Genomic DNA, 230,686 nt, shown 5'->3' with positions numbered 1-230,686 from the left:
CTGCTGTCCGAGTTGCCCCAGGCAGTGCCGGACCCGGCAAACATATCCGAGCCTTTCCCGCTGACTGAAATCCAACAGGCGCAGTGGATTGGCCGACTTGGCAACTTCGAAGGCGGCAACGTCGCGGCACACGTCTACTGGGAGATTGATGCCGAGGACATCGACCTCGAGCGGCTTGAGGACACCTGGCAGGCAGTGATCCACCGACATGAGATGCTGCGCGCGATCGTTCTCCCCGATGGCCGGCAGCGCGTGTTGAGCGACGTTGGTCGGTACCGCATCCAAACGTTGGATCTCAGCTCAGCGGAGACGGGGGAGGCGGCGACCAGCCTTGCAGCAGTCCGGGAGGAGCTCACCGGCCACATGAGATCGGTGGACGAGTGGCCGTTGTTCGATGTCCGGGCGACCCGGCTTCCCGACGGGCGAACTCGAATCCACCTTGGCTTCGACCTTTTGATCGCCGACATCGGCAGTATTCGATTGATCTCCCGTGATTGGCGTAAACTGTATCAGGGGGAGACTTTACGTCCGCTCCAGATCAGCTATCGGGACTACGTGCTGGCGTTGGAGAAAATGCGGCAGACGCCACTCTACGATCGAGCCCGTGACTACTGGCGGGAGCGGATCGCGGTGCTGCCGCCACGGCCGGATCTGCCGGTACTGTCATCGCCCGATCCGGGGGAACAGCGGGAGCCGATATCTTTCGACCTGCGGCTGGACGCGGCAGCCTGGCGTCGGGTTACTGAACGGTCCGGTGCGTTGGGATTAACTCCGTCGGCCGTGATGCTGGCAGCTTACGCCTTGGTCGTCGGTCGGTGGAGTCGGTCGGCTCAATTCAGTTTGAACGTCACGGTCATTAACCGGCTCCCGTTCCACGAACACGTGGCTGACCTCGTGGGCGAGTTTGCTTCCTTCGATTTGCTACCTGTTGACCTTGAGGTTGACGGGGATCTGGTCTCACTCGCCCGGCGGTTGCAGGAGCAGAGCTGGGCAGATCTTGAGCATCGCTACTTTAGCGGGGTGGAGGTGCTGCGAGAGATCGCTCGAGAGAAGGGTGGAGGCGGCGACGCTGTCGCACCGATCGTTTTCACTAGCACCATTGTCCAAGATAGCGAGCCTGGCGACGAGACCTGGTTTGGTTGGGTCGGCGACATGGTTCACGAGCTTGCGCAGACACCGCAGGTCTGGCTGGACTTCGCTCTGCTGGAAACTGCGGATGGGGTCCGTCTAAGCTGGCATGCTGCTCGGCAGACATTCCCCGAAGGCATGCTCGACCAGATGTTTGACATGTTTGAATGCCTGGTGCGGCAATTGGTGGATGAGGCTGGTTGGGGTGTGGGGGTTGGTGGGTTGGTGCCGGTTGGGTTGGGGGAGTTGGTGTCGGGGGTGAATGCGACGGATGGGGTGGTGCCGGAGGGGTTGTTGGTGGATGGGTTGGTGGGGTGGGGGTTGCGGGATCCGGGTCGGGTGGCGGTGGTGTCGGCTGATGGTGGGGTGTTGACGTTTGGGGAGTTGGTGGGGTGGGCGTCGGGTGTGGCTCGGGGTTTGCGGGAGGTTGGTGTGGGGCGGGGTGATGTGGTGGCGGTGGGGGTGTCGAAGTCGGTGGAGCAGGTGGTGGCGGTGGTGGGGGTGTTGTTGGCGGGTGGTGTGTATTTGCCGGTGGATGTGGATTTGCCGGTGGCGCGGAGGGGTGAGTTGTTGTCGGCGGGTGGGTGTGGGTGGGTGTTGTGTGCGGGGGGTGATGGGGATGTGGTGTGGCCTGGTGGTGTGGGGGTGTTGCGGGTGGATGAGGTGTGTGATCGGGAGGGTCCGGTGGAGGTGTCGCCGGCGGTTTCGTCTGATGTTGCTTATGTGATTTTCACGTCGGGTTCGACGGGTGTTCCGAAGGGTGTGGCGGTGTCGCATCGGGCGGCTTTGAATACGTGTGTTGATGTGTGTTCGCGGTTTGGTGTGGGTGCGGATGATGTGGTGTTGGGGTTGTCGTCGTTGAGTTTTGATTTGAGTGTGTGGGATGTGTTTGGGGTGTTGGGTGTGGGGGGTCGTTTGGTGTTGCCGCGGCGTGGTTCTTCTCGTGATCCGGGGCATTGGTTGGAGTTGGTTTCGGGGCATGGTGTGACGGTGTGGAATAGTGTGCCGGCGTTGGCGGAGATGATGGTGGCGCATGTGGAGTCGGGGGGTGGGGAGGGTGGTTTGGATTCGGTGCGGTTGGCGTTGTGGTCGGGTGATTGGATTGGTTTGGATTTGCCGGGTCGGTGGCGTTCGGTGGTTTCGGGGTGTCGGGTGGTGTCGTTGGGTGGGGCGACGGAGGCGGGTATTTGGTCGGTTTTTTATGAGGTGGGTGAGGTGGGTGCGGGTTGGGAGTCGGTTCCGTATGGGCGTCCATTGGCGGGTCAGCGGATTTATGTGTTGAATGATCGGTGGGAGGATTGTCCGGTTGGGGTGGTTGGTGAGTTGTTTATTGGTGGGGTGGGGTTGGCGGAGGGGTATTGGGGGGATGTGGTGCGTTCGGCGGAGCGTTTTGTGGTGCATCCGTTGTCGGGGGAGCGGTTGTATAGGACGGGTGATCTTGGTCGGTGGTTGGCTGATGGGAATGTGGAGTTTTTGGGGCGTGAGGATTCTCAGGTGAAGGTGGGTGGTTTTCGGATTGAGTTGGGTGAGGTGGAGGTTGTGTTGGGGCGGTGTGTGGGGGTGTCGGCGGTGGTGGTGGTGGCGGTGGGTGGGCGTCGGGGTCGACGGTTGGTGGGCTTCGTGGTGCCGACCGATACCGGACGTGATCCGTCCCATGTGCTCGCGGAGGTCACCGCACACGCAGGGCACGAGCTACCGTCCTATATGGCTCCTTCCGCGCTACATGTCGTCGACCGGCTACCGCTGACTGTCAATGGCAAGGTAGACCGCAACGAACTCGCCAAGCGAGCGGCCACCGACGAATCGCGACCAGCGGCGACCGAGACGGCCGGTGCGCTCAGCGACAGCGCTGCTCCGATTGCCGAGAGACTCGTTCGGGTCATGGGGCAGGTTCTCTCAAAGAGCGACGTCCGGCCCGAAGACAACCTGTTCGCCATCGGTGGGGACTCGATTACCGGCATCCAGATCGTCAACCTGTTGCGTTCCGAAGGGGTCGATATCACTCCCGCCGACCTGTTCGCTCAGCCGACCGTCGCTGCGCTTGCGGAGGCGGTGGCCGCTCGCGCCGGCACTGGCGCGAGCGACTCCGCGCGACTGCCGATCACCGGGTATCAGCAGGCCTTGCTGTCGGAGTTGTCCGAACAGGGCAGCGGCCCCGCCCATCAGCTTCTGTTGGCGGTCGCTACTCCGGAGCAGGCGGCGGCTGCTCCGGCCGGATTGATCGCGCGGCACCCAGCGCTGCGACTACGACTGGGGCTGGCTGGCCCGGAGTCAAGTCAGCAGCTGATTCCAGTGGAGGAGGACGAGGAGCCGGCGCCGCTAGTTGACCTGAGTGGTCTGCCCGAAGAGCAGCGTTGGTCGGCAATGCGGCACATGCTCAGCGACCTAAGCAGTGAACTCGATCCGGTAGCCGGACCGACGGTGAAAGCGACTATCTTCGACCTCGGAGCGGAGGGCTGCTGGCTGGCCTGGGTTGTGAGCGCGTTGGTGGTCGACGCAGCCTCCTGGGAGATTCTGTACCCCGAACTGCTCGCCGCGGTGACCGGTTCAGGAGCGACCGTGCCTACCTCAGCGCAGGTGGGCGACGGGGACCTGCGGGCGCTGCTCACCAGCCAATCCGCTGCCTGCACGCCGGCACCCGGATCAGGCAGCGAGCAAGGGTTCGCCTCGCCAGAGCAGGGGGCAGCCTCCGCCGGGCCAGTGCTGCTGCCACCGGGTTCAACCTTGTGGCTGGACGACTCGGACCCGGCAGCTACGCGCGAGCGAACGGTGGTCTCCCTTGACCCGGCCACGAGCCGAGAGATGCTCGAGGCGGCCCTGCAGCAGCACCGGCTAAAACCCCCGGAGCTGGTGGCGGTGGCGGTGGCGATCGCTCTGAACCGCCTGGGAGTGACCGGGCCGGTAGTCGCCGAGGCGGAACGCGACCTCCGCGCCGCCGGGTTGGCCGGTGGCGCCGCCACGGTGGGTCCATTGTCTTGGCTCGGGCCACTACCGCTGAACAGCTGTGAAACCGACGTGGCAGCCTTGGTTGCTGCCGTCAAGGATGCTTATCGCGACCCTGAGCCATCCCTTCCGGCCAACTGCGGCCTGCTCCTGCGGCACTTCGGCGAGTTTGATGGTGGCGTCGATCCGTTTATTGCTCGGGAAGCAGGCCTGCCGGTGATGAGTAGCCCGCTTCGTCCACTGACTATCGACTCCTACCTCGTCGGGGGGAGACTGCATCTTCAGGTTACATACCCGGCTGGTCATCAGGAGTCGAGTTCGTTCGTCGACGCCCTTCGCGAAGCGCTGGGGCACGTGACGAGGAAGTTGCACGAAGATATGTCCGGAGCGGTGAGTCCGAGCGACTTTCCACGGTCCGGGCTGAGCTCCGACGACCTAGCCACCTTCCTCGCTGCAGTCACCGGCAGGACTACCTCCGGCCCCGCGAGCTAGAACATTAACACCAGCCTGCTGGAAAGGAGCACTGAGCACATGCGACAAGAGAACATTGAGGATATCTACGAGCTCTCCCAGGTGCAGGAAGGGATGCTTTTCCACAGCTTGTTCTCGCCGGGCTCGGGGATCTACGTGGAGCAGGTCACGCTGACCCTAGAGGGGACCCTCAACGTCGATGCGTTCTGTCGATCATGGCAGACCATTGTCGATCGGCACCCGATTCTCCGGACGACCTTTCATTGGGAAGGCGTCGATCGAGCGTTACAGGTGGTTCACCGGGAGGTCAGCTTCGGTATCGAGATTCTGGACTGGCGAGATGCCAACCCCGAGGAGCAGCAGCGCCGCCACGAAGAGCTGACCCACCGTGACCGGATGGCGGGCTTCGAGTACGACCGGGTGCCGTTAATGCGTGGCCGCCTGGTCCAGTTCTCGGACCAGCGTTGGCAGTATTACTGGAGCTTCTCACACCTGCTGATGGACGGCTGGTCTTTTGGTCTGGTCTTCGCGGAACTCGCGGAGATCTACACTGCCTATGCCACAGGTGCGGAGCCGTCCTTGGCCCCCGCTCAGCCATACCGCAACTATCTGACGTGGTGGCACGAGCAGAACCGAAGCGAAACCGAGCAGTACTGGCGTGAGTACTTGGCCGGTTACCAGGTGCCGGACGCTTGGGAGGTCGGGACCGCCCCCTCGGCGGAGCTTTCCCCAGACGAACCAACGCATGTCTTCCTGCCGACTCCCGAGCTCGGCGAGCTCATGCCGGAGCTTGGGGAGTTCGCCCGCGAGAACGGCCTGACGCTGAACACCGTGATGCAGGGGGCCTGGATGGTGCTGCTCAGCCGATATCTGGGCCGGGACGACGTCATGGTGGGTTCTACCGGTACCCAACGGCCCGCGAGTCTGGCCGGCGCGGAACAGATCATGGGACCGATGCTCGCGACCATGCCGGTCCGGGCGAAGGTCGACGATGGCGCTGATCTGATCACGTGGTTGCAAGAACTGCAGACCGGGATGGCTCAGTCCCGCGAGCACGCCGACATCTCTCTGCCCGACTTGCGCCGTCTCGCCGACCTGCCTGGCGACCGGCCGCTCTTTGAGTTTGACCTTGCCTTCGAGAATGTGCCGGTGCCGGATCTGCGGCTCGCCGATGTCCTGATCACCGAATCCACCTACGACGGAAGGCCGCACTTCCCGGTGACGATGCTGGTGATGCCTGGCGACGCTACCCCCGAGCCTCGGCTTGTGTACGACCAAACCCGGTTCACCAGGGCGGCCATGCAGCGGCTGGTGGAGCAGTTCACCGCCACCTTGGTAAACATGGCACGCTACCCCGAGCTGCGGTTGGGTGAGATCGACATCATGCCGCCAGAGCAGTGGCAACTGGTCATCGACGACTGGAACATCACCGAGCCGCAACCGGCCGCCACCACGCTGCCGGAAGTCTTCGCAGCTCAGGTTGCAGCGGCGCCGACGGCGGTGGCGGTAGTGGAGGGGAAGAAGTCGGTTACCTATACCGAGCTTGCGCACCGGGCCTACCAACTCGCCCATCAGTTGCGAGAACTCGGTGTGGGTAGGGGCGACCGGGTGGGGTTGTGCTTGCAGCGTTCGGCGGATCTTGTCGTCGGCGTGCTGGGGGTCCTCGCTGCGGGTGCCGCGTATGTGCCGCTTGATCTCGGCCACCCGCCAGAGCGCATGCGATACATCCTTGGTGATGCCGGGGCCGTTGCCCTCGTGACCCACAGTGGCGCGGCGGGCCAGGCGCCGACGGTGGCGGGGCCGGTGGTTGACCTGGATCGCGACGCGCAGGCGTTGGCCGCACAGCCGACTGAGGCGCCGGAGTTCGCTCTCGGCCCTGACGACCTCGCCTACCTTCTATACACCTCGGGTACGACCGGCCGGCCAAAGGGCGTCATAGTTAGCCACGGCAATGTGACCCGACTGCTCACCAGCGTGGAACAGCGGTTGCCGCTAGGCCCCGACGACGTTGTTGCTATGTGCCACTCCTACGGCTTCGACGTCTCGGTCTTCGAGATGTGGGCCGCGCTCGCCTACGGTGGCCGGCTGGTAACGGTGCCGTTCGAGGTGGTACGTAATCCCGACGAGCTACTGGATACATTGGCTGCGGCGAAGGTAACCGTTCTGGCTCAGACCCCGTCGGCTTTCCGGCCGCTGATCGCCGCGGCGGTAGGCGCTGAGCGGGACGATCTGGCCTTGAAGTATGTCGTGCTTGCGGGTGAGTACCTCGACGTCGGGCTGCTGGATCCGTGGTTCGCGCACTACGGCGATGAGCACCCCTGGTTGGTCAACATGTACGGTCCAACCGAATCGACGGTCTACGCGACCTACCATCGAATCCGGGCCGACGAGTCGGCCGGGGCGGTCCGCAGTAACATCGGACGGCCGTTGCCCGATCTGCGGACATACCTGCTTGATGCCCGGATGATGCCGGTGCCGCCCGGAATGACGGGGGAGCTGTTTATCTCGGGTCCCGGGGTGGCCCAGGGATACCACAACCAGCCCGAGCTCACCTATCAACACTTCTCCTATGACACCTACGCCGGAGAGCCCGGCCACCGGATGTATCGGACTGGAGACCTCGCCCGGTGGACCGACGAGGGCGAGCTGGAGTTTCTTGGCCGGGCCGATCGGCAGGTGAAGATTCGCGGTTTCCGGGTCGAGCTGGGAGAGATCGAATCAGTGCTTCGAGAGCATCCGCATGTAGCGGACGCGGTTGTCCAGCTGCTCGAGGTGGCAGGAGATCGGCGACTGGTGGCTTACCTCGTGGCCGCCGACGGTCATCAGCCCTCCGAACCTGAGTTGCGGGAATGGTCCCGGGGGACGCTGCCGGACTACATGCTCCCCTCCCGGATCATGTTGCTGGACTCGTACCCGGTGACCGCCAATGGCAAGATCGACCATGCCGCCTTGCCGGGCTTGGACGGGGTCCGACCAGAACTGGCCGGGGAGTACATCGCTCCCCGTACCGCTACGGAGGAGGCGGTCGCCGCAGTCTGGCGAGAGCTGTTGAGCATCGACAAGGTCGGCTGTCAGGACGATTTCTTCGCCCTCGGCGGGCACTCGCTGCTCGCCACCAGGGTGGTCTTCAAACTCCGGGCCGAGCACGGGGTAGAGGTACCGGTGCGAACCCTGTTCGAGCGTCCCACCCTGGCCGGACTCGCCGCCGCGATCGACGATGGCACGACCGGCGCAGCCGCAGATCGCCGTATTGTCCGGCAGCCCCGAGTCGCGCAACGGCTGTGACCCGGCAGACACGCTCGCCCGATACTGAAGGAGCTTCGGATGACCCTAGCCGCAGCGGCCGGATCGAACCAGCACGCGTACTTGCTGCCGGCCTCCTACGGGCAGCGCCGGCTGTGGTTTCTCGATCTGCTTGAGCCCGCCAGTAATGCCGCGTATATAGAGCATGGCGCGTTGCGGATGCGAGGGCGGCTCGACCGGTCCGTACTCCAGCGTGCGCTCGATGTGTTGGTGGCCCGCCACGAGCCGTTGCGAACCCAGTTTATCGATGTCGATGGGGAGCCGGCGCAGGCCGTCGTGCCGGAACTGAGCGTGCCGATCGAGGTCGAGACGGTCACCGGAGTGCCGGCCGGGGCCACCACCGAGCAGATCAGTTCCGCCCTTGCCGACCAAATCCGGGGCTTCGTCCGTTCCCCATTCGATGTCTCCCGAGCACCACTATTCCGAGCTCGCTTGTTCCGGTTGGCTGACGACGACCATGTGCTGGTCGCAGCCTTCTACCACGCCATCTATGATCAGCTTTCCGGTGGTCTCTTCGTGCAGGAGCTGCTCGCGAGCTACGACGCGTTGCTGGCCGGAACCGAGCTGAAGCTGCCAGAGTTGCCGATTCAGTACGGGGATTTCGCGGCCTGGCAACGGGATTGGATCGGTGGCGAGGAGGAGTCCGAGCAACTGTCATACTGGCAGCAACGACTTGCCGGGCTTCCGCCGTTAGAGCTGCCTACTGACCGGACCCGCCCGGCCGCCCAGACCTTCGAGGGTGCGACCGTCTCCAGGCAGCTGCCCGTCGAGCTGTTGACCCGGCTCGAGGCGATGGCTCGGGAACACAACGCAACCTTGTTCATGACCTTGATGGCGGCGTTGACGGCGGTGCTAGGTCGGCACAGCGGCCAGAAGGACTTTGGTGTCGGTACCCCGGTGTCCGGACGTGAGTCACCCGGACTGGCGTCGCTCATCGGGTTCTTCGTCAACAACCTGGTGATAAGGGCCGACCTAGCTGGAGATCCGACCTTCAGCACCTTGCTTTCGCGTACCCGTGACCAGTGCCTGGCTGGCTACGCGAGAGCCGAGGTTCCCTTCGAACGAGTCCTCGAGCGGCTGCGCCCGGCTCGCGATCTGGCTCGGAGTCCGCTGTTCTCGGTCATGTTTGTGGCGAACCAGAATCCGCTGCCGTCGTTGTCCGCGACTGAGCTGAGTACCGAACTGTTCCGTGTCGACCCCCATACCGCCAAGTTTGACCTGGTGGTCACGTCAATTCCGGAAGCCGCTGGCGGGCTTGTGCTGACCGCGGAGTACAACCGGTCGCTCTATGAGCGGGCCACGGCCGAGCGGTTGCTGGAACACGTGGCAAAATTCCTCGCTGCAGTGGCAGCGGACCCGCAGCAGCGGGTCTCGGCCGTGTCGTTGTTGGATGCTGAGGAGACCGCTCGACTGCGGGCGCTCGGCACCGGCACCCAAACAGCAGTGCCGAACCAGATGTTGCCCGAGGTGGTCCGGGCGCATGCTCGGCTAGATCCGTGCCGGGAGGCGGTCCGGGGGTGTTCCGGGACGTTGAGCTACGGCGAACTGGTCGACCATGCAGATCGGATCGCTGGCGCGCTGCGGGCAGCAGGGGTTCAGCCCGGCCAGCGGATAGGTGTGGCACTGCCTCGCGACCGTGATCTGCCCGCCACATTGCTCGCAGTGATGAGCTGCGGAGCGGCGTACGTGCCGCTCGATCCGGCACTGCCCGCGCCGCGGCTGGAGCGGATGATCGAGGACAGCGGCCTGACGCTCATAGTTACCGGTGCAGGCGATGACCCGATGCCCGCTGCCGGACCTCACCGTATGCCGCTGGCAGCGGCTCTAGCTGGTGAGGTAGCCGATCGGCTGGTACCGAAGGGGGAGGTCCCGACACCGGTACCCGAAAATCCGATTGATGGTATCGCCTATGTCATCTACACATCGGGCTCCACCGGGGTACCCAAAGGCGTGGCGGTTTCTCATCGCAATCTGCTGAACCTGCTCGCAAGCATGGCGGAGCGGCCAGGGCTGAGCGCTGACGACCACTTCGCGGCGGTCACCACCGTCTCTTTTGACATTGCCGGGCTTGAGCTTCTTGGCCCCCTCTGGGTAGGTGGCAGCGTCGATGTCGTTCCCCGGGACGTGGCCGGCGATGGCGCCGCGCTCGCCGATTACCTGGCTGAATCGGGCGCGACCGTAATGCAGGGGACTCCGACCAGTTGGCAGATGCTGCTCGATGCCGGGTGGCGGCCCGGCCCGGGTCTGCGGATCTGGTGCGGTGGCGAGGCACTCCCACCGGAGCTGGCGAACGCGCTAGCCGGTGGCGGCGCTCCGGTCTGGAACCTATATGGTCCGACTGAGACGACAATCTGGTCGACGGCCGCTAGGATCCGCGGTGGTGAACCATGGGTCCCGCTTGGGCAACCAATATCAAACACCGAGCTGTTGGTAGTGGACGAACAACTGCGCCGCGTGCCGGTGGGGGTTCCCGGTGAGTTGCTGATCGGCGGTGTCGGGGTCGCCGTCGGCTATTGGCAGCAGCCGGAGTTGACCGGGCAACGGTTTGTCGTCCACCCAGAAGGCCTTCATCGAGGGCGGGTCTACCGTACTGGCGATATCGTTCGGTGGCGTGACGGCTCCTCACTGGAGTACCTTGGCCGGGCCGATCAACAGGTCAAGATCCGGGGCCACCGAGTCGAGCTGGCAGAGGTCGAGTCGACGTTACGGGCGCTGCCGGAAGTCCGCGATGCAGCTGCTTCGATACAGAACACACCAGCCGGTCCGCGGCTCGTCGGATACGTGATACCGGTCGACGGCACGGACGTTCCCGTGCCAGCCGCGCTACGCGCCGCTTGCCAGCGGCGGCTCCCGGAGTACATGGTTCCCGGGAGCTACGTCACGCTGACCGAGTTTCCGCGCACCTCCAACGGCAAACTCGACCGGGCAGGTTTGCCGGAGCCCGAAGCCGATCTGGCCAGCGTTGGCTACGTCGGCCCCCGCAGCGAACAAGAGCGTGCCTTGGCAGAGATCGTTGCCCAGGTGTTGGGGATCGATCAGGTGGGGGTAAGCGACGACTTCTTCGAGATCGGCGGGCACTCGCTACTTGCCGCGCGGGTGGTCAGCCGGATCCGGGAACGCCTCGGGGTGGCGGCGGGCGTCCGGATGGTCTTCGATCACCCTACCGTTGCGGCGCTGGCGTCAGCGCTCGCGGCATCGCCGACCACGGGCGCGTCGGCAGCGCAGACTCCCCCACGACTGCCGCGTCAGGCACGCGCTGATGGGGTGTTCGAGCTGCCGGCATCTGCCGGCCAGCGACGGCTGTGGGTCCTGCACCAGCTTGACCCGGACAGCTCAGGAGCCTACCTGCTGGCCGGCGCGGTGCGACTGACCGGACTGGTGGACCGTGCGGGACTCGAGCGGGCGTGGGCGGCGGTGGTCGGCCGGCACGAGGCGCTTCGAACATCTTTCGAAGCCCACGACGGTGAGCCCGTCCAGGTGGTCCATCCGGATCTGCACGTACCACTAGAGTTCGTCGACTTGGCGAACGTGGCGGACCCGGCGGCCGCCGCTGAAGTGCTTATGCACGAGCGGCTGACCGTTCCCTTCTTCCTAGACAACCCGCCGTTGGTGCGGGTGACTCTGGTCAGAATCGCGGAGACCGAACATCTCTTGCTGCTCAGTATGCATCACAGCATCGGTGACCAGCAGTCCACGACGATCGTCGTCGGCGACCTGGTTTCGGCATACGAGCAAGCGCTAGGGGGAGACGAGCCACAGTGGTCAACATCGCCGATACAGTTCGCGGACGCCGCGGCAGAACACGAGCGGCAGCTGGCAGACGACTCCGGCGCGGCTGACCTCGCCTACTGGGTCGAACGGCTGTCAGAGCTCCCCGTGCTGGACCTACCGACAGATCGTCCGCGACCACCGGCACTGAGCTACCGGGGCCGACAGCTTCACCGCGAGATTGCGGCGTCGGTGGTCAGTCGGTTGAGTGAAAACGCGCGGGGACGCGGCGCGACCGCGTTCATGGCGGCGGTCGCCAGCTTTCAGCTGATGCTGCACCGGTACTCCGGGCAACGTGACTTCGGCGTCGCTACTCCGGTCGCGGGTCGGGTGGCCAGCACCGAGCAAGTCGTTGGATACTTCGCCAACACCCTGATACTTAGAGCCGACCTGACCACCTCCCGGACGCTGGCCGACGTGCTCGATCAGGTCCGCGATACCTGTCTGGACGCCTATGCACACGCCGATACGCCATTCGATGTACTCGTCGAGCGGTTGGGAGTAGCCCGCGACCTGTCACGGACACCGTTGGCGCAGGTCGGCATTGCGATGGCGGAGCCGGCACCACCATCACATCGGACCTTTGGCGGGCTCCGCGCCGAACCGATCCGATTCGACCCCGGAGTCGCCAAGACTGATCTGACGGTCACGGTCGTGCCGGAGGTCCACGGGGGTTGGCGGCTGGTGGCAGAGTATGCCACCGATATATTCGATTCATCGACTGTAGAGCGGATGCTAGCGCATCTGGAGCTGTTGCTTGAGGAGATCGGCGGTGAACTGGATCGTCCCCTCAGTAGTCTACCGTCGATGCCGCGCGCCGAGGCAGAGCTACTGACCCAGTGGGCGCAAGGACCGGTTGAGGAGATTCCGCAGTCTACGTTGCCCGACTTGTTCGAGCGGCATGTGGCCGAACGGCCGGACCAAGTGGTGGTGATTCACGGCGAGCAGGAGCTGTCCTTCGCTGAGCTCAACAGACGAGCGAATCAGCTCGCCCACCTCCTAATCGATGCAGGCGTCGGTGCCGACGACCTGATCGCCGTGGTCGTGGAGCGGTCGGTCGAGATGGTCGTGGCGGTCTTGGCGGTACACAAGGCCGGCGGCGCCTACCTGCCGATCGACCCGAGCTACCCGCCCGAGCGAGTTGCGCTGCTGATCGAGGATGCCGCCGCGGAGTTGGTGTTGACCCAGGGACGTTTCGCTGACCGCATTTCGGCACCTCAGGCACGGGTGATCCGGCTGGATGACGAGCCAGCCGTCGACCACCCGACCAGTAATCCGCCGCGCCGGTGCGGGCCCGGCGACTTGGCGTACGTGATCTATACGTCGGGCTCGACCGGCACACCCAAGGGAGTGTGCGTGGAACACCGCTCGGTGGTGAATCTGTGGCTGACCCGACATCTGGCAGGACTTCATGCGGAGAGTCGGGTGCTGCAGTTTGCGCCGTTCAGCTTCGACGTGTCGGTGCTAGAAATGGTGTTCACCCTGTTTGGCGGAGCGCCGTTGGTGATTCCGGAGCCCGCGGACCTGGCCGGCGGAGTGGAAATCGTACAGTTGATCAACCGGCAGCGGGTCACCTTCACCTTCATCCCTCCGTCGTTGTTGGCCCACCTAGCGCCGGAGCACCTGCCCACCGTCGAGGTGGTTGGCTCCGGCGGCGAAGACTGTCCCGCTGAGGTGGCCGAAGCCTGGGGCGGCCGGAAGAGGTTCCTGATCGGATATGGCCCCACCGAGTGCACCGTCTTCTCGACGGTGACCGATGAGATCGTTGGTGGCGGGCACCCGCCGATTGGCCGACCAATCGTCAACACCATTGCGCGGGTCTATGACCCGGAGCTGCGTCCGTGCCCGGTGGGGGTGCCGGGCGAGCTTTACCTCGGGGGAGCCGGCCTTGCGCGGGGGTACCTGCGTCGTCCGGACCAGACCGCGGTCGCCTTTCTCACGCACCCCGGAACCAACGAGCGCCTCTACCGCACCGGCGATGTCGTGCGGTGGCTGCCCGACGGGAACCTAGAGTTCATCGGGCGAATTGACGACCAGGTCAAGGTGCGGGGTTTCCGGATCGAACTGGGCGAAATCGCAGCGGCGATGCGGACCCATCCCCTGGTAGCGGAGGCGGTCGCCGCGATCCGCGAAGATAGCCCCAACGACCAGCGGATTGTGGGCTACGTGACGATGCCCTCGGAGCCGGCGGCAGCGGACGAGGCAGGTCCGGAGCTGCCGGCCCGGGACCTGTTGGCGGCGCAGGTGCGGGAAGCGGTCCAGGAACGGCTGCCCCAGTACATGGTTCCTGCTGCGGTGGTGGTGCTCCCTACGCTCCCGCTCACCCCCAATGGCAAGGTCGACCGGCGGGCATTGCCAGCCCCGGACAGTCACGGAACTCGGCGCGCCTATGTGGCGCCCCGTACCGGAACTGAGCGACGGCTGGCGCGGCTGATGGCGGAAGCTCTCAAGGTCGAGCAGGTCGGCCGCGAGGACGACTTCTTCAGCCTAGGTGGGCATTCTCTGCTGGCGGCACGGTTGCATGCCAAGGTCCGGCAACTCTGGGGTGTCGAGCTACCGCTCCGGGTGCTGTTCGAGCGTCCTCAAGTGGCGGCATTGGCTGAGTATCTCGACCAGGCCGGCGCGATCGACCTGGCGACGGCAGCGGCCGAGCATGCGGCGACGCTACACGCCGAGGTTTCGCTACCCGCGGACATTCAGCCGATTGGACAGGTTCAGTGGCCCTCGGGCGCCTCGGTGTGCCTGGTCACCGGAGCCACCGGTTTCCTGGGTGGTTCCTTGGTCGAACAACTGGTCGCCTCCGGGGAGACGGTGTGGTGCCTGGTCCGTGGCGCCGATGACGCCGAGGCGCAGCAGCGGCTGGAGCAGCGGCTGGCCGAGCTCCACCGTTGGTCTCCGGAGTGGCGGAGCCGCGTACGTGCGATCGCGGGTGACCTGGGCGCCTTGCGATTTGGCCTTGCCGAGGGCGACTTCGTTGCGCTCGCCCGGCAGATTGATGTGATCTATCACTGCGGCGCGCTGGTCGACTTCTCTCGCCCATACTCAATGTTGCGGGAGGTAAACGTCCAGGGCACTGTGGAGGTTCTTCGGCTCGCGACTCTGGAGCGTCCGATCCCGGTGCACTACGTGTCCACCATGTCAGTTTTTGCCGGACTCGCCGAGCCTGGCGAGGAAGCCGGCCTGGCCCCCGACCGGCTGTGCGAGGGACACCTGCCCGACAATCCGCCCCCACCGCAGGACAGCGGTTATGCACAAAGCAAGTGGGTCGCCGAAAAAATTGTGGCGCTGGCGCGGAGTCGTGGGCTGCCGGTGGCGGTCTACCGGCCGGGCCGGATCGGCGGCGATCGGCATACCGGCATCTGTAGCACGGATGACCTGGTGAGCCAGGTGATTCGGGCCTGTGTCGTGACCGGGCTGGTGCCTGACCGGGGGATGGCAACCGACCTGGTACCGGTCGACTACCTCGCAGCCGCGATCTGCCGGCTGGCTGGCCGCCGAGCGTCCAACGGCCGTACTTTCCACTTCTCACTGGCTCGCAAGGTGAGGATCGCCGAGCTAGCGGAGGTGCTCGTCAGCCGCGGTTGGCCGGCTCGTCGGGTTCCGCCGACCGAGTGGTATGCGGCGGTACTCGCCGCCCTCGAAGAAGGCGATGATCGGCTTGCTCCGGTGGCGATGGTCTACGGACCGATGATCGAAAGTGGCGACGGCATCCCCGATGAACCGGTCTTCGACACCACCAACACCCGGCGGTTGCTTGGGGAAGAGCTCCCGCCGCCGGTGGTAGACGCCGAGGTGCTGGGCCGATACGTCGACACCATGACTACGACCGGTTTTCTATCACCGCCTTCCACCCCATCGCCGGTCAACGGGAGGCCGACAAATGACGGGAGGAAACGATGAACCTCGATCGTCCGATTATCGTCGCCGGGGGCGGGATCGGTGGCCTTACGGCGGCGCTGGCGATGCATCGCAACGGAGTCCCGGTCGCCGTGTATGAACGCCGCACTGAGGAGGACATTCTGGGTGCGCCCGGCAGCGGGCTGACGGTGTGGAGCAATGCAGCTACCCCGCTGGGCTGGCTGGGTCTGACCAAGCAGCTGCTCGCTCGGAGCCAGCAGATCCACGCCATCCACAGCTACGATGCGAAAGGGCGGCCACGGTTTCTCCTCTCTACAAACAAGCACATTCATCCCGGTGCCCTGCCGTCCCTGTCGATCGGGCGGTTTGACCTCGCCGACATCTTGATGTCGGCCTGCCGGGATCGTGGCATCGAAGTGAATTACGGTGTCGGGGTCACCGGGTATCAGACCGCCCCGGACCACGTTGTAGTGGCGACCACGGATCAGCCGGTGGTCGGGGCCGCGTTGGTCGGCGCAGACGGTGTGCGGTCGGCGGTGCTCGGGCAGTTGCATGGCCGGATCCCGGAGCGCTACATCGGGCGCACCACTTACCGGGGAGTGGCTCAAGGCGCCAAGGATCTGCCGCCCGGGGTGCCGCAGCTGTTTCGGGACGACGCTAGCGGTATCGGCGGTGGGGTCTACCCGATCGCTGATGACCGCGCGGCGTGGACCTTGTCCGTGCGGGCCCCCGCGGGCGAGCGGGATGAGCCCGGGCAGCAACAAGCGCGGGCGATGGAGCTGGCGCGAGTGATGCCGGCCGCGATCCGAGACCGAGTCGCCCGAACCTCCGACGAGGCGATCATTCGGACGGACATCTGGTATCACGAATGGCATCAGCACTGGGGCGAGGGTCTCGTGACGTTACTTGGCGACGCCGCCCACGCGATGCCTAATGATCTCGGGCAGGGGGCCTGCCAAGCGATCGAGGACGCGGTGGTGCTGGCCGACGCATTGGCCGCGCGTGACTTTTCGACGCCGGGACAGCTCCCAGCGGCACTACGCGATTATGAGCAGCGACGGTTCGATCGGGTGAAGTGGGTGCGGGCGCAGTCGGTTCAGGTGGCAACAGCGCCCGAGCCCACAAATGTGTTGCTGCGTTGGATGATGCGGCAGCTTGCCCGCGCCTACCTGTCCTTGGCAGAGAAGCCAATGTGGCGGACGATGCAGCGGGTTCCGGAGCTGACGGCCGCGGACACGCCCCTGGCGGCGGCGGCACAGAGCCGGGAAGCATGACGACCGACACGCCCGCGCCGTTGACCTGGTTGCCGCCAGCCGACGAGCGGTGGCGAGCGACCGTGGCCGATTTCGCGGCTGGGTCGATCGGACCCCGGGTCCGGAGCATGGACGAGACCGGCCAGGTGGATCCCGACCTGCTACGAGAGCTGTTCAAAGCCGGCCTGATGGGGATCGAGATTCCGGCCGCATACGGCGGGGTTGGCGGTGACCTCTTCCAGGTTGTGCTGGGGATCGCCGAAGTGGCTCGGGTGGATCCTTCAGTGGCAGTCCTGGTCGATGTGCAAAATGCACTGGTCGCCAGCGCACTGTTGCGGCATGGCAGCGGCGACCAGCGACGCCGGCAGCTGCCTCGGCTGGCAACCCGCACGGTGGCCGCTTACGCCATCTCCGAAGCAGCGGCCGGCAGCGACGCCTTCGCGATGGAGACCACCGCCTACCCAGACGGGCCGGGGTACCGGTTGTCGGGGACCAAGTGCTGGACAAGCAGTGCCCGGGAGGCCGGCTTGTTCCTCGTCTTCGCGAAGCTGCATGGGCAAGGTCTGACCGCTTTCCTGGTCGAGCGAGAGCTGACCGGCGTGGAAGTCGGCGAGCCGATCACGAAGCTCGGCCTCCGGGCGAGCGCAACCTGCGAGGTGCGTCTCACCGATGTGAAGGTCAAACGAGCCGACGTGGTGGGCGGCGTGGGCGGCGGCGAAGTGCTGGCAGCCGAGACTCTCGCCATCGGGAAGCTTGGAATCGCCGCCCAGCAGGTGGGCCTAGCCGACGGTGCGCTTGCGGCAGCTGTCGGCTACGCGGGGGCCCGGCATCAATTCGGCCAGCCAATTGGGGACTTCCAGGGCGTCTCTTTCCCGTTGGCAAGGATCGCCGCCGAACTCGCGGCAGCCCGAACCCTCCTCTACAACACAGCCCGGCTCATTCAGCGGGGCGGCGCTCCGGCAGAGCGACTACGGGAGGCAGCCATGGCCAAGTACTTCGCCGCCGAGGTGGCCGAGCGGGCTGCGAGCCAATCGGTAGAGACGCTGGGAGGAAATGGGTATGTTTCGGACTACCCGGTGGCGAAGTTCTATCGGGACGCAAAGGCCGGGAAGATCTATGAAGGAACCTCCAACATGCAGTTTCGGACGATCTACAGCACACTCGAGTTTCAACGACCGAGCCAACCGAGCGACCAGGCGGCGGAGTGACATATGTCTGACCTGCTGCTCTTCTGCCTTCCCTATGCCGGTGGTTCGGCTCCCCGGGTCTATGGTGAGTGGGCGCACCGCGTCCCCGAGCCGATCCAGGTAGTACCTCTGGAGCTGCCCGGTCGCGGGGCGCGCATCGCCGAGCCGTTGTTGACCCGGGTAAACGCACTCACCGATGACGCACTCGGGGCGGTCCTACCGCGAGTGGATCGTCCATTCGCCTTGTTTGGGCACAGCCTTGGGGCACTGATCGCCTTTGAGTTGGCCCGGCGCCTTGAGCACCTGCATCGGCGGGTTCCGGCCCACGTAATCGTCTCCGGACACGGTGCTCCGCAGCTGCCGCCTTCTCCGGAGACCGACTACCAGCTGCCCATGCCCGAGTTCAAGCGGCGACTGCGGGACCTGGCGGGTACCCCGGAAGAGATCCTCGCCAATGAGGAGCTTCTGGAGCTGTTCGCGCCGATTATTCGGGCTGACTTCGAGGCGGCTGACACCTATCGGTACCGGCCGACACCCCGGTTGAGTTGCCCGTTGACGGTCTACGGTGGGCTGACGGATCCGGAAGCCGAGGTATCGACCCTATCGCCGTGGCAGGAGCAGACCAGCGCACACTGCGCGGTGCGAGTCCTTCCCGGCGGCCACTTTTTTCTGCACCACGAGACCGATGCCTTGTTGGCAGGGGTCGTCGATGACCTGCTTGCCGCGCTAGCGAGCGATGTGCACTAGTCTATGTCGTCCAGAAACGAGAGGACTTGTAGATGCGTTTTCGTCCAGGCTTCTATAACACCCTGTATCGCCTGAAGGTGGCGCCCTGGGACACTGGTTGCCGACCCGTACTCACGGAGCTTGTCGACGCTGGCAGGCTCACGCCAGCCGACTACCCGGCTGTCGCCGATCTGGGTTGTGGCACGGGTGCTGAGTCTGTGTATCTCGCGAGCAAGGGTTTCGACCCGGTAGTGGGAGTGGACTTCTCGCCAGTGGCGATTCGTCGGGCAACTGCTCGGGCGGAGGCTGCTGGCGTCGCCCACCGTTGCCACTTCTATCAGGCAGACTTGACAGCTCCCGAGGTACCCGGCATGACCCGCACTTTCGACCTGATCTGCGACTTCGGTGTGGTCGACGACACCGAGCAGGAGGATCGCGAGGCAGCGGTGCGGTTGATCCACCGCATCAGTCGGCCGGGTTCGGTAGTGCTGATCTGGGCGTTTCAGGGCGACAAGTCGAAGAAACGCTGGCCGGCAACGATTGCGCCGATGCTCGCTCCGGGGGAGGAGAAGGCCCTCTTTGGCGAGTGCTTCGACATCGAGTACCTGCCGACCCGCCCGAACACCTTAATGCTGTGGATGACCAGGAGGACTCAATGATCGACCGTTCGCAGCCGATGATTGTCGCGGGCGCTGGTGTGGGTGGCCTTACCGCTGCCTTAGCAATGGCCAGAAACAGCATCCCAGTGCGGGTATACGAGCGTCGTAGCGCCGACGAGATCGATCGTTCCGCTGGTTTCGGCCACACCATCTGGGCGAATGCGACCACCTTGCTCGCTGGCCTGGGGCTGGGGACGCAGCTCGAAAGCATCGGCGACCGGCTTCTCGCGGCAGAGAACCGCGATCCTCGTCAGCGGCTGATATTCCGGATGGAGATGGGGAAGGTGGTGCCACCAGAAGCAGAACCTGCGCTCGGTATCGGACGGGGCGACCTGATTCGGATGCTCGCGGACGCTTGCCGCGGCGTGGGTATCGAGATCACCTACGGCGTACCGGTGGTCGGGTATCGTCACGATGCCGACCGGGTGGCCGTCCGGCTTGGCAATGGCGAGGATGTGGCCGGAGCCGGCCTCGTCGGGGCCGACGGGGTGCGCTCGACCGTCCTCAACCAGATGCATCAAGGTCTTCAGCCCCTCGACACCGGCCGGTCCACCTACCGCGGACTTACCGTCGGCACCTGCGGCCTGCAGCGTGGCATCGTTCACCTGTTCTCCGACCCAGCGACCGGGATAGGCGGTGGCGCTTGGCTGGTCGGAGGAGACCGAGTGGTGTGGACACTATCCTACCGGCGCCCTGCCGAGGGCGACGATCCGCAGGGGCCGTGGCAGCGCGCGAGAGAACTCGCCGATGAGCTCGGCGAGTTGCCATCGACATTTGTCGCCCATACGCCGCCCGAGGTGGCGAGCCGCACCCATGTCTTCTATCTGCCATGGCTAGACAACTGGGGTGATGGCCGAGTGACATTGTTGGGGGACGCCGCGCATGCGATGCCGACCGAGCTCGGCCAAGGGGCTTGCCAGGCCATTGAGGATGGCGTGGTGCTCGCCGACTCACTCGCGGTCTCTGCCGATGTGCCCTCGGGCCTGCGCCACTACGAGGAACGTCGCCGGCAACGGGTATGGTGGATCCGACAGCAGGTACTCCGGGCGAACAGTTTCAAGCCCATCCGGAATTCGCTGCTGCGGTGGGCCTTCACCCGTGTAGGCAAGCTAGTCATTGCCGCCAAAGCCCCACAGATGTGGCGACAGATCCAAGAACCGCCGGAGTTGTACTACGGGATGGCGGCACAGCGGCCTTAAGTCCGCCGCTGGCCGGTGGCCAGGGGGGGACTACCCGTGGTAGAGCGAGCGCCGGGGTCAACTGGATGACGGTGGGTCAGTTCCGCGGGCGGCGGTCGGCGCATCCGCAGGTTGGCTGGCGGCCCCCCGCTCCTCGCGGATAAACAGTGCCAGCAGTGTGGCGGCGAAGGCCGCGGCTGCGGCCGCGAGTAGTCCCCATCGGATTCCGCTGGCGAGCGCTTCGATGACGAGTGCCTCAGCCCGCGAGTCGGTGCTGGCTTCGAGTCCTTCCCCGGGTATCCGGGCAAGGTCGGCCGGGTTGGCGGTAGTGAGCCCAGCGGAATCGGCGCCAGCGGCGGCCGTGCGCTGGTAACCGGCGGTCACCAGGGCGGTGAGAACAGCGATTCCCACCAACGCCCCAACCTGCTTGCCGGTCTCGCCGGTCGCCGAGGCGATCGCGGTTCGCTCTGAAGGCACGCTACCCATAAGTGCGCTGTGAGCCGGCGGGATCGTAAGGCCGATACCGAGGCCGAGAAGGATCAGCAGTGGCCACCAGTCCTGGTAGTCGGACCGGCCCACCTCCTGGCTAATCAGCAGCAGGCTGCCGCCGATTAGTGCGGTACCGGCGGCGGTCGGCAATCTGGAGCCTAGTCGGCCTGCGACGAGTCCGCCGAGTAGCGAGGCAACGATTACGGAGAGCATGGCCGGGAGGAATCGGATTCCCGCCTCCGCCGGCGTGTAGCCGAGTACCTGCTGGAGCAGCAGGCTGAGCAGAAGGAACGCCGCATACATCCCAAATGCGGTGAGTGCTAGGACTGCAGCGGCGGCGGCGAAGGTCCGGTAGCGGAAGAGCTCCAGCCGGATCATCGGGGCGCGGACCCTACGTTCAACCACCACCAGGGCGGTAAGCGCGGCGACGGCGATGGCCGCGCAAGTAATGATCAGTGGGGATAGCCAACCGAGCCGGGAGCCCTCTATCAGGGTGAAGGTCAGCGCCCCGAGGCCGGTGATGGTAAGCAGTTGGCCGGCCGGGTCCAGGCCGGGACGAGGCGTTTGGGGCAGGCTAGCGTCCGGCTTCGCGCTACCCCGGAGCTCTGGGCTCCGTAGCACTGCCGCGCCGAGCAGGAGCGTGAGCAGTCCGATCGGTAGGTTGATGAGGAATACGGCACGCCAGCCCCAGGTGTGGGCGAGTACACCGCCGATGACCGGGCCCAGGATGAGTGCCAGGCCCGAGACTCCCGACCAGATGCCGAAGGCCTTTGCGCGATCCCGTGAACCCGGAAAAGTCAGGGTCAGGATCGCCAGGGTCTGCGGCACCACGAGCGCCGCACCAATTCCCTGCACCAACCGGCCGACGATCAGAATTTCGAGGTCGGGAGCGTAGGCGCAGACCGCGGAACCGGTGGTGAAGACCGCTACCCCGACAAGGAAGGTCGGGGCTGGTCCCCACCGGTCGCCGAGAGCGCCAGCTGGCAGGAGCAGCGCTGCGAAGACCACCATGAACGCATTCGCCACCCAGATCACGCTGGCCAGGTCGGCACGGAGATCCGCCTGGATGGCGGGCAATACCAGGCTGAGCGCCGTGCTCTCCAGAAGGGACATAAACAGGGCCAGGCACATTACCAGCATTGTCAACGGGCGGCTGGCGACGTTAGTGGAGGCGGCGCCCACTCGGGACTCCTTATCGTGATGCAGAGGGTGACCGATGTCCACACTTTCGCCCTGCCGTCCGCGGGACAAGCCGCGAAGGTGGGCGGCGACCGGGCAGCCCGATCGGGTACCCCAGGCGCCCGATTGTCCGGGCTGATCAACGGCTGTTGCCGTGCCAGTCGCGCTGTAGCGTGGTGGACGTCGTTGAGAGGAGACGGTCGTGACTGCCCCGGTTCCGGTTTCCATCCGCGCGTCGGCCAACGAGAACCCGTTCCCCCCGCCGCCAAGTGTCCTGACGGCGATTCGGGAAGCGAGCGGGACGATCAACCGTTATCCGGAGGCCTACCCGGACACGTTGGCGGCGGCGATCGCCGCCCATCACGGCGTAACGGAGGCGCAGGTCGCGGTCGGGGCCGGTGGGGCAGGCCTAATCCAGCAGATGCTGCATCTGACGAAGCAGGCTCGCGGCGAGATCGTGATCGGCTGGCGTTCGTTCGAAGGGTATCCGTTGATCGCCAACGCGATGAAGGTGCCGGTGCGTCGGGTGCCGCTCCGCGGCGCCGAGCAGGATCTGTTAGCGACCGCGAAGGCAGTCCGGCGGCGGTCTCGGGTGGTCTTTGTCTGCAATCCGAACAACCCGACCGGCACCCCTGTGTCCGAGGCTGATGTCAACCGGCTGTTGGGTCGGGTGTCCAGGCGTACTTTCGTGGTGCTCGACGAGGTGTATCGGGACTTCACTACCGAGCCTGGAGCGGCCGACGGGATCGAGCTGCTCCGTAGTGGCCGTTACCCGAACCTCATTGTTCTTCGTAGCTTCTCCAAAGCGTACGGGTTGGCGGACCTGCGGCTGGGATACGCACTGGGGCCGCCTGGGCCGATCGCTGCGTTGCGTGGGGTCACCATGCCCTTCCTCGTGTCAACGGTGTCGCAGCGGGCAGCCCTGGCGGCGCTCGCCGCGGAGCCGGAGTACCAGCAGCAGCGAGCGACGATCGCCGCAGAACGGGACCGGGTGGCGGCGCAGCTGCGGAGAGCGGGTTATTCGGTGCCGAATTGCCAGGGCAACTTCGTCTGGCTGCCCCTAGCTGACCAGGCAGCGGACTTCGGTGCGGCCTGTGCCGAGGCCGGGATGCAGGTGCACGCTTTCGACGGTGACGGGGTGCGGGTTAGCATCGGCGACCAAGCCAGTAACGAGGTGCTCCTGCGCGTCGCTGAGCAGTTCCCGCGCTCGTGACCCGGTGACCGCCCGGTCATTGTTCGGCGACAGCAGCGAGCACGTTGGTGCGCGCCGCCCGCAGCGCCGGGAGCAGCGCCGCCAGCACTCCCACCACCGCCGCGATCCCGAGGTAGGTAGCGAGTTCACCGAGCGGGACAGCTAGCTCGGTGACCCCCTCGTCCTGCAGGGCATTCACCACAGCGGCGCCCAGCCCACTACCGACGGCGATCCCGAGGACCGCGCCGAGGAGTGAGATCACCACCGACTCGACAATGATCATGCGAACCACGGATCCGCGTGTCAACCCTATCGCTCGCAGCATGCCGAGCTCTCTGGTCCGCTCGATGACCGACAAGACCAGGGTGTTGATGATACCGAGAACGGCGATCAGGATCGCCAGCGCCAGCAACAGCTGAACCATGACGATGACAAAGTCGAACTGGCTGACCTGCTGTTCGATGTAGGAGCTCTGGTCCACGACCGACACTTCTGGGCTGTCGGCCAGCAATGCGGCGATCTCTCGTCGGTTGTCGTCAACAGCGGCTCCTTCGGCCAGGCTGACAAAGCCGACGATCGGTTGCGGAACGTCGAATTGGGAGGTGGATGCCAGCGGCAGAATCGCCCCGCCCACCACCGGGGCCGGCTCGTAGATGCCGACCACGCGATGTGGCTCAGCCTCGCCACGAGACAGGGTGAAGGTGACTTGAGAACCGATGCTGAGCGCCAAGGCCTCGGCAACGTCCTGGTCGACGACTACGTCGCTGGGGCCGAGGGTCTCCAACACCCCCTCGGTGGCGGTCAAGCTCAGGATGTCATTGAGTACGGCCAGATCGTCGGTGGCATCGACATGGAGGTGTTCGCCGCGGTAGGTCACCCGGTCCCGGTAGAGCCCGCTGGCGGCGACCACCCCGGGCAGCTCCGCGGCGCGTTCGATGACCTCGGCGTCGAAACTTGCGGGCCGAGCTCCGGCGGCTTCACCAGCGATCATCAGGTCGGCGGCGATAGTGTCCTCGGATTGCCGAGTGATGCTCTGCTTCGCCGAGCTGACGACGACACCGACGCCTGCCACCAGCGCTACCCCGACCATCAGGGCGCTGGCGGTGACCGCCGTCCGGCGAGGGTTTCGGCCCGAATTGAGCCGTCCCAGCTGGCCCGATACCGACCAGGAGAAGACCAACCCCAGCACGGAAACTGCGGGGCGGACCACCACCGGGGTCAGGACAGTCACCCCGATCAAGCTGACCAGGACCCCGGCCAGGACCGCCCAGAGTGGGTTCTCGCCGGCGTGGCCGAGGAGCCCCAACAGTAATGTTCCGGCGCCAGCGGCGCTGATGGCACCGCCGACGATCGCCCGCCGTGACAACGGTTGGTCGCTGGTGGTGACCTTCTGCAACGCGGCGACCGGTGGTACCCGCGACGCACGTAGCGCCGGGCTGAGCGCGGCCCCGAGCGTCACGACGATGCCCACCAACAGCGGGACGGCGATCGTCGTCGCGCTTACCGAGATCTCCGCGATCGGCAGCGCGATGAAGCCAGCCGCAAGGTGCGCGAGCAACGCGCCAACCCCGATGCCGCTCGCGATCCCGGCGGCGGCGGCTAGCACCGCAATGACCAGCGCCTCCAGCAGCACAGACAAGACCACTTGCCGCCGGCTCGCGCCGATCGCCCGAGTCAACGCCAACTCCCGGGTCCGCTGGGCGATGACGATCGAAAACGTATTCAGGATGAGGAATACTCCGACAAATAGCGCGATGCCGGCGAATCCGAGGAGGATGTACTGGAAGAAGGTGAGCCCTTGCTGGAGCTGGTCGGCCTGCTGGCTCGCGTACTCCTCGCCGGTTCGTACTCGGAAATTGTCACCGACCGCTGCGGCGATTTCGTCGCGGAGGATGTCTGGCGCAGGCCCGTCCCCCTGCACCTCGATGAGGGTCCATACCCCCGGCTCTCCGAGCATCAGCTGCTGAGCGGTGCCATCAGTGAATGCCACCTCATGCACTCCGCCGACCGAGTCCCTACCGCCCGCGAAGCCGTAGATGCCCACCAGTGTGAATGTCTGCTTGGGCTCTCGAGTCAGGATCTCGATCTCGTCGCCGACCTGGAACTCGCCGACTCTGGCCAGCTCCGCGTTGACGGCGACTTCGCTGTCTTCGGTCGGTCCACGCCCCTCCCGAAGCTCGACGATGCCGCGCTCACCGGTCCAGTTCACCCCGAGCCGGGGCGGTCCGAACGAGGCGATCACCTGTCCATCGCTGCCGACCACCCGGGCACCGTCGGCCCGGACCAGGCCCGTGGCTTGCGAAACGCCCGGCACCGCGGTGATCTCAGCTAGCACCGAGCCAGGCAGGTTCGGCACGTGTTCACCGTCGAGTGCGCCGCCCTCCTCACCGTCGCCCTGCACCCAGACATCGCTGTGGCCGTAAGCGTCGGAGAAGACGGCGTCGAAAGATCGACTTAGGGTGTCGGTGAGGACCAAGCTACCGGCGACAAACATCACCCCGATAAGGACAGCTAGCCCGGACAGCACTAGCCGCAGCTTACGGTGCAGCATCGCAGCGAAGGTAGCGCGAAGCATGAGGACTTTACCTCCCGGTCTGCGGCTATGGGTTTGCGTCCATGGTCTTCCACTAAAGATGTCACCACATCCTGCCCTCGGATGAAGGGAACCCCGGGCCGGGCGAGGCGGGCACGAGACATCGGAGGTACCCGATCGGGTACCTGGCGGGCGCCCTGCCAGCTAAACCAGTCGGTCGTTGTCCAGTCGGCAATCTGGTCGGTACGGTCCGAGAAGACCGTTCCTCCTGGGGTCACCCGGGCGGTGTCGCCGGAGCCGAATCTGCGGGAGGTGTGATGGCCACACGTTGGGAACGTGCGCAGCGGCTCGACGAAGAGGATCCGTTGGCTCATGTCCGAAAACATTTCGCGTTGCCCGACGACGTGTGCTATCTAGACGGGAACTCGCTCGGGGCACTACCGCGCGGAGTGGGAGACCGGGTGCGGGAGGTGGTAGATGAAGGATGGGGCAAGCAGCTGATCCGGGGATGGGACGGTGCCGGCTGGTGGGAGGCGCCGGAGCGGATCGGTGATCGGATCGGCGGACTGCTGGGTGCGGCGGCAGGTCAGACAGTGGTGGGTGAGACCACCACGGTGCAGATATTTAATGCATTGGTCGCGGCAGCCCGGCTACGCCCCGACCGAGAATTGATCGTGACCGACTCCGACCACTTCCCAACCGACCGCTACCTCGCCGCCTCGGTAGCCCGGATGCTGGGCAAGCGACTACTCCTGGTGCCGGTGGCCGAGGCCCCCGCGCTGCTTCGGGAGCGGGCCGCAGAGATTGCGGTGCTCGCGTTGCCGGCGGTGGACTTCCGTACCGGCGAGCTCTGGCCTTTGCGGGAGCTGACGGCCGAGGCCCACGGGGCCGGAGCAGTGGTGATGTGGGACCTCTGCCACGCGGTGGGCGCAATGCCGGTCGACCTCGACGCCGCGGAGGTGGACGTTGCCGTGGGTTGCTCCTACAAGTTCCTCTCCGGTGGCCCCGGGGCGCCAGCGTTCATCTACGTCGCCGAGCGTCATCATTCCCGGCTGGATCTCCCGCTGACCGGTTGGACCGGGCACGCCGAGCCGTTCGCGATGGCCGCCGAGTACCAACCCGCTCCGGGGATCGCCCGCGCCCGGGTCGGTACCCCGCACGTCTTGTCGCTGTTGGCGTTGGAGGCGGCGCTGGCCGTATTCGACCTCGTCGAGCTGGCTGCAGTGCGGGCAAAGAGTGTGGCGCTCGGGAACTTTCTCATCGAGTGCGCGGAGTCCGAGCTGGTGCCGCTCGGATTCGAGGTGGTTACCCCATGCGACGAGTCTCGGCGAGGCAGCCAGGTCACGCTTCGTCATCCTCAGGCTTACGAGCTGGTGCGACTCCTTGCCGGCCGGGGGGTCATCGGGGACTCACGGCCGCCCAATCTGCTGAGGTTCGGACTCAACGCCCTCTACGTCAGCTATCAAGATGTGCATCGAGCAGTTCAGGAGTTGGCTGCGCTGGCCCGATAGCGCTCAACCTGCTGATGCTCGGGTTCGGCGAGCTCCGCGGGTTGAACTACCTCGCTCCCCGGGCTATGGGGCGGTCAGGCAGCGGGGTCGCCGTTGATCGAGGTCCGGACCAGCGCGAGCACCTCTCCGCGGTCCACCTTGGTCGCCGGGGTGCGCGGTAGCGACGCCACCACCACCAGGTGCCGGGGCCGCTCGTACGGCGCGAGCCGCTCCCGGCACAGCCCATCGAGCTCGGCCTCGGTGGGTGGTCGATGGCCGGGCCGGACCTCGACGACGGCGACCGGCACCTGCCCGAGTCGCGGGTCCGGCAGCCCGGTCACCGCGGCCTCCCGGACCGCCGGGTGGCGCTCCAGCGCCCGCTGGACCGTTGCCGGCTGGACCTTGAATCCGCCGCGCACGATCACGTCGTCGGCCCGACCCCGAAGCCACAGGAAACCGTCGTCGTCGAGCTCGGCCAGGTCGCTGGTGCGGACCCACTCGTGTGGTCCGTGCGCCGACTGCTCGGTGCGGACCTCCAGTCGGCCGACCTCGCCGGTCGGCAGCGGCTGACCGGCCGGGTCGGTCACCCGCAGCGTCACCCCTGGGTACGCGCGGCCGGCGCTACCGGCCTTCCGCTCCCACCACTGTTCGTGCAGCGGGTAGCTCCAGCCCGCGACCGCGCCCACGAACTCGGTCGCGCCGTAGGTCATCAGCACCCGCGCCCCGTACCGCCGGAAGAACTGGTCCGCCAACTCTGGTGGGCAGGCGGCGGCTCCGGAGGTGACCAGCTTCAGCGACCGTAGCCGCTCCGGCGGGACCGCCTCATCCAACACGTTCCAGATCGCGGCGGGAGCGAGGAAGGTCGCCCGGATCTGGTGTCTGGCAACGAGTTCGCTCCACGGCACCGCGCCGAACCGGGACATGAGCACCAACCGGCGGCCCCCGGTGAGCGCCCCCAGCGTCGCCCAGAGCCCGCCGATGTGGCCCAGGGGCGCGGCGACCAGCGAGGTCGAGTCGGTGAGCAGCTGCCCGGGTGCCGGGAGCTGCCCGCTGGCCAGCAGCGACGCCGCCAGTTGCCGTTCGGTTAGGTGGATCCGTTTCGGCGGGCCGGTCGTGCCGGAGGTCAGCATCTCGATCGCCGGCCCCGCGCCGAGCCGGTGGTCCGGCGCCGGGGGGCGGGTCGCTGCCTGGTTAGCGGCGCGACGGCCGGCGGCGCCCCCGCCACCGAGCAGCCGGACCCGTCCGTCGGCGGCGACCGCGGCGGTCACGGTATCCGGGGGGAGTTCCCCGGCTGGCAGCGTCTCGGGCGCCCCCAGCAGCACCGGGAGCTCTGCGGCCGCCACTTCTTGCGCTAACTGGTCCGGCGACGGCCATGGGCGCAACGGCACCACCCTGCGGCCGGTGGCGAGCGTGGCGAGTAGCGCGGCGACCTGTTCGGGGCGGTTCTGCAGCACGATCCCGACCCGGCCGCCCGGTCCGACGCCGGCCGTAGTCAACAGCGTGTCCACGGCTCCGGCGCAGGAACGGATCGCGCCCCACCGCCACCACCGGCCATTGTGTTCGATCGCTTGGGCGCGCGCTGGCGCCTCCCGCAGCAGTCGTGCGAGCCGATCCTGGAGCCGCATCGCCCACCCCTTCGGTCCGTGCCGCGGCAATTCTGTCGGCACGATTCCGGCCGCGCAAATAGGCGCATGGATGGCCATATTCCGACCTACGCATGCACCCGCCCTGGCGACACATTGCCGATGGCGCAATGGTCTGCCCCCGCCTGGCCTTATGGGTGGCGCCGGTCGGTCATATGGTGACAGTGCAATATTGCTATTCGCTATTAGGAATCGAAATATTGGCACTGAGCCTTGTCGCCGGCCTGGCGGCGTGCCTACGATGCCACTGCGACTCTGGCCGGGCGACGTGATGAGGGCGGAGTCGTCGCCGAGGTTCGCAATTCTGTTGTTGGGCGCCCGCGCGTACGAATGGCTGCTCGCCTCCATCGAAGGGATGCGGAAGGACTCGATGAGTGACGTTTCGGTAGGGCTCGCTGACATTGACGATACACTATTGACGAAACCATCTGAAGCGTTTCCGCTGACCGATCTCCAACACGCGTACGTCTTCGGTCGACGGCCCGGCCTGGAACTCTCCGGCGTCGCCAGCCACGTCTATCTGGAGTTCCATGGGCCACGCCTGGACCTCGACCGGCTGGCCGATGCGCTGCACCGGTTGACCACCCAGCACGAGATGCTCCGCGCGGTGCTCACCCCGGACGGGCAGCAGCGGGTGCTGCCGCCGCCGTCGCGGCGGCGGGAAATTCCGGTGGAAGACCTCACCGGCCAGGCCGGCTCAGGGCGGCGCAATGCGCTGGCGCGGGTACGGGCCGAGCTGAGCCAGCAGCAGCCGCCGGCCGACCAGGCCGAGCCGTTGCAGGTACGAGTGAGCCTGCTCGGCGCGGGCGAGCAGCGGCTACACCTGCGGGTCGACCTCCTCTTCCTGGACCTTCCCAGTGTGCTGCGGCTGCTTGTGCAGTGGCGGCGCGGCTACGACCAGCCGGAGTGGACGCCGCCCGCGGTGGCCGCTAGTTTCCGCGACTACCCGGCAGCGCTGACCAGGCTGCGAGCCAGCGCCGCCGGCGACCGGGACGCGGCCTACTGGCAGGACCGGTTGCCGCAGCTGCCCGCCGCGCCGGAGTTGCCGCTGGCCGTGGCGCCGGAACAGCTGGGCACGCCGAGCTTCGAGCATCATCGGGTGACGCTCGACGCGGCCCGCTGGGCGTCGCTCGCCGGCTACGCTCGCCGACGCCAGCTTGACCCATCCACAGTGCTGCTCGCTGCCTATGCTGAGGTGCTCCGCACCTGGTCCAAAACCGAGCAGTTCACGGTGATCGTGACCTCGAACGCCCGCCAGCCAACGCATCCGCAGATCGGCGAGGTGGTCGGCGAGTTCACCACCCCGCAGCTGCTGGCGGTCACCGGCCGGGCCGGGCAGAGTTTCGCCGAGCGCGCCGCCGACCTGGCCGACCAACTCGAGACCGACCGGGGCCACGGCACGGTCAGCGGCATCGAGGTGATGCGGGAGCTGGCCCGCCAGAACGGTGGCCGGGCGGCGATGCCGGTGGTCTTCTCCAGCACCGTCGGCGCGGCCGAGTCGGCCGGCGGTGACCCGCTCGCCAGCTTCGGAGAGCCGCTGCACATCGCCACCGCGACCCCACAGGTCTGGTTGGAGAACCAGCTCTGGGAGCGGGCGGGTGAACTGATCGTCGCCTGGCACGCGGTCGAGGGGCTGTTCCCGCCCGGGCTCGTGGCCGACCTGCTCGCCGCGTACCAGCGCCTGCTCAGCCGGCTCGCCGACGACGAGGCGAGCTGGGAGCTCGGCGGCGGGCTGGCCGGCCTACCCCCGGCCCACGCCGTCGAACAGCAGGCGGCGAACGCGACCGACGAGCCGCTGCCGGCGGTACGGCTGCACGACCTGGTCGCCGCGGCGGCGCAACGGCGGCCCGATGCGGTCGCGGTGATCACCGAGGCCGGTGAGTTCTCCTACCGATGGCTCACCGAGCAGGCCCACCGGCTGGCGCGGCGGCTGCGGGAATGCTGCGACCCGCGGCCGGGCACGTTGGTGGCGGTCTCGATGCCGGCCGGTGCCGAACAGTTGGCGGCGATCCTCGGAGTGCTGCACAGCGGCGCCGCGTACGTGGCGATCGACCCGACGCTGCCGGAGCAGCGGCGGCACGCCCTGCTGCAACGGTGTCGGGTGCCCGCGGTGGTGACCGACGAAGCGTTGCGCGAGGAGCTGAGCTGGCCGGCGGGGGTCACCGTGGTCACCGGGGCGGACGAGGCTACGCGGCGGTGCGACCCGGCGCCGGTGACCAGCCCGCAGCGCCCCGACGACCTGGCCTACGTGATCTTCACCTCGGGCTCGACCGGCGAGCCCAAGGGCGTCATGATCACCCACCAGATGGCCGGCAACACCATCCAGGACATCAACCAGCGGTACGCGGTCGCCGCGACCGACCGGGTGCTGGCGCTCGCGCCGACCGGCTTCGACCTGTCGGTCTTCGACATCTTCGGGGTGCTCGGTGCCGGCGGCGCGGTGGTGGTGCCGGCGGCCGGCCGGGCCAGCGACCCGACGCACTGGACCGAGCTGGCCGACCGGCACGGCGTCACCATCTGGAACACCGTGCCCGCCCCGATGCAGATGTGGGTGGACGCCCGGAGCGAGGCTGCGGATGCTGGGGTGGCCGGCGGGTCGGCGGCCGACCGGCTGCGGCTGGTGCTGCTGAGCGGCGACTGGATCCCCACCGACCTGCCGGCGCGGATCCGGGAGCAGTTCCCCGCCGCGCAGGTGATCAGCCTGGGCGGGGCGACCGAGGGGTCGATCTGGTCGGTGGCCTACCCGATCGGCGAGGTGCCGCCGGAGTGGCCGAGCATCCCGTACGGCAAGCCGTTGGCGAACCAGACCCTGCACATCTACGACGCCTGGCTGGAACCGTGCCCCACCTGGGTGACCGGGGAGATCTACATCGGCGGCGCCGGTGTCGCCGCCGGCTACTGGGACGACCCGGAACGGACCGCGGAGCGTTTCCTCACCCACCCGGTCACTGGCGCCCGCATCTACCGGACCGGGGACCTCGGCCGCTACCTGCCTGGTGGCGACATCGAGATCCTAGGTAGGGAAGACCACCAGGTCAAGATCAACGGCTACCGGGTCGAGCTGGGTGAGATCGAGGCGGTGCTGGCCCGGCAACCCGGGGTCCGGCAGGCGCTGGTCACCGCCCCGGCCCACCCGCACACCGGCCAGCGGCAGCTCGCCGCGTACCTGGTGATGACCGGTGGCGAGCCCGACCCGGCGAGGTTGCGGGAGGCGGTAGCCCAGCTGCTGCCCCAGTTCATGGTGCCGAGCCATTACCTGGCGATCGATGAGCTGCCGATCACCCGCAACGGCAAGGTCGACAAGGCGGCGTTGCCAGAACCTTGGCGGCACGACGAGGGCGGCGCGCCGGAGCGGGCGGCGCCGACCAACACGGTCGAACAGCGGTTGTTGGCGATCTGGTGCAAGCAGCTCGGCCACGACGACATCGGCGTCCGGGACGGCTTCTTCGACGTCGGCGGCGACTCGCTGCACGCGGTCGGCATCCTCCGCGAGGTCCGCCAGGAGTTCGGGATCGGGCCGGACGCCGAACAGGAGCTGATCGAAGGGCTCTTCATGAACACCGACATCGCCGACTTCGGGGAGTTGGTCGGCACCGCCGCGGTGGCGGCCTCGTGACCGGTACCACCGAGTGGGAGTGCGTGGTAGTCGGCGCTGGCTCAGCCGGGTCGGTGCTGGCCAGCCGGCTCGCCGCCGCCGGCCAGCGGGTGCTGCTGCTGGAGGCCGGGCCGGCGCAGCCCAACCCGGCGTCGGCCAGCCACCCGCTCCGGGACGCCGGCCGGCTGGTGCTGCGCGACTACAACTGGGACCACCAGGTCAATCTGCGCGGCAGCGGCCGGCACGCGGCGCTGCTGGCCGGGTCCGGCCCGGTCGAGGGCTCGCCCGCCCGGGCCCGCTGGGCCAGATTCCCCTACCAATTGGGCAAAGTGGTCGGTGGTTCGTCGGCGGTGAACGGCGCGGTCGCGATGCGTGCCCTGCCCCGCGACTTCGACCAGTGGGTGAAGCGGGGCAACCCGGACTGGTCCGCGGACCGGGTGCTGCCCTACTACCGGCGGTTGGAGGACGACCGGGACTTCGGCGATGACCCGCAGCGGCACGGGGCAGGTGGGCCGGTGCCGATCACCCGGGCCCGGCGCAGCGAGCTGCACGAGCTGGACGCCGCGTTCTGGCGCGCCTGCACCGACTCCGGACTACCGGCGCTGCCCGACCTGAACCACTTCTCCGGGGCTGGCGTTCACTCCAGGTCTGACGTCGAAGCCGGCCCGGGTGGCGGCGAGGCCGGCGTCGGTCCGGTGCCGACCAACGCCGTCGACGGGGTCCGGATGGACACCGCGACCTGCTACCTGCCCGTGCCGCCACCGCCGAACCTGACGATCCACAGTGGCGCGCTCGTCACCCGCGTGCTCACCGCCGGCGGCCGGGCCGTCGGGGTGGAGCTGCGCGACGGCCGCACTGTCTACGCCGGAGAGGTGGTGCTCAGCGCGGGTGCGATCGGCACTCCGGCGCTGCTGCAGCGCTCCGGGATCGGCGACGCCCGGTTGTGCCGGGCGCTGGGGATCTCGCCGGTAGCGGACCTACCCGGTGTCGGCGAGCAGCTCACCGACCATGCGTCGATCGTGATCTGGGCGGTGCCGGCCTCGGGAGACCCACGGCCCCGCAGCCGGTGGCGGGAGGTCGCCGCCCGGCTCACCAGCGGCGTCGACGGCGAGGTCGACCTCCAGCTCGGGCTGTTGAACGATGTGGACACCGCCGCCATCCCCGACCTGGCCGGACGTTTCGACACCGCGACCGCCGTCGGTATGTCGGTGATGCTGATGCGGCCCGAGTCGCGGGGCCGGGTCTTCCTGACCCACCCCGATCCGGATCAGCCGCCCGCGGTGGAGCTGGGAATGGGCGGCCACGAGCAGGACCTGGCGAGGCTCGCGGGCGGAGTACGGGCAGCCTGGCGGCTGTTGCGCAGCCCGGCGATCGCCGACCGGTTGGCCCGGATCCAGTTCTGGTCCGACCGGATGATCGACGACGACGTGGTGGTGCGCAGCGCGGTCCGCAACATCATGAACCCCGGTTGGCATCCGACCAGCACCGCGCAGATGGGGCCGGCGACCGACCCGACGTCGGTGGTCGACCAGGAGTGCCGGGTGCACGGTGTGCCGGGCCTGCGGGTCGTCGATGCCTCGGTCTTCCCGACCATCCCCAGTGTCCCGACGAACCTGACCACGATCATGCTGGCGGAGCGGATCGCCAGCCGGCTGGAGGGATGATCTGTGACCGTGGGAGACACCCCACCGCTGCGCCTCTACTGCTTCCCCCACGCGGGGGCGACCGCGGCCGGCTACCGGTCCTGGGCCGCCGCGGACCCACCCGGTATCGAGGTCCGCGGTCTGGACCCGCCCGGCCGCGGGGTCCGGGCGCGTGAGCCCCGCCCGGCCGACTTCGCCGGTCTGGTCGCCGCGCTGGCCGGCGTCATCGTCGACGAGCTGCGGGCGTCCGGGCCGGCCACCCCCTATGCCACCTTCGGCCACAGCTTCGGCACGCTGGTCAGCCTCGCGGTCGCCGCCCAGGTCACCCGCGACACCGGCCGGCCGCCGCGATGCGTAGTGCTCTCGGCCGGCCTACCGCCCCGGTGGCACAGCCCGGTCGACGAGGCCGCCGGCGAGCCGGACGAGCTAGTGCTGACCCGGATCGCCGAGGTCGGCGGTACCCCGCCCGAGTTGCTGGCCCAGCCGGCCCTGGCCCAGCACGTGATCGGCCGATTCCGCGCGGACTACGCCATCCGGGCAGAGTTCCACCGGCACACCGACCTGCGGGTCGATTTCCCGCTGACGCTGGTCGCGGCCGCCGACGACCGTCACGCCCCACCGGCCCGGATGTGGGACTGGCAACGCCACACCACCGCCGCCAGCCGGACCGTGACCATCCCCGGCGGGCACTTCGCGGCGCTGGGTGACCCGGCCCGGATCTTCCAGCTGGTACGCGACGAGGCGCTCGCCGGGGTGGCCGGCGCGGCGCGGAAGGAGGCCGGCGATGCCGGATGAGCACCTTGAACCGGAGCACTTCCAACCGGAGCATGCCGGGTTCCGGAAGCTGTGCCAGGACTTCCTGGCCCGCGAGGCGGTGCCTTACCACGACGAGTGGGAGCGGGCCGGGATCGTCAGCCGCGGCTTCTGGCGGGCAGCCGGCGCGGCCGGGCTGCTCGGCGTCGGGGTCCCGGCCGAGTACGGCGGGGCCGGGCAGCCCGACTACCGGTACCCGCAGGTGTTGGCGGAGGAGCTGATCGCTGCCGGCGTCACCGCTCCCGGGATTGTCGCGCACAACGACATCGTCGCCTCCTACCTGGCCACCCGGACCACCGCCGAGCAACGGGCCCGCTGGCTGCCCGGGCTCTGCGCCGGAGAGTTGATCGCCGCGATCGCGCTGACCGAACCGGCGGGCGGGTCCGACCTGTCCGCCATGCACACCACCGCGGTCCGCGACGGCGACGGCTACCTGCTGAACGGGCAGAAGACCTTCATCACCAACGGCGAGAACGCCGACCTGATCCTGGTCGCGGCCCGGACCGCCGGGCAGCGGGGCGCCCAAGGGGTGAGCCTGTTCGTGGTCGAGCGCGACACGACCGGCCTGCGGCGCGGCGAACCGATGGCGAAGCTGGGCTGGCACGCCAGCGACACCTGCGAACTCACCTTCACCGACTGCCGGGTGCCGGCGGCCAACCTGATCGGCAAGGAGCACGCCGGGTCGGCGTACCTGATGTCCGGGATGCCCCGGGAGCGGCTGAGTATCGCCACGGTGGCGCTCGCCGCCGCCGAGAAGGTGCTGGCGGCGGCGGTGGCCCACGCCCAGCAGCGGCACGCCTTCGGGCAGCCGATCGGCAGCCTGCAACACAACCGGTTCACGCTCGCCACCCTGGACACCGAGGTGGCGATCGCCCGGGTCTTCATCGACCGCTGTGTGCGGCAGCTGAACTCCGGGCGGCTGTCGGTCACCGACGCCGCCCGCGCCAAATGGTGGACCACCGAGCTGCAGGTCCGGGTCGCCGACCGGGCGGTGCAGCTGTTCGGTGGCTCCGGGTACCTGCGGGACAACCCGATCGCCAAGGAGTGGGCCAACAGCCGGGTGCAGACCATCTACGGCGGCAGCACCGAAGTCATGAAGGAACTGATCGGCCGATCGCTCGGCCTCTAGCCCGGCAACGAAGGGAGCAGCCACCATGGACGACAAGGGCGAATTCACGGTCGGCCTGGCCAACTTGGCCGACTGGCAGATCGTGACCGAGTGGGGCAACGGCGAGGGGTGGAACATCGGGTTCCAGGACCCGGCCTGCTTCCTGCCCACCGACCCGGACGGGTTCTTCATCGGCCGGCTCGACGGTCGGCCGGTCTCCGCGGTCTCGCTGGTCAACTACTCCGACGACTACGCGGTCTGGGGCCACTACCTGGTCGACCCGCAGCAGCGCGGCGGCGGGTACGGGCTCGGGGTGTGCAAGGTGGCGAGCCCGCACTCCGGCGACCGGGTCACCGCCGGTGACGCCATGCCCGAACAGGTAAAGAACTACAGCCGGGACGGTTCGGTGCCGGTGCACGACACCATCCACTTCGTCGGAGCGCTGGACCGGCCCGGTTCGCTGCCACCGGAGGTGATCCGGATCGGGCCAGAGCAGCTCGACGAGGTCGCCGACTACGACCGGCAGTGTTTCCCGGCCTACCGCCGGGAGTTTCTACGCCGGTGGCTGACCGCCGAGGGGCACCAGGGGTACGCGCGGATCGTCGACGGCGCCCTCACCGGGTTCGGGGTGGTCCGACCTGCTCCCGCCGGGCACCGGATCGGGCCGCTCTGCGCCGACACCCCGCGCGACGCCGAGGCGCTCTTCGACGCCCTCACCGCAGGGCTGGTCGCCGGGGACCAGGTCTCAATCTTCTCCCCGGACACCCAGCCGGCGGCGGCGAAGTTGTTCCAGGAGCGGGGGCTGACCGAACAGTTCCGGGTGGTGCGGATGTACCGGGGCCCGGTGCCGCAGTTGCGCACCGACGCGCTCTACGGCATCGGCAGCCTGGAACTCGGGTAAGGGGAGAGCAGATGTCCGATCAGGAGCAGCAGTCGACCCCCACCCTCTACGAATGGGTGGGCGGCGCACCGGCGTTGGAGACGCTGATGGCCGCCTTCTACCGGCGGGTGCGCCAGGACGACGTCCTGGCGCCGCTCTTCGCGAACATGCCGGAGGACCACCCGCACCACGTCGCGATGTGGTTCGGTGAGGTCTTCGGCGGCCCCGCCACCTATACCGAGCAGCGGGGCGGTTTCCGGGTGATGCGGGCCCAGCACGTCGGCAAGGACATCGCGCCAGAGCAGCGCCAACGCTGGGTGTCGCTGATGCTGGAGGCCGCCGACGAGGTGGGGCTACCCGACGACGCGGAGTTCCGGTCGGCGTTCGCAGCCTATGTGGAGTGGGGTTCCCGGCGGGCGATGGCGAACTCCCGCCCCGGGGTGACGCTCTCCCCCCGGACGACCACGCCGGTGTGGGGCTGGGGCGAGGCACCACCCGGCATCGACTGAGCGCGCGATCGGCTACAGACAGCAACGGAAGGTGGAGTCAAATGACCGAAACGACCGGGTACGACGTGGTGGTGGTCGGCGGTGGCGCTGGCGGGTTGACCGCGGCGCTGGTGTTGGCCCGTTCCCGGCGGCGGGTGGCGGTGATCGACGCGGGCGAGCCGCGCAACGCGCCGGCCGAGCACGTCCGGGGGTTCCTGAGCCAGGACGGCACCCCGCCGGTCGAGCTGCTCGCCGCCGGCCGGTCGGAGCTGGCCCAGTACGGGGTGGACATGATCGGGGACCGGGTCGACCGGGTCGAGCCCGGGTTCACACTGTCGCTGGCCAGCGGCCGGCAACTGACCGCACGCCGGCTGGTGGTGGCGACCGGACTGCGCGATGAGCTGCCGGAGCTCCCCGGCGTGCGGGAACGGTGGGGCCGGGATCTGCTGCACTGCCCGTACTGCCACGGCTACGAGGTCCGGGACCAGCCGACGGCGGTGCTGGGGACCCACCCGGCCGCGGTCCACCACGCGCTGCTGCTGCGGCAGTGGACCGACGACCTGTCCTACCTCCCACACACCCAACCGGTCAGCGAGCAGGACCGGCTCCGGCTCACCGCCCGCGGGATCCGCGTCGTCGAGGGCGAGGTCGACCGGCTGGAGATCGTCGACGACCAGCTTCGCGGTGTGGTGCTGGCCGGCGGCGAACTGGTGGAGCGCCAGGTCGTCTTCATCTTCCCGCGGATGGTCCCGCGCGACGACCTGCTGCGCTCGCTCGGCTGCGACCGCGACGAGCAGGGCTGGGTGACCACCGACCGCACCGGACGCACCAGCGTCCCCGGGGTCTGGGCAGTAGGCAATGTGGTCGATCCCCGGGCGCAGGTGGTGACCGCCGCCGGGATGGGCTCGGCGGCCGGCTTCGCGCTCAACAACGACCTGGTGCAGGAGGAGGTCGAGCTGGCGGTCAAGGACCACCTGGGCCGTAGCGAAGGGGGCAGCGGCACATGACCGGGCGGAGCCTCTGGGAGATGACCGACCTCTCCACGCCGTGGGCGCTGCGGACGGTGGTGACGCTCGGCGTCCCGGATCTGATCGCCGACGGGGTGCGGGAACCGTCCGAACTAGCCAAACAGACCGGGGCCGACGCCCGGGCACTGGCCCGGCTGCTCCGGCACCTGGCGGCGCGGGGCGTGTTCACCGAACCCGTTCCCGGCAGCTTCGGGCTCACCGAGACCGGTGAGCAGCTGCGGCGCGGGCACCCGTCGCGGATGGCCGACTGGCTCGACACCCGGGGCGCCGCCGGCCGGATGGACGAGGTCTACGCGGCGCTGCCGGCCGCGGTCCGCACCGGTGCCCCGGTCTACGAGTCGGTGCACGGCACCCCGTTCTGGGCGCACCTGGCGGCCGACCCAGCGCTGCAGGAGTCGTTCGACGCGCTGATGTCGCAGGGCTCCGGCGACTACCACCCGATGCTCGCCGACCGGGACTGGTCGACCGCCGGTCATGTGGTCGACGTCGGCGGTGGCCAGGGGGAGCTGCTCGCCCGGCTGCTCGCCGAAGCGCCCCAGCTGCGCGGCACCCTGTTCGAGTTGCCCGGCCCGATCGCCGGTGCTGGCGAACTGCTCACCGCGGCCGGGGTGGCCGACCGGTGCGAGGTGGTGGCCGGCAGCTTCTTCGACGACCCGATCCCCGCCGGCGGCGACGTCTACCTGCTCGCCTCGGTGCTGCACAACTGGCCCGACGAACAGGTGGTCACCATCCTGCGCCGGGTCGCGGCGGCGGCCGGCACCGACGGGCGGGTGCTAATCGTCGAGGGGGTGATCGACGCCGGCGCCGACCAGCAGTGGGCGACCCACCTCGACCTGAAGATGCTGATCCTGTTGGGCGGTCAGGAACGCACCCCGGCGCACCTGACCGAGCTGGCCCAGCAGGCCGGGTTGGCAGCGGCAGGTGTGTCTCATCGCGACCGCGGGCCGTTCCAGCTTCCCTACGCCGTACTGGAGTACACAGTGGCAGCCGCCGCAGACCGGCGGGATGCGGACCGATGAGCGGGCGGGCCGGCTGCTGCCGGCCTACCTGCTGACCATCTTCGTCCTGGTGACCCTCAACTTCGCACTGCCCCGGGCGATGCCCGGCGACCCGATCACCGCCGCCTACACCGAGGGGTCGACCAGCTATGTGCACGACGAGGCGATCCGGGAGCGGCTGCGGGCACACTACGGCCTGGACCAACCGTTGCCGGTGCAGTACGGCCAGTACCTGACCGGGCTGCTCCGAGGCGACCTGGGCACCTCGATCCGATACGGCGTACCGGTGACCGAGCTGCTGACCACCCGCGCCCCGCGGACCGGGCTGCTGGTCAGCACCGCGCTGGTGGCCGGCACCCTGCTGGGCGTGGCGGCCGGCGCGGCGGCCGGGTGGCGCCGCGGCCGGCGGGTCGACCACGCGTTGCTGGCGGGGTTCACGCTGCTGCGCAGCATCCCGGTCTTCGTTCTGGGCAGTCTGCTGTTGCTGGTCTTCGCGGTGCGGCTCGGCTGGTTCCCGATCGCCGGTGCCAGCACCCCGTTCGCGTCGTTGGGGCCGGTGGCCCGCACCGTCGACATCGCCCACCACCTGGCGCTGCCGGCGACCGTCCTGGCGCTCCAGTTCGCCGCCGGGCAGTTCCTGGTGATGCGGGCCGGGATGGTCAGCGAGCTGGGCGCCGACTACCTGCTCGCCGGCCGGGCACGAGGACTGCGCGAGCGCACCCTGCGCTACCGGTACGCGGGCCGCAATGCGCTGCTGCCGGTGGTCAGCGTGCTCGCCGTCCAGGTCGGCACCGCGGTGACCGCCACCATCCTGGTCGAGACCGTCTTCCGGTACGAGGGGGTCGGTCGGCTGGTCTTCGACGCGATCCGGTTCCGGGACTACCCGACCCTGCAGGGCTGCTTCCTGCTGTTGACGCTGTCGGTGGTCACCGCCAACGCGCTCGCCGAGTTGGCGTACCGGCGGCTCGATCCACGAGTGGCGGCGGCGTGAACCCGCTCCGGTCCGGGCCGGCGCTGATCGGCGCGGTGATCCTCGGCCTGCTGCTGGTCGCCGCGGTGACGGCGCCGCTGCTCGCCCCCTACGATCCGGCGCAGCCGGTCGGCCCGTCGCTGGCGTCGCCGTCGGGCGCGCATCCGTTGGGTACCAACAACCTCGGCCAGGATGTCGCCTCCCGGCTGATCTGGGGAGCCCGCAGCACGCTGCTGGCGGCGGCGACCGCGGTCGGGCTGGCGGTGTCGCTGGGGGTGTTGGTCGGAGTCGGTGCGGGCCTCGCCGGCGGTTGGCCGGACCTGCTCGCCGCCCGCACCATCGACCTGGCGTTGGCGGTGCCGCGGCTGCCGCTGCTGATCCTGATCGCCGCATTCGCCGGCGTCGGCGGGCCGACCGTGGCGGTGCTGATCGGGGTGCTGATGTGGCCGGCGGTCGCCCGGGTGGTGCGCAGCCAGACCCTGACCCTGCGCCAGCGCGGCTATGTGCGCGCCGCCCGCGGCTTCGGCGCCAGCTGGTCGCAGCTACTGCGCCGGCACCTGCTGCCCGGGCTGGCGCCGCTGCTGATCGCCGAGACCATTGTGGTCGCGAGCGCCACCGTGCTGCTGGAGGCGAGCCTGGCATTTCTCGGCCTCGCCGACCCGACCCGGGTCAGTTGGGGGCTCGACCTGCACCGGGCGCTGCTCGAGCCCGGGGTCTACTTCAGCTCCGCCTGGCTGTGGTGGGTGCTGCCGGCCGGAGCGCTGATCACGATGGCGATCCTGGCGTTCACGCTGCTCGGCGTCGGCGTCGAGCGCCGGTGGCAGCCCAGAGTGGAGCGGGTGGCATGAGCGCGCTGTTGACAGTGACGGACCTGCGGGTCCAGTTCGACGGCTCGGTAACCGCACTGCGAGGCGTGAGCTTCACGCTCGCGCGGGGCGAGTCGTTAGCGGTGGTAGGGGAGAGCGGAGCGGGCAAGTCGACGCTGGCGCAGTGCCTCGCCGGACTGCGGCAACCTCCCGAGGTCACCGGCAGCGTCCAACTCGACGGCGAGGAGCTGGTCGGCGCCGCCTCGGCGCGGCTGCGGGTTCTGCGCGGACCGAAGGTCGCGCTCTGCCTGCAGGGTGCGCCGTTCAACCCGGTGTCGACCTTGGCGGAGCAGCTCGCCGAGCCGCTGCTGGCACACGGCCGGCTGCGTCCCAGCCAGGCGCGGGACCGGGTCGCCCAGCTCGCGGCGGAGTGCCAGCTCGACCCGGCGCTGCTGGCGCGCTACCCCCACCAGGTCTCCGGTGGCCAGCGCCGCCGGGCGGCGTTGGTGGCGGCGCTGGTGCTCGACCCCGAGCTGCTGGTGCTCGATGAGCCCACCGGCGGGCTGGACCCGGAGACCAGCCACCGGCTGGTGGCCGAGATCGGGGCGCAGACCCGGTCGCGGGGCTGCGCGTTGCTGGTGGTCACCCACGACCTCGCCGCCGCCGTCCGGCTCAGCGAGCGGACGTTGGTCCTCTATGGCGGGTCGGTGCTGGAGACCGGGCCCAGCGCTGAGGTGATCGGCGATCCGAACCACCCGTACACCTGGGCGTTGACGAACGCGTACCCGGCGATGAGTAGCACCAAGGAGCTCCGCCCGATCCGGGGCGCACCACCGGACCCGGCCGATCCGCCGGCCGGCTGCCCGTTCCATCCCCGGTGCCCGCAGGCGGTCGAGGTGTGTCGCGAGCAGCCGGCGCCGCTCACACCCGTGGCGGCCGAGCCGCCCGCTCGTGCGGTCGCCTGCCACCTCGGTGGCGTGCGGACGCTGCTCGCCGTCCGGGGGGTCAGCAAGCAGTACGGCCGGGGTCGGCGCGCGCAGCGGGTGCTCGACGAGGTGTCGCTGGATGTCCGGCAGGGCGAGGCGGTCGGCCTGGTCGGCCCCTCCGGTAGCGGCAAGAGCACGCTGGCGCTGATCGCCAGTGGGCACCTGACCGCGGAGGCGGGAGAGATCGATCTGTTGGGCGAGCCGCTGCCCACCGGTCGCAGCCGAGCCGACCGCCACCGCCGGGCTCGGGTGCAGCTGGTGATGCAGGACCCGTGGGACGCGCTGTCGCCCCGGCTGACCGTCGCCGAACAGCTCGGCGAGCCGCTGGCGCTGCTGGGCTCCCCCGGCGGCGACCCGGCCGGGGGCGACCCGGCTGAGCAGATCGCCGGCGCCCTGTCGGCGGTCGGGCTGCCGACCTCGGCCCGGTTTCTCGGCGCCTACCCGCACCAGCTCTCCGGCGGGCAGCTGCAACGGATCGCGCTCGCCCGGGCGCTGATTACCGAGCCGGCGGTGCTGCTCGCCGACGAACCCACCAGCATGCTCGACCCCTCGGAACAGGCCCGGCTGCTGGTGACGCTGCGGGAGCGGCAGAGCGAACTGGGGCTCGGCCTGCTGTTCATCTCCCACGACCTGGCGCTGGTGCGGAAGGTCACCGACCGGGTGGTGGTGCTCGACCACGGCCGGGTCGTGGAGTCCGCCCGCACCGAACTGCTCTGCGCCGCCCCACGCAGCCCCACCACCCGCCGGCTGCTCGCCGCCGCCCCCACGTTGCTGATCCCACCCTCCCCAGTGCCCAGTACCAGTGACCGCACCGAAAAGGAGCAAACTGATGTTACCGATGAATCGCCGTACCTTCCTGCGCGGCAGCGCGCTGGCGGCGGGAGCGGGGGCGCTCTCGCTGACCGCGTGCGGCGGCCAGGAGCAGAGCGGGACTGATCCGCAGCCGTTGACGCTGCGGATGCCCGGCCCGGATGTAGCCTTCCCGTCGCCGTTCACCTATCGCGGTGGGATCGGCTACCTGCAGGCGAGCTACCTCTACGACACTCTGTTGTGGAAGGACGCGGCCGGCGAGTACATCCCGTGGCTGGCCACCGGCTTCGAGCGCAGCGACGACGGCCGCACCTACACCTTCACGCTGCGGGAGGGGGTCACCTGGCACGACGGGGAGCCGCTGACCGCCGAGGATGTCGCCTTCACCTTCGACTACCTCGCCGAGCACGCCGACCAGCTCGCCCCGTCGGTGATCACGGTGCCGAACTACGACAACCTGGCGGGGGTCGAGGCGATCGACGAGCTGACCGTCGAGTTCCGGCTCCGGGAGCCGGACTGGACCTTCGAACAGTTCACCGGCGCCGGTGGGGTGCTCATCTTCCCCCGCCACATCTGGTCGTCGATCAGCGAACCCGGCCAGCAGCAAGACCCGGCGCTGCTGGTCGGGTCCGGGCCCTACCGGCTGACCGAGTACGAGCCCGGCACCGGGGCGAACCTGTACCTCGCCAACGACGACTACTTCCTGGGCCAGCCGGCGGTGGCCCGGATCGAACACCGCCCGGTCGACGACCCACTCGCGGCGCTGCTCGCCGGCGAGGTCGACCAGGCGGGCGGGGTCGGCCCGGGCACCGGGCTGCGGCCGCAGGCGCTGGCCCCGTTCGAAGACCGGGACGAGTTCGAGGTGATCGACGCACCGTTCGGCGAGACCGTGGTGGGGCTCTACTGGAACCTCGCCGCGGGCGGGGTGCTCGCCGAGGCCAGCTTCCGGCGGGCCTGCGCACTGGCGATCGACCGGCAGATGCTGGTGGAGCGGCTCTTCGACGGCAAAGCCGCCCCGGGCAACCCGGGACTGCTGCCGCCCAGCCACCCGTACCACGTGCCGGTGGAGCAGTACGAACACGACCCGGCCCAGGCCGAGCAGCTGCTCGCCGACGCAGGGTACGAACGGGACGGGGCGGATGGGATTCGGCGTGGCCCGGACGGCGAGCCGCTCCGCTTCGAACTGCTGGTCAGCAACGAACAGCCGATGGGCCCGGTGGAGCTGGTGATCGCCGAGCTGGCCGAGATCGGGATCGAGTGCGAACCGGTCGCGGTGGACCTACCCAGCTTCCACGAGCGGCTGAACAGCGGCCAGACCGAGCTGTCGATGACCACCTTCGGTGGCACCAACACCGACGAGCAGCCCGACGGGATGGCCAAGGTGTACGCCTCCACCTCCCGCTCCCTGCAACGCGCCCAGGGGTACGCGAACGCCGAGTTCGACCGGCTCGCCGAGCAGCAACGCGCCACTCTGGACGAGTCGGAGCGGCAAGAGCTCGCGGCGCAGATGCAGCAGCTGGTCGCCGAGGAGTTGCCGATGCTGCCGCTGGTGTACCCGCCGCTGACCACCATCGTCCGGACCACCGAGTTCGACGCCTGGTACCTGACCCCCGGTGGGGTCGGCGGCCTAGTACCCGGGGTCAACAACAAGCACGCCTTCGTCACCGGAGCGACCACCGGCGGGGTGAGCTGATGGGCGCCCTCGACCTCAGCCCAGATGCTGGCCCCGATGCCGTCCCGGATGCGTGGGCGCGGGGGATCGACTACTCGGCGATGGCGTTGCCGGAGAAGCTCACCGACTGGCGGCTGGCGCTGGCCTACCACGCCGCCACCGACGCCGGCCTCATCGGGGCGCTGCCCGGGACCGCGGCCGAGCTGGCCGAGCGGTGCGGGCTCTCGGAATCAGCCGTACAGGCAGTGCTGGCGGTGCTCGTCGCCTGGCAGCTGGTGAGCGTGGACGAGCACGGCCGCTATCAGGAAGGCCCGGCCCACCCGGCCCCCGCCGACCAGGCGATGCTCGCCCAGCACGGGGTGTGGATCCGGCGGTGGGCGGTGCTGCTGCCCAAGCGGTTGCACGATCGGGCCGCGACTTCGCCCGAGAACCCGCCGGCACCAGCCCCGGGGGTCGGCCTCGACCTGCTCGCGGCGATCACCCGGCGGGTGACCACCCCGGTGCTCGACGCCTGCCTGGATCGGTTCCCCCACGCCCGTACCGTGCTGGACCTCGGCGGTGGCCACGGCGAGTACGCGCTGGCGCTGGCGAGCCGCGGCCTCACCACCACCATGCAGGACCTGCCCGGGGTGATCGAGGGAGCCCGGCAGCGCGGGCGACTGGCCGCCGCCGGGGTGGAACTCTTCGCCGGGGACTGCCTGGAAACGTTGCCGCCGGGGCCGTTTGACCTGGTGCTCTGCAGCATGGTCACGAACATCTTCGATGCCGAGGCGAGCCGGGACTTGTGCCGCCGGCTGCGGCCGATCATCGCTCCCGGCGGCGGGCTGGCGATCGTCAGCTATCTACGCGACCGGCACCGGGTGGGGGCGAGCTTCGGCCTGCAGATGCTGGTCGCCACCCCGGGCGGCGACGCGCACGGCGAGCACGACTACCGCCGGTGGCTCGACGAGGCCGGTTTCGGCCCGGCCCACTGCTACGACCTGGACGAGCCGCCGCAGACCGTTGTGCTGGCGGGGGTGCCGACGTGACCGGGCCAGCTCCCGCACCCCGGGTGCTGGTCGGCGCCACCGGTTCGATCGCGGTCTCGTCGCTGCCCAGCTACCTCGGTGCGCTGCGGGAACGGATCGGCGGCAGCTACACCGTGCTGATGACCCATACCGCGACCCAGTTTATTCCACCCCAGACGGTGGGACTCGCCGCCGACCGGGTAGTGGCGGGGGAGGCGACCGAGGATTGGCCAACCGACCGGCCGTCGCGGCTCGCCGCTGACCACGACCTGCTGCTGGTCCTGCCGGCGACCGCGAACATCCTGGCCGCGGCCGCCGCCGGCGCCGCCCCGAACCGACTCGCCACGGTCATCCTGGCGGTGCCCTACCCGGCGGTCTTCTTCCCACATATGGGTACGCCGATGTGGCGAAAACCGGCGCTGCAGCGCAACGTCGCCCAACTGCGGGCCGACGGCCATCAGGTGGTGGAGCCGGTCTGGCACGACAGCTACGACGTGGCCGCCCAGACGATGGTCAGCCACCCGGCCATCCCGTCGCCGGAGGAGGTGGTCACGGTGGTGGAGAAACTGCTCGCGGAGTAACCACCGGCACGGTCCCGGCGCCGACGTTCTCCGGCTTGGTTGGCCTGGGAGGGATCTTGCGTACCGGAATATCCGACATTCCGGTACGCAAGATCCCTCCCTGCCCAACCAAGTGCCCCCAAGGCTGGCCGGGCTGTACCGAGGTCTACTGTGAACTCACCACTGTGCCGGAGTGGCCCGCGCTGGACCGGGTGACCATGGTCGACCTGGATCTGGACGTGTGCCGGGTTCGTGGTGCTGGCCAGTTCGGGTAAAGGATCGCCACTCTGCTTACCAAGCGAGGCGAGCGGTCCACACCGGCCGGATCGACCGCTGGCCTACGCGACCCTGCTCGCTTATCGGGACACTTGATCATCTTGCAATGGCAGTGGCGAGGTCCTCAGTGCCTGGTCTACAAGAGCCACTGGTGAAGCCGGAGTAGTGTGTCGACGCGCCGCGGCGTTGACCGTCCGGCTTGGTGGGCTGGGCACGCCCACGGGGGAAGTCCGACTTGGTTGGCCTGGGAGGGATCTTGCGTACCGGAATATCCGACATTCCGGTACGCAAGATCCCTCCCTGCCCAACCAAGCCAGGATCGGGCGGGCTGGGCGCCCGCTTAGCTCGCCTAGGTAGGTCGAGGGGCGGGCACACCTATCATCCACACCGGACCCAGCTAGTCGCAGTGGAACGTCTGCCAGGTCACCGCTTGCCTCGATGAATCAGCCCGCAGGCGTATACGACTCTGCTGGCTAACTGGAGAAGGGCAGTGACAGCAAGAACTTGGCTGGGAGGGCCGCTGAGCTGCCTGCGGGTCGCCGACTTTGTGGCGTCGGCCCTCCCTGCCGCCGGCTGACTCGCGCCGGGATCGCGTCAGACGGAAGTCTGTACCAGGTCACGGGCTTGTCAGCAGACCCCCTTGCGTCCGGCTGTCAACACCGTCGGCCGCTTGGTCGGTTGAGTGGTGATCCACTACGGCGACCAACCAGGCTCATACTGGCAAATCAGGCGCCACTCGACCCACCAAGCCGGGTGAGACGATCTGCCCGCCGATCTTGCCGCCCGACAGCCCGGCCGATGGCGTATGCGTAAGCAAAGCAAACGCGCCCGCAGCACCACCTGAGCTGCGGCGACGCCTGATGACCAAGCAACCGGTGGTGGGCGGCAGAGCTGCGTACCTGGCGCTGGCGAATTCGAGTCGGGGCGCTGGTGGGCTGTCGACCGCGCACCTGGCGGTGGCCCTAAGCGAGCTGGCCGGGGGCCATGCCGTAGCGGGAGAGCGGCTCGACCAGCTGGTCCTCTTCGTACCCCAGGTGGGACGTGAGAGCATCGGCGAGCTGATCGACCGCCGCCTGCAGCGGGTCGAAGTCGTCGGGCTTGTTGATCAGATCGACCAGCGCCCGATCGACCCGCTCCGAGAGTTCGTGGATGACCACGTGCTCCTCCTCAAGCCGATCCAGCACCGGGGCCAGGCCCGTGTCGCTGGTCCGCAGATGCGGGAAGACCGATTGGTCCTCCAGCCCGTGGTGCTGCGCGAGCAGCGTGCAGTACGAGGCGCAGTAGGCGCCGAGCGCCCAGGTGTGCTGCCGCATCGTCAGCTGGTTGATCTGCGAGCGGGCGACGGCCGGGGAGAGGGCGCCCCGGCGCACCTGCCGCAGCAGATCCCGGAGCTGTTTGAGCTCCTGCCGGAGATGGTCGTGCACATCGACCAGGTGCTGACCGATCGCGTGCCCCCGCTCGGTGTACGCGTGGCCTTCGGGCGCGGGTGGGGCGACCGGCCGGGTCGTCTCGTCCCAGACCGGGGTGCCCTCGTCCGCGGGAGCGTCGGCCCCGGCAGCGGCACCTGCCGCCAAGTCAGCCCCCACCGAGCCGCGGGGCCGGCCACGCTCCGCGGCGACCGCCTCCCGGACCGCGGGCGCGACCTCGGCGCCGAACCGCGCGATCGTGGTCGGATCGTCGGTCATCAGCACGAAGCCCGAGACGCCCGCGGTGAGTGCGAGCTCGGTGAGCTGCTCGGCCCAGGCGGTGGGCGGGCCGCTGAGCAGGCCGGAGTCGGAGTCGGTGAACTCCCCGCTGAGGTTCAGCAGCCGGCGAATGGCGGCGGGTGCCCGGCCGGCCGCGGTGGCGGCCTCGTCGATCCGGGCGTTCAACTCCGGCAGCTCGGCCGCCCCCCGCTTCAGGAACGGCAGGCTGGGAAGCCACCCGTCGGCGAACTCGCCGACCAGCCGCAGCATCCGCGGGCCATAGGCGCCGACCCAGATCTCCATGTCGTGGGCGGGGGCGGGGCCGCGCTTGGCGCCGGCCACCCGGTAATGCTCACCGATGACGCGGGCACCGCCCCGCTGGTCGACGTCCCACACCTCGCGGATGATCTCGATCGCCTCGCGGAGCGCCGCGACCGCCTCACCGGGCTGCCGCCGGGGGCCGCCGTTCGCCTCGATCGCGTCCCAGAACCCGCCGGCGCCGAGCGCCAACTCGACTCGACCGCCGGTGAGCCGGTCCAGGCTCGCGGCGCTGCGGGCCAACACCGTGGGTTGCCGCAGCGGCAGGTTCAGCACGTTGCCGCTCAACCGGATCCGGTCGGTGGCGGCGGCCACGTACGACAGCAGGGTCCAGCTGTCGAGGAAGGCGGGCTGGTAGGGATGGTCTTGGAACGTGACCAGATCCAGACCGGCCGCCTCGCTGGCGCGCGCGAGCGCGACCACCTGCTCCGGTTGCCGCGCCGACGGGGTGAGGAAGCTGCCGAACTGCAGCTCATGTCCATAGTCAGTCATGACAGATCAAGGGTACCGGCGGGTTCCGCCCGCGGTAGATTCGCTGGCGTGAGCGCTGACACGATGGTGGGTTTCGGCTTCAAGCAGGCGTGGCTGGCGATCCGCGAGGTCGACCCGGCGACCGTCATCGCCACGCTCGGCCTGCGTGACCTCGGGGAGGCGCCGTGGCGCGACGGCATCGACCTGGCCTATCTGACCGACAACCGGGTGGCGGTGACGCCGCCGTTGCCCGGGGCCGGTGGCGCGAGGTGGGTGCTGGCGGTGGGCAAGTGGCTGCTGCGACCCGGCGCACCGACCGACGTCGCCGGGATCTCCGCCGCGCTCGACACCGAGGTGCAGTTCTTCGCTACCCATCGGGTGATGGAGCTGCACCGGTGGGAGCGGGCGCGGGCGGGCAACCTGGTGCGCGGCTTCGAGTACGTCGGAGAGACCGGCGAGGTCAATCTGTGGCACGGTGAGCCGGACCCCGCCGAACTGGCGGCCGGGCTGCCAGCGGCGATCGGCGAGGAGGTCGATGTGCTGGTCGACGAGGCCGACGTGCTGCGCGTCGCCGAGGCCTGGAGCGTCGATCCGGCCAGTCTGGACGGGGCTGCCGCGCCGGGCCCGCTGCGGTTGGCGGCGACCGACTAGACCACGCCCGGTACGCGTACCGTGGGTGAGGTGACGGATCCGATGGCTGAGCTCGCCGCCGCAAAGTATGTGCTCTTGACGACCTACCGGCGCGATGGTCGGGCGGTCGCTACTCCGGTATGGATCGTGCCGTTCGACGGCGCGCTCGGCGTCTGGACAGTGGCGGACTCCGGCAAGGTGAAGCGGATCCGGCGGGAGCCCGCGGTGACCGTGGCCACCTGCGACATCCGCGGCAACCAGCCGGGGCCGGCCTATCCGGCGCGGGCGGAGGTGCTGCCGGCCGCGGCGAGCGACCGGGTGGGGCGGGCGGTCCTCGCCAAGTACGGGTTGGTGGGCAGGCTGACCATGTGGGGCAGCCGGCTGCGCCGGGGCCGGGCGGGGACGGTGGGGTTGCGGATTCAACTGTCCGCCGACGAGCCGGTGACCGGAGATTAACCACCCGAGTCGCCGAGATGCTAGTTAGCCACCTGTCCTGCTTTGGTCAGATATAAGGCATTTATCCGGGCAACTCGGGTTGATCTGGCGGTTATACCTCTGGTCGCGGTGGGTAGCTGATAAGAGAAATGATCTGCCGACCCCGGTCGGCTGGCCGGGGGCAACCTGCACGGGAGGTGCGGTTGACATGGCGATGAGGGAAAACTACTCGGAGCAACCGGCAGCAGCGGGGCGGAGCTGGATCCGGTGGGGTGCCGTCGCCGCTGGCGCGGTCATCGGAATCGGCTTGCTCGCCCTACTTACCAGCCTGTTCGCGGCGATCGGTGGGGAAGCCCAGTGGATGGCGAACAACCTGCACTGGTTCGGCTTCATCTCGGCGGTGGTGGCGCTGTTCGCCGCCGGCCTGATCGCGGCCGTGCTCTCTAGCGCCCGCGGACTGATGGCGGGGCTCTTCCAGGGCCTGACCACCTGGGGTCTGATTCTGGTGGTGGTGGTCGCGTTCCCGTTCCCGCCGGCCCTCGGCCTGCTGACGACCTTCGGTGCGCCAGCGGTGCAGGTCGGCACCGGGCCGTTGTGGGCGGCGTTCCTCTCGCTGGTGGTGGGGTTGATCGCCGCCGCGCTGGGCGGGCTGCTCGGTGGGCTCGGCGGCGCTGACCGCGCCGAACGGCGGGGCCGCGGCACCGGCAGGTACGAGACCCGGGCCGAGCCCTCGCCGGAACGTCCGTACGCGGGACAGGCGGCCGGAAGCGGCCCCGGATACGGCTCCCGGCCGGATCAGGGGTCAGGGGCCGGGCCGCGCAGGTAGACGGTGGGGCGGGGCGGTCGGAGTCCTTCCCCGCCCACCGTCGAGCCGCTCGTTACGAGCCGCGGCCAGGTCCCGATCGCACCGGTCCGGTGCGCGTCGACATGCCAGGGTCGACGCCGCCCGGGCCGGTGCGGTCGCGCGTACGGCTGGACTGGTCCGGTCACGCGTACCGCTGGGCGGCGCGTTCTTTCGCCTTCGCCGCCTCCACCTCCCGGTTACGCGGCGCGGCGTTGGTGACCAGGCGGTCCAACAGGGTCCGGGTGGTGTCCGCGATCTGCGCGACCGCCTCATCGAAGGCCTGCTGGTTGGCGGCGGACGGCCGCGAACTGCCGCTGATCTTGCGTACGTACTGGAGCGCCGAGGCCTGGATCTCGGCTTCGGTAGCAGGCGGCTCGAAGTTGTGGAGCACCCGGATGTTTCGGCACATGCTCCCAGCATGGCACCTTGCGAGGGCGGCGGCGACCGCTCCCGCCCCGGTCGTACTGTGGACCTTCGGAGGGCGACGAAGCAACGTAACGACCGACGGAGGGTGCGGTGGCGCGCAGTGTGTACCTGACCGGGCTGGAGCCCGGCGGCGGCAAGTCGGCGGTGGCGCTCGGCGTCGCGGAGCTGCTCTCTCGGCGGGTGGAGCGGATCGGTGCATTTCGTCCGCTGGCCCGACTGACCCCCGATCCGATCATGGAGTTGCTGCATCGGCGATACGGGATGACGCTGCCCCTACCGGAGCTGACCGGCAGCGACTACGCCACCGCCCAGCAGCTGATCGGCGACGGCCGCACCGATGAGCTGGTGAGCCGGATCGTCGACCGGTTCCGGCAGGTGGAGCGGGAGTGCGACGTAGTGGTCGTGGTCGGCACCGACTACGGCCGGGACACCGGCGACCCGCAGCAGGAGCGCGGCGTCCCAGGCGAGTTCGCGCTCAATCTTCGGCTGGCGGCCGAGTTCGGCGCGGTGACGCTGCCGGTCGTGGATGGCCACGAACGCGGGGGTGAGGAGATCGCGGCGGCGATGCGCTCGGCGTACCGGGCCCTCGCCGACCGCGGCGCGGTGTTGGTCGGGGTGCTCGCGAACCGGGCGGACCCGGCCGTGCGGGAGCGTGCGCTGGCCGCCGCGGAGTCGCTGCCGGTGCCGGCGTACGTGGTGCCGGAGGAGCCGGCGGTGGCGGCCCCCACGGTCGGCGAGGTGATGGCGGTGCTCGACGCCGAGCCGGTGCTCGGGGTAGACCAGGTGGCGAGGACCCGGGACGTGCTCAACGTGGTGGTCGGGGGCGCGACCCTGCCGACTTTCCTGGACTACATCACCGACGGCAGCCTGGTCGTCACCCCGGGGGACCGATCCGACCTGGTGGTGGCCTCGTTCGCGGCTCACGCCGCCGGGCACGTGTCGCTGGCGGGGCTGGTGTTGACGCTCGGGCTGCCGCTCGACCCACGGGTGGAGCGGCTGGTCACGGCCTCGGAGCCGGTGTTGCCGGTGTTGTCGGTCGCTCGGGAGAGCTACGACACCGTCACCGCGCTGGCGGGGCTCACCGGCCGGATCAGTCCCGACAATCCTCGCAAGGTCGACGCCGCGCTCGGCGTCTTCGAGGCCGCGGTCGACACGGCTCAACTCGCCGAGCAGTTGGACGTCGCCCGCTCACACCGGGTCACACCGATGATGTTCGAGTACACATTGGTTGAACGGGCGCGGGCACACCGGCGGCGGGTGGTGTTGCCGGAGGGTACGGAGGAGCGGATTCTGCGGGCGGCGGAGATCCTGCAACGTCGCGGGATCTGCGAGCTGACCCTGCTCGGCCCGGGCGACGAGATCGCGCGGCGCGGCCGGGAGCTCGGTCTCGACCTGGCCGACGTAGAGGTCGCCGATCCGGCGGACTCGCCGTGGCGGGACGAGTTCGCCGCCGAGTACGGCAAGCTTCGAGCCGACCGAGGGGTGACCGAGGAGGCCGCCTACGACCGGATGGGGGATGTCAACTACTTCGGCACCATGATGGTCCACACCGGGCGAGCTGACGCGATGGTCTCCGGCTGCGTCCATCCGACGGCGGACACGATCCGGCCCGCGTTCGAGATCATCCGGACCAAGCCGTGGGTCTCGGTGGCCTCCAGCGTCTTCTTCATGTGCCTCGCCGATCAGGTGCTGGTCTACGGCGACTGCGCGGTGGTCCAGGACCCCGACCCGGAGCAGCTCGCCGATATCGCCCTGTCGTCAGCGCAGACCGCCGAGCAGTTCGGGGTGACGCCGCGGGTGGCGATGCTCTCCTACTCCACCGGGGGCTCCGGCAGCGGGGCAGATGTAGACAAGGTCGCCGAGGCGACGGCGCTGGTGCGGCGACGGAGACCGGAGCTGCCGGTGGAGGGTCCGATCCAGTACGACGCCGCGGTCGACCCGGCGGTGGCCGCGACCAAGCTGCCGCAGAGCGAGGTCGCGGGCAATGCCACGGTGCTGATCTTCCCGGATCTGAACACCGGCAACAACACCTACAAGGCGGTGCAGCGCTCGGCCGGGGCGGTGGCGGTCGGGCCGGTCCTGCAAGGGCTACGCCGGCCCGTGAACGACCTGTCGCGGGGAGCGACCGTCGCGGACATCGTCAGCACCGTGGCTATCACCGCCATTCAGGCCGCGGCCCAGGAGTAGTTCGCGTGGATCTTCTCGGCCCTCGCCGGTGCTAAGCTGGGCATGCCTAGCGAGGCCCGCTGCCGGGTAAGAGGGTGGTGTGCCGGTCGCTGAGCAGCCGGCGCAAACCCCCAGCGGCGGACTCAGGGCGGTGATCCACGATGGCGCGTGACCGAGGCAGCAGTGGCAGGGCGGGTGACCGGGGCGTTCCCCGGGTGATTGTCCGACCTGGTCCGGGTCGCCGACTGCTTCTCCTCTGTGGGGCCGTCGTGTCGGTCGTGGCGCTGCTCTTCGCGGCCGGGACGGTGCGCGGCTGGGCCGACTGGCTGCCGAATTGGAGCAACCCGTTCGGGCAGGAGACCACCGACCGCAGTGGCCCGGTGCTGTTGCGGTCCATCCAAGACCTCAGCCGGTTCACGGCGGCGAGCGGCAACTTCGAAGTGATCATCGACGTCGAGACGGGGCAGCGCTTCATCCCGGACTTCCTGGTCAGCGAACGGGTGCTCTTCGTCGCCGCTGGCACGGTCGACGCGTACGTCGAGTTTGGTGGCCTGGCGGAGGGCGCGGTCGAGGTGGATGAGCAGGCCAACTCGGTGGCGGTGACCCTGCCGGAGCCGGACCTGGCCAAGCCCAACCTCGACCACGAACGCAGCTACGTCTACTCGGTCCAGCGCGGCGCCGGCAATCGGATCCTGGACTTCTTCGACGGTGACTCAAGCGCCGAGCAGGAGGTCTTCGGGTTGGCGGAGGAGCGGCTGATCGAGGCGGCGGCCGAGAGCGAGCTGCGGCAGCGAGCGCAGAGTAATACCGAGCAGATGCTGGTGGGCATGCTCAGCTCACTCGGGTTCGACGAGGTGACCATCACCTTCGAGGAGGGCGAACCCGCTCCAGACTAGTTCGTCGGGTCATCAAACTACGGTCAGACCGTCGACGCCATGTGGAACGCCGAACTCGGCGGGTCGGGGTCGACCGTCACGGCGACCAACGCCGGCTACAACGGCAACCTCGGCGCCGGTCAGAGCACCCAGTTCGGGTTCCTCGGGTTCTGGGACAGCGTCAGCAACGATCCGCCGTCGCTCACCTGCAACGCGTCGTAGCTCGGATCTCGTCGGGTCTCGCCCGCCGGGGCGTGACTCCCGCTGCGGCGGGATGAGGTGTCTTCGCGGGGCCTACATGCCCAGCGTTGTGGCCAACAACGCCGGGTATGTAGGCCCGCGAGACGCCCTTGACCCGGCCCGCTCGACCGCGAGCGCGCGCGCCGACACCGGCGCGGCTCCGGCATCGCCGCTCGCTCGGACACCCCGATCCTGGCTGGTTGGGGGGACGACCGGATAAGGTCAGAGCAATGCGCCGTCTCCTGGCCGCGATGGCCGTCGTTACGCTGCTGCTCGCCGGATGCAGCGCCGGCGACGAGTCGGCCGAGCCAACCCAGGACCCGACGCAGGACCCCGCGCAGGGCCCCACCCAGGACCCCGGAGACGTGCTGGACGAGTTCGACCTCGACGACGACGAGCGGGCCGAGTTGGAGGAGCTGCTCAACGCCCCGCCGGAGGCCGCGCAGGACTTCCCGGCCTGTGCCGAGGTGTTCCAGACCGGCCGGCCCACCGCCGACGTGCTCGCGGATGTCGCCACCTACGCGATCTGTCTCGCCGAGGACGGCGTGCCCGAGTTCCTCACGACCTACCGCTACCAGTGCGACTCCCGGGACACTGAGGTGTATTACGGCATGAGCCCCCGGAGCAGCGAGTACGGCTGGGGGGTCGATGACGGCACCGAGTGGCGCTCCTGGGCCGACGAGCAGCCGGCAGACTACTGCGCCGCCGACTGACCCTGCTCCCGCAGCGGCGCGACCAGGTCGACCCGGTTGCTCCACACGCCGCCGCTGTAGCCGGCCGGGATCCGCTGCCAGTCGGCCCGGCTGTCGAAGCCTTCCGAGAAGCCGCCGTCACCGGCGACCAGGATCACCCGGGTGTCGTGCCGCTCCATCCGTTCGACGAACCGGTGCGGCCATCCCCACAGCCACGGCGCGTACGCCTCGGGGATGTGGAGCTGGCGATTGCGGCAGGCGACCGGGGTCCGTCCGGTCCAGCCGACCGCCACATAACGCAGCAGGCACCGTTCCAACATCTCCCGCGACAGGACCCGGACCTGTGGCAGCCGGGCGGAGAGCGCGGCGACCGGCGCGTCACCGCCGTAGACGGTGAGCAGCTCAAGCTGGGCCGGAGGTAGCTGATCGAGGTAGTCGGCGAGCCGTTCCCCTTCGACTGGATCGGCGCTCTTGACGTCGATCAGGAGTTCCCGATCCGCGAAGGTGGTGAGCACCTCTTCGAGGGTGGGCATCAGCCCGACCCCTTCGCCGCGGAAGGGAAACGTGGCGCCGCCGTCGGCGGTGTAGCCGTAGCCGATGTCGAGCGCCTGCAGCTGCGCCACGGTGTGGTCGCGGACCCGGCCGGTGCCGTCAGTGCGACACTCCAGCTCATGATCGTGGAACACCACCAGCCGGTCGTCCCGGGTCAGCTGGATGTCGACCTCGACCACGTCGGCGCCGGCGGCGAAGGCGGCCTCGATCGACTCGACCGTGTTCTCCAAATACGGATGCTCCGGCGGGAAGATCCGCTCGGCGGTGCAGGTGTCGTTGGTGATCCCGTCGAAGGGAAAGGTCTGTCCGAGTCCACGATGGGCGAGCAGCAGCGGCGGATCTCCGCTGGGGCCGGTCAACCGGGAGCTGTTATGGAGGTAGACCCCGCCAGCGAGCAGCACCCCGACACCGGTGGCGATAGCCAGGGCTCGTCGCCAGCCGGCCAGCCGTCGTCGAGGGTTTGCTGAATCTGGCACGTTACCTCCACCGGGGCGTTCGTCATGGGCCGCTTCAGGTCGATCGAGGGCGGACTCTACCTGGAGCTAACGCGGCTGCTGAGTGGACCATCACGCCGCCCGTAGCGCTGGCCCGTCCACCGCAGCGGCACGTCGGGCGGCGGCCGTCATGCTCCGCTGGTCGGCCGGCAGCAGCGGCAGCCGTACCGTGGCGGTCGGGATCCGACCCTGCGCGTGCAGCACTGCCTTGATCACCGTGGGGTTGGGCTCAGCGAAGAGCGCGGTCGACAGGGCGGCGAGCTCGCCACCCAGGGCCCGGGCGGTGGTGGCGTCGCCGCCCCGCCACTGGGCGATCAGGTCCGCGAAAGCGGCTGTCGCCACGTGAGCCGAGGCCAGGATGCCACCGTGCGCGCCGAGCGCGAGCAGCGGTGAGATCACCTGGTCGGCGCCGCCGAGTACGGCGAAGTCGGCCGGCGGGTCGGTCAGCAGCGCGACAGCGTCGGCGGTGACCGATGCTGGCGCGTACTTCACACCCACCACGCCCGAAAGTTCGGCCAGGCGCCGGAGCGTCTCCGTCGACAAAGGCTGGCCGGTGCGGTGCGGGACGTCGTAGACGACCAGCGGCACCGGGCTGTGCGTGGCGAGCCGGTCGAAGTAGGCGAGGACACCGGCCTCGCCGGGCTGGATGAACGGCGGCACCAGGGTGAGCGCCGCGGTTACCTCGGGTTGGCCGGCCAGTGCCCCGAGCGCCTCCGCGTTGTGTGCACCCACGATGAGCGGCGCGCCCGATTCTCGGCAGACATGCGCGGTCACGGAGAGCACCGCCGCCCGCTCGTCGGGGGTGAGCGCGGTCGGCTCCGCCGTGGTACCCAGCGCAACCAACCCGTCGGCCCCGGCTGCCAGTAGCTCGTGGGCGAGCGCCGCCAAGGGATCGAGAGCCACCTCCCCGGTGTGGTCGAAGGGAGTGATCAGCGGGACGTAGAGACCGGTGAGTGTCATGCCTCCAACCTGGCAGGGCAAACCGTGCAGTTCAAGTTCACCTTTCTTCCTACAAACGTAAGCTGTGCTGATGCTTGATGTCCGGCGCCTGCGCCTGCTGCGGGACCTCGCGAACCTGGGCACCATCGCCGCGGTCGCCGAGGCCCACACCTACACTGCGTCCGCTGTGTCCCAACAGCTCGCCGCCTTGCAGCGGCAGACCGGGGTGGCGCTGCTGGAACACACCGGTCGGCGGGTCACCCTCACCCCGGCCGGCCGAGAGTTGGTCGCCCACACCGAGACCGTGCTCGCCGCGCTGGAGGCCGCCGCGGCCGCCGTTGCCGCCGCCCGGGCTGGGCTCTCCGGCACGATCCGGCTCGGCGCGTTCCCTAGCGCGGTCCGGACCATGCTGCCGGCGGCGCTGGTGGCGCTGGGCCGCGACAACCCCGGCCTCGACCTGATGGTCACGGAGATCGATCCGGTGGCGGTGCCAGAGGCGCTGCGCACCCGCCGGCTCGACGTGGCGCTCTGGCACGACTACGACGTCGTGCCGGCGCCGCCGGACCCCGCGTTGGAGTCGGTGCCGCTCCTCGACGAGGCCGTCTACCTCGCGGCCCCAGCCGCGCTGGATGCCGCGGATGCGGACCCGGTAGCCGCCGCCCGGCACTGCGACTGGATCCTCGGCACCCCCGGCACGCTGTGCCACACGGTCGCTGTCCGGGTCTGCGAGGCTCGCGGCTTCGCTCCCCGGGCGCGGCACCATGTCGATGACTTCGACGCTGCCCTGACCCTGGTCGCCGCCGGCCAGGGCGTGACGTTGGTGCCGCTGCTCGGTGCCGGTCAGCCGCCGCCCCGGGTGCGCCTGCTCCCGCTCGCCACCCACCGCCGGACCCGGATCGGCTACCGGCGGGGCGCTGGCGACCACCCCGCGGTGGCCGCCTGCGTCGATGCGCTGCGCTCTATCGTCGAGTCACTCGAGTCTGCGACCCCGACGGTACTTGCGTGAGCTACTCAGCGAGCTGCCCCACGAGGTGGTAGCCACCGCTGTCCGGCTGGCTGCCGAGAGACGTCGCCCGCCCAAGACTCCTGGCGACCTTGCCAATGATCTGGGGAAGGCGGGCGTACCGAGCTTCGCAGAGAGACTACGGGAAATAGTCGACCAAATACGATGAAGGCGGGGGAGTAACCACCTCGGCTTCGAGGGCGTCACAGGTTACTCGTCGGTCGCGGCGACGCCGATCGGGCAGGTGGCGCCGTTCGGGCCGATGCCGCAGTAGCCGCCGGGGTTCTTATGCAGGTACTGCTGGTGGTAGCCCTCGGCGTAGTAGTAGTCGCCCAGCTCAGCGATCTCCGTAGTGATCTCGCCGTAGCCGGCCGCGGCGAGCGCCGGCGCGAACGCCTCCCGGGACTTTTCGGCCGCGACCAGCTGCTCTTCGCTGGTGGTGTAGATCGCGGAACGATATTGGGTGCCGACATCGTTGCCCTGGCGCATCCCCTGGGTCGGGTCGTGGTTCTCCCAGAAGACCTTGAGTAGCTGCTCGTAGGAGACCTTTGCCGGGTCGTACACCACCTGGACCGCCTCGGTGTGACCGGTCATGCCGGTGCAGACCTCTTCATACGTGGGATTGGCAGTGAAGCCTCCCGCATACCCCACCGAGGTCGAGTAGACCCCGTCCAGGGTCCAGAACATCCGCTCCGCCCCCCAGAAGCAGCCCATGCCGAAGACCGCCGTCGCCATCCCCGCTGGCCACGGACCTTGCATCGGGGTCCCCAGCACCTCGTGCTTGGCCGGCACCGGCAACGCGATGTCGCGGCCGGTCAGCGCCTGATCTGCTCGCGGCATCCGCCGCTCGATTCGTCCGAACACGCTCTCTATGATGCCTCGCCAGCCGCCGATCGTCGCCAGTCAGACGACTCGATCTGCAGCGCTGCTTCCGAATCCCTGGGCGGCGGGGGGCGGCGGGAAACCAGTGGAGCCCGCCCGGAGCGGTGTGGCAGCCTGTCCGGATGCGGATTCGGCGGGAGACGGCGGACGACGTGGCAGCGATCCGGGCGGTGCACGCCGCGGCGTTCCACCACGATGACGGGCCGGCGGTCCCGGTCGAGGTGGGGCTGGTCGATGCCCTGCGCGCGGACGACGGCTGGCTCCCGGCGTTGTCGCTGGTGGCGGTCACCGACGGCGGGGAGGTCGCCGGTCACGTGGTCTGCACCCGCGGCCGGGTAGGCGACTCGCCAGCGCTCGGACTGGGGCCGATCGGCGTGCTGCCTGGGCAGCAGCGACGGGGGGTCGGTTCGGCGTTGATGTGGTCGGTGCTCGGCGCCGCGGAGGCGCTGGGCGAGTCGCTGGTGGTGCTGCTGGGGCACACCGACTACTACCCGCGGTTCGGCTTCCGGTCCGCGGCCGAGCTGGGGATCGCCGCCCCGGTCGCCGACTGGGAAGGGCCGTACTTTCAGGCGCTCGCGCTCAGTGCGTACCGGCCGGAGATCCTGGGCGAGTTTCGGTACGCGGAACCGTTCCACCTGCTCTGACCAGGGCGGGATCAGAGCGCCAGTGCACTGTCATCCTCCGGATACAACCCCATGTACTGGAAGATGCGCGCCTGCACCTCTTCGAGTCTTTCGGATGGCAATACACCTAGGCGGTCCCCGAGGTCACTCTTCAGTATTGGCTGAACAGCGACGACTCGCACCCAACACTTTTTGCTCATGTTGGCTTCTCCAGCGTTTACTTTGACGCAGTAGGAGGTCTTCAGTGACGTTGAACTCGAAATAGGAGCCACCAAGACAACTCGCCAGTCTTTGTCGCTGTTGGTGTCGGGCCCACTCAAGATGACTACTGGTCGGCGCTGCTCATGATACTCGCGCTGATCATTAGGCGGGAGCGAAATGACATTGTCCTTCACGTAGTAAACGCCACCATTGATGACCAAATTATCATTCATCGTGCAGGACCGCGCTGCTAGCTTTGCGTCGCATTTCGGCGAGATCGTCCATCTCGCGTTCTATCTCATCAAAGACATCGTAATCCGTGTCTTGCTCTGGCAGACGCGATAGCACCGCTGTCATCTTGCTCGCTAGTTTGACAAGCTTTGGTCGCGGTCGAGCCAAGGAGAGGTCGAGTACCACGCCTTTTCCGCGTTTTTGCGCATCTATCATGGGTGGGGTCTGGTAGCTCAGGTCCTTGAGGCTCGTGGCTGCAAGGCTTCCGTACTCAGCGACCGCCCGCTCCAGGAATATCAAATCTTCTGGCGCCATTTGGTACCCCGGCAAATCGCCGATGAGTCTGACCTGGTAGCCCGCGTAATATGGCTCCCGCTGCACGATATTGGAATCTACAAGATTGTTCTCAAGGTGCTGTAGGATATTGTTGAATGGGCCATGGTCTAGCCATTTCCATTCAACGCCAGATATTGGCTCGTCCCCCCCGCGTACTGCTGCCAGGTCAGCTAGGTAGAGCAATTTCGCCACTTTTACTCTGGTAACGACGTATCCTCGTTCGCGGCTAAGTTGGAGCAGCGCCAAGTACGCCGCCACCGTGCGGCTCGAGGCGGTTGGCGAACTTTGGGAAGCAACCATACCCACTCACCCTACCCCCAGTTGGCCTCAACAGTGACTTCATCACCCATTAGAACACTTGTATGACGCTGTGGCAAGAGGTGGCCGGCTGAATCAGGTGGATTCCCGGATCACCAGCTCGGTGGGGAGGGTGAGCGAGCGGGGTGAGCCACCGTCGATCAGTTCCAACACCAGCTCGACCATCCGGTGGCTGATCTCTGCGAGTGGCCGCCGGACGGTGGTGAGCGAGGGCCAGATCGTGGCGGCCACGGCCGAGTCGTCGAATCCTGCCACCGCGACGTCGTCGGGGACCCGCCGGCCGGCGCGGCTGAGCGCGGCGATCGCGCCGGCGGCCATCAGCTCCCCGGCGACGAAGACCGCGTCGAGTTCGGGTGCCCGGTGAAGGAGCTCCGCCATGGCCGCCTGCCCACCGGCGGCGGTGTAGTCGCCGACCGCGATCAGCCGGTCGTCGGTGGTTTCGCCGACCGCGTCGCGCCAGCCCGCGAGCCGGTTGAGCCCGCAGGCGGTCTCGGGCGGGCCGGCGATGGTGGCGATGGTACGGCGACCCCGGCCGAGCAGGTGCCGGACCGCTTCGGTGGCGCCGCTTCGGTCGTCGGCGGCGACGTAGACCGGCGCCGGTATGTCGTCGGCGCCGGGTGCCGGGTCGGTGGCGGGGAACGGGGTGCCGTAGACCACCACCGGCACTCCGGCGCCGTGTAGCTCGTCGGCGATCGGGTCGCTGGCGTGGGCGGAGACGACCAGTGCGCCGTCGACCTGCCCGCCCAGCAGGTGCCGGCGTACCCAGGAGCGGAGGTCCGGGCCGGTGGTGACCGCGACCGTGAGGATCAGGTCGTGGGCGGTGAGCTCCTGGGCGCAGGTGCTGAGTAGCAGGTTGAAGCTGGGGTCGGCGACCAGCCGCTGTGGTGGTTCACACAGGACGAAGGCGACTGACTGGGCGCGGTGGCTGGCGAGGTTGCGGGCGTTGCGGTTGACCACATAGCCGGTGCGGGCGACGGCCTGCTGGATGGCGGTCATGGCCCGGCTGCTGACCCGGTGTCCGCCGCGCAGGGCGCGGGAGACGGTGGCTCTGGAGACCCCGGCGGCGGCGGCGACGTCGTCGATGGTGGGTCGGGGAAGCACCGCGCGGGACGGCGGGGATGGTGGGTGTTCACTGTGGTCGGGCACGCACACTAGTGTCGCTGACCACTGGTATTTGTCCAGTTACCAGCGGAAATCGAACTGGCGTCGAATGCCCAGCTAGTCCGCTATTGCCACGCTAAGTACGATCAACTGTGAGTAATCTCACCATTGACTCACCGTTGCTGATTTGATCCACGGCTAGGTCGGGTTCGCGCTGCGGCTAGGCCGAGTCCCGGATCACCAGTTTAGTCGGCAGAATTACCGCGGCCGGGGACTCGCCGTCGATCAATGCTCGCAGCAGTCGGACCCGGTAACCGCTGTTAGATTGCGATGAACGCTGCCTTGATTCGACTGTAAGCGCTCACAGTTGGGACCTCCGTTGACGCTGAGTAACCCGGTTTCGCCGTCCGAGCCGCCGTCCGAGTCGTCGTCCGAGTCGCCGACCACCGGCGCGGTCCCCGGCTGGCCCCGCCGGCCGGGCGGCATCGCCTACGGCGGTGACTACAACCCCGAGCAGTGGCCGGAGCAGGTGTGGCGCGAGGACGTCGAGCTGATGGGCCAGGCCGGGGTCAACCTGGTCAGCGTCGGGATCTTCTCGTGGGCCCTGCTGGAGCCCGCCGAGGGCCAGTACGACTTCGACTGGCTCGACCGGGTGCTGGAGCTGCTGCACCAGGGCGGGGTCGCGGTCGACCTGGCCACCCCGACCGCGGCGCCGCCGGCTTGGCTGGTGCGTCGCTACCCGGAGGTGCGGCCACAGACCCGGGAGGGCGTCGTGCTCGGCCCGGGCGCGCGAAACGGCTTCTGCCCCAGCTCCCCGGCGTATGCCGAGGCGGCCACCCGGATCACCGAACAGCTCGCCAAACGGTACGCCGGCCACCCCGCGGTGGTCATGTGGCACGTCCACAACGAGTACGGCGGCCACGTGCCGGCCTGCTACTGCGAGCGCTCGGCAGCGGCGTTCCGGCGCTGGCTCGCCGACCGGTACGGCGACCTCGCCGGGCTGAACCGGGCCTGGGGCACCGCCTTCTGGGGCCAGCGCTACGGCGAGTGGGAGGAGATCGAGCCGCCACGGGCCGCCCCGACCACCGTCAACCCGGCCCAGCAGCTGGACTTCCTCCGGTTCAGCAACGACGCGTACCTGGCGTGTTTCATTCGGGAGCGGGACCTGCTGCGCGGGCATGCCCCGGGGATCCCGATCACCACCAACTTCATGGCGACCGCCTGCAAGAACATCGACTACTGGCGGTGGGCCGCCGAGGTGGACGTGGTCGCCAACGACCACTATCTACAGGCCGAGCAGCCGGAGAACCACATCGAGCTGTCGATGACCGCCGACCTCACCCGGTCGCTCGCCGGTGGCCGGCCCTGGATGCTGATGGAGCACTCGACCAGCGCGGTCAACTGGCAGCCCCGCAACATTGCCAAGCGCCCCGGCGAGCTACGGCGCAACAGCCTGGCGCACTTTGGACGCGGCGCCGACTCGGTGATGTTCTTTCAGTGGCGCGCCGGCGCATCCGGCGCCGAGAAGTTCCACTCGGCGATGGTGCCGCACGGCGGGACCGACACCCGGATCTGGCGGGAGGTGGTCGAGCTCGGGGCCGACCTGCGGGCGCTGGCCGAGGTGCGCGGCAGCGAGGTGGCCGCCCAAGCGGCGGTGCTGTGGGACTGGCAGTCGTGGTGGGCGCTGGAGCTGGAGGGGCGGCCGTCGGTCGACGTGGGCTTCCGGCAGCTGATGTTGGACTGGTACGAGCAGCTGTGGCGCGCCGGGCTGACCGTCGACTTCGCCCCACCGGATTCGCCGCGGCTCGACGACTATCCGCTGGTCGTGGTGCCGAACCTCTACCTGCTCACCGAGCCGGCGGCGGCGAATCTGGCCCGCTATGTGGAGCGCGGCGGCACCCTGGTGGTGTCGTTCTTCTCGGGCATCGTCGATGCCGACGAGCGGATCCATCTCGGCGGTTACCCGGGTGCGCTGCGGGAGCTGCTGGGGGTCTGGGTGCCGGAGTTCCGGCCGCTGCGAGCCGGCGAGACGGTGCGGCTGCGCGCGGCCGACGGGCCGCCGGGGGCGCCGCTGACCGGCGACGTCTGGGCCGAGGAGGTGCAGCTCCACGGCGCCGAGGCGATCTGGTCCTACGAGGATGGGCCGGCGGCCGGGGCGCCGGCGGTGACCCGGCACCCGGTCGGCGATGGGGCCGCCTGGTACGTCTCCACCCGGTTGCGCGGCCCGGAGCTGGCGACTGTGCTGGCCCGGGCCTACGCCGACGCCGGGGTGCCGGTCTCGCCGCCCCCGGCCGGGGTGGAGCTGGTCCGGCGGGTCGGCGAGCAGGACTCCTATCTGGTCGCGATCAACCACTCCGACCGGGACGCCACGGTCGCCGGGCAGGGCCACGAGCTGCTGACCGGCGCCGACTGCGCCGGCCAGCTGTTCCTCCCCGCGGGGCAGGTCCGGGTGGTCCGGGAAGCGGCAGAACCCCGCCGATCATGAGCCAGGTGATGGACCCGCTCGGCGTGTCGGGCACCTAGCTCATGATCGGCCGGCGGGTACCGGTGGGCGGGGGTAGCGCGGCGGCGATCCGGTCCCGGTAGCCGACCGCTTCGGCCTCGTCGGCGTAGCGGCGGCGGGGCCACAGGAACCCCCGCAGCCCGTCGCCCTTGGTCCGCGGGATCACATGGACATGCAGGTGGGCGACGGATTGCGAGACCCGGTTGTTGATCGCCACAAAGCTGCCCTGGGCGCCGAGCCCAGCCGGCAGCGCCGCCGCCACCCGTTGCACCTCGGCGAAGAACCCGCCCAGGGCGTCGGTTGCCAGGTCGGTAAGCGTCTCGACGTGGGCCCGCGGCACCACCAGCACGTGACCTGGGAAGACCGGCCGGGTGTCGAGGAAGCCGACCGCCGCCGGCGCATCGAGGACCACGAAGCCGGGCGCCTCGCCGGCGACGACGGCGCAGAACGGGCAGCCGGTCACGTGGCCACTCTAGCGACCGCCTAATCTCCCTGTATGAGCCACGGTTTCGACACCCGCGCGATCCATGCCGGCCAGCCGCCGGAGCCGCGTACCGGAGCGGTGATCCCGCCGATTTACCAGACCTCCACCTACGCCCAGGAGGCGGTCGGGTCGCCCCGGCTGGGGTATGAGTACAGCCGGTCGGCCAATCCGACCCGGGACGCGTTGCAGGAGTGCCTCGCCGCGTTGGAGGGCGGCGCGCGCGGGCTGGCGTTCGCCAGCGGCCTGGCCGCCTCCGACGCGTTGCTCCGTACGGTCTGCCGCCCCGGCGACCATGTGGTGATCCCGGACGACGCGTACGGCGGCACCTACCGGCTCTTCGCCAAGGTGCTGCAGCGCTGGGGTCTGGAGTGGAGCGCGGCGCCGGTGGCCGACCCGGCCGCGGTCCGGGCCGCGGTCACCCCGCAGACCAAGGTGATCTGGGTGGAGACGCCGACCAACCCGCTGCTGGGCATCGCCGACCTGGCGGCGCTGGCCGAGGTGGCTCAGGTCGCCGGGGCGCTGCTGGTGGTGGACAACACCTTCGCTTCGCCGTACCTGCAGCAGCCGTTGGCGCTCGGCGCCGATGTGGTGGTCCACTCCACCACCAAATATCTGGGTGGGCACTCCGACGTGGTGGGTGGTGCGGTCGTCACCGCCGACGCCGGGCTCGGCGACGAGGTGGCGTTCCACCAGAACGCCATGGGCGCGGTGGCCGGGCCGTTCGACGCCTGGCTCACGCTGCGCGGGATCAAGACCCTCGGGGTCCGGATGGACCGGCACTGCGACAACGCCGAGCGGATCGTCGACTTCCTGGTGGAGCACCCGAAGGTCAGCAACGTGCGGTATCCGGGGCTGCCGCAGCATCCGGGGCACAAGGTCGCCGCCGGCCAGATGCGCCGGTACGGCGGGATGGTGTCGTTCGAGGTGGTCGGTGGTGAGGCGGCGGCGGTCCAGGTATGCGAGCGGACCGAGGTCTTCCTGCTCGCGGAGTCGTTGGGCGGGGTCGAGTCGTTGATCGAGCACCCGGGGCAGATGACCCACGCCTCGGCGGCCGGTTCTGCGCTGGAGGTCCCCGGTGACCTGGTGCGGCTGTCGGTGGGGATCGAGACCGTCGATGATCTGGTGGCGGACCTGGATCAGGCGCTGCGCTGACTCGTTGAGCCATGCGAGGCCGTAGGGAGGTGCGAGGGTGAGCTGGGTCGGGGCTAGCGCGAAAGAGATCGCCCGGGCGGTGCGTAGGGGGGATGTCTCCGCAACCCAGGTGGTGGCCGACCATCTGGACTATGCGCGGACAAAAGACGCGTACAACGCGTTCCGGCTGCTCCGGGAGGCCGAGGCGGTCGGCGAGGCCGAGCAGGTCGACGAGCAGGAGGACCTCGCCGGAGCCTCGCTGGCGGGCGTGCCGGTGGCGGTGAAAGAAAACACGCCGGTCGCCGGGGTGCCCACCTGGCGCGGGTCGGCGGTGGCCCGCGGGCCGGTGGCTGAGACCGACCACGAGGTGGTTCGCCGGCTGCGCGGCGCCGGGGCGGTGGTGATCGGCACCACCCGGATGCCGGAGCTGGGGCTGTGGGGCACCACCGACGACCCGAGCGTCATCACCCGCAACCCCTGGGACCCCGAGCGCACTCCGGGCGGATCATCCGGCGGCTCGGGCGCGGCCGTCGCGGCCGGCCTGGTGCCGATCGCCCACGGCACCGACGGGCTTGGTTCGGTACGGATCCCCGCCGCCTGTTGCGGGCTGGTGGGGCTCAAGCCGGGTCGCGGGGTGGTGCCGAGCCGGCTCGGTGCCGACAGTTGGTTCGGCCTGACCGAGCACGGCATCCTGGCGACCACCGTCGCCGACGCCGCCGCCGGGTTCGCGGTGATCGCCGGGCAACGCCCCGGCAAGCTGGTCGAGCCGGCCCGCCTCCGGGTGGCGGTGGCGACCCGGTCGCCGGTCAGCGGGGTCCGGCTGGACGCGCCGAACCGGGCCGCGGTCACGGCCGCCGCCCGGATGCTGCTCGCCGCCGGCCACGACGCGGTCCGCGCGGCGCCGACTTACCCGACCTGGCTCGGCTTCCGGGGGATGGCGACCTGGACCGCGGCGGCGTACCGCGAGGCGACCACCGCCGACCTGGACATCTCGGCGCTGCAACCCCGCACCCGGCGCAAGATCGCCATGGGGCGGTGGGCGTGGCAGCGCGGCTATGTCCGCGAGCGGGATCGCGACCGGTGGCGGGAGCTGGCGCTGGATTTCTTCCAGGGCTTCGACCTGATGCTGGCGCCAGCGCTGGCCGGTCCACCACCACCGGCGCTGTTCTGGTCCCGGCGCTCATATCAGAGCAACCTGGCCGCCAACCTCCGCTACTCGCCGTACGCGGCGCCGTGGAACATCGCCGGCCTGCCCGCCCTGGTGGTGCCGGTGGGGCAGCGGCCGGATGGGCTGCCCGCCGCGGTGCAGCTGGTAGGCCGTCCCGGCAGCGAACGGCTGCTGCTCGCGGCGGCCGGCCAGTTCGAGCAGGCCACCCCGTGGCCGCGCCATGCCACCATCGCCGGAGCGTAGCCAGCCGGCTCGGGGGTCAGCTCGCCTTAGCCGAGCTGCTCGACCTACGCAGCTTCGCCGCTGTCGGCGGGTGCGATGGTTGCGTTCCTCGTCGGCGGTGCGGCAAGGAGCATTCGCATCTCCGGATAAGGGTCATGAATGGGGGTCCGTTGCTGGCGGCAGCGTTGCCGGACTTCGCGAAGTTCCGGACCGGCTACATAGTGGCGGCCTCGGCGCTCGCCCCGAGCTTCGAGGATGTCGGCTTCGGTTAGCCGAGCGAGGTCGCGGGTCGCCGTTCGATCTTCGAGGCCAGACACCCTCGCGTACCACGGTCGGCGGATGCGGTAACCCAACACTGCTTCATAGAGCAGGTTCGTGACGCGTTCGGGCCACCCATGCCGGGCAACGAGCTGGTCCAGCTCTTGCCAGACCGCAGCCGCTTCCTCGAACCGGCGGGCGACGGTCTGCGCCTGGATGTGGTGGGCCCGGAGATTGAACGACACCCACAGCGCGGCGGAGCCTTCGGGGCGCCAGGAGCCCATACCGGTCGTAGCGAGAACGCGGTAGTAGTCCTCGGTGTTCCTGCCCAGCCACTCCTCGACGCTGGAGAACGCGGGTTCGAGGATAGCCTCACGTGACAGCACCATTGTCTGGAGCGCACGAGCCATCCGGCCGTTGCCATCCCGGAACGGGTGGATCATCACCAGGTTCAGGTGCGCCATCGCTGCCCGGACGAGCGGGTCAACCGTGCGGGTTTCCTGTTCCATCCGCAGTCGCTGCGCGAGCAGCGTCATGAGGTGTGGCACCTCGCTGGCTTCCGGGCCCTCGTAGACGCGTTCGTTGGTGCGTTCGTCATGCACGTAGATCGGCCCTGGCCGGTACTGGCCCGGGCTCTTGGTCAGATCGTGCTGGAGCATCATGTAGTGCATGCTCCGGATCACCGAGGTGTTGAACTCGAAGTAGGGATCACTGGCGCTCTGTAGGACATAGCCCAGCGCCTGGCGGTAGCCGCGGATCTCTGCGAACGTTCGTTCGTCCGCGCTTAGCGGCTCCTCGTCTTCAAGCGCGGCGGCCGCGTCGTCCTCGGCCACAATGTATCCCTCGATGCTGTTAGAGCCCTGGATAGCTCTCGCCAACATGGTCTTGCGAAGCCCTCCGGTCCAGCGGCGAGGTGTCCGGAGCATCACTGCCAGCTCGCTTCGCATGTTGTGGATCTCTGCCAGAACGCGTTCGTCTTCGCTGGTGAGACTGGGTGTTGAATAGATCATCTTCAGGATGTCCTTATGTCTTTATCTTTCGGACAAGGCTACCGTGCGGGGCTCGGGGTGTCGCTTAGTAAGAGACAAAGAGACATCGGCGCGGGCGGTCGTGGCTTAGGGGTCGTTCACCGGAGCCCGGCGAGGTGGCACGATCGAGGGCATGACCGAGATCGTCCCGCTCGCGGAGATCGAACGTGCCCGTGACCAGCTGGCCGGGGTTATCCGGCTTACCCCGCTGGAGCCGTCCCGGCCGCTGAGCGCGGTGCTGGGCGGGCCGGCCTGGCTCAAGTGCGAGAACCTGCAACGCGCCGGGTCCTTCAAGATCCGCGGTGCCTATGTGCGGATCTGCCGGCTCTCGGAGGAGGAGCGGGCCCGCGGCGTGGTCGCTGCCAGCGCCGGCAACCACGCCCAGGGGGTGGCGTTGGGGGCGCGGCTGTGTGGCGCCGCCGCCACCGTCTACATGCCGGCCGGGGCGCCACTGCCCAAGATCGCCGCCACCAAAGGGTACGGCGCCGCCGTCGAGCTGGTCGGCCACACCGTCGACGAGGCGCTGGTCGCCGCGCAGGAACACGCCGAGCGTACCGGTGCGGTCTTCATCCATCCGTTCGACCACCCGGACGTCATCGCCGGCCAGGGGACCCTGGGGCTGGAGATCCTGGAGCAGTGCCCGGAGGTCGCGACGGTGGTGGTCGGGGTAGGCGGTGGCGGGCTGGTCGCTGGTGTCGCCGCTGCGATCAAGGCGACCCGGCCGGAGGTCCGGGTGGTGGGGGTGCAGGCGGCCGGTGCGGCCGCCTTTCCCCCTTCGCTGGCGGCCGGGCAGCCGGTCCGCCTGCCCACGTACCGGACCATCGCCGACGGGATCGCGGTCGGCCGCCCCGGAGACCTCACCTTCGCGCACGTCAGCAAGGTCGTGGACGAGGTAGTGACCGTCTCCGACGAGGACATCTCGCAGGCGCTGCTGATGCTGCTGGAACGCGGCAAGCTAGTGGCCGAACCAGCCGGCGCGGTGCCGATCGCGGCGCTGCTCGCGGGCGCCACCCAGGTCGCCGCGCCCGCGGTGGCGGTCCTGTCCGGCGGCAACATCGACCCCTTACTGATGTTGCGGGTGATCGAACACGGGCTTGCCGCAGCCAGCCGGTTCCTGCGGTTCACGGTGCGCTGTGTCGACCGTCCGGGCCAGCTCGCGGCGCTGCTGACGCAGCTCGCCGAGCACGGGGCGAACGTGGTCGACGTGGCCCACCAGCGCTACGACCCGCAGCTGCGGATCGGGGAGGTGGAGGTGGCGCTGTCGGTAGAGACCCGCGGCGCTGGCCACGCCGACCAGTTGCTGACCGCGCTGCGCGACGGCGGCTACGAAGTCACGCTGATCGGCCATCCCTGAGCGCCGGCGCGGCGGTAACCCCCCCGATGGCCGGTGGGCCGACCCGCAACGCGGATCGGCCCACCGGGCTGGGGCTGGCTACGGGCGGGCTCACCCGGAGTACGGCTCCAACTTGGTCACGGTGACCTTGATGTCGGCGCCGCTGGGGGCGGTGTAGGTGACGGTCTGGCCGGCTCGGGCGCCGACGATGGCCTGGCCGAGCGCTGATTCGGGGCTGTAGACGGTCAGCTCGGTGGTGTCGGCGATCTCGCGGGAGCCGAGCAGGAAGGTCTCGGTGTCCTCGGTGTCGTCGTCGAAGTAGATCGTGACCACCGTCCCCGGACCCACCGCACCGTCGCTGGCGGGGGCCTGCCCGACCCGGGCGGTGCGGAGCAGATCCTGCAGCATCCGGATGCGGGCCTCCTGCTTGCCCTGCTCCTCCTTGGCCGCGTGATAGCCGCCGTTCTCCTTCAGGTCGCCCTCTTCCCGTCGAGCGTTGATCTCGGCCGCGACCACGGGACGGTTGGCGATCAGCTGATCGAGCTCGGCCTGGAGCCGCTCGTAACCCTCCTGGGAGAGCCAGGTAACGGGCGCCTCATTCGCTGCGGACACAGACACTCTCCTCGTCGACGAGCATTCTTACTGCTTGTTGCCGGTCGGTGGCGAAACCTCCAAGTTACCAGTTGGCCGGCGCCCGGCGAGGGGAGTAATTCCTACGGTTCCGGCCAGCAGCGTTGGACTTCACCGGTGACCGGTCGGTCGCTGGTGGCGAGCCGGTGCACCACCTGCGGCCGCGCCTCGTCGCCAGCGGGGATGCGAACCTCGTCGCGCCCGACCTCCGCCCCGTCCCGGGACCGGGCCCGCACCGCGCAGACCGCGGTCTCCCCCGGCGGCACCACTACCGAGAACTCCACCACCACCTGCTCGTCGGTAACGTCGTAGAAGCGTTCGACGGTCGCCTCGTAGGGGCGCCCCGGGCCGTACTGTTCACCGAAGGTGACCGCGACGACGGTCCCGGCCAGGATCACCGCGGTGGTCGCCGCGGCGGCGACCACCAGGCGGGTTCGGCGGCTGCCGAGTCGCCGGGGATCCCGGCGGCGGCCGTATCGTCCGGGAGGGAAGGCCGGACCGGCCGTGCCCGACCCCGAAGGGGGGATGATTGTGGCTTTCGTCTCGCTCACGGCGGAACGTACCTCCCAGGCCGACCGGACGTCACTCCAACTGGGCAGAATGGTCCCATCCTACGAGCAGACCAGGAGAAGGCAGTGACCGAGCAGCTGCGGCTGATGGCCGTCCATGCGCACCCGGACGATGAGTCCAGCAAGGGCGCCGCGACCATGGCCAAGTATGTCGCCGAAGGGGTGGCGGTGCAGGTGGTGACCTGCACCGGCGGGGAGCGCGGAAGCGTACTCAACCCGAAGCTGGACCGGCCCGACGTCTGGGAGAACATCGCCGAGATCCGCCGGGCGGAGATGGCCGCCGCGCGGGCGATCCTCGGGGTGGATCAGGCGTGGCTCGGGTTCGTCGACAGCGGTCTGCCCGAGGGCGACCCGCTGCCACCACTACCAGCGGGGTGCTTCGCGCTGCAGGACGTGGCGGTTGCGGCGGAACCCCTGGTCAAGGCGGTGCGGGAGTTTCGGCCGCACGTGATGACCACCTACGACGAGACCGGTGGCTATCCCCACCCAGACCACATCATGTGCCACCAGGTCTCGGTGGCCGCCTTCGAAGCGGCCGGTGACCCCGAGCGTTACCCGGCGGCCGGGCCGCCGTGGCAGCCGCGCAAGCTGTATTACCACATGACCTTCTCCAAGGCCCGGCTCACCGCCCTCCACGAGGGCGTGCTCGCCGCGGGCCTGGAGTCGCCGTACGCGGAGTGGCTGGCCAACTGGGACGACTCCCGGGACCGCGGCGAGCGGATCACCACCCGGGTGCCGTGCGCCGACTACTTCCCGGTCCGGGACGACGCGCTGCGCGCTCACGCCACCCAGGTGGATCCGGACGGCCGGTGGTTCCACGTCCCGATGGAGATCCAGCAGCAGTTCTGGCCGACCGAGGATTACGAGCTCGCACGTTCCCTGGTCGAGCGGAGCGGTGCGATCGAGGACGACCTCTTCGCCGGGATCCGGGAGTCGGCGACCTGCCGCTGAACGGCGCTCACCGGGCGGCGTACGGTAGGGGGCGTGGAGCTGACGGAGCTGGCGGCGAACTACTTCGGCAACACCCGCGACGGCAGCCTGGCCGGGCCGATCGGGGCATTCCTGATCGCCGCGCTGGCGGTCACGATGGTGTTGCTGATCCGCAACATGAATGCGCGCATCCGGCGACTGCCGGAGCGGTTCGAGCGCTCGGAGCCGACGGTTGACGGCTCGGGTGACTCCTCCCTGTCGGTTACGCCCGGTGAGCCAAAATCACGAAACGGCTAACTCATCCGATCATCCCTATCGTCGGCGATCGGGATGCCCTAACCTTCCTCTGATAGCGGGCGAGCGCTGCGTCCGCGGGTCTCCCCGGTCCGGTCCACGGAAGGGAGGGTCGTGACTCTCGCCAGGAACCTCATCCTGGCGGTGGCGCTGGTGACGCTCCTCGGGGGGTTGTGGGTCGCCGCGGAGTCGCCGCCGTGGTGGCGGCTCATGCTCGCGATCGGCGTGGCTGCGGCCACCCACCTGCTACGCCAGCGGCTCCGGGTCGGACCCGCGGTTTTCTACCTGGCTTGGGGCGAGGCCGCCCTGGTCATCAGCCTGTTCCTGGTGCCGGCCGGCTGGGTGCCGCTGGCGGTGCTCTGCGGGGCGATGGTGGCGGTGGCCGGCCGAGCGCTGCACTTCCGGCGCCGACCGCCCGAGACCGTGCCCGAAGTCGCCGGGGTGTTGACGATCGCCGCCGGGGTCGGCTCGCTGATCGCGGTTAGCATCAGCGACCCGTACGCCTCTGGCCTCTCCGGCCCGGTGGCGCTCGGGCTGGTCCTCGCCGCCCTCGGCTACGTGGTCACGGTTACCGGGCTGGCGCATCTGATGCTACGGCTGCGCCGGGGGGTGTCTGCGGGGCTGCTGCTCCGGCGGACGCTGGTCTACAAGCTCACGATGCTGCTCGGCAGCTTGGCGGTGGCGCTGCCGGTGGCGGCGTTGGCCCGCGCCGAGTGGCGGTGGCTGCTGGTGTTGCCGCTGGCGCTGTGGCTGCTGCACTGGAGCTACACCTACCGGATCCGCAGCCGGGAACGGCGGCGGATGTGGGCCCGGTTGGCGGCCGCGACCCGGTCGCTCAACTTGTCGGACGAGGCTGCGGTGGCCGCCGCCGGGGCCCGGGGGGCGTTGGAGGTCTTCGCGGTCGGCCGGGCCGAGGTCCAACTCAGCCGCGGCACGGCCGGCGCTCAGGCCTGGGTGGCCGACACCCGAGGGGTCCGCCCGCGGGATGCCCTGCCCGACCCGGAGACCCGGGTGTGTACCGCGGTCCCCCTACTCGCCGCCGGTCAGGAGGTGGGCGTACTCCGGATCTACTTCCCGGAGCAGGCGGGGCCCGGCAACGGTGAGTACACCGCCTTGCGGGTCTACGCTGACGCGCTCGCCGCCGCGCTGCAGGACACCGCCACCCACGAAGAGCTGCACCGGTTGCTGGAGCGGTCGGTCTACGACGCGCAGCATGATCGGCTCACCGGCCTGCTGAACCGGGCGGCGTTGCTGGCCCGCGGGGAGACCGCGGTGCAGCTGTCGCCGCATGGTTCGCCGGTGGCGCTGTTGTTGGTCGATGTCGACCACTTTCGCGAGATCAACGACACCCTCGGGCACGCCGCGGGTGACCAGGTGTTGACAGTCACCGCCGCCCGGATGCGGGAGCATGCGCAACCCGGAGAGCTGCTCGGGAGGCTCGGCGGCGATGAGTTCGCGTTGCTCGTCCCGGTCCCCGGGCGGGCTGCGTTGAGCGAGGTGCAGCAGTCCGCGGTCGAGCGGGGCCGGGAGTTGGTGCGGCGGCTGGCGGCGGAGGCCGACATCAACGGGGTCACCGTCGCGGTCGAGTCCTCAGTCGGGGTGGTGGTGGCGCCGGCCGGCACCGCTGACATGGCTGAGCTGCTGCGCCGCGCCGACGCCGCGGTACGCCAGGCAAAACAGGGCGGGGGGACGGTCGGCTGGTACGACCCGCGGCAGGACGCGAGCAGCCCGGACCGGCCGGCGTTGCTGGCCGAGCTACGCGCCGCCCTCGACCGCAACGACGAGCTGGTGCTGGCGTTGCAACCGGTGATCGAGCTGGCCACCGGTGCGCCGATCGGGGTGGAGGCGCTGGCCCGGTGGCGGCACCCGCAGCGAGGGCTGCTGCCGCCGGCGGAGTTTCTCCGTGCGGTGGAGAACAGCGACCTGCTCGGGCTGTTCACCGAGTACGTGATCGACCGCGCGTTGGCGGTCGCGGCCCAGTGGGCCCGCCGCGGCTCGCCGTTGCCGGTTGCGGTCAACCTCTCCGCCCGCAGCCTGCTCGACACGCGACTGCCACGGGTGGTCTCGGCGCTGCTACGTAAGCATCGGTTGCCGGGCCGGCTGCTGGTGGTCGAGATCACCGAAACGGTGATCACCAGCGAGCAGCCGGGGGTGCTGGAGGCGTTGCGTAACGTGCGGGCACTGGGCGTGCGATTGTCGGTGGACGATTTCGGCACCGGGTACGCCTCGTTGACGCTGCTGACCCAGGTGCCGTTGGACGAGGTGAAGCTCGACGGGGAGTTCGTCGCCCGGGCCGCCGAATCGGTCGAGGCGGCCGCGATCGTCCGGACGACAGTCGAGTTGGGGCGGGAGATCGGAATCCGGGTGGTCGCGGAGGGGGTCGAGACCGAGCCGCAGCGCACGCTACTGACCCGGCTCGGCTGCACTGCCGGGCAGGGGTTCCACCTGGCCGCCCCGACCGGGGCGGAGCAGATCGGCGAGCTGCTGCGCAGCCTTTCGGCGGGCGCGAAGCGGCAGCGTTCGTCGCCCGCACAGACCGCCTGAACTCCCGGCCGAATGTGAGTTGGGCCGCACGCCGCTGCGGGTTGGAATGCCAGAACCACGCCGCCGGTTGCGTTCCGTGTAGGAATCTATACGCTAGGTGTCGAGGTGGGTGCCCCCAGCGCCCGCTCGCGGAAGGGGCGATGTGACGGCGACGGCGGTGCGGGGCAGTTTCGCCACCGCGGTCGAGCGACGTGCGGAAACGCTCTTCGCGGAGGCCGCGCAGCGACTGGCCGGCACGCTCAACCAGCGTCGGTGTCTGCACGCGATCGCCGAGTTGGCCGTCGCGCATCTGGCCGATGTCGCGGTGGTGCTCGGCCCTTCGGCGAAGCCGTACGCCGAAGGGGTCCGACTGGCGGCGGCCGGCCACCTGACCGAGCTGCGGATGCTGCCCCAAGAGCTAGCCGACGTGCCGGCGCTGGTGGAGGCGATGACGAGCGCGCCGCCGGCCAGCCGTTGGCTCGACCCGGGCACCCTGCCGGGCCGGTTGCTGCCGAGTGGGGTGGCCCCACTCGGGCAGGTTCTGCTGACCCCGATGTCCGGTGACGGCGTTCCGGGCGGGGCGCTGCTGCTGGGTTGGCGGGCCGGGCGGGCGCCGAAGTCCGACGACGAGTTGGCGGTCGCGCGTACCTTCGCCACCCGGGCCGGGGCGGCGATGGCGGCCGCCCTGCTCTACCGCGAGCAGTCCGAAGCGATGGCGGTGTTACAGGCTGAGCTGCTCCCGCCGCAGCTGCCGCGCCTGCTGGGGGCGGAGCTGGCGGGCGGCTACCGGCCCGCCGAACGGGGCCTGCTGGTCGGCGGCGATTTCTACGACGTCTTCACCCCGGCCGGCGCCGGCTCCCGGACGGTGGTGGTGCTCGGCGATGTGTGTGGCAAGGGAGCGCCAGCGGCGGCGTTGACCGGCAAGGTGCGCCAGACGTTGCGGGCGCTGCACCTGGTGGAGCAGGAGCCGGCGATGTTGCTGCGGGTGCTCAACGACGCGCTGCTGCAACCCGGGCAATCCGGGCAGCTAAGCCATTCCGGTCAGTTCGTAACGCTGGTGCTCGGGCAGCTCGACCGGCTGCCCGGTGGCGGACTCCGGCTGACCTTCGCCACCGGTGGCCATCCCACACCGCTAGTGCTGCGGGCCAACGGCCAGGTGTCCGAGGTGCCGGTCGCCGGCACGCTGGTCGGAGTCGTGCCCACGCTGCAGGTCGGCACCGCCTCGGTGGAGCTGGCCCCCGGTGATATCTGCCTCCTCTACAGCGACGGCATGACCGAGGCCAGGGGCGGCGACAGCGGTCGGGAACAGTTCGGCGAGCACCGGTTCCGGCAGGCGCTGCGCGACTGCCACGGGTGGACCGCGGAGGCCGTCGTGAGCCACCTGGAGCAGCTCGTCGTCGACTGGTCCGGTGGCGCCATCCAGGACGACATCGCCATGCTCGCGATCCGCTCTCGGCCGCTCGCCGGCAACGGTCTCGCCCTACCCGTCAGCCGGAGCTGACGGCGTCAGCCGCAGGCTCAGCTGTCGACCTAGCTCGCGAAACCCGAGTCGGCGGGCTACCCGCGCCGAAGCGGGCAACCGAGCCCGCCACTGCGGTAGTAGGCCGTGCCGTAGGGCATGCGCTGTCGCCGCACCGGCGACGCGGGTCGCCAGGCCGTTGCCGCGCTGCGCCGGGGCGCTGAGCACACACAGGTGAGCGACCTCTCCCGGCCATCGGCGATAGCCCGCGGCCGCGGCCACCAAGCCGCGTTGGCCGAGGACGAAGGCGGGCGAGGTGATTGCGTCGAGGCCGCTCTCCTCGGCTTCGGTGCCGGGAACCGTCCCCAGCAACGCAGCGACCTCCGGGTGCTGAGCGGGCAACTCGAGGACCGGCGTGAGGTCCCCGACGGTACGCAGGTCCGACTCGGCCAGGTACGCCAGGCTCGCCGGCCCGAGCAGCTCAGCCACGGGCAACCGGGCTGCCAGCGCCTCCGGGTCCAACGCGAGCAGTCCGGCGTCGGCCGGGGAGGCCAGGACTGGCGCTACGCGTGCCCGCTCCGGACCGGCGGGCGCGGTGGCGAGTACGGCGCCGCCCAGGGCCACCATTCCCACCCAACCGGGCGGACAGATCCGGGACTGGGGTGAGGTGACGACGGTGGCGGCCCCGACCCCCGGAAAGGTGACCGGGACACCGGCGAGCGCCGCCCACACCTGGCGGGCGCGATCAAGCAGTGGGTCACATTCAGGCACCGGGAAATGATCGCTGACTAGAGGTCGCCACCGCCACGGCATAAGCCCAGCCGGAGTGATCAGGCTCCCCAGCGCAGCGCGGGGGTGCGCACCGGGGCGTCCCAGAGCCGGATCAGCTCCTCATCCACCCGCAGCAGCGTCACCGAACAGCCGGCCATCTCCAGCGACGTGATGTAGGAGCCGACCAGCGACCGGGCGACGGTGATGCCGTGCCCGGTGAGGATCCGCGCCACCTCGTGGTACATCAGGTAGAGCTCGATCAACGGCGTACCGCCCATGCCGTTGACGAAGGCGAGCACTGCGTCGCCGCGCTGGAACGGCAGGTCGGCGAGGACCGGCTCCACCAGCATGCTGGCGATCTCGGTGGCCGGTGCCAGCGGCAGACGTTCCCGGCCCGGCTCGCCGTGGATGCCGATGCCGAGCTCCATCTCTTGCTCAGCCAGGTCGAAGGTGGGCTTGCCGGCGGTCGGCACGCTGCACGAGGTCAGCGCCAGGCCCATGCTGCGGCCGTCGTTACTGACCTGCTGTGCGATCGCGGTGACCTCGTCGAGCGGGCGGCCCTCCTCAGCGGCGGCGCCGGCGATCTTCTCCACCAGCACGGTGACCCCGACCCCGCGCCGGCCGGCGGTGTAGAGGCTGTCCTGCACCGCGACGTCGTCGGCGACGAGCACCGAGCTGACCTGCACTCCGGTCTCAGCGCTGGCCAGCTCCGCGGCCATCTCGAAGTTCATCACGTCGCCGGTGTAGTTCTTGACGATGTGCAGCACCCCGGCGCCGCCGTCGACGTGTTTGGTGGCGGCGACGATCTGGTCCGGTACCGGCGAGGTGAAGATCTCGCCAGCGCAGGCGGCGTCCAGCATGCCCGGGCCGACGAACCCCGCGTGCAGCGGTTCGTGCCCGGAGCCACCGCCGGAGACCAGCCCCACCTTGCCGGGGCGGGGCGCGTCGGCCCGGTAGACCAGCTTGTTCGGGTGGTCCACGCGGAGGTCGGTGTGCGCGGCTTCGATCCCGAAGAGCGCATCCTGGACGACCTGGGCGGGATCGTTGATCAGCTTCTTCATGGTCCGTGCTCCCCCCGAAACCCAGCATGGTCGCGCGTACAGGGATGACGATACGCCGGTAGCCCCCGCGCGCGGGGTTCTTTCCGATCGTCGCTCAGCTCACCCGTGTGCGGTCCGACGGTCCATGACCCAACTGTCTCGACTGTCTGTGCTGAGGCGATTACGAGGAGTATTCTCATTGCTGAAGGCTGGGAGTGCGTCCTCGCGCCGCCCCTGGCCGGGGCACGGGCAACCCTCATCGACGGAGGGAGGAGACGTGGATCTCGGCACGGTATTTATCAGTGAGGTAATCGGCACCGGCATGCTGACCCTGCTCGGATGTGGGGTGGTGGCGAACGTGCTACTCACCCGCTCCAAGGGGTTCAACGGCGGCTGGTTGCTGATCAACTTCGGGTGGGGTCTCGCGGTCTTCGCCGGGGTGTTCGTGGCCTACCAGTCCGGTGGTCACATCAACCCGGCCGTGACGCTGGGCATCCTGGCCAGCGGCGCCGACGAGTACGCCCCCGGCGTCGACATCACCATCGGCTCGACCTTTACCTACTTCGGCGGCGAGTTCCTCGGTGCGTTCATCGGCGCGGTTGTGGCGTTCTTCGCCTACCGAAAGCACTTCGAGGCTGAGGAAGACGAGACCAAGAAGCTGGCGGTCTTCTCCACCGGGCCCGAGCTTCGCAGTTACGGCTGGAACTTCCTGACCGAGGTGGTCGGCACCTTCGTACTGGTGCTGGTGGTGCTTTCGTTCGCCAACACCCCGAACGAACTGGGGCCGCTGGCGGTGGCGCTGCTGGTCGTCGGGATCGGTGCCTCGCTCGGTGGTCCCACCGGGTACGCCATCAACCCGGCCCGTGACCTCGGGCCCCGAATCGCTCACGCGCTACTACCAACCAGCCGCCGGGAGATCCGGGTACCCACCGCCGGGCGGTATGCGGCGGATCCCGGCACCGGGCCGGGGCCCGGCGACGAGGACGTGCCGGCGGCACCGCAGCGCAAGAGCTCCGACTGGAAGTACGCCTGGGTGCCGGTCGCCGGCCCGATCGTCGGCGGGGTGCTGGCGGGCCTGTTGTCGCAGGTCGTCTTCTGATCGTCGAGAAGGGAGAACCCGATGACGCAGTATGTACTCGCTATCGACCAGGGGACCACCAGCACCCGGGCGATCATCTTCGACCACTCCGGGGCGATCGTCTCGGTGGGGCAGAAGGAACACCGGCAGATCTTCCCGCGGGCTGGCTGGGTCGAGCATGACCCGTTGGAGATCAGCGCCCGCACCCGCGACGTGGTGGGTGAGGCGTTGGCGCGGGCCAACCTCAACTTGGGCGACGTGGTGGCGGCCGGCATCACCAACCAGCGGGAGACCGCGGTGGTGTGGGATCGAACCACCGGCGAACCGGTCTACAACGCCATCGTCTGGCAGGACACCCGAACCCAGCCGATCGTGGCGGAGCTGGGGGCGCTAGGCGGCGGGGCAGAGCGGTACAAAGATCGGGTGGGGCTGCCGTTGGCGACCTACTTCTCCGGCCCCAAAGTGAAGTGGATCCTCGACAATGTCGAGGGCGCCCGCGCCAAGGCCGAGAACGGCCAGCTCATGTTCGGCAACACGGACACCTGGACGCTGTGGAACCTCACCGGTGGCGTCGACGGTGGAGTGCACGTCACCGACGTCACCAACGCCTCTCGAACCATGCTGATGGACCTCGACACATTGGCGTGGGACGCCGACATCGCCGGCGAGATGGGCATCCCGATGTCCATGCTGCCGCAGATCCGATCCTCGTCAGAGCAGTACGGCACCGGCGGGCCGGGTGGAGTCCTCAAGGGAGTTCCCATCTCCGGCATCCTGGGTGACCAGCAGGCAGCCACCTTCGGACAGGTATGTTACGAGATCGGTACCGCCAAGAACACCTACGGCACCGGCAACTTCCTGCTACTCAACACCGGGGAAGAGCGGGTGGCCAGCCAGAACGGGCTGCTCACCACGGTCTGCTACCAGCTCGGCGACGCGGCACCCATCTACGCCCTGGAAGGTTCCATCGCGGTCACCGGTGCGCTGGTGCAGTGGCTGCGGGACAACCTCGGCCTGATCGGCGCCGCGCCGGAGATCGAACAGCTGGCGGCCAGTGTGGAGGACAACGGCGGGGCCTACTTCGTGCCCGCGTTCTCCGGGCTCTTCGCACCCTACTGGCGGGCCGACGCCCGAGGGGCACTAGTCGGGCTCACCAGCTACGTCAACCGTGGCCACCTGGCGCGGGCGGTGCTGGAGGCTACCGCGTTCCAGACCCGGGAGGTGGTCGACGCGATGAACGCCGACTCGGGGGTGGCGCTGACCGAGCTGAAGGTCGACGGCGGGATGGTCGGCAACGAGCTGCTGATGCAGTTCCAAGCGGACATCCTCAACGTGCCGGTGATCCGGCCGAAGGTAGCCGAAACCACCGCGCTGGGGGCGGCTTACGCGGCCGGGCTGGCCGAAGGCTACTGGAGCGGGTTGGACGACTTGCGGGCCAACTGGGCCGAGGACAAGCGGTGGAACCCAGAGTTGGACCCCGCCGAGCGGGAACGCAGCTACCGCAACTGGAAGAAGGCGGTGACCCGCACGTTCGACTGGGTCGACGCCGACGTCAGCTAGCGATCCGGAGCGAATCGTGTCTGTCCGATTGGACCCCGCGTACCGCGCCGCGGCGCTGACCGCCCTGGCCGACACCGACTTTGATGTCTTGGTGATCGGCGGTGGGGTGGTCGGCGCCGGCGCGGCGCTCGACGCCGCTTCCCGCGGGCTTTCGGTGGCGCTGGTGGAGACGCAGGACTGGGCGGCCGGTACCTCCAGCCGTTCCAGCAAACTCATCCACGGTGGCCTGCGGTACCTGCAGCAGCGGGACTTCGCGCTGGTGCGGGAGGCGCTCCAGGAGCGGTCGTTGATGCTCCGCCGGATCGCGCCGCATCTGGTGCATCCGGTCCCGTTTCTCTACCCGCTGCGCCACCGGGTGTGGGAACGGCTCTACGTCGGCGCCGGAGTGCTGCTCTACGACACCATGGGCGGCGCCCACGCCCTGCCGTGGCACCGACACCTGTCCCGGCGCCGCGCGCTGGAGTTGGCGCCGGGACTGCGAGCAGACGCGCTGACTGGGGCGATCAGCTACTACGACGGGCAGGTCGACGACGCTCGGCACACCATGGCCCTGGCCCGGACGGCGGCGCAGCATGGGGCGACGGTCCTGACCCGTACCGAGGTGGTCGGAGTCCGGTACGCCGGCGGCCGGGTGGTGGGGGCGACCATCCGCGACCACATGAGCGGGCGAGAGGTCGTGGTGTCGGCCCGCCGGGTGGTGGGTGCGGTGGGGGTCTGGACCGACCAGCTCCACCACCTCGCCCGGGTGCCTGGGCAGCTGCGGGTGGCCGCCTCCAAGGGCGTGCACCTGCTGGTGCCGCGGGACCGGCTGCCGCTCTCCACCGGGCTGATCATGCGGACCGAACGCAGTGTGCTGCTGGTCATCCCATGGGGGCAGCACTGGCTGATCGGGACCACGGACACCCCCTGGCAGGGCGACGTGGCGCACCCGACGGTGGCTGCCGAAGACCTGACCTACCTGCTGGAGCACCTCAACGAGGTGCTGGTGACGCCGCTGCGGGGGGAGGATGTCCACGGCGTCTACGCTGGCCTCCGGCCGTTGCTCGCCGCCACTGCGGACACTGAGACCACCCAGCTGTCCCGGGAGCACGCGGTCGCCGAGGCCGCGCCTGGCCTGTTCGTCACCGCCGGTGGCAAGTACACCACCTACCGGGTCATGGCCGCCGACCTGATCGACGCCGCCGTCCGCGATCTCGGCGATGTCGAGCCGTCGGTCACCAAGCAGCTGCCGCTCGTGGGAGCGGCTGGCTATCACGAACTCTGGCATGATCGGCAGCGACTCGCCGACCGGGGGCGGCTACCGATCGAGACCGTGGAGCATCTCCTCAACCGGTACGGCTCAGCGATCGGCGACCTGTTCCTCATGCTGGCCGAGGAGCCGGAGCTGGCTGACCCGATCCCCGGCGCCGAGCAGTACCTGAAGGTCGAGGCCAGGTACGCAGTCACCCACGAGGGGGCCCTGCACCTCGACGATGTGTTGAGTCGGCGGACCCGGATCACCATCGAGACCCCGGACGGCGGCCTGGCCGCGGCCAGCGCCGTCATCGACGTCATCGCCCCGGTGCTGGGATGGGACCAGGAGGCGCGCCGCGCCGAGCTGGACCGTTACCGCCAGCAGGTCGCCGCCGACCGGGCCGCCCAGACCGCGGCGGAGAGCATGGTCGGCTGACCCGGCGTAGCCGCGGGCATCCACCAACTGGTGGATAGCGGAGTCAACCGATCCATCACCGGCTGGCGGATCCGGTATCCAGTCTGTTGCCCGACGCTGGAGGCATGACCGCGATTGAAGTGTGCAACCTGACCAAACGGTACGGCGACACGGTGGCGGCCCGGGACATATCGTTCACTGTGGAGCAGGGTGAAATCTTCGGCATCCTTGGCCCCAACGGCGCCGGCAAGACCACCACCGTGGAGTGTGTGGTGGGGTTGCGGACCGCCGATGCGGGCAGCATCAACGTGCTCGGGCTCGACCCGGTCCGGCAACGGGCCGCGCTCCGGCATGAGGTCGGCGTGCAACTACAAGAGAGCCGGCTCCCGGACAAAATACGGGTGGACGAGGCGGTGGCGCTGTTCCGCACGTTCTACCGCCGGCCCGCCGATGGCGACCAGCTCCTGTCGCTGCTCGGGCTCACCGACAAGCGGCGTACCCAGTACCGGCACCTCTCCGGCGGCCAGAAGCAGCGGCTCTCGGTGGCGCTGGCGCTGGTCGGGTCTCCCCGGGTGGCGGTGCTCGATGAACTGACCACCGGGCTCGATCCACAAGCGCGCCGGGACACCTGGGAGCTGATCGAACAGGTACGCGACACCGGCGTCACGATCATTCTGGTCACCCACTTCATGGACGAGGCGGAGCGGCTCTGCGACCGGCTCGCGCTGATCGACGGTGGCCAAGTCGTGGCGTTGGACACGCCGGCCGGGTTGGTGGCGCAGGCCGGCAAGGAGCAGCGGGTCCGGTTCCGGCCGGCGAGACCGTTCGACGATGCCCTGCTCACAGAGCTGCCCGAGGTATCCATGGTCCGGCGGCAGGGGGAACAGGTGACCGTCTCCGGGACCGGAAACCTGCTACACACAGTGACCGCCGCGCTCGCCCGGCAGCAGATCATCGCCCAGGACCTGCGGGTCGATCAGGTCAGCCTCGACGACGCGTTCGTCGCGCTCACCGGCCGCAGCCTCGAATCCTGATCGCCCGAGAGGAGGAAATTGTGTTGTCGACCCTGTCCCGCATCACGGTGCAGGAGGGAAAGCTCTTCCTGCGGGAACCGAGCATGGTCGCATTCGCGGTGGTGTTCCCTACCGCCCTGCTGCTCGTACTTGGTGCGGTCCCGGCGCTCCGGGAGCCGTCGGAGGATTTCGGCGGCGTCCGCTTCGTCGAGGTGTTTGCCCCGTCCGCGCTGATCCTGGGCGTCGGAGTGCTGGCCCTGCAACATGTCCCGGCGATTGTGGCGAACTATCGGGAGCGGGGGATCCTCCGGCGGATCTCCACCACGCCGGTCCATCCTGGTCTGTTGCTGGTGGCGCAGCTGGTGGTGGCGCTGCTCGCCGCGGTCGCGTCGGCGGTCATCCTGATCCTCAGCGCCTGGTTGGTGCTGGATGTGTCACCACCGCAGCACCCGGTCGGGTTCGCCGCCGCGTTCCTGGTCGGTTTCGCCGCGGTTATCGCCATCGGGATGGTGATCGCGGCGTGGGCACCCACCCCCCAGCTCGCCACCGGACTTTCGACCCTGGCGTACATGGTGGCGATGTTCGCAGGTGGGGTCTTCGTCCCCCGCTTTCTCCTACCGGAGCCGCTGGTCCGGGTGGGGGAGTATGTGCCGCCAGGAGTGCAGGCACTGCTCGATGCCTGGTCGGATGCTCCGGCCGGAGTGGCAGGTGACCCCGGCGTCGCCTCGGCTGGCCCGCCGGAGCTGCTCCACCTGGGCATAATGGCAGCGATAGCGGTGGCGCTCGGAAGCGCTGCGGCGAAGCTGTTCCGGTGGGAGTAGCGGCGGCGGGGTGAGCGGGAGGGGGCGCGATGACCAGTGATGCCACGCCGGTCCCGACCAAGGACCCGCATCCATGGGGGCGCCGGTATGAGCAGATGGTCACGCTGCTGCCCTGGGCGCTGTTGGCTGTAGCCACGCTGGTGAGCCAGCTCAGCCCGCAGCACTGGCCGGAGCGGGCGGTCACCCTGGGTCTGGTACTGGTCGCGGCGGTCTGGCTCTACCTCGGGCATACCCGGGCCGCGCCGGAGCAGCGGCGGGGCTCCGGCGCGATCGCCGTGGTCTTCCTCGGACTGCTGGTGTTCTTCGTCGCGTTGATGAGCCGCGACCAGGCGTTCGTGATCTTCACAGTCGCGGGCTTCTTTGTCGCCGGGGAGCTCGGTCGCTGGCCACGGGCGGTGGCCGGAGTCTTCGCCACTTCGGTGATCATGCATACGATGCTGGGCCTGTTGTCGGCAGACCCGGCCGATGTCATCACCTTCGTGATGGCCGTGCTGGTCCAGACGGTCGCTATCGGGGCGGGGTACTTCTTCAGCGAGAAGGTGAGCGAACACGACCGGCGACGGGAAGAGACCATGGTGCGGCTGGCCTCGACGCTGGAGGAGAACGCCGGGCTCCACGCCCAACTGGTCCACCAGGCACGCGAAGCTGGGGTGCTGGATGAACGGCAGCGGATGGCCCGCGAGATCCACGACACGCTGGCGCAAGGGCTGGCCGGGATCATCACGCAGACGCAGGCGGCCCAGCGGGTGTGGCACCGGCCGGAGCAGGCCCGGCCCTACCTGGACCGGGCGCTGGATCTGGCCAAGGAGAGCCTGGCGGAGGCGCGCAGGTCGGTGGCGGCGCTCAGCCCACCGTCGCTCGACGGTGCCCAACTGCCCGAGGCGCTGGGCGACCTGACCCGCCGATGGGCGGTGGACACGGACATCCCGGTCGACTACGAGGTGACTGGGGACTCTCTACCGTTGAGCCCGGTCGTCGAGGTGACCCTGTTCCGGGTGGCGCAGGAGGCGCTGACCAACGTCGCCAAGCACGCCCACGCCGGCCACGTCGGCGTCACACTCTCCTACCTGGGCGATACCGTGTTGCTGGATGTGCGAGACGACGGATCGGGGATGGATGACCCATCCAGGGCGGGCTTCGGCCTGAACAGCATGCGGCAGCGGGTACGCGGGGTCGGAGGCACGTTGGCGGTCGAGAGCACACCGGCGGCGGGGACCGCGATCTGCGCCAGCGTCCCGGCGGTGCCCGCGGCTGCGGCGCCCAGCCTGGAGCCGCCGGTCCCACCGGTCCTCGCCCCATGATCCGGGTGTTGCTCGCCGACGACCATCCGGTGGTCCGCAACGGCCTGCGCGGGGCCTTCGCCGAGGAGCCGGATATCGAGGTGGTGGGCGAGGCGGCGCACGGCGGCGAGGCCGTGGAGCTGGCCCAGCGGCAGCGGGCAGACGTGGTGCTGATGGATCTGCGGATGCCGGTCGTCGACGGGGTCGAGGCGACGGCGATGCTGCGACAGCAGGCGCCGACCGTACGGGTGCTGATCCTCACCACCTTCGACAGCGACCGGGACGTGTTGCCGGCGATCGAGGCCGGTGCCACCGGTTACCTGCTAAAAGACGCCTCGACCGAGGAACTGTGCCGGGCGGTCCGGGCGGCCCACCGCGGTGAGTCGGTGCTCTCCCCGACGATTGCCCGGCAGCTGATGGGCCAGGTGCGCCAGCCAGCCGGCCCGCGACTGAGCAAGCGTGAGGTTGAGGTGCTGCGACTGGTCGCCGACGGGGCAGCTAACCGGGAGGCGGCCCGGCAGCTGTTTATCAGCGAGGCGAGCATCAAGACCCACCTGCAGCACATCTACGACAAGCTCGGGGTACGGGACCGGGCTGCGGCTGTGGGCGAGGCGTATCGGCGCGGCATCCTGGGCCAGCCGGACCCGGGACCCGAGCGCTGAGGTCGCCACGCGGTTCGGAGACCGGTTCCGACCCGTCGCACCACCCACTCTGGCCATTTTGGACGCAATGGCTGGCTAGCGTATAGGGCATGCCATCGACGTTGCATGAGGTGTTGATCGAGTTGTTCCGGCATCGGCCGCCGTTGGCGGCTGAGCTGTTGACCGACCCGTTCGACCTCAAGCTGCCGGCGTGGGAGCAGGTGAGCCTGCTCTCCAGTGATCTGTCGGCCTTGTTGCCGACCGAGTTTCGGGCTGATCTGGTGGCGCTGTTCTCGGATGCGGCCGGGGTGCCGGTGCAGGCGGTGGTGTTGGAGGTGCAGCTGGGGCGGGATACGGACAAGCGTCGCAGCTGGCCGGCGTATGTGGCGAATCTGTATGCGCGGTTGGGCTGCCCGACGGTGCTGTTGGTGCTGTGTCCGAGTCGTCCGATCGCGGGGTGGGCGGCGGCGCCGATCGAGCTGGGAGTGGGGTCGGTGGTGACGCCGTTGGTGTTGGGTCCGGACCGGGTGCCGGTGGTGACCGAGCCGGCGCAGGCGGCGGCGTGTCCGGAGCTGGCGGTGTTGTCGGCGGTGGCGCACAGCGCTGGCCCGCGGCGTTCGGGGGTGTTTGAGGCGTTGTGGTGTGCGTTGGAGAGCGTCGATATCGAACGGGCGACGCTCTACGCTGGCATGGTGCTTGCGGCGCTGCCAGCGGCGATTCGATCGGAGCTGGAGGCTGGGATGACTACCGCTACTGGAGAATATCGGGACTATCTGAGCCCGTTCGTGAACCGGTTCGTCGATCAGGGGCGGGCCGAGGGCGAGGCGATCGGCGAGGCCCGTGGTGAGGCCCGTGGTGAGGCTCGCGGTGAGGCCCGTGGTGAGGCCCGCGGTGAGGCTCGCGGTGAGGCGAAGGCCTTGCTGACAATGCTCGCCGCCCGTGGCATCAAGGTCACCAAGTCGGCGAACCGTCGGATCACCGAGTGCACCGACGTGGGCCAGCTCGAGTGCTGGATCCGGCGGGCAATTACTGCGAGGTCGGTGGCGGAGGTGTTCGCCGAGCCAGACTAGCTGGCAGGCCGTTCTTCCGCGCTGCCCGAGGTGGCGGCGGTTCGGGAGCGGGAGATCGACTGGCCGAAGAAGTAGCCGAGGATCACCAGGAACGCGTTCTCTACAATGTTGGACGCCGCCACGTCGACGAACATCGCGATCAGCAGCGCAACCGTAACCGCGATCAGGATTAGTGCACCGACGATGGTGGCTACCGACTCCCGTTCGATGAGCGACCGGTACAACGCGTACTTCCGCTCCTGGATCTCCACCTTGAGCAGTGCCGCGCGATCCTGGGCCTCGTCGACCTGCTCGGCCTGCTCCGCCAGCCCTTTCTGTTCAGCCGCCTGATCCTGGAGCAGCTGCATTATCTCTGCCCGGGCATCGTCGTCGGTCACCTTCTCCACCAGCAGAGTACGCAGGTGGCTGAGTTGTTCGTCGGGTGCCAGGATCTGAATCCGGTCGAGGATGTGTCGTTTACGCTCGAGCAGCACCGGCAACGCTCCGACCTCCACCTGCGACTCCCCAGTGGTCGACGCCACAGGGACCAGCCGGTTGCCTGAGCCGCTGAGTCGCAGGCGCAGTGTCCCAAACTGGTCGGGGTGCGCGATCGCTTCGTTGATGCGCTCGAGTGAGGACCGTAGCTCCGGCAGCCGCTGTTGGTCGATGTCGGCCAACCCGACTCCGAGGGCCTGCAGCTGCGGTTCGTAGAACGCGCGCGCCGACCGCATGAACTCCGGCATCGACGACAGCGCCGCCCGATCGCCCACATTGTTTCGCGCCATGGTCTCTCCCTCGCCGAGCGGTCACCCAGCGGGAGAATAGTGGCGACGGTGGATTACGTCGAGCCGGCTGTCGGCTAACCGACGTGGCCGGCGGTCCGGTGCGGTCAGCGCTTCAACGCGATCAGGCGTTCGACCAGCTCCGGGTAGGACCAACCCGCCGCCTGGGCGGCCAGCGGCAGCAGGCTGCCCGGCGTCAGCCCTGGCAGGGCATTGACCTCCAGGCAGACCGGGGCGCCGCCGGCGTCACACCGGAAATCCACTCTGGAGTAGGTGTGCCAGTCGAAGCCGAGCGCCTGGTGGGCCAGCAGCGCGTACTTCTGCATCTGGGTGGCGAGGTCGGCCGGGATATCGGCCGGACAGATCTCCCGGGCGGCCCCAGGTTGGTATTTTGACTGGTAGTCGAAGAGCGGCTCGGAGATCTCGATCTCCACTACCGGCATTACGGTTTCGCCGACTACCCCGACGGTGAACTCCCGGCCGGGCAGGAAGGTCTCGATCACCCACTCCTCGTCGTCGGAGACCGAGGCCCGCAGCTCGGCAGCGGTGTGGGCGATCCGGACGTTGACGCTGGAGCCACCCGCGATCGGTTTCACCACCACCGGGCCGGACGCGAGCAGCGCCTCCGCCTCAGCAGCGGGCTGAGCCTGGCCAACCGGGTGCCGCACCTGTTCGGTGACGGGCACCCCGGCCGCCCGCAGCATGGCGAGGCTCTGGTCCTTGCGCCAGGCGGCGGCGCAGACCGAACTCCCGGCGCCGGTGAAGCCGATACCGGCCATCTCCAACAGCGCCTGCAGCCTTCCGTCCTCGCCCCAACCGCCGTGCATGGCCAGGAAGACCTGGTCGGCCTCCCGGAGGCGGTTCAGCAGCGGGGTGGAGGTGAGCGCCTGGAACATCCGGCGTTGCCACAGTGGCTGCTCCCGCATGTCCGGCGGCTCTTTGGGCACCGCGAACTCGGGGACGTCGGCGACCTCCTGCAGCCGCTCGGCGAGGACGGGTTGCGTCACCGCGGGGTCGATCACCGCAACCTCGTGCCCGCGTGACACCAGCGCCTCGGCGGCGGCCCAGCCGGAGGCGAGCGAGACGTCACGCTCCGAGCTTTCGCCACCACACAAAACGACAATTCTCATGCATCCTCCACGAACCGCCCGCGTATCCGGGAGTGTATGCCATCCCCGTCAACCATCGCGGCCAAAGGCCCGGTTTCGGGAGCGAGCCAACGTCCGATGAACCGGGCCTCGCTACGCGCGCCCGCCGTGGCTCAACTGGTCCGGGTGGCCAACGCCCGCAGCGGCGGCAGGCATGGTCAGCCGATGGCGACGACCCGAGCCCACTGCGGCGGCGGGTCCGGCACGTACGCATCGTCGATGCTCCGTTGTCGGGGGAAGAGCCCGACCACGGTCGCGCAGGGCGGCTGTTGGTCGGGCCACGGCGTCTGGCCATCGGTCAGCACCACGACCACGTCCGCGCGGGGGCGCGCCGCGAGTACCGTGGCGAAGCCTTCCCGCAGGTCAGTACCGCCGCCGCCGACGAGGGGAATCCCCTCGGCCCGGCACAGTGGGTGCACGGTCCCGGCCGCGGCGTCACAGGAGAGGACGCTGACCTGGCGTCTCCGTCCGCCCACCGCCCGGCCGATCGCGGCTACCTCGAGCAGCGCGCTCCCCAGCTCCGCATCGCTCACCGAGCCGGAGGTGTCGATGACCACAGCCACCTGCGGGGTGCGCCGACGCAGGGCGGGCAGCACGGCGCCGGGCACGGCGGCCGACCGCCGGGCCGGCCGTCCGAACGCGTAGTCCTGCCCAACGCCAGCGGTAACGGCCGCCGACCGCACCGCCGCGGCGAGCAGGTCCCGCCACGGTTGGGGCGGGTGGAACGCCTGCTCCGCCCAGCGTTGCCAGCCCTGCGGGACGTTGCCGGGATCACCGGCGATGCCTTCCGCCACCCGAAACCGGACCGCGTCGCGCTCCTGCGCGGTCAGTCCGTCTGCCCCGCCGGGGCCCAGATCCCACTCGCGGTCGGCTCCGTCCGCGCCGCTGCCGCAGTCCAGGAAGGCCAGGCCCTGGCTGTACGGCCCGAGCCGGAACTGGCCCAGATACTCCTCCATCAGCTCGCCGGTCGGCAGCTGGAGCATCGCCGGGTGGGCGGCACCGCTCGGCTGGGCCAGCCCGTCGCCGTACACGTCGTCGTTGATCTCGAAGTCGGCGGCGATGTTCATCCGCAACCGTTCGCCGCGACCGGTCAGGCCATGGGTCGCCGCGTACCGGTCGCCGCGGCCATGATGGTCGCGCAGCAGGTGTGACACCTCGTGTACCCAGACCCCGGCCAGCTCCTCGATCGGGGTTGCCGCCACGAAGGCCGGGGAGACGTAACAGCGCCAGTGCCGGTCCACCGCCATCGTCGGCACCCGGTCCGACGCCACCGGATTGAGCGCGAACAACGCGGTGGCCAGGTAGGGCCGCACCCGGGTCGCGAGTAGCCGGGCGGCGTACAGCTTCTGCTCGTCCAGCGTCATCGGCCGGCGCCGGCGGCAGCGGCCACCCGATCGGCCTGCCGGGCCAGCGAGACCGCGCCCGCGAGCCGATCGATCGCCGCCGGCACCGCCCAGCCGTCCTGGCGCAGCGCGGCCAGGGTGCTCGCCGGCACCACCACCAGGTCGGGTGCGCCGGTCGCCAGCGCCCGCTCCAGGACTGCCCACGCCGCGTCCCATCGAGCGCGCTCCGGACGCTGCCGGACCGCCGCCACCACCCCGTCGAGTACGGCCTGGCGGAGGTCACCCCGATCGGGCAGGACCGCACCAGCCGGATCGGCGAGCAGCTCCTCCGGTTCGGGCAGGTCCATCCGGTCCAGGGCGGCCAGCAGCTCCAGACCCGGACCGTCGCCGACCACTCCGCGTACCAGCAATCACAGCACCTCCCGGGAGGAACCCGCGGCGGTGCCGAAGGCGATCAGCCGCAGCGCCATCTCCCAGGTACGCGGTGACGGCCAGGCCCCGCCGCGCCGGATCTCGGTCTTCGGGAGCTGATAGATGAGCGCCGGGCGGGCGGTGAGTAGCCCGCAGACCGCCCTGCGGGCATACGCGACGGCCTCCGGCAGCGTGGCTGGATCGAGCCGGGGAAGCGCAGCCCGCGGCCAGGTTCCGCCCAGTCCGCGTACCACCACGTCGGGTTCATGGGTCCATTGCAGATGGACGAACCGGTTCGCCAGCGGTGCGGTCAGTTCTCCGCCGTCGGCTGCCGAGGCCCGAGGGTTGGCCGCGGCCACGATCCGGACCCCCGGCGGCAACTGGAGGGTGCCCACCCGCCGTTCCAGCACCAGCCGCAGCAGGGCGGCCTGCACGGCGGGCGGGGCGGTGGAGAGCTCATCCAGGAATAGCAGCCCGCGGCCGGCGCGGGCCAGCTCCACCGCCCAGTCCGGCGGCGCCATCGGGACGCCGTGCCCTATGGGGTCGACGCCGATCACGGGCAAGCCCGAGAAGTCGGTCGGTTCGTGCACGCTGGCGATCACCGTGGTCAGCGGCGTGTCGAGCGACTCGGCGAGCTGGTGGATCGCGGCCGTCTTGCCGATGCCGGGCTCGCCCCAGAGCAGCACCGGCAGGTCGGCAGCGACGGCCAGGGTCAGGGCCTCGAGCTGGCTGTTCGCCCGCGGCTCGGTGGTGTGGTCGGCGAGCAGGTCGAGCAGGTCGGCTGCGACATCGAGAGTCTTCGGCATCAGGGCATCACCATGTGGGAGAGAAGGCCGAGTACGGCGGGGTGGGCACAACGGGTGGGTTCAGCGGGTCCGGCAGCGGCGGCGGGCAGCTGTGCGCCGCTCCCGCGGGGTGGTGGTGGGGGGAAACTTGAGCGGGCCGCGTCCGGTCAGCCCAGCCCGGTACAACCCGGCGGTGACCTGGCCGGCGGCCACGGTCGCCAGCTCGTCCCGCAACGCCCCGTCTCGAAGCACCGCGTCCGGTCCGAGTAGCCCCTCGACAGCGGCCAGGGCGCCAGCGACGTCGCCGTGGTCGAGGCGGGGCCGGATCTCGTTAAGCTGCACCGGATCTCGATTCGCCTCGTCGATGACCCGCAGACAGGGCAGTGGCGTGCCGCCGAGGGCGACCAGCAGCTCCTCGCGGCGCAGCTCGTCCGGGTCATGGTCGAGCGGGGCGAGCACCCCGTCGACGAGGCCGATCCGGTGCGTCGAGCCGTCACACTCGACCAACGGCCAGCCGCTCGGGGGATCGGGGCGCCCAGACTCATCAGCCTGCGCAAGATAGGGCGCGAGTGCCGCCGCCACCAGCGGATGCAACCGGCCGGCGGAGATCAGCCCGGCCCGCAACAGCAGCAGGTCGGGAAGCGCCCACGTGGCTGCGTCCGGCAACACCGGCAGCCTGGTCGAGGGCTGCCCCGACAGTGCTCGCGGGGCATCCGAATCGGTCGCCAGGATCAGGCGGCGCCGCCCCCCGAGCCGGATCAACACCGGGGCGTCGGGCCGGCCTTCCGCGCACCGCAGCAGGGCCGCCTCCGCCGCCCAGCGGTGGGCGGCGCAGCCGCGCGGCAGCTGACCGGTCGAGTCTCCAAGCCCGCTGAGCCAGCTGTCCACACCAGATCTCATCGGCAACTCACTGGTATGCCGCGCGTGCCAGAGATGCCGGTGCAGGTCGAGGCGGAACCGTCGATCAGGGGGTGGCTGGAGGTGGTCCCCACGCCGGGTGCCGTCCCAGAGAGTGAGCCCGATCCGTTGCCCGGCAGCCGCCCACGCCGGTGCGGTCCGGGCCACCAGCTGCACCTCACCGCCGGCTGCCGACGGATACCGGGCCAGCGAAACCGTCAGGCCCGGCCGCAGCCGGCCGATCGGAGCGACGCGCGGCAGGTGCCACCGCAGCAGATCTGGCGCCAGGTGACGCAGGTCGGCGCGTAGTCGGGCAGCAAGCTCCCGGCCGTGGACCTGCCTCGCCGCACAAAGGTCCACATCGGCATCGACCCGCGCGGCGGCGCAGGCGCCAGCCCAGTCGCCGACGGTACGGCGGGCGGTCGCGGTCTCGATCATCGACGGCGGCACCGCGAACTCGCGCACCCGCCGCCACATAGAAAGGCGGTGATCTCCATCCGTCACATGTGAGCGCATCAGCACTCACCTGGCGTGGACGGAGCCTCCCTTCGGAACAAGAAGGTCATCATCGTCCGGCAGCGTACACCAGAAACCCTCGATTGTCATCGGGCCGTCAGAGCCAGCCCTCTGCTGGTCTCGTCAGACGTTCACGACCACAGCTCGGCTGATAGGAGGCCCGTGGTCTCGATCGGCGGCAGACCATCGTCCAGTCCTCGTAGCCGCCGGTAGGTGTCGCGCATAGCGCTCTTGTCCGAGAGGTGTCGTTTGAGAGCCGCGCGCTGGAGGACCGTGATGGTGCTTGCCAAGTTGATTGACCCTACAGAAGGGTTGCCAGCGCGAAGCCGACGGAGTCGGCTGATCTCGGAAGTGGCTAGCTGCGCGCCGTAACCGTCGTCGATGAGCACCGTTACCGAGGCGCCGGCTTCAGCAGCGACGACTGAGTGCGCGATGACCATGATCTCGCCCAGATCTTTCGGCTGCCTCATCCTTTGTCTCATAGGTTGTCGGGTGATCCGGTGGACAACCGCGGCGAGCTCGGGTGTCGGGTGGTCCGAGAGTATCTGCATCCAGCGGGGCGTCAGCTTCCGCCAGACCTGCTCGGCGCCTTGAAAGCGTTCGTCCTGGCGAGACTTGCGGAAGACCTCCTCCCGCACAGTCTCGGGGGCGCAGAGCTGGCCAAGGACGCTGATGAGGAGGCGTTCCTTGCGGATGGAGAAGAAGTTGAGGCCGGGTCCCGCATCGATGATCGGCCGGTGGCTCACGCGGTACCTCTCTCCGCCGTGGAGCTATGTCCATCGTCGTCCGTCGAAGAGAGGTCCTCCTCCAACGCGGCCAGGTCCACGTCCACGATGGGCAGGTCGCTGGGGTCTGCCCAGGCGATCTCCCGTTTGGAGGGATCGATTCCTGCTTCTCGCAGTTCTGCGATAGCGGCTTCCGAGCTGATTCCTCGCAAGGTGGCAATAGCCTGCGCGGGCAGCACACCCTCCACGTAGCCCTTGATAGCTCGGGCGAGCAGTCGCTGCGGCGCTCTGCGTTGATTGGAGTCCGATTGCAGGGTGCGGTACTGGTCGATCCAGCCGAACCGGACTGCCAGCTGTGGCGTGGACACACTCATCCACTCCGACTTGGTAGCGGTATCGATGTACCCAGCTTGATGGAGCGCGATCGCAGCGATCGGCGGCGAGACCAGGAATCGTTGAACGACGGCGGAAAGGGCGGACTGGTTGATCGGCAGCTGGCTTCCGAGAAACTCCCGCAAGCCGTCGGCGGGCACAAGTAGATGGCGGGCGAAGGCGTCGGCACGGATTTCCCGTGGAGTCCGGTCGCTCCACCTGCCCGTGCCATCGTCGACCCAATCCTCGAACAGCACGTGGCCGAGTTCGTGGGCGAGTGTACTGCGCTGCCGCATCGGCCGCTGGGTGCGTGCGACACCGATGAACACGGCATTGCGGCGCGGATCGCGCATCGTCAGTCCGTGTTCGTCTGGGCCCACGTCAAGCACCGCAACGTCGATCCCCGTGGCCTGCTCGATGATCGCCACGAAGTCGCCGAATGGCTGCACGCCCATGTGATGTTCTTGGCGAAACCGTGCCGCGGCGGTCCGCCCTTCGCTCTCAGCGGTCACGAAAATCTGCCGCGACGTCAGATTGTGGCGGGGATGGCGTGGTCGGCGAGGTAGTCGTCGAGTTCCAGGAAGTGGAGCAATGACCGCCGCATGCTATCCATCTCAGCGTGGTTCGTTGCGCGCGCCGCACACTGCGCCGTGTCCGCCACGGTACTGGTCCCGGTTAGCTGGGCGACGGTGTGCCCGGTTGCCCACGCGATCGCGACCACCTCGGGCAGCTTGGCTCCCCGATCCCCGGAGATGATCCGTGAAAGCGTGGACTGCGAGATGCCGGTGACGTCAGCAAGGGCACGTTGGCTGAGGCCGGCAGTCGCCCGGGCACGCTCTATCAGCGCGCCGACGCTGGTCATTGTCATGGTAACCACCTCTTTGAATCAGGGGATGACCTGATGATTCATCATAGCCCGGAGGTCGACGCTGACGCCACTCCGGTGCTGATTCTCGAAGACGGGATTGGCTGGGTCGGCGTAGCCGAGTGAGCGGTGGCCGGGGGAGCTAAAGGCGTGGATCAGGGCGTTGGTTCACACCCAGATCGCTGCTGGCCAGCCGTCGGAGTGTGTAACCGGCGGGTCCGGCAGCGGCGTCGCGGTGCCGGCCGCGACGCGCGCCGCGGTCCAGGCGGCGGCGCAGGCGTCGAGCACGTCGTCCACGGCTGCCTGGCGACCCGCCTCCCCCAGCTCGGCGGGTAGCTCGATTCCGGCCTCGGCCAGCAGACGCTGGCGATATTGGGCTCCGGCCCAGGTGCGCTTGCTGTCGAGCAGCGGCCCGCCGGCCATGCTGGCGAACGACACCTCGGGGTGCACCTCGACGACCCGCCGTCCCGCCTGCCGTGTCCAGCCGTCGACCTCGAGAATCTTCGACCGCAGGGCGTATCCCTGAGCCGAGACGCCCTCGCCTGCCCGCTCCCGGTTCACCTGCACCGCCTGCGCGTGGCTGCCGGCCGCCAGCGCTGCCCGTACCGGCGTCATGAACACCGATGATCGTCGAGGCCCCAGCCGTTGACGGGCCAGCATGTCGGCCTCCCGCCGCCCGGTGTCCGGAAGACCGATCGGGATGTCGATGCCGATGGCGGCGAGCTGACCAGCCACCTCGGCCTCGGCGACCAGGGTGGCGATTGTCCTCGAGACGTGTGCCGTAGCGGCGCCCTGGTGCAGGACCACGCCGATCCAACCCGTCTTGCAGGCGTCTGCACCGAGCACCCTGGATGGCGACATCCGAACACGATAGCGCTGCTGGCGGTCGCCCGGTGGCGGCGCGGGGTCTAAGCTGGACATCGCCAGCAATGAGGAGAGTGTGTGCCGGTGACCGGGGCGAGCGAGCACCCGCAGGTGGTGGTGTATCCCCGTACCTGGTGGCAGACGCCCGGAGGGCGGCGGGCCGGGTGGCGGCGTGGACTGGCGGGCGCGGTAACCGTCCTGGTCCTCGCGGTGGCGGTGCTGTTGTGGTTGGAGCGACCGCCCACCAACGGAGCCGGCGGGGCCGGGGAGACGGCGGTGGCAGGCTACCCGGAGCGGGCCGACATCAAGTTCGGGTGGCGCAGGCGCCTTCCTGACGCGCCTGGGCCCGCCGCCGGCACCATCCAGGCAGGTGGGAGCGTCTCTGCCGTGTCGGACGGCGGCGCCCGATGGAGGCTGCCGGACCAGCCAGGGTTTGGCCGGACGGCCAAGCTCTCGCCAGATGGCCGTTACCTGCTTCAATATTATCGCGGGGCCCTCGAGATCCGCGATCTGATCGATGGTGGACGTTCCTCCTTCCCGGACGTCGACGTGCGCTGGATGACCGACCCGTTCTGGTCGCCGGACAGCAGCCGGGTGCTGGTGCCGACCGCCGAGGATGATCCGGTAGTGGTGCTCGGCGTCGATGGCAGTCAGTCAGAGCTGACCGGGCCGGGCGTGGTGGCGGGCTGGGCTGGCCGGGCCTCGGTAGTGTGGCTGGCCGGTTCCGGCGATCCCGCGCGCGGCCGAACCACCGTTGTGGCGGCGAAGGTGGTGTCGTTGGCGGGGGAGACACTGCGCACCGTGGAGTTGCAGCCGGAGTCGCCGTGGCGGGTCTCGGCCTCGGATCTGCTGGAGACGCCGCTGGATTCGACGGTGTCGGTCGCTCCCGATGGTGCCCAGTTGGCCATCATCGAGCGCGGTGGTAGCGAGGATGAGCTCCGGCGATTCTCGCTGCGGGACGGTATGCAGCTCGCGGCCCCGGTGATGGTTTCGCGAGCGCTCTCGTGTCCCATTTCCTGGGCCGGATCAGCCCCGGTGGTTCACACCTATGAACGGGAGAGCGGCCGCGCCAGCGTAGTGCGGGTGGTCGATGATCGAGTCGAGCGACTGATCGTCTTCGCGCCACGGCTGGAGGTGCGCTGCAGCGTCTGGGCTACCGAGGCGTTGACCGGGCAGGCCCACTCCGCGGTCTTCGGCACCAACGAGGCGTGGTGGACCTGGTGGCGCAGCCACCTCACATCGGCCACCGGCATTGGTCTGCTGGGGAGCCTGCTGGTAGGAGTGTGGCGGTGGTTGCGGAAGCGGGCACGAAGCTGGCAGGAGCGGTCTATTCGGAAGCCGGGTCCGAACACCGAGACATCCGCTGGGTGAAGCTACGATCTGCTACGCCGCAGCCAGAAAACCCCCGCGGTCATGACCAGAAAGAGGCAGGCCAAGGTGCCGGTGATCCACCGCTGGTACGGCTCGTGTGGACTGAAGAGCGGGGGGATCGACAGAATGAGGGCGGCTCCGGCCAGGACCATTCCGAGGAATGTGGCCAAAAACGGCGGGCTGGACCTATCGATCACATCGAACCCCGCGGTTGCGCTCTCGACAGCGTTGCTCGAAACCGTGCATGCCCCCATCTTCTCGTGGCTGGGACGACCTCTGTCAAGCTCGCTGGTGATCGAGCGTGCCGGGCGCGGAGCCGGTCGCTGCCATGATGGGATACGACGCATGGCGGTTTCGGGTGCTCCGGTGCTGGAGATGCTGTGGGAAGCTCACGACCCGCACCTCGCGTTCAAGGAGAGGTTCGGCTTCAGCGACGAGGAGTCGGCCGGCCGCTGGGTCGCCACCACGCTGGGCGAGTGCTGGGGTGTCCAGGTCCACTCCTGTGAACGGATCGTGATCAGCGACCGCAACGCCTTGGCCTGGGTCGTCACGCCATCCGGCCGGCTGCTCGCGAAGTGGTCGGTCGCGCCCGAGCGGTTCCCGCGACTGTGGGAGATGACCCGGCTCACGCACTGGCTGGACGGCCAGGGGCTGCCGGTCTCGGCGCCAGTCCCCGCCCTGGACGGCCGGCTTCAGCTGGAGGTCGACGGTGTCTCGATGTGCCTGCAGCGCGAGATCCAGGGCGACCTGCTCGACACCGCTGACCCCGATCAGGTGCGAGCGGCCGGCGCGGCCTTGGCCCGGTTGCAGGCCGCGTTGGCGGTGTACCCCGACGCCGATCGGGTCGCCTCGCTGGCTAATCCGGGTGAACCGTCGCCGGCCCCGTTGCCGACCCGGGTCACCGACTGGCTCGACACCAGCGCCGGGCAGGTACCCGCCGCGGCTCGCGATCTCCTGCGCCGGTTGATCGCTGCCGCGCCGACGGACCACCTGCCGGCCCAGCTCGTCCACCATGACTTCCGCTCCGCCAACGTCCTGTGCGCCGGAGCCGAAGTCGCCGCGATCATCGACTTCGAGGAGGCTCGGCTCGACCACCGGGTCGTCGAGCTGGCACGGTCGGCGGTCCTGCTCGGGACCCGTTTCCGGAACTGGGGACCGGTGTCGGCTGAGGTTCGCGCGGGGTTCCTCGCCGGATACCAGTCCGTACGCCGGCTGACCCCGGTCGAGGCCGGCTGGTGGGACATCCTGCTGCTCTGGCACGCCCTGGCGATGGTGCCGCCCGGCGACGACCCGACCGGGTGGGGAGCATCTGCGCAGAGCCACCTGACGGAGCTGGCCCGTACCGTGTGAAAGAAATCAGCCCGACGCCAACGCCAGTCTCCGGGATGCGGCGCCCGTGCCTCGGCGAACCGGCCCAGCTACCTTGCTGATCCGTATGTCAAGCCGCCTGAGCGAGCTGCGGGACGCCCCGGGTCGGCCTGGTTACGGCTAGATCGTGGGCGGTCTGGAGGTTGATCCAGAAGTCAGGGGTGGTCCCGAAGGCGCCAGCCAGGAGCCAGGCGGTCTCCGGCGTTACGCCCCGCTTACCACGCACAAGCTCGTTGATTCGCTGAACTGGTACGCCCAGGTGCTCGGCCAGTGCTACCTGAGTCAAGCCGAGCGGTTTGAGGAACTCCTCGCTCAGGACCTCACCGGGGTGGGTTGGGATCCGGTTCGCTGGCAGCATCTGTCCTCCTCAGTGGTAGTCGACGATCGTGACCTCGTGCGCGTCTCCGCTCTCCCAACGGAAGACGATGCGCCACTGGTCGTTTACCCGGATGCTGTGGTCTCCTGCACGGTCTCCCTTCAACGCCTCCAACCGGTTACCCGGCGGTACCCGCAGGTCACGAAGCTCCCGGGCCGCGTTGACCATATCCAGCTTCCGGAGCGCCGCAGCGCGGATGTTGGCTGGGATGCGCCGGGCGCGGCTGGTGCGTCCGTGGAACAAGGCCTCCGTCGCTGCGTCGCCGAACGAAGCGATCAAAGTGTTTCCCCCACCACGCCACGGTACACGCTTTCACGGTGTCCATGCAATTGTATCCGTCGGGGCGCAACGCCAGGAGCCGCGAGACCAGGGTTTGGTTGGACGCGGTTGCCGGCGTCGGCCGCAGACCGGTGGCGAGCCCGACTTGGTGTGACAGGGTGGGGGAGTGAACCGACTCGCGGACGCTACGTCTCCGTACCTGCTGCAGCACGCCGACAACCCGGTCGACTGGTTCGAGTGGGGCGAGCCGGCGTTCGCCGAGGCCAGGCGGCGGGACGTGCCGATCATGATCTCTGTCGGGTACAGCGCCTGCCACTGGTGTCACGTGATGGCGCATGAGTCGTTCGAAGACCCGGAGGTCGGGCGCGCCCTCAACGAGGGGTTCGTGTCGATCAAGGTGGATCGCGAGGAACGGCCCGACGTCGATGCGGTGTATATGACCGCCACCCAGGCGATGACCGGGCAGGGCGGCTGGCCGATGACGGTCTTCGCCACTCCTGAGGGGGAGCCGTTCTTCTGCGGCACCTACTTCCCCAAGCCGCAGTTCACGCAGCTGTTGCGGTCGGTGGGTGCGGCCTGGCGGGATCAGCGGGACGCGGTCACGCGGCAGAGCGCGGCGGTGGTGGAGGCGCTGGCGCGGGTGGCGGTGCCTCCCGGCGCCGGCACCGCCCTGGACGAAGGCCAGCTCGACGCGGCCGCCGCCCAGCTGGTGCGGGAGCAGGACCAGGTCAACGGCGGGTTCGGGGACGCTCCGAAGTTCCCGCCGCACATGAACCTGCTGTTTCTGCTGCGGCAGGTGGCGCGTACCGGTGACCCGGGGTCGTTGGAGCTGGTCCGGCACACCAGTGAGCAGATGGCCCGGGGCGGGATCTATGACCAGCTCGGCGGCGGCTTCGCCCGCTACAGCGTGGACGCAACCTGGACGGTGCCGCACTTCGAGAAGATGCTCTACGACAACGCGCTACTGCTGCGGGCCTATACCCAGCTGTGGCGGCGGGACCTGGCCGCCGCCGACGGCAGCGGGGCGCTGGCCGGGCGGGTGGCCCGGGAGACGGTCGGTTTCCTGCTGCGGGATCTGCTGCTTCCCGAGGGCGGGTTCGCCTCGGCGCTGGATGCCGATACCGACGGGGTGGAGGGCGCCACCTATGTGTGGACGCCGGCTCAGCTGCGGGAGGTGCTGGGCGAGGCGGACGGCGACTGGGCAGCTGATGTCTTCGGGGTCACCGAGCCGGGCACCTTCGAGCACGGCACCAGCGTGCTGCAGCTGGCACGGGACATCGACGGCGCCGACCCGACGGTGGTCGACCGGTGGCAACGGGTACGCCGGCAGCTGGCGCTGGCCCGGGCGCAGCGCCCGCAGCCGGCCCGGGACGACAAGGTGGTGGCGGCCTGGAACGGGCTGACCGTCACCGCGCTGGCCGAGTATCTGTCGGTCGCTCGTACCGTGGCGGCGCCGGTGGCGGACCCGGAGCAGCCGCCGTGGCTGGACGAGCTGACCGTGGTGATCGGCCGGGCCGCGGAGGTGCTCGCCTCCCACATCGTCGACGGGCGGCTGCGGCGGGTCTCCCGCGACGGCGTCGTCGGCCAGCCAGCGGGGGTGCTGGACGACTACGGGGCGGTGGCCGAGGCGTTCTGTGCGGTGCATCAGCTGACCGGCGAGGGTCGGTGGCTGACCCTCGCCGGGGAGCTGCTGGAGGTGGCGCTGACCCGGTTCGACAATGGCCAGGGCGGTTTCTTCGACACCGCCGACGACGCTGAACAGCTGGTCGCCAGGCCGGCGGACCCGACCGACAACGCCAGCCCGTCCGGCCTGTCGGCGGTGGCCGGGGCGCTCACCGCGTACGCCGCGCTCACCGGCGAGGCGCGCTACCGGGAGGCGGCGCAGCGGGCGTTGGCGACGGTGGCGCCGTTGGCGCAGCAGCATCCCCGGTTCATCGGTTACGCGTGTGCGGTGGGGGAGGCGCTGCTCTCCGGCCCTTATGAGATCGCGATCGTCACCGACGATCCGGTGGGGGATCCGCTGGTGCGCACCGCGTACCGGCTGGCGCCGCCGGGGGCGGTGGTGGTCGCGGGTGGTCCGGACCAGCCGGGGGTGCCGCTGCTGGCGGGCCGGACCTGGCGGGGCGGCGAGTCGACGGCGTACGTCTGCCGCCAGTTCGTCTGTGACCGGCCGGTCACAGACGAGCAGGAGTTGGCGGCGCAGCTGACCTGATACCTCCCAGTGCGACACACAGGTTTCTAATCGGACATACAGCCATCTAACCGATAAGCTCGGCTGATTCCTGACCCTGTCGCTTGGGGAGGCAGCCGATGACCGGGCTCGCCGCCGTGTTCGGCACCGACCTGCCGGCGCCGGCAGGTCACCAACCCGGCTGGCCGCCGGCGGCGGCGACGATCGCCGCCGCCCTCGCCGTCCGCGGCCGGCAACCCGCCAACTGGTCCGCGGGCGGGGCTGAGCTGGTGATCCAGGCGGAGCTGCCGATGGTGCACCGGATACCGGCCGGAGCATTGGTGCTCGCCGGCTCGGCGGCGCCGAGCGACATCGCCGCCGCCTACGCCAGCGGCGGGGCGGCGGGGTTGCGTGCACTCGGCCTCGGGGAGTACGCGGTGATTCTGGCAGATCTGTCCCGGAACGTGCTCTTCCTCGCGCGGACTCCGGCCGGACCGCCGTTGTACTGGGCGCGCCACGGCCCGGTGGTACTAGCGGCCTCGGAACCAGCCGGGGTGCTCGCGGGCGGGCTACCGGCCGAACCCGACCAGACCGTGGTCCGCCGATTTCTCGCCACCGGCGCCTGCGACGACCAGGCCGCCACCTTCTACGCCGGGGTCCGGCGGGTACTGCCCGGCCAGGTGGTCGAGGTGACCCGGACCCCGACCGGCTGCCAGGTCCGGGCCGACCCGCCAGCGCCAGCGCCGCTGCCCGACCCGGCGCAGCGGCTGGCGGCGCTCGACTTCACCGGGCCGGTCGGGGTCCGGCTCGGCTGCGGAGCCGGCGCCGCGGCGGTGCTCGGGAGCGCTCTCGCCGCCCACGACCGACCCCGGCCGCTGCCGGTCTACTCGGCCCACTTCCCCGAGTTGACCGCCGTCGACGACCGTGGCGCCTACTGCGCCGGCACGCTGCTCGGCCCGTCCGCGCTCGGCGCCGCGCGGCATCGGGCGCTGCCCTTCTTCCTGGACGAGGTCGATGTCGACGGGTACCTCGACGACCTGGGCGAGCCCACCCCTTCGCTATCGGACTGGTTGTGCTGGGCGACGGCCCGGCGGGTAGCCGGTGACGTCGGCGTCCTGGTCGACTCGATGACCGGCCCGCAGCTGTCCCGGCTCACCGACCGGATCGCCAGCCGGTACGGGGTCGTGGTGGCGCAGCCGCTGGCGGATCTCACCGCGGCAGCGGGGCGCGCCGCCGCGTTGACGATCGCGGAGCGGACCCTCCCCGACGCGGCAGTCACCGACACGCTCGCCAGCCAGCCCGACGACAGCACCGGTCCGCTCCTGCCGGAGCTGCTGCGCGGACTGCAATCCGAACTGGTCACCACCTTCCTCGACCCGCGGCTGCCGGCGTACCTGGGGCCGAGAACCGCCGCTGACGGGCTGCGGCAGGTGCTGGCGCTGCTCTCCGGCGGCGCCGACCCAGCCGCGGTGTGGCGGCGCTACCTGGTGGAACGCTGGCTGCGGCGGCCCCCGTTTCGGCAGCATCCGGGGCGTGCCGCGCCGCCGGCCGAGTGGGCGGCGCCCACCTCTCCGGACCGGGCCGGCGGATGGGCGGTGGTCCCGGTGCGGACCGAGCTGCTCCAGCCCGGCGACCGGTTCCTTGCCCGATTAGCTTGGTATGCCAGCGAAGCGGCGGCCGGCGCCCCGCCTGGTCGATGGTGGCTGCTGCTCGCCGCCAAGCCGCTGGCGGTGGCCCAGGGGCGGGCCCGGCCGCTGTGGGAGATCCGGCCCGGCCCCACCGCCCGGCTGCTGCACCGGTTGGCGGGTCGCCGCCTCGCCGCGGCCGGAGCGTTCGGCGGCGTCACCCTCCGGCGACCCACCGCTGGGCTGTCCCTGGCCGGCCCGTGGACGCTGCAGGTGGCCGTCGAGACCGCTGGGCGGTGCCGGCTGGTCGCGGCGACCGCCGTGGCGCTGCTCGGTGGCGCCCGGCTCGCCGCCCGGATCGCGGGGCCGGCGGCGCGGTCGGTGCGACCGCCGCGTCCCGGCGCCCCGCCGCCGGCGCAGGTGGCGGTCACCTCCGCGCCCGCCGAACCGGACCGGGTCGCCGCCCAACTGCTCACCGCCCTCCGGACAACCCTGCCGCCGGACCGTTTTGCCGACCTCGCCGGCTGTGCGGTGGTGACCGACGAGGTGCTCGGGTGGGCCACCATCAGCGGCGAGCCGCCGCCGTCGGCCGATTGGGAGCAGCTGCGGGCGTTCGCGGCGAGCGACCCGTTCGACCCCCCGTCGACGCCGATGGTGCTCGCGTTACCGGCCGGTATCCTCAGACCGTACGACCAGAGTGGGGCACCCCCCACCGGAGGCACGGCAGGCAGGAGTGAGTATGCCGGGGGAGTCGTTCGACACGTACCAGCTGGGCCAGGAGCACCAGGCGGTACGCGACGCAGCACGCAAGATCAGCCAGGACAAGGTCGCCCCGAACGCGGCGAAGGCGGATGAGACGAGCGAGTTCCCGCAGGCCTCGTACGAGGCGTTGCGCATCGCCGACCTGCACGCCCCACACATCCCGACCGAGTACGGGGGCGGCGGGGCCGACGCGTTGGCGACTGCGATAGTCATTGAGGAGGTCTCGCGTGCCTGCGCCGCCTCCGGCCTGATCCCGGCGGTCAACAAGCTCGGCACCATGCCGCTGTTGCTGGCCGGCTCCGAGCCGCTGAAGCAGCAGTTCCTGCCGCCGGTGGCCAGCGGAGAGGCGATGTTCTCCTACTGCCTCTCCGAGCCGGAGGCCGGCTCCGACGTGGCCGCGATGACCACCCGGGCGGTGCCGGACGGAGACGGCTGGATCCTCAACGGAGTCAAGCGGTGGATCACCAACGCGGGGGTCTCCCGTTTCTACACCGTCTTCGCGGTGACTGAGCCCGGCGCCGGCACCCGCGGCATCTCGGCCTTCGTGGTCGACGCCGAGAACGACGCCGGCGTCGGCTTCGGGGCACCGGAGCGCAAGCTCGGGATCAAGGGCTCGCCCACCCGCGAGGTCTACCTCGACGGGGTGCGGGTCGGCCCGGACCGGCTGGTCGGCGCCGTCGGGGAGGGGTTCAAGCTGGCCATGCGCACGCTCGACCACACCCGGGTGACGATCGCCGCCCAGGCGGTGGGGATCGCGGCCGGGGCGCTGGCGGCGGCCGGCGAGTACGTCACCGAGCGGGAGCAGTTCGGCCACCGGTTGGCTGACCTGCAGGCGGTGCAGTTCATGGTGGCCGACATGGGCATGAAGCTGGAGGCGGCGAGGCAGCTGACGTACGCGGCGGCGGCCCGCTCCGAGCGCGTCGAGGCCGACCTGACCTTCTTCGGGGCGGCGGCGAAGTGTTTCGCCTCCGACGCGGCGATGGAGATCACCACCGACGCGGTGCAGCTGCTCGGTGGCTACGGCTGCACCAAGGACTATCCACTGGAACGGATGATGCGGGACGCCAAGATCACCCAGATCTACGAAGGCACCAACCAGGTCCAGCGCGTCGTCATGGCCCGGCAGCTGCTCAAACCCCGCTGAGCCGGGCCGACGGCACGCCATCCGGGTCGGCGCTAAGCTTGCGACCTGTGGATACGCGTACCGGTCTGCCGGTGGTCGGGATGGTCGGCGGCGGGCAGCTGGCCCGGATGACCCATCAGGCGGCGATTGCGCTCGGCCAGTCATTGCGGGTGCTCGCCACCGACCCTGACGACGGCGCCGCCATCGTCGCCGCCGACGTGCACCTGGGCCAGCCGACCGACCTGGAGGCGCTGCGGCGGTTCGCGAAAGGCTGCGACGTGGTCACCTTCGACCACGAACACGTCCCCGGCGACCACATCCGGGCGCTGGCGGCGGCCGGCGAGACCGTCTACCCGAGCGCGGACGCCCTGCTCTACGCCCAGGACAAGCTAGCGATGCGGCGGCGGCTCGCTGAGCTCGGCATCGCCGTCCCCCGGTGGCGGGCGGTCAGCACCGCCGACGAGCTCGACGAGTTCGCCGCCGGTGACTACCCGATCATCCTGAAGACGGTCCGGGGCGGTTACGACGGCCGCGGGGTCTTTGTGATCGAGGCTCCGGAGGAGGCCGCCGGCCAGCTCGCCACCGGTGAGCCGGTGCTGCTGGAGGAGAAGCTGACGCTGCGGCGGGAGTTGGCGGTCCAGCTCGCCCGGTCACCGTTCGGCCAGGTCGCGGTCTACCCAGTAGTGGAGACGGTGCAGGCGGACGGCGTCTGCGTCGAGGTACTCGCCCCCGCCCCCGGGCTCGACGAACAGACCGCGGTGGAGATCCAGCAGCTGGCGATCCGGATCGCCACCGAACTCGACGTGGTCGGCCTGCTCGCGGTCGAGCTGTTCGAGACCGACCGGGGCATCCTCGTCAACGAGCTGGCGATGCGTCCGCACAACTCCGGCCACTGGAGCATCGAGGGGGCCCGGACCTCCCAGTTCGAGCAGCATCTGCGGGCGGTGCTGGACTATCCGCTGGGCGCCTGCGAGCTGGCCGCCCCGGCGGTGGTGATGGCGAATGTGCTCGCCGCCGAGACCACCGCGCAGCCGCTCGACGAACGGCTGCACCACCTGTTCGCGGCGGTCCCGGACGTCAAAGTGCATCTTTACGGCAAGCGAACGCGCCCCGGTCGCAAGATCGGGCACGTCACCGCCCTCGGCACGGAGCTGGCCGAGGTACGTGACCGGGCGGCGCGGGCCGCGACACTACTACGGGAAGGGACCACGCACTGATGCCGACGGTCGGCGTGATCATGGGGAGCGACTCGGACTGGCCGGTGATGCGGGCCGCGGCGGAGGCGCTCGCCGAGTTCGGGGTGGCGTACGAGCAGCGGGTGGTGTCGGCGCACCGCACCCCCGCGGCGATGCTGGAGTACGCGCAGACCGCGGCCGACCGTGGGGTCCAGGTGATCATCGCCGGCGCCGGCGGTGCGGCGCACCTGCCGGGGATGGTCGCCTCGGCGACCCCGCTGCCGGTGATCGGGGTGCCGGTGCCGCTGGCGCACCTCGACGGCATGGATTCGTTGCTCTCGATCGTGCAGATGCCGGCCGGGGTTCCGGTGGCGACGGTCTCGATCGGCGGCGCCCGCAACGCCGGCCTGCTGGCGGTCCGGATGCTCGCGGCGAGCGACCAAAAACTGCGGGCTGCGATGGCGGCCTACCAGGGGCGGCTGGCCGACCTGGTCACTCAGAAGGACGCCGCCCTGCAATCCGAGTTCTAAGCCGATAACCGCCGACTGTTGCGCCGCATTCGCAACCGTGTGGCACCACCACTTGGATTCGGCTACTGTGGAAACACGTGGGCTCTGCTTGCTTGTGAGGGCTTCGTTCTCGTCTAGGGCCAGAGTGGGGGGCGCCAGCTTGTACGAAGAGGCGGCAAGGGCGCGGGAAAGTGAGGTCGCCTGTTTGGCGTGCAACGGTCACTTGCCTGGCGCCCTTTACTTGGCCGGCTACGTCGTTGAGTGCCTCCTCAAGGACTATCTAACTCGAATGAGTCGACCTTTCCCTCGCACCGGCGCGCGTGGACATGATCTTCGTGATCTGTATGATAAGGCTGGTTTAAGGGCCTCCGATCTCGGTGGGTTCAGGCGCGCGTTTCTCGATCGTTGGACGACGAGTATGAGGTATTCGGCTAGTTTCGACTCTGAACATCGGCCGGAGGACCTCCTTGTTGGGGCGCAGGAGCTTGCGGCTTATGTGCGTAGAAGAAGTCGGTACGCGGGTCGTAGACCTCGAAGGAGGCACGGATGACGACTCCCGAGCACGGTACCTCCGCGATTCGGCAGGTGCTTGAAACGAACGCCGACCGGCATGGGCTGCACGGGGCGCGGATTCATGTTACCCGGGAGGTCAGCGGAGGGTGGCGCATCAGGGTCGTCCACGACGGGCTGTCGAACCTTTCCGAGGCAGTCCGCAGAGAGCGGCTGCTCGCTGGACTGGAGCACGAGGCAACAGACGTGGAGCTTTTGACCCTCGCTGAGGAGCGATGGTATGGTCCGCCATTCGCTGAAACCGAGGGCGCTCTCCCGACCTGGCCAGATGCGTTCGGTCAACAGTCGGCGGAGCCGCTGCTGTTTGCTAGCGATCTTGACCAGGACCTTCCGCGTCCCGCGGTGGTGACTTTCTACAGTCTTAAGGGTGGGGTAGGTCGCACTACTGCATTGGCGGCTACGGCTCGCATCCTTGCCGGCCGTGGGCACCGGGTCTTGACTATCGACATGGATTTCGAAGCTCCCGGACTACCATTTCTGTTCGGGTTGCCTGAGTTGGAAACAGATGGCGGTGCGTTGTCGCTCCTCCTTGCTCTTGAGCAGGGAGAGGAGGTTGATGTCAGGGAACACCTCCAGAGGGTCGACGATGCGGAGGAACTCTACTGCATTCACGCCGGAAAGCTTGGGATAGACTACGCGCAGCGATTGCAGCTGGTTGAGCCGGAAGCCTGGTATCGTGAAACGCCGAACCCGCTCCATAAGCTGATCGATGCCGCGGCGAGTTCATCCATCGAGCCGGACTTTATCCTGCTCGATTCCAGAACTGGCATTTCACCTATTAGCGCGCCGTTGCTCTTTGATGTCGCGGACCTGGCGGTTGTTTGTTTCTTCCCTCACCCGCAGGCCGAACGCGGCACCGAGCTGTTGGTCGATTCGCTTCTCGCTGCGCGGACTCGGCGTTCAGTAGATCACTTACCCATTTTTCCGGAACCACGTTTCCTGGTCTCGCCGGTACCTCCGGGACCTTCCGCCGCCACGGTACAAGATCGGGCGCTCTCCTGGATTGATCGGTGGTTAAGCGCCGCCCAAGGAAGACGAGAGTCGGCGGTCGGTCCTCTTCGAGCTGACGAACTAAGCCATTTTGTCCGGTACTCTCCGGAAACTGCGTTCGCAGATTCTCTCGAACTCTCGACGATAAATAAGGAGACGTACGGGCCGGTCGCGGATTGGCTCGAACAGCTGCTTCCGCAAATGACGGCGATGGCTCTGACGAAAGAGGTAGCTGACAAGCGAACAGTGCTCCACGAACTCGACTTCTCAGCGGGAACAGCGGAGCATCACGGTAGCTTTTTCGATGATTTCGTCAGAACCGCAGTATTCGACCAGGCGATGGACCGGCGGTATCCGCTGGTGGTGGGCAGAAAGGGTACCGGCAAAACCGCAGTCTTCCGGTGGCTTCTCGAGCGGGCGCCGGGTATACGACCGGTGCCCGTGATATGTTCCCCAGCGCTCCGTGCGCCGTATCCTTGGGTGCTGAATGCACACGGTTTCGCAGCTATTGAGCCACACCTTCAAGAGCATGCCGGAGGATGGTCGGGATTCTGGGCGTGCTACGCGGCCATGGCATGCTATCTGTCGGCGCCCCAGGCTGATAGAGTCCCGCCGCCGACCGAACTTGGACTTTCGGAACTGATTCAGTACATCGGGGAGGAAGACCTGGACGAGTTAGTTGTTCAGCGACTACTTGTTCAGATGCTTGACACGCCGAACGCCGGGCTGCTTGCCGCTAGATGGTTAAAGGCTGTCGACGCGACTCTCGATAACTATCAATTTCTCCTATTCGATGGGCTGGATACAGGGTTTGGCAACGACGATTCGAGTCGGAGTCGGCGGACGAGTGCCGTCACCGGATTGTTCACATTCTTGACAGATTATGAGGGTACTTTTCAGAATCTCTCTTTCAAGATTCTGCTCCGATTTGATATTTGGCAGGACCTGCACTTCCAGAACAAGAGTCATCTGCTGGGAAGGTCGGTACAGCTACGTTGGAAAGATCAGGCCGACTATTTCAGGACCGTCCTGAAGCAGGCCGCACGGAGCGATGCCTTCATGACGATGCTGGGGGCGGCTGGGGTCAACTCAGACCCAGACTTATGGAGCCACCGGGAAGTGTTCCAGGCATGGAACATATTGGTGGGAGAACGGATGAAGGGTGGGAAGACAACATTCACCAGGAACTGGGTTTGGAACCGTCTGGCCGATGGCCAAGGTGATCATGGGCCTCGCGCGCTTATTCAGTTGTTCAACAAAGCCGTCGAGTGGGAAAAACAAGAGAACCCGCGAAACCCCTACGACCGGAGCATGATCCGACCTCGAGCGCTTGTCCCGAGTCTTGAAGAGGTGAGTGACGCGGCGTTGGCCGCGTTGCTGGACGAAGAGTTCCCGGAGCTGAGGGTCCTGGTTGGTGCGCTCCAGACCGCCGGTCGGACGCCGCTGGACCCTTCAGACATAGGGGAGATTGACGAGAGCGCCCTGGAACAGCTTGGGCTGGCGCTCGAGGTTGGTCTCATCGCGGTCCACGAGGGTACGCAAGAGGCTGTCCGGCGTTATCGGGTCCCTGATCTGTACCGACATGCGCTCAGAATGACTCGGAAGGGCCAGGCTTGACCCGCACTCACCGCTCCGCGCCGTACCGTCAGCGCATCCGGGAGTAGGCGCCGCGTAGGCGTTCCAGGTCCCGCTGCCGCTTCTCCCGGTTGGCGCCCAGGAAGAGCAGCAGCAGCCCGATCGGGATCAGGATCAGCCAGGGTCCGGCCAGGCTGAGCAGATGCAGCGCCGCGATCGCGGTCACCGCCGACCCGATGATCAACGGTGCTCGTTGCCGGAGTCGGGAGCCCAGCAGCAGCGTCGCCACCCCGGCGAGGATCACCCAGATCTGCCGGACCGGGTCCGGGCTGCCGGTGGTGACCACTAGCAGCAGGCTCGGTACCAGCGCCGCCGCCAGGCCCGGCCCGTACGTGACCCAGCTGCCCAGATCCGGGCGGTACCGGTTCTCCAGCGCCCCGACCGCGAGCGCCAGCGCGGCGAACGGCAGGGTGTACGCCTCCAGCAGGCCGACCAGGAACACCTGCATCAGCAACCACCAGGCGAGGACCTCGCTGATCGCGGCGATCCACCACAGGATCCGCCGTTCCCGGTGGGTGCGGCCGGCCCGTACCGCGGCGAGGCCGATCACCGCACCCGCCCCGATCAGCAGCGTGGCGAGGTCCGGTGGCGAGCTGTAGGCGAGCCCGACCGCGATCACCAGCGGCAGGTAGCCGCCGGCGACCTCCACCGCGGCGAGCTCCTGCGGTGCCCGGGGTGGCCGCAGCCGGGGTAGGCGGGCGACGAGCAGCAGCGACACCGCGCTGACCGCCAGCAGCGCGAACCCGGCGCGGCTCCAGGGCAGCCCCAGTAGCTCCACGGTGACCAGCGCAAACACCTGGGCGGAGACGGCGGCGAAGAGCCAGCCGAGCAGGCGGGCGTGGCGGGTGCGGCCGGCCATCCCGGCGACCGCGCCGACCGCCACCGCGCCGGCGAAGGTGCCCCAGGTCAGCTCCGGGGTGGCGAGGCTGCCGGCGAGGCCGGCGCCGCCGGCGGCCAGCCCGATCCAGAAGACCAGGCGGCGGGCGACCCACAACGGTCGGGCGTTGCGGTCGGGGAGCGGCGGCGGGGTGAGCGCCACGCCGAGCATCGCGATCGCGAAGACCGACAGCGCCGCCATGGTCGACGCGGGCCAGGGTGCGTTGAGCGCGGCGGGCGCGATCAGGATGGTCACCGCCAGCCCGGGAAGCGTCAGCGGCACCGCCTGCCGGGCAACCGCGTCACCGAAGCCGATCGCCGCCAGCGCCGCCGCCAACGTGAGCAGCAGCGCCGCCAGGACACTGGTGGCGGGTACGGCGGCGGTGGCGAGCAGCGCCGTCGGTGGCCCCTGCCAGACGGTCTGCAGGGTGAGGTACGGGTCGATCAGGCTGCTACGCAGCGCCGGGGCGATCGCGACCAGGGCGATTCCGGTGGGGATCGCCCCGGCCAGCAGGGCCCCGACCGCGGGGCTGACCATGGTCGGAGGAGTGGTGAGGCCGGCGGTAGCCTCCGCGGCGCCGGCTGCGCTGCGCTGTCGCCGCTGCCGTAGCTGGCTGGGTTCGGCCGCCCGGACCAGCTCCGCAAGCACCGATAGCAGGACCGCGGCGGCCGCGTAGACCGCCGTCGGCAGCGGGGTGCCGAGGCTGGCGAGCGCGGTGATGGTGGCGGCGGCGCTGACCCCGACCGTGGCGTAGGGCAGGTACGGCGCCAGCGCGGGTTCGGTGGCCCGGCCCGGCACCGGCGCCAGCCCCATGTGCAGCATCGCCATGACGGCCAACCCGAGGCTGGCCCCGGCGAGCGCCGCGGGCAGCCCGATCTCCATGCCGTGTCCGGCCTGTGCGGTCGACGCGAGAAGCGCGCCGGGGCCGGCGAGCAGGGCCCCGGTGACCGCTACCCCACCGACCCGCAGCCGTGGATCGGGCCGGGTGCGCCGGATCGCCAGCGCCGCCACTACCGCGCCGGTGAGGGTGATCGCGCCGAGCACGGCCGCGGTCAACCAGGGTCGGGCCAGGCTGACCGCGACCGCGTACATGGCGAGTGTGACCGCGGCGAAGGCGCGGGGCCAGGCGGCCTCGGCCGCGCCGAGCGGTGCGACCGGTGGGCTCAGCGGGCCCGGGGAAGCGGTGGCGGCCGCACCCGCGGCCCCGGGTGGCACCTGGCGGAGGGTGCGGAGGTCGATCAGCGACGGGGCGACGGCGCCGAGCGCGCAGACCGCGCCGACCACCGTGGCCAACGCGGCCGGCGCCCACCAGGGCATGCCGAGCCCGGCCGGGGCACCGATCGCTGCCAGTGCGATCAGGCCGGCGCTGGCGTGGTGCCGCTGCGGCGGCGGCAGCACCGTGGCGGCGGCGATGGCGAGCAGGGTGAGCGCCAGCGGCGCGGCCCAGGTGATACCGGCGACGGTGGGCCCGGGGGCCCACTGGCTCAGGTCGGCCTCCCAGCGCGGGCCGGTGGCGGTGAGTGCCCGCGCCCCGCCGACCACCGCCGCCGCGGCCGCCACCGCGCCGACGACGGTCCCGATCACCGTCACTCCGAGGACCGGGCCGCGGCGCCACTCCGGCGGGAGGACCCGCACGCCCAGCGTGACCACGGTTACCAGGGCCGCCGCGGTGGTCAACGCGGCGTTGCTCCCGGTGAAGGGCAGCGACAGCGCCGAGAGCCGGGTCAGCGAGACCACCACGCTGACGGTGACCGCGGCGGCGGCGAGGTCGGCGGTGTCGAACCGGCGGTAGGGGCGGCGGATCGCCTCGAAGCCGTAGCCGGCGGAGGTGAGCACCGCGCTGAGCAGGAGCAACACCGCGATCCCGATCTCGGCCGGGCCCGGGTCGCTGAGCAGGGTGGCGGCCACCACGGCCAGGGTGCCGAGCCCTGCCCCGGCCCAGATCGGCAGCGGCACCACCCGGTCGCGTAGCTGCGTGAAGACGGCGTAGCTCAACGACGCGCTGACCGCGGTGAAGCTGACCGCCAGCACCAGCGTGGGGCCGAGGTTCGCCGCGGCGGCGCTGGTGGCGGCGGCGCCGGGCAGCGCCAACACCGCCGCCCCGGCGGCGAGCCCAGTGAGCGGTTCGGCGGCGGGAGCCCGCGGCCGAGCGCCCGCCAGCACTAGCCCGGTGACCGTGAGCGCAGTGAGAATGGTCGCGGTGAGGATCGGTGCGGCCAGGGAGGTTCCGGCGGCGCCCAGCCCGACCAGGGCGGCGCCGGCGGCGTGACAGAGGGTGGCGCGGCGGGTGGTGGCGGAGAGCCCGGTGAGGCCGAGCGCGGCGGCGGCGACCAGCATCACCCAGGCGCCGATCTGCGGTGCCAACCCGAGCGATGCTGGCGCCGCGAGTGCGGTGGCGGTCACTCCGGCGACGGTGACCTCCCGCCGGAACGTGCTGGGCAGCGACAGCCCGGCACCGATGGTCGCGGCGGCAGCGGTGGCGACCAGCTCCCAGGGTGGGCTGCCGACGGAGCTGGCCAGCTGCGCCGGATAACCGGTGAGCGTGCTGGGCCAGGCGGGCCACACCACTGCGCCGTAGCCGGCGCGCAGCGCCAGCGCCACCACGACGACGCCGAGGGCGGTCAGCGCCCAGGCCGACGCTCGCTGCGGGCCGCGGCGGTACTCCCGGGGTAGCGCCAGGGCCGCCGCTGCGGCGGCGGCCATGATCGCCGCGGTGGGCAGCAGCGCCTGCCCGGGCAGGGCGAGCGCGGCGAGCCGCGCGGCGGCGACGATCACGCTGAGGGTGAGGATGCCGGCTCCCAGGTGGGCCAGCGGCTCCTGCCGGGTGACGAGTCCGCTGGCGGCGGCTACCGCACCGGCGAGGAGGATCGCCAGCGCACCGGGGACGGCGGCGGTAAGGGTCTCGGCCAGGAAGAGCGCGGCGACGCCGTACCCCAGGGCGACGATCAGCGCCGCCGCGTGTAGCCCCCAGGTCACCAGCACCAGCCAGCGGCCGCGGGTGAGCGCCGCCAGCGCCGCGTTGTGGATCGCGACGGCGGCGAAGACGGTGGCCCAGCCAGCTGCGCCGGTGAGTTCCGGCGACAGCAGCAGCGGCAGCACCGGCTGGGCCGCGAGTACGGTCACCCAGCGGGGCCCGGCCAATCGGGTGAGCTGGTGGTATCCATACCCGGTGGCGGCGGTGGCGGCGGCGACGAGCCCGATGTAGACCGGCGGCGACAGCGCCGCGAGCGCGCCGGTGTTCCACAGCGGATAGCCGCCGACGCTGACCAGCACCAGGCCGACCGCGCCGAGCGTCTCCGCGGTGGCGCCGAGACCGCGTACCGCGGCCAGCGGGCCGGCGAGCAGGAACGCCGCCGCGACCGCGAGCAGAATCGCGAGCTGGCTCCAGGGCTGCAGGTCGGTGATGGCGACCGCGACGAAGACGATCGCGGCGATCCCCAGCAGCAGCCCACCCAGCCCGAGCATGATCGTCTGGACCGAGCTTGCGGAGGTCTCCGGCGGCAGCGGAGCAACCTGGACCCGGGGACGGGTGGGGGTGGCGGTGCCGGCAGGGGCGCCGCCTACGCCCCCGCCGGGCGGTACGGGTGATTTATCCGCCAATGACGCCTCCGACCGATCGCGCTTACTGTCATCATCGCGTGACCGGTGCGGTCGGCGCCATCAACGGCTCCACATCGGTGGGGCGCCGGACCAGAAAATCCGGCTACGGGCGTCCCATGCCGTGGTACTGCCACCCCGCGGCGGTCCACAGCGCGGCGTCGAGGCAGTTTCGACCGTCGATGACGACCTGCTGGGCGGGGAGGTGGGCGAGGGCGGTCGGGTCGGCGTTGCGGAACTCGGTCCACTCAGTCAGGACGCAGACCAGGTCGGCGTCGGGGAGCGCCTCGGCGATACTGGTGTGATAGGTCACATCAGGCAGGACAGTGCGGGCATTGTCCATGCCGGCCGGGTCGTAGACGTGGACGTCGGCGCCGGCGTTGGCCAGCAGCGTGGTGACCGCCAGCGCGGGGGCGTCCCGGACATCGTCGGTGTTCGGCTTGAACGTCGCCCCCAGCACCGCGATCCGGGCGCCGGAGAGATCCGGTCCGGCCGGGCCGAAGCTCCGGTCGAGCAGGTGGGCGGCGAGCTTCAGCACCCGGTTGCGCCGACGCTGGTTGATCAGATCCACCTCGTGCAGGAACCGCAGCGACTCGCCGGCCCCCAACTCCTGCGCGCGGGCCTGGAACGCGCGGATGTCCTTGGGGAGGCAGCCACCGCCGAAGCCGATGCCGGCCTGCAGGTAGCGCTGGCCGATCCGCGGGTCGTGACCGATCGCGCGGGCGAGCAGGGTGACGTCGGCGCCGGTGACCTCACAGATCTCGGCCATCGCGTTGATGAAGGAGATCTTCGTGGCGAGGAACGAGTTGGCGGCGACCTTGACCAGCTCCGCGGTGGCGAAGTCGCAGGTGACGACGGGCACTTCCCGCTCCTCGGCGGCGGCCAGGTCGAACACCCCCTTGTGGGCGGCGTAGAGCATCCCGCCGGCCCAGGCGGACTGGTACGCCAGCACCAGCCGGTTGGGCCGCAGCACGTCCTCCATCGCGTGGCCTTCCTGGAGGAACTCGGGGCTCCACGCCACCTCCACCGCCAGGTCGGGGTCGGCGTGCTTGGCGACCAGCTGTTGCACCCAGGTCGCGGTGCCGGCGGGCACGGTGGACTTGCCGACGATCAGCGCCTTGCGGGGCAGCGCCGCGGCGAGCTTGCTCACCGCCTGCTCGACGTAGCTGAGGTCGGCGCTCATGCCATCGTTGCGCTGCGGGGTGCCGACGCAGATGAAGTGGACGTCGCCGAACTCGGCGGCCTCGTTGAAGCTGGTGGTGAACGCGAGCCGACCCGCGGCGAGGTTGCTGCGCAGCAACTCGTCGAGGCCGGGCTCGTGGAATGGCACCTCGCCGCCGGAGAGCTTGGCGATCTTGTCGGAGTCGACGTCGATGCCGAGCACCTCGTAGCCGAGCTCGGCGAAGCAGATCGCGTAGGTGGCCCCGAGGTAACCGCAGCCGACGAAGGTCAGCCGAGGTTTCGGCGCCCCCGACGGCGGCGTCACCGCCTCCGGGGTGGCGGTAGGCGAGAACGGTGCGGGGGTGGTGGAGAACGGCATCGTCACGAGAGTCACTCCGGTAACAGCAGGCGGCAACGCCGCTGACAACTTCAGCTTACGTGGACCGGCCGGAAGGCCGGGCGGTATCTTCGCACTCGTATCGTTGGGGATCAACCAGAGCCGGCAAGGTTAGTTCCCCGTTCCCGGGCGTTCAATTCCTGGTCGCCGGAGGGTTTCTGCAATGACCTCCGGTGGCTACGAAGCGGGTGGCCGCGGTTGTTCCTCGGTCGGGCCCTCGTCGGCTGGCGGCGTCTGCGGCGTCTGTGGCGTCGTCGGAGCCGCCGGCTCGGTTGGCTGGTCGTCCATCGCCGCCGCCGCGGCGAGGATCTCATCGTCGCTCATCGGCTTACGGTCCGAGCGTTCGCTGGTGAGTTCGGTCACCCCGGCGACCACCTCGTCGTCGCTGGCGGCCGGTAGCGGCGCCAGCGCCACCGGCCAGCGGCGCCACCGCTGCAGGCTGACCATCGCCACCAGTAGCAGCGTCCCGAGGACGAGTAGCGTGCCGTTCGCGACCGGCAGCCACGGTTCGAAATCCTGCCACAGGAAGCGCCGCTGCTGCGGGTATGAGAGTGCGTCGAGAGTGTTGAACGGGTTGGCGACCATGAAGATCGTTGGCAGGACCAACAGCACCCCGGCGGCGACCGGGCCGGCGGGCGACCAGCGCAACGTCCCGAGCACACCGAGCATCAGCCCGGCCACGGCCAGAAAGATCAGCGGACCGATCAGGTGGCCGGTGTGGAACGCCCCAGTCTGCTCCCAGTCGGCGATCACCGCCTGACTGCGGTGTTGCCCGGTGGCGATCAGTAACCAGGCCAGCGGTGCGGCGACCAGGCCGGCGAGCAGGCTCCACAGATGACGCATGCCAGCACCGTACCCCGTGAGGGTGTGCGCTGGGGTGCGGCAAGATGGCGGTATGACACCCCCAGTGCTGTGGGCGCCGCCCGACGAGATTCGGCAGACCACCCGGATCGGCGACTATCTGAGCTGGCTGGCCGGCCGGCGAGGGCTGGAGTTCGCCGATTATCAGGCGTTGTGGCGATGGTCGGTGACCGATTTGGTCGGTTTTTGGGGGTCGATCTGGGAGTATTTCGCGATCGGTGACGACCCTGGTCCGGTCATCACCGGCGCCGACGCGCCAGCGGCGCGATGGTTCCCGGAGGCGTCGGTCAACTACGCCGAGCAGGTACTACGAATGCCCGGGGTGGCCGACCAGGACCCGATTGTGCACAGCTGGTCCCAGACCCGTGACCCGGCCGTCGAGCCGGTGACCCTGACCGCCGCCGAGCTGCGCGACCAGGTGCGACGGGTGGCGGCCGGGCTGCGTCGGCTCGGGGTGGGCAGCGGAGACCGGGTGGTGGCGTACGCCCCCAACCTGCCCGAGACCTTCGTGCTACTGCTCGCCACCGCCAGCCTCGGCGCGATCTTCTCGTCCTGCGCACCTGAGTTCGGCACCCGCAGCGTGATCGACCGGTGGCGGCAGATCGAACCGTCGGTACTGGTGGCGGTCGACGGCTACCGGTACGGGGAGAAACCGGTGGACCGGCGCGGCGAGGTGGCCGAGATCCGGGCGGCGCTGCCCACGCTGCGCCACACCGTGCTGCTGCCCTACCTCGACCCGGCCGCCGGCGGCGCCGACCTGAGCTGGTCGGAGCTGGCCGCGGCGACCGACGAGCCGTTGCGCTTCGCCCCGCTGCCGTTCGATCATCCGCTCTACGTGCTCTACTCTTCCGGCACCACTGGGCTGCCTAAGCCGATCGTGCACGGGCACGGCGGCATCCTGCTGGAGCACCTGAAGATGCTCGCGCTGCACCAGGATCTGGGGCCGACCGACCGGTTCTGCTGGTTCACCACAACCGGCTGGATGATGTGGAACTACCTGGTCTCGGCGCCCGCCGTGGGCGCCGGCATCGTGCTCTTCGACGGCCATCCCGGCCACCCCGATCTGGGCGCCATGTGGCAGTTGGTGGAGCGCGCCGGGGTGACCTACTTCGGCACCTCGGCGCCGTACCTGATGGCCTGCCGCAAGGCCGGCGTGGTGCCGCGGGAGGCGGCGGACCTCTCCCGGCTCCGTGGTCTCGGCTCTACCGGGGCGCCGCTGCCCGAGGAGGGGTTCAGCTGGGTCTACGAGGCGGTGTCGCCAACCGTGCAGCTGCAGTCGCTCTCCGGCGGGACCGACCTGTGCACGGGCTTCGTCGGCGGCAGCCCGCTGGTGCCGGTGTGGCGCGGCGAGATCAGCTGCCGGTGCCTGGGCGCCAAGGTCGAGGCGTACGACCCGACCGGTACGCCGGTGGTCGGGGAACAGGGGGAGCTGGTGATCACCGCACCGATGCCCTCGATGCCGGTGGGGTTCTGGGGCGACGCCGACGGCAGCCGATACCGGGAGGCGTACTTCGACGCGTACCCGGGGGTGTGGCGGCACGGTGACTGGATCACCATCACCGACCGCGGCTCCTGTGTGATCTCCGGTCGCTCCGACGCCACCCTCAACCGGGGCGGGGTCCGGCTGGGCACCGCCGAGTTCTATGCGGTGGTGGAGGACCTGCCGGAGGTGGCCGATTCGCTGGTGGTCCACCTGACCGAGGCGGACGCCGACGAGCTGCTGCTCTTCGTGGTGTTGGCGCCCGGCTGCGAACTGGACGATCCGCTGCGTGGTCGGATCGCCCGGGCGCTGCGCACCGCGCTCTCGCCGCGGCACGTGCCAGACCGGATCGCCGCAGTCGCAGCGGTGCCCCGCACGCTGTCAGGCAAGAAGCTGGAAGTGCCGGTGAAGAAGATCCTTACCGGTACGCCGGTGGCCCAGGCCGCCGCCGAGGGGGCGCTGGCCAACCCGGAGTCGCTCGCGAGCTTCCAGCAGGCGCCCTGACCAGCTCGGTGGGCTGGGACAATCGAGCTCGGTAGCTGCCTGGCGGGGTGCATGCCGCGCCCGGAAGCGGGGTATGGAGCAGGGCAACTAGTCTGGAGCCTGGCTGGCTGATGGCCGCCGGGTAGCCATCCGGTGACCGCGGCCGCCGGGGTGATCGCAATCGGTCTGTGACCTACCACAGGTCGTCGGGCGAACATCCGACTAGTTAACGTGGGGGTACGTCAACCTTGCGTAGGATGTCGGGCGGCGCCCGCCCGGCGGGACGCCGCTGACGACAGAAGGGTGTTGACCTCTTATGTACCTCGCTTACCTGGATCCGGGCAGCGGAAGCATGCTCGCCGCGGCGGTCGTCGCGGGGTTCGCAGGGGCCATGGTCGCAGTCAAGATGTGGTGGCGGCGGCTGACCGGCAAGTTCCGCCGTCAGCAGCCGGAGCAGGTCGCCGGCGAGCAGGCCGCGGCTGAGTCGACGACCACCCAGGCCGAGGGGTCGGAGCCGGCGGCACAGGCCGCTTCGGCGGAGGCCGCTGGACGCGCCGACCGGGAAAGCTGAGCGCCAACGACCATGGCGGTACGTTCCGAGCCGGCCTCGCCGGCGGCTGAGGCTGTCACACGCCCCGAACCCGCGTCCTTCCGGGATCCGGCCAACCAGGTCTACTACGCCGATGGCCAGGTGCTGCGCGGGCTGCGCGGCGCCGCCGTCGACGATTGGCGGGCGCTATCGACGAGCGTGTTCTTCGCGCAGCTGAGTAGCGCTGGCGCGGTGGTCGGCACCGAGCAGGTCGAGGCCGCCGCCGCGCCGGCCGGCTTTGACCTCACGCTGCGCCACGAGCGGATCCCGTTCGTCTCGTACCCGTACGAGTGGACCTTCTCGATGCTGCGGGACGCGGCGCGGTGTCATCTGGATGTGCTGGCGGCGGCGTTGGCCGAAGGCTTCACCACCAAGGACGGCTCCGCCTACAATCTCCAGTGGCGCGGCCCCCGGCCCACCTTCATCGACATCGGGTCGTTTGAGCGGCTGCGCGAGGGCGAGCCGTGGGCCGGCTACCGCCAGTTCTGCCAGACCATGCTCTACCCGCTGTTGCTCACCGCTCACCTGGGCGTCGAGTTCCAGCCGTGGCTGCGGTCACAGATCGACGGCATCGAGCCGGCGCAGATCCGGCAGCTGTTGGGCGGCGGCAAGCGGTTCAAGGCCGGCGTGTTCAAGCATGTCCACCTGCACAACGCGGTCCAGGCCCGGTCGGCGAAGACCAGCGCCCAGGACATGCGGCAGGAGATGCGCGCCGCCGGATTCTCCACCGAGCTGGTCAAGGCGACCGTCCGTGGCCTGCAGAAGCTGGTCGACAAGCTGGCCTGGGAGCCGCCCGCGAGCCACTGGGGTGACTACCGCACCACCTGTACCTACTCCGATGCCGACCGGGAGGCGAAGCTCGCCTTCGTGGACGCGGCGCTGGCGGAGGCCGGCGAGCAGGAGCTCGTGGTCGACCTGGGCGCGAACGATGGCGCCTACTCCCGGGTCGCCGCGAAGCATGCCGCGCAGGTGGTGGCGGTCGAGAGCGACCACGCCGTAACCGACCGGCTTTACGAGCAGCTGCGGGGGGAGACCGGGCCGGCCGAGCGAATCCTGCCGCTGGTGATGGATCTAGCCAACCCGTCACCCGGCGGCGGCTGGCGTAACCGGGAACGGGCGGCCTTCGCCGACCGGTCGAACGCCGACACCGTGCTCGCCCTGGCGGTCGTGCATCACCTGGCGATCGGGCGCAATGTGCCGTTGCCGGAGGTGCGGGACCTGCTCGCCGAGCTGGGCAAGCGAGTGGTCGTGGAGTTCGTCGATCCGGCCGACCCGATGGCGCAGCAACTGCTGGCAAACAAGCCGGCCGGGATGTTCCCGGACTACCACCGCGAGGGGTTCGAGCGGCTGCTCGCCGAGCGGTTCGAGATCATCCGCCGGGAGGAGCTGCCCTCGGGCACCCGCGTGCTGTACACGGGAGTGCCGCGTGACTGACGGGTCGGGCACCGGGGTTCGTCCGCCGGTGCCCTCGCCCGAAGAGCAGGCACCGGCGCTCTCCGACTCAGCTAGCTCCGGCGGGAAGCCGCCAGGCCGGGCGGGTCGACCGCTGGGGCCGCCGGCGAAGCCGTGGTGGCGGTCGGAGCCGATGCTCTACCTGGAGATCTTTGCGCTGTGCGGGTTCGTGGTGGTGCAGCCGCTGCTGGAGATTATCGGCAGTAGCCCGGATTTCTTCATTTTCCACGGTGTCGGCCCGCTAGAGATCGTCGCGCTGGTGGCGATCATGGTGATGGTGCCGCCGACGGTGCTGTGGGGGGTCGGCGCCCTGACCGGCCTGATCAGCCCGGCGGTCCGCTGGTCGGTGCACGTGGCCACGCTGGCGGTCCTGTTCATTTTCTTCATGATCCAGATCGGGAAGCACCTGACCGAGATCCGTGGGATCTGGCTGCTCCTGCCGGCGGCGGCGCTCACCGGCCTGATCGTCGCCGGATATCTGCTGCTGAACGCGACCCGGCAACTGCTCCGGTTCGCGGCGGTCGGGCCGCTGGTCTTCGTGCTGCTGTTCACCTTCGCCTCGCCCGCCTCGGCGGTGGTCTTCGCGGACAACCGGCCCAGCGAGGGTGGCGAAGCCGAGGTGATCGGACCGAACCCGCCGATCACCATGATCGTGCTGGATGAGCTGGCGCTGGTCTCCCTCTTCGACGAAGCCGGCGCGATCGATCGCGAGTCGTTTCCGAACTTCGCCCGGCTCGCCGACGACTCCACCTGGTACCGCAACGCCACCACCACCGCCGGGTGGACCCCGTACGCGTTGCCGTCGATGCTGAGCGGGACGTGGCCGGCCGATCACGCGGCGCCGCACTACGCCGTCTATCCAGATAACATGTTCACGCTGCTGGGTGACGTCTACCAGATCTCGGCCAGCGAGAGCATCTCCGAGCTGTGCCCGCCATGGCACTGCGGCGACCGGGTCGACAGCTCCCGGGGCGGCCTGCCGGTGGCGCTCGCGGAGAGCTCCAGCCTGCTGCGGGAGCTGGTCATGCCGGTGGATCCGCCGCGGGAGCTGCACGCGGACTTCGCCGAGCCGACGGTGGCGGACCGGCTCGGGGCGGCGGCCGCGGCCCGCGAGGACCGGCCCGAGTTCATGTTCCAACAGGCGTTGGCGGCGAGCCAGCCGGTGCGGTTCCACGACTTCATGACCGGCCTGCACGAGGCGGCCGAAGCGGAGAGCGAGCAGAACGGTGCGCCCGCGCTCGACGGCGAGGAGCTGGCCGAGGCCCAGCAACCACGGCTGAACTTCCTACACCTGTTGTTGCCGCACACCCCGTGGACCTACCTGCCGGACGGGATGCAGTACGAATCCGTCGCTGGCCTGCCGGTGGATGGCGAGTGGTGGGGCCGGTTGGCCCACCAACGCTATATTGCCCAACTTCAGTACACCGACCTGCTGCTGGGTGAGGTGCTGGACCAGCTCCAGGACAGCGGACGATACGACGAGTCGCTGTTCGTGCTCACCGCCGATCACGGCGTGAGCCTTACCCCGAACGGGGCCGGTAGCCGGCAACTCGGGCCGGATGCCGCCGGCATCGGTGAGCTGGCGTGGGTGCCGATGTTCATCAAGGAGCCGGGGCAGACCGAGGGCGTGGTCGACGACCGCAACTGGAAGCACGTCGATCTGTTGCCGACCCTCGCCGACCTGGCCGGCGTGGCGGTGCCGTGGGAGGTCGACGGGATCTCCTGGCAACGGGAGCAGCGGACGACTCCGGGCAAGACCTTCTACCCCGATCTGGAGTCGCCCGGCGAGATCGACGGCCCGGCCCGCTTCAACGAGTTGCTGGCAGATCCGCACAACTTTCCGCCGGTGCCGCCGCCACCGTTGCCGGAGCTGCTCGGGACCACCGTCTCGGAGCATCCGGTGGTCGACAGCGACGTCGTGATCACCGCGGAGAATCAGGACGCCTTCTCCGACGTCGCGCCGGCCGACGGGTTGGTGCCGGCGCTGGTGCACGGCGGTGTGCCGGATTCGGTAGCCGCCGGCACACCGTTGGCGATCGCGGTAAACGGCGAGATCGCCGCGGTGGTGCCGGTGGTAGCTGGCACCGAGGGGCACCGGTTCGCCGGTTTGATCGAAAACCACGGACTTTTCGTATCTGGGGGCAACCAGCTGGAGCTGTTCTTGGTCCCGGATGGGGAGACGCTGCACCGGGCTTGAAAGCCCGGCCTCGGCCCCGTAAGGTGTTCGTGGGAGCGCTTCCAGGGCGCGCGAGTGGATCAAGGGCACCCCAGCTAGGGCATTTTCGGCTCGAACCTGCCCACCTTTGGAAGGAGTCCCCATGCGGAGGAGATCCGCGCTCCCCACGGCCGCCGCCGGCGGTGCAGTGATCGCGGCGACGGCACTGGCCGCCGCCCTACTCCCCGCGCCAGCGATGGCGCAGCAGAGCACTTTCTGGGTCAATCCGGATATGTCGTCCGCCCAGTGGGTGGCGCAGAACCCGAACGACCCCCGCGCCGGCCTGATCCAGGACCGGATCGCGACCGTGCCCCAGGGCACCTGGTTTACCCAGCACAACCCCGGCACCGTGCAGGGCCAGGTCTCGGCGGTGGTGGACGCCGCCGCAGCGGCCGGGCAGATCCCGGTGCTGGTGGTCTACAACGTCCCCAACCGGGACTGCAGCAACCACAGCGCCGGTGGCGCCCCGAACCACTCCGAATACCGCGCCTGGGTCGACCAGGTGGCGGCCGGGCTGAACAACCAGCCGGCGTACATCGTGCTTGAGCCCGATGTGTTGCCGTTGATGAGCAGCTGTATGGACGCCGGAGAGCAGGCCGAGGTGCGGGACTCGATGGCCTACGCCGGGAAGGCGCTCAAGGCCGGGTCATCCCAGGCCCAGGTGTACTTCGACATCGGTCACTCCGGCTGGCTCGGGGCCGGTGAGGCTGCCAGCCGGTTGACCGGTTCCGATATCAGCAACAGCGCTGACGGCATCGCCACCAACACGTCGAACTACAACTGGACCGACGACGAGATCGGGTACGCCGCCTCGGTGCTCGACGCGATCGGGGACCCCAGCCTCGGTGCGGTGATCGACGTTAGTCGCAATGGTCAGGGCCCGCTCGGTTCCGAGTGGTGCGACCCGGAGGGTCGGGGAGTGGGGCAGCACCCCACCACCAACACCGGGCATCCGCGGATCGACGCGCTGCTCTGGGTCAAGCTGCCGGGCGAGGCCGACGGCTGCGCCGGGTCGGCCGGAGCGTTCATCCCGGACCTCGCCTACGGCATGGCCCAGAACGCCGCGGACCCGGGATCCCCGCCGCCGACCACCCCGCCGACGACCCCGCCGACCACTCCGCCGACCACTCCGCCCACGACGCCGCCGACCACTCCGCCGACCACCCCGCCGGGCGGCGAGTGCCACGTGGAGGTCCAGCTGGACAGCTGGGACAGCGGGTTCGTCGCCAACTACACGGTGACCAACAACGGGGCCGGGTGGAGCGGGTGGACCCTCACCTTCACTGTCCCGAGTGGAGTTGAGCACGTCCATGGCTGGAATGGGTCGTGGACCCAGCAGGGTAACCAGATCTCGGTGACCGGCGAGGGCTGGAACGGCTCGGTCGGCACCGGTGGTTCAACCAGCACCGGCCACCAGGGGACCCACGGCGGCGACCTGTCGTTCAGCGACTTCTCGGTGAACGGTACCGCCTGCACCTCCTCCTGATTGACGTTCCCGCCGATCATGAGCGTCCTTGCAGACACGCCCGGCGTGTCGAGCAACGGGCTCATGATCGGCGGGAATGGAGGGTGGTGGGGTCAGACAAGGGTCAGCGTGACCTGTTCGGCGGCGCTCCGGTCGCCGATCGCGGCCGGGTCGAGGGCCCGGCAGAGCACCGTCGACGCCGCCGTCACCAACGGAGCCAGCAGCCAGTCCAGCGGATCCGGATGGGTCGCGAGATCCACTAGCACCCGGGCGCCAGCGGTGATGCCCAGTTCGGTAGCCCGCGCCTCGGCGAGCCGGATCAGCTCCTGATGCGTCAGCGAGGTCGCCAGGTCGGTACCCGCGACCGGGCTAACCGCGGCAAAGTGGTCGCCGTGCTGGCGTACCGCGGTGACGTAGTCGCTTACCCCCGCTGGGACCTCCCGCATCGGCGCCGCGAGCGGAGCCAGCGCCAGGCCGTACACCTCGTCTGCGGCGCCGGCGTAGCGCTCGGCCCGGTCGGCGGCGGCGAAGACGACCGTTGCCGCCGCCGGGAGCCCTGGGTCGGCGGGCCCACCGAGCACCGGGGCGGCGACCCGGGCGCCGGCTGTCCAACAACCGACCAGTACGGCGGCGGACTGCCAGTGCGACGGTATGTCGACGATTGCGGTGTCACCGGGGGCGAGGCCGACCTCATCGACGAGCAGATTGGCGGTCTTCGCGACCCAATTTCCCAGCGTGGCGCCGGAAAGTTCGACCCGTTCCCCAGTCTGGTCGTCATACCACGTGAGCATCGGGCGGCTCGGGGCGGCGGCGACGGCGGTGGCAAACGCAGCGGGGACCGTGGCGAAGCGCATGCCGAGACGATACGGTGTGGGTCGCGCCGCGTCGCGCCCCCCGTTGGTTCGACATTCCGGCGTAGGCTTGACAGCGTTGCATCATCGTCCCCACTCGTGCAAGGAGTCACCCCGTGACTGCCGGTCGTCTGACCCGCGTACTCGTCGACGCCACTAGTGTCCCGGCTGACCGAGGCGGCGTCGGGCGGTACGTCGATGGTCTGCTCGGCGCGCTGAGCAAGTGGGTGCAGCGGGCGGATCAGCCGGGTGTGGCCGTCCCTGCGGCGTCGGGGACCGGCCAGATCGAGCTGGTGCTGGCTGTGCTGCGCACCGACGTCGAGCGCTATACCCGGATGCTGCCGGGGGTGGAGGTGGTGGGCGCGCCAGCGGCGGTCGCCCATCGACCGGCGCGGCTGGCGTGGGAGCAGACCGGGCTGCCGTTGCTGGCGCAACAGGTCCGGGCCGACGTGCTGCACTCGCCCTTCTACACCTGCCCGCTGCGGGCCTCGTGTCCGGTTACGGTCACTGTGCATGATGCGACCTTCTTCACCGAGCCGGAGCATTACGACAAATCCCGACGCACCTTCTTCCGCAGCGCCATCAAGACCTCGCTGCGCCGGGCTGCCCGGGTGATCGTGCCCAGCAAGGCCACCCGGGACGAGCTGATCCGGCTGTTGGAGGCGGACCCGACCCGGATCGATGTCGCTTACCACGGCGTGGATCACCAGGCGTTCCACCCACCGAGCGATGACGAGAGGGCTCGGGTGCGGGCCCGGCTCGGGCTCGGCGGCCAGCAATACATCGCCTTCCTCGGTGCTAAGGAACCCCGCAAGAACGTCCCCAACCTGATTCGCGGTTGGGTGCGGGCGGTGCGGGACCGGATCGAACCGCCCGCCCTGGTGATCGCCGGTGGGCAGGGGCACGACGACGAGATCGACTCGGCGGTGGCCGAGGTCCCTAGCCATCTGCGGCTGCTGCGCCCCGGCTACCTGCGCTACGCCGATCTGCCCGGCTTCCTCGGCGGCGCGCTGGTCGCCGCGTACCCGTCGTATGGTGAGGGTTTCGGGCTGCCGATCCTGGAAGCGATGGCCTGCGGGACGCCGGTGCTGACCACGCCGCGGCTGTCGTTGCCTGAGGTCGGCGGCGACGCGGTCGCCTACACCAGTGAAGATCCGGCGCAGATCGCGCAGGATCTCGCCGCGCTGCTCGACGACGAGCCGCGCCGGTTGGCCTTGGCGAAGGCCGGGTTGGACCGGGCGAAAGAGTTCACGTGGGACTCCAGCGCCGAGGTGCATCTGGCGGCGTGGGCCCGGGCGCTTGGTTGAATCGATTGAGGTCCGGGTAGTCGCCGTCGCCGGTGGAGGCGGTGCGGGATGATGGGCGAGTGCTCTACGCAGTGATCCCCGCGGGCGGCAGCGGTACCCGACTCTGGCCGCTTTCGCGCGCCGACCATCCGAAGTTTCTGCTCACCCTCGCCGGCTCGCCGCGTTCGTTGCTCCAGGAGACGGTGGCGCGATTGCGGCCGCTGGTGCCGGTGGCGCGGACGTTGATCGTCACCGGACAGCCGCACGTCGCCGCGGTCGCGGGGCAGCTTCCCGACGTGCCGTCGGCGAACCTGCTCGCCGAACCGTCGCCGAAGGATTCGGGGGGCGCGATCGGGCTCGCCGCTGCGGTGATCGCGCGCCGCGACCCAGCAGCGATCATGGGCTCCTTCGCGGCCGATCATGTGGTGCGCGACTCCGCCCGCTTCACCGCGACCGTTCAGGAGGCGGTCCGCGGCGCCGAGGCGGGCTGGTTGATGACCGTTGGCATGCGACCTACCCGGCCCGAGACCGGGTTTGGTTATGTGCAACATGATTCGCCGGCCGAGGCCGGGCCGATCCGGCCAGTGCGGCAGTTCAAAGAGAAGCCAGACCATGAGACCGCGGTGGAGTTCCTCCGGTCGGGCGACTATCTGTGGAACGCGAGTATGTTCATCTGGCGGGTGGATGTGTTTCTCGCCGCGCTCGCCCGGCACCAGCCCGAGCTGCACGAGCTGTTGCTGCAGATCGCGGCCGACTGGGACACTCCCCGCCGGGCAGAGACGTTGCATCGGTTGTGGCCGCGGCTGCCCCGGATCGCGGTCGAGTACGCGGTGATGGAGGAGGCCGCGGCCGAAGGGCTGGTGGCGACGGTGCCAGGTGACTTCGGCTGGAGCGACGTGGGCGACTTCCGGAACCTGACCGAGCTGATGCCGGCCGACGACGACGGCAACGTGGTGCTGGCTGACCCGCTCGCTGAGCCGGCCGGCGCCTCCCCGCCAGCGTTGCTGCTGGACAGCCAGGACACGGTGGTAGTGCCGCGGGGTGGGCGGCTGGTCTCGGTGCTGGGTCTGAAGGACGTGATCGTGGTCGACACCCCGGACGCCCTGCTGGTCTGCGCCCGGGACCGGGCGCAGGAGGTCAAGCGTTTCGTCGATCAGCTGAAGGAACGGGGCGACACTGCCCGCCAGTAGCCGATGACCCGTCGTCGATCACTCGTCGGCCCCGACCGTCACCAGCGCGGTCGCGGGCTCGTGGTATTCGACCGCGGTCGCCAGGCCGGCCGCGGCGAGCGCCGCCCGCAACCGGTGGACGTCGCTGCCGAGCCGTAGCGGCGCTCCCGCACTCGTGCCGCGGACGACGCAGGGCGGCCCGTCCGTCACCACCCAGTCGGCTGAGGCCGCGGCCGATCCGGTCACTAGGGCGACGGCCCGGCGGACTTCGGCGAGCGCCGCCGCCGGCAGCGCGTGCAGGGCGAGCGGTGGGGTGTCCGGCAGGGTGGCGGCGGCGCGGAGGCCGGCCGCCCGAGCCTCGGCGGTGCCGAGTGAGAAGAGATCGTCGGCCGGGTTGCGGACCAGCGTCTCGACCACCCCCGGCGGGTCGGCGGTGAGCGTGACGCCGTCGCGGGCCGGCCCGTCCGGCGGCGCCAGCGGCAGGCCGCGTACCACCGCCACCGGCACTCCGTCGATCTTGCCCTTGACCAGGTCAGCGGCGGCTGCCAGCTGATCGACCTGTGCCTGTTGGGTGAGCGTGAGCGGGTTGCCGTACCGGTCGGTCTCACCGCGGTGATCCCGTAGCGGTGGGATACCGGCGGCGCCCAGCGCCACATCGGTCAGGCCGTTGCGCCAGGGGCGGCCCATCGTGTCGGAGACCACCACCGCCACCCGGCGGTGGTGCCGGGCAGCGAGCGTGGCGCGGAGCATCCGGGCCGCGCCGTCCGGGTCCTTCGGCAGCAACACGACGTGATCACTGTCGACGTTGGAGGCATCTACTCCGGCCGAGGCCATCACGAAGCCGTGGTGGGTGGCGACGATCCGGGTCGATCCCCGGGCGGCGACGGTGCGAGCGGTCTCCCCGGCGATCACGTCGATCCGGGCGGTCTCCCGTGCCGGGCCCGGCGCGGGCAGCGGCACCAGCCGACCCTCCGCCTTCGAGATGATCTTGCTGGTGACCACTAGCACATCCCCGTCGGCCAGCCACGGCGCGGCCGTGACGATCAGCTCCGCCAGGTCGGCGCCGGGCGTCACCTCGCCGATACCGGTGACCGGAAAGATCTGCAGACTCACACCAACTCCAGGGCGGTCGCCACCATCGTCGCAGTGGCCTCGTCATCGGTCATCCACAACGGCGCCGGCCGCACCCGGACCCCCGGCACCACGGTGTCGGCGTCCCGGTCATCATCGACCAACCAGGCGTCGAGGATGCCGTCACCGCTGCGCGGGCCGTAGAGCCGGCCCACGCCGGCGGCGCTGCACTCGGCGTCGATCGCGGCCAGACACGCGTCGGCCATCCCCCGCACCGGCGCCCCCGCGATGATCGGCGACACGCCTATCACCGGCGCGCTAGCGGCGCGCACCGCCTCCCGCAGCCCGGGGACGGCCAGGATCGGTGCGATCGACACCACCGGGTTGCTGGGGGCGATCAGGATCGCGTCGGCGCCGCCGATCGCGTCCAGCACCCCCGGCGCGGGTTCGGCGCTCTCGGCGCCGACGAAGACGAAGCGTTCGGCGGGGAGCTTGGCGCGGTGGCGGATCCACCACTCCTGAAAATGGATCGCGGTGGTGCCTGGTTGGTCGGTCGAGGGCACGACCACATGGGTCTCCAGCCGGTCGTCGGTCGCCGGGAGCAGGGTGATCCCGGGCCGCCACCGGTCGCAGAGCGCCTCGGTGACCGCGGAGAGCGGGTAGCCGGCGGTCAGCATCGTGCTGCGGACCAGGTGGGTGGCGAGATCCCGGTCGCCCAGCCCGAACCAGTCTGGCTGCGCGCCGTACGCGGCCAGTTCGTCCTTGACGGTCCACGTCTCGCTGGCGCGTCCCCAGCCCCGGTCGGTGTCCACGCCTTCGCCCAGCGTGTACATCACGCTGTCCAGGTCGGGGCAGACCCGCAGTCCGTGCAGGCTGATGTCGTCGCCAGTGTTGATCACGGCGGTGACCGTCGCCCCCGTGCGCTGGGCGTACGCCCGTGCTCCCCGAAGGAAGCGGGCCCCGCCGATGCCGCCGGCCAGAACCACCATTTTCATCCACCCATGGTGGCGGATGGGTCAGTCAGCGCGGGTGGCGGGTAGGTACTACGCTCCGGGGGCATGACCACCTCCAGCCCAAAATCACTGCGCGACGTCCTCGCCCCGATGCGGGAGCTGCTCGCCTTCGGTCTGCTCGCCGCGGCCGGGTTGGCGCTGCTCCTGGCGTTGACCAGGCTTGTGCCGACCGACTTCGAGCAACGCTACTCGTTGCCGTTTCTGACCCACCTCGAAGAGGCCGAGGGCATCACCGATTATCAGAGCTTCGCGCTGCCGTATCTGACCTATCTCGGTCTTAATTCGATCGGCTTCTTGGCGTTGATCCCGGTGGTGGCACCGTTGCTGGCGGCCCTGCTGGCGGCCGGCCCGGGCGAGCCGATCCGCCGCGGCAAGCTGATCGCCATGATCTCGATGCTAATGCTCGGCATCACCATCTTCATGGGGCTCGTCTTCGAGCTGCTGCTGGGCTTCATCGGAGTGGTCGCCGAACTCTCCTTCTTGGACGGTGTGAAGGGCGTGTTGCTGGCGCAGCTGCCGATGCTGGCGGTGGCGACGCTGGCCGGGCTGGTGGTGTTCCGGATCTGGCAGCAGATGTTCTACGTGCCCAAGCCGCAGCCGGCGGCGCCGGGCGGCTACGGCTACCCGTACCAACAGCAGTACGGCCAGCCTGGTTACCCGCAGCAGCAGTACGGCCAGCAGCCCGGCTACGGCCAGCCCTACGGGGGTCAGCCAGGGTACGGTCAGCCGGGTGACCCGGCCCAGCAGCAGGCCCAGCAGCAGGCCCAGTATGGCCAGCCCCAGGCGCAGCAGCAGGCCCAGCAGCAGGCCCAGTACGGCCAGCCCCAGGCGCAATACGCCGCCCAGCCGGGCCAGCCCGCCCAGCCCTACAGCCAGCCGTTCCCGCAGCAGCAGTCGGCCCAGCCGCAGCCGGGCCAGCCGGGGGAGTCTCAGCCGGCCCAGCCGCAGTCGGCGCCACCGCAGTCGGCCCAGCCGCAGTCGGCGCCGCCGGCGCCGCCCGCTGCCCCCGGGCAGCCAGCCGGTCACGTGTACGGGCAGGGCAGCCCGGCTGCCCCGGCGGGCGCCGAGGACCCGGACGCCACCGGAGTGGTCACCCCGCCGGTGCTTGACCCTCCGGCCGGGGCAGATCAGCCCGGCGCCGCCGGTGATCAGGGTGACGCAGCCAACGGTGGTGACGAGCGGTGGCGGCCGCCGTCGGCCTGACGATCTAGGCTGCAGAGTGTGGTTGCGGTAGCTGACGAGGTGGACCCGGCGCTCCGGCGAGCGCTGCGGCGGGCAGCTGATGGGCGGACTCTCGATGTCACCGAGGCCGCGACGTTGCTGGGCGCCCGCGGCGCGTCGCTGGAGCGCCTGGTCGCGGTCGCCGGTGACGTGCGGGACGCCGGCCTGCGGGACGCCGGCCGGCCCGGGGTGGTTACCTACTCGCGGAAGGTCTTCATTCCGCTGACCCGGCTGTGCCGGGACCGCTGTCACTACTGCACCTTCGCCACCGTGCCGGGCCGCCTGGCCGCCCCGTACCTGGAGCGCGACGAGGTGCTGGCGATCGCTCGGGAGGGGGCTGCCGCCGGTTGCAAGGAGGCGCTGTTCACCCTCGGCGACCGCCCAGAAGACCGGTGGTCGGTGGCCGGAGAGTGGCTGGCCGCGCGTGGCTACGGGTCGACCCTGGATTATCTGCGGGCCTGCGCGATCGCGGTGCTGGAGGAGACCGGCCTGTTGCCGCACCTCAACCCGGGCGTCCTCAGCTGGGGTGAGCTGCAGCAGCTACGGCCGGTGGCGCCCAGCATGGGGATGATGCTGGAGACCACCGCGACCCGGTTGTGGTCGGAGCCCGGCGGCTGTCACTACGGCTCCCCCGACAAGGAGCCCGCGCTCCGGCTGCGGGTGCTCGCCGACGCTGGTCGGGTCGGGGTGCCGTTCACCACCGGCATCCTGATCGGCATCGGGGAGACTCTCACCGAGCGGGCGGAGTCCCTGTTCGCGCTCCGGGGGTTGGCCCGCGAGTACGGACACATTCAGGAAGTCATCGTCCAGAACTTCCGGGCCAAGCCCGACACGGCGATGCGGGCCATGCCCGACGCCGAGCTGGCGGAGCTGGTCGCCACGGTGGCGGTGGCGCGGCTGGTGCTCGGGCCGAGGATGCGGCTGCAGGCGCCGCCCAACCTGATCGACGCGGAGTACGACCAGCTGCTGCGCGCCGGCATCGACGACTGGGGCGGCGTCTCGCCGATCACCCCCGACCACGTCAACCCGGAGCGGCCCTGGCCGGTGGTGGACGAGCTGGCCCGTCGCAGCGCCGCCGCCGGATTCACGCTGCGGGAACGGCTGACCGTCTACCCGCCCTACGTGCAGGCGCCGGAGCCGTGGCTCGACCCCCGGCTGCTGCCGCACGTGCGGGCGCTTGCTGAACCGGCGACCGGGCTCGCCGACCCGGCGGCGACCCCGGTGGGGCGGGCCTGGCAGGAGCCGGACGCGGTGCCTGCCGGCGCTGGCCGCACCGATCTGGCCGAGACCATCGACACGGTGGGCCGCCACGGTGACCGTCGGGGCGACTTCGACTCGGTCTACGGCGACTGGGAAGCGGTGCAACAGACCTCGTCGTCGATCCTGGCCGCGATGGGGCAGGTCGAGGCAGCAGATGCCGCGGCTGGGCAGGTCGAGGTGGGGCAGGTCGAGGTTGGGCAGGCGGGCACCAGCGGGGTGGCCGCCGGGAGCCGGGCGCCGTCGCGGCTGGATTCGGCGGTTCGCCAGGGGTTGACCGTCGCGGCCGAGGACCCTGCGGCGCTGCTCGACCCGGCGCACGAGAGCGCCGCGCTGGCCCTGTTCGAGGCGGACGGGCCGGCGCTGGACGAGCTGTGTCGACTCGCTGATCAGGTCCGGGCCGATACGGTCGGGCCGGATGTGACCTATGTGGTCAATCGCAACATCAACTTCAGTAACGTCTGCTACGTCGGGTGCCGGTTCTGCGCGTTCGCGCAGCGGGAGCGGGACGCCGACGCGTACCGGCTCTCGGTCTCGCAGGTGGCGGACCGGGCGGCGGCGGCTTGGCAGGCGGGTGCGACCGAGGTCTGCCTGCAAGGGGGGATCGATCCGAAGTTGCCGGTCTCCGGCTACGCCGAGCTGGTGCGGGCGATCAAGGAGCGGGTGCCGGGGCTGCACGTGCACGCCTTCTCGCCGATGGAGATCGTGACCGCCGCCGCGAAGGCTGGCGTGTCCATTCACGACTGGTTGGCCGAGCTCCAGGAGGCCGGGCTGGACACCATCCCCGGGACGGCCGCCGAGATCCTGGACGACGAGGTCCGGTGGGTGTTGACGAAGGGGAAGCTGCCCGCCGCGAGCTGGGTCGAGGTGGTAACCGCCGCCCACCAGCTCGGGGTCCGATCAAGCTCCACAATGATGTATGGTCACGTCGACCACCCCCGGCATTGGCTCGGTCACTTCCGGGTGCTGGCGCGGGTGCAGGATGAGACCGGCGGGTTCACCGAGTTCGTGGCGTTGCCGTTCATCCACACCAACGCGCCGATCTATCTGGCGGGGGTGGCTCGACCGGGTCCGACCTGGCGAGAGAACCGAGTGGTGCACGCCATGGCCAGGTTGCTGTTGCACGGCCGGATCGCCAACATCCAGTGCTCCTGGGTGAAGCTCGGGGACGCCGGCACGGTGGAGCTGCTGGGCAGCGGCGGCAACGACCTGGGCGGCACGCTGATGGAGGAGACCATCTCCCGGATGGCCGGTTCGAGTCACGGGTCGGCCCGGGAGCAGGACGAGCTGGTGCGCCTCGCCGCCGCCGCCGGTCGGCCGGCGCGCGAACGCACGACCACCTACGGTCGGCCGGTGGCGCGGGCGGCCTGAGCCGGCCGCTGCGGACTTTCTCGAGGCGACGCGCCGATAGGCCGTTACCCGTACGGGGGCTGGCTCGGTAGGGCAGGTTGCAGGCGCCGTTACGGCGGTGTCGGTCGGCCGATGGCGGAGCCGGCGAGGGTGGCTCACCCGGGCGGCCCTACTTACCAGGTTTCGCTTGACGACGCACGTGTGACACGCGTGTAATTTCACTGGGGTAGTTCTCGAATGGACGGGTTGCGCCGCCCAATTCGGGTACGAACAGCCACGCCTTCCGCGTGGGGGGTAGCGCCGGCGCCGTAACCAGCGCGGGCGCGAAAGAAGGAGGCAGCTGATGGAGGACGACCGTACGGCGGTGATCGATCTTTTGGGCAACGCGCCGGAGTGGCAAGAGCGGGCGCTGTGTTCACAGACGGATCCGGAGGCGTTCTTCCCGGAGAAGGGGGGGTCCACCCGGGAAGCCAAGCGGATCTGCAGCCGGTGCGAGGTCAAGGCGGAGTGCCTGGAGTACGCGCTGGGCCACGACGAGCGGTTCGGGATCTGGGGGGGTCTATCGGAGCGGGAACGGCGGCGGCTCAAGCGGCGGGTGGCGGTCTAGCCGGTGGCGCCGGCGGGGTGGGGGCGGGGTCAGCCGGCCAAGTCATCGGGGTCGATGCCGAGCAGGTTCGCGACCTGTTCGACCAACACGTCGTGGACGAGATCGGCGAGCCCGTCCCGGTCGCCGGAGCGCAGCTCCAGCGGGCGCCGGTAGAGCACGATCCGCGGTGGCACACCCTGCCGGCCGGGGCGACCGGGCACCAGCCGCGCGAGCGGCACCTGCCGGTCCTCCAACACGTCCGACTCGTACCCTTCGAGGTCGCCGGGCACGTCTTCGACTGCGAACTCGACCCCGGCCAGCTCGCTGGCGTGGGAGCGTTCCAGCCGCTCCACCGTGTCGAGCACCAGGTCGTCGAAGATCTCCGCCTTAGTGCGGGCCGCCGGCACCGTCGCCGGCACCAGGCGCCCGCGGAGGCCGCGACCGCGCCGGTCCCGGGCGCTGGGCTGGGGCCGGGGCTGCGTCGGGCGCCGGCTGCCTGGCTGGTCCTCGTGCAACACCGTCACGCGGCCCAGCGTAGCCCCGAGGGGCGACCGACTTCCCGATCATCGGGCTGACTGTGGCGGGCGCGTCGCCGACGACCGAGCCGAGCGAAAGGTGTGATTGGCGAAGATTACCCCGGTCCAGGAAGCCCTGCGCCGGATGGGCGACGAGGCGGGCCGGCGTGTCGCATGGTTAGCCGGTCGCGCCACCGGCGTAGAAGCGGTACCGTTCGGCCGTGAGGTCGGTGAGTTCCGTGAGGTGCCCGAGGTTGGTGAGTCCATGAGGTCAGCGCCGTGAACACACCAACCCTGGGCGGTGACCACAGTGACCCGGGTCCGCTACCGGAGCACCCGGACCCGGTCCCGGGCGCCACGCGTACGCCCGAGGAGCGGCGCTGCACCCGAAACGGTTGCCAACAGCCGGCGCTGGCCACGCTCACCTACATCTACGCCGCCTCCACCGCGGTGGTGGGCCCGCTGGCGGTCAACGCCGAGCCGCACACCTACGACCTGTGTGGGGCTCACGCGCGCAGCCTGACCGCCCCGCGCGGGTGGGAGCTGGTGCGCCACGACGGCGAACTGGTCACCCCGCCGCCCCGGCCGGACGACCTCGCCGCGCTCGCCGAGGCGGTCTGGGGTACCGGCGCCCGGCCGCCCGACCAGCGGCCGGGGGAGCCCCCGCGACCGCGTGATCGACGGGGTCATCTGCGACTGATCCCACCACCGTGACCTGTCCGATCTCCGTCTAGCCGGGGGGTAGGCTCTGACCGTGACCGAGCTGGGTACCGATCTGGGCACCATCGTCAAGGCCTACGACATTCGTGGCGTCGTTCCCGAGCAGCTGGACGAGTCGGTGACCCGCGCGCTGGGCACCGCGTTCGTCCAGTTTCTCCGGGAGGCCGGCGATCAGGCGGGCACCATTGTGCTCGCCTACGACATGCGGGAGTCGTCGCCGGGTCTGGCCGCCGCCTTCGCCGACGGGGCTCGCGCCGCCGGGGCCGGCGTGGTTGACGCCGGGCTGGGCTCCACCGACCTGCTCTACTACGCCTCCGGCAGCCTGGAGCTACCCGGTGCGATGTTCACCGCCAGCCACAACCCGGCCCAGTACAACGGCATCAAGCTGTGTCGGGCCGGGGCCAAGCCGATCGGCCAGGAGAGCGGGCTGGCGCGGATCCGCGCCCTCGCCGAGGAGCTGCTCACCGGCGCGATCTCCGCGCCGACCCCGGCCGGTACCGAGCACGGTATCGCCCGCCGGGACATCCTCACCGAGTACGCCGCCCACCTGCGCTCACTTGTGGATCTTCGGCAGCTGCGCCCGTTGACGGTGGTGGTGGACGCGGGCAACGGGATGGCCGGGCACACGGTCCCGGCGGTGCTGGGGGATGCCGCGTTGGAGCCGCTGCCGCTGACCCTCCGCCCTCTCTACTTCGAACTTGACGGCAGTTTCCCTAACCATGAGGCGAATCCGCTCGACCCGGCGAACCTCGTCGATCTGCAGCGGGCGGTGCGGGAGCACGGCGCCGATCTGGGGCTGGCCTTCGACGGCGACGCCGACCGCTGTTTCGTGGTCGACGAGCGGGGGGAGCCGGTCCCGCCATCGACGATCACCGCGCTGGTGGCGACCCGGGAGTTGGCGAAGCATCCGGGTTCGTCGATCATCCACAACCTGATCACCTCGTCGGCGGTGCCGGAGATCGTCACCGAACACGGCGGGACACCGGTGCGCTCCCGGGTGGGGCACTCGTTCATCAAGGCTGAGATGGCCGCTACCGGTGCGGTCTTCGGTGGCGAGCACTCGGCGCACTACTACTTCCGCGACTTCTGGGGCGCCGACACCGGCATGCTCGCCGCTATGCATGTCCTCGCCGCGCTCGGCGAGCAGCCGCGGCCGCTCTCCGAGTTGGTGGCGCAGTTCCAGCGATATGTTGCCTCGGGCGAGATCAACTCCACCGTGACCGATCAGTCCGCATCGGCCGCCCGGGTCGCCGCCGCCTTCGCCGCGCACGACTCGGACGAGCTCGACGGCCTGACCGTCCGTTTCGACGACGGCGCATGGTTCAATCTGCGCGCCTCCAACACCGAGCCGCTGCTGCGGTTGAACGTGGAGGCGCCGACCGAGCAGCGGATGACCGAGCTGCGCGACGAGGTGCTCGCGCTGGTCCGGCAGAGTTAGGGTGGCGAGCATGGACGCGCAGCTGTTGGAGATCCTGGCCTGTCCCGACGCGCACCACGCACCGTTGCGGCATGACCCGGCGGGGCAGTCGCTCACCTGCACCGAGTGCGGTCGGATCTTCCCGATCCGGGACGGTATTCCGGTGCTCCTGCTCGACGAGGCGGAGACCCCAGGTGAGGCCGGAGCGGACCAGTCGTGATCGACGGCACTGAGGGGCTGCGGGGAAACCGGCAGGCCGACGAAGCGTTACTCGACGACCCGGCGGCGCTGGCCGCGAACGATCGGGGCGGCATGCTCCGGGCCACCGCCGCCGCCGGCCCGCAGATCCGGGAGGCGATGCAGCTGGTCGCCGAGGTCGATCTGACCGAGCTCGGCGTGGACGGCCGCCCGCGGGCGGTGGTGGTGGCCGGCGTCGGTACGGCCGCGCGGACCGGCGACATCCTGGCGACCGTCGCCGGGCCGCACTGCCCGGTGCCGGTGGTGCCGCATCGGATCGCCGGGGTGCCCGGCTGGGTGGGCGCCGCCGATGTGGTTATCGCCGTCTCCGCGAGCGGCCGCAGCCCGGAGGCGCTCGCCGCCGCTGAGGCGGCCGCCCGCCGGGGGGCCAGGCTGGTCGCCGTCGGTGCGCCGGAAAGCCCGTTGCAGTCCGTCGCCGAGACCGCCCGGGCGCCTTTCGTGGCGGTCCCGCGGCGGGCGCCGGCCCGGGCCAGCCTGTGGGGGTTGACCGTGCCGGTGCTGTTGGCCGGCCGGGCGATCGGCCTGGTCAGAGTCACCGAGGCCGACCTGGTGGAGACCGCGACCCGGCTCGACACGGAGGCCGAGGCGTGTCGCGAGTCCGCGGATTCGTTCGTCAACCCGGCCAAGGAGCTGGCGCTCAATCTCGCCGGCTCGGTCCCGGTGCTGTGGGGATCGGCGCCGCTGGCGACCGTGGCCGCCGGCAGGTTCGCCGACATGCTCTCCAGCAACGCCCGCTACCCGGCGGTCACCGGTGGGTTGGGCGAGGTCGGTCGGGGGCGGGTGGGCCTGCTGGACGGGGTGTTCGGCGGGCTGGCTGAGCAGGACCGGGACATCTTCGCCGACCCGCAGCCGGTGAGCGACCTGACCAGACTGCACCTGGTGGTGCTGCGGGACGGTGGCCTCGGTGACGAGGACGACGCCGCCGGCGAGCCCTATGCGGTGGCCGAGCAGCGCGCCGAGACGGTGATCGCGATGGCCCACCGGCGCGGCGTCCGATGCACTGTGCTCACTGCGGAGGGCGGCTGTGCGCTGGAGCGACTCGCCTCGCTGACCGCGGTGCCCGACTTCGCCTCGATCTACCTGTCGCTCGCGCACGGGCTCGACCCGATGGCGGTGCCGGCGGTGAGTGAGTTGAAGACCGCGCTTCGTCCATGACTCGCCGGGCCGGGGAGGCGGAGTGAGGGAGGACAATGCGACGGCTGGAGAACCCGATCCGGGATTATGCGTGGGGTTCGCGGACGGCGATCGCGCAGATCCAGGGGCGGCCGGTGCCGAGCGCCGGGCCGGAGGCGGAGCTGTGGATCGGTGCCCATCCGGCCGGCCCGTCCCGGTTGGTCGCCGATGATTCGGCGGCCGGTCGACCGCTGACCGCGGCGATCGAGGCGGCCCCGGAGCGGGTGCTCACCGGGCCGGTGGTGGCCCGGTTCGGGGCCCGCCTGCCGTACCTGCTGAAGCTGCTCGCTGCGGCGGCTCCGCTCTCGCTGCAGGCGCACCCGGATGAGGCGCAGGCCGCTGCCGGGTACGCCGCCGAAGAGGCGGCCGGGGTGCCACGGGACGCTCGGCACCGTCGCTACGTCGATCCGTACCACAAGCCGGAGCTGTTGGTGGCGGTGAGCGATTTTCGGGCGTTGTGCGGGTTCCGGGAGCCGGCGATCTCAGCTGAGCTGTTGGCGGAGTTGGCGGTGCCGGAGTTGGCCCCGGTGGCAATGGCGTTGCGGGCCAGCGACCTGGCCAGCGCGGTCGCGGCGGTGCTGGCGGCGCCCGAGCCGGCGAAGTTGGTGGCCGCAGTGGCGGCGGCCGGGTCGGCTCGGTGGCCGCTGGTGGCGGAGCTCACGCGGGCTTACCCGGGGGATCTCGGGGTGGTGGTGGCGTTGCTGCTCAACGAGGTGACGCTGGCTCCGGGAGAGGCGATCTTCATGCCGGCCGGCAACCTGCACGCCTACCTAGCCGGCACCGGGGTGGAGATCATGGCCGCGAGCGACAACGTGCTCCGGGGGGGATTGACCACCAAATACGTGGACGTGCCGGAGTTGCTCCGGGTGCTCCGGTTCGAGCCGCTGCCGGATCCGGTGTTGACCCCGGTGCCGGTGGCGGCCGGGGTGGTGACCTGGCCGGTGCCGGTGGCCGAGTTCGCGCTGCACCGGGTTCGGCTGTCGGCGGGGGTGGGGCAGGCGGAGCTGACGTTGCCCGGGCCGCGGAGCGTGCTGTGTCTCGCCGGTGAGGTCCGGGTGGCCGATGGCGAGGCGCCGGTGACGCTGCGGGCGGGTGAGGTGGCCTTCGGATCGGCCGAGCTGGCGGCGGCCGGAGGGCTGCTGCAGCTCGCTGGCGAGGGGGAGGTCTTCGTCGCGTCGGTCGGGGATGCCTCGGTGGGGTAGGTCGGCGGGGGCGCTGGATTCCCTAGTGATTACTTCTCGTATTCTTGCCGCGACGGCTGGTGTTGCCGCCGTTGTAGGCCGGAAAATCGGACTCACGCCCCGCCCGTTACATTCCGTATCGACACCGCTGCGACCTGCGATTTTCTTGGCCTGACTTCCGGGGAAATCCCTTGACATCGCGGCGTCGCGGTGTAGCTTTGTAGTCACGCAGCGTTACTCGACGAACGTCAGAGCTACGCGCGGGGGAACCAAACCGGGGGGAGTACGGGGCGGATGGCCGGGAGGTCACCCGCCCCGTACGTATCTGTGCTCCTGGTAAGAATGCCCACCTTGCGTGCTATATGCCACGGCGCGTGCCATCGCCGTTGCGGTAGGTGAGGGCTTGATCCCGGAGCGTGCTTCGTTATGGTGGATACGTCTGCAAGCGATCTGATTGGAGATCATCATTATGAGCAGCGCCCCACCGCGCACCCTTCAGGAGCACGACTATAAGGTCGCCGACCTCTCGCTCGCCGGGTTCGGGCGCAAGGAGATCCAGCTCGCCGAGCACGAGATGCCTGGCCTGATGGCGGTCCGGGCTGAGTACGCCAAGCAGCAGCCGCTGCGCGGTGCCCGGATCACCGGGTCGCTGCACATGACCGTGCAGACCGCGGTCCTGATCGAGACCCTGGTCGCGCTCGGCGCCGAGGTGCGCTGGGCGTCCTGCAACATCTTCTCCACCCAGGACCACGCCGCCGCCGCAGTGGTGGTGGGTCCGCACGGCACCCCGGAGGCGCCCTCCGGTGTGCCGGTCTACGCCTGGAAGGGCGAGACGCTCGAGGAGTACTGGTGGTGCACTGAGCAGGTGCTCGCCTGGCCGGGTGGGTCGGGGCCGAACATGATCCTCGACGATGGTGGCGACGCCACCCTGCTCGTGCACAAGGGCGCGGAGTTCGAGAAGGCCGGGGCCGTGCCGCCGGTGGAGACCGCCGACTCCGAGGAGTTCGCGGTCGTACTCAAGCTCCTGCACCGCTCGCTCGCCGAGGACAACCAGCGGTGGACGACGATCGCCGCGGGGATCAAGGGGGTCTCGGAGGAGACCACCACCGGTGTGCACCGGCTGTACGAGATGCACCGGGAGGGCAAGCTGCTCTTCCCGGCGATCAACGTCAACGATGCGGTGACCAAGTCGAAGTTCGACAACAAGTACGGCTGCCGGCACTCACTGGTGGACGGGATCAACCGCGCCACCGATGTGCTGATCGGCGGCAAGGTCGCGGTCATCTGCGGCTACGGCGACGTCGGCAAGGGCTCGGCGGACTCGCTGCGGGGCCAGGGCGCCCGGGTGATCGTCACCGAGGTCGACCCGATCTGTGCGTTGCAGGCGGCGATGGACGGTTACCAGGTCACCACCCTGGAAGACGTGGTGGCGACCGCCGACATCTTCATCACCACGACCGGTTGCAAGGACGTCATCACCGCTGAGCACATGGCGGCGATGAAGCACCAGGCGATCGTGGGCAACATCGGTCACTTCGACAATGAGATCGATATGGCCGGCCTGGAGAAGACCGACGGCATTCGACGGGTCAACATCAAGCCGCAGGTGGACGAATTTGCCTTCCCGGATGGCCACTCCATCATCGTTCTTTCGGAGGGGCGGCTCCTCAATCTGGGTAACGCCACCGGTCATCCAAGTTTCGTTATGTCCAACTCCTTCACTAACCAGGTGATCGCGCAGATTGAACTCTTCAGCAAGACCGACGAGTACCCGATCGGCGTACACGTGATCCCGAAGCACCTTGACGAGAAGGTTGCCCGGCTGCACCTGGATGCGTTGGGGGTCAAGCTGACCCAGCTCAGCAAGGAGCAGGCCGACTACCTCGGGGTGCCGGTGGAGGGCCCCTACAAGTCGGATCACTACCGCTACTGATCCATCCCGATATTGAGCTCCACCGCGCTGGTGGCCGCGTTCGTCGCGGCCACCAGCGCCGTCTTGTGCCGCAATTTTTCGCATTTGACCTGCGGTTCTTCGGCGAGCCCCGAGATCCGGCCCGGGCTATGACGCTTAGGGGCCGGTTAGGTAACGGGTGTGTCACGAATCTCGGTCGGCCCTTCCCAGATCGGTCCGCAGGCGGTTGGCTTGTCGCCAAGCCGGGCTGGAGCCGTCATGATCGGCTGCTCATGGCCGGCAGCACAACTGGAGGAGACGAGATGCGGATACGTAGGAGACTGGCCGGCACTGTCGCGGCCGGTGCGGCGATGGCGCTGGTGCTGAGCGCCTGCGCCACTGATGGTGACGACGAGGGCAGCGGCCCCTCGCGCGGCTTCGAAGACTGTCTGGACGACCCGGACAACTGCAACGCCGGTGACCGCGAAGAGGGCGGGACCATGACCTGGACCCTCGACCAGGCGCCGGACGGGTTCTTCCCGTGGTCGCCGGAGGGTGGCTCGGTCTACACCCTGCAGGCCATCAACGGCATCCTGCCGTACGTCGGGCAGTTCCTGCCCAGCGGCGACTGGAAGCCCAACATGGACCTGCTCGCGACCGAGCCGGAGTTGGTGAGCAGCGACCCGGTGACCGTTACCTTCGACATCCGGGACGAGGCGGTCTGGGACGACGGGACGCCGATCACCGCGGATGACTTCCAGCTAACCTGGATGATGAGCGCCAGCGAGGACGAGGGGCACTGCGAGGGCTGCCGTCCGCGCTCCACCGCCTCCGCTGACTCGCTGGAGAGCGTCGAGGGTTCGAACGACGGCAAGACCGTCACCATCACCTACAAGGATGGTGTGGCCGCGCCAGAGTGGTTCGCCACCATGTTCAGCGCGCACGGCATCCTGGGTGGGGTCGCGCCCCGGCACTACGGTGAGCAGAACGGGTTCGACCTGGACGACCCGGAGGGTCGCGGCGAGTACTTCGAGTTCCTCAACGACAACGCTCCCGAGTTCTCCGGTGGCCCGTACCTGATCGAGTCGTTCGACATCGACAACCAGGTCGTGAAGGTCCCGAACCCGGAGTGGTACGGCGAGGAAGCTCCGACCCTGGAGCGGTTGGTCGTCCGGTTCCTGACCGATGAGGACACCTGGATCCCGGCGCTGCAGAACGACGAGCTGCACGGTGCGTCGCCGGCCGGTTACGCGGAGGATGTCATTCGGCAGGTGCAGGACCTGGACGGCGTGCGGGTGCACATCGGCGCCGGCCCGTCCTGGGAGCACCTCGACATGAACATGGACAACCAGTGGCTGGGTGAGCACCCTGAGCTGCGGGAAGCGATCTTCGTGGCGGTCGACGCCTCGGACATCGCCGAGCGCAACTTCGGCTCGCTCTTCCCCGACTACCAGCTGCGCACCAACCACGTCCACAGCGAAACCAGCGAATGGCACGTCGACCACCTTGAGGGCACCAATCAGGGCACCGGCGACATCGAGCTGGCGCGGGAGATCCTGGAAGCCGCCGGCTTCGAGGGCATGGACGAGGGCCCGGGCGGGTTGACCTACGACGGCGAGACCGTGGGGCCGTTCCGGCTGCGCTCCACCTCGGCGCCGGCACGGGCCACCGCCCAGCAGCTGATCCAGGGCTACCTGGCGGAGATCGGCATCGAGGCCAACATCGAGCCGACCGACGACCTCGGTGGCACCCTGGTCGCCCAGGACTTCGACATCATGCAGTTCGGGTGGAGCGGCAGCCCGCTCTTCACCGGGGCCGGGAGCCAGTACTGGCTGACCGGCAGCGGGTCCAACTTCGGCAACTACAGCAACGACGAGGTGGACGCGCTGGTCGAGCAGGAGCTGCAGGCCGAGAGCCTGGAGGAGTCGGCGCAGCTGCACGACCAGATGATGGAGATCGTGATGGCGGACGCGTACGTGCTGCCGCTCTACGACTCCCCCGTCTACATCTTCGTTACCGAGGAGTACGTTAACGTCCGGGATAACGCGAACTCCAGCCTGCGGGGCCTCTACGAGCACCACATGTGGGGTCTGGCGGTTGAGTAGGAACCTATGATTCGGTAGGAGATCTCGGGTCCCGGACGTCGCAACGTCCGGGACCCGAGATCAACCAGGTGGCGGCGACCCCGTCCAGCGAAGGACCAAACTCTATGCTCGTCTATTCAATACGGCGGCTGCTGGCAGCTATCCCCGTGCTGCTCGCGGCCTCGATGTTCGTTTTCCTGCTCGTCGACATCTCCGGTGACCCGGTGGCGGAGCTGATCTTCCAGGCCGAGGCGACGGGTGAACCGCTCTCGGAGGAGGCGCAGCAGGAGATCGCCGCCCGGCTCTATCATGACCGTTCGATGCCGGAGCGCTACTGGTTGTGGTTGACTGGCTGGCCAGGCTCGGCACATAACGGCGACATCGGCCTGATCAGGGGCGAGTTTGGTCCAAGCACCCGGGGCACCGCCTTCGACATTGGCTCCGACATCGCCAGCCGGCTGGCGACGACGCTGCGGCTGGTCGGGCTCGCCACCCTCCTCGGCATCGTGCTCGGCATCATCACCGGCGTGATCAGCGCGGTCCGGCAGTACTCGAAGACCGACCACATCATCACCTTCATCGGCTTCCTGTCGCTGTCGATGCCGGTCTTCTGGTTCGGCGTGCTGATCAAGGAGGTCGGGGTCAGCATCAACAACGCGATCGGGTTCCGGATCTTCTACACCATCGGTTCGCAGTCGCCGGTGCGTGAGGGCTACAGCGCCTGGGACAACTTCACTGACATCGCGGGTCACCTGATCTTGCCCACCATTACGCTGGCGCTCGTCGGGTACGCGGTCTTCAGCCGCTTCCAACGGGCCTCCATGCTCGAGGTGCTCGGCAGCGACTACGTCCGGCTGGCCCGGGCCAAAGGGCTGCGCAACGGCACGGTGATGCGCAGGCACGCGCTGCGAACCGCCCTGATCCCGGTGTTGACGCTGGTGACCATCGGGATCGCCGGCTCCATCGACGGTGCGGTGCTCACCGAGACCGTCTTCCAGTGGCAGGGCCTGGGCCGGTACTTCGTCGACGCCCTCGGCCGTACCGACACCTTCGCGGTGATGGGCTTCCTGATGCTCAGCGGCACCCTGGTGGTGGTCGCCAACCTCATCGCTGACCTGCTCTACGCCGTGCTCGACCCGAGGATTCGCTATGACTAACATCCAGCGCCCCGATGCGGAGATCCCGCCATCCGGGGCGGCCCCGGTCTCCGACGCCGAGGCGATCACCACCAAGGAGCGCAGCCAGCTACAGCTGGTAATGCTGCGGTTCATGCGCCATCGGCTAGCGGTGGGCAGCGTGGTGCTGCTGCTGTTGATCATCGCGTTCGCGTTCCTCGGCCCGGTGCTGTGGGAGTACGACCACCGGATCCACCGCGATGTGCCGAGCAGCCAGCCACCGAGCCTGGCCCACCCGTTCGGCACCACCAGCCCCGGCCAGGACATGATGGGCCTGGTCATGCGGGGCACCCAGCAGTCGCTGAAGGTGGCCGGGCTGGTCGGGCTCATCGTCGCGGTGACCGCGGCGCTCTGGGGCGCGATCGCCGGTCTGCTCGGCGGCTGGGTCGACTCGCTGATGATGCGGGCCGCCGACGTCATCCTGGTGATCCCGCCGCTGGCGTTGGTCGCCGCGGTCGCCGGCAACGTGCGCGGCGGCACCACCTGGCTGCCGATCGCGCTGATCATCGGATTCTTCGGCTGGCCGCTCTACGCCCGGGTGATCCGCGGCGTGGTGCTGTCGCTGCGAGAACAGGAGTTCATCGAGGCCGCTCGGGCGATGGGCGCCTCGGACGCCCGGATCGTGCTGCGACATCTGTTGCCGAACGTCACCGGACCCCTGATCGTCACGGCTACCGTGGTGATGGCGATCGCGATCCTGGCCGAGGCGGGCCTGTCCTTCCTCGGGCTCGGGATCCAGCCCCCCGACACCTCGTTGGGGCAGCAGGTCTTCAACGCGCTGACCGCGATGCGGACCCGGCCCTGGCTCTTCTACCCGCCGGGCATCATGGTCCTGTTGATCTGTCTGACGATCAACTTCATCGGTGACGGTTTGCGGGACGCTCTTGACCCACGACAGACGATGGTGCGGCGATGACGACGAGTGACTACCCACACCAGCCCACGCCAGTGACGGCGGCCGACGCTGCCGGCGACCCAGACGTGGTGCTGGAGGTCGACAACCTGACGGTCGGCTTTCCCACCGAGGACGGCGTGGTCAAGGCCGTGCGGGGCGTCTCCTACCAGGTACGCAAAGGGGAGGCGCTGGGGATCGTCGGCGAGTCCGGATCGGGCAAGTCGGTCTCCTCGCTGGCGGTGATGGGGTTGCTGCCCCGCAACGCCCGGGTCACCGGGTCCGCCAGGGTGCTGGGCCAGGAGATGCTGGGGCTCAAAGACGAAGAGATCAGCAAGGTCCGGGGCGACAAGATCGCGATGATCTTTCAGGACCCGCTGACCTCGCTGAACCCGGTCTACACGGTCGGCTACCAGATCGCCGAGGCGGTGCTGGCGCACAACGACATCGCCAAGGAGCAGGCGCTCAAACGGGCGGTTGAGCTGCTTGAGGTGGTCGGCATCCCGAATCCGGAGCAGCGGGTGCACGCGTACCCGCATGAGCTCTCCGGCGGCATGCGGCAACGGATCGTCATCGCGATCGCGATGGCGAACAACCCCGACGTGATCATTGCCGACGAGCCCACCACCGCGCTCGACGTCACCGTGCAGGCGCAGGTGCTGGGGGCGCTGGAGACGGCGCGCCGGGAGACCGGGGCCGCGCTCGTGCTGATCACCCACGACCTCGGCGTCATCGCTGGTCAGGTTGAACGGGTCAACGTCATGTACGCTGGCAAGCTGGTCGAGACCGGCACCGTCGACGACATCTTCTATGCGCCACGGATGCCTTACGCCCTCGGGCTGTTGGGCAGCCTGCCGCGGATGGACGAAGCTCGCGGGGCGCGGCTCACCCCGATCCTGGGCACCCCGCCGTCGCTGGTGAATCTGCCGCCCGGCTGCCCGTTCGCCCCCCGCTGTCCGATGGCCGAGCAGGTCTGTCGCGAGCAGGAGCCAGAGCTGCTGCAGGTGGGCACCGGCGGCGGGCACGCCGCCGCCTGTCACTTCAGCGATCGACTGGAGGGGGCCGAGGCGAGCGACCTGTTCAAGCCGACCACGGTAGATGCCGAGGTTCTGGCGGAGTTGGAGGAGCAGTGACGACGATGTCAGCGACGGAGACCCCGGACCGGCAGCAGTCAACCGAACCGGTGCTGCGGGCGCAGAACCTCGTCAAGCACTTCCCGGTTCGTTCGAAGGGCCTGATCAAGCGTCAGGTCGGCGACGTCCACGCGGTCTGCGATGTCTCGCTCGACCTGCACGCGCACGAGACGTTGGGCCTGGTCGGCGAGTCTGGCTGTGGCAAGTCCACCACCGCCCGGCTGTTACTGAATCTGATCCCGGTGACCTCGGGCAGCGTCCACTATCAGGACCGGAACCTCACCAAGCTCTCCCGGGCGCAGATGCGGCCGGTCCGGCGGGATCTGCAGATCGTGTTCCAGGACCCGTTCGCCTCGCTGGATCCGCGGATGACGGTCTTCGAGATCATCGCCGAACCGCTGCGGATCCACGGCCTGTTCTCGGACGGCGGCCGGCAGAAGGTCCGCGACCTGTTGCAGGTCGTGGGCTTGAACCCGGAGCACGGCAACCGGTACCCGCACGAGTTCTCCGGTGGTCAGCGGCAGCGGATCGGGGTGGCCCGGGCGCTGGCGCTACGCCCGAAGGTGATGGTGCTCGACGAGCCAGTCTCGGCGTTGGACGTGTCGATCCAGGCCGGGGTCATCAACCTGCTGGAGGAGCTGCAGGAAGAGCTGGGCCTGTCGTATCTCTTCGTCTCGCACGACCTGTCGGTGGTCCGCCACATCGCCGACCGGGTCGCCGTGATGTACCTGGGGCGGATCGTCGAGACCGCGACGGTCGAGCAGCTCTTCACCGCTGCGGCGCACCCCTACACGCAGGCCCTGATCTCGGCGATCCCGTTGCCGGACCCGCGCAAGGAGCGGGAGCGGGAACGGATCGTGCTGGTCGGCGATGTGCCCAATCCGATCACGCCACCCTCGGGTTGCCGGTTCCGTACCCGGTGCGCGAAGTTCGCCCACGAGCTGGACGAGGCGTCGCAGCAGCGGTGTATCGATGAGGTCCCGGCCCTGATCGACCGGGGGCAGGGCCACGAGTCGGCGTGCCACTACGCAGAGGCCCGCGAACTCGTCTGAGCCCCACCGCCCACACCCTCCGCGTTCCCTTCGCGTCCTCGCGCCCCTGCGCGCCCCTGCGCCCCTGCGCGCCTTGGTTGGCCGGGGAGGGATCTTGCGTGCGGTTATGTCGGACATTCCCGTGCGCTAGATCCCTCCCCAGCCAACCAAGAGATACATGCCCGCTGGCACGCGCACCCGTAGGCGGATGAAAGGGGGCACTAAGGGGCCTGCAGAGTCCAGTCGGCGCCAGCGGTCGTGCCCGCGGGCTAGTTGACGAGCAGCTGGTGGGCGGCGAGCTCGCGGTAGAGCGCGTTGCCGTCGGCCAGCTGCTCATGCGTCCCGACCGCGGCGACCTCGCCCCGGTCGAGCACGATGATCTGGTCCGCGTCGACGACGGTCGAGAGCCGGTGGGCCACGATCAAGAGTGTGCGCTGCTGCGCCACCGCGTCGATCGCCTGCCGCAGGGCGTGCTCATTGCGCGAATCGAGGTTGCTGGTCGGCTCGTCCAGCAACAGGATCGGCGGGCCGGCCAGCAGCATCCGAGCGATCGCCAGGCGTTGCCGCTCGCCCCCGGAGAGCAGCACCCCACCCTCGCCGACCTGGGCGTCGAGCCCGTCGGGCGAGCGGTCGGCGAGGTCGGCCAGGTTGACCGTGGCGAGCACCTCGCGCAGCTGCGCCTCGTCGGCGTCCGGCGCGGTCAGCAGCAGGTTGTCGCGGAGCGTCCCGGCGAGCACCGGCGCCTCCTGCTCGACGTACCCCAGTTGGGAGCGCAACTGTTGCCGCGGCTGGTCCCGCACATCGAGGCCGGCGACCGCGATGCTGCCCTCGGTGGCGTCGTAGAACCGCTCCACCAGCGCCAGGATGGTGGACTTGCCCGCACCCGACGGGCCCACCAGCGCGGTCCGGCTGCCGTACGGGACGGTGAAGCTGACCTGCCGGAGCACCGGTTTCGTCTCGGCTTCGCCCGGGTAGGCGAAGCTGACCTGGTCGAAGGCGATCGCCGGCGCGCCCTCGGCCGGCTCGGTGAGGGCAGAGGGCGGGTCGCCAGCGTCCTCGGCGGGGAGCGCCAGCATCTCCTCGATCCGCTGCAGCGCCCCCAGCCCGGCCTGCAGCTGGGCATACGCGTTCATCGCCTGGGCGATCGGCATCATCAGCAGGAACAGGAACATCACGAAGGCGACCAGGTCGCCGACGCTTATCGCCCCGGTCGCCACTCGGGCGCCGCCGATGCCGAGGACCGCCAGGAAGGCCGCCTGGATGACCGTGGTCACCGCCGGCCCGATCATCGCCTGCAACTTCGCCATCCGGACCCCGGCGACATAGGCCGCCTCGGCGCTGGCCTGGACCAACGCGGCCTCCCGCGGTTCGGCGCGGGCAGCCCGGATGGTCCGCGAGGCGCTGATCGCGCGTTCCACCGTGGCGGTCATCTCGCCGATCCGGGCCTGTGCCTGCTCGGAGACTCCCCGGACCCGCCGCGAGATCATGATGCCGCCGATGAGACCGACCATGGAGGCGACGGTGACCGCGAACATCAACGGGTCGAGGAAGACCATCGCGATCGCGGCGCCGGCGACGATGACGACGCCCGAGGCGAGCTCCAGCAGGCCGGAGGTGACGACCGTCCGCAGTAGGGTGGTGTCGGCGCCGACCCGGGAGAGCAGATCCCCGGTACGGCGCTGGTCGTACTCGATGATCGGCAACCGCAGCAGATGGCCGGTGAGCTTGCGGCGAGTGGAGAGCACCAGACCTTCGGCGGCGCGTTGGAGCAGGAAGTTGCGCAGACCGTAGACGACCGCCACCGCCACCAGGATCACCACCAGCAGCGTGACCAGGGCGGCGATCGGCTCCCCGGCGCCGATCTCGTCCAGCACCAGCCGGATCAGCAGCGGCTGCGCCAGCGTGCCGGCGGCCGTGAGCAGCGACAGCAACGCCACGGTGACCAAGGAGGCGCGGTGCTCGCGCAGGTAGGGCACCAGCGAGGCCAGGCCCACCCGGCGGGGTGGCGCGGCGGCGGATTGTGGCATCGGTGGCTGCGCCTCCTCGCGGCGGCCCCGGCCGGCCGCCGGGGCGGGTGGATCGACCGGTGCGCGTACCGGTCGCGAGGGAACGGTACCTCGTGGTGTCCGGGTGGGCTACGCGAGCACCGCCCGACGCGGTCCACGAGTATCGCGAGTGGCCCGGGCGTGCAATATTGGTCGCGTGAGAACCCGGGTGCTGGTAGTCGACGATGACCCCGCGCTGGCCGAGATGCTCGGCATCGTGCTGCGTAACGAAGGATTCCAACCGTTGTTCGTCGCCGACGGCGAACAGGCGCTGGCGATGTTCCGTGACCAGCGGCCGGACATCGTGTTGTTGGATCTGATGCTGCCTGGGATGAGCGGGATCGACGTCTGCCGGGCGATCCGCGGCGAGTCCGGGGTGCCGGTGGTGATGTTGACCGCCAAGACCGACACCGTCGATGTGGTGCTCGGACTGGAGTCGGGCGCCGACGATTATGTCGTCAAGCCGTTCAAGCCGAAAGAGCTGGTGGCCCGGATCCGGGCTCGGCTGCGGCGGGGCGGGGAGACCCAGCCGGAGCGGCTGGTGATCGGGCCGCCGCACAATCAGATCACTATCGATGTGCCGGCGCATACGGTGAGCCGCAACGGGGCCGAGGTGAAGCTGACGCCGCTGGAGTTCGACCTGTTGATCGCCTTGGCGCGGAAGCCACGGCAGGTCTTTACCCGGGAGGTGCTGCTGGAGCAGGTCTGGGGCTACCGGCACTCCGCGGACACCCGGTTGGTCAACGTTCACGTGCAGCGGCTCCGAGCCAAGATCGAGCCGGATCCGGAGCGGCCGGAGATCATCCTGACCGTCCGGGGCGTCGGTTACAAAGCCGGCGTCGGGTAGCCGGCCCGGAAACACGGCCGGCGTTCGGCGCTGAAAGTCGTCACTAGCAGGCGGGATACACTGGCGGCACTGTGAGCGACCCCGAGGAGGCGAGCGCCTCGGCCGACGATCACCCGCGCGCTGCGAAGGGCCCGCGGGTGGTTGTTTACGCCCGGGCGTGGGGGCGTGGCCTGCGGGGCCGGCTGATAAGCGCGACGGCGATGGGTCACCGGGCCTGGCGCCGGTCGTTGCAGCTGCGGATGGTGACCATTACGCTGCTCACCTCAAGTCTGCTGGTGGGCGCCTTCGGCTATCTGGTGGTCGAGCTGACCACTCGCAGTCTGGTCGCCGCGGTCGACCGGGACGCGGAAGATCAGGTGACCCGGGGGGCGGAGAACGCCCGCACCAGCCTGCGGGCGCTCGGCCCGAGTAACAACCCGCTGCTAGGTAGCGATATCCGCCGGCAGGTGGTCGACCCGCTGGCTACCAGCCCGGAGCGGGGCCAGGAGGTGATGGTGGCGCTGGTGACCCCGCGCGAGGTGGTCGGGGTGGTGGCCGCCCCGGAGCCAGATGTGGAGGTCACCGCGGTCCTTCCGGACGAGCTGCGGGATTCGGTCGGGCAGCGGGGCGTCAGCCGGCAGATCATCACTGCCCAGCTCTATGACGAGCAGCCGCCGGTGACCTACCTGGTGTACGGCTCGCCGGTGCCGACCGAGTGGCCGGGGCAGGAGGCGTCGCTCTACTACTTTTTCCCGCTCACCTCGGTCGCTGATGCCGCCAACAACATCCGTACCGTCGTGCTCGCCACCGGTGCGACGCTGGTGTTGTTGTTGGCGGTGGTGACGGGGCTGGTGACCCGGCTGGTGGTGCACCCGGTCCGGGTGGCGGCCCGGACCGCCCAGCGGCTCGCCGCTGGGCTGCTCGATCAGCGGATGGCGGTCCGGGGCGAGGATGATCTGGCGTTGCTCGCCGCGTCGTTCAACCAGATGGCCGGTAATTTGCAGCGGCAGATCGTGCGGTTGGAGGAGATGTCCCGGCTGCAGCGCCGGTTCACGTCGGATGTCTCGCATGAGCTACGCACGCCGTTGACCACGGTGCGGATGGCGGCGGATCTGATCTTCAACGAGCGGGAGTCGTACCCGCCGGAGGTGGCGCGCAGCGCCGAGTTGTTGCAGCACGAGCTCGATCGGTTCGAGTCGTTGTTGAGCGATCTGCTGGAGATCAGTCGGTTCGACGCCGGGTTCGCCGCGCTGGAGAGCGAGCCGGTGGATCTGGTGCCGGTGGTGCGGCAGACCGTGGAGCGGCTCGCCGCGATCACCCGCCGGTCCGGCTCGGAGGTGCGGCTGCGGGTGCCGCAGCAGCCGGTGATCGCGGAGGTGGATCAACGGCGGGTGGACCGGGTGCTGCGCAATCTGGTGGAGAACGCGGTCGAGCATGGTGAGGGTCGGCCGGTGGAGGTGCGGCTCGACGCGGACTCCGACGCCGCCGCGATCACCGTCCGCGATCGTGGTGTCGGGATGCGCACCGAAGAGTGTGAGTTGGTCTTCAACCGGTTCTGGCGGGCCGATCCGTCCCGGGCGCGGCAGAGCGGCGGCACCGGGTTGGGCTTGTCGATCAGCCTGGAGGACGCCCGGTTGCACGGTGGCTGGTTGCAGGCGTGGGGCGCCCCCGGTGCTGGGGCACAGTTCCGGTTGACCCTGCCGCTGCGGGCTGGTGATGAGCTCACTGGCTCACCGCTGCCGTTGGTGCCGAGCGAGCATGCGGTTGCGGTGCCTTCGCCGGCGAGCGGGGCGGGCGACCGTGCCGGCGGCGGGCAGCGTGACGCACCCGCGGGGGCGAGCCGGTGACCCGCCGAGCTCGGCTGGCCGCGGGCTTGGTCGGTCTGGTCGGGGCGTTGGTGATGCTGGTCACCGGTTGCGGCGTGCCGACCAGCACCGACGTGCAGTATGTCCGGCCCGGTCCGGCGGCCGGCTCCACCTCGCCGGGGGATGGCAATCCGCCGCCGCACGCGGACGAGGCCGACACCCCCCGCGACCAGGTCGACAACTTCTTGCAGGCAGCGGCGGGCAGCGCGGCCACCGCCCCGGACCGGGTGCGCGAATACATCCGCGCCGAGGAGCGGGACGGCTGGCGGCCGGAGGAGGGCATCCGGGTGATCCGGTTGCTGCAGGAGCCGTTCATCACCGATGAGGTCGGCGGTGGCTGGTTGGTGGAGTTGTCGGCGCAGCTGGTCGGCGAGTTGGACCCGCAGGGCTTCCTGGATCCGCCGACCGTCACCGAGCCGGTGACCTACCAGTTCCGGGTGACCACTGAGGGTTCGGTGGAGGGCGAGGCTGGCGGCCAGGGGTTGCGGTTGCGAGTGACTGACCCCCCGCCGTACCTGTTGCTTCAGGACACCGCGTTGGCCAACGAGGACTACTACTACCCCAACCCGATCTACTTCTGGGACACCGACGGTGATCAGCTGGTACCGGATCTGCGGTGGTTGCCGCTGGCCGGGGAGCCGGCCGAGCAGCATCCGTGGACGGTGGTGCAGTGGCTGTTGACCGGGCCGGCGCCCGGCTTGACCAGGTTGGAGAGTCTGCCCGCCGGCACCAATCACATCGGTACGCCCTATTGGGAGGACGACCGGCTGGTGGTGAATTTCAACGCCGCCGCGGTCGACGGGCAGGAGGTCGATGACCTGGCGACCCAGCTGGCACGGAGTCTGTTGCAGCTGCGCGGGGGCGACCCGGAGCTGGAGCTGCGGATCGAGGACCGGGTTCAGCACGCCCGGGTGCGCGCTCAGGTGCCGCCGGCCGACCCGACGCGGTTCGTGCTGCTCGACGGGGCGGTCCGGGCCTACAGTAGCGACCGGGCGCGGCAGCCGGCGGTCCTCACCGACGAGGTCAATTTCGGGGTTCAGGCAGCTGCCCTGACCGCTGGCGGTGATCTCGCGGCGCTGGTCCGCGGCGCCGGTGAGGGGCAGCAACGGGTCACAGTCTTGGAGTCCAGCGGCGACGACGCGCCCCGCGAGACCGACACCGGCCTGGTCGCCGGGGAGTTCGGACAGCCGGTGTGGGTCGGCGCCGGCGACGCCGCCACCGGCCTGGTCGCCGCCGACGGTGAGCTGCATCGCTTCACTGTGACCGGCGAGTCGACGGTGGTCGCGATCTCGGGGCTGGCTGGGCCGATCACCGCGGTAGCGCTGGCGCCAGAGCAGCGCCGACTGGCGCTGGTCGCCGGTGACCAGCTGTACGTCGCGCAGCTGCGGGTCGACGCCGAGTCGGTGACGGTGCAGGCGGCGCGGAGGTTGCCGACGACCGTGACCCAGCTCGCCGGGGTCGCCTTCACCCACGAGAATCAACTGGTGGTGGCGGGGGAGACCGACGGCCGGGTGGGGCTGCACCGGTTGAGCGCCGATGGGGCGGTCGAGGAGCCGTTGCACGATCTGAGCAACGCCACCGTCACCGCGCTGGTGGCGCATCCGGCGGCCGACGCTACCGCGGTGCCGAGGTTGATGTATGAGGCGAACGGGCAGGCGTACACCTTCGCCGGGGTGCCGAGCCTGATCCGGCCGGTCGATCTGCTGGATGCGCCGGATGAGCCGGACTCTCCGCCCCGGGCCCCGTTCTTCCTGGGGTGACGGTGGCGCCCCGGGGAGTCGCCGGGCCGCGGGTGGGCATGTTCGCCGCCGCGGTGGAGCTGTTGCTGCCGGGCGGTTGTGCGGGGTGCGGGCAGGCCCGGTCGGGGCTGCGGTACGGGGTCTGCGCGGAGTGCGTCGCGATGGTGGCTGGGGCGGTCCCCGGCCCCACCCGGCCGGAGCCGGCGCCGAGCGGGTTCCCGCCGTGCTGGGCGCTCGCTGACTACGACGGGGTGCTCGGCGAGCTGCTCGTGGCGTACAAGGATCGGGGGCGGCACCGGCTGGCGCGGCCGTTGGGCCGGCTGCTCGCCGCTGTGGTCGCGGCGGCGGCCTCGGCCTGGGAGTCGGCTTCGGCGGCGGTCTCAGCCTCGGCTCCGGCGGCGGGCGGGGTGGTGCTGGTGCCGATCCCGGATACGCCGGCTGCGGCGCGGGCCCGGCACGGCGACCACCTGTATCGGCTGGCCCGTGTGGCGGGGCGGGAATTACGCCGGGCCGGGGTGCCGGCGGTGGTGGCAAGGCCGCTGCGGGCGCTGCCCCGGCCCGATTCGGCGGGCCTGGACCATCGGCAGCGGGCCGCGACGGCGCAGGCCACGCTGCGGCTGCGGCGCTGGTCGGCGGCGGGGCTCCAGCGCCACCTGACTCGTACCCGGGCGGCGGTGGTGCTGCTCGATGATGTGGTCACCACCGGCGCCACCTTGGCTGCCGCGACCGCCAGGCTGGCGGCGGCGGATACCCCGGTGTCGGTGGCGGCGGTGCTCGCCGCCACCCAGCGGCGCTATCCGCTGCCGGGTGGGGTGTCCTCGAATGGACGACGTGGTTGGTGAACCCGGCAGGGGTTCGACTATTCTGTTGTGACTTCGTACGGCTCGTACCACTGAGGGCATGATGCGCAGACAGTCCCATCGGCCGCTGGGGGTGACGCGGCGCGCTTCAAGCGCTAGCGTCAGACTTCTAGGAACGCTTGGCCGCTGCCTCCGCAGTGCCTGCGGAGTAACGAGGAGCATGGGGAGGTAAGGCGTGGATATCGTCGTCAAAGGCCGCAACGTCGAGGTGCCGGAGCACTACCGCGAGCATGTCGCGGAGAAGATCGACAAGGTGGCCCGGCTCGATCGCAAAATCATCAGCATCGATGTTGAGCTGCTGCACGAGAAGAACCCCCGGCAGCAGGGCCACTGCCAGCGAGTCGAGATCACCTGCCGGTCACGTGGCCCGGTGGTGCGGGCTGAGGCCGCGGCGCGGGATTTCTACTCCGCGCTCGACGAAGCCGTCAACAAGCTCTATACCCGGCTCCGGCGGGCAGCTGACCGACGCCGGGTTCACCGGGGGCCGGGGCGTACCCCGACCTCGGTGGCCGAAGCGACCGCCAATCTCCCCACCGACCTGACGAAGGCGTTCGAGCCGGCGCCGTCGGTCGAGGTCGCCGGTCTCTCGGAGTCGGCCGCCTCCGCGGTCGAGGCCGCAGTCGCCGCGGCGGAGGCCGATGACCAGCCGTGGCACATCGTCCGGGAGAAGGAGCACTCCGCCGTCCCGATGACGATCGACGACGCCCTGTTCCAGATGGAGCTGCTGGGGCACGACTTCTATCTGTTCCTGGATAAGGAGTCCGGCCGGGCCAGCGTGGTCTACCGCCGGCATGCTTATGACTATGGCGTGATGAGTCTCGCTGAACCGACGGAGTAACTCACCGCGACCGGGGTGCGGACGGGCGGAGGTTCCGCCTACGATGGTTGCTCAGACCGTCTAGGGGAGCGCTGAAGACCCGTGCCCATACTTGAAAAGATCCTCAATGCTGGTGAGGGGCGGCAGGTTCGTCGGCTCAAGAAGGTCGCCGATGCCGTCAACTCGATCGAGGACGACTACACCGACCTGAGCGACGCCGAGCTGCAGGCGCTGACCGACCAGTATCGTGAGCGGCTGGCCGACGGCGAGAGCTTGGACGACCTGCTGCCGGAGGCGTTCGCGACCGCCCGGGAGGCGGCGCGCCGGGTGCTGGGGCAGCGAGCCTACGACGTCCAGGTCATGGGCGGGGCGGCGCTGCACTACGGCAACATCGCGGAGATGAAGACCGGTGAGGGTAAGACCCTCACCGGTGTCCTCCCGGCGTACCTGAACGCGCTCGCCGGCAAGGGTGTCCATCTGGTGACGGTGAACGACTACCTCGCCAGCCGGGACGCCGAGTGGATGGGCCAGGTCCACCGCTTCCTCGGGCTGACGGTGGGCGCGGTGCTGCCCGGCCAGACCTCGGCCGACCACAAGGCGGCCTATGAGTGCGACATCACCTACGGCACCAACAACGAGTTCGGCTTCGACTATCTGCGTGACAACATGGCGATGTCGGCCGGCCAGCTGGTCCAGCGCGGACACTTCTTCGCGATCGTCGACGAGGTCGACTCGATCCTGATCGACGAGGCCCGGACGCCGCTGATCATCTCGGGTCCGGCGGAGCACTCCCAGCGGTGGTACCCGGAGTTCGCGCAGATCGTGGCGCGGATGCAGCGGGGCACCGAGGGCGGCGGCGACTACGAGGTGGACGAGGCGAAGCGGACGGTCGCGATCACCGAGCGCGGGGTCGCCAAGGTGGAGGACCGGCTCGGCATCGAGAACCTTTACGAGCCGGTCAACACACCGTTGGTCGGCTATCTCAACAACGCCATCAAGGCTAAGGAGCTGTACCGCAAAGACAAGGAGTACATCGTCAACAGTGACGGTGAGGTCCTGATCGTCGACGAGTTCACCGGCCGGGTGCTCGCCGGGAGGCGGTTCAGCGAGGGGATGCACCAGGCGATCGAGGCCAAAGAGGGCGTCAAGATCAAGCAGGAGAACCAGACCCTCGCTACGATCACGCTCCAGAACTACTTCCGGCTCTACGACAAGCTCGCCGGCATGACCGGTACCGCCCAGACCGAGGCGAGCGAGTTCAACAAGGTCTACGACGTCGGGGTCATCACCATCCCGACCCACCTGCCGATGGTCCGGCTGGACAAAGCCGATGTGATCTACAAGACCGAGAAGGCCAAGTTCGAGGCGCTGGTGGAGGACATCGTCGAGCGCCACCAGCTGGGCCAGCCGGTGCTCGTCGGCACCACCTCGGTCGACAAGTCCGAGATCCTGGCGACGATGCTCAAGCGGCGGGGCATTCCGCACAACGTGCTGAACGCCAAGTTCCACGCCAAAGAAGCCGAGTTTGTGGCGCAGGCCGGCCGTAAGGGCGCGGTCACCGTCGCCACCAACATGGCCGGGCGAGGCACCGACATTCTGCTCGGCGGCAACCCGGAGTACCTCGCCGCGGCCGAGCTGCGCCAGCAGGGGTTCGACCCGGTGGAGCAGCCGGAAGAGTACGCCAAGGCGCTGGAGACCGGCGTCGCCAAGTGGCGGCAGGTCTGTGACGGCGAGGGCGAGGAGGTGGTCGCCGCAGGTGGTCTGTACGTCCTGGGCACTGAGCGACACGACGCCCGGCGGATCGACAACCAGCTGCGTGGCCGGGCCGGGCGGCAGGGTGACCCGGGTGAGTCGCGGTTCTACCTGTCGCTACAGGACGATCTGATGCGCCGCTTCCGGGCCAGCGCGGTCGAGTCGGTGATGGAGCGCCTCAACATCCCCGACGATGTGCCGATCGAGTCGAAGATGGTCTCCCGGCAGATCAAGAGCGCGCAGACCCAGATCGAAGGCCAGAACGCCGAGATCCGGAAGAACGTCCTCAAGTACGACGAGGTGCTCAATCAGCAGCGCCAGGTGGTCTACGCCGAGCGTAAGCGGGTGCTCGACGGGGAGGACCTGCGGGACCAGGTCCGGCACATGCTTGAGGACGTGGTCGGTGACTACATCAGCGGCGCCACCAACGAGGGGTACGCCGAGGACTGGGACCTCGATCAGCTGTGGAGTGCGCTCAAACAGCTGTACCCGGTCGGGCTGACCATCGACGAGCTGCTCGAAGAGGTGGACGGTGACCGTTCCGCCCTGGAGGTCGACCAGCTGCGGTCGCGACTGCTCGCGGATGTGATGGCCGCCTACGAGCGGCGCGAGGAAGAGCTCGGCGAGGCGACGGTCCGCGAGGTCGAGCGGCAGGTCGTGCTCAGCGTGATCGACCGCAAGTGGCGCGAGCACCTCTACGAGATGGATTACCTCAAGGAGGGCATCGGGCTGCGGCAGTACGCGCAGCGCAACCCGGTCGTGGAGTACCAGCGCGAGGGCTTTGCGATGTTCCAGACCATGCTGGAGGGGATCAAGGAGGAGTCCGTCCGGTTGCTGTTCAACGCGGAGGTGCGGGTGCAGCAGCCGGAGGCGGAGGCAGCGGCCACCCCGACCCAGCCGGCGGCCAAGCCAGCGATGCCGCTGCCGGTGGGTCAATCCCCGGTGGAGGTCCGTGCCCGCGGGCTGCGGCCGGCGCAGGCGCAGCCACAGAACCTTCAGTATTCCGCGCCGACGGTCGATGGCGAAGCCGGCTCCGGCGGGGTCACCACCGAGCGGGAGTCCGACCGTCCCGCCGCCCCGGCGCTCGGCCTCGGCCGCGGGCCGCAGGTCGGCGCGGGTCCGGCGATCGGGGCGGCTACCGCCGGCCGAGCCGCCGAGTCGCAGCAGCCGAACCGCTCCGGCGACAACCGCGGGGCCGCCGACCGGTCCGGAGGCCGGTCGGGCGCGGCCCGGCAGCAGGCGCCCGGCCAGGCCGTCGGGTCGGCGCCGTCCCGGAACGCGCCCTGCCCCTGCGGCTCCGGCAAGAAGTACAAGCGCTGCCACGGTGCTCCCGCCGGGGGCGCCTGACCGGGTCACAGCAGCTGCGCTGCACCGGGTCACAGCAGCTGCGCTGCGGTGCACAACCAACGGTCCTGGGTCTGCTCCAGCCGAAAGGCGAGCGCCCAGGACCGTTCGTCCCGCGCCTGCGGCCCGACCCGGGCACCCACCACGACCGCTAACTCGGCGACGCCGGGGCGGGGCTCGCAGGTGCGCATCTGCCGGACCTTCACCAGGCTTTCCCGGCGAGGGCTGGCGCGCTGCGGAGACACCGTTCGCCGCAGCCGGCGTACCGCCTGAGTCATCGCCGCGATCACCTCGGGGGCGGCGAGCGGATGGGTCACCGCCCGCAGGTGGTTGACCGCCCGGTAGCCGTTGAGAATCTCCAGGCAGGTGTTGACGAAGCGGACCGCCGCGGCGGTCGTGGCAGGCGCGGCCGCGGTGGGAGACCGCCGATCAGCCGAGCCGCCGCTGGCGCCGGCCGGACCGCTGGTGCCCGCCGGCGCCAGCGGTTGGGGGGCGGCGAGCATCGGCTGCGAAGCCCCGGCGCTGCGCCAGTCGGTGGTCGCCTGATCGTCGAAGGGCGGATCGTAGGTGGGGGCGGCGCGCAGTCGGAGCTGTGGCGGTGTCGCCAGGGTCGGTCGCATGCTGCCCTCCCGGTGGCCATTTCGTCGCAGTGCGTCGTGGCTGCCGACAATAGCGACCGATGTCAACTATTCGATCTAGGTCGAGCGACGGCCGGTCGTCGCCGCCGCTCGTGATCTACTGGGGCCATGACCGGTCCCCCGATCCGTGCCTACCTACCGGGTACCTTCGCCGTCCTCGCGACGCTGCGTCGGCAGCGGGAACTGCCCCCCGGGGCGGCGTACGCGGTCACCGCCGGGCTGCGGGCGGAAGCCCCCGGCGAAGACGACGAGACGCTGGAGTACGAGGCGTTCTGCCGGGCCGCGGACGCCTCGTTGGCGCTGTTGCGGGGCGGGCACACGGCACCCCGTCGAGTGGTGATCGCGGTGGACCTCCCTGCGGCGCAGGTTGCCGGCGCGGCCGCGGCGGATGTGGCGACGGTCAACCTGGCCGGGCCGGTGCCGTTGACCAGGGTCGCGGCGATCCATGTCGACGGGGTGGCCGCCGAGCCCGCGGTGGCCGCGGCGCTCGACGCAGCCGACCCGTCCGGGACCGAACTCGATGAGGAGCTGGAGTGGTACGACGTCTCCGAACTTGATCAGTTGGTGCCGGCGGAGGCGGGTTGACCGTCGTCTTCACTCGACGCCGGGTCAGCTGCGCGCAGGGTGCGCCCGATCAGCACGGTGGCGACCACCGCACCGACCACCAGCACGATCAGCGCGCGGTTGAATCGGGCCGCGTTGAAGTAGTTCAAGACCGCCTGGTCGTCCGCGCTGGCGGCGCTGACCAGCTGGAACAGGCGGGTGCCGGCGATCCGGGTCACCGCCTCCGCGATCAGGATCAGTAGCCCGGGCAGCGCACCGGCGACCAGGAACGCGGGCCAACGCAGGTTGGGGCCGCCGACCCGCCGCAGGTAGACATATCCGACCGCGCCCGCGGCCACGCCCGCGGCGAGGGAGGCGGTCAGCGACGCCCAACCGCTCGCGGCGATCACCGACTCGGCGGTCTCACCGGCGCCGAAAAAGCTGCGGAGGTCCCCCTCGAAGATCCGTTCCAGGAGCCCGACGACGAAGACGACCAGCGCCCCGACCGCGCCGGCGGCGACGACCGCCCCTTCTCGTACCCCGGCTAGCAGGCCACCGAGCATGGCGGCGGCGGCGACCGCGCCGCTGAGTACCAGGATCGAGGGCAGGCCGTCGTACCCCAGCAGGATCGGGGTGGCGACGGCGACGCCGGTCAGCAGGCCGGCTCCGGCGCCGGTGCCGAACCGGGGCAGGCGGCGCCGGGCGGCGGCGCCGGCGAGCCGGCTCAGCAGGTTGACTGCGGTCAGCCCGACGGCGATGCCGGCGATCAGGCTCGCCGAAATCACCTGTGGTAGCTCCAGGGCGGCCCGGGTGACGGTGAGCGGGTCGGCATCGGGAGAGTCGCCGATCGCCTGCCGCGCCGACGAGAGCATCGCCAGCAGCCAGGCGAGCGCCAGCACCGCCAGCACACCGGCGGCCGGGGCCACTGGTGTGGGTTGGCCGCCGGAAACGGTGACCGGCGCGGGTTGGTCGCCGGCGGCTGGAGCTGGCGCGGGTTGGTCGCCGGCGGCTGAGGCCGCCGGCACAGCATCGTCGGCCGCGTCGGCCGGCACGTCGCGCGCCGAGGTCTGCTCATCTGTCATGGTGGGTCCCTCGAGGTCCGCCAGCGGGCCGGCCCCCAGACTACGTCGTGGGTCCGACCCGCTGCGGTGTGGCCGGGCGGCAGTGGTGCGCTGGGTCGGGTGATGCCGGCGGGGTTGGTCGCCGGTACCGCCCACATGAAAGGATACGAACAGGGTTCGACCCTGACCTCGCCAGTGTTGCCGAGATCTTGGAGGGCGCGATGGACGCCATTTTCACCGTGCCGGAGCCGCGTAACGAGCCGCCCCGGGAGTATTCCCCGGGCAGCGCCGACCGCGAGCGCCTGCAGCGGCGACTGGCCGAGCTGGCGGGTGCGCCGACAGACCTCACCATGACGATCGACGGCCAGCAGCGCATGGGTGGCGGCGCGCCGATCAACGTGGTGCAGCCGCATCAACACCGGCACGTGCTGGGAGTCATGCACAATGCGTCCAACGCCGATGCGGAGGCGGCGGTAACGGCGGCGGTAGCCGCCGCACCGGCGTGGCGGGCGATGCCGTACGAGGACCGCGCCGCCATCTTCCTGCGCGCGGCGGACCTGCTCGCCGGCCCGTGGCGGGATTCGATCAACGCGACGACGATGTTGGGTCAGTCGAAGACGGTGGTCCAGGCCGAGATCGACGCCGCCTGCGAGTTGATCGACTTCCTTCGTTACAACGTCGCGTTCGGGCGTAAGCTGCTCGCGGAGCAGCCGATGTCCCCGCCCGGTGTGTGGAACCGGTTCGACCACCGGCCGCTGGAAGGGTTCGTCTACGCGATCACCCCGTTCAACTTCACCGCGATCGCGGGTAACCTACCGGCGGCGCCAGCGCTGATGGGCGTGCCGGTGGTGTGGAAGCCGTCGCCGACTCAGCAACTCGCCGCGCACATCACGATGCGGGTCTTCGAGGCGGCTGGCCTGCCGCCGGGTGTGATCAACATGGTGACCGGCGACGGCCTGGCCGTCTCGGAGGTGGCGTTGGCCCACCCGGAGTTGGCCGGCCTGCACTTCACTGGCTCGGCCCAGACCTTTCAGCTGCTGTGGCGCACGATCGGCGAGAACATCACCCGCTACCGCAACTATCCCCGGATCGTGGGGGAGACCGGCGGCAAGGACTTCGTCGTCGCCCACCCCAGCGCGGACGCGGACGCGCTGCACACAGCGTTGATCCGGGGCGCCTTCGAGTACCAGGGGCAGAAGTGCTCGGCGGCCTCCCGGGCGTACCTGCCGCGTTCGATCTGGGAAGGCGGCCTGCGGGACCGGCTGGCGGCGACCGCGGACTCACTGACCTACGGCGATGTCACCGACTTCCGGAACTTCGGTGGCGCGGTGATCGACGCCCGGGCGTTCGCCAAGCACTCGGCCGCGCTGGACATGATCGCCGGCTCGGACTCGTGTTCGGTGATCGCTGGCGGCACCTGCGACGACTCGGAGGGTTGGTTCGTCCGGCCGACCGTGGTCGAGTGCACCGATCCGGAGCACAAGGTCTTCACCACCGAGTATTTTGGGCCGATCCTGGGTGTCCACGTCTTCGACGACGACCGGTTCGAAGATGTGGTGCGCCAGGCCGAAGGAGTCGCGCCGTACGCGTTGACCGGGGCGATCTTCGCTGACGACAAGCGGGCGGCGAACTGGGCCAGCGAGGTGCTCCGCTACGCGGCCGGCAACTTCTACCTCAACGACAAGCCGACCGGTTCGGTGGTCGGCCAGCAGCCGTTCGGGGGAGCGCGGGCCAGCGGCACCAACGACAAGGCCGGTTCCTGGCACAACTTGATCCGGTGGGTCTCCCCGCGGGTGATCAAGGAGAACTTCGTCCCGCCGACCGACCACACCTATCCCCACATGGGCTGACCCTCACCCGCCCCCCGCTGCGTCGATCATGAGCCTGCTGCGTCGATCATGAGCGTAGTGACCGACACGCCCGGTGTGTCGGTCACTACGCTCATGATCGGCCGGACGAGGGCGAACGTGCTCAGACGAGGTGGCCGCGGCGGTGGAGGGTGGCCAGGAGCCGCTCGATCCGGACCGCTCCCGACAACGCCGCCAACGCGATCGCCGCTCGGGGCTCCCGCCAGTTCTGCCGGACCGTCTGCTTCGTCCAGTGCCAGGCTGCCCGCCGATTGCCGCTCGCCGCAGACCAACAGGCCAGCCGGCCGTAGACCCGGGCCGCCTCTGGCCGCCCAGACTCCAGCTGCGGATGCCGGGCCATGATCCAGCGCAGCGACGAGATCTTGGTGGTGTACTCGTAGCTGTACGGCGAGGTGTACCGCCACAGCATCCGCACCAGCGGCTCGTCCACATGCGCGATCGGGGCTCGCCGGGCGGCCCGCAGCAACAGGTCCCAGTCCTGGTTCTGGTTGCCGGGCGCGTCTTCGGCGAGCAGGCCGATTCGGTCTGGGCCGACCAGCGCGGCGCGCCGGATCAAGAACGTGGACGAGGGGAGGGTAGCGAGCCGGGCCCGGGTCAGGTCGGCCAGGTCGATCCGGTCCAGCCCGGCCAGCCGTGGCGTACGCCGGCCGTCGTACTCAAGCTCGGTGGCGCAGGTGGCGACCTCCGCGCCGGCCGCGGCGGTGAGCGCCGCCACCTGGGCCTGCAGCTTCTCGGGCGCCCACACGTCGTCGTCGTGGCAGAACGCGACCAGCTCGGTGGCGAGCGCCAAGACGCCGGTGTTACGGGCACCGGTCAGCCCCGGGGTGCGCTGGTTCATCAGTACCGTGACCGGGCGGTCGCCACCGGCGGCGAGCGCCACGTCCGGCTCCGCCTGGTCATGCACGATCGCGACGTGAATCGGCCCCGGGTACGCCTGGGCCAGGACGGCGGTGAGGGCCCGCCGGAGCAGCATGGGCCGGTTGCGGGTCGCGATGACCACTCCGACCGAGGGCCACGCCGCGACCCGCCGGTGCGTCTTGCTCCGAATCACACCCTCCCTAACGAGGCGCCGGCCAGGGCGAAACTGCCGGTTCGACATTGTTCGATGGCAATTTCGACAGTACGGCGGCCCGCTGGGCAGGCCGCGGGTCGACTCAGTCGGCGGTGGCCGGCCGGGTGGCGTCGACGGTGGCGTGGAGATCGCCGACGGCGAGCCGGATCCGCAGCGAATCGCCGGCGGTGACCTCGTCACTATCGAGGACCACCCGGCCGTCGCCCCGCTGCACCACCGCGTACCCGCGGGCCATGGTGGCGGCCGGGGAGAGCGCCCGCAGCCGGGCATGGGTGTGGCGTAGTTCGTCTGCGGCGGCGTCGAGCCGGTGCCCTAGGCAGCGGCGGGCTCGGTCCCGCCAGGCGGTGGTCTCTTCAGCCCGGGCCGAGACGAGGACCTGCGGTCGCGCCAACACCGGCCGGGACCGGTACGCGTCGAGCCGGTGCTGCTCCCGGTCCACCAGGCCGGCCACCGCCCGCCGGATCCGTTGCCGGCCGGTAACCACGAGCCGGGTCTCCTCGGCCAGATCGGGAACCACCCGCTTGGCGGCGTCGGTGGGGGTCGCGGCGCGGAGATCGGCGACGAAGTCCACCAGCGGGCTGTCGCTCTCGTGCCCGATCGCGGTCACCACCGGGGTCCGGGCGGCGAAGACGGCGCGGCAGAGCGCCTCGTCGGAGAAGGGCAGCAGGTCCTCGACGCTGCCGCCGCCGCGAGCCAGGATGATCACGTCCACGCCGTCGTCGCTGTCGAGCATCCGGAGCGCCTCGATGATCTGCGGGACCGCGGTCGGGCCCTGCACCGGGACGTTGACCACCCGCAGCTGCACCGCCGGCCAGCGCCGTTGGCTCACCGCCGCCACATCCCGCTCGGCGGCGCTGCCACGGCCGGTGATCACGCCGACTCGGCGCGGCAGAAACGGCGGCCGGCGCTTCCGATCCGGGTCGAAGAGGCCTTCGGCGCGCAGCAACTTACGCAGCTGCTCGATCCGGGCGAGGAGTTCACCCAGACCGACTTGGCGTACGTCGTCGGCGCGCAGCGACAGCGTGCCCCGGGCGGGGTAGAAGGCGGGCTTGGCGTGGATCACTACCCGGGCGCCCTCGGCCAGGTTGGGCGCGTTGCGGTCGAGCACATCGCGGTTGGTGGTGACGGTGAGGCTGAGGTCGGCCGACGGGTCCCGGAGGGTGAGGAAGACCGTGCTGGCGCCCGGGCGCCGGGAAATCTGGGCGATCTGGCCGTCCACCCACACCCAGCCGAGCCGGCCGATCCACTCGCCGATCCGCTGACTCACCACCCGTACCGGCCACGGCTGCTCCAGGCTGCTTCGAGACGATTCCGGGGTAGGCTCGGCCACCTGGCTGAGCCTACCCCGGTCGACCAGCGCCGCAGCTCAGCTACCGCGCGCTGCGCCTACGAGCGACGCGGAGCGCCCGGATCAGCCGGCCGCACTACCGCGGTTGGCGGCGGCCCGTACCATGGTCGGGTGGACGCTGACCAGAGGACCGACCGTAAGCGGGTGCTGCTGGCCAAGCCGCGCGGCTACTGCGCGGGTGTCGACCGGGCGGTGCAGACCGTCGAGGAGGCGCTCAAGCTCTACGGCCCCCCGATCTATGTGCGTAAGCAGATCGTGCACAACAAGCACGTGGTGCGCACCTTGGAAGCGCAGGGGGCCATCTTCGTCGAGGAGAACGACGAGGTGCCCGAGGGTGCGATCGTCATCTTCTCCGCCCACGGCGTCGCGCCCGAGGTGCACGAGCAGGCCCGGGAGCGCAAGCTGCGGGCGATCGATGCCACCTGCCCGCTGGTGACCAAGGTGCATCACGAAGCCAGGCGGTTCGCCAAGGAGGGTTACGAGATCCTCCTGATCGGCCACGCCGGCCACGAAGAGGTCGTCGGCACGGCGGGTGAGGCACCCGACAACATCCAGCTGGTGGAGAGCCCGGAGCACGCCGACCAGATCACCGTCGCCGACCCAGAAAAGGTGGTCTGGCTCTCGCAGACCACGCTCTCGGTAGACGAGACCATGCAGACCGTCGAGCGGCTGCGCACCCGACTGCCGCTGCTGCAAGCGCCACCCAGCGACGACATCTGCTACGCCACCCAGAATCGGCAGCAGGTGGTGAAGGAGATCGCCCCCGACTGCGACCTGGTGCTGGTGGTGGGTTCCCGCAACTCCTCCAACTCGGTGCGGCTGGTCGAGGTCGCGCTAGAGACGGGTGCCCGCGCGGCCTACCTGATCGACTACGCCGACGAGATCGATCCGGCGTGGTTGGTCGGGGTGGGCACGGTGGGGTTGACCTCCGGCGCCAGCGTCCCGGACGAGCTGGTGATGCAGGTGCTCGACCACCTCGCCGAGCAGGGTTTCCACGACGTGGCGGAGGTGAGCACCGCCGACGAGACCCTCACCTTCGCGTTGCCGCAGCAGCTCAAGAAAGACCTTCGGGAAGCCGCGGCAGCCCGGGCCGGGGCGGCTGCGAAGCTCGCCGGCACCGCCGCCGAGCAGTAGCCCGCCGGGCGTCCCCAACGCTGTCGCCGGGTCAGCTGTCGCCGGGTCAGCTGCTTCCGGTCAGCTCGGCCGGTTCGGTCGGCTCGCCGGTCTCGGTGGGCTCGGCCGGCTCGGCCGGCGCTGGTTCGGCCGCGCGTTGCCTGGTCTGTGGCGATAGCGGTGGGGCCGACGGGCTGACCGGGACCGCCACTACCGCGGTCCCGTAGGCGCAGATCTCCCCCCACATATCAGTTACATTGCGGTGGTCGAAACGCATCGCCACCACCGCGTTGGCGCCCAATGTCTGGGCGTGGCGGATCATCTGGTCGACCGCATCGAGTCGCCATCGGGTGAGCGCCTTGACCAATTGGGGATTGCCACCGCCGTGCAGCTTCCGGACCCCTTCCCGGTACGGGTTACGGGTCCGACCGGTCACGCCGATCGCTTCTCCGAGTACCTGCCGGATCTCATATCCGGGAATGTCGTCAGTGGTGACCACCAGCATTGGAAACCTCGCAACCAGGATCGGCACCGGCTCGGCCGGTGCCGATCACGTCTTTGTGCGATGTCATGCTCCGACCATGTCCGCGGCCACGAAAATCCAAACCTGGGCCCCCGCGAGGTGACCCAGCCGCGATAATGCGGCGGACCGCCGCGGTCAACGATCCCATTGCGTACCAACAGTTCCGTCTAACCCCACCGGCACCCTCGCGTACCGCAGTGGCGTTTGCTTTCCGGCCGGCCGGGTAGAAACGACCTGGGTCCCCGCCCGATGTGTAGATACTGACGTCTAACTTGGGGGCAGTGTGATGGACCGACCGTACGACCAACGACACCGCGCCGGCCGACTACGGATAGCGATGCTCGTACCGCCGTGGTATGAGCTTCCGCCGCCCGGTTACGGCGGTGTGGAACAGATGGCCGCCGCGCTGGTCGATGCGCTGGTTGCGAAGGGCCATGAGGTTACGGTGATCGGCGCCGGTGTGCGCAGCGGCACCGCCGGCCGATTCGTCTCCACCGTGGCCGAGCCGCAACATCTCCGTCTCGGCGAAGGGTTGCCCGAGCTGCTGCACGTCGCCCGGGCCAACCAGCTGCTGGCCGAAGGCGACTTCGACGTGGTGCATGACCACACCTCGTCTGGTCTGCTCACCGCCGGCACCCGGCCGATGCCAACTGTCGCAACCGTCCACAACTGCCCCAAGGGGGAGCACGGCGATCTGCTCGCCGCGCTCGGGGAGACCGAGGTCTCGCTGGTCGCGATCTCCGCGGCGCAACGACGGACCCGGCCCGAACTACCCTGGTCCGCAGTTATCCACAATGGTCTCTCGACGGAGGGGTTGGCGAACACCCCACCGGACCCCCGGCCGGCGACGCAACGGCCGGTGCTGTGGCTCGCCCGGTTCAACCCGGACAAGGGGCCCGACCTGGCGATCGAGGCCTGCCGCGCGGCCGGCCTCCCGCTGGTGCTGGCGGGGAAGTGCACCGAACCAGGGGAGCGAAGCTACCTGAGCGAGGTGATCGCGCCGATGCTCGGACCGGACACCGAGCTGGTACTCAACGCCGACCGGCGGCGGTGCCAGGCGCTGATCCGGTCGGCTCGCTGCCTGATCCTCCCGATCCGTTGGGAGGAGCCGTTCGGCATGGTCATGGTGGAGGCGATGGCGGAGGGGACGCCGGTGGTGGCGCTGCGCCGAGGTGCGGTGCCGGAGGTGATCCGGGCCGGAGTCACCGGGCTGATCTGCGACGAGCCGGAGCAGCTACCGGCGGCGCTGGAACAGGTCACCTCGATCGACTCGATCACCTGCATCAGCCACGTCCAGAATTCCTTCTCCGCGGAGCTGATGGCCAGCCGCTACGAGCAGGTCTACCGGCGGGCGGTTAGGCGTTCCCTCGCCCGGGAGACGGCGCCGGCCTACGCACCGGTCGGACAGCGGACGCTGCACGGATTCTGATCGTCGGACGCAGCGGCGGCCCGGCCGCTGACTCGGGTGGCGACCTCCGGTGGGCTCAGAAGTCGAACCCGCCCAGGTCGCCACCGAAGTCGCCGCCGGCGTCGAAATCGCCACCGTCGCCGAAGTCACCACCGTCGTCGCCGGCAGCCATATCGTCGCCGCCAGCGCCCGGATCGCCGAAGGCGGGAGCGAACATTGCGTTGAAGAGCAACATGCCGCCGACCGCGCCAGCGGCGCCAGCCAACGCCGGCTTCCAGATCGGCTGCGAATACCAACCGGCAGGCATCGGCCGCCCCTGCACCCGGCCCCCCGGGTAGTAGTGGGGTTTGTCCTCGCTCGGGTTCGGGCCGGCCTTGAAGGTCTGACCCTCCACCTCGACCTGCCGCTCCTGCGTCAACTGACCAGCGCCCCGCGCGGCAGCCAGCTGCGGCAGCTCCGGCCCCGGGTCGATACCGAGCGCCACCCGGGCCGCCCGCGCATACATCAGACCCTCCAGTGCGGTCTCCTGTGCCAGCCGGAACTGGTGAACACTGCCGGCCTGCTCCAGCTGCGAACCGGCGGCGTTGTAGCGCTCGCCAGCGTCGGCCAGCGCCTGCCGCACCGCCGGATCGTCGCCGCTGAGGTTCATCACCTGGCCGCCGAGCCGCTCATACCACCGGCGGGCCTCGGCCGCGGCGTCGGCGAGCTCCCGCTCTCGACGGGCCGCCGCCTCCTTCTGCCACCACCAGAAGGCTCCGCCGACCACCAGCACCACGAGCAGCAGCAACAACAACTCCATACGTCAACGCTACCCGACCCCGCTACGGGCATCCGTACCCATGTGTCCCACCCGTCTGGCATGCTGCCGCGGTGAGTGTTTCCACCCTGGCCGTCGTGGTGGTCTGCCTCGCCGCGGGGGCGGCGGTTGGCTGGCTGGCCGCCCGGACCCGCGCCACGACCCAGCTGGCCGAGCTACGCGCCACGCTGGTGGCGACCCGGCAGGGCGAGGCCAGACTGGAGCAGTCACTGCGCGCCCTCACCTATGAGGCCACCGCCGAGTCGCACGAGGCGGTCTCCCGGGCGGTCGCGCCGCTGCAGGAGACGCTGCTGCGGTATGAGCAACGGGTCGCCGAGCTGGAACGGGAACGCACCGACGCGTACGCGGAGCTGCGCACCGTATCGGGGGAGCTGCGGCAGGAGACCAAGCAGCTGGTGGCGGCGCTGCGGGCGCCGCAGGTACGGGGCCGGTGGGGGGAGCACCAGCTGCGCCGGATCGTCGAGGCCGCCGGCATGCTGGCCCATTGTGACTTCTCCGAACAGGTCACCGCCAGCATCGAAGAGAAGACCGTCCGCCCCGACCTGGTGGTGCGGCTGCACGGCGGCCGGACCGTGGTGGTGGATGCGAAGGCGCCGTTCGAGGCGTACCTGGCGGCGATGGAGGCCCGCGACGAGGCCGGCCGTGAGAAGCACCTCGCCACCCACGCCGGCCACCTGCGCCGGCATGTCGACAGCCTGGCGGCGAAGTCCTACTGGTCGGCCTTCCCGCAGGCCCCCGAGTTTGTGGTGCTCTTCGTGCCCGCGGACCCGTTCCTGGACGCGGCGTTGCGGCACGACCCGAGCCTGCTGGAGCACGCGTTCACCCGCGACATCGTGCTGGCCACCCCCGCCACGCTCGTAGCATTGTTACGGACGGTCGCGTACGCGTGGCGGCAGGAGGCGTTGGCCCGCAACGCGGCCGAGGTGCACACCCTCGCCCGGGAGCTGTACGCGCGGCTGAGCACCATGGGCGACCATCTGTCCAAACTCGGTGGCTCGCTCGGCGGCGCGGTCACCGCCTACAACAAAGCGGTCGGTTCGCTGGAGGCAAGGGTGCTGGTCAGCGCCCGCAAACTGGCCGAGTTGGGGGTCGCCGACTCGGAGCTGCCCGCGCCGGAGCAGGTGGAGACGGCCCCCCGGCAACCCCAGGCCCCCGAACTCGTCAACGAGCCGCCGCCCCGGCCCTGACCGCGCTTCCGCACCCCCGGTCCGGCCCGATCGGCTGGAGCCGGTCAGGCGGCGGCCGGCACCGGGGCGGCGACGGGCAGGTCGTCTACCCCTACCGCGGCGAAGAGCACGATTGGCAGCTCCGGGTCACCCTGGCCCACCGCCAGCCCCACCCACCGGTCCGCGAGGTCCGGTCGCCACACCAGCATCTCTCCGCTGAGCTGGGCGAGCTGGGCGACGGGTTCCGGGGTCGGAACGTCGCTGACCGCGACCGGGTCGAGCGCCACCTGTTCCGGGCCACCCCAGCGGGCGGTGAGCTCCGCCACCAGCGCGGCGTGCTCGGCCTCGATCTCGGATTCGGCCGCCGCCAGCATTTCTTCGCTGCGGTCGGCCCAGAAATCTGGGCTGGCCTGGAGCGCGTGCAGGTGGTGTCCGGGGCCGCTGGTGTGGTACCCCTCTCTCGAGGGGTCCTCTGGGAACGGGCGCGTGAGCAGCGTGTCGATGAGCGCTAACCGGTCGGGCGTGGTCATGGCCCGAGCGTAGGAGTCATCCCCGGGGGCGCGACAGCGCCAGTTTCGGCTTTTTTTAGTGGTTGACCGGCCGGCTAAGGTGGGAGCCCATCGAGCCGCCGCTGTGCTGGTGCAACTGCGCCGCTGAGTCCTCGTCGGCGGCGTCGACGGTGTTGGCCGCGGCAGCGGTGTTGAGACCCAGGGTCTCGACATGCTCACCCACCTGCCGTGCCCCGCCCACGACCCGCCAGCCGAACCCCATGGCGGCAAGCTCGATCCGGACGCTGCGAAACGACTGCCCGGCGTCACCGAACGCAGCGGCGCAGCGGCCGGCCCAGGAGTCCCACGACTCGGCCGTGCCCGCGGTTTGGTGGCCAGCACTCGCGGCAGTGCCAGTGTCAGCGGAGATGAAATATGTGCCGCCCATCAGTCACTTCCATTCTATAGTGCTGCACCCTGAGTTTGCTCTGATGGTGCCTAGCCAGTCTCGGTGGGTTCGTGATTCGCCCAATCCTCACAAGGGTCGGCGTACTCTGGGTCAGTCATTGGCCATATAGCAGCTCCGTCCACGAGCCATTGCGATGACTCAAGATCATGCGTGACGATGAAGCCTGTCAACAGCGGATTGGTCGCAGCGCTCCGTGGCAGCATTCGTTGGCGGGACCGTTGCTCCCACCAGCCGACGTCCTCGCAGAACAGGACCTTGATGGACTGGTGCTTGTGGTGCTCAACGTGCTGTACCCATATCCAGACCTCGCCGTGGCCGGGGTCTTCGAAGTAATCGTCACCGAATAGCCAAACATCAGCGATGCCGACGCTCTCGGGTTTGGTTGTCCATTGATAAAGGTGTAGGTCGTCGGGTAGCGCGCCCAAGGTGTATCGATAGTAATCCAGCGCGCGATTGGCCTGTGCCGCCTTTATGGCTGCCTCGAAATCAGTATCCATCTCCGCGATCCCGGTTTCCCAGTGAAGGTGCGTGTCGCCTACACCGTCGAGTGGCATCAGCGCGAAGGCTTCCTGTTCGGTATCGGGCGCAGGAGTCGTTGGGTCAAACGTCGCAGGACTGGCCGGATCGTTCTCCGGCGAAGCCTTCCCGCTCGAACACGCTGCAATTAGCGCCACGGTCAGGATGACCGATAGTGCTCGAGCCGAACCCGGATAGCTCATCCTAAGGCTCCGATCTCGGAGGCAGCCGCAAGACCGCCCGAGCCGCCTCGAAACCATTCGCGTAGCTCTGCGCCGCCGTGCTCGTAGCTGGCCCGATTACGGCCGCCGCTTCGGTGTTCTGTGGCCGACCAGGCGTGTCACCGTATCCCTTATAGCGTTCCCATGCCGCTTGGTCGTCGGGTCCCCATTCTGATACCGGCTTCGGCGTCCCATCCTGGCGCATGAGCTGGTCGGGTAGATCCGGTAGAGCGCCGCTTTGGTAGAGCGCTGCCTCCATCATCGCTACCGCCTGTTCCTCACCATGACCCATGACCTGCGTCATGAGGTAGTGGCTCTGCGCGCGGTTATCGACAAATTTTCCGTCCGCTAGCCCTTCAAGAGTTGACGAGCTGATCTCGCTGAATGCGTAGCCGGCGCCAGGGACCAGTCTGACGCTGTCGGTCGCCGCTCCGAGAATATGCCCGGCGATGTCGAAATATTCGTTTTCTTGTGCGTTGCTGCTCTGCTCGCGCTGCCAGGCCTCATGCCAGTGGCTGTGGCTTGCGCCGGCATCCACGGCGCCCATAACCGCACCGCTCTGCTCCGCTATCAATTCGAGGGCGTCAAGTCGTCGATCACCATCGGGGTTCAGCGGTGCGGCGTCCGGGTAACCCAAGTAATCGAGGTATGACTGTGCGGTGTAGGTCACCTGCGCCACTGTCACAATCTCGTGCGACTGCTCGTCTTTGCCCACCTCGGCGAGCAGCCGGAGCAGGTGGGTCTTATCCAGCTGCGCCCCTCGATCGCCAGGGCCCATCGCAAGGTCCGCAGGAAGCATGCTGCGGTTCACGTCGACGATGTAGTCGGCGAGCATGGTGGCGAGCGGTTCACGGAGGGTGGGCGGCACGATGTTGTAGTCAACGTCGGCGACTGTCGCGCTCGCTCCCGGGACTGCACCGTTCGGATATCCCATCGCCCGTTCGTCCGTGGCAAGCTCGTAGACGATCAGCTCCATCACCTCGACGGCGCGCTCATCATCAAGACGGGTGACCTCCACCAGCATGTCGCCGAAGCGGGTGAGGGCCGGCCGGTACGGGTAGTTGTCGAGATTCTCCGGCGGTGGGTTGTTGTAGAGCTCGCCGGTGTTGACCAGGTCCGCCGGCCATTCCCGGTCTGTGAGCAGGTAGTCGAGCCGTGGCAGGCGGAACCCTCGGGGCGGCGGGCTGATGCCGTAGTCAGTGTCACCCTCGGCCTGTGGCACCTTCGGTGTGCCATCCGCCCAGGTGGCACCCCCCAGCTCTCGGACTCCGTGGAGGACGGCCAGAGCGCCCTCCGGATTGCGCTCCATCGCGGCCATCAGCCCGCCCATGGGGTCGAAGCCGGCCGCTCCACCCGGCTTTGTCCAGTCCAGCCGCATGTGGAAGAAGTTGGAGCCGACCCCGATATCTTCGGCCCAGAAGTCGCTTCCACCCTGGGCCATCTCGAAGTCGATCATGTCGCCGCCGACGATGACCAGAAACCGGTCGTCGAAGTCGCCGTTGTTGAGAAGCGGAGCGAGCAGTTGGTATCCGTAGACCGGGACACCACCGTTGGGGAACGTGGTCCCCGGCCCGCCGAGCTGGTACTGCTGTTGACCGGCCCGGGTCAGCTCGACCAGGAACGACGCAGGCAGCTCGTGGTCGCCCGGCTGATATGTCCCGTACGGCGTTTCGACGCCGCGCTGGGCTGTCGCGGTTGCGAGTCCTTCGCCGAGGAGCCGTTGGATGTCGCCGACGAGTTCGCTGCGAGCGTCCCAGTCCGGGTTGTTGCCGGGCTGGTCGGGGGTCTGGATCGCGAGGTTGCCGTTGAGTAGCAGTAAGCCTTCCGGGCTGAGGCCGCTCAGGAAGTGGTACCAGAACGCTTCGTCATCGGCGAACCGTTCCAGCAGATCGTGGAACTCCGCAAGTTCGGCCTCCGTAGGCTGGTGGGCTGGGTCGCTGAGCAGCCCGGCCAGTCGCAGCGCCTCGGTCGGGGCAGCTGCCGACTCCCATCCTGCGGTGAAGAAGCCGGCGAGTCCGATCCCGCCAGGCAACGTGCCGGTGTGTCGGGCGAACTCTAGATGCTCCCAGGTAGGACCATGTTGGAACATGCTTGTGACCCGGCGGGAGCCTTCTTCGATGTGCTCGTTATGGGCGTCGGCCCACTTGTCGCACAGCTCGCGGATCAACTCGTCGCGCTTGTGCTCGCGGACGCCGTCGAGGTCGCGAACGGGTAGCCCCAGCAGCGAGTTCGACTCCACGAAGCGTTCCACCTCGGCGGGCACGTCGTCGCGTTGTCGTTGCAGCTCGGCGACCCGGTCGTTGAAAGTCCGGACCTGATCTGCCCACACACGCGTAGCGGTGGCCGCCCACGCCAGATCCGACGCAACGTCATACGCTTGGGTCATGACCGGTTTGGGGGCGGCCCGAAGCTCCTCCGACGCGATCCCATCCCACGAGGCGGTCGCCGGTTTGAAGGCCGAGTCGGTAAGCAACTGAGTGTCCACGACCTCCTCAGCCAGCTCCATGAACCGACGTTCCCGGACCTCGAGCAGGTTGGGGCTGGCTGGATGCTTCTCGAATGGGCTCAACGCCCGCCTCCCTCAGGGGAGTTGCCTACAGTGACGACATCACCACTATAGACTTATGCTGCCGGGCTGCCATGGGGTCGTCAGGAAGATGACTCAGATCCTTCCGGGCGCGAGCCCTTCGTGTTCGAGCAGCCACCGTTTGACGTCCAGCCCCCAGAGATAGCCGCCGAGCCCGCCGTCGCCCCGGATCACCCGATGGCAAGGGACGAAGAGGGCCACGTCGTTGCGGGCGCAGGCGTTGGCGGCGGCCCGGACCGCCGATGGCCGGCCGGTCTGAGCGGCGAGAGCGGTGTAGGTGATCGGTCGGCCCGGGGGCACCGACCGCAACACCCGCCGTACCTCGGTGTGGAATTCACCGGCCGGCTGCGGTCGGACCGCCACCTCGTCCAGCACCGACAGGTCACCCTCCAGATAGGCGTAGACCGCCTTCGAAACATCGCCGAGGTCAGCCTGGTATGTCGACTCGCGGAACAGTGCATGATCCGCGCTCGAGAAGACAGCCCGGCAGACCACGCCAGGCTCGGTCACGGCGATCGTCAACGGACCGGCCGGTGTGTCGATGGTGGTGTGGTTCATGCGAGCCTCCAGAGTCGCATTAGCGCGTACGAGCGCCAGGGCGCCCAGTGGTCGGCGGCGTAGGCCGCCAGCGGGCTGACCTCGTCGGGTAGCCCGAGCGCGCGGGCGGCCCGACGGGCGGCCAGATCGGTGGCGAGGAACACGTCCGGCTCGCCGAACAGGCGCAGCCGCAGGTAGTCAATGGTCCAGTCGCCGACCCCGGGCAGGTCGCGCAGCGCGGCCACCGTCGCTGCCCGGTCGGCATCCGGGTCGAGGGACAGATCACCGGTGTCGACCGCGGTGGCCAGCGCCCGCAGCGTCTCCCGGCGGCGGGTCGGCATCCCGAACGCGGAGTCGGGCAGCTTGCGCAGGGTCGCCGGGTCCGGGAACGGCGCCAACCGCGCGTGGTCGGCCGATGGCGGTCGGGCCGCCGCCACCAGCCGGCCGAGGACGGTCCGGGCGGCGGCGACCGAGATCTGTTGCCCCACGATCGCGCGGACCGCGAGTTCGAATCCGTCGACTGCCCGCGGCACCCGTACCCCGGGTTCGGCGGCGACCGCGTCTCGCAGTCCGGGGTCGTTGCGCAACGCGCTATCCACCGCTTCCGGGTCGGCGTCGAGGTCGAGCAGCCGGCGGCAGCGGGCCACCGCGGGCGCCAGATCCCGGACGTCGGTGAGCCAGAGCTGCGCCACGATGTGGCCATTGGCCGGGCCGAGCGCCACAGTGGCGGGTCCGTGCGGCAGCCGGAGGGCCCGCTGGTACGTCTCGGCCTGCCACTGCTCGACGCCGGGGATCGTACGGGCGCCAAGGAAGGCGAGCAGCGCCGGCGCGTGCAGCGGCGACCGGTACGCCAGCCGTACCGTGATGCCGCTGGCGGCCTCGACCGGGTCCGCCGCGGCGATGATCTCGCCCGAAGCGCTCCCGGGCCGTTGCCGGGCTGGGCGGAGTTGGGTGGGCGACACCCCGTACACCAGCTTGATCGTGTCGTTGAACTGTCGCACGCTGCCGAACCCGGCGGCGAAGGCGATCTCGCCGAGGCTCAGCTGGGTGGTCTCCACCAGCACCCGGGCCGCCTGCGCCCGCTGCGCCCGGGCCAGCGCGAGCGGGCCGGCGCCGACCTCGGCGGTGAGGAGCCGGTGCAGGTGACGTTCGGTGTAGCCGAGCCGGTGGGCCAGTCCCGGCACCCCGGCCCGGTCGACCTCGCCGTCGGAGATGAGCCGCATCGCCCGGCCGACCGTGTCGGCCCGCTGGTCCCACTCCGGGGAGCCGGGCACCGCGTCGGGCAGGCAGCGGCGGCAGGCCCGGAAGCCGGCGCCGTGGGCGGCGGCGGCCGACCGGTAGAACCGCACGTTGCCCGGCTGCGGGGTACGGGCGGGGCAGGAGGGGCGGCAGTAGATCCGGGTTGTGGTGACCGCGGTGACGAACCAGCCGTCGAAGCGCCGGTCCCTACTGCTCACCGCCCGGTAACACCACTCGAACTCCAGCTCCATGCCTCGATCCTGCCTCGCAGACGGGGCAGATGCTCGCGGAAATCGGACGTGGCGGTGGGCGGGTCGGTGTTTCCTCAATTAGGCTGTTTCCCGTGCCGGGAAACAGTGCCTTTCGGGAAACGTCGCTGCTAGGCGAGGTGGGGAAGCGGGTGCAAGGGCTCCTGCCCGACCGCTGGGCCGCGGCCGTTTCCGAGGATGGTGCGAACGGCCGGGCGGGTGTCGGGGGTGACGGCCTATTGAGCATCCGTTCCCCAAACGGGGAGATCGCGAACTGGGTAGTGGAGGCCAAAGCCCAGTTTCGGGTAGCTGAGCGGCACCTGCGAAGTCTGGCCGCCAGCGCCGAAGAGCGGTTGCTGCTCGTGAGCCCGTACCTGGGACCAGCTATCCGGGCCCGTTGTGAGGAGGCTGACATCGACTACCTGGACCTGACCGGGTGGTGTCGGCTCAGGGCAGATGCCCCAGCGGTCTTCGTGCGATCGGTCGGCGCCGCAGCCGATCCGAGACCTCGCCGCCGAGGTCAAATCGCGAGGCTTAGCGGCCCAGGCGCTGGGCGGGTCATCCGATCGTTGCTTGACCGGTCGCCCTCGAAACAGGACGAGCCCACGGTGACAGTGCGGGAGCTGGCGCGGCTTGCCCGGGTGGCCCCCGGCACAGTCTCGAAGGTGTTGCGCACCTTGGATGACGCAGGGGTCCTGGCGCGGTCCGAGCGAGCGGGGCGCTTCGAACAGGTGTACAAGCGGCACCTCGTCGAACGATGGGTCCAGGATTACACGTTCGTCAAGGCGAACCGGGTCGGTTGGTACCTCGCGCCGCGCGGGCTGCAATCCGTGCTGGACGAGGTGGCTGGTGCGGGTGCTCGGGTAGCCGTGACCGGCTCATATGCGGCTCAACGACTCTTGCCTCGCTCAACCGTCCCGTTGACCGCAATGACGCAGCTCGCTCTTTATGTGTCCGACATAGAGTCGGCGGCCGGAGCGCTTGAGCTCGTGGAGACGACTCCTCCCAGTGCGAATGTCCTGCTGGCTCAGCCATACGATGTGGAGCTGTTGAGTACTCGAAACGATACTGGTGGTGATCTTGTGTCGGTGGGCCCTGGCCAGACAGTGGCTGACCTCCTGACCATGCCGGGCCGTGCCAGGCAAGAGGCAGAACAGCTGATGGACGCTTTGGCCTCAGAGGACCGGGGCTGGCGCTGACGATGGAGTTCACGTCGCCCTACGTCGACGCGCGTCGCGTACTCCTCGACGCCGTCGAGGCGTTAGGAAGTCACGCGGAGTCAGCCATCCTCGTCGGAGCCCAGGCCATCTACCTCAGGTGTGGCGCAGGCGATTTTGCGGTGGCGCCTATGACGACCGACGCGGACCTTGCGTTGGACGTTGCTCGTATTGAGGACGAGCCCGAGATCTTCGCCGCGATGGAGAAGGCTGGCTTCGTGGCAGGGTCCAGCCAGGCAGTTGGATCGGTGCTGGCGGGGTTGCGGTCGATTTGATGACCGTGCCGCACCAGAGCAACCGCTCGGGTAAGAGTGCCCGGTCAGCGTACATACCTCCGCATCGCAACGGCGTTGCCCGGATCACCCACGGGCTGGAGGCAGCGATCCTCGACCACGAACCGATGCGAATCGCGTCGCTTGATCCGGATGCGGGTCCTCGTGTTTACCAGCTTGCGGTTGCCGGTCCGGCTGCGCTGCTGGTTGCAAAGCTGATCAAGCTTGGGGAGCGGGTTGGGCAGGGTGCCCCGGAGCGCATACATGCCAAGGACGCGCTCGACGTGCTGCGGATCCTCCAAGCTACTCACTACGGGACTCTTGTCGCTGGGCTCCGGTCACACCGGTCGAGTGAGTACGCCAAGTCGGTCTCAGAAGACGCGATGGCATACCTCACTGCCTATGGCCGAGGCACAGGGGCGCTATTCGCGCAACTCGCGGCGGAAGCGGTCGGCGGTGACCCGGTCACCGGCGCTAGTTTCGCGGCGCTGGCCGACCGGTTGCTGGCGGCGGTCGACTCGTAGACTTGCGAGGTTGGCCGGTCTGGTCAGGGGCGCGGCGCACCAGCTGAAGGGGTAAACGGGTTCGGATGTCACTCACTATCGGGATCGTCGGGCTGCCCAACGTCGGCAAGAGCACGCTGTTCAACGCGCTCACCAAAGCCGGGGCGCTAGCGGCGAACTACCCCTTCGCCACTATCGAGCCGAACGTCGGGATGGTCGGTCTGCCGGATTCGCGGCTGGACGTGCTGGCGAAGATGCACGAGTCGGCGCGGGTGGTGCCGGCCCCGGTGCAGTTCGTCGACATCGCAGGCTTGGTCCGCGGCGCCTCCAAGGGCCAGGGTCGGGGCAACGCCTTCCTGGCGAACATCCGCGAAGCCAACGCCATCTGCCAGGTGGTGCGCGCCTTCTCCGACCCGAACGTGGTGCACGTCGACGGCGATGTCTCGCCGGCGAGCGACATCGAGACCATCAATACCGAGCTGATCCTGGCCGACCTGCAGACGCTGGAGAAGGCCCTGCCGCGGTTGGAGAAGGAAGCTAAGGCCCGGAAAGATCGGGCCGGGCTGGCGGCCGCTGCGGCCGCCGCGGCGAAGCTGCTCGACACCGGCACCACCCTGTACGCGGGGGCGACGGCGGCCGGCATCGACCTGGCGGAGCTGCGGGAGCTGCAGCTGCTCACCACCAAGCCGTTCCTCTACGTCTTCAACGTCGACGAGGAGACGTTGGCCGACGAGGGGCGGCTCGACGAGCTCCGTTCGCTGGTGGCGCCGGCCGAAGCGGTCTTCGTCGACGCGAAGATCGAGTCTGAGCTTACCGACCTGCCCGAGGAGGAGGCCCGTGAACTGCTCGCCTCGGTCGGGCAGGCGGAGCCGGGTCTGCACCAACTGATCCGGGTCGGGTTTCGCACGCTGGGTCTGCAGACCTACCTCACGGCCGGGCCGAAGGAGTCCCGGGCCTGGACGATCCCGGTGGGGGCGACCGCGCCCGAGGCGGCCGGGGCGATCCACACCGACTTCCAACGCGGCTTCATCAAGGCCGAGGTGGTCTCCTACGACGATCTTGTCGCCGCCGGTTCCCACGCCGCCGCGAAGGCCGCCGGGAAGGTGCGGATCGAGGGCAAGGAGTACGTCATGCACGACGGCGACGTGGTCGAGTTCAGGTTCAACGTATAGGCCGGCGGCGATGCCTACGGTTCTGCACTGATCGGGGCGGCCGTAGGACTCTGCTGGCTAGCTCGGGTCACGTGATCATCAGGCGTCGCCGCAGCTCAGGTGGGGCTACGGGGTTTGCTTAGGCATCTGCCAGCGGCCGGGTTGTCGGGGGAAATCGCTGCAGAATCGGCTCCGGGCAGCTCGCCTCATTTGACTGAGCCGCAAGGGGGCGACGATAGCCGTTACTATCTCGCCCGCGCCGGCGAGCATCTATCTCTTGGTGGGCTGAGTGGCGCCTGATCTGTCAGGTTCAGCCTGGTTTGTCGCCCTAGTGGATCACCACTCAACCCACCAAGGGGGCTGAGGTGCCGAGCGACGTCGGGGACAGCTTCGCGGAGAGCGTCGGATCGGAGGGCGGCGTAACTGGTTGGGCAGCGCCTCCGTCCAGGGCCGCCCCCCGCCGCGCGTGGGTTGACCATGAGGTTTGGGACCAGAATGGGCCCCATCCATGTACCTAGGTCCATGATCAACCCAAAGGGTTAGGCCCGGGCTGCCCGGAAGACCAGGATGCGGGAGGTGTCCAGGGCCGGTCCGCCGTGCCAGTCGCCGGCGACGGTGATGTCGGCGAAGCCGGCCGCCGCGAGTTCCCGGCGGAACTCGGCCTCGTCGCGGAAGTAGAGCACGGAGGTGTAGACCCGGTCTTCGCCGTCCGGGAAGACGTTGTGGGCGTCGAAGACCACCCGCCCGTCGGCCACCTCGGTGACCACCAGCCACTCGCGTAGCAGCCCCGCCGGTATGACCCGCTCGCCGTAGGTGGCATCCGGAGTCCATTCTTCCCACTGCCGGTACGCCGGTTGGCGGCTCTCGAAGCTGAGGGTGCCGCCGGGTCGGAGGGCGGCGGCGAGGGCGGCGAGCGTGGCCGGCAGCGCCGCCGGGCGGACGTGCATCATCGCGTTGGCGGTGGAGATGGCTAGGTCGGCGTCGCCGGTCGGCGGGATCGCCGCCGCGTCCCCCAGGATCCAGCTGACCGCGTCCGCGCCGGGCTGCTTGCGGGCGTGGTCGAGCATGGTGGCGCTCGGGTCTATCCCGATGACGGTACGGCCCGGGGTGCACAGCGACCGGGTCAGCAGCCCGGTGCCGCAGCCCAGGTCGATGATCTTCTCGGCGCCGATTTCGCCGGCGAGCGCCCGATAGTACGCACGGTCCGGCCCGTCGGGGTTGTCTACGTCGTAGAGCTCGACGAGCTCGGTGTCCCGGTATGGATCATCGATCATGGCGGGAGCGTATAGGCGGTCGCCAGCCAGCGCGAAGGACTTTCCCCGGGCATGTGCGCTAGAATCATGTACATGACGACAATCCCGCTCGCCGAGGCCAGAGCCAACCTCTCCCGCCTGGTCGACGAGGCTGTGCGCACTCATGAGCGGGTGGAGGTGACGCGAAAGGGGCGGCGGGCGGCGGTGATCATGAGCGCGGACGACTACGACTCGATCATGGAGACGCTCGACATCCTGAGCGATCCGGAGCTGGTCCGCGAGATCCGGGCAGCAACGGCCGAAGCGGAGCAGGGCGAGGTATTCAGCCTCGAAGAGGTGACTGAGGAGATGCGCGCCCACGGGCGGTTGCCGCGGTGACCTACCGGATCGAGCTGACCAGGGCGGCCCGGAGGGCGTTGGTAAAAGATCTGCCCGAGGTCGCCGCGGTGGCCTGCTGGGAATTCATCCGGGGCCCGCTCAGCGAACATCCGCACCGGGTGGGCAAGGCCCTGCGTGATCAACTGGCGGGCCACTACTCGGCCCGTCGTGGCGAGTTTCGAGTCATCTATCAGATCTATGAGGATCGGGTCGTGGTCCGAGTCGTCGCCATCCGCCATCGCCGTGACGCGTACCAGCGGTGAATTGTCGCCGCGCCGGCGCTGGGGAGTCAGCCTCAGGGTCGGGGGGCGCCGTTGTTAAGCTGACCGGTGACGGTCTGGTAGGCGGTCTCGATGCGCGCGGCGAGCGCGACTGTCCCGTCGGTGAGGCCAGCCGAGTCGGGGGTGCTGAGCCGGATCCGGGTCTCGCCGTCGACTCGACGGATCTCCGGGCGGCACTGCAGCGCATCCGCGGCGACCTTGATCCGCTCGGTGAGCGCTGCGTGCTGGTTGTCGTCTATCGGTAGGGTGCGGGTGAGTTCCCGATCCTCGCGGGTCCACCCGTCGAGTAGCGCCAGCGCGTCGTGTAAGTAGTCGTCACGTCTGGTGTCCCAGGATGCGCGCATGCTAACCCTCCCCGGACGCCGTTGCTGGCTTGTGGCCAATTTGTCGCCGAACTGTCACCCTCGCCCTCAGTCTGCCGGGAGGCCGGCGTCCTGTCCACGGCTACATTTCCGGCGTCCGGGCACCATTGGGACACCGGACGCGGCCGACCCGACAGATTCTGTGGCACTGTTGTCTCTCGTGCGCAACGAACGGACGAGTCTGCTCCCGGTTATCGTCGGTGCCGCCCTCATCAGGGCGGGCCGACTGCTCGCCTGCGCCCGGGCTCGGCCGCCCGAGCTGGCGGGTTGGTGGGAGCTGCCGGGCGGCAAGGTCGAGCCAGGGGAGTCTGAGCGGGACGCGCTGCTGCGTGAGTGCCGGGAGGAGCTGGCGGTGCCGGTGATAGTCGGAGACCAGATCGGACCGACCGTCCCCATCCCGGGCCGGGAGGCGGTGTTGAAGGTCTATCTCGCTACGTTGGTCGGGGAGGCTGAGCCGCAACCATTGGAGCATGCCGAACTGCGCTGGTTGGCGCCGGACCGTTTCGACAGCGTCGCCTGGCTGCCGGCGGACGCACCGATCCTGGCGGCTATCCACGGCCTGCTGCCGGCGCCAGCCCACTGAGTTCGCGGGGAGCAGCGCGGTCCGGCCGACCGGCAGCATCGGCCGGATCAGGTGACCCAGCACCCGGTCCGGCCGACGGGACCACCACGATCGTTCAGGCCTGCGCCTGCCAGTACCGGTAGTTGAGCTGCTGCGGGTCGACCGGGAAGGTGACATCCTCGCCGAATGGCGAGGCCGGACCGGGCTTGTCGAAGCGGGTCTCCGTCATCGGCAGCTTGCCGTCCGCGTCTAGCACCGGTGGCTGCGGTGCCGGGATCTCCTGCGCGAAGCTCAGGCCACCGGGAGTGGGTTCGGCCGCGTAGTGGACCGGCCCTGCCTCCCCGCCCGGGGTTCCCGGGCTGCCTGAGACACCCGCGGCGGCGCTGCCCGCCGTTGCTTGCTGCTCCACCTGATCCCTCCGGAGAATCTTGCGACCGAGCCAGACCAGCGGATCATACCGCCGATCCACCACCCGCTCCTTCATCGGAATGATGGCGTTATCGGTAATTTTAATGTGCTCCGGGCACACCTCGGTGCAGCACTTGGTGATGTTGCAGTAACCGATGCCCTGCTGGTGGCTGGCCTGCTCGGCCCGGTCGGTGCGGTCGTCCAGTGGGTGCATGTCCAGCTCCGCGGCGCGGATGAACATTCGCGGGCCGGAGAACGCCTCTTTGTTCTCCTCGTGGTCGCGGATCACGTGGCACACCGTCTGGCACAGGAAGCACTCGATGCACTTGCGGAACTCCTGCGAGCGCTCCACATCGACCTGCTGCATCCGGTATTCGCCCGGGGCCAGCTCCGGCGGTGGGGCGAACGCCGGGGTCTCCCGGGCCTTGGTGTAGTTATAGGAGACGTTGGTGACCAGGTCGCGGATGATCGGGAAGGTGCGCAGCGGCGTCACCGTCACCGTCTCTTCCTCCTCGAAGGTGGACATCCGGGTCATGCACGCGAGCCGCGGCTTGCCGTTGATCTCCACCGAGCAGGAGCCGCACTTGCCGGCCTTGCAGTTCCACCGGCAGGCGAGGTCGGGGGTCTGGGTGGCCTGCAACCGGTGAATGACGTCGAGGACGACCTCACCCTCGTTGACCTCGACCTGGTAGTCGGTCAGCTCGCCACCCTCGGTGTCGCCCCGCCAGATCCGGAACTCACGCTTGCTCATCGGGTGCTCTCCTTCTCTGCCGAGTCCGACCCGCTGGCCGCGGGGGGAAGCTCTTCCTCGGTGTAATACTTGGCGAGCTCGTCGCGGTCGAACAGCCCCGCCAGCTCCGGCGGCAGCTCCGGCACCGGCTGCTGGGCCAGCGACACTCCGCCGTCTGCGGTCAGCGCGCAGACCAGGTTGACCCGGCGCCAGCTCGGGTCCATCTCCGGGAAGTCTTCGCGGGTGTGTCCGCCGCGGGACTCGTCCCGGGTCAGCGCTGCCCGGGCGATGCACTCCGAGACCACCAGCATGTTGCGCAGGTCCAGGGCGAGGTGCCAGCCGGGGTTGTACTGCCGGCCGCCGGCGGCGCCGACCTTCGCGACCCGTTCCCGTAGCTCGGCGAGGCGCCCCAGGGCGTCGGTCAGCTCACCCTTGCGGCGGATGATGCCGACCAGACTGTTCATCACGTCCTGCAGGTCCTGCTGCAGGGTGTACGGGTTCTCGCCGCCTTCGCGGGACAGCGGCGCCAGCGCCGCGTCCATCGCCGCGGTGACCTCTGCTTCGGCGACCTTCGGCCGTTGCGACCGGCCACCGGGGCCACCGCTGAGCGGGAAGTTGTCGGCGTACGCGGCGGCGTGCTCGCCGGCCCGCTTGCCGAAGACCAGCAGGTCCGAAAGGGAGTTACCGCCGAGCCGGTTCGAGCCGTGCATGCCGCCGGCGACCTCACCGGCGGCGAAGAGCCCTTCGACCTCGCCCACCGCGGCGGCGGAGTCGGCCTCGACCTCGATGCCGCCCATGACGTAGTGGCAGGTCGGCCCGACCTCCATCGGCTGCGCGGTGATGTCGACGTCGGCCAGCTCCTTGAACTGGTGGTACATCGACGGCAGCTTCTTGCGGATCACCTCGGCGCTCAGCCGGCCGGAGACGTCGAGGAAGACTCCGCCGGCGGGGCTGCCGCGGCCCGCCTTCACCTCGGAGTTGATCGCCCGGGCGACCTCGTCGCGGGGGAGTAGCTCCGGCGGGCGGCGATGGTTGTCCGGATCTTCGTACCAGCCGTCGGCCTCCTCCGGGGTCTCCGCGTAGTAGTTGCGGAAGACCGCGGGCACGTAGTCGAACATGAACCGCTTGCCGTCTTTGTTGGTCAGCACGCCGCCGTCGCCCCGCACCGACTCGGTGACCAGGATGCCCTTGACGCTGGGCGGCCACACCATGCCGGTGGGGTGGAACTGCACGAACTCCATGTTGATCAGCGTGCCGCCGGCCCGCATCGCCAGCGCGTGCCCGTCGCCGGTGTACTCCCAGGAGTTCGAGGTGACCTTGTAGGACTTGCCGATGCCGCCGGTGGCGAGCACCACCGCGGGGGTCTCGAAGAGGAGGAACTCGCCGGTCTCCCGCCGGTAGCCGAACGCCCCGGCGATCCGCTCGCCATCGCGCAGCAGCTCGGTGATAGTGGTCTCGTCGAAGACCTTCAGCCGGGCGTCGTAGCTGCCGGTGGCGGCGAAATCCTCCTGCTGTAGCGAGACGATCTTTTGTTGCAGGGTCCGGATCAGCTCCAGGCCGGTGCGGTCGCCGACGTGGGCCAGTCGCGGATATTCGTGGCCGCCGAAGTTCCGCTGCGAGATCTTTCCGTCTTTGGTCCGGTCGAAGAGGGCGCCGTAGGTCTCCAGCTCCCAGATCCGTTGCGGCGCCTCCTGGGCGTGCAGTTCGGCCATCCGGACGTTGTTGAGGAACTTCCCGCCGCGCATGGTGTCCCGGAAGTGGACCCGCCAACTGTCGTTGCTGTTGACGTTGCCCATCGCCGCCGCGGCGCCGCCCTCGGCCATCACCGTGTGCGCCTTGCCAAAGAGCGACTTGGAGATCACCGCGGTCTTCTTGCCGGCTAGCCGGGCCTCGATCGCGGCCCGCAGGCCCGCCCCGCCAGCGCCGATGACCACCACGTCGTACTGGTGTCGTTCGATGTTCTTCATCGTCTTGCCTCGCCTCGTCGCCGCTAGTTGAAGAACCGGAAGTCGCTGAACCAGCCGGCGGAAACGGCCATGACATAGAAGTCGGCGAACGCCAGCGTACCCAGGGAGAACCAGGCGAACTGCATGTGCCGGACGTTGAGCTTCGACACGAAGGTCCACCAGCGGTAGCGCAGCGGGCTGCGGGAGAAGTGCTTCAGCCGCCCGCCGGTGACGTGCCGGCAGGAGTGGCAGGAGAGCGTGTACGCCCACAGCATCGTCACGTTGAGCAGCAACACCAGGTTGCCGAGGCCGAACCCGAAGCCGTTCTCGGTGTTGAAGGCGAGGATCGCGTCGTACGTATTCAGCACCACGATCGCGGCCGCGACGTAGAAGGTGTAGCGGTGGATGTTCTGGAAGATCAGCGGGAACTTGGTCTCACCGCTGTAGCTCTTGTGCCCGTCCGGCACTGCGCAGGCCGGGGGCGACAGCCAGAACGTGCGATAATACGCCTTGCGGTAGTAGTAGCAGGTCAACCGGAAGACCAGCAGGATCGGCAGGCTGAGCATCGCGTACGGGAGCAGTGGATGGTCCGGCGTGAATCTGCCGAACACCGCCGCGCCCTCGATACAGCCGGTCGAAGTGCAGGGTGAGTAGTAAGGCGTCAGATAGTGGTACTCGCCCACCCAATAGTTGTCTTGCTGGAAGACGCGGGTGACTGAGTACGCGAGCCAGGCGATCAAGCCGGCAGCCGTTAACCCGGGGGCTAGCCACCACCGGTCTTTCCGTAGGGTCTTGGCCCCGATGGTGGCGCGGGGCGCCGCGACCACCGATGGCTTCTCTGCCGTCGTCATGCCCCTCTGCGCTCCCTTCCGAATCGCGGGACACGTTACGCGGCCATTGCCGCCTAGCGCCAGTGGGGCTACCCGGGTGTGATCTTTCGACGCGGCTGGGTTAGCCGGCGGCGCCACCGGTGAACCGCCACCCGGCCAGGTGCAGGCCGGGCGCCCGCCACCAGGCCACACCCCATGGGGTCGGCAGCACCGGGGCGGTCGGGCCGACCCCGCGGACCGCGCCCGGGGCCAGTGCCGCCGGGTACGACTGGGTGAACCGGAGGTTCTGCACCGGCCTGGTGATCTCGCCGTCTTCGATCAGCCAGACCCCGTTGCGGGTGAGTCCGGTCATCACCAGCCGCTTCGGGTCCAGCACCCGGGTGTACCACAGGTCGGAGACGAGCAGACCCCGGCCGACGCCGGCGATCAGTGGCACGGCGGCCGGGTCGACCGCGGCCGGCGCGGCGGCACCGGCGCCGCTGGTCGGATCCGGGCGCAGCCCCAGGTTGCCGGCGACGGCGCCCGGCAGCAGCGGGATCGGGCTGGTGTGGCCGGTGGCCACGGCGGGCGGCCCGGCCAGCGCGGCGCTGCGCCGATTGTGTGTCACCGCGCGGGTCACACCCTGCTCGACCAGGGTCAGCCGGCGGCGGACGGTCCCCTCCCGGTCGTACGTTCGGCCGGGCGACCCGGCGGCGTACGGGTCGTCCACGATGGTGACCGCGGGGTCGAACTGCGCTTCGCCCAGCTGGGCGAAGGACTGACCGTCGGCGTAGGTGCGGCCGTTGAACCCCCACGCCGCCAGGTTCGCGAGCACATCCGCCACCGCGCACGGCTCCAGCACCACTTCGTACTCGCCGGGCGGCAGTTCGATCGGGTCCTGCCCGGTGGCCGCCTTCGCCCCGGCCCGGCGGCCGAGCGCGGCCCCGTCGAGGTCGGTGAGTGAGACCGCGGCTTGTCGGGCGACGCCATCGCGGCCATGTTGCCGGGCGATCCCGTCCAGCGCCGCTTCGGTGGTCCGGGCGGTGACCGCGTGCCCAGCGGAGTTGACGAATGCGCCCTGCCAGCCCAGGGTGCGGCAGTAGCCGGCGGCGGTGGCGTCGGCGCCGACCGCGGCCACGAAGGCTCGGACCTGCTCCGCCCGGGCGCGCGGGTCGGCGTCGGCGGTCGCCTCGTCGTAACCGGCGCCGCCGGCCGCGAAGACCTCGCCGGCCGCGGAGGCCTCACCGGGCGGGGGCGGGGTCAGGCCGGGCCAGCCGGGCTCGGCCGGCGCCACCCGTACCGAGGCCACCGCCCGGTCGACCATCGCGTCGATCCCGGCTGGATTGCTGACGGTGGTGGAGGTACTGGTGGTGCGGCCGTCGAGGTGCAGCCGCAGCTGCACCGTGGTGGTGTCGTCGGTGACGTGCTGGTGGATCGCCGAGTTGGCGAACCGGGTCAGCGCCAGTTCCTGCCGGTCGACGCTGACCTCGATCTCGGCGTCGCCGCCGGCGCGGTCGGTGGTGACCGTCAGGACATGTTCGGCGAGCTGCTGCGGGGTCATCCGCGCACCCCCACCCGTACGTTGGTGAACCGGGCCGGCGCCGCCGGGTGCCCGGTGTGGCCGATCTGGCTCGGCTGGCCTTTGCCGCAGTTCGGGGTGCCCCAGGCGATCGACTCGGAGGAGAGCATGTCCATCGAGTTCCAGAAGCGTGGCCCGATGCCGGTGTAGGTCGGGTTGCGCAGCATCCGCCCCCGCTGGCCGTTCTTGATCTCCCAGCCGATCTCGCAGCCGAACTGGAAGTTGAGCCGGCGGTCGTCGATCGACCAGGAACGGTTGAAGTCCATCAGGATGCCGTCGTCGGTGTTCGCGATGATCTCCTCCAGAGTGTGCGGTCCAGGCTCCAGCCCGACGTTGGTCATCCGCACCATCGGCAGCCGGGCCCACCCGTCGGCGCGGACGCTGCCGCCGTAGCCGAGGCCGGCGACCGCGGCCGAGTCCCGACCGGCGAGTACGCCCACCCAGCGGCCGTCGCGGACCGCGTCCCGCGCCGCCGCCGGGGTGCCCTCGTCGTCGTAGCCGAACGAACCGAGCGCACCCGGGATGGTGGGATCGATGGTGATGTTCATCAGCTCCGAGCCGTAGCGCAGCGAGCCCAGCTGGTTCAGGTCCAGCCAGGAGGTGCCGGCGTAGGCGGCCTCCCAGCCGAGGATCCGGTCCAGCTCGATGGCGTGCCCGACCGACTCGTGGATCTGTAGGGACATCTGCTCGCCGCCGAGGATCAGCGCGGTCTCGCCCTCCGGGCAGAACGGGGCGGTCAGTAACGCCCGCGACTCCTCCGCCACCCGGGGCGCGTGGGCCAGGAAGTCCAGCTCGTCGATGAGCTCCCAGCCGCGGGTGCCGTACTGGCCCCGGAACGACGGGTAGGAGCGGCGCTGGCTCTCGGTCTCGCCGATCGAGGTGGCGTGGATCCCGCCGCCGCACTCCCGGATGTGCTGGTCGATCCGGTGTCCTTCGCTGGAGACGAACCACTTTCGGGTGTCCCAGATCTGGTAGGTGCCCGCGGCCTGGTCGGCGCCGTAGTCGCGCATCAGCTGGGTGGCCCGGACCAGCAGGTCGCCCTTGTCGGCCAGCGGCACCGCCAGCGGGTCGACCCGGCAGCCGGAGGCCCAGGAGTCGACCACCGCGGTGGCGGGCACCAGCGCCGCCGGCGGCCCGGGCACCGCGGCGCTCGCCTCGGCGATCGCGGCCGCGCGGGCGCCGGCCGTTCGGGCGGCGGCGTCATCGAGCTCGGCGGCGGCGTAGAACCCCCAGCCGGAGCCGACCAGGGCCCGGACTCCGAGCCCGACGCTCTCGTTCTGGCTCAGTGCCTCGATCTCGCCGTTGCGGGCACCCATCGACTCGTACCGGCGGTGCATCACCCGGGCGTCGGCGTATCGGGCGCCGGCGTCGAGGGCGGCCTGGACGGCGGCGCTCGCGGCGTCGAACTCACTCATGCGCGCCACCCTACCCGCCGGCTGATCATGGACTTAGGTTCATGATGGGGCACCCATCATGAACCTAAGTCCATGATCAACTAGGGGAGAGGTGGCGGTGCAGGAACTCCAGCTCGAGACGTTCCCGCTGGTCCGCTGGGGTGTCGGCGGGCAGCGTCTCGCCGACCGCGCCGCCGGCGCCGCCGGGCGATTCTCCTACCAGCAGCAGCGGGGCAGGCCCGCCGAACTCCCCGGCCGCGGCGACCAGACTGTGATGCCGGTAGACCTCCGACCCCTCGTCGGGCGCGCCGAGGTAACGCTCAGCTAGCACCGGGTCGACCTCGCCCCACTCCCGCACCGGCCGCACCGCGACCGCGCACCGGAACAGCTCCGGGCGGAGCAGGACCGCCATGGCGGCGAGCCAACCGCCGACCCCGGCGCCCCGCAGCCCCACCCGCTCCAGGTCGAGGTCCGGGTGCTTGCCGGCGAGCGCGGCGAGCGCATCGGCGAGGTCGCCGATGGCGAGGTCGACGAGCCGGCGGTGCACGACCTTCTCGAACGAGGGCGCCACCCCCGGCGTACCCCGGGGGTCGACCGCCACCACCGCGAAGCCGGCGTCGGCCCAGCGCTGCCGGTCGAACCAGTCGGCGCGGACCGCCCGGACCCCCTGCCGCAGCCCGGTGGTGTGCAGCAGGACCGGCAGCCGCCGGCCGGTGACGTACTGCCGGGGGTACAGCACTCCGGTGGGCAGCCGGCGGTCGGTCACCCGAGCCAGCTGGGGTTGTGGGCCCCGCAGCCCGGCCGCGTCAGCCGGCAGCCGCAGCTGCATCCGCCCACTGCCCGGGGCGGGAGTGGTGGCCAGCTCACCGACCTGCTGGCCGTGGCGCCAGATCGTCCAGCCAACACCGACCTGCTCCAGGGACTCGGTGCCGATCGCCATGGTGTCGCCGCCCACCGCACCGTGGTGCCAACCGGGGGCGGTGGTGACTCGTTGCGCATCCACCCCGCCGGTGCCCACGCCGGTGCTGACCCGGAACAGGTGCTGCTCGCTGGGCTCGCCGGCGGACCCCTCGACGAGCAGCTGCGCCCCGCCGGCGAGCCGACCCACCACCCGCCGCACGTAGAGCGAGGGCGGGGTGAGCAGGGTGCCGTCGGCGAACAGGCAGCGGGCGTCGTAGCCGTCGTGGGCCAACTCGCCGCCGACCAGCACCCGACCGTCGGGCAGGTGCCGGGGCGTGCCCGGCACCGGCTCCACCCAGCGCGGGTCGGCGAGTTCGGCGTGCACCTGGGTCTCGCCGGTCCGGGCGTCGACCGCCAGCACGAGGCCGTGTTGTTGCGGCCGGCGCAGCACTGCGATCAGCGGGTCGCGGTGGTCCGCCCAGCGCACGCTGACCAGGTATGGGTAGGTCTCGCGATCCCAGTGGACGTCGACCCAGCCGCCGTCGAGGTCCAGCAGGTGCAGCGAGACCTCCGGGCGGGACCGGGCGTAGTTGACCCGGGCGGCGAGCACGCTCTCCCCGTCGGGCGCCCACCACCAGCCCCGACCTCGCCGGAAGTAGCGGCGCGCGGCGGGCTCGGCCGAACCCCAGGTGAGGTACGGCAGGCCGCCGGCGGCCGGGTCGGGTTCGCCCGCGAGTAGCGTGTCGGCGCCGGTCTCGTCGATGACCCGGAGCCCGCCGCCGGTGAGGTAGCCGATCCGCCGGCCGGTCGGGTCGGGGCGCGAATCGGCGACCGGTCCGGGGGTGTCGAGCGCGGTGAGCCGGCCGGTGGCCAGGTCGGCGCGGTAGAGCTGGCCGTCGTGGTCCGCGGCCGCGACCGTGGCGGCGGCGTCGGTCGCATACCGGGTCAACCGCGCCGCCACACCGGTGACCGGCCGTTCGGTTGCCGCCGCCACGTCGTAGACCCAGAGGTCGCCGACGCGCAGCGAGACCACCCGGCTGCCGTCGGCCGCCACCGTCACCCGACTCGGCGCGCCGGGCGCCGGTCCGCTCTGCTCCACCTCCACAGTAGCCATGGTGCCCGGCGGCGGCGCCGAATGCGACCGGTTCCGGGTGTCCAGTTGCTGACCTGCGGCGAAGTACAGTGACCAGGTGAATGGAATCTTGTTTGTCCACGCCCACCCGGACGACGAGACGATCGGCACCGGTGCCACCATGGCGCACTACGCCGCAGCTGGGGTGCCGGTGACGCTGGTGACCTGCACACTCGGCGAGGAGGGGGAGATCCACCTGCCGGAGCTGGCGTTGCTGGCGCCGGACGCGGCCGACCAGCTGGGCGGGTACCGGATCGGTGAGCTGGCCGCCGCCTGCGCCGCGCTCGGCGTGGCCGACTACCGGTTTCTCGGTGGCGCCGGCCGGTACCGGGACTCCGGGATGATGGGCACTCCGGCCAACGACCATCCCCGGTGTTTCTGGCAGGCGTCGCTGGCGGAGGCGGCGGAGCAGCTACTGGCGGTGTTCCGGGAGGTTCGCCCGCGGGTGCTGGTCACCTACGACCCGAACGGGTTCTACGGGCATCCGGACCATATCCAGGCGCACCGGGTGGCGATGCGGGCGGCGGAGCTCGCGGCCGCTGAGGGGATCGGGCCGGCCAAGGTCTACTGGACCGCGGTGCCGAAGTCGGCGCTGGTCGCCAGCATGGCGGAGTTCCAGGGGGCGCCGGACAATCCGTTCGCGGACGTGGGCCACGTGGATGAGCTGCCGTTCGGGACGCCGGACGAGGAGATCGCGGCCCAGATCACCGCCCCGGCCGCGCAGGCGGCGAAGGCGGCGGCGATGCGGGCCCACGCTAGCCAGATCCCGGCCGACTCGTGGCTGCACACGCTCGCGGGGCGGGCCGACGATGGCTTCCTGGCGGTGGAGCACTTTCTGCTCGCCGCGGGCGAGCGGGGCCCCGGCAACGGTGCCCACGGCTGGGAGGATGACCTGTTCGCGGGGTTGAAGCCGCAGTGAGCGAGGCCGAGCTGGAGGTGGCGCCGGCGCCCCCGGCGGTCCCGGCGGAGCAGCGGTGGCCGCTGCTGGACCGGGCGCTGCGGGTCACCGGCGGCGGGCTGGCGTTGCTCGGTGGCCTGCTCACCGGGGTGCTGACGGTGCTGCTGGTGCCGTTGCGGGTCGCCCATGTGCCGTGGCTGGCGGAGTTGGCCGGCGACGCCCGGGGGCTGCGGGTTCCGGTTGCGTTGCTGGTCGCGGCCGGCGGGGCCGGGTTCCTGGTCTGGTTCTCCCGCCGGGCCACCGGTCTGCGCTGGGCGACGGCGTTGCCGCTGGCGGGCTGGTTCCTGGTGGTGGTGTTGACCCTGCGCGGCAGCGACGCGGGCGACCGGCTGATGGTCCCCGACGACTGGGTCGGCGCGCTGGCGCTCTTCGGCGGCACCCTGGTGCTGGTGGTGGGGGCGGTGATCGGCTTCGCGGCGGGCGGTCGTGGCCAGTGAGCAACGCCACTGCGCTGCGTTGCCGCGCCGGCACGGTGAGCTGCGACACCTCGGGTGGTGGTGGCTGTGTGCCGCCGGTGCTGGTGAGTAAAGACCGCCGGTTTGGGGGATCCGCCGATCCGGCCCCGATGGCGGGCACCGCGTAAGGTAGGGCTCGCGGCGCCGTTGACCGTGGCGCCCCACCCACGAGGACCCGGTTTTGTTGAAGATCATTAAGCTACCCCGCCTCTCCCGGACCCTGGTGCTGGTCCTGGCAGGGGTGCTGGCGGTGCTCGCCTCCGGCCTCGGTGCCACTACCGCCTACGCGTACGCCGGGGACGTCCCCCGTGGCACCACTGTGCTCGGCGTCGACCTGGGGGCGAAGAGCCACGACGCCGCCCGGCAGACGTTGCAGGAGGCGCTGGAGCAGCACGCGGACGAGTTGGCGGCGCCGGTGCCGGTCCGGGTCGGCGAGGTCGAGCTGGAGCTCGACCCGGCCGAGATCGGCCTCGCCGTAGATGTCGACGCCACGGTGGCGGCCGCCGCGGAACGGGTCGGGCCGTTCGCCGCGCTCTTCGGCACCCGCGATGTCCCGCCGGTGGTCACCGTCGACGAGGAGGCGCTGGAGGAAGAGCTGGCCGAGCCGGCGGCGGAGGCCGGTGCCTCGATGACCATGCCCGAGATCACCTTCGAGGGCACCGAGCCGGTGCCGGTCTACCCGGAGCCCGGGCTCGGCCTCGACCAGGAGCAGACCGTCCAGGCGCTCGCCGAGGGATGGCCGCAGGCCCTGGGCGACGCCGGCGGCTGGCGGCAGCCCGGGGTGGTCGCGCTACCGCTGGTCGAGATTCACCCGGTCACCACCGCCGAGGAGGTCGACCGGCTGGTCACCGAGGTCGCCGAGCCGGCGGTGGCCGCCCCGGTCGCGGTCACCAGCGATGGGCAGGAGTGGCAGGTCCCGCCGGCCGCGATCGCCGCCAGCCTCGATCTCACCGCCGACAAGCAGGGTGAGATCGTGCCGCGGATCGACGACGAGGCGCTGCGGGAGGCGCTGGCTGAGGAACTCGACGAGATCGAGACCGCGCCGGTCGACGCCACCGTGGCGCTGCGCAGCGGCGAGCCCACGGTGGTCGAGAGCGAGGACGGCGAGGCGGTGGAGATCGAGGCGCTCGCCGACGAGTTGCTGGCCGTGGTGAGCGAGCCCGCGCCGCGGACGGTGGCCGCCGAGATGACCACCGTCTCGGCCGACTTCACCACCGCCGACGCCGAGGACCTGGGCATCCGGGAGCAGGTCTCCAGCTTCACCACAAACTTCGAGGGTGGCCTGAGCACGCCCCGCAACCACAACATCGCCACCGTCGCGGACATGGTCGACGGCGCCGTGGTGTTGCCGGGGGAGACCTTCTCACTCAACGGTTACACCGGCGAGCGTGGTTACGACGAGGGTTTCCAGGACGCCCCGGTGATCCTCGACGGCCGGCTGCAGCCTGCGGTGGGCGGCGGGATCTCCCAGTTCACCACCACGTTGTTCAACGCGTCCTACTACGCCGGGCTGGAGGATGTGGAGCACCACCCGCACTCCTACCACTACTCCCGCTACCCGGCGGTGATCGAGGCGACGATCTTCTATCCAAGTCTGGACATGCAGTTCCGCAACGACACCCAGTACGGCGTGCTGATCGACACCTCCTACGACGACGACTCGATCACGGTGTCGATGTGGAGCACCAAGGTGTGGGACGACGTCACCACCGAGTGGAGCGACCGGCGCGAGGTGACCGAACCGGAGCGCCGGTACGTGGAGCCGGACGACACCTGCATCGAAACTCAGGGTATCGAAGGGTTCACGCAAGACGCCTGGCGCATTTTCCACCGGGACGGTATAGAAGTCAATCGAGAGAAGTTCACCTGGACGTACTCCGCGCAGCCGGAAGTCATCTGTGGCGAGGACCCGGACGACGACTGACCCGGCGGGGCAACGGCGGCCAGGACCGACGGTACGAGGTGGAGGGCGGATGAGGGAGCGGTTGCTGCGGATCGGGATCCTCGCTGGAGTCCTGTTCGCGGTCAACGTGGTGGGCCGGCTGATCGTGCGGATCGGCGGGGTCGAGGAGGTGACGGCCCAGCAGCGGTGGACCCTGGTCGCGTACGGGGTGATCGGTCTGGCGATGGCGGTCGCCGGGGTGAGCTGGGCCCGCCGGCGTCCGCTGGGGATCGTCGCCGCCGACCTGGCCGGCGCCGCGGTCGCCGCGGGGGTGCTGGTGCTCACCGTCGGCCCGTTCGTCAGCGGCACCACCCCGGCCGAGGTCGGTGCCGGCGACAGCTTCGAGGCGGCCTGGCAGTACGCCGGCTTCGCCGCCGGTGGCGCCGCCGTCGGCGTACTGCTGCTGACCATGCTGGGCCTGGACTACCGCTCGCAGTCGCTGAAGCGGTTCGCGGAGGCGAAGAGCACCCGGCCGGCCCGGCGGTACTGACCGGGCCCAGCGGTCCGGCTCAGTGCGCTGGCACCGTGGCGGCTCAGTGCGCTGGCACCGCGGCGGCGCAGCCGCAGGTCGGCTCGTCCGGCAGCCCGCCGAGCGCGGCCAGCAAAAGCGTGCGCATCCGTTCGGTGTTCTCGCCGAAGACCCGGAAGACCTCCTCCTGGGTCACCCCGGCGCCGTCTTCCACGCCCGCGTCGAGGTCGGTGACGAGCGCGATCGCGGTGTAGCAGATGCCGAGTTCGCGCGCCAGCACCGCCTCCGGGTGGCCGGTCATGTTGATCAGCGTGCCGCCCGCCGCCGCGTACCAGCGGGACTCCGCGCGGGTGGAGAAGCGGGGCCCTTCGATCACCACCATGGTCCCGCCGTCGACCATCGCCAGTTGCTGCTCGGCCGCGGTGGCCCGCACCGTGGCCCGGCCGGTCGGACAGTACGGGTCGGCGAAGGAGACGTGCACCGCACCACTGTCGTGGAAGGTCTGCACCCGACCGTACGTGCGGTCGAGCAGTTGGTCCGGGACGGCGAAGGTGCCGGGGCCGAGCTCTGGGCGGAGGCCGCCGACCGCGCAGGGGGCCAGAATCTGCCGTACGCCCAGCTCGTTCAGCGCCCACAGGTTCGCTCGATAGGGGATCTTGTGCGGCGGGTACTGGTGCTCCCGGCCGTGGCGGGGTAGGAACGCTACCTTCCGACCCGCCACCTCGGCGACGGTGACCGGATCGGAGGTGGCGCCGTAGGGCGTCACCACATGATGATCTTCGGCGGTTTCGAGTAGGGCGTAGAGACCGGAGCCGCCGATCACGGCGAACTCGGCAGTGGGTGCCACGGATGTCTCCTCTCGGGGCGGGGGCTGCTCCCGATCTGTGCCGACAGGTTTCCAGTCGGTGATCGTGGAGCGTAGCGAGACAGGTAGCCCGCAGGCTATCGTTCCGGCATGGCTGGCATGGCGCGTGAGCCGGGGGTGCCAGGTGACCCCGGCACGGGTGAACCCGCGGTGAGCTTCGAGCGGCCGACCGGCTCGTTGGTCGGGTCGCTACTGGTGGCCACCCCGCTGTTGCGGGACCCCAGCTTCGAGCGCACGGTGGTGCTGCTCGTCGCGCACGAGTCCGGCGGCGCGATGGGGGTGGTGCTCAACCGTGCCACCGAGGTGCCGGTCTCTGAGGTGCTGGGCGGCTGGGGTGGGCTCGCCGACGATCCGGCGGTGCTGTTCGAGGGTGGCCCGGTGCAGCCCGACTCGGCGATCTGTGTGGCCCGGATCCGGGCCGGCGTCGACGGTCAGGGGGCTGACCGGCCGACCGGGTTCCAGCCGTTCTTCGGTGCGCTGGGCACGGTCGACCTGGGGCGGGAGCCGGAGCCGCTGCGCGAACAGGTCGACGCGGTGCGGGTCTTCGCGGGTTACGCGGGCTGGTCCCCGGGCCAGTTGGAGGAGGAGATCGAGGGCGGCTCCTGGTTCACCTTCGAGGCGCTGCCGCAGGACCCGTTCGTGACCCGGCCGGACGATCTGTGGACGGTGGTGCTGCGGCGCCAGCGCGGGCTGGTGGCGGCGGTGGCGACCTACCCGACGGACCCGACCCTGAACTAACCCGAGCCCCGCAGGGCGTGTAGTATTGCGCGGTGCCCAGATGCAGCGGGCACGTGGGGCCGTGGCGCAGCTGGTAGCGCACCTCCATGGCATGGAGGGGGTCAGGGGTTCGAGTCCCCTCGGCTCCACTTTTCGCAATTTGCTCGAACCACCGGGCGAGTCGCCACTGTCAGCGATGGGCCCGTATGTCCACGGGGCGTCCGTCGGGATCGCGAGCTGTCATCGTCCACTGCGTGGGCAGCGTCTCGATCTGATCGACCGGCAACCCAGCGTCCAAGATTCGTTCGCGGACCTCACACAGCTGCGCGTACGTTGCCACTCGGAGCCCCCACCCCGCCCTGCTCAGGGGGTCGAGCTCGGCGGTGGGGGGAGCAGCGGTCTCAACGATCATCAGGTGGTCGCCCCCACCGACATCGATGACTGCAAGTCGAGGTTCAGCCGGGGTGGCGGCACGCTCGAACGCGAGCTCCGCTCCCAGCAGCCCTGAGTAGTAGGCCACGAGCCGGTCGAGGTCGATCGTGGACAGGGTCAGATGATTGATTCCGCCAAGATCGGTCATGATCGGCGAAGACTAGCTCGGCGGCATGCGCTCTCGACAATCGGGAGCTCGCGCACGCCCTGCGGGGTGGGGCGGTCGACGGCGGCTTTCATGATTGCTCCTCCGGGTACTGGAACACGTCGTCGAGGCCTACTCCGAAGGCGCGCGCGATCTGGAACGCCATCTCCAGCGACGGCGAGTAGCGACCCTGCTCGATCGCGATGATCGTCTGCCGGGTGACGCCGATGGTGTCGGCCAACTGCGCCTGGGTCAGCTCGCCGTGCTCGAACCGCAGGGCGCGGATGCGGTTGGTCACCTTGGTCGGCTTGGCCACGTCAGAACCCCCGCCGGTAGAGCACGAGCTTGACGATCGCGCTTGAGCCGGCCTGCAGCACGAAGCTCAGGTAGATGACGTTCGCGATCCAGAAGAAGTGCCACTCGGCGAGGGCCATGAGCATGGCGGCGAGCGCGCCTGCGGCGGTGACGATCCAGGTGCGCTGGTCGCCGAGCCGGGCGATGTCGCGGTCGCGGGCGTCGGTGCGATACGGATCGGCGGTGCGTCGCTCGGTCTTCGCCCCGGTGTGCGCCTCGATCTCCGCCGCGACCTCGTCGCGGACGCCGCGGGCGACTCCCGCGCCGATCTCGACGACGATCCGCAGCAGGATCGACGCGAGGATCGCCGCCCCTATCGACACCAGCAACGGCACCTGGTACGCCGTCTCGGTGATCGGATCGGTCGCCCGGGACAGCACGACGATCACGTACGCCGTGTAGACCCCCAACGTCGTGAGCAGATAGACCCACGTGCCTCGCTCTTCGTACGACATGTCGGGCCCCTAGGTGTGATGTCAAAGATTCTTAACCAAAGTAAAGCAGGCGCGACATCATGTCAAGTATTCTTAACCTCCGGCAGGTGCTTCGAACAGGCGGCCGGTCACGGCGGAGTAGGGGTGTCCCGGGCCGGGTGGGCCGGGCTGAGGAACACCACGATGTCGTTCTCCTGACCGAGCAGCGGCGGCACCTCGTACCAGCCGACTCGGCGGTAGAACGCGACGGTGTCGGTGATCTGCCGCGAGGTCAGGAGCCACGCTCGCCCGCTGGGCGCATCGGAGATCAGCTCGCCGAGTAGTTGGCGGCCAAGCCCGTCCCGCCGGGCGCGAGGGCGGACCGCGAGTTCGTCCACTTCGAGCGCGCCGATGAGCATCCGCTCGACCCGCTCCGGCCCGAGCTGCTCGGCGACCAATCCGTAGGCGCGGTCGGACCGGAACGGTTGCCCGGTGATCCAGCCGGTGGCGAACCCGTCGATCCCGGCTGGCGAGGTGGTGACCACCGACCGGAACCCGGGTCGGCCCGCGTCGGTGTCGAGGCGCTGGCGAAACTGGTCGATACCGGCTTGGCGCTTGTTCCACGGTGGTCCGGAGAATGTGTCGGCGTAGACATCGTGCAGCTCGTCCGCGAGGGGAAGCACTGCCAGGCCTTCATGCCGGTTCACCTGTCGCATGGAATGCATCATGCTCAGGGTAGTCGGCCGAAGCTCAGGTCAAGGTGTCGAGCACGGCCCGCTGCGGGGCGCCGTCCGCTATGGGGCTCGCCCATCCCTCCCAGTCAGACGCCGCATCAGGGTCTCGGCCGGGCCGGCTTTGCCTGCTCGTTCCAGGTACACGGCGTAGACCACGGTGATCAGCCAGACGCCGACCGCGTACGTGGCCATGGTGGCGCTGCCGAGGTGTGCGCCGAGCCCGAGCCCCCAGGCGGCGAGCAGCGGTGCACACAGGACCGACTGGGCGAGGTAACACGTCATCGATCGCTTCCCCACCGCGCTGACTGCGCCTGCCCACCGCCCGAGCGGCCGGCCAGCGAGTCGGTCGCCGATCAGGCCGAAGGCTGCGACGTAACCTAGGCCGCAGGCCAGCCCGGTGAGCATCTGTGGTGCGGCGAACGACGACAGCACCGGTTCGAGACCGCTAAATATGCCAACGTGCGTCAGCGCGTGTGGCATCGCGCCTGCCCAGCCGATGGCGACACCGCCCACGGCGACGATCCAGAGCAGCCGCCGGTGCTCACTCGGACGCTCGAGGATCTGACGCCGGGCGGCCCAGATCCCGAGGAGTATGGAGACTGGGACGACTAGCCCGAGGATGCCCTGCACGATGAAGATCTGGATCGGCCACATCGTAATCCGCAGGAGGGCCGCGGCCACGACACTCTCGGTGGCGACGCTTTCGGTCATGATGGCGGTGATCCATCCACCGACCTCGGAAGGAGTCTCCTCGCCGGCCAGGATAGCCACCCCCTCAAGGGTGGAGAGAGCCGCCAACAGAAACACCAGCGTCGCGCCGACCCCCGCCCAGATCAGTAAGGTGCGGTCCGACCGGCGCAGGAAGAGCCAGACCAGAATCAGGCCGGTCAATCCGTACGCGCCCAGGATGTCTCCGCCCCAGAGGAGGATCGCGTGGACAGCGCCGAAGAGAATCAACCACAGGTTTCGTCGCTGCACCAGTCTCCGAGCATCCTGGTCCGAACGCCCTCTCCGTTGCTGACTGCGGAGCAGCATCACGAGGCCGTAGCCGAAGAGGAAGGCAAACATCGGATAGACCCGTAGGTCCACGCCGATGATCAGAACTGCCTGCACGACTTTGTCGACGGCCGAGCCATCGAGCGGATGGCCGCTGCTTCCAGAGTGGTCCCGGCTATAAAGATAGTAGACGGTGTTTGCCAGCACGATCAGCAACAGCATGAACCCTCGTGCCAGGTCCGGTGCCGGGATTCGAGCTGTCTGCTCGGTAGGTGCCGCGGTCTCAGGGGGACGCCCGGTAGTCGATGTCATGGTTCCTCGCAATGTCGATTGCCGCCGGGGCTTGGGAGATCCGGGAGTGGTGGCTCGCTGGCTTTGGCGGCGGGGCGAGTCGGCCCCGTCCAACGGGGTTGACGCCGCGATGATGGGCGTACGGGGACGATCCTGCTTCAGGTTTCTTGCGGTGGGGCGGTGGTCGGCGCCTTGATGGCATGTTCGAAGAGGAGCGCGAGCTCGCTGGCGTGCGCTCCGATGTCATGATCGGGGTTGGTGTCGGAGTAAGCGATCATGGCGTCGATCGCTGCCTGCGCAGTGACCGCCATGACCCGGGTATCGAAAGAGCGGAGCTCGCCGGTCGCCTGGCCCGCGCGAAACTCCTCCTCCAGCTGCTGATAGAGGTCTTCGTTGTAGCCATCTCCGTATCGGAGTTGACCGTTCGAGTCGCGCAGGTTGTTGAAGATCTCGGTCAGCGCGACCATCTCGGCGCGATGAGTGCTCGCGTAGTTGGCGAGCGCCCGGAAACGAGCCGCGAGCCGCCTGACGACCGTCTGCTCCCGCTTGACCTCGGGTGCGACGAACGCACTGATCCGGCCGTAGATCTGCTCCACCAACTGTTCGATCAACTCATCCTTGCCGGCGAAGTGGTAGGAGATGACGCCCTTGCTGATGCCGACGCGAGTGGCGATCCGAGCCAATGAGGTCCCGGCGTACCCGTGCTCCGCGAGGGTCTCGACGGCGCTGGTGACGATCTGCGCACGGCGTGCATCCTCAATGAACGAGCGAGGCTTCTGGCCGGCTGCCTGAGAATCTGACCGCATGGCCAGATACTAGCACGTGTGGTCAGGGTTACTTGCACCCCGGGTCGACCGGCTCGACGTACGGCCGGCCGGTGGCTTCGTCACCCAGATGAGCGACGATGGGCGCGAGTTCGTCCCGCACACCGACGGCGTCTTCCTGGTGGTGGACCAGGGTGTCCTCCGGACGGCTGGGCTGGCCCTAGCTCGCGAGCTGGGCAGCCGATCAGGGCCAGCGTGCCCAGCGGCGCAGACACTTGGCCATGATGCGGAAGGGCAGGCCTTGGGCCTGGGTCTGGTCGACCGTCCCGGCCAGGTGCAGGCCGAGTTCCGGGCAGGTGAACAGCCAGGTGCCGGTCGATCCAGAGTGCCCGACGAGGGTCACGGGCCGGCGCTGCGGTGAGATGAGCCGGTTGACCGAGAAGGTCATGGTGCCCAGGCCGTACCGGAGGACCGGGGCGTTGCGCAGGCGGTTGCGGCGCTCGGTCAGCAGATGTCGGGTAGCCGGGTCGCGGAATGGCTCACCGGCGACGAGGGCCCGCTCGAAGGTGAGCAGGTCGTCGGTGGTGCTGTACAGATCATTGCTCGACCTGATGACCCCGTCCACATCGACGCGTCGCCGCCCGGCGTAGAGCGGCAGGGGGGTTGCCGGGGGCGGCTCGGCGGGCCGGCCGGCGGGGTGCCAGGTGTGGGTGAGGCTGAGCGGGCCGGTGATCCGTTCAGCGAGCAGATCCGGGAAGCGTCGCGATGTGACGGTTTCGAGGATCCGGATCAGCAGTTGGAAGCCGGTGTCGGAGTAGCGGGCCCGCTGCCGCTCGGCGGTGAGGTCCTGCGGGGCGAAGTGTGGGCGCTGCTGCTCGCGGGCGATGGTGATGGCGTCGTCGAAACTCCAGGATGTGTCGTGCCCGGCGCGGAGTTGTCGGTAGAGGCTGGGGCCGGCTCGGCGTCGTTCGAAGAAGTCCGGCAGCCCCGAGGTGTGGCTGGCGAGGTGCCGCACGGTGATGCTCGGCGTCCGGTCCAAGCCGTCGCTCATGTGCAGCCCCGTGGTGATGCTTGGGGGTAGGTAGCCGGTGATGGGTGTGGCCAGGTCGAGCTCACCGCGCTCGTGAGCCTGCAAGACCAGCGTGATGATGAACCGTTTGGTGATCGAGGCGATGAAGAAGGGCGCCTCGGGGCGCACCTCCGGCTCGCCGGCGACTGCCGGCCCGGAACCGCCTGCCCAGTGGTACCGCCCGTCGGCGCTGGTCATGGCGAGGCTGACGTGGTGCAGGCCGGGCCTGGCGCCCAGCCGCTGGACGAAGCTGGTCAGGCGGGCGTCGACGTCGCCGGCCACGCGATTGCCGGGCGCCGTGAAGGTGCGCCGGGGTGGGCTCATGGAACATCCTCCTGAGACATGTCTACTAGACATGTCTCAGAGGGTCAATCGGTTAGGGTCATGACGTGGCACACGTGATCCTGGGGCTGCTGCTCCTCGCCCCGCAGAGCCTCTACGGCCTGATCAAGAACTTCGAGGCGGGGGTCGCGCTGGTCTACAGCGCCAGTTCCGGCAGCATCAAGCGTGCCCTCGACACGCTGCTCGACAGGGGGCTGATCGAGGTCGCGAGCGTCGAACCGGGCGGGCGCGGCAAGAAGGTTTACCGCACCACCGAGGCGGGCCGCCAGGAGTTCCACGACTGGATGACCGGCGAACTCAGCGGGACGAACCTGGAGGTCGCGGCGCTTCCGCGATTGTTCTTCCTCGGGCTGCTCGATCCCGAGGACCGCACCCCCGTGCTGCGACGGATGCAGCAGCGGGCAGCGGCTGACCTGGTCGACCTCACCGCACTGGAGCAGCACCTCGACGCGATGACCGTTCCGGCCGAACATCGCGAGATCGTGGCGTACCAGCGGGCGACCCTGGCCTACGGGCTGGCCTCCGGACGCCACGCCGTCACGTGGTTCGGCGACCTCGCCGACCGGGGTGGACCGGAGCACCTGTAGGTATACGCCGATGATCAGGACTGCTTACTCAGGAACGGCGTACGACTCGACCGGGGCGCTGGTGAGCCCGCGTACTCCTTCAGCAAGTCGACGTTCCGCGGTCACCAACGGCACGTTGAGGTGTTCGGCTAGCGCGACGAACGAGGCGTCGTAGGCCGAGGCGTTGTGCCGCAGCTGCCACACCCGGTCGGCAAGCTCCTCACTCATCGGATAGCGCACCAGTCGCAGCGCCCGCAGGGTGCGGCGAGAATCCTCGGCCAGCTCGATGTCGATCGACTGCCGTAGCACAAGCTTGCGGAGGACGTTCAAGACCTCGTAGTCGATCAAGCTCGGTGCGCTCATCCATTCGACGCCGTGCACCCGCTGCGCCAGCTCAGGTATCGCGGCCGGATCGGTCGTGAGCACCTCCACTAGAGCGGAGGTGTCGATCACCAGCACCGCTACCGCTCACGGTCCTCAGCGACCATGGCGGCAGCGGCCCCGGGCGCCGCCCGTTTCCGGTGCTTGGAATGTTCCCAGTGGGCGTCGAGTGCGTGGCCGACTTCTGGTTTGCCTTCGATCTGCGCTATCCGGCGGAGGAGGTACTGGGAGATCGTCAACCCCTGGGCACGGGCGTGCTCAGCAATGGCGGCGTGAAGCTCTGCTGGGACGTTCCTGATCTGCAAGGTGGTCGCCATACCTCGAACGTAGCATGCGCGACGCATGCACGCGGCCAAGGAGTTGACAAGGAGTAGGTTCGGGGGATGGTCCGTGTACCCCTCTCTGTTCTCGATCTGGCCACCGTGCGAGCCGGACACGACAGCGCCGACGCGCTGCGCGGCACGATCGAGCTTGCCCGTACCGCCGACGATCTCGGGTACGCCCGGTTCTGGATCGCTGAGCACCACAACATGCCGGCCGTCGCCGCCACCTCCCCACCGGTGCTCATCGCGGCGGTGGCGGCCCAGACCAGCCGGATCCGGGTCGGCTCCGGCGGGGTGATGCTCCCCAACCACATGCCCTTTGTGGTGGCTGAGCAGTTCGCCATGCTGGAGGCGCTGCATCCCGGCCGGATCGATCTGGGCATCGGGCGGGCGCCCGGCACCGACCAGGTCACCGCGGCGGCGTTGCGCGGAGTCTCCCCGTACCTGACCGTGGAGCAGTTCCCCGACCATCTGGACACTGTGCTCGCCCTGCTCAGCGCCGACGGGGGGCAGCGGCTGCGGGCCACCCCAGCCGCCACCTCGTACCCGCAGGTGTTCCTGCTCGGCTCCTCTACCTACAGCGCCCAGTTGGCCGCCGCCCTGGGGTTGCCCTTCTGCTACGCGTACCACTTCGCCACCGGCGGTTCGGCCGTGGACGCGGCGCTGCAGCTCTACCGGCAGGGCTTCCGGCCCTCGACCCGGCTAGACCGGCCGTACGCCATGGTCAGCGTCTCGGCGATCGCGGCGCAGACCACGGCGGAGGCGGATTATCTGGCTGGCCCGAGCCGGATCATGGCGCTCAGCCTGCGCACCGGCAAGCTCGGCCCGATCGTCTCCCCCGAGACCGCCGCCGCGGTCGAGCTGACCGACCTTGATCGTGAGCTGCTCGCCCAGTTGCCCGCCACCCAGTACGCGGGCACGGCCGAGGAGGTGGTGGCGGCGCTGGACGCTCTGGTCGAGCGCACCGGTGTCGATGAGCTGATGCTGGCCGGGGCCGCGTACGACGTGGCCACCCGGCAGGAGACCCTGGCCCGGATCGCCAAGGTCTGGACCTGACCCGGCTAGGGTGCTCGTGCGCTGGGTAAGGGAGCGGGATGGCGGCGTTGCCGCAGCAGCTTGCTTCCCTGCCCGCGCCGGCTGACCCGCGGCGTTGGCGGGCCCTGGCGGTTTGTCTGGTGGCAGGGTTCATGGCGCTGCTGGACGTCACCATCGTCAACGTCGCCCTGCCCTCGATCGAGACCGGCCTGGGGGCGCGAACCGAGGACTTGCAGTGGGTGGTCGCCGGGTACGCGCTCGCCCTCGGCGTCGTGCTGGGGATCGCCGGCCGGGTCGGTGACGCCCGCGGCCGGCGGCGGGTCTTCCTGGCGGGGGTTGCGACGTTCACGCTCGCCAGCGTCGCCTCCGGGTTGGCGCCCAACGCTGGCGTGCTGATCGCCACCCGGGCCCTGCAGGGGCTCGGCGGTGGTGTGCTGATGCCGCAGGTGAGCGGGTTGATTCAACAGCTGTTCCACGGCGCCGAGCGCGGTCGGGCGTTCGGGCTGTTCGGCGCCATGGTCGGGATCGCGACCGCGGTCGGGCCGACGCTCGGTGGGGTGCTCATCCACTTCGGCGGACCGGAGCACGGCTGGCGGTGGATCTTCTTCGTGAACCTGCCGATCGGGGTCCTGGCGCTGCTGCTGGGCAGCCGGCTGATCCCCGCGGGAGGGCCGCCGCGGACCGCCGGTCAGCGGTTGGACCTGGTCGGCATGGTGCTGCTCGGGGCGGGGGTGCTGCTGATCCTGACCCCGCTGATCGAGAACCAGGTGTGGCCGGCGTGGCAGGTGTGGTCGGTGAGCATCGCCGGCGCCGCCGTGCTGGGTGTCTTCTGGTGGTGGGAGCGCCGGTACGCCCGTACCGGTGAACCGGTGGTCGATGTGACCCTCTTCCGGCGGCGCTCCTACGCGCTGGGGTCCCTGCTCGCGCTGTGCTACTTCGGGGGTTTCAGCGCGGTCTTCTTCACGATCAGCCTGCTGCTGCAGCAAGGGCTCGGCTACTCGGCGCTGGTGACCGGGCTGGTGTTGACCCCGTTCGCGGTCGGATCGGCGGTCGCGGCGGGGATCGGAGGCCGGCTGGTCGACCGGTTCGGCCGGCCGCTGGTGGCGGTCGGGCTGGTGATGGTGGCGCTCGGGATCGGGGCGGTGACCGTGGCGGTCGGACTGGCCGACGGACCCGCGGTCGGCTGGGCGATGGCGGCGCCGCTGCTGCTGGCGGGCCTCGGCAGCGGCCTGGTGATCACACCGAACGTGACCCTTACCCTGAGCCAGGTGCCGGTGCCGAAGGCCGGCAGCGCGGGCGGTGTGCTGCAGACCGCCCAGCGGGTCGGCGCCGCGGCCGGGATCGCCCTGATTGGTGCGGTCCTCTTCGCCCAGGTGGCGGCGACCGGCGACTGGCCGACCGCGGCCCGGCACGCGCTGCTGGTGACGGTCGCGCTGATGGGGGCGGCGCTGGTGGTGGCGGTGGTGGACATCGGCGCCAGCGCCCGACGCGGGCTCCCCGGTAGTCTCCATCCGGATCAGCAGTGACCAGTGGTTCGACACCTGAGGACGCGATGCCTGAGCCCTACCCCATCCCGGCAGCCCCCGCTGCTGCCCGAGCCGCCCGCGAGCCGTTCGATGTTCGCGAGGTAAGGCTCGGTCGCGGCTTTCTCGGTGACTGGCAGACGCGCAACCGCCAGGCGACGATCCCGCACTGCATCGCGCGGCTCGAGACCTCCGGCGTGATGGACAACCTGCGCCGGTTGGTCGGCGAGAGCGACGCCCCCTTCCGCGGCATGCTCTTCGCCGATTCGGACCTGTTCAAGACGCTGGAGGCGGTGGGGTGGGAGGCGGTCCGCGACGGCGCTCCGGAGTTTGCCTCCTTTGTGGATGACGCGGTGCGGCTGCTCGCGCTCGTGCAGACCGACGACGGCTACCTCAACAGCTACTACCAGGGGCCGCGGGCGGGGGAGCGGTTCACCGACCTGCCCCACGGTCACGAGCTCTACTGTCTGGGACACCTGGTGCAGGCCGCCATCGCCTGGAGCTGCGCCGGCCGGGGCGACCTGCTGGAGATCGCGCTGCGCTACGTCGAGCTGGTGCACCAGATCTTCGGCCCGGAGGGCCGGGACGGGGTCTGCGGCCACCCCGAGATCGAGACCGCGCTGGTCGAACTGTCCCGGCACACCGGCGACCCCCGGCACCGGGAGTTGGCCCGGCGGATGGTCGAGCTGCGCGGGCGCTCGCTGCTGGGCGAGCACGGTTTCGGTGCCGGCTACTTCCAGGACCTGGTGCCGGTGCGGGAAGCCCGGGAGGCGACCGGCCACGCGGTGCGTCAGCTCTATCTGCTCGCCGGAGTGACCGATCTGCAGCTCGACGACCCGGCGGCCGGGTACGGCGAAGCGCTGGCAGCGTTGTGGGGCAGCGTCCACCTGGCGAAGCTCTACGTCACCGGCGGGCTCGGCTCGCGGCACCGGGGCGAGGCGTTCGGCGACCCGTACGAGCTGCCCCCCGACCGCGCCTACGCCGAGACCTGCGCGGCCATCGCCAACCTACAGTGGAACTGGCGGATGTTGCTGTGGCGCGGCGAGGCGCGCTTCGCCGACGAGCTGGAACGGGCGCTCTACAACGCGATCGCGGTGGCCACCTCGGTCGACGGCCGGTCGTTCTTCTACTCCAACCCGTTGCAGCTGCGCACCGGACACACCCATGAGGAGGATGCACCGTCGCGCCGCCTCGACTGGTACGCGTGCGCGTGCTGCCCGCCGAACCTGGCCCGGCTGCTCTCGTCGATCTCCGGGTACGTGCTGACCCGTACCGAGGGTGCTGTCCAGTTTCAGCTCTACGCGGCTGGCGAGTTCGATCTGGGCGACGGGGTCACCGCCCGGGTCGAGACGGCGTACCCGTGGCGGGGGGACGTGTCGATAACGCTGGACCGGCCGGCGGTCACCGACATCGAGCTGCGGATTCCGTGGTGGGCGCCGGGCGCGCGGCTGGTGGTCGACGGCGCCGAGGTGCCGGTCCCCGGCCCGGGCTACGTCACCGCCGGCGCCGGCGCCCGGCGGATCGAGCTCACCCTGCCGGTGCAGCCGGCGTGGGAGCGGGCGCACCCGTGGGTCGACGCGGTTCGCGGCACTGTGGCGGTGCGGCGCGGCCCGGTCTACTTCGCGGTCGAGTCCGCGGACCTGCCGCCCGGGGTGTCGCTGGAGGACGTTGCGCTCACCGCCGACTCTCGGCTGGTCGACCGCGGGTGGGACGAGCAGCTCGGCGTGCCGCTGCTCGGCATCACCGACGTGGCCCGCCGGCCGCGCCCCGAGCCGCTCTACGAGCGGGCCGGGGAGCGCGGAATACGGGACGGCGGCGACCCCGGCGAATGGTCGCCCGCCGAGGTCACCGCCGTCCCGTACTGCCGGTGGGGCAACCGCGAACCGGGCGCGATGCGGGTCTGGCTGCCCACCTCGTGAGCGGTCACCGTGGTGGTCGGAGGGCCAGCTCCCGGTAGCGGTTGACGGCGGCGTGGACCTCGTGGCGGCGCGGCAGCGCGAGGATTCCGGGGTGGCCGGTGTGGGGCGAGACGGCGTCGAGCCCGTCGTCGGCGATCTGCCGGTAGAGCTCGGTCACTGCCTCGGCCAGGGTGAGTCGCCCGTCGAGCCGCGAGGCGAGCCGGTCGAGGATGTGCGCGATCGCGGTGGTCTGGGCCGGGTCGACCAGCTGGGCCAGGGCGGACAGCTCGATCGTCTCGTGGCCGTACTGGATCGCGGTGCGGCCCCGGGCCTTGGCCGGCTTGCCCTTGCCCCGCGGCCGCAGCGCCTCCGCCGTGGGAATTCGGGGCAGCGAACTGTCGAAGACCGGCCCGGACCGTGCCGCCGCCGGCCCGCTGCCGGCCTCGACGCCGCTGCCGGCCGGGTCGCTGGCGGCGATCTCGCGGGCGGCGGCGGTGACGTCGCGGGGGACGTAGGCGTCGAGCGCGATCACCTGGTCGGCGACGTCGAAGAACGCCCCGGAGCCGCCGGCCACCAGGATGGTGGAGACGCCCCGCTCGTTGTGGAGCGGGCGGATCCGGTCCACGAACGGGGTGATCGGCTCCCGATCGGCCGGGATGAGGTGCCGCATCCGTTGATCGCGGATCATGAAGTTGGTGGCGGAGGTGTCCTCGTCGATCAGCAGCAGGGCGGCGCCGGCCTCGACCGCCTCCACCAGGTTGGCCGCCTGCGAGGTGGAGCCGCTGGCGTTGGTGCTGGTGAACCGCGTGGTGTCGGTGCCGGCGGGCAGGTTGGTGATGAACGGCGAGATGTCGACGCCGGTGACGGCCCGGCCGTCCTCGGCGCGGATCGTCACCGCCTCCGGGCTGGTGACGACCCATTCGCGGCCGTCGCCGGCGAGGTGCGGGTAGACGCCGCGTTCGATGGCGCGCAGCAGCGTCGACTTGCCGTGGTAGCCGCCGCCGACGATCAGCGTGATGCCGGCCGGCACCCCCATCCCGGTGACGCTCCGGCCGCTGGGCAGGTCGAACGAGACCCGCAACGACGGCGGGCTCTCGAAGACCGTGGCCCCGTCGGTGAGCGGCAGGTCGGAATCGCCCGACCGGCGGGGGAGCACCGCGCCGTCGCCGACGAACGCCACCAGGCCGCGTTCCGGCAGCGCCGAGCGCAGCGCTTCCTGATCCAGGTAAAGCTCGACGTGCCGGCGCAGCGCTTCGGCGTCGAGGTTGGCATGCCGCAGCGACGCCTCGACGATCGCCGGCACCGTCTCGGTCAGTAGCCGCGCCGCGTTGCGCCCCAACGCCCGGCGGCCCGCCGCCGGCAGCTCGACCTGGAACCGGGCCTCGACCCGGTCATCGGCGATGAGCACACTGGTACGCGCGAGCACCTGCTGCCCGGGGGCGCCGATGCTGATCGGGCCACCGCCACCGCCCGATGGTCGTGGGGCCAGCCGGTCGATGGCGTCCCGGAAGCGGCGGGTCAGGAAGTCGGCCACCGCCACCCGGTGGGCCGGGGTGTCGATCAGCTCCTTGGGCAGGTCGCTGGTGGCACGGTCGACGATCGCCCGGACCTTGGACGGCGGGGCGTACGGGTCGACCTGGACGTGGTCGATGGCGAGCTGGCAGCTGCCGAGGTCGTAGCTGCCGTGGAGCTGCTTGTAGGAGGCGTACCCCCGCCCGTCGAGCTGGGCGAGGGTACGTTCCAGGGTTTCGCGGGTGCGCATCCCGCCGACCGTAGCCACTGACCTGTGCGGTTGCCCACCGGATCCCCGGTGCCCAGCGGGTCAGCCGTGCCAGGCTCCGGCAGCTGCGGCCGTCTTGACGTAGCTTTCGAAGTCGGTGGCGGGCCGCCCGGTCACCCGGCGCACCACGTCGGTGGGCTGCCCGTCGCCGGAGCCCTGGAGCGCGGCGAAGGCCGCGATCTCCGCCTCGGTCTGCTCCACTGGCGCGCCGGTCGCGGCCTGGGTGGCGCCGGCAGCAGATCATCCGGGTGTGACACCGCCCGCCAGCTCGCGACGCCCGTCCGCGGTCAGACCCAGGGCGTGGTCGATCGCGCCCGCCAAGTCGGACGAGGTGGTGCGGGCCCAGGCGAGCTGAAGGTCGGGGCGGACCAGCAGCCAGCCAGCGTCGGCACCGAGTAGCCGGGAAAGCCCTCCGCTCGGATCGCGGTGGCCGGTCGGACCGATCATGAGCTGGCGCAGCCCGGGTGCGGTCGGCGCGGGCTCGGCAGTCGGCGCGGGCTCGGCGGCTTGGGTAAGCCGCAGCAGCGCCGGGCCGACGCCGAGCAGGTCGTAGAGCCGGACCCGGTCGCCGTTCGGGGCGATCAGCAGCGGGTTGGGTAGGCGCTGGCCGGCGGCCCGGTCGGTCGCCGCGATCAGCGGCGAGGCCGGCACCCGCTGGTCGAGCATGGCGAGGTTACGCACCCGGGCCCGGTGGCCGGCCGGGATCGCCAGCCCGAGCCGCATCAGCTGGAATACCGCACCACGGACGGCGCGCGGCGCCTGCAGCCCGAGGCGGGTGAGCTGGCTGACGTTCCGGGAGACCGAACCGACCATGGCGCGGCGTTCCACATCGTACGAGTCGAGGAGCCGGTCGGCGTCGCCACCGGTGAGCGCGTACCTGAGTTTCCAGGCGAGGTTGTGGGCATCCTGGATGCCGGCGTTCATGCCCTGACCATTGGCGGGCGGGAAGGCGTGGGCGGCGTCGCCGGCGAGCAGGACCCGGCCGACCCGGAAGCGTGGGCTGCTGCGGCGCTGGAACCGGAACCGGCTGGCCCAGAGCACCTCGACCGGCCCGTCGCCGAGGACCTCGCGGACGCGGGCGTCGAGCTCGTGGTCCGGCACCGGATCCGCCGGCGCCGGGTCGCCCGGCTCCACCCGGATGATCCGCCAGTGCCCCGGGGCGAGCCGCTGCGCGCCGGTGACCCCGCGGCGCCCATTGTGGATGCGTGGCCAGGGCAGCTGGTCGCGGTGGTCGGTGACGCGTACGTCGGCGAGCAGCGGGCGTAGCGGGAAGTCATGGCCGGGGAAGGGCAGACCGAGCGCATCGCGCACGAAGCTGCCGGTGCCGTCGCAGCCGACTACGTAGTCGGCGGGCAGGGTACGGGTGCCGGCGGCGTCGTGGACGGTGAGCCGGACCTCGTCGGCTCCGGCGTCGAGTCCGACTACCTCGGTGCCGAAGTGGATATCGCAGCGGCCGGTGCCGCGGAGCGCCGCCAGCAGCAGCCGTTCGGTCTGTCCCTGTTCCAGGAAGAGCAGGCCGGCTTGATCCGTGTCGTGGTCGAGGGTGGTGAAGTCAAAGCTGAGCATGGGGCGCCGGCTGGTCGGCCCCGGGTGCATCGGCAGGGTGCGTTTGAGCGTGCCGGCGGCGAGCAGCGTGTCCGCCACTGCCCACTGCCGCAGGATCTCCAGGCTCCGCTGGTGGATCGCGGGGGCTCGGGACTGCTGGTTGGTGGCGGGGCGGCGCTCCAGCAGCGTGGAGTGGATGCCGTGGCGGGCGAGCCCGAGCGCGAGGGCGAGCCCCACCGGCCCGCCGCCGACGATCGCGACCGGGGTGCGGGATGGGGTGTCGGTCACCATGTCCTCCTCGCCAGTTCCAAAGTCAACGTCGAGCGCTGATGAAGTCGAGTAGCAGGCGGTTGAACAGCTCCGGTTGGTCCTGGTGAGCCTGGTGACCCGCGGCCGGGATGAGCTCATACCGCGCGTGCGGGTCACGCGAGGTCCAGTGGGCCGCGGTGAGGGCGGTGAGCCGGCCGGCGCCGCTGTTGTCCAGAGCGCCGCGGACTATCAGTTGCGGAGCCTCGATGCGCTGCCCCCGCAGACCCTGGCCGGCTTCGCGGGACGCCTCGGTGAGCCAGCGAAAGTCTTCCTTGGTGACGGTCGCCACGGCGGCGCGCACGTACTGCTGCGCCTGGGCCGTGACGGCGGTCCCCTTCGGCAGCTGTCGCCGGATCGCCGAGCTCGGCAGCAGCCCGGTGATGAGGTTGGAGACGCGCCACATGGCGGCCATCCGCCGGCTGATCTTCGGGTCTGCCGGATTGACGCAGGGGGCGCCGATGATGACCAGACCAGCCACCCGCGCCGGCGTGGTGAGCGCCGCCCGCTGGGCGATCATGCCGCCGAGCGACTGTCCGACCAGGATCACCGGTGCGGTGTGTCCGACCTCGTCGAGCAGCGCGAACAGGTCCGCTGCCAGGTCGGCCACGGAGGGGCGTTCCGCGCCGCGGGGGAGCGATTCGCCATGGCCGCGCACATCCCAGGACAGCACCTGGTTGCCTGCCGCAACGACTGCTGGGACCTGCCCGTCGAACATCCGCCGGTCCATGAACCCGCCGTGGATGAAGACCACTAGCGCTGCGCCGGTGGGGCCGACCAGCTCGCCCCGGATGGTGCTCCCGGCGCGCTTCACCTCGACCTTCCGGCACGGCGGCCCTTCCCAGGCGGTGGGCTGCGGGCTCGGTGTGACCATGCCCGCGATAGTAACCGACGCGTCGGTAAGTTACCAGTGCGTCGGTAAGTGGTCGGCTATGCTCCCCGACGGCAGAGCAGCACACCGAAGGAGGCCGCCGTGGCACGCGGAGATTCGGCCACCGGCCGGCGGGACGGCCGGAGCACCGACACCGCCGCCCGGGTCCACCAGGTCGCGCTGGAGCTCTTCGTCAGCCAGGGCTTCGCGCAGACCACGATGCAGCAGATCGCTGACCGGCTCTCGTTGACCAAGTCGGCGCTCTACTACCACCACCCGACCAAGGCCGACCTGGTACGCAGCGTGGTGCAGCCCGCCGTGGACGAGGTGGACGAGTTCCTCGCGGCGTCGGTGACGGCCGAATTGCGTACCCGGGAGGTGCTGGAGCGGTTCTTCGACCTCAACTACCGGCACCGGCTGGTCTTCCTGGCGCTGCTACGAGATCCGAGCGGGTTGGCGGAGATCGAGGCGGCCGACTGGGTGCCCCGGCTGGCGCACGGGTTTCAGCAGTTGTTGGCCGGTCCGGAGCCCACCGACTGGCAGCGGATCTGCGCGGTGATGGCGGCCAACGGGCTCAGCCGCGCCGCCACGCTGCTCACCGACGTGCCGTTGCCGCGGCTGCGGGAGCTCTCGGTGCAGGCCGCGCTCGCGCTCCTGGCCCAGCCGGAGCCAACGGCGCCACCGGCCTGAGCCGGGCTTGTTGACCATGGAGTTCGGGGTCGGGATTGGCCCCAATCATGTACCTAGGTCCATGATCAACGCAGGGAGTGGGTGGTGGCGCGGGAGGCGAGGGCTCGGGCATCGGAAATAGCCGCCGCCTGCTGGTCGTTGTTAAAGTACACAAACGCTGGCGCGTTGCCGAAGTTGTCGTGCAGTCGCGCCAACCAACTGTCCAACGCCGCTCGGCCGTAACGGGGCCACGGCGTGGCCCGGCCCTCGTGCAGGCGCAGATAACCAAAGTCCGCGGTACGCCACAACGGGGTGACCGGTCGGCTGCGACGGTCGGCCCAGCAGAGGGCGGCGCCGCGGCGCTCCAGGACGGCTCGGACCTGCCCGGTCCACCAGGACGGGTGCCGCGGCTCGACCGCTACCCGGACGCCGGCTGGGAAAGCGGCCAGCGTCTCGTCCAGCCGGGCCGGCTCGGCCGGCAGGTTCGGGGGTAGCTGCAGCAGCACCGGTCCGAGTCGATCCCCCAACGCGTCGGCGCGGCTCATCAGCCGCGCCACCGGCTCGGCCGGTTCGCGGAGCCGTCGGATGTGGGTGAGGTATCGGCTCGCCTTCACCGCCATGGTGAAACCCTCCGGGGTGGCGTGCCGCCACGCCTCGAAGACGCTCCGGTCCGGCAGCCGGTAGAACGCGTTGTTTACCTCGACGGTGGCGAACTGGCTGGCGTAGAAGCCCAGCCAGTCCCGGCTGGGCACCGCTGGCGGGTAGAACTCACCCCGCCAGTGCCGGTACTGCCAACCGGAGGTGCCGACCAGGATCATGTGAGGTTCGTGCCCACCCTTACGGGTGACCAACCGCCCCACCGATGGTCAGCTCGGCGAGGTGGCGGCGGTCGGTGACCGGGCGCGGAAACGGCACCCGGGAGCGGTGCGGCCGGCGGCCCGGCTCCGGGCAGGCCAGAGTCAGCCCGAACTGGTCGATCCGGACCGCGCGGCTGCCGGCCGGAGCCGGCTGGCCGGTCAACGTCGAGACCAGCGCATGGAGTCGGCGCCGATCGGCGAGTTCGGCGAGCAGCTCCGGTTCGTCGCGGTGCAGCGGGTCTGGGGTGGCGGCGAGGTAGTCCTCCGGCTCCAGCTCGACCAGCGAAGGGCCGTGGGCCAGCCGGACCTCGGCCACGTGCAGCCGGTACAGCGTGTGACCGTAGCCGACGTCGAGCAGGTCGCTGCAGGGGTTGACCGCCGCGTACGCCTGAGCGGCCGCTCTGGCCTCGGGGCCGGCGAGCCGGGCCGCCCACCCGGAGATCCACAATCGACCATAACAGGGGGCCTCGTCCACCGGCGGGATGTCGTCGACCCGCAGCACCATGGCGACGTCGCGTTCGCCCGGCGGTGGTTGCAGCGCCGCGGCGAGCTCGCCGGTGCTGGGGGTGAGCAGGAGCGGGCGGCCGTCGGCGCCGGTGGCGTGGCGGACCCGCAGCTGGTCTGGGTACCCGCGGAGATGGGCGACGCCGAGCAGGCGGCCGGTAGCGAGGGTACGCGCGATCTCGGCTGGGCTGGGGCGCATGGGTGGACCTCCGCTCCGTGAAGGACGAGAATTAGGTTAGCCTAACCTTAAGGTACGTAGAGTCAAAGTGACAGGAGTGAAACAGTGAATCAATCCCGACCGAAGGCCAAGCTGTCGCGACGGCTCGGCATCCCGCTGACGCCCAAGTGCGTCCGCTACTTCGAACGCCGCCCCTTCCCACCCGGGGTGCACGGGCGGCGGCGGCAGAAGTCCAGCGACTACGCGACGCGGCTGCTGGAGAAGCAGCGGCTGCGCCACCAGTACGACCTCAGCGAAGGCCAGCTACGCCGCACCTTCGCCGAGGCGGCTCGGCGCCCCGGGCCCACCGGCGAGAACCTGGTGGCGCTGCTGGAGCGCCGGCTCGACGCCACCGTGCTGCGCTCCGGGCTCGCCCGGACCATCTACCAGGCGCGGCAGACCGTCACCCACCGCCACGTCATGGTCAACGGCCGGCGGGTGGACAAGCCGTCCTACCGGGTGCGCCCCGGCGACGTCGTAGAGATCGTCCCGGCCAGCCGGGCGAAGAACCCCTTCCTCGCCGCGGCGGCGGGGGCGCACGCCCCGGAGCGTCCGGTGGCGTACCTGTCGGCGAACCTGCCGGAGCTGCGCACCACCGTCCTGCGCGACGCGGCGCGCAGCGAGGTGCCGATCATCTGCGACACCCAACTGGTGGTGGAGTTCTACTCGCGCTGATCCGCGCGCGGGTCAATCGGGCGGCGGCGGCAGCACATCCTGGGTGACGTTGGTGATCTCCAACACCTTGGCCGCCGACCCGTTGGCGCCGCACAGATAGAGCGGGCAACCGGCCTTGGCCAGCTCGCGGCTGCCCCGGATCAGCGCCGCGATGCCTGCCGAATCCAGAAAGTCGACCTCCGTGAGGTCGACGACGATCTCCACCACCCCCGGCGCCTGCGCCGCAGCTAGCGCCTCCGCCAGGGACGGCGAGGTCGCCAGGTCCAGTGGGCCGACGGGTGCGACGGTGACCCGGTCACCCCGAGGGGTCTCCACGCGCTGTTGGTGCATCAGCCTTCTCCAGCAGAACGGTTTTCCTGAGCGTAGCCGACCGGTCTGTGCTGACCACGGATCGCCCAACGCTGCCTACCCAGTGATCGTAGTCGCGATCCGCCGGCCGGGGGAGGGGCAGCGCAGCACCGCGTCCGGGTGGTTGAACTGGCGGAGCGTTCCGACGCCATGGACGAGGCTATCCGCACCGGGCGCCCGTACGAGACGCCGCTCGATCCTCCACCCAGTCAACGTCCTCGGCATCCTGAAGCACGGGATGCTGGTTACAACGACCCTGTCGTCAGCCGCTCTTTCGTGACCGCGCGCTTCGCTGGCTCGGTGACACGCGTTCTCGCTGCCGCGGGACAGGGTTCTTGCGAGTATTGCTGCGCCTACGGCGTGAAGACTTGTCTTCGTACGTTTCGATGCCGTGTCTCGTCAACCAGTAGACGTTCGGGATTCTCGCCGCAGCGAGTGTACACATCTCCCGCAGGTTTACCTGCAGAAGTTCGATAATCTGGGCACGAGCAATGTCGCCCGGTAAAAGGAACAGGTGCACCTTTGCGTCCAGGTAGGCTTTCAGCTCCCCGTCACGCAAAAGGATGTGTTGATCTCGGCAAATCACCACCCATCCCTTTCTGCCGGCAATTGGTAGCCAGTCATTGTCCGACAGGCTCTTGTCGAGAACAGCCTTACTGAAGACCGAAGCTCCAGTGTGAACTCTATACCCGAGTTCGGTAATGAAGCGGCGGACAGTCCGTCCGGCCAGGTTTTCGTCGAGGTAGAATTCAGGTGGCTCGGCCCAGGAGGAGGCGGGCGGCGGTTCGGACATCTTCGATTCCGATGCCGAACTCGTCGGCGACGATCTCAGCGTCATCACCTGCCTTCAGCATTCCCGCCACGTCCGCCACGCGCACTCCTGAAGTGGCGAAGATTGGTTGCCCGAACGACCGCCGCACATCCACGATCACCTTCGCTGGGTGCCAGTGCCTCAGCTCAAGGACCTCCGGAGCGCCGTGGTCGTCGCGGTGAACATAGTAGAGATAGTCGTCTACGATCTCTCTAAACACATGTTGGCCGCTTTCGGCGACAATCAGACCGCTGCCAGCTCGACTGCGGGAGAAGTCCCACAGCACTTCGACGCCGTCGGTGGCGAGTTCCGGAGCAATGAGCACATATTCGTGGCCGAACTCCCGCGCTAGCACGTCCAGGGCCGGGCGGATCTTGTCCGGCCGGACTCCTGCCTCCCGGAGGCCATCAAGGACGTGAGCCTCGGTCAACGATACGAACGTTACGGGGAGATGGTCGCCGTCCGGTTCACGTACGTGTAGTAGCGGGCGACCATGGGGATAACCTCGTGCCCAACGATGAAATGTCCGTTTGGCGATGCGCAGATAGCGACCGGCCTGGGAGAGGTTCAGCAGGCCCCACTGTTGTCGGGGATCAAGCAGAGAGGGGACAGCTGCCGCGTGGGCGGATCCTGCCATGGTCTGTCACCTCCTGTCACCACATGGACAAGCGTTATCACAACAAGTGTGCCTGCAGTATAGGGCCGTGGGTAGGTCCTGTACGCGTCGCCGACAGCCCTTGGAAGTGTCTGAGCACGGTCGTGGCGTGGGCGGAGCCGGAAGTGGTGGCGTGTCGGGCGGCTCGGCGAGCGAGGAGGTGGGCGTGATCGGGTTCGCCGAGGGTGTGTAGACGCGGGCGAGAGCGGCGGTATAGAGGGCGGCGGCGCGCGGGCTGGTGTGGTGGCGATGGTTTCTCGATGGGCCTGACCCGGTTTGGCGGACATCACCCTGTCCGTCGAATCGGGTCAATCCCAGCCCTTACTCGCCGGAAATGCGGTACATGACCTTGCCGTGGAACTCCTCGTAGCCGAGGGCGCGGTAAAAGGAGACCGAGGTGGGGTTGTCCCGGTCGGCGGTCCACTCCACACGGCTGCATCCGGGGCGGGCCGCAGCGATGGCCCGGATCTCGGCCATGAGCCGGGCACCCACACCGCTGCGGCGCGAGGACTGGCGGACGTATAGCTCCTTGAGATACAGCGAGTGGGTGGAGCCTGCGGCCGGCCACAAGAAGGAGTAGGCGGCGAGGCCGACAAGCTGCGAGTCGACCTCGGCGAGCAGCACGCTGGCCAACGGCGTCGACCCGAAGAGCGCCTGCTCCGTCTGAACGACCCGTTCGGCGAGAGCCTGGACCTCGGTGGCCCCGTAGTATCGCTCGATCTCCGCGAGCAGCTCGGCCACCTCCGTGACGTCCTCCGGCTCCGCCGAGCGGATCACAAGCTTCTCCACGATCCTTCGCTCCTCTGCTCATTCGGTGTGAGGATTAAGCCGGGCTCGATGCCCCGTCGGCCGCGGGACGTCAGCAGCGAGGCGCTGCCAGATGTGCCAGATCAGATACTCAAGATCCTGGCAGTAGACCGACGGGTTCTGAAAGCCGTTGACGGAGCTGTGGCGGTGCGGCAGGTACCCGCCTCCGCACACCTCGAGCAGCGGACACGAGCGACACTGGGGTGACAGCATCGCCATCGGAGCCAGCCGCCGGGCCACCGCCGGGTGCCGGAGCACGTCGTCGAAAGTGTGCGCGAAGACGCTCATGTCCAGCCGGCCGGCACCCTCGGCCACCGACTTGAGAGTGTCGACATCCTCGATCGACCCATCGGATTCGATGACCACCATGCCAGGCCACGTGAGTCCCAAGGAATCCACCGAACCGCGTACGCCATAGCTGAGGGCGATGATGTCCTCGAACATGCGGATGCTGTGTGTGTACCGGTCGGCCGACACCCACGCGTCGAAGGCTGCGCTGAGCCACTGGCCGTACTCAGCCTCCGCCGGGCGGCGGCGCTCCGGTGGGCGATCGTGGGTCGCATGGGGCAGGTTGAAGTCGATCACCGGCGGGTCGAAGCCGGCGAGGTATTCGTGAACCTCGCCCGGGTCAGCATCAAGGTCGACCACGGCCAGGATTCCGGCGTAGAGGTCGGGTCGGGTACCGAGCAGTTCTACCCCACGGATCGCCTGCTGCCACGTGGGTCGACCGTGGTGGTCGAGCCGGTGTAGGTCGTTGACGGCCGGTGGGCCGTCCAGGCTGACTCCAACCCGTACTCGATACTCCTCCAGGAGGTCGAGCCACGCCTCGTCGAGCAGCACGCCGTTGGTCTGCAACTCGACCCGCGCATCGACACCGGACAGGCCGGCGGACAGCGTCTGAAGCACCGTCCGGAGGTGTTCGCGCCCCGCGAGTAGCGGCTCGCCGCCGTGCAGGACCACATGCACCTTCGTTGAGGCGTGCCGTGCCGAATGGTCTGCGATTCGGGCGGCGGCCGCCTCCGCGACCCGTGCGCTCATCCGTGGCGGCAGGCGCCGCCAGTTGGTGTCGGCGGCGTGGAAGACATAGCAGTAGTCACAGTCGATGTTGCACCGGTTGACGACCTTGAGAATGAAGGTGTGGAACGCCTCCGGTCGGGCCGTCGTCTCGCTGTCAATCGGCATCGGAGATCGAGGCGGGATGAGCCGCGAAGCTCTCGCCCGCTGCAGCAGCCTCGGCGGCGAGTCGTACCCGCACTCGCTCCGCGACGTGGCTGAGCACCGGACCGCCGGCGGCCCACGGCATCGCGCAGCCGTCCCCGACCGACCCGAATTGGACGGTGGTGGCATCGCTGGGTGCGGTCACCGTAGCCCCCTCTCCACGAGTGCTACTACCGATCGATATCGGCAGGTCGCTGTGCGTGAGAGGTTACAGCGTCATTCTGGTCGATGGCAACCTTCAGGGTGGGGGCTGCCCCGATTCGTCCGTGCCGGTGTCGCCGAGTAGGGGGATTCGCCCAACCTCCGACAGCCGGTGTTCCGCGCCGATGCGGCGATAGGTCAGCCCGGCGGCGTGGAGGTTCTCCGTAGCCGCCTCCCGCGATCCAGTGGCGGCATCACATCGAGCGAGACCACGCAGCGCGTCGGCCTCCTCCAACGGTAGGGCGGTAGCCCGTGCCAGGTCCATCGCTTGGCCGAAGTGTCGAGCGCCCGTTGACGGGTCTCCGCCGGCCAGGGCAAGATCGCCATAGTGGTTGAGCGCCTCCACCTGACCGCAGCGGTCACCCAGCTGCCGGAAGGTCGTTAACGCTCGGGACAGCGCCTCCTCGGCAGCCGAAAGGTCGCCGCGGAGCAGCTGGATCGCCCCGAGTTCGCAGGTCGCCGCTGCCTCACCGCCTCTGCTGTGGAGGTCCACGTAGATCTCCAGAGCCTGCGTCTGGGCCTGTGCCGCACCCTCCAGGTCATCCTTCAGGCGCCGAAGTCCTCCCAGATGTCGGAGCGCCTCGGCCTGCCCGAACCGGTCGCCGAGGTCCCGGAACCGCCCGAGCGCGGCCTCGTGAGCACTGGTGGCGGCGGCCAGATCCCCCTTCAGTCCACAGACCGCCCCTAGTTCGTTCAGCGCGTACGCCTGGTGAACCCGGTCGTCGATCTCGCGGTAGATGGCGAGCGCCTCAGCGGTATGGCGTTCGGCGTGGGCGTACGCGCCGGTGAGGCGGCAGACCACCCCCAGCGCGCGGAGTGCGTTGGCCTCCCCGAAGCGATCTCCCAACCGGCGATACAGCGCGAGGGCCTCAGTTTGCGCTTCGGTTGATGGTTGGAGCTGCCCGGTCATCCGGAGCACCATGCCGAGGTCGGCCAGAGCGTTGGCCTGGCCCAGCAGATCGCCGGCCTCCCGGCACAACTCCAGCGCTGCTTGCTGCGCCTCCTCCGCGTGCGGGTAGTCCGCCGTCAGGTACCACAGGATGCCCAATTGGTTGAGAGCCTGTCCTTGGCCGGCGAGATCACCAGCGGCACGGTGAGCCTCACGGGCCTGTGACAGCGCCTCGACCGCAGCCGGGTAGTCGGCCATCAGGCGATGGATCATGCCGAGGTTGGCGAGGGCCTCCGCCTCCGCAGCCTGATTCCCGAGCTGACGCGCGGCAGCGGCCGCTGTGCGGTGGAGGTGCGCCGCCCGGTCCCACGGGCCGGCATGACGGAGATACGGCGACATCGCGGTTGCCAGACTGACCACCAACCGGTGGTCCTCGCGGGTACGGCAGGCTTCAAAGCAGGCCAGTACGTTCGCGTGCTCAGCATCCAGCCAAGCGAGCGCCGCAGCGTGGGAGTCCAGGCCAGGGGGAAGCTCGGCCGGTGCGCTCGCTGTGCCACGGGCCGCAGCGCGACTCGATTCGGGTCGTCCGCTCCGGCCGACGAACCGATTGACCCGTTCAAGAGCCTGCACATAGTGGGTCGCCAGGCGTTCGACGGCCCGGTCGTCGTCGGGCAGGCCGGTGCGTCCCACATGGCGAGCATAGTCACGAACCAGGTCGTGGAACCGGTACCGGCCATGGTCACTCTCGCCGAGCAGATGGTACTCATAGAGCGTCTCTAAGTGGTGACGCGCCACCTCCGAGGCGACGTCCCCTAGAGCGGCCGCAGCGAATTCGTCGAAATCCTGCCCAGGACAGGCGCTCAACCGTAAGAAGAAAATCTGCCGGTCGGCGGGGAGACCCTGGTACGACATATCGAAGGTCGCCGCCACCCCACGCTCCCCTGCGTGCATCTCCGACAGGCGGGAGCGTGCGGCCCGAACCCGCCGTTCGAGATCGCCCGCGCGCCAGGTGGGATGATGCCGCAACCGTGCCGCCAACAACGAGATCGCCAGCGGTAGGCGACCGCAGAGGTCAACGAGGTGCGTCACCGCCTCCGGGGAGAGGTCGCTTCGCGCAGACAAGCGGACGAATAAGGCCGCAGCATCCTCCTGTTCAAACTCGCCAACCTGCAGCGTGATGGACTCAGGGGCGACCAGTCGCCGACGGCTGGTGACGAGCACCAGTGATCCGCTCGCAGCGGGCAGCAGGTGCTCCACCTGCTGGAAGCTCGCGGCATTGTCGAGAATCACCAATATTCGCCGGTCAGCGATCCGGCTGCGCCACAAGGCGGCACGTGCTTCGTTCACTGCCCACGGCTCGTCTCCGGCCGGGATCATCTGTGGTGGGACTCCGTCGGCGAGGAGCAGGGACGCGAGCGCTTCGCTGGGTGGTACCGGGGCTCGACCGGGCGTATGGCCATTGAGGTCCAGGAACAGCTGGCCGTCGGGGAAACGGGGAGCCAGGAGATGCCCCACGTGAACCGCGAATGCGGTCTTCCCGGCCCCGGGCATGCCACCAACAGTGTGGATAGGGAACGTCGCGTCGCGGGCGACCCGTTCGACGCTGCGTACCAGCTCGTCGATCTCGGCCTCTCGATTGGCGAACAGGTGGAGGTCGCGGGGCAGGGTACGGAGCACGGGCGCGATGGCCGAGACCGTGATGTCCAGCTGCGACGGCGAAGCCGCCGCGTCGGTGGTGGAGCGGGGGCTGGGTGCGGACAGCACTGCGAACAGGGAGGTGAGGGCGACGGTCACCACCGCCAACCCGGCCAGCGACTGCCAAGGATATTGCTGCACGTAGGCCAGCGGACCCGGCCATAGCTGCTGCTCGGAAGCTGCGTTGGTGACCAGACCCACCATAAGGGTCACCGCCGCCATACCAGCGGCAACCAGGATGATCATTGTCACCCGTCGTAGCTTGGGGTTCACGCGTCAGACGGTAGATGAGCGTCGCCAGCGTCGCCAGCCTTCGCCTATGCGGAGCGTCCTGCGGGGAGTGCACGTGGCAGTATTCCGGTAACCGCCGATGAGCACCATCGGTTAGGCAGCCGTTACCTTCCGGTCGTCGCGTCGATTCATTGGGCCCTGTGGCGTTCGTAGGCTGGAGACCCTGTGGACCCCCACCACCCAGGTCGACCAGTTGCTCGACACCGCGCTCGACCCGCTGCTGGATGAGGCGTGCGGGAAGGGAACCCCCGCCGAGCGGATACAGGCGCTCTTCGGGGTCAGGCTGAGCTGGCCCGGCAGGCGGGGATGACCCAGTCCGCGGTGGCCCGGTTCGAGACCGGGGGCACGGTGCCGACTTTGCCGGTGCTGGAACGGCTGGCCCGGGCGCTCGGCGTTGAGCTGGCGGTGACCTTCTCCCCCAGGGCGGCGGCGCAACCCTGACAGCACTCGGTGGCCAAGTGACATGCGATGTCAGTGACATGCGATGTCAGTGACTTAGCATGTCACTTGTCGAGTCGGAGGTGTGCTGTGTTCGTCAACCGAGTCAACGAGTTGGCCGCGCTGGAGAGCTGGTGGCGGCGGCCGGGCGCCTCGATGGGGCAGGTGTGGGGGCGGCGTCGGGTCGGCAAGACCGCATTGATCGGCAGGTTCGCCGCCGACCGCCGGGCGGTCTTCCACACCGCTCGGGGGGTGGGGCTCGCCGAGGAGTTGGCCACCCTGGCGACCAAGATTCCGGCCGACATCGAGTTGGGCCGCCGGCTGGCCCAGGCGCCCTTCGCCAGCTGGGAAGACGTGATCTCCACGCTCGCCGCGGCGGGAGCCGTTGCTGCTGGTGCTCGACGAGTACCCAGAACTGGCAGCCGGCGACCCGGCGATCGACACCCGGCTCCGGGCCGTGTGGGAAGAAGAGCGCAACCAAACCAACTTGAAGGTGCTGTTGTGCGGCTCGGCGGTCCGGTCCATGGAAGCGATGGTCGAGTACCGCTCGCCCCTACACGGCCGTTTCGACCTGCGGCTGCTCGTGCATCCGTTCCGACCGCACGAGGCCGCGCTGATGCTGCCCGACCTGTCCCCGGAGGATCGGGCCCGCGCCTGGTCGGTCTGCGACGGGACCCCCCTCTACCTGTCCTGGTGGGACCAGGCCGCCCCGACCGTGGAGAACCTCCGGCGGCTGTGTGGGGAACCCGGCGCCCCGCTGCGCACCGAAGGTGAGTTGATTCTCGCCACCGACGGGGTGGCTGGTGGGTTGGCCCGGCAGGTCCTCGGGGCTATCGCGGCCGGCCAGAACCGCTACTCCGAGATTGCCCAGGCGATCGGCTCCGGCCGGCAGGTCGCCCGGGTCCTCGACGACCTGGAGAAACTGCGGCTGGTCGACCGGGTGGTGCCGGTCACCGAACAGGCCGGCGCCCGCAGCGGCCGGACCGGCTACCGGATCGCCGACAACTTCCTCGCCTTCTGGCTAGGGCCGTTGTCGAGGTTCCTCGGCGAGATCGACCGTGGTATGGGCGACATGGTAGCGCGGACCCTCAACTCCCGGCTCGACGACCACATCGGACCGCGGTTCGAAGAGGCGTTCCGGTGCCACCTGCGCCGGCTCGCCATCCCCGGCCACTTCGGCGATGAGGTTCTGCGGGTCGGCTCGTACTGGGCCCGCGGTGACGTCGAGATCGACGCCGTGGTCCTCGCCGGCACACCCCCGACGGCGGTGGCGGTCGGGGAGGCGAAGTGGGCCGCGCAGGTCTCCGCCCGGGCGCTGCTTCCCACCCTGGTCGAACGCTCACTGGCGTTGCCGAGGCGGGCAGACGACCTCATGTACGTCATCTGCGCCCGCACCAGGGTGACCCGCTCCGAAGGCGTCCTGCCGGTGACCGCGGCCGACATCTTCGCCTAACGTCGCTCGACGGCGATGGCCTTTTCGTCGGTCTCGTCCCATCGATCGCTACCCAGTGCTGGCGAGTTCTGCCCGCCCGATTTGACGCCCCCGCCCGCCGCCGCCTCGATCCACAGGAGAGCTGCGCTCGGCGACCAGGTCAGCAGGGTCCACCCGTCCGGTTGCCCGGTGTCGGCCGGGCAGCTTGGACTAGGGTTCGCCTTCGGAATCCAGGCCGCCGCCGGCCAGACACTGCCCCGTTTGTGCTAGCAGGTCTCGTAGGCGATTCGCCCGGGTCTCAAAGAACCCAACTACAATCCAAGATCATCAACCGGTGCGGCGTGAACTGCCGAGGCCAATGGTCGAGCGGTGGTCAATCTTAGGAGCGGGTAAGCCCTGCTTCGGTGGTCGGGGCGGGGGTGCGCCACAGCGCCGCGCCGAGCCAGACCAGCCCGATCGCGAGCAGCGCCCCGTGCCCGATCCGGACCGCCGCCGGCGTGAAGAACTGCGGCAGGTAGGTGGCGAACCCGATCGCGACCAGGATCGCCGGGATCCGGGGCAGGGCCGTGGTGCGGACGATCGCCACCCCCGCCATGACGCCGCCGATCGCCAGCCCGAGCAGGCCGAGCGCGAAGGTGGTCATCGCCACCGGGTTGTCGCGGATCGCGTCGGTAAGTTCCAGCAGGTCGAAGGTTGCCCCGGCCCTGGCGGCCTCGGCGACCTCATGGAGCCCGAAAGTCTCCGCGCCGTAGTAGGGCAGGACGAGCCCGGCGCCGAGCCAGAAGAGCACCGCCGCGGTGAGCGCGGTGGTGGCCGAGGCGGTGTGCCGGAGTGTGTGGGCGACGGCGAGCAGGCCCAGTGCGGCCAGGATGAAGCCGAGGATGCCGAAGTTGTGGCTGGCGACCCAGGCGCCGGAGCTGAAGGCGGCCTGGGCGGTCTCCGCCTGCGACTCGTCGTCCCAGGGGCGGGTAGCGGGGTAGAGCAGGAGTAACGCGCCGGCGACGATCAGCGCGAGCGCGCCGAGCCGGGTACGGGTGTCGACTGTGGTGGGCATGGTCTCTCTTTCGGTGCGGCTAGGTCGGTCAGGGTCGGGGCAGGCTGGCGAGGTACATCGCGACCAGCCGCTCGAAGGTTTCGTCGAGGTCCTCGGCGAGGCCGAAACCACCCTGGGTCTCGATCGAGGTGAAGCCGTGGACGAGCGCCCGGGCGCAGCGGGTGTAGTGGATGGCGTCGCTGTCGGCGAGCTGGTAGTCGCGCAGGACCGCCAGGAACACCTGGATCAGTCGGTGTCCGGCCTCGGCCTGGGCGGGGTCGCGTAGCGGCTGCGGTGACATCGCCGCGTACCGCCCGGGGTGGCGGACCACATAGTCGCGGAACGCGTGCAGCAGGGTCCGGACCGCGTCGTCGCCGCTGCGGCCGAGGACCGCGTCGGTGAAGACCGCGGTCATCTCGGTCATGGTCCGGACGCTGAGTCGGGCGCGCAGGTCGGCGAGGCCGTCGAGGTGCTTGTAGAGCGACGGGGTGGCGACGCCCAGTCGGCCGGCGACCGCGGCGAGGGTCACCTCGGCGGTGCCGCTGTCGTCTACCAGCGCGGCGGCGGCGTCGACGATCACGTCTGGGGTGAGTCGGTCGCCGGCTCGGCCACCGCTCCCATCTCGGCCGCCCCGACCAGCTCGGCTAATAGCCATAGCCTGAAGGCTAATACGCTTAGCAACGGAGCGCAAGGTCGCCTCGGGTTTGCTCGTGCCAGCTAACGTCGTCACTGTGACGGGAACGAGGTTTGTGGTGTGTGGTGATGATCCGCTCGCCCACAGCCTGGTCGACGAGCTCACCAGTCGCTACGGGGCACAGGTGACGGTCATCCTGCGTTCCCGGCGCCGCAACCACGGGCCACAGCTGGCCGCGCTGCCCCGGGTGCGGATCGTCGAGGCCGAACGGCTCGACGCCGACGCCTTCCGGGCCGCCAAGCTGGGCCGGGCCAGCGGGTTGGCGCTGGTGCAGCAGGACGACGCCGGCAACATCCACGCCGCGCTGCGGGCGCAGGAGCTGTACCCGGGGCTGCGGCTGGTGGTCCGGATGTTCAACATGAGCCTCGGTCACAGCGTCCGCCGGCTGTTCCGCGATTGTGCGGTGCTCTCCGACGCGTCGATGGCCGCGCCGGAGCTGGTCGCCGAGGCGCTGGGGGAGGTCGCCCCGAACTTCGTCCGGCTGCCCGGCCGGACCCTCTACGTGACCCGGCGGGCCGACGTCCGCCGCGAGGACGTCGTCTGCGGCATCGCCGCCACCGGCCCGGACCATCCCCCGGAGCTGTTGCCCGCCGACGACTCCCAGGCCGACCTGGTGCTGGCGGTGGCGAACCGGCGGCACGGTCCGGCGCGGGCGGCGCGGACGCTGGATGAGGACGACGGCCCACCGGTCCCGTCGCCGCGGCGGCACCGGCGGAACATCCGGCGGCGCCGGCGGCTGCTCGCGCTGCCCCGGGCGCTGTTGTCGTTGGTGGATAGCAAGCTGGAGCTCGCCACGTTGGCGCTGATCGTGATCTTCGTCGGCGGCGTGGTGACGATCGGCCTGCTCGACGGGGTTACCCCGTGGCAGGCGCTCTACACCACGGTGATCATCGCCGCCGACGCTGGCGATCCCGACCTGGAGCAGGGGCTGCTCCGGCAATTGACCCAGGCCGCCGTCGCGCTCGCCGGCATCGCCATGGTGCCGATCATCACCGCCACGGTGGTCAACGCGGTGGTGAACGCCCGGCTGGCGGCGGCGGTCGGCCGGTTGCAGAGCCCACTGACCGACCATCTGGTGGTGATCGGGCTCGGCAACGTCGGCACCCGGGTGCTGCGGATGCTGCACGACCTCGGCCACGAGGTGGTGGCGATCGACGCTAGCGAGTCGGCGCGGGGGCTGCGGGCCGCCCGCGAGCTGGATCTGCCGGTGGTGATCGGCGACGCCACCGAAGAGGAGACGCTGCGGCTGGCGGCGGTGCCGCACTGCCGGGCGGTGTTGGCGCTGTCCAGCTCCGATGTGGTCAACCTGGAGGCGGCGCTGCTCGCGCAGACCATGCGGCCGGGCCTGCGGGTGGTGTTGCGGCTCTTCGACGGTGACTTCGCGCAGCGGGTCGAGCGGGCGTTCGCGATGCCCCGCTCGGCCAGCGTCTCCTCGCTCGCCGCCCCGGCCTTCGCCGCCGCGCTCTTCGAACGCGAGGTGATCGCCACTATCCCGGTCCGGCGGCGGGTGTTGCTGATCGCCGAGGTGCCGGTGGCGGCGGGGGCGGCGCTCGCCGGCACCCGGGTGGCGGAGTTGGCGCGGGCCGGGGAGGTGCGGGTGATCGCGCTCTCGCACCGGCACGAGCTGCGGCCACGGTGGACGCCGGCCGACCAGACGGTGATCGCCCCCGGCGACCGGCTGATCGTGGTCACCAACCGCACCGGGCTCAGCCGGGTGCTCGCCCGGGCGGGCGGACCGCCGGCCGAGAGCAGCAGCGGCAGCGGCCCGCCGACCGAGGGCAGCACCGCCGACGAGGGCTCAGGAGCCGGCGAGCGCCTCGGTCAGTAGCTGCTCCTCACTCGCGCCCCGCCGCCAGTAGCCGCTGAAGGTGATCCGGGACTTCGGGAACCCGCGGTCGCTGATCAGTTGCCGCCGCAAGGCCCGGACCAACCCGGTCTCACCGGCGAGCCACGCGTACGGGGTGCCGGTCGGCAGTTCGGCGGACTGAAGCTGGGCCAGCACCCCGGTTGGGCCATCCACCACCCAGTGGATCTCTGCGTCGGCTGCGGTCGGCAGCTCCCGGCGGTCGGCTGGGTGCGGCACCGCCACCCAGACCACGGCCCGGGTGCCCGCCGGCAGCCAGCGGAGGATCCCGGCGGTGGCGGGCAGCGCGGTCTCGTCGGCGACGATCAGCACCCAGTCGGTCTCCGGCGGCGGGCGGAAGTCGAAGCCGCCGTTCTCGTCGACCACCGGCCCGAGCACCGTCACCGCGTCGCCGGGCTGCGCGTGCACCGCCCAGTGGGCGGCTGGCCCGGCCGGGGTGTGCCGGACGAAGTCGATGTCGAGCTCCTGCCGCGCCGGCCGGTGGGCGGCGACCGTGTAGGTGCGCATCACCCCGCGCACGCCCGGGTCCATGGCCCGCCAGTGGCTGAACCAGTCGGTCCCGGCCTCGGTCGGCACCACCGGCCGGTCCTGGCCGGGCTGCGGCACGAAGAGCTTCAGCCGCTGGTCGCGGCCTCCGCTGACCAGGTCTTCGACGCCGGCTCCGGTCAGCGTGACCCGGATCGTCGACTGGCCCACGGGTTCGGTCCCGGCCACGGTCAGGTCGAAGAAGCGGTACGGGGCGGCGGTTCCGACGGTGCTCATAGGATCCTCCGGGCGGGTCTTGGTCGATGCCGGCTCAGGCGACCGGCCGGGCGGTGCGGATGGCGTCGGCGAGCGCCGTCAGCAGCGGGGCGCAGCCGGCGTAGCTGAACCGGGGCTCGCTGAGCCAGGGGGTGACCTGGGCGGCGGTGACCGCTGGCAGGTCGCCCCAGCCGGGCAGGTCGGTGAGCTGCTCTGGCTGCAAGGCGACCGTGCGGCTGTCCAGCAACACCAGGTCGGCCGGGTACTTGTCGGAGTTCTCCCAGCTCAGCGGCTCAAAGAAGCCGCCGGCGTCGACCTGGTCGGGGACCACCAGTTCGACGCCGAGTTCGGCGAAGAAGCTCAGGTCGGGGTAGACCGAGGGGTCGGAGACGTAGAACAGGTCGGGGCTGGCGGAGGCGGCGAGCACCCGAAGCCCAGGATTGTCGGCCGCGGCCTCCCGTACCGCCTCGGCCGCCTCGTCGAAGCGCGCCTGGGCGTCGGTGACCAGCGGGTCGCTGAGGTCGGCGCCGAGCGACTCGGCCAGCTGGGCGTAGCGGGTGATCGGGTCGAGCAGCGAGACGTGCGCCACCCGGATGCCGGCCGAGGGTGCCTGGCTGAGGATCTCGTCCGCGCTCTCGTCCGGCACATACCAGAGATCGTCGCCCTGCCAGACGTCGGTGACCAGCAGCTGCGGGTCGAGCGCGAGGTAGGCCTCCAGATTGAACTCGCCCCAGTTCTGGCCGAGTACGGTCAGCCGGTCGAGCTCCAGCTCGCCGGCGAGTGGGTCGCGCCCATTTTGGTCGTCGCCGGTGGGGCCGAAGACGCCGACCACCTGGTCGGTGACGCCGAAGTCGTGCAGGGCGGCGGCGGAGCCGACGTAGGCGACCACCCGCTGCGGGGTCTCGGCGGCGGTGGCGGTTTCGCCGCGGTCGTCGGTGAACGACCAGCCGTCCGGATCGCCGCCGCCGGCTGGCTCGTCGTTGCCGGAGTCACCGCAGCCGGCGGTCAGCGCGCCGATCGCCAGTGCCCCACCGGCGGAGAGTAGACCGCGGCGGGTGAGCTGGCCCCCGGCGGAGCGGGAGTGGGGGCGACGGCCGGCCATGGGTACCTCCTCAGAATCACCGCGGGGCGGTGGGTGGCGCACGAACCTCGTGGCGCATTAGGTTAGCCTCACCTAAACGCATGTTGTCAAGTGGGGCGGAGGGGGTGCCTGAGTGGCGGCCACCACGTCGACGTCCGGTCACCCCACCGGTCCGGCGCCGACGCCCGGGCAGACTCGCCGCGGCGACCGGCCACCCACCCGTACCCCGGTACGGGTGGCGGTGCTCGCCGGTGGCGGGCTGCTGCTGCTCGCCGTGGTAGTGCTGAGCCTGGTCCTGGGCGCCCGGCCGCTGCCGCTGGCCGAGATCTGGCCCGGACTGACCGATCCGGACGCCGAG

The 230,686-nt window shown here is 69.8% G+C and carries 195 protein-coding genes, 1 tRNA gene and 2 pseudogenes (2 of these 198 running past the window's edge); 114 read left to right on the top strand and 84 right to left on the bottom strand.

Annotated features, from left to right (window positions below; all coding sequences use genetic code 11):
• The 8 genes in view from JQS43_RS21090 to JQS43_RS21055 are tightly spaced (at most 39 nt apart) and all read left to right on the top strand, a layout consistent with a single transcriptional unit that may run on beyond the window.
• Window positions 1–4,563, top strand: the 3' portion of a protein-coding gene (locus JQS43_RS21090; RefSeq protein WP_239676114.1) for a non-ribosomal peptide synthetase/type I polyketide synthase. Its footprint begins 3,036 nt before the window's first position; only the last 4,563 of its 7,599 coding nucleotides appear in the window; its start codon lies beyond the left edge, outside the window; it ends in the stop codon at window positions 4,561–4,563.
• 39 nt (window positions 4,564–4,602) lie between these two features.
• On the top strand, window positions 4,603–7,827 hold the full coding sequence (locus tag JQS43_RS21085) for a non-ribosomal peptide synthetase (protein WP_239676113.1): 3,225 nt from the start codon (window positions 4,603–4,605) through the stop codon (window positions 7,825–7,827).
• A 39-nt stretch (window positions 7,828–7,866) separates the two neighbouring features.
• Window positions 7,867–15,513: a non-ribosomal peptide synthetase gene (locus JQS43_RS21080; RefSeq protein WP_239676112.1), complete on the top strand. Its 7,647-nt coding sequence runs from the start codon at window positions 7,867–7,869 to the stop codon at window positions 15,511–15,513.
• Entirely contained in the window at window positions 15,510–16,745 is a 1,236-nt protein-coding gene (locus JQS43_RS21075) for an FAD-dependent monooxygenase (protein WP_239676111.1), read from the top strand. Before JQS43_RS21080 ends, JQS43_RS21075 begins: the two co-directional genes overlap by 4 nt.
• Complete coding sequence (locus tag JQS43_RS21070; protein WP_239676110.1) at window positions 16,742–17,932, top strand: acyl-CoA dehydrogenase family protein; 1,191 nt, start codon at window positions 16,742–16,744, stop codon at window positions 17,930–17,932. The genes JQS43_RS21075 and JQS43_RS21070 overlap by 4 nt, the downstream gene beginning before the upstream one ends.
• Before the next feature lie 3 nt (window positions 17,933–17,935).
• Window positions 17,936–18,658, top strand: a complete 723-nt coding sequence (locus JQS43_RS21065; protein WP_239676109.1) for a thioesterase II family protein — start codon at window positions 17,936–17,938, stop codon at window positions 18,656–18,658.
• Window positions 18,659–18,690: 32 nt separating this feature from the next.
• Window positions 18,691–19,296: a class I SAM-dependent methyltransferase gene (locus JQS43_RS21060; protein WP_239676108.1), complete on the top strand. Its 606-nt coding sequence runs from the start codon at window positions 18,691–18,693 to the stop codon at window positions 19,294–19,296.
• Window positions 19,293–20,495 (top strand): FAD-dependent oxidoreductase, encoded by a 1,203-nt coding sequence (locus JQS43_RS21055; RefSeq protein WP_239676107.1) that lies wholly within the window; start codon window positions 19,293–19,295, stop codon window positions 20,493–20,495. The genes JQS43_RS21060 and JQS43_RS21055 overlap by 4 nt, the downstream gene beginning before the upstream one ends.
• Before the next feature lie 57 nt (window positions 20,496–20,552).
• Here the strand turns inward: JQS43_RS21055 and JQS43_RS21050 are convergent, their stop codons facing one another.
• A complete protein-coding gene (locus tag JQS43_RS21050) occupies window positions 20,553–22,145 on the bottom strand; it encodes an MFS transporter (protein WP_239676106.1) in 1,593 nt (530 codons plus the stop codon).
• 199 nt (window positions 22,146–22,344) lie between these two features.
• On the opposite strand from JQS43_RS21050, the gene JQS43_RS21045 reads away from it, so the two are divergent.
• Window positions 22,345–23,355: an aminotransferase class I/II-fold pyridoxal phosphate-dependent enzyme gene (locus JQS43_RS21045; RefSeq protein ID WP_239676105.1), complete on the top strand. Its 1,011-nt coding sequence runs from the start codon at window positions 22,345–22,347 to the stop codon at window positions 23,353–23,355.
• Window positions 23,356–23,371: 16 nt separating this feature from the next.
• Here the strand turns inward: JQS43_RS21045 and JQS43_RS21040 are convergent, their stop codons facing one another.
• Entirely contained in the window at window positions 23,372–25,909 is a 2,538-nt protein-coding gene (locus tag JQS43_RS21040) for an ABC transporter permease (RefSeq protein ID WP_239676104.1), read from the bottom strand.
• 275 nt (window positions 25,910–26,184) lie between these two features.
• On the opposite strand from JQS43_RS21040, the gene kynU reads away from it, so the two are divergent.
• Window positions 26,185–27,378 carry a kynureninase gene (kynU, locus tag JQS43_RS21035; protein ID WP_239676103.1) on the top strand — a complete coding sequence of 398 codons (1,194 nt, stop codon included), beginning with the start codon at window positions 26,185–26,187 and terminating at the stop codon, window positions 27,376–27,378.
• 74 nt (window positions 27,379–27,452) lie between these two features.
• Here kynU and JQS43_RS21030 read toward each other — a convergent pair whose 3' ends face one another.
• Entirely contained in the window at window positions 27,453–28,982 is a 1,530-nt protein-coding gene (locus tag JQS43_RS21030) for a class I adenylate-forming enzyme family protein (protein WP_239676102.1), read from the bottom strand.
• Window positions 28,983–29,241: 259 nt separating this feature from the next.
• Between JQS43_RS21030 and JQS43_RS21025 the strand changes: the two genes are divergently transcribed.
• The 14 genes from JQS43_RS21025 to JQS43_RS20960 are packed head-to-tail and all read left to right on the top strand — an operon-like array spanning window position 29,242 to window position 46,385.
• A complete protein-coding gene (locus JQS43_RS21025) occupies window positions 29,242–32,616 on the top strand; it encodes a non-ribosomal peptide synthetase (protein ID WP_239676101.1) in 3,375 nt (1,124 codons plus the stop codon).
• Complete coding sequence (locus JQS43_RS21020; RefSeq protein WP_239676100.1) at window positions 32,613–34,259, top strand: GMC family oxidoreductase; 1,647 nt, start codon at window positions 32,613–32,615, stop codon at window positions 34,257–34,259. The genes JQS43_RS21025 and JQS43_RS21020 overlap by 4 nt, the downstream gene beginning before the upstream one ends.
• 3 nt (window positions 34,260–34,262) lie before the next feature.
• On the top strand, window positions 34,263–35,033 hold the full coding sequence (locus JQS43_RS21015; RefSeq protein WP_239676099.1) for a thioesterase II family protein: 771 nt from the start codon (window positions 34,263–34,265) through the stop codon (window positions 35,031–35,033).
• Entirely contained in the window at window positions 35,023–36,180 is a 1,158-nt protein-coding gene (locus JQS43_RS21010) for an acyl-CoA dehydrogenase family protein (protein WP_239676098.1), read from the top strand. Before JQS43_RS21015 ends, JQS43_RS21010 begins: the two co-directional genes overlap by 11 nt.
• A gap of 25 nt (window positions 36,181–36,205) precedes the next feature.
• Window positions 36,206–37,060 (top strand): GNAT family N-acetyltransferase, encoded by an 855-nt coding sequence (locus JQS43_RS21005; RefSeq protein WP_239676097.1) that lies wholly within the window; start codon window positions 36,206–36,208, stop codon window positions 37,058–37,060.
• An 11-nt stretch (window positions 37,061–37,071) separates the two neighbouring features.
• The gene (locus JQS43_RS21000) at window positions 37,072–37,548 is read left to right on the top strand and encodes a group II truncated hemoglobin (RefSeq protein ID WP_239676096.1); all 477 of its coding nucleotides are present in this window, start codon (window positions 37,072–37,074) and stop codon (window positions 37,546–37,548) included.
• A 41-nt stretch (window positions 37,549–37,589) separates the two neighbouring features.
• Window positions 37,590–38,534 (top strand): NAD(P)/FAD-dependent oxidoreductase, encoded by a 945-nt coding sequence (locus tag JQS43_RS20995; protein WP_239676095.1) that lies wholly within the window; start codon window positions 37,590–37,592, stop codon window positions 38,532–38,534.
• Complete coding sequence (locus JQS43_RS20990) at window positions 38,531–39,574, top strand: methyltransferase (protein WP_239676094.1); 1,044 nt, start codon at window positions 38,531–38,533, stop codon at window positions 39,572–39,574. Before JQS43_RS20995 ends, JQS43_RS20990 begins: the two co-directional genes overlap by 4 nt.
• Complete coding sequence (locus tag JQS43_RS20985) at window positions 39,561–40,544, top strand: ABC transporter permease (RefSeq protein ID WP_239676093.1); 984 nt, start codon at window positions 39,561–39,563, stop codon at window positions 40,542–40,544. The genes JQS43_RS20990 and JQS43_RS20985 overlap by 14 nt, the downstream gene beginning before the upstream one ends.
• The gene (locus tag JQS43_RS20980; RefSeq protein WP_239676092.1) at window positions 40,541–41,371 is read left to right on the top strand and encodes an ABC transporter permease; all 831 of its coding nucleotides are present in this window, start codon (window positions 40,541–40,543) and stop codon (window positions 41,369–41,371) included. The genes JQS43_RS20985 and JQS43_RS20980 overlap by 4 nt, the downstream gene beginning before the upstream one ends.
• Window positions 41,368–43,251, top strand: a complete 1,884-nt coding sequence (locus JQS43_RS20975) for an ABC transporter ATP-binding protein (RefSeq protein WP_239676091.1) — start codon at window positions 41,368–41,370, stop codon at window positions 43,249–43,251. The genes JQS43_RS20980 and JQS43_RS20975 overlap by 4 nt, the downstream gene beginning before the upstream one ends.
• Complete coding sequence (locus JQS43_RS20970; protein ID WP_239676090.1) at window positions 43,145–44,818, top strand: ABC transporter substrate-binding protein; 1,674 nt, start codon at window positions 43,145–43,147, stop codon at window positions 44,816–44,818. Before JQS43_RS20975 ends, JQS43_RS20970 begins: the two co-directional genes overlap by 107 nt.
• The gene (locus JQS43_RS20965) at window positions 44,818–45,825 is read left to right on the top strand and encodes a methyltransferase (protein ID WP_239676089.1); all 1,008 of its coding nucleotides are present in this window, start codon (window positions 44,818–44,820) and stop codon (window positions 45,823–45,825) included. Before JQS43_RS20970 ends, JQS43_RS20965 begins: the two co-directional genes overlap by 1 nt.
• On the top strand, window positions 45,822–46,385 hold the full coding sequence (locus JQS43_RS20960; RefSeq protein ID WP_239676088.1) for a flavoprotein: 564 nt from the start codon (window positions 45,822–45,824) through the stop codon (window positions 46,383–46,385). Before JQS43_RS20965 ends, JQS43_RS20960 begins: the two co-directional genes overlap by 4 nt.
• Window positions 46,386–47,602: 1,217 nt before the next feature.
• Here the strand turns inward: JQS43_RS20960 and JQS43_RS20955 are convergent.
• The gene (locus tag JQS43_RS20955; protein WP_239676087.1) at window positions 47,603–49,135 is read right to left on the bottom strand and encodes an LLM class flavin-dependent oxidoreductase; all 1,533 of its coding nucleotides are present in this window, start codon (window positions 49,133–49,135) and stop codon (window positions 47,603–47,605) included.
• Window positions 49,136–49,183: 48 nt separating this feature from the next.
• Between JQS43_RS20955 and JQS43_RS20950 the strand changes: the two genes are divergently transcribed.
• The 3 genes from JQS43_RS20950 to JQS43_RS20940 all read left to right on the top strand — a co-directional run bounded on the left by JQS43_RS20950 (window position 49,184) and on the right by JQS43_RS20940 (window position 51,005).
• Window positions 49,184–49,765, top strand: coding sequence for a hypothetical protein (locus tag JQS43_RS20950; RefSeq protein WP_239676086.1), 582 nt, complete (start codon window positions 49,184–49,186; stop codon window positions 49,763–49,765).
• Window positions 49,766–49,807: 42 nt separating this feature from the next.
• Complete coding sequence (locus JQS43_RS20945) at window positions 49,808–50,200, top strand: PPOX class F420-dependent oxidoreductase (protein WP_239679519.1); 393 nt, start codon at window positions 49,808–49,810, stop codon at window positions 50,198–50,200.
• A 187-nt stretch (window positions 50,201–50,387) separates the two neighbouring features.
• Window positions 50,388–51,005 carry a hypothetical protein gene (locus JQS43_RS20940; protein WP_239676085.1) on the top strand — a complete coding sequence of 206 codons (618 nt, stop codon included), beginning with the start codon at window positions 50,388–50,390 and terminating at the stop codon, window positions 51,003–51,005.
• A 160-nt stretch (window positions 51,006–51,165) separates the two neighbouring features.
• Here JQS43_RS20940 and JQS43_RS20935 read toward each other — a convergent pair whose 3' ends face one another.
• Window positions 51,166–51,432: a DUF2277 domain-containing protein gene (locus tag JQS43_RS20935; RefSeq protein WP_239676084.1), complete on the bottom strand. Its 267-nt coding sequence runs from the start codon at window positions 51,430–51,432 to the stop codon at window positions 51,166–51,168.
• 107 nt (window positions 51,433–51,539) lie between these two features.
• Between JQS43_RS20935 and pta the strand changes: the two genes are divergently transcribed.
• From pta to JQS43_RS20915, 4 genes and pseudogenes are all read left to right on the top strand, one after another.
• Window positions 51,540–53,636 (top strand): phosphate acetyltransferase, encoded by a 2,097-nt coding sequence (gene pta, locus JQS43_RS20930; protein ID WP_239676083.1) that lies wholly within the window; start codon window positions 51,540–51,542, stop codon window positions 53,634–53,636.
• A 248-nt stretch (window positions 53,637–53,884) separates the two neighbouring features.
• Complete coding sequence (locus tag JQS43_RS20925) at window positions 53,885–54,511, top strand: DUF4230 domain-containing protein (protein ID WP_239676082.1); 627 nt, start codon at window positions 53,885–53,887, stop codon at window positions 54,509–54,511.
• A 30-nt stretch (window positions 54,512–54,541) separates the two neighbouring features.
• Window positions 54,542–54,712 (top strand): annotated as a pseudogene (locus JQS43_RS20920) (cellulose binding domain-containing protein); the annotation flags it as partial.
• 248 nt (window positions 54,713–54,960) lie between these two features.
• Complete coding sequence (locus tag JQS43_RS20915) at window positions 54,961–55,443, top strand: hypothetical protein (protein WP_239676080.1); 483 nt, start codon at window positions 54,961–54,963, stop codon at window positions 55,441–55,443.
• Here JQS43_RS20915 and JQS43_RS20910 read toward each other — a convergent pair.
• On the bottom strand, window positions 55,425–56,450 hold the full coding sequence (locus JQS43_RS20910; RefSeq protein WP_239676079.1) for a glycerophosphodiester phosphodiesterase family protein: 1,026 nt from the start codon (window positions 56,448–56,450) through the stop codon (window positions 55,425–55,427). The two genes, JQS43_RS20915 and JQS43_RS20910, sit on opposite strands and share 19 nt — an antisense overlap.
• Before the next feature lie 90 nt (window positions 56,451–56,540).
• Window positions 56,541–57,428, bottom strand: a complete 888-nt coding sequence (locus tag JQS43_RS20905) for a dihydrodipicolinate synthase family protein (RefSeq protein ID WP_239676078.1) — start codon at window positions 57,426–57,428, stop codon at window positions 56,541–56,543.
• A gap of 70 nt (window positions 57,429–57,498) precedes the next feature.
• Here JQS43_RS20905 and JQS43_RS20900 point away from each other — a divergent pair, with 70 nt between their 5' ends.
• Window positions 57,499–58,413: a LysR family transcriptional regulator gene (locus JQS43_RS20900; RefSeq protein WP_239676077.1), complete on the top strand. Its 915-nt coding sequence runs from the start codon at window positions 57,499–57,501 to the stop codon at window positions 58,411–58,413.
• Window positions 58,355–58,579 (top strand): VapC50 family PIN domain-containing toxin, encoded by a 225-nt coding sequence (locus tag JQS43_RS26415; protein WP_476739033.1) that lies wholly within the window; start codon window positions 58,355–58,357, stop codon window positions 58,577–58,579. Before JQS43_RS20900 ends, JQS43_RS26415 begins: the two co-directional genes overlap by 59 nt.
• 41 nt (window positions 58,580–58,620) lie before the next feature.
• Here the strand turns inward: JQS43_RS26415 and msrA are convergent, their stop codons facing one another.
• Entirely contained in the window at window positions 58,621–59,250 is a 630-nt protein-coding gene (gene msrA, locus JQS43_RS20895) for a peptide-methionine (S)-S-oxide reductase MsrA (protein WP_239679518.1), read from the bottom strand.
• A gap of 164 nt (window positions 59,251–59,414) precedes the next feature.
• Here msrA and JQS43_RS20890 point away from each other — a divergent pair, with 164 nt between their 5' ends.
• The gene (locus tag JQS43_RS20890) at window positions 59,415–59,936 is read left to right on the top strand and encodes a GNAT family N-acetyltransferase (RefSeq protein WP_239676076.1); all 522 of its coding nucleotides are present in this window, start codon (window positions 59,415–59,417) and stop codon (window positions 59,934–59,936) included.
• Between the two features lie 11 nt (window positions 59,937–59,947).
• Here JQS43_RS20890 and JQS43_RS20885 read toward each other — a convergent pair whose 3' ends face one another.
• The 3 genes from JQS43_RS20885 to JQS43_RS20875 all read right to left on the bottom strand — a co-directional run bounded on the left by JQS43_RS20885 (window position 59,948) and on the right by JQS43_RS20875 (window position 62,147).
• On the bottom strand, window positions 59,948–60,349 hold the full coding sequence (locus JQS43_RS20885) for a type II toxin-antitoxin system PemK/MazF family toxin (protein ID WP_239676075.1): 402 nt from the start codon (window positions 60,347–60,349) through the stop codon (window positions 59,948–59,950).
• Window positions 60,342–60,983 carry a Panacea domain-containing protein gene (locus JQS43_RS20880; protein ID WP_239676074.1) on the bottom strand — a complete coding sequence of 214 codons (642 nt, stop codon included), beginning with the start codon at window positions 60,981–60,983 and terminating at the stop codon, window positions 60,342–60,344. Before JQS43_RS20880 ends, JQS43_RS20885 begins: the two co-directional genes overlap by 8 nt.
• 93 nt (window positions 60,984–61,076) lie before the next feature.
• The gene (locus tag JQS43_RS20875) at window positions 61,077–62,147 is read right to left on the bottom strand and encodes a LacI family DNA-binding transcriptional regulator (RefSeq protein ID WP_239676073.1); all 1,071 of its coding nucleotides are present in this window, start codon (window positions 62,145–62,147) and stop codon (window positions 61,077–61,079) included.
• Window positions 62,148–62,481: 334 nt separating this feature from the next.
• On the opposite strand from JQS43_RS20875, the gene JQS43_RS20870 reads away from it, so the two are divergent.
• Window positions 62,482–64,587, top strand: a complete 2,106-nt coding sequence (locus tag JQS43_RS20870; protein ID WP_239676072.1) for a beta-galactosidase — start codon at window positions 62,482–62,484, stop codon at window positions 64,585–64,587.
• Window positions 64,588–64,621: 34 nt separating this feature from the next.
• Here the strand turns inward: JQS43_RS20870 and JQS43_RS20865 are convergent, their stop codons facing one another.
• Window positions 64,622–65,068, bottom strand: coding sequence for an HIT family protein (locus JQS43_RS20865; RefSeq protein WP_239676071.1), 447 nt, complete (start codon window positions 65,066–65,068; stop codon window positions 64,622–64,624).
• 33 nt (window positions 65,069–65,101) lie between these two features.
• Here JQS43_RS20865 and JQS43_RS20860 point away from each other — a divergent pair, with 33 nt between their 5' ends.
• Together JQS43_RS20860 and JQS43_RS20855 are read left to right on the top strand one after the other, a co-directional pair.
• Window positions 65,102–66,241, top strand: a complete 1,140-nt coding sequence (locus JQS43_RS20860; RefSeq protein WP_239676070.1) for a cystathionine gamma-synthase — start codon at window positions 65,102–65,104, stop codon at window positions 66,239–66,241.
• Between the two features lie 37 nt (window positions 66,242–66,278).
• A complete protein-coding gene (locus tag JQS43_RS20855) occupies window positions 66,279–67,631 on the top strand; it encodes an amidase (RefSeq protein WP_239676069.1) in 1,353 nt (450 codons plus the stop codon).
• Window positions 67,632–67,675: 44 nt separating this feature from the next.
• Here JQS43_RS20855 and JQS43_RS20850 read toward each other — a convergent pair whose 3' ends face one another.
• Window positions 67,676–68,701, bottom strand: a complete 1,026-nt coding sequence (locus JQS43_RS20850; protein ID WP_239676068.1) for a Fic family protein — start codon at window positions 68,699–68,701, stop codon at window positions 67,676–67,678.
• A 328-nt stretch (window positions 68,702–69,029) separates the two neighbouring features.
• Between JQS43_RS20850 and ilvA the strand changes: the two genes are divergently transcribed.
• Complete coding sequence (gene ilvA, locus JQS43_RS20845; RefSeq protein WP_239676067.1) at window positions 69,030–70,250, top strand: threonine ammonia-lyase; 1,221 nt, start codon at window positions 69,030–69,032, stop codon at window positions 70,248–70,250.
• 90 nt (window positions 70,251–70,340) lie between these two features.
• Here the strand turns inward: ilvA and greA are convergent, their stop codons facing one another.
• On the bottom strand, window positions 70,341–70,841 hold the full coding sequence (greA, locus tag JQS43_RS20840; protein WP_239676066.1) for a transcription elongation factor GreA: 501 nt from the start codon (window positions 70,839–70,841) through the stop codon (window positions 70,341–70,343).
• A gap of 101 nt (window positions 70,842–70,942) precedes the next feature.
• Window positions 70,943–71,410, bottom strand: a complete 468-nt coding sequence (locus tag JQS43_RS20835) for a DUF4307 domain-containing protein (RefSeq protein ID WP_239676065.1) — start codon at window positions 71,408–71,410, stop codon at window positions 70,943–70,945.
• Between the two features lie 84 nt (window positions 71,411–71,494).
• On the opposite strand from JQS43_RS20835, the gene mca reads away from it, so the two are divergent.
• From mca to JQS43_RS20815, 4 genes are all read left to right on the top strand, one after another.
• Window positions 71,495–72,379 carry a mycothiol conjugate amidase Mca gene (mca, locus tag JQS43_RS20830; protein ID WP_239676064.1) on the top strand — a complete coding sequence of 295 codons (885 nt, stop codon included), beginning with the start codon at window positions 71,495–71,497 and terminating at the stop codon, window positions 72,377–72,379.
• 33 nt (window positions 72,380–72,412) lie between these two features.
• A complete protein-coding gene (locus JQS43_RS20825) occupies window positions 72,413–72,655 on the top strand; it encodes a hypothetical protein (RefSeq protein WP_239676063.1) in 243 nt (80 codons plus the stop codon).
• A gap of 111 nt (window positions 72,656–72,766) precedes the next feature.
• Window positions 72,767–75,196 (top strand): putative bifunctional diguanylate cyclase/phosphodiesterase, encoded by a 2,430-nt coding sequence (locus JQS43_RS20820; RefSeq protein ID WP_239676062.1) that lies wholly within the window; start codon window positions 72,767–72,769, stop codon window positions 75,194–75,196.
• 142 nt (window positions 75,197–75,338) lie between these two features.
• Window positions 75,339–76,676: a PP2C family protein-serine/threonine phosphatase gene (locus JQS43_RS20815; RefSeq protein WP_239676061.1), complete on the top strand. Its 1,338-nt coding sequence runs from the start codon at window positions 75,339–75,341 to the stop codon at window positions 76,674–76,676.
• On the opposite strand, the gene JQS43_RS20810 is transcribed toward JQS43_RS20815, so the two are convergent.
• Both JQS43_RS20810 and dhaK read right to left on the bottom strand, forming a co-directional pair.
• The gene (locus tag JQS43_RS20810) at window positions 76,656–77,405 is read right to left on the bottom strand and encodes a GNAT family N-acetyltransferase (protein ID WP_239676060.1); all 750 of its coding nucleotides are present in this window, start codon (window positions 77,403–77,405) and stop codon (window positions 76,656–76,658) included. The genes JQS43_RS20815 and JQS43_RS20810 overlap by 21 nt on opposite strands.
• A 59-nt stretch (window positions 77,406–77,464) precedes the next feature.
• Complete coding sequence (gene dhaK / locus JQS43_RS20805) at window positions 77,465–78,466, bottom strand: dihydroxyacetone kinase subunit DhaK (RefSeq protein WP_239676059.1); 1,002 nt, start codon at window positions 78,464–78,466, stop codon at window positions 77,465–77,467.
• Window positions 78,467–78,722: 256 nt separating this feature from the next.
• On the opposite strand from dhaK, the gene JQS43_RS20800 reads away from it, so the two are divergent.
• The 8 genes from JQS43_RS20800 to JQS43_RS20765 all read left to right on the top strand — a co-directional run bounded on the left by JQS43_RS20800 (window position 78,723) and on the right by JQS43_RS20765 (window position 87,556).
• Complete coding sequence (locus JQS43_RS20800) at window positions 78,723–79,544, top strand: MIP/aquaporin family protein (protein ID WP_239676058.1); 822 nt, start codon at window positions 78,723–78,725, stop codon at window positions 79,542–79,544.
• Between the two features lie 21 nt (window positions 79,545–79,565).
• Window positions 79,566–81,083 carry a glycerol kinase GlpK gene (glpK, locus tag JQS43_RS20795; RefSeq protein WP_239676057.1) on the top strand — a complete coding sequence of 506 codons (1,518 nt, stop codon included), beginning with the start codon at window positions 79,566–79,568 and terminating at the stop codon, window positions 81,081–81,083.
• 16 nt (window positions 81,084–81,099) lie between these two features.
• Window positions 81,100–82,752 (top strand): glycerol-3-phosphate dehydrogenase/oxidase, encoded by a 1,653-nt coding sequence (locus JQS43_RS20790; protein WP_239676056.1) that lies wholly within the window; start codon window positions 81,100–81,102, stop codon window positions 82,750–82,752.
• A 104-nt stretch (window positions 82,753–82,856) separates the two neighbouring features.
• Complete coding sequence (locus JQS43_RS20785; RefSeq protein WP_239676055.1) at window positions 82,857–83,765, top strand: ABC transporter ATP-binding protein; 909 nt, start codon at window positions 82,857–82,859, stop codon at window positions 83,763–83,765.
• Window positions 83,766–83,785: 20 nt separating this feature from the next.
• On the top strand, window positions 83,786–84,565 hold the full coding sequence (locus JQS43_RS20780) for an ABC transporter permease (RefSeq protein ID WP_239676054.1): 780 nt from the start codon (window positions 83,786–83,788) through the stop codon (window positions 84,563–84,565).
• A 29-nt stretch (window positions 84,566–84,594) separates the two neighbouring features.
• Entirely contained in the window at window positions 84,595–85,866 is a 1,272-nt protein-coding gene (locus JQS43_RS20775) for a sensor histidine kinase (RefSeq protein ID WP_239676053.1), read from the top strand.
• Window positions 85,863–86,507 carry a response regulator gene (locus JQS43_RS20770; protein ID WP_239676052.1) on the top strand — a complete coding sequence of 215 codons (645 nt, stop codon included), beginning with the start codon at window positions 85,863–85,865 and terminating at the stop codon, window positions 86,505–86,507. Before JQS43_RS20775 ends, JQS43_RS20770 begins: the two co-directional genes overlap by 4 nt.
• Before the next feature lie 89 nt (window positions 86,508–86,596).
• A complete protein-coding gene (locus JQS43_RS20765; RefSeq protein WP_239676051.1) occupies window positions 86,597–87,556 on the top strand; it encodes a hypothetical protein in 960 nt (319 codons plus the stop codon).
• Here JQS43_RS20765 and JQS43_RS20760 read toward each other — a convergent pair.
• The 9 genes and pseudogenes from JQS43_RS20760 to JQS43_RS20720 form a co-directional block, all read right to left on the bottom strand.
• Window positions 87,553–88,320 (bottom strand): hypothetical protein, encoded by a 768-nt coding sequence (locus JQS43_RS20760; RefSeq protein WP_239676050.1) that lies wholly within the window; start codon window positions 88,318–88,320, stop codon window positions 87,553–87,555. The two genes, JQS43_RS20765 and JQS43_RS20760, sit on opposite strands and share 4 nt — an antisense overlap.
• Window positions 88,321–88,424: 104 nt before the next feature.
• A complete protein-coding gene (locus JQS43_RS20755; RefSeq protein WP_239676049.1) occupies window positions 88,425–89,447 on the bottom strand; it encodes a D-alanine--D-alanine ligase family protein in 1,023 nt (340 codons plus the stop codon).
• 176 nt (window positions 89,448–89,623) lie between these two features.
• Window positions 89,624–90,829: a vWA domain-containing protein gene (locus JQS43_RS20750; RefSeq protein WP_239676048.1), complete on the bottom strand. Its 1,206-nt coding sequence runs from the start codon at window positions 90,827–90,829 to the stop codon at window positions 89,624–89,626.
• Window positions 90,826–92,025 (bottom strand): annotated as a pseudogene (locus JQS43_RS20745) (sigma 54-interacting transcriptional regulator). The gene JQS43_RS20750 and the pseudogene JQS43_RS20745 overlap by 4 nt, the downstream one beginning before the upstream one ends.
• Window positions 92,026–92,085: 60 nt before the next feature.
• The gene (locus JQS43_RS20740) at window positions 92,086–93,417 is read right to left on the bottom strand and encodes a hypothetical protein (protein ID WP_420847608.1); all 1,332 of its coding nucleotides are present in this window, start codon (window positions 93,415–93,417) and stop codon (window positions 92,086–92,088) included.
• 131 nt (window positions 93,418–93,548) lie between these two features.
• Window positions 93,549–94,163 (bottom strand): PIN domain-containing protein, encoded by a 615-nt coding sequence (locus tag JQS43_RS20735; RefSeq protein WP_239676046.1) that lies wholly within the window; start codon window positions 94,161–94,163, stop codon window positions 93,549–93,551.
• A complete protein-coding gene (locus JQS43_RS20730) occupies window positions 94,160–95,026 on the bottom strand; it encodes an ImmA/IrrE family metallo-endopeptidase (RefSeq protein WP_239676045.1) in 867 nt (288 codons plus the stop codon). Before JQS43_RS20730 ends, JQS43_RS20735 begins: the two co-directional genes overlap by 4 nt.
• Before the next feature lie 17 nt (window positions 95,027–95,043).
• A complete protein-coding gene (locus tag JQS43_RS20725; protein ID WP_239676044.1) occupies window positions 95,044–95,382 on the bottom strand; it encodes a helix-turn-helix domain-containing protein in 339 nt (112 codons plus the stop codon).
• A gap of 165 nt (window positions 95,383–95,547) precedes the next feature.
• A complete protein-coding gene (locus tag JQS43_RS20720; protein WP_239676043.1) occupies window positions 95,548–96,240 on the bottom strand; it encodes a DUF429 domain-containing protein in 693 nt (230 codons plus the stop codon).
• Window positions 96,241–96,321: 81 nt separating this feature from the next.
• Between JQS43_RS20720 and JQS43_RS20715 the strand changes: the two genes are divergently transcribed.
• Both JQS43_RS20715 and JQS43_RS20710 read left to right on the top strand, forming a co-directional pair.
• Window positions 96,322–97,614: a TolB-like translocation protein gene (locus JQS43_RS20715; protein WP_239676042.1), complete on the top strand. Its 1,293-nt coding sequence runs from the start codon at window positions 96,322–96,324 to the stop codon at window positions 97,612–97,614.
• 345 nt (window positions 97,615–97,959) lie between these two features.
• On the top strand, window positions 97,960–98,964 hold the full coding sequence (locus tag JQS43_RS20710; RefSeq protein ID WP_239676041.1) for a phosphotransferase: 1,005 nt from the start codon (window positions 97,960–97,962) through the stop codon (window positions 98,962–98,964).
• An 88-nt stretch (window positions 98,965–99,052) separates the two neighbouring features.
• On the opposite strand, the gene JQS43_RS20705 is transcribed toward JQS43_RS20710, so the two are convergent.
• Together JQS43_RS20705 and JQS43_RS20700 are read right to left on the bottom strand one after the other, a co-directional pair.
• The gene (locus JQS43_RS20705) at window positions 99,053–99,340 is read right to left on the bottom strand and encodes a HigA family addiction module antitoxin (RefSeq protein ID WP_239676040.1); all 288 of its coding nucleotides are present in this window, start codon (window positions 99,338–99,340) and stop codon (window positions 99,053–99,055) included.
• Between the two features lie 9 nt (window positions 99,341–99,349).
• Window positions 99,350–99,637: a type II toxin-antitoxin system RelE/ParE family toxin gene (locus JQS43_RS20700; protein WP_239676039.1), complete on the bottom strand. Its 288-nt coding sequence runs from the start codon at window positions 99,635–99,637 to the stop codon at window positions 99,350–99,352.
• 166 nt (window positions 99,638–99,803) lie between these two features.
• Between JQS43_RS20700 and JQS43_RS20695 the strand changes: the two genes are divergently transcribed.
• The 6 genes from JQS43_RS20695 to JQS43_RS20670 all read left to right on the top strand — a co-directional run bounded on the left by JQS43_RS20695 (window position 99,804) and on the right by JQS43_RS20670 (window position 110,178).
• A complete protein-coding gene (locus JQS43_RS20695) occupies window positions 99,804–101,849 on the top strand; it encodes a thioredoxin domain-containing protein (RefSeq protein WP_239676038.1) in 2,046 nt (681 codons plus the stop codon).
• A 98-nt stretch (window positions 101,850–101,947) separates the two neighbouring features.
• A complete protein-coding gene (locus JQS43_RS20690) occupies window positions 101,948–104,287 on the top strand; it encodes a hypothetical protein (RefSeq protein WP_239676037.1) in 2,340 nt (779 codons plus the stop codon).
• Window positions 104,172–105,338 (top strand): acyl-CoA dehydrogenase family protein, encoded by a 1,167-nt coding sequence (locus JQS43_RS20685; RefSeq protein WP_239676036.1) that lies wholly within the window; start codon window positions 104,172–104,174, stop codon window positions 105,336–105,338. The genes JQS43_RS20690 and JQS43_RS20685 overlap by 116 nt, the downstream gene beginning before the upstream one ends.
• 47 nt (window positions 105,339–105,385) lie before the next feature.
• A complete protein-coding gene (locus JQS43_RS20680; protein ID WP_239676035.1) occupies window positions 105,386–106,534 on the top strand; it encodes a 5-(carboxyamino)imidazole ribonucleotide synthase in 1,149 nt (382 codons plus the stop codon).
• Window positions 106,534–107,022, top strand: coding sequence for a 5-(carboxyamino)imidazole ribonucleotide mutase (gene purE / locus JQS43_RS20675; RefSeq protein WP_239676034.1), 489 nt, complete (start codon window positions 106,534–106,536; stop codon window positions 107,020–107,022). Before JQS43_RS20680 ends, purE begins: the two co-directional genes overlap by 1 nt.
• Window positions 107,023–107,547: 525 nt before the next feature.
• Complete coding sequence (locus JQS43_RS20670; RefSeq protein WP_239676033.1) at window positions 107,548–110,178, top strand: ParA family protein; 2,631 nt, start codon at window positions 107,548–107,550, stop codon at window positions 110,176–110,178.
• 28 nt (window positions 110,179–110,206) lie between these two features.
• Here JQS43_RS20670 and JQS43_RS20665 read toward each other — a convergent pair whose 3' ends face one another.
• The 3 genes from JQS43_RS20665 to JQS43_RS20655 form a co-directional block, all read right to left on the bottom strand.
• The gene (locus JQS43_RS20665) at window positions 110,207–114,673 is read right to left on the bottom strand and encodes an SCO7613 C-terminal domain-containing membrane protein (RefSeq protein WP_239676032.1); all 4,467 of its coding nucleotides are present in this window, start codon (window positions 114,671–114,673) and stop codon (window positions 110,207–110,209) included.
• 103 nt (window positions 114,674–114,776) lie between these two features.
• The gene (locus tag JQS43_RS20660; RefSeq protein WP_239679517.1) at window positions 114,777–116,123 is read right to left on the bottom strand and encodes a UDP-glucose dehydrogenase family protein; all 1,347 of its coding nucleotides are present in this window, start codon (window positions 116,121–116,123) and stop codon (window positions 114,777–114,779) included.
• Between the two features lie 282 nt (window positions 116,124–116,405).
• Window positions 116,406–117,071 (bottom strand): hypothetical protein, encoded by a 666-nt coding sequence (locus JQS43_RS20655; protein ID WP_239676031.1) that lies wholly within the window; start codon window positions 117,069–117,071, stop codon window positions 116,406–116,408.
• A gap of 52 nt (window positions 117,072–117,123) precedes the next feature.
• On the opposite strand from JQS43_RS20655, the gene JQS43_RS20650 reads away from it, so the two are divergent.
• The 5 genes from JQS43_RS20650 to JQS43_RS20630 all read left to right on the top strand — a co-directional run bounded on the left by JQS43_RS20650 (window position 117,124) and on the right by JQS43_RS20630 (window position 124,794).
• The gene (locus tag JQS43_RS20650) at window positions 117,124–119,073 is read left to right on the top strand and encodes an acetoacetate--CoA ligase (RefSeq protein ID WP_239676030.1); all 1,950 of its coding nucleotides are present in this window, start codon (window positions 117,124–117,126) and stop codon (window positions 119,071–119,073) included.
• 295 nt (window positions 119,074–119,368) lie between these two features.
• Window positions 119,369–119,623: a hypothetical protein gene (locus tag JQS43_RS20645; protein WP_239679593.1), complete on the top strand. Its 255-nt coding sequence runs from the start codon at window positions 119,369–119,371 to the stop codon at window positions 119,621–119,623.
• Between the two features lie 12 nt (window positions 119,624–119,635).
• Window positions 119,636–121,075 (top strand): class I SAM-dependent methyltransferase, encoded by a 1,440-nt coding sequence (locus JQS43_RS20640; RefSeq protein ID WP_239676029.1) that lies wholly within the window; start codon window positions 119,636–119,638, stop codon window positions 121,073–121,075.
• Window positions 121,068–123,290, top strand: a complete 2,223-nt coding sequence (locus tag JQS43_RS20635) for a sulfatase-like hydrolase/transferase (RefSeq protein ID WP_239676028.1) — start codon at window positions 121,068–121,070, stop codon at window positions 123,288–123,290. The genes JQS43_RS20640 and JQS43_RS20635 overlap by 8 nt, the downstream gene beginning before the upstream one ends.
• Window positions 123,291–123,411: 121 nt before the next feature.
• The gene (locus JQS43_RS20630; RefSeq protein WP_239676027.1) at window positions 123,412–124,794 is read left to right on the top strand and encodes a glycoside hydrolase family 6 protein; all 1,383 of its coding nucleotides are present in this window, start codon (window positions 123,412–123,414) and stop codon (window positions 124,792–124,794) included.
• A 92-nt stretch (window positions 124,795–124,886) separates the two neighbouring features.
• On the opposite strand, the gene JQS43_RS20625 is transcribed toward JQS43_RS20630, so the two are convergent.
• Complete coding sequence (locus JQS43_RS20625; protein WP_239676026.1) at window positions 124,887–125,627, bottom strand: TIGR03089 family protein; 741 nt, start codon at window positions 125,625–125,627, stop codon at window positions 124,887–124,889.
• Window positions 125,628–125,740: 113 nt separating this feature from the next.
• Between JQS43_RS20625 and JQS43_RS20620 the strand changes: the two genes are divergently transcribed.
• A complete protein-coding gene (locus JQS43_RS20620; protein ID WP_239676025.1) occupies window positions 125,741–126,931 on the top strand; it encodes a glycosyltransferase family 4 protein in 1,191 nt (396 codons plus the stop codon).
• Window positions 126,932–126,990: 59 nt separating this feature from the next.
• Entirely contained in the window at window positions 126,991–128,100 is a 1,110-nt protein-coding gene (locus JQS43_RS20615; protein ID WP_239676024.1) for a mannose-1-phosphate guanylyltransferase, read from the top strand.
• 18 nt (window positions 128,101–128,118) lie between these two features.
• On the opposite strand, the gene JQS43_RS20610 is transcribed toward JQS43_RS20615, so the two are convergent.
• Together JQS43_RS20610 and cofD are read right to left on the bottom strand one after the other, a co-directional pair.
• Window positions 128,119–129,192 (bottom strand): coenzyme F420-0:L-glutamate ligase, encoded by a 1,074-nt coding sequence (locus tag JQS43_RS20610; RefSeq protein ID WP_239676023.1) that lies wholly within the window; start codon window positions 129,190–129,192, stop codon window positions 128,119–128,121.
• On the bottom strand, window positions 129,189–130,145 hold the full coding sequence (cofD, locus tag JQS43_RS20605; RefSeq protein ID WP_239676022.1) for a 2-phospho-L-lactate transferase: 957 nt from the start codon (window positions 130,143–130,145) through the stop codon (window positions 129,189–129,191). The genes JQS43_RS20610 and cofD overlap by 4 nt, the downstream gene beginning before the upstream one ends.
• 63 nt (window positions 130,146–130,208) lie before the next feature.
• Here cofD and JQS43_RS20600 point away from each other — a divergent pair, with 63 nt between their 5' ends.
• The 3 genes from JQS43_RS20600 (at window position 130,209) to JQS43_RS20590 (ending at window position 134,598) form a co-directional block, all read left to right on the top strand.
• Window positions 130,209–131,366 (top strand): hypothetical protein, encoded by a 1,158-nt coding sequence (locus JQS43_RS20600; RefSeq protein WP_239676021.1) that lies wholly within the window; start codon window positions 130,209–130,211, stop codon window positions 131,364–131,366.
• A gap of 18 nt (window positions 131,367–131,384) precedes the next feature.
• The gene (locus JQS43_RS20595; RefSeq protein WP_239676020.1) at window positions 131,385–134,012 is read left to right on the top strand and encodes a bifunctional FO biosynthesis protein CofGH; all 2,628 of its coding nucleotides are present in this window, start codon (window positions 131,385–131,387) and stop codon (window positions 134,010–134,012) included.
• Window positions 134,013–134,334: 322 nt separating this feature from the next.
• Complete coding sequence (locus JQS43_RS20590) at window positions 134,335–134,598, top strand: WhiB family transcriptional regulator (RefSeq protein WP_239676019.1); 264 nt, start codon at window positions 134,335–134,337, stop codon at window positions 134,596–134,598.
• Window positions 134,599–134,627: 29 nt separating this feature from the next.
• Here JQS43_RS20590 and JQS43_RS20585 read toward each other — a convergent pair whose 3' ends face one another.
• Window positions 134,628–135,092 (bottom strand): metallopeptidase family protein, encoded by a 465-nt coding sequence (locus tag JQS43_RS20585; RefSeq protein WP_420847716.1) that lies wholly within the window; start codon window positions 135,090–135,092, stop codon window positions 134,628–134,630.
• A 411-nt stretch (window positions 135,093–135,503) separates the two neighbouring features.
• Here JQS43_RS20585 and JQS43_RS20580 point away from each other — a divergent pair, with 411 nt between their 5' ends.
• The 11 genes from JQS43_RS20580 (at window position 135,504) to JQS43_RS20530 (ending at window position 148,068) form a co-directional block, all read left to right on the top strand.
• Window positions 135,504–135,806 carry a DUF3499 domain-containing protein gene (locus JQS43_RS20580; protein ID WP_239679515.1) on the top strand — a complete coding sequence of 101 codons (303 nt, stop codon included), beginning with the start codon at window positions 135,504–135,506 and terminating at the stop codon, window positions 135,804–135,806.
• A gap of 40 nt (window positions 135,807–135,846) precedes the next feature.
• Window positions 135,847–137,250 (top strand): phosphomannomutase/phosphoglucomutase, encoded by a 1,404-nt coding sequence (locus tag JQS43_RS20575; protein ID WP_239676018.1) that lies wholly within the window; start codon window positions 135,847–135,849, stop codon window positions 137,248–137,250.
• A gap of 10 nt (window positions 137,251–137,260) precedes the next feature.
• A complete protein-coding gene (locus tag JQS43_RS20570) occupies window positions 137,261–137,449 on the top strand; it encodes a Trm112 family protein (RefSeq protein WP_239676017.1) in 189 nt (62 codons plus the stop codon).
• On the top strand, window positions 137,446–138,642 hold the full coding sequence (locus tag JQS43_RS20565) for an SIS domain-containing protein (RefSeq protein ID WP_239676016.1): 1,197 nt from the start codon (window positions 137,446–137,448) through the stop codon (window positions 138,640–138,642). Before JQS43_RS20570 ends, JQS43_RS20565 begins: the two co-directional genes overlap by 4 nt.
• A gap of 35 nt (window positions 138,643–138,677) precedes the next feature.
• Window positions 138,678–139,862 carry a mannose-6-phosphate isomerase, class I gene (manA, locus tag JQS43_RS20560; RefSeq protein ID WP_239676015.1) on the top strand — a complete coding sequence of 395 codons (1,185 nt, stop codon included), beginning with the start codon at window positions 138,678–138,680 and terminating at the stop codon, window positions 139,860–139,862.
• Between the two features lie 448 nt (window positions 139,863–140,310).
• Entirely contained in the window at window positions 140,311–141,774 is a 1,464-nt protein-coding gene (gene ahcY / locus JQS43_RS20555; protein ID WP_239676014.1) for an adenosylhomocysteinase, read from the top strand.
• A gap of 281 nt (window positions 141,775–142,055) precedes the next feature.
• Window positions 142,056–143,837 (top strand): ABC transporter family substrate-binding protein, encoded by a 1,782-nt coding sequence (locus JQS43_RS20550; RefSeq protein ID WP_239676013.1) that lies wholly within the window; start codon window positions 142,056–142,058, stop codon window positions 143,835–143,837.
• A gap of 104 nt (window positions 143,838–143,941) precedes the next feature.
• The gene (locus tag JQS43_RS20545; RefSeq protein WP_239676012.1) at window positions 143,942–144,973 is read left to right on the top strand and encodes an ABC transporter permease; all 1,032 of its coding nucleotides are present in this window, start codon (window positions 143,942–143,944) and stop codon (window positions 144,971–144,973) included.
• Window positions 144,966–145,907: an ABC transporter permease gene (locus tag JQS43_RS20540; RefSeq protein ID WP_239676011.1), complete on the top strand. Its 942-nt coding sequence runs from the start codon at window positions 144,966–144,968 to the stop codon at window positions 145,905–145,907. The genes JQS43_RS20545 and JQS43_RS20540 overlap by 8 nt, the downstream gene beginning before the upstream one ends.
• Window positions 145,904–147,016, top strand: a complete 1,113-nt coding sequence (locus tag JQS43_RS20535) for an ABC transporter ATP-binding protein (RefSeq protein ID WP_239676010.1) — start codon at window positions 145,904–145,906, stop codon at window positions 147,014–147,016. The genes JQS43_RS20540 and JQS43_RS20535 overlap by 4 nt, the downstream gene beginning before the upstream one ends.
• A 5-nt stretch (window positions 147,017–147,021) precedes the next feature.
• Window positions 147,022–148,068: an ABC transporter ATP-binding protein gene (locus JQS43_RS20530; protein ID WP_239676009.1), complete on the top strand. Its 1,047-nt coding sequence runs from the start codon at window positions 147,022–147,024 to the stop codon at window positions 148,066–148,068.
• Window positions 148,069–148,316: 248 nt separating this feature from the next.
• Here the strand turns inward: JQS43_RS20530 and JQS43_RS20525 are convergent, their stop codons facing one another.
• The gene (locus JQS43_RS20525; protein ID WP_239676008.1) at window positions 148,317–150,074 is read right to left on the bottom strand and encodes an ABC transporter ATP-binding protein; all 1,758 of its coding nucleotides are present in this window, start codon (window positions 150,072–150,074) and stop codon (window positions 148,317–148,319) included.
• Between the two features lie 175 nt (window positions 150,075–150,249).
• Between JQS43_RS20525 and mtrA the strand changes: the two genes are divergently transcribed.
• The 6 genes from mtrA (at window position 150,250) to secA (ending at window position 159,298) form a co-directional block, all read left to right on the top strand.
• Window positions 150,250–150,939 carry an MtrAB system response regulator MtrA gene (mtrA, locus tag JQS43_RS20520; protein WP_239676007.1) on the top strand — a complete coding sequence of 230 codons (690 nt, stop codon included), beginning with the start codon at window positions 150,250–150,252 and terminating at the stop codon, window positions 150,937–150,939.
• A 200-nt stretch (window positions 150,940–151,139) separates the two neighbouring features.
• Window positions 151,140–152,765, top strand: a complete 1,626-nt coding sequence (gene mtrB / locus JQS43_RS20515) for an MtrAB system histidine kinase MtrB (RefSeq protein WP_239679514.1) — start codon at window positions 151,140–151,142, stop codon at window positions 152,763–152,765.
• Window positions 152,762–154,543 (top strand): LpqB family beta-propeller domain-containing protein, encoded by a 1,782-nt coding sequence (locus JQS43_RS20510; protein ID WP_239676006.1) that lies wholly within the window; start codon window positions 152,762–152,764, stop codon window positions 154,541–154,543. Before mtrB ends, JQS43_RS20510 begins: the two co-directional genes overlap by 4 nt.
• A gap of 38 nt (window positions 154,544–154,581) precedes the next feature.
• Window positions 154,582–155,364: a ComF family protein gene (locus JQS43_RS20505; protein ID WP_420847715.1), complete on the top strand. Its 783-nt coding sequence runs from the start codon at window positions 154,582–154,584 to the stop codon at window positions 155,362–155,364.
• Between the two features lie 193 nt (window positions 155,365–155,557).
• Complete coding sequence (gene hpf / locus JQS43_RS20500; protein ID WP_239676005.1) at window positions 155,558–156,220, top strand: ribosome hibernation-promoting factor, HPF/YfiA family; 663 nt, start codon at window positions 155,558–155,560, stop codon at window positions 156,218–156,220.
• Window positions 156,221–156,301: 81 nt separating this feature from the next.
• Window positions 156,302–159,298, top strand: coding sequence for a preprotein translocase subunit SecA (gene secA / locus JQS43_RS20495; protein ID WP_239676004.1), 2,997 nt, complete (start codon window positions 156,302–156,304; stop codon window positions 159,296–159,298).
• Between the two features lie 29 nt (window positions 159,299–159,327).
• On the opposite strand, the gene JQS43_RS20490 is transcribed toward secA, so the two are convergent.
• Window positions 159,328–159,915: an Rv3235 family protein gene (locus JQS43_RS20490; RefSeq protein WP_239676003.1), complete on the bottom strand. Its 588-nt coding sequence runs from the start codon at window positions 159,913–159,915 to the stop codon at window positions 159,328–159,330.
• 126 nt (window positions 159,916–160,041) lie between these two features.
• Between JQS43_RS20490 and JQS43_RS20485 the strand changes: the two genes are divergently transcribed.
• Window positions 160,042–160,518, top strand: a complete 477-nt coding sequence (locus JQS43_RS20485; protein ID WP_239676002.1) for a DUF6912 family protein — start codon at window positions 160,042–160,044, stop codon at window positions 160,516–160,518.
• Here JQS43_RS20485 and JQS43_RS20480 read toward each other — a convergent pair.
• Window positions 160,491–161,558: a hypothetical protein gene (locus JQS43_RS20480; RefSeq protein ID WP_239676001.1), complete on the bottom strand. Its 1,068-nt coding sequence runs from the start codon at window positions 161,556–161,558 to the stop codon at window positions 160,491–160,493. The genes JQS43_RS20485 and JQS43_RS20480 overlap by 28 nt on opposite strands.
• Before the next feature lie 200 nt (window positions 161,559–161,758).
• Between JQS43_RS20480 and pruA the strand changes: the two genes are divergently transcribed.
• Window positions 161,759–163,387 (top strand): L-glutamate gamma-semialdehyde dehydrogenase, encoded by a 1,629-nt coding sequence (gene pruA, locus JQS43_RS20475; RefSeq protein ID WP_239676000.1) that lies wholly within the window; start codon window positions 161,759–161,761, stop codon window positions 163,385–163,387.
• 121 nt (window positions 163,388–163,508) lie between these two features.
• On the opposite strand, the gene JQS43_RS20470 is transcribed toward pruA, so the two are convergent.
• Window positions 163,509–164,456, bottom strand: coding sequence for a glycosyltransferase family 2 protein (locus JQS43_RS20470; RefSeq protein ID WP_239675999.1), 948 nt, complete (start codon window positions 164,454–164,456; stop codon window positions 163,509–163,511).
• 103 nt (window positions 164,457–164,559) lie between these two features.
• On the bottom strand, window positions 164,560–165,807 hold the full coding sequence (xseA, locus tag JQS43_RS20465) for an exodeoxyribonuclease VII large subunit (protein WP_239675998.1): 1,248 nt from the start codon (window positions 165,805–165,807) through the stop codon (window positions 164,560–164,562).
• 129 nt (window positions 165,808–165,936) lie between these two features.
• Here xseA and JQS43_RS20460 point away from each other — a divergent pair, with 129 nt between their 5' ends.
• Complete coding sequence (locus JQS43_RS20460; protein WP_239675997.1) at window positions 165,937–166,959, top strand: 4-hydroxy-3-methylbut-2-enyl diphosphate reductase; 1,023 nt, start codon at window positions 165,937–165,939, stop codon at window positions 166,957–166,959.
• 46 nt (window positions 166,960–167,005) lie between these two features.
• On the opposite strand, the gene JQS43_RS20455 is transcribed toward JQS43_RS20460, so the two are convergent.
• On the bottom strand, window positions 167,006–167,443 hold the full coding sequence (locus tag JQS43_RS20455) for a YbjQ family protein (RefSeq protein ID WP_239675996.1): 438 nt from the start codon (window positions 167,441–167,443) through the stop codon (window positions 167,006–167,008).
• A gap of 304 nt (window positions 167,444–167,747) precedes the next feature.
• On the opposite strand from JQS43_RS20455, the gene JQS43_RS20450 reads away from it, so the two are divergent.
• Complete coding sequence (locus tag JQS43_RS20450) at window positions 167,748–168,890, top strand: glycosyltransferase (protein ID WP_420847607.1); 1,143 nt, start codon at window positions 167,748–167,750, stop codon at window positions 168,888–168,890.
• A 55-nt stretch (window positions 168,891–168,945) separates the two neighbouring features.
• Here the strand turns inward: JQS43_RS20450 and JQS43_RS20445 are convergent, their stop codons facing one another.
• The gene (locus JQS43_RS20445) at window positions 168,946–169,668 is read right to left on the bottom strand and encodes a hypothetical protein (protein ID WP_239675994.1); all 723 of its coding nucleotides are present in this window, start codon (window positions 169,666–169,668) and stop codon (window positions 168,946–168,948) included.
• Window positions 169,669–169,739: 71 nt separating this feature from the next.
• On the opposite strand from JQS43_RS20445, the gene JQS43_RS20440 reads away from it, so the two are divergent.
• Window positions 169,740–170,873 (top strand): DNA recombination protein RmuC, encoded by a 1,134-nt coding sequence (locus tag JQS43_RS20440; RefSeq protein ID WP_239675993.1) that lies wholly within the window; start codon window positions 169,740–169,742, stop codon window positions 170,871–170,873.
• A gap of 44 nt (window positions 170,874–170,917) precedes the next feature.
• On the opposite strand, the gene JQS43_RS20435 is transcribed toward JQS43_RS20440, so the two are convergent.
• From JQS43_RS20435 to JQS43_RS20410, 6 genes are all read right to left on the bottom strand, one after another.
• Window positions 170,918–171,382, bottom strand: a complete 465-nt coding sequence (locus JQS43_RS20435) for a hypothetical protein (protein ID WP_239675992.1) — start codon at window positions 171,380–171,382, stop codon at window positions 170,918–170,920.
• A gap of 55 nt (window positions 171,383–171,437) precedes the next feature.
• Window positions 171,438–171,788 carry a hypothetical protein gene (locus JQS43_RS20430; RefSeq protein WP_239675991.1) on the bottom strand — a complete coding sequence of 117 codons (351 nt, stop codon included), beginning with the start codon at window positions 171,786–171,788 and terminating at the stop codon, window positions 171,438–171,440.
• 50 nt (window positions 171,789–171,838) lie between these two features.
• Window positions 171,839–172,528, bottom strand: a complete 690-nt coding sequence (locus JQS43_RS20425) for a hypothetical protein (RefSeq protein WP_239675990.1) — start codon at window positions 172,526–172,528, stop codon at window positions 171,839–171,841.
• A gap of 1 nt (window position 172,529) precedes the next feature.
• Window positions 172,530–175,115 (bottom strand): hypothetical protein, encoded by a 2,586-nt coding sequence (locus JQS43_RS20420; protein WP_239675989.1) that lies wholly within the window; start codon window positions 175,113–175,115, stop codon window positions 172,530–172,532.
• Between the two features lie 93 nt (window positions 175,116–175,208).
• Window positions 175,209–175,691: a methylated-DNA--[protein]-cysteine S-methyltransferase gene (locus JQS43_RS20415; protein WP_239675988.1), complete on the bottom strand. Its 483-nt coding sequence runs from the start codon at window positions 175,689–175,691 to the stop codon at window positions 175,209–175,211.
• Window positions 175,688–177,160 (bottom strand): DNA-3-methyladenine glycosylase 2 family protein, encoded by a 1,473-nt coding sequence (locus JQS43_RS20410; RefSeq protein WP_239675987.1) that lies wholly within the window; start codon window positions 177,158–177,160, stop codon window positions 175,688–175,690. Before JQS43_RS20410 ends, JQS43_RS20415 begins: the two co-directional genes overlap by 4 nt.
• A gap of 605 nt (window positions 177,161–177,765) precedes the next feature.
• On the opposite strand from JQS43_RS20410, the gene JQS43_RS20405 reads away from it, so the two are divergent.
• The 4 genes from JQS43_RS20405 (at window position 177,766) to ychF (ending at window position 180,321) form a co-directional block, all read left to right on the top strand.
• Window positions 177,766–178,356 (top strand): hypothetical protein, encoded by a 591-nt coding sequence (locus JQS43_RS20405; RefSeq protein WP_239675986.1) that lies wholly within the window; start codon window positions 177,766–177,768, stop codon window positions 178,354–178,356.
• A 2-nt stretch (window positions 178,357–178,358) separates the two neighbouring features.
• Window positions 178,359–178,649, top strand: a complete 291-nt coding sequence (locus tag JQS43_RS20400) for a hypothetical protein (protein WP_239675985.1) — start codon at window positions 178,359–178,361, stop codon at window positions 178,647–178,649.
• Complete coding sequence (locus tag JQS43_RS20395; RefSeq protein WP_239675984.1) at window positions 178,649–179,170, top strand: hypothetical protein; 522 nt, start codon at window positions 178,649–178,651, stop codon at window positions 179,168–179,170. The genes JQS43_RS20400 and JQS43_RS20395 overlap by 1 nt, the downstream gene beginning before the upstream one ends.
• A 65-nt stretch (window positions 179,171–179,235) precedes the next feature.
• Window positions 179,236–180,321 (top strand): redox-regulated ATPase YchF, encoded by a 1,086-nt coding sequence (gene ychF / locus JQS43_RS20390; RefSeq protein WP_239675983.1) that lies wholly within the window; start codon window positions 179,236–179,238, stop codon window positions 180,319–180,321.
• A gap of 518 nt (window positions 180,322–180,839) precedes the next feature.
• Here the strand turns inward: ychF and JQS43_RS20385 are convergent.
• Entirely contained in the window at window positions 180,840–181,574 is a 735-nt protein-coding gene (locus JQS43_RS20385) for a class I SAM-dependent methyltransferase (protein ID WP_239675982.1), read from the bottom strand.
• Between the two features lie 72 nt (window positions 181,575–181,646).
• Between JQS43_RS20385 and JQS43_RS20380 the strand changes: the two genes are divergently transcribed.
• On the top strand, window positions 181,647–181,931 hold the full coding sequence (locus JQS43_RS20380) for a type II toxin-antitoxin system Phd/YefM family antitoxin (RefSeq protein ID WP_239675981.1): 285 nt from the start codon (window positions 181,647–181,649) through the stop codon (window positions 181,929–181,931).
• Window positions 181,928–182,194, top strand: coding sequence for a type II toxin-antitoxin system RelE family toxin (locus JQS43_RS20375; RefSeq protein WP_239675980.1), 267 nt, complete (start codon window positions 181,928–181,930; stop codon window positions 182,192–182,194). The genes JQS43_RS20380 and JQS43_RS20375 overlap by 4 nt, the downstream gene beginning before the upstream one ends.
• Window positions 182,195–182,226: 32 nt before the next feature.
• On the opposite strand, the gene JQS43_RS20370 is transcribed toward JQS43_RS20375, so the two are convergent.
• On the bottom strand, window positions 182,227–182,556 hold the full coding sequence (locus JQS43_RS20370) for a 4a-hydroxytetrahydrobiopterin dehydratase (protein ID WP_239675979.1): 330 nt from the start codon (window positions 182,554–182,556) through the stop codon (window positions 182,227–182,229).
• 178 nt (window positions 182,557–182,734) lie between these two features.
• On the opposite strand from JQS43_RS20370, the gene JQS43_RS20365 reads away from it, so the two are divergent.
• Window positions 182,735–183,157, top strand: coding sequence for a (deoxy)nucleoside triphosphate pyrophosphohydrolase (locus JQS43_RS20365; RefSeq protein ID WP_239675978.1), 423 nt, complete (start codon window positions 182,735–182,737; stop codon window positions 183,155–183,157).
• A 94-nt stretch (window positions 183,158–183,251) separates the two neighbouring features.
• On the opposite strand, the gene JQS43_RS20360 is transcribed toward JQS43_RS20365, so the two are convergent.
• From JQS43_RS20360 to JQS43_RS20335, 6 genes are all read right to left on the bottom strand, one after another.
• Window positions 183,252–184,295, bottom strand: a complete 1,044-nt coding sequence (locus tag JQS43_RS20360; protein ID WP_239675977.1) for a succinate dehydrogenase/fumarate reductase iron-sulfur subunit — start codon at window positions 184,293–184,295, stop codon at window positions 183,252–183,254.
• Window positions 184,292–186,241, bottom strand: a complete 1,950-nt coding sequence (locus JQS43_RS20355; RefSeq protein ID WP_239675976.1) for a fumarate reductase/succinate dehydrogenase flavoprotein subunit — start codon at window positions 186,239–186,241, stop codon at window positions 184,292–184,294. Before JQS43_RS20355 ends, JQS43_RS20360 begins: the two co-directional genes overlap by 4 nt.
• 23 nt (window positions 186,242–186,264) lie before the next feature.
• Entirely contained in the window at window positions 186,265–187,071 is an 807-nt protein-coding gene (locus JQS43_RS20350) for a hypothetical protein (RefSeq protein WP_239675975.1), read from the bottom strand.
• 100 nt (window positions 187,072–187,171) lie between these two features.
• Window positions 187,172–188,590: a TldD/PmbA family protein gene (locus JQS43_RS20345; RefSeq protein ID WP_239675974.1), complete on the bottom strand. Its 1,419-nt coding sequence runs from the start codon at window positions 188,588–188,590 to the stop codon at window positions 187,172–187,174.
• Window positions 188,587–190,023 carry a TldD/PmbA family protein gene (locus tag JQS43_RS20340; RefSeq protein ID WP_239675973.1) on the bottom strand — a complete coding sequence of 479 codons (1,437 nt, stop codon included), beginning with the start codon at window positions 190,021–190,023 and terminating at the stop codon, window positions 188,587–188,589. The genes JQS43_RS20345 and JQS43_RS20340 overlap by 4 nt, the downstream gene beginning before the upstream one ends.
• A gap of 76 nt (window positions 190,024–190,099) precedes the next feature.
• A complete protein-coding gene (locus tag JQS43_RS20335; RefSeq protein WP_239679512.1) occupies window positions 190,100–192,016 on the bottom strand; it encodes a S9 family peptidase in 1,917 nt (638 codons plus the stop codon).
• Between the two features lie 76 nt (window positions 192,017–192,092).
• On the opposite strand from JQS43_RS20335, the gene mshB reads away from it, so the two are divergent.
• From mshB to JQS43_RS20310, 5 genes are read left to right on the top strand one after another with little or no spacing between them, the layout of a single operon-like run.
• A complete protein-coding gene (gene mshB / locus JQS43_RS20330; RefSeq protein ID WP_239675972.1) occupies window positions 192,093–192,953 on the top strand; it encodes an N-acetyl-1-D-myo-inositol-2-amino-2-deoxy-alpha-D-glucopyranoside deacetylase in 861 nt (286 codons plus the stop codon).
• Window positions 192,950–193,429: a hypothetical protein gene (locus tag JQS43_RS20325; RefSeq protein ID WP_239675971.1), complete on the top strand. Its 480-nt coding sequence runs from the start codon at window positions 192,950–192,952 to the stop codon at window positions 193,427–193,429. Before mshB ends, JQS43_RS20325 begins: the two co-directional genes overlap by 4 nt.
• Complete coding sequence (locus JQS43_RS20320) at window positions 193,426–193,575, top strand: hypothetical protein (RefSeq protein ID WP_239675970.1); 150 nt, start codon at window positions 193,426–193,428, stop codon at window positions 193,573–193,575. Before JQS43_RS20325 ends, JQS43_RS20320 begins: the two co-directional genes overlap by 4 nt.
• Window positions 193,576–193,631: 56 nt before the next feature.
• Window positions 193,632–195,371 carry a VanW family protein gene (locus JQS43_RS20315; RefSeq protein WP_239675969.1) on the top strand — a complete coding sequence of 580 codons (1,740 nt, stop codon included), beginning with the start codon at window positions 193,632–193,634 and terminating at the stop codon, window positions 195,369–195,371.
• A 49-nt stretch (window positions 195,372–195,420) separates the two neighbouring features.
• On the top strand, window positions 195,421–195,879 hold the full coding sequence (locus JQS43_RS20310; RefSeq protein ID WP_239675968.1) for a hypothetical protein: 459 nt from the start codon (window positions 195,421–195,423) through the stop codon (window positions 195,877–195,879).
• Window positions 195,880–195,922: 43 nt separating this feature from the next.
• On the opposite strand, the gene JQS43_RS20305 is transcribed toward JQS43_RS20310, so the two are convergent.
• Complete coding sequence (locus JQS43_RS20305) at window positions 195,923–196,705, bottom strand: S-methyl-5'-thioadenosine phosphorylase (protein ID WP_239675967.1); 783 nt, start codon at window positions 196,703–196,705, stop codon at window positions 195,923–195,925.
• A gap of 108 nt (window positions 196,706–196,813) precedes the next feature.
• Between JQS43_RS20305 and JQS43_RS20300 the strand changes: the two genes are divergently transcribed.
• Window positions 196,814–197,461: a YqgE/AlgH family protein gene (locus tag JQS43_RS20300; protein WP_239675966.1), complete on the top strand. Its 648-nt coding sequence runs from the start codon at window positions 196,814–196,816 to the stop codon at window positions 197,459–197,461.
• Window positions 197,462–197,516: 55 nt separating this feature from the next.
• Window positions 197,517–197,589 (top strand) — tRNA-Ala (locus JQS43_RS20295).
• 41 nt (window positions 197,590–197,630) lie between these two features.
• Here the strand turns inward: JQS43_RS20295 and JQS43_RS20290 are convergent.
• The 7 genes from JQS43_RS20290 to JQS43_RS20260 all read right to left on the bottom strand — a co-directional run bounded on the left by JQS43_RS20290 (window position 197,631) and on the right by JQS43_RS20260 (window position 202,962).
• Entirely contained in the window at window positions 197,631–198,020 is a 390-nt protein-coding gene (locus JQS43_RS20290; protein ID WP_239675965.1) for a VOC family protein, read from the bottom strand.
• An 88-nt stretch (window positions 198,021–198,108) separates the two neighbouring features.
• A complete protein-coding gene (locus tag JQS43_RS20285) occupies window positions 198,109–198,333 on the bottom strand; it encodes a helix-turn-helix transcriptional regulator (RefSeq protein WP_420847606.1) in 225 nt (74 codons plus the stop codon).
• A 1-nt stretch (window position 198,334) separates the two neighbouring features.
• Window positions 198,335–198,826, bottom strand: coding sequence for a hypothetical protein (locus tag JQS43_RS20280; RefSeq protein WP_239675964.1), 492 nt, complete (start codon window positions 198,824–198,826; stop codon window positions 198,335–198,337).
• A 107-nt stretch (window positions 198,827–198,933) separates the two neighbouring features.
• A complete protein-coding gene (locus JQS43_RS20275; protein ID WP_239675963.1) occupies window positions 198,934–199,500 on the bottom strand; it encodes a GNAT family N-acetyltransferase in 567 nt (188 codons plus the stop codon).
• Between the two features lie 78 nt (window positions 199,501–199,578).
• On the bottom strand, window positions 199,579–200,736 hold the full coding sequence (locus tag JQS43_RS20270; RefSeq protein WP_239675962.1) for a DUF418 domain-containing protein: 1,158 nt from the start codon (window positions 200,734–200,736) through the stop codon (window positions 199,579–199,581).
• Window positions 200,737–200,963: 227 nt separating this feature from the next.
• Complete coding sequence (locus tag JQS43_RS20265; RefSeq protein ID WP_239675961.1) at window positions 200,964–201,611, bottom strand: TetR/AcrR family transcriptional regulator; 648 nt, start codon at window positions 201,609–201,611, stop codon at window positions 200,964–200,966.
• Window positions 201,612–201,813: 202 nt separating this feature from the next.
• Window positions 201,814–202,962, bottom strand: a complete 1,149-nt coding sequence (locus JQS43_RS20260) for a serine hydrolase domain-containing protein (RefSeq protein ID WP_239675960.1) — start codon at window positions 202,960–202,962, stop codon at window positions 201,814–201,816.
• A gap of 65 nt (window positions 202,963–203,027) precedes the next feature.
• Here JQS43_RS20260 and JQS43_RS20255 point away from each other — a divergent pair, with 65 nt between their 5' ends.
• Window positions 203,028–203,567 (top strand): PadR family transcriptional regulator, encoded by a 540-nt coding sequence (locus JQS43_RS20255; protein ID WP_239675959.1) that lies wholly within the window; start codon window positions 203,028–203,030, stop codon window positions 203,565–203,567.
• Window positions 203,568–203,591: 24 nt separating this feature from the next.
• On the opposite strand, the gene JQS43_RS20250 is transcribed toward JQS43_RS20255, so the two are convergent.
• A complete protein-coding gene (locus tag JQS43_RS20250; RefSeq protein WP_239675958.1) occupies window positions 203,592–204,005 on the bottom strand; it encodes a type II toxin-antitoxin system VapC family toxin in 414 nt (137 codons plus the stop codon).
• A gap of 2 nt (window positions 204,006–204,007) precedes the next feature.
• Window positions 204,008–204,244 carry a hypothetical protein gene (locus JQS43_RS20245; protein ID WP_239675957.1) on the bottom strand — a complete coding sequence of 79 codons (237 nt, stop codon included), beginning with the start codon at window positions 204,242–204,244 and terminating at the stop codon, window positions 204,008–204,010.
• A 66-nt stretch (window positions 204,245–204,310) separates the two neighbouring features.
• Here JQS43_RS20245 and JQS43_RS20240 point away from each other — a divergent pair, with 66 nt between their 5' ends.
• Genes JQS43_RS20240 through JQS43_RS20230 form a run of 3 tightly spaced genes read left to right on the top strand, consistent with a single transcriptional unit; the run spans window position 204,311 to window position 208,727 of the window.
• Window positions 204,311–205,306 carry an LLM class flavin-dependent oxidoreductase gene (locus tag JQS43_RS20240; protein ID WP_239675956.1) on the top strand — a complete coding sequence of 332 codons (996 nt, stop codon included), beginning with the start codon at window positions 204,311–204,313 and terminating at the stop codon, window positions 205,304–205,306.
• A gap of 38 nt (window positions 205,307–205,344) precedes the next feature.
• Window positions 205,345–206,811 (top strand): MFS transporter, encoded by a 1,467-nt coding sequence (locus tag JQS43_RS20235; protein ID WP_239675955.1) that lies wholly within the window; start codon window positions 205,345–205,347, stop codon window positions 206,809–206,811.
• Window positions 206,812–206,837: 26 nt separating this feature from the next.
• Window positions 206,838–208,727, top strand: coding sequence for a glycoside hydrolase family 127 protein (locus JQS43_RS20230; protein ID WP_239675954.1), 1,890 nt, complete (start codon window positions 206,838–206,840; stop codon window positions 208,725–208,727).
• Window positions 208,728–208,731: 4 nt separating this feature from the next.
• Here the strand turns inward: JQS43_RS20230 and JQS43_RS20225 are convergent, their stop codons facing one another.
• The 4 genes from JQS43_RS20225 to JQS43_RS20210 are packed head-to-tail and all read right to left on the bottom strand — an operon-like array spanning window position 208,732 to window position 213,211.
• Entirely contained in the window at window positions 208,732–210,468 is a 1,737-nt protein-coding gene (locus JQS43_RS20225; RefSeq protein WP_239675953.1) for an ABC-ATPase domain-containing protein, read from the bottom strand.
• Between the two features lie 60 nt (window positions 210,469–210,528).
• Window positions 210,529–210,687 carry a hypothetical protein gene (locus JQS43_RS20220; RefSeq protein WP_239675952.1) on the bottom strand — a complete coding sequence of 53 codons (159 nt, stop codon included), beginning with the start codon at window positions 210,685–210,687 and terminating at the stop codon, window positions 210,529–210,531.
• A 39-nt stretch (window positions 210,688–210,726) separates the two neighbouring features.
• Window positions 210,727–212,319, bottom strand: coding sequence for an FAD-dependent monooxygenase (locus tag JQS43_RS20215; RefSeq protein WP_239675951.1), 1,593 nt, complete (start codon window positions 212,317–212,319; stop codon window positions 210,727–210,729).
• 25 nt (window positions 212,320–212,344) lie between these two features.
• Window positions 212,345–213,211 carry an alpha/beta fold hydrolase gene (locus JQS43_RS20210; RefSeq protein WP_239675950.1) on the bottom strand — a complete coding sequence of 289 codons (867 nt, stop codon included), beginning with the start codon at window positions 213,209–213,211 and terminating at the stop codon, window positions 212,345–212,347.
• Window positions 213,212–213,310: 99 nt separating this feature from the next.
• Between JQS43_RS20210 and JQS43_RS20205 the strand changes: the two genes are divergently transcribed.
• Window positions 213,311–213,898 carry a TetR/AcrR family transcriptional regulator gene (locus tag JQS43_RS20205; RefSeq protein WP_239675949.1) on the top strand — a complete coding sequence of 196 codons (588 nt, stop codon included), beginning with the start codon at window positions 213,311–213,313 and terminating at the stop codon, window positions 213,896–213,898.
• Between the two features lie 65 nt (window positions 213,899–213,963).
• On the opposite strand, the gene JQS43_RS20200 is transcribed toward JQS43_RS20205, so the two are convergent.
• Window positions 213,964–214,737: a DUF72 domain-containing protein gene (locus tag JQS43_RS20200; protein ID WP_239675948.1), complete on the bottom strand. Its 774-nt coding sequence runs from the start codon at window positions 214,735–214,737 to the stop codon at window positions 213,964–213,966.
• Window positions 214,715–215,437: a DUF2470 domain-containing protein gene (locus JQS43_RS20195; RefSeq protein ID WP_239675947.1), complete on the bottom strand. Its 723-nt coding sequence runs from the start codon at window positions 215,435–215,437 to the stop codon at window positions 214,715–214,717. Before JQS43_RS20195 ends, JQS43_RS20200 begins: the two co-directional genes overlap by 23 nt.
• Before the next feature lie 84 nt (window positions 215,438–215,521).
• On the opposite strand from JQS43_RS20195, the gene rpsD reads away from it, so the two are divergent.
• Window positions 215,522–216,130, top strand: coding sequence for a 30S ribosomal protein S4 (gene rpsD / locus JQS43_RS20190; RefSeq protein WP_239675946.1), 609 nt, complete (start codon window positions 215,522–215,524; stop codon window positions 216,128–216,130).
• 12 nt (window positions 216,131–216,142) lie between these two features.
• Here rpsD and JQS43_RS20185 read toward each other — a convergent pair whose 3' ends face one another.
• From JQS43_RS20185 to haaT, 7 genes are all read right to left on the bottom strand, one after another.
• Complete coding sequence (locus JQS43_RS20185; RefSeq protein WP_239675945.1) at window positions 216,143–216,445, bottom strand: STAS domain-containing protein; 303 nt, start codon at window positions 216,443–216,445, stop codon at window positions 216,143–216,145.
• A gap of 295 nt (window positions 216,446–216,740) precedes the next feature.
• Window positions 216,741–217,271: a PIN-like domain-containing protein gene (locus JQS43_RS20180; protein ID WP_239675944.1), complete on the bottom strand. Its 531-nt coding sequence runs from the start codon at window positions 217,269–217,271 to the stop codon at window positions 216,741–216,743.
• Window positions 217,228–217,926 (bottom strand): DUF433 domain-containing protein, encoded by a 699-nt coding sequence (locus JQS43_RS20175; RefSeq protein WP_338037131.1) that lies wholly within the window; start codon window positions 217,924–217,926, stop codon window positions 217,228–217,230. Before JQS43_RS20175 ends, JQS43_RS20180 begins: the two co-directional genes overlap by 44 nt.
• A gap of 339 nt (window positions 217,927–218,265) precedes the next feature.
• The gene (locus JQS43_RS20170) at window positions 218,266–218,733 is read right to left on the bottom strand and encodes a GNAT family N-acetyltransferase (RefSeq protein ID WP_239675942.1); all 468 of its coding nucleotides are present in this window, start codon (window positions 218,731–218,733) and stop codon (window positions 218,266–218,268) included.
• Window positions 218,734–218,751: 18 nt separating this feature from the next.
• The gene (locus JQS43_RS20165; RefSeq protein ID WP_239675941.1) at window positions 218,752–219,933 is read right to left on the bottom strand and encodes an FxsB family cyclophane-forming radical SAM/SPASM peptide maturase; all 1,182 of its coding nucleotides are present in this window, start codon (window positions 219,931–219,933) and stop codon (window positions 218,752–218,754) included.
• Window positions 219,923–220,114, bottom strand: a complete 192-nt coding sequence (locus tag JQS43_RS20160) for a hypothetical protein (protein ID WP_239675940.1) — start codon at window positions 220,112–220,114, stop codon at window positions 219,923–219,925. Before JQS43_RS20160 ends, JQS43_RS20165 begins: the two co-directional genes overlap by 11 nt.
• 93 nt (window positions 220,115–220,207) lie before the next feature.
• Complete coding sequence (gene haaT, locus JQS43_RS20155; protein WP_239675939.1) at window positions 220,208–223,027, bottom strand: cyclophane-containing RiPP biosynthesis TPR protein HaaT; 2,820 nt, start codon at window positions 223,025–223,027, stop codon at window positions 220,208–220,210.
• 249 nt (window positions 223,028–223,276) lie between these two features.
• On the opposite strand from haaT, the gene JQS43_RS26115 reads away from it, so the two are divergent.
• Window positions 223,277–223,486 carry a helix-turn-helix domain-containing protein gene (locus JQS43_RS26115; protein ID WP_275580935.1) on the top strand — a complete coding sequence of 70 codons (210 nt, stop codon included), beginning with the start codon at window positions 223,277–223,279 and terminating at the stop codon, window positions 223,484–223,486.
• 62 nt (window positions 223,487–223,548) lie between these two features.
• On the opposite strand, the gene JQS43_RS20145 is transcribed toward JQS43_RS26115, so the two are convergent.
• Complete coding sequence (locus tag JQS43_RS20145) at window positions 223,549–223,848, bottom strand: hypothetical protein (RefSeq protein ID WP_239675937.1); 300 nt, start codon at window positions 223,846–223,848, stop codon at window positions 223,549–223,551.
• A 29-nt stretch (window positions 223,849–223,877) separates the two neighbouring features.
• Between JQS43_RS20145 and JQS43_RS20140 the strand changes: the two genes are divergently transcribed.
• Window positions 223,878–224,936: an ATP-binding protein gene (locus JQS43_RS20140; protein WP_239679510.1), complete on the top strand. Its 1,059-nt coding sequence runs from the start codon at window positions 223,878–223,880 to the stop codon at window positions 224,934–224,936.
• Between the two features lie 358 nt (window positions 224,937–225,294).
• Here JQS43_RS20140 and JQS43_RS20135 read toward each other — a convergent pair whose 3' ends face one another.
• Together JQS43_RS20135 and JQS43_RS20130 are read right to left on the bottom strand one after the other, a co-directional pair.
• The gene (locus JQS43_RS20135) at window positions 225,295–225,969 is read right to left on the bottom strand and encodes a hypothetical protein (RefSeq protein WP_239675936.1); all 675 of its coding nucleotides are present in this window, start codon (window positions 225,967–225,969) and stop codon (window positions 225,295–225,297) included.
• A 28-nt stretch (window positions 225,970–225,997) separates the two neighbouring features.
• Entirely contained in the window at window positions 225,998–226,603 is a 606-nt protein-coding gene (locus JQS43_RS20130) for a TetR/AcrR family transcriptional regulator (RefSeq protein WP_239675935.1), read from the bottom strand.
• A 76-nt stretch (window positions 226,604–226,679) separates the two neighbouring features.
• Between JQS43_RS20130 and JQS43_RS20125 the strand changes: the two genes are divergently transcribed.
• A complete protein-coding gene (locus tag JQS43_RS20125; protein ID WP_239675934.1) occupies window positions 226,680–228,470 on the top strand; it encodes an NAD-binding protein in 1,791 nt (596 codons plus the stop codon).
• Here JQS43_RS20125 and JQS43_RS20120 read toward each other — a convergent pair.
• The gene (locus JQS43_RS20120; protein ID WP_239675933.1) at window positions 228,441–229,268 is read right to left on the bottom strand and encodes a siderophore-interacting protein; all 828 of its coding nucleotides are present in this window, start codon (window positions 229,266–229,268) and stop codon (window positions 228,441–228,443) included. The two genes, JQS43_RS20125 and JQS43_RS20120, sit on opposite strands and share 30 nt — an antisense overlap.
• A 34-nt stretch (window positions 229,269–229,302) precedes the next feature.
• Window positions 229,303–230,349, bottom strand: a complete 1,047-nt coding sequence (locus tag JQS43_RS20115; protein WP_239675932.1) for an ABC transporter substrate-binding protein — start codon at window positions 230,347–230,349, stop codon at window positions 229,303–229,305.
• 112 nt (window positions 230,350–230,461) lie between these two features.
• Between JQS43_RS20115 and JQS43_RS20110 the strand changes: the two genes are divergently transcribed.
• On the top strand, window positions 230,462–230,686 hold the 5' portion of the coding sequence (locus tag JQS43_RS20110) for a FecCD family ABC transporter permease (protein ID WP_420847605.1). 849 nt of this gene lie beyond the right edge of the window; the window shows 225 of its 1,074 coding nt (coding positions 1–225); it begins with the start codon at window positions 230,462–230,464; its stop codon lies beyond the right edge, outside the window.

Origin of the sequence: Natronosporangium hydrolyticum, from assembly GCF_016925615.1 — a bacterium.
Lineage (GTDB): Bacteria > Actinomycetota > Actinomycetes > Mycobacteriales > Micromonosporaceae > Natronosporangium > Natronosporangium hydrolyticum.
Note: the sequence above shows the minus strand (reverse complement) of the source record. Positions and strands in the feature narration are given on the sequence as shown.

What these genes read in the sequence shown, in the direction of transcription:
- JQS43_RS21085 (WP_239676113.1), top strand. Translation starts at nt 4,603, where the DNA reads ATGCGACAAGAGAACATTGAGGATATCTACGAGCTCTCCCAGGTGCAG.
- JQS43_RS21080 (WP_239676112.1), top strand. Translation starts at nt 7,867, where the DNA reads ATGACCCTAGCCGCAGCGGCCGGATCGAACCAGCACGCGTACTTGCTG.
- JQS43_RS21075 (WP_239676111.1), top strand. Translation starts at nt 15,510, where the DNA reads ATGAACCTCGATCGTCCGATTATCGTCGCCGGGGGCGGGATCGGTGGC.
- JQS43_RS21070 (WP_239676110.1), top strand. Translation starts at nt 16,742, where the DNA reads ATGACGACCGACACGCCCGCGCCGTTGACCTGGTTGCCGCCAGCCGAC.
- JQS43_RS21065 (WP_239676109.1), top strand. Translation starts at nt 17,936, where the DNA reads ATGTCTGACCTGCTGCTCTTCTGCCTTCCCTATGCCGGTGGTTCGGCT.
- JQS43_RS21060 (WP_239676108.1), top strand. Translation starts at nt 18,691, where the DNA reads ATGCGTTTTCGTCCAGGCTTCTATAACACCCTGTATCGCCTGAAGGTG.
- JQS43_RS21055 (WP_239676107.1), top strand. Translation starts at nt 19,293, where the DNA reads ATGATCGACCGTTCGCAGCCGATGATTGTCGCGGGCGCTGGTGTGGGT.
- JQS43_RS21040 (WP_239676104.1), bottom strand. Translation starts at nt 25,909, where the DNA reads ATGCTTCGCGCTACCTTCGCTGCGATGCTGCACCGTAAGCTGCGGCTA.
- kynU (WP_239676103.1), top strand. Translation starts at nt 26,185, where the DNA reads ATGGCCACACGTTGGGAACGTGCGCAGCGGCTCGACGAAGAGGATCCG.
- JQS43_RS21030 (WP_239676102.1), bottom strand. Translation starts at nt 28,982, where the DNA reads ATGCGGCTCCAGGATCGGCTCGCACGACTGCTGCGGGAGGCGCCAGCG.
- JQS43_RS21025 (WP_239676101.1), top strand. Translation starts at nt 29,242, where the DNA reads ATGCCACTGCGACTCTGGCCGGGCGACGTGATGAGGGCGGAGTCGTCG.
- JQS43_RS21010 (WP_239676098.1), top strand. Translation starts at nt 35,023, where the DNA reads ATGCCGGATGAGCACCTTGAACCGGAGCACTTCCAACCGGAGCATGCC.
- JQS43_RS21005 (WP_239676097.1), top strand. Translation starts at nt 36,206, where the DNA reads ATGGACGACAAGGGCGAATTCACGGTCGGCCTGGCCAACTTGGCCGAC.
- JQS43_RS21000 (WP_239676096.1), top strand. Translation starts at nt 37,072, where the DNA reads ATGTCCGATCAGGAGCAGCAGTCGACCCCCACCCTCTACGAATGGGTG.
- JQS43_RS20995 (WP_239676095.1), top strand. Translation starts at nt 37,590, where the DNA reads ATGACCGAAACGACCGGGTACGACGTGGTGGTGGTCGGCGGTGGCGCT.
- JQS43_RS20990 (WP_239676094.1), top strand. Translation starts at nt 38,531, where the DNA reads ATGACCGGGCGGAGCCTCTGGGAGATGACCGACCTCTCCACGCCGTGG.
- JQS43_RS20985 (WP_239676093.1), top strand. Translation starts at nt 39,561, where the DNA reads ATGCGGACCGATGAGCGGGCGGGCCGGCTGCTGCCGGCCTACCTGCTG.
- JQS43_RS20975 (WP_239676091.1), top strand. Translation starts at nt 41,368, where the DNA reads ATGAGCGCGCTGTTGACAGTGACGGACCTGCGGGTCCAGTTCGACGGC.
- JQS43_RS20970 (WP_239676090.1), top strand. Translation starts at nt 43,145, where the DNA reads ATGTTACCGATGAATCGCCGTACCTTCCTGCGCGGCAGCGCGCTGGCG.
- JQS43_RS20965 (WP_239676089.1), top strand. Translation starts at nt 44,818, where the DNA reads ATGGGCGCCCTCGACCTCAGCCCAGATGCTGGCCCCGATGCCGTCCCG.
- JQS43_RS20955 (WP_239676087.1), bottom strand. Translation starts at nt 49,135, where the DNA reads ATGACTGACTATGGACATGAGCTGCAGTTCGGCAGCTTCCTCACCCCG.
- JQS43_RS20945 (WP_239679519.1), top strand. Translation starts at nt 49,808, where the DNA reads ATGGCTGAGCTCGCCGCCGCAAAGTATGTGCTCTTGACGACCTACCGG.
- JQS43_RS20940 (WP_239676085.1), top strand. Translation starts at nt 50,388, where the DNA reads ATGGCGATGAGGGAAAACTACTCGGAGCAACCGGCAGCAGCGGGGCGG.
- JQS43_RS20935 (WP_239676084.1), bottom strand. Translation starts at nt 51,432, where the DNA reads ATGTGCCGAAACATCCGGGTGCTCCACAACTTCGAGCCGCCTGCTACC.
- JQS43_RS20915 (WP_239676080.1), top strand. Translation starts at nt 54,961, where the DNA reads ATGCGCCGTCTCCTGGCCGCGATGGCCGTCGTTACGCTGCTGCTCGCC.
- JQS43_RS20905 (WP_239676078.1), bottom strand. Translation starts at nt 57,428, where the DNA reads ATGACACTCACCGGTCTCTACGTCCCGCTGATCACTCCCTTCGACCAC.
- JQS43_RS20900 (WP_239676077.1), top strand. Translation starts at nt 57,499, where the DNA reads ATGCTTGATGTCCGGCGCCTGCGCCTGCTGCGGGACCTCGCGAACCTG.
- JQS43_RS26415 (WP_476739033.1), top strand. Translation starts at nt 58,355, where the DNA reads ATGCGCTGCGCTCTATCGTCGAGTCACTCGAGTCTGCGACCCCGACGG.
- msrA (WP_239679518.1), bottom strand. Translation starts at nt 59,250, where the DNA reads ATGCCGCGAGCAGATCAGGCGCTGACCGGCCGCGACATCGCGTTGCCG.
- JQS43_RS20890 (WP_239676076.1), top strand. Translation starts at nt 59,415, where the DNA reads ATGCGGATTCGGCGGGAGACGGCGGACGACGTGGCAGCGATCCGGGCG.
- JQS43_RS20885 (WP_239676075.1), bottom strand. Translation starts at nt 60,349, where the DNA reads ATGAATGATAATTTGGTCATCAATGGTGGCGTTTACTACGTGAAGGAC.
- JQS43_RS20880 (WP_239676074.1), bottom strand. Translation starts at nt 60,983, where the DNA reads ATGGTTGCTTCCCAAAGTTCGCCAACCGCCTCGAGCCGCACGGTGGCG.
- JQS43_RS20860 (WP_239676070.1), top strand. Translation starts at nt 65,102, where the DNA reads ATGAGCCACGGTTTCGACACCCGCGCGATCCATGCCGGCCAGCCGCCG.
- ilvA (WP_239676067.1), top strand. Translation starts at nt 69,030, where the DNA reads ATGACCGAGATCGTCCCGCTCGCGGAGATCGAACGTGCCCGTGACCAG.
- dhaK (WP_239676059.1), bottom strand. Translation starts at nt 78,466, where the DNA reads ATGAAGAAGCTGATCAACGATCCCGCCCAGGTCGTCCAGGATGCGCTC.
- glpK (WP_239676057.1), top strand. Translation starts at nt 79,566, where the DNA reads ATGACGCAGTATGTACTCGCTATCGACCAGGGGACCACCAGCACCCGG.
- JQS43_RS20785 (WP_239676055.1), top strand. Translation starts at nt 82,857, where the DNA reads ATGACCGCGATTGAAGTGTGCAACCTGACCAAACGGTACGGCGACACG.
- JQS43_RS20775 (WP_239676053.1), top strand. Translation starts at nt 84,595, where the DNA reads ATGACCAGTGATGCCACGCCGGTCCCGACCAAGGACCCGCATCCATGG.
- JQS43_RS20770 (WP_239676052.1), top strand. Translation starts at nt 85,863, where the DNA reads ATGATCCGGGTGTTGCTCGCCGACGACCATCCGGTGGTCCGCAACGGC.
- JQS43_RS20765 (WP_239676051.1), top strand. Translation starts at nt 86,597, where the DNA reads ATGCCATCGACGTTGCATGAGGTGTTGATCGAGTTGTTCCGGCATCGG.
- JQS43_RS20760 (WP_239676050.1), bottom strand. Translation starts at nt 88,320, where the DNA reads ATGGCGCGAAACAATGTGGGCGATCGGGCGGCGCTGTCGTCGATGCCG.
- JQS43_RS20755 (WP_239676049.1), bottom strand. Translation starts at nt 89,447, where the DNA reads ATGAGAATTGTCGTTTTGTGTGGTGGCGAAAGCTCGGAGCGTGACGTC.
- JQS43_RS20750 (WP_239676048.1), bottom strand. Translation starts at nt 90,829, where the DNA reads ATGACGCTGGACGAGCAGAAGCTGTACGCCGCCCGGCTACTCGCGACC.
- JQS43_RS20740 (WP_420847608.1), bottom strand. Translation starts at nt 93,417, where the DNA reads ATGCGCTCACATGTGACGGATGGAGATCACCGCCTTTCTATGTGGCGG.
- JQS43_RS20725 (WP_239676044.1), bottom strand. Translation starts at nt 95,382, where the DNA reads ATGACAATGACCAGCGTCGGCGCGCTGATAGAGCGTGCCCGGGCGACT.
- JQS43_RS20720 (WP_239676043.1), bottom strand. Translation starts at nt 96,240, where the DNA reads ATGTCGCCATCCAGGGTGCTCGGTGCAGACGCCTGCAAGACGGGTTGG.
- JQS43_RS20710 (WP_239676041.1), top strand. Translation starts at nt 97,960, where the DNA reads ATGGCGGTTTCGGGTGCTCCGGTGCTGGAGATGCTGTGGGAAGCTCAC.
- JQS43_RS20705 (WP_239676040.1), bottom strand. Translation starts at nt 99,340, where the DNA reads ATGCTGCCAGCGAACCGGATCCCAACCCACCCCGGTGAGGTCCTGAGC.
- JQS43_RS20690 (WP_239676037.1), top strand. Translation starts at nt 101,948, where the DNA reads ATGACCGGGCTCGCCGCCGTGTTCGGCACCGACCTGCCGGCGCCGGCA.
- JQS43_RS20685 (WP_239676036.1), top strand. Translation starts at nt 104,172, where the DNA reads ATGCCGGGGGAGTCGTTCGACACGTACCAGCTGGGCCAGGAGCACCAG.
- purE (WP_239676034.1), top strand. Translation starts at nt 106,534, where the DNA reads ATGCCGACGGTCGGCGTGATCATGGGGAGCGACTCGGACTGGCCGGTG.
- JQS43_RS20670 (WP_239676033.1), top strand. Translation starts at nt 107,548, where the DNA reads ATGACGACTCCCGAGCACGGTACCTCCGCGATTCGGCAGGTGCTTGAA.
- JQS43_RS20655 (WP_239676031.1), bottom strand. Translation starts at nt 117,071, where the DNA reads ATGCGTCATCTGTGGAGCCTGCTCGCCGGCCTGGTCGCCGCACCGCTG.
- JQS43_RS20650 (WP_239676030.1), top strand. Translation starts at nt 117,124, where the DNA reads ATGACACCCCCAGTGCTGTGGGCGCCGCCCGACGAGATTCGGCAGACC.
- JQS43_RS20645 (WP_239679593.1), top strand. Translation starts at nt 119,369, where the DNA reads ATGTACCTCGCTTACCTGGATCCGGGCAGCGGAAGCATGCTCGCCGCG.
- JQS43_RS20640 (WP_239676029.1), top strand. Translation starts at nt 119,636, where the DNA reads ATGGCGGTACGTTCCGAGCCGGCCTCGCCGGCGGCTGAGGCTGTCACA.
- JQS43_RS20630 (WP_239676027.1), top strand. Translation starts at nt 123,412, where the DNA reads ATGCGGAGGAGATCCGCGCTCCCCACGGCCGCCGCCGGCGGTGCAGTG.
- JQS43_RS20625 (WP_239676026.1), bottom strand. Translation starts at nt 125,627, where the DNA reads ATGCGCTTCGCCACGGTCCCCGCTGCGTTTGCCACCGCCGTCGCCGCC.
- cofD (WP_239676022.1), bottom strand. Translation starts at nt 130,145, where the DNA reads ATGAAAATGGTGGTTCTGGCCGGCGGCATCGGCGGGGCCCGCTTCCTT.
- JQS43_RS20600 (WP_239676021.1), top strand. Translation starts at nt 130,209, where the DNA reads ATGACCACCTCCAGCCCAAAATCACTGCGCGACGTCCTCGCCCCGATG.
- JQS43_RS20590 (WP_239676019.1), top strand. Translation starts at nt 134,335, where the DNA reads ATGGAGGACGACCGTACGGCGGTGATCGATCTTTTGGGCAACGCGCCG.
- JQS43_RS20570 (WP_239676017.1), top strand. Translation starts at nt 137,261, where the DNA reads ATGGACGCGCAGCTGTTGGAGATCCTGGCCTGTCCCGACGCGCACCAC.
- manA (WP_239676015.1), top strand. Translation starts at nt 138,678, where the DNA reads ATGCGACGGCTGGAGAACCCGATCCGGGATTATGCGTGGGGTTCGCGG.
- ahcY (WP_239676014.1), top strand. Translation starts at nt 140,311, where the DNA reads ATGAGCAGCGCCCCACCGCGCACCCTTCAGGAGCACGACTATAAGGTC.
- JQS43_RS20550 (WP_239676013.1), top strand. Translation starts at nt 142,056, where the DNA reads ATGCGGATACGTAGGAGACTGGCCGGCACTGTCGCGGCCGGTGCGGCG.
- JQS43_RS20545 (WP_239676012.1), top strand. Translation starts at nt 143,942, where the DNA reads ATGCTCGTCTATTCAATACGGCGGCTGCTGGCAGCTATCCCCGTGCTG.
- JQS43_RS20540 (WP_239676011.1), top strand. Translation starts at nt 144,966, where the DNA reads ATGACTAACATCCAGCGCCCCGATGCGGAGATCCCGCCATCCGGGGCG.
- JQS43_RS20535 (WP_239676010.1), top strand. Translation starts at nt 145,904, where the DNA reads ATGACGACGAGTGACTACCCACACCAGCCCACGCCAGTGACGGCGGCC.
- JQS43_RS20530 (WP_239676009.1), top strand. Translation starts at nt 147,022, where the DNA reads ATGTCAGCGACGGAGACCCCGGACCGGCAGCAGTCAACCGAACCGGTG.
- JQS43_RS20525 (WP_239676008.1), bottom strand. Translation starts at nt 150,074, where the DNA reads ATGCCACAATCCGCCGCCGCGCCACCCCGCCGGGTGGGCCTGGCCTCG.
- mtrB (WP_239679514.1), top strand. Translation starts at nt 151,140, where the DNA reads ATGGGTCACCGGGCCTGGCGCCGGTCGTTGCAGCTGCGGATGGTGACC.
- JQS43_RS20505 (WP_420847715.1), top strand. Translation starts at nt 154,582, where the DNA reads ATGTTCGCCGCCGCGGTGGAGCTGTTGCTGCCGGGCGGTTGTGCGGGG.
- JQS43_RS20490 (WP_239676003.1), bottom strand. Translation starts at nt 159,915, where the DNA reads ATGCGACCGACCCTGGCGACACCGCCACAGCTCCGACTGCGCGCCGCC.
- JQS43_RS20485 (WP_239676002.1), top strand. Translation starts at nt 160,042, where the DNA reads ATGACCGGTCCCCCGATCCGTGCCTACCTACCGGGTACCTTCGCCGTC.
- JQS43_RS20480 (WP_239676001.1), bottom strand. Translation starts at nt 161,558, where the DNA reads ATGACAGATGAGCAGACCTCGGCGCGCGACGTGCCGGCCGACGCGGCC.
- pruA (WP_239676000.1), top strand. Translation starts at nt 161,759, where the DNA reads ATGGACGCCATTTTCACCGTGCCGGAGCCGCGTAACGAGCCGCCCCGG.
- JQS43_RS20455 (WP_239675996.1), bottom strand. Translation starts at nt 167,443, where the DNA reads ATGCTGGTGGTCACCACTGACGACATTCCCGGATATGAGATCCGGCAG.
- JQS43_RS20450 (WP_420847607.1), top strand. Translation starts at nt 167,748, where the DNA reads ATGGACCGACCGTACGACCAACGACACCGCGCCGGCCGACTACGGATA.
- JQS43_RS20445 (WP_239675994.1), bottom strand. Translation starts at nt 169,668, where the DNA reads ATGGAGTTGTTGTTGCTGCTGCTCGTGGTGCTGGTGGTCGGCGGAGCC.
- JQS43_RS20435 (WP_239675992.1), bottom strand. Translation starts at nt 171,382, where the DNA reads ATGACCACGCCCGACCGGTTAGCGCTCATCGACACGCTGCTCACGCGC.
- JQS43_RS20430 (WP_239675991.1), bottom strand. Translation starts at nt 171,788, where the DNA reads ATGGGCGGCACATATTTCATCTCCGCTGACACTGGCACTGCCGCGAGT.
- JQS43_RS20425 (WP_239675990.1), bottom strand. Translation starts at nt 172,528, where the DNA reads ATGAGCTATCCGGGTTCGGCTCGAGCACTATCGGTCATCCTGACCGTG.
- JQS43_RS20415 (WP_239675988.1), bottom strand. Translation starts at nt 175,691, where the DNA reads ATGAACCACACCACCATCGACACACCGGCCGGTCCGTTGACGATCGCC.
- JQS43_RS20410 (WP_239675987.1), bottom strand. Translation starts at nt 177,160, where the DNA reads ATGGAGCTGGAGTTCGAGTGGTGTTACCGGGCGGTGAGCAGTAGGGAC.
- JQS43_RS20400 (WP_239675985.1), top strand. Translation starts at nt 178,359, where the DNA reads ATGGAGTTCACGTCGCCCTACGTCGACGCGCGTCGCGTACTCCTCGAC.
- JQS43_RS20395 (WP_239675984.1), top strand. Translation starts at nt 178,649, where the DNA reads ATGACCGTGCCGCACCAGAGCAACCGCTCGGGTAAGAGTGCCCGGTCA.
- ychF (WP_239675983.1), top strand. Translation starts at nt 179,236, where the DNA reads ATGTCACTCACTATCGGGATCGTCGGGCTGCCCAACGTCGGCAAGAGC.
- JQS43_RS20385 (WP_239675982.1), bottom strand. Translation starts at nt 181,574, where the DNA reads ATGATCGATGATCCATACCGGGACACCGAGCTCGTCGAGCTCTACGAC.
- JQS43_RS20380 (WP_239675981.1), top strand. Translation starts at nt 181,647, where the DNA reads ATGACGACAATCCCGCTCGCCGAGGCCAGAGCCAACCTCTCCCGCCTG.
- JQS43_RS20370 (WP_239675979.1), bottom strand. Translation starts at nt 182,556, where the DNA reads ATGCGCGCATCCTGGGACACCAGACGTGACGACTACTTACACGACGCG.
- JQS43_RS20360 (WP_239675977.1), bottom strand. Translation starts at nt 184,295, where the DNA reads ATGAGCAAGCGTGAGTTCCGGATCTGGCGGGGCGACACCGAGGGTGGC.
- JQS43_RS20355 (WP_239675976.1), bottom strand. Translation starts at nt 186,241, where the DNA reads ATGAAGAACATCGAACGACACCAGTACGACGTGGTGGTCATCGGCGCT.
- JQS43_RS20350 (WP_239675975.1), bottom strand. Translation starts at nt 187,071, where the DNA reads ATGACGACGGCAGAGAAGCCATCGGTGGTCGCGGCGCCCCGCGCCACC.
- JQS43_RS20345 (WP_239675974.1), bottom strand. Translation starts at nt 188,590, where the DNA reads ATGACCCCGCAGCAGCTCGCCGAACATGTCCTGACGGTCACCACCGAC.
- JQS43_RS20340 (WP_239675973.1), bottom strand. Translation starts at nt 190,023, where the DNA reads ATGAGTGAGTTCGACGCCGCGAGCGCCGCCGTCCAGGCCGCCCTCGAC.
- JQS43_RS20335 (WP_239679512.1), bottom strand. Translation starts at nt 192,016, where the DNA reads ATGGCTACTGTGGAGGTGGAGCAGAGCGGACCGGCGCCCGGCGCGCCG.
- JQS43_RS20310 (WP_239675968.1), top strand. Translation starts at nt 195,421, where the DNA reads ATGAGGGAGCGGTTGCTGCGGATCGGGATCCTCGCTGGAGTCCTGTTC.
- JQS43_RS20300 (WP_239675966.1), top strand. Translation starts at nt 196,814, where the DNA reads ATGGCTGGCATGGCGCGTGAGCCGGGGGTGCCAGGTGACCCCGGCACG.
- JQS43_RS20290 (WP_239675965.1), bottom strand. Translation starts at nt 198,020, where the DNA reads ATGACCGATCTTGGCGGAATCAATCATCTGACCCTGTCCACGATCGAC.
- JQS43_RS20280 (WP_239675964.1), bottom strand. Translation starts at nt 198,826, where the DNA reads ATGTCGTACGAAGAGCGAGGCACGTGGGTCTATCTGCTCACGACGTTG.
- JQS43_RS20275 (WP_239675963.1), bottom strand. Translation starts at nt 199,500, where the DNA reads ATGCGACAGGTGAACCGGCATGAAGGCCTGGCAGTGCTTCCCCTCGCG.
- JQS43_RS20270 (WP_239675962.1), bottom strand. Translation starts at nt 200,736, where the DNA reads ATGCTGTTGCTGATCGTGCTGGCAAACACCGTCTACTATCTTTATAGC.
- JQS43_RS20265 (WP_239675961.1), bottom strand. Translation starts at nt 201,611, where the DNA reads ATGCGGTCAGATTCTCAGGCAGCCGGCCAGAAGCCTCGCTCGTTCATT.
- JQS43_RS20260 (WP_239675960.1), bottom strand. Translation starts at nt 202,962, where the DNA reads ATGAGCCCACCCCGGCGCACCTTCACGGCGCCCGGCAATCGCGTGGCC.
- JQS43_RS20245 (WP_239675957.1), bottom strand. Translation starts at nt 204,244, where the DNA reads ATGGCGACCACCTTGCAGATCAGGAACGTCCCAGCAGAGCTTCACGCC.
- JQS43_RS20240 (WP_239675956.1), top strand. Translation starts at nt 204,311, where the DNA reads ATGGTCCGTGTACCCCTCTCTGTTCTCGATCTGGCCACCGTGCGAGCC.
- JQS43_RS20235 (WP_239675955.1), top strand. Translation starts at nt 205,345, where the DNA reads ATGGCGGCGTTGCCGCAGCAGCTTGCTTCCCTGCCCGCGCCGGCTGAC.
- JQS43_RS20230 (WP_239675954.1), top strand. Translation starts at nt 206,838, where the DNA reads ATGCCTGAGCCCTACCCCATCCCGGCAGCCCCCGCTGCTGCCCGAGCC.
- JQS43_RS20225 (WP_239675953.1), bottom strand. Translation starts at nt 210,468, where the DNA reads ATGCGCACCCGCGAAACCCTGGAACGTACCCTCGCCCAGCTCGACGGG.
- JQS43_RS20210 (WP_239675950.1), bottom strand. Translation starts at nt 213,211, where the DNA reads ATGGTCACACCGAGCCCGCAGCCCACCGCCTGGGAAGGGCCGCCGTGC.
- JQS43_RS20195 (WP_239675947.1), bottom strand. Translation starts at nt 215,437, where the DNA reads ATGCGCCCCAGCCCAGCCGAGATCGCGCGTACCCTCGCTACCGGCCGC.
- JQS43_RS20180 (WP_239675944.1), bottom strand. Translation starts at nt 217,271, where the DNA reads ATGTCCGAACCGCCGCCCGCCTCCTCCTGGGCCGAGCCACCTGAATTC.
- JQS43_RS20175 (WP_338037131.1), bottom strand. Translation starts at nt 217,926, where the DNA reads ATGGCAGGATCCGCCCACGCGGCAGCTGTCCCCTCTCTGCTTGATCCC.
- JQS43_RS20165 (WP_239675941.1), bottom strand. Translation starts at nt 219,933, where the DNA reads ATGCCGATTGACAGCGAGACGACGGCCCGACCGGAGGCGTTCCACACC.
- JQS43_RS20135 (WP_239675936.1), bottom strand. Translation starts at nt 225,969, where the DNA reads ATGCCCACCACAGTCGACACCCGTACCCGGCTCGGCGCGCTCGCGCTG.
- JQS43_RS20130 (WP_239675935.1), bottom strand. Translation starts at nt 226,603, where the DNA reads ATGGCTATTAGCCGAGCTGGTCGGGGCGGCCGAGATGGGAGCGGTGGC.
- JQS43_RS20120 (WP_239675933.1), bottom strand. Translation starts at nt 229,268, where the DNA reads ATGAGCACCGTCGGAACCGCCGCCCCGTACCGCTTCTTCGACCTGACC.
- JQS43_RS20115 (WP_239675932.1), bottom strand. Translation starts at nt 230,349, where the DNA reads ATGGCCGGCCGTCGCCCCCACTCCCGCTCCGCCGGGGGCCAGCTCACC.